This is a genomic window from Candidatus Bealeia paramacronuclearis (assembly GCF_035607555.1).
Lineage (GTDB): Bacteria > Pseudomonadota > Alphaproteobacteria > UBA9655 > UBA9655 > Bealeia > Bealeia paramacronuclearis.
Genome location: NZ_JAVHWZ010000002.1, coordinates 335,440 through 566,125 on the forward strand (window position 1 = coordinate 335,440; position 230,686 = coordinate 566,125).

Genomic DNA, 230,686 nt, shown 5'->3' on the forward strand with positions numbered 1-230,686 from the left:
CGCCGCAAAGTCCTCGGTCAGAAGTCGCTACAATCAAAAGATACTTTTCAGATTTTCCCGTGCCCGACAAAAGCGGCTGTGGTGTTTCAAAGGCATTGGCGTCTTTTGCCAAGTCTTCAAGCATTCGCTGCATGAGCTTGGCATAAGGGCGGCCTGCTTCGACTTGCTCTTGCGCGCGACGAAGTTTTGCACCTGCCACCATCTTCATGGCAATCGTAATCTTGCGGGTAGATTGTACCGTTTTTTTACGGTCCCGTATTTGCTTGAGTGTTGCCATCAGACAAAGATCTTCACAAAGTTTTCAAAGAAAGATTTAAGTTTATCCTCAGTTTTGGGACTGATTGCATGTTCTGTGCGAAGCGCCTCCAAAATATCAGGGTGCTCAAGATGAACGGCTTTTAAAGCCGCTTGCTCAAACCGATTGACATCTGATACGGGAATCTTATCAAGATACCCTTTCACGCCTGCAAAAATGGAGATAACTTGATCTTCCACCAACATGGGAGAAAATTGAGGTTGTTTTAAAAGCTCTGTCAAGCGTTCACCGCGATTCAAAAGTTTTTGTGTGGTTGCATCCAAATCGGAGGCAAATTGGGCAAAAGCCGCCATTCCACGATATTGTGCCAATTCCAATTTAATGGACCCAGCAACTTGCTTCATGGCTTTGATTTGCGCAGCAGATCCCACACGACTCACGGAAAGCCCCACGTTAATTGCGGGACGAATTCCTTTATAGAAAAGATCCGTTTCCAGAAAGATTTGCCCATCTGTAATTGAAATCACGTTTGTAGGAATATAGGCGGAAACGTCGCCTGCTTGGGTTTCAATAATAGGAAGAGCTGTTAAAGATCCTGATCCCAACTTATCATTTAATTTTGACGCACGCTCCAAAAGACGAGAGTGCAAATAGAAAACGTCTCCCGGATAAGCCTCGCGTCCTGGTGGGCGGCGCAGCAGCAATGACATTTGACGATAGGCGACCGCTTGTTTGGACAAATCGTCATAAACAATCACAGCATGCATACCATTGTCGCGGAAATACTCACCCATAGCGCAACCTGCATAAGGGGCTAAGAACTGTAAAGGTGCGGGATCAGAAGCCGTTGCTGCCACAATAATCGAATATTGAAGGGCGCCTTTTTCTTCCAAAGTTTTTACAATTTGCGCAACCGTTGAACGTTTTTGCCCAATGGCGACATAAACGCAATAGAGTTTTTTGCTTTCGTCCGAGCCTTCGTTAATTTTCTTTTGGTTTAAGAAAGTATCAATGGCAATTGCGGTTTTTCCGGTTTGACGATCTCCAATGATCAGTTCGCGTTGACCGCGTCCCACGGGCACCAAAGCATCAATGGCTTTAAGGCCAGTTTGTACAGGCTCATGGACGGATTTACGGGTCACAATTCCGGGCGCTTTGACTTCCACACGCTGGCCTTTCACATCTTTAAGAGGGCCTTTCCCATCAATGGGATTGCCCAAAGCATCAACAACACGCCCCAAAAGGCCGCGTCCAATGGGCACGTCCACAATGTGGCCGGTGCGTTTGACGGTATCGCCTTCGCTAATGCCTCGGTCATCTCCAAAGATCACGATACCGACGTTGTCTTTTTCAAGGTTAAGTGCCATACCACGCACCCCTGAGGAGAACTCGACCATTTCACCGGCCTGAACTTTATCTAATCCCCACACGCGGGCAATCCCATCACCTACGCTCAGAATTTGGCCGACTTCGGCGACTTCAGTCTTTTCGTTGAAATTTGCAATTTGTTCTTTAAGAACTGAGGAGATTTCCGCTGCTTGGAGTTCCATCAATTTACCCCTTCATCATAACAGTTTTGAGTTTTGTAAGTCGGCTGCCAAAAGAGGCATCCACCATCAATGTTCCAACTTTGAGGATAGCGCCCCCCAAAAGCTCGGATTTAATTACTGGCTTTAAGGTGACTTCTTTGTCTAAGTCTTGGGAGAGTTTTTTCTCAAGTCCTGCCAATTCAGTTTTGCTTAAAGGTTGGGCCGTCTCAATCGTTCCTTGAATTTTTCCTTGTGCTTCAGAATGGGCGACATGAAAGATCTTCAAGACTTCATTCAAAAACGGCAAGCGCCCGTTTTGAGACAAAACTTTTAAAAAACGCACCGTTAAATCTTTAAGACTTAATGTTTTTGCCAATGAAGAAATCATTTGGGTTTGATCTTCTCGGGAAATGGTTGGATTGGTCAGAAGGCGCCATTCGTTTTCCTCCGCTTCCAAAAGGGAGGCCAACGTGTTCACATCTTTTAAAATGGAAGGCAAGGTATTTTCGTCAGAAGCCATTTCGAATAGCACTCGGCCATAACGTTGGGCCACCACATGTCTTGCTTGGCTTGATGAACTCATACCTTTCGCACCCTTTGCTTGAGATTATTATTATAATTTTTAACCAATTGGACATTTATCTAGCACACCCGTATGCACCTGACAATGGGAGATGACAGGATTTTTTATAGAAGGAGGGATTTTGTGATTTAAAATTCTGATTGGAGCGTCTCGAGGGAGAGCCCTGTGAGAGAGGAAATCAGTTCTAAATTCAAACCGTTCGCTTTCATCGAGCGGGCAAGTGCAAATTTTTCTTCCTCGCAACCTTCCTTGCAGTATTTAGCTATTCCTTCGGCGACGCCCGCATCATATTTCTGATCCATGGAAGCAATGCAATCGGCCTTGTATTTCTCCGCTCGCTCGTAGGCGGTCTCAAAAATTGTGGAGGTTTTTTGTGAATTTACGTTTCACTTAAAACCTAGACAATCCAGGCGTTGAAACCCTCGTTGGACTATCAAGGTCAAATACTATAAAATGTTTTTCTGAAAGCCTCATTTGATTAAAATCAGTCTCACTTCTATCTGAACTCAAACAGATGAGCGAATCAAATCGCAGTTGGCTTCTTGTTATTGGTGGGGTACAAAAAGGTCACGCTGAAATTACGCTAACACATTTTTCCATTTCGCTTGACAAGTGCATGCGAAATCGTTAGCAAGTGGTCAGCTATTAATTTTTTTGGACAAGTCTGTTGCAAAGGGCTTGCCGTCACGAAGGAATCGAAAAAATGTTTGCAGTCATTAAGACAGGCGGTAAGCAATATCGCGTTACTCCAAACCAACTTTTGCTCATTGAAAAAAGCGAGGGAGTTGCTGGGGACCCTATCGAATTCTCAGATGTACTGATGCTGAGCGATGGGGACGACATTAAAGTCGGTGCGCCTATTGTTTCAGGTGCGCGCGTTCAAGGTACAATCGTTGAACAAACTCGTGGTGATAAGATCATCGTCTTCAAAAAGAAGCGCCGTCATAATTATCGCCGCAAAAATGGTCATCGCCAATATTTGACAGTGGTACGTATCACTGACATCCTTGCGTCTGGCGCGACAGCTTCTCAAAAAACAGAAGCGGCTTCAGCAAAAAAGACAACCGAAAAAGCTGCTTCTGCCCCTAAAGCAAAAGCGAAGTCAAAGGAGTAAAGATCCATGGCAACAAAGAAAGCCGGTGGTAGTTCCCGTAACGGTCGCGATTCAGCGGGCCGTCGTCTTGGTGTCAAGAAATTTGGCGGCGAGAATGTCATTCCAGGAAATATCATCATCCGCCAACGCGGCACAAAAGTTCACCCTGGCGATAATGTCGGCATGGGTCGCGACCATACCCTTTTTGCGCTTGAAGGCGGACAAGTGAAGTTCACTGTCGGCACAGGTGGCAGAAGCATTGTCAATGTTATTCCTTCTACGAAGTAATTTCACAAATTGACGTTTGAAAAGGGGGGGGACGTGATTCCCCCTTTTTGTTTTTTGAGTATTTTTTTATGAAATTTCTAGATGAAGCAAAAATTTACCTAAAAAGTGGAGACGGCGGTGCCGGCTGCATTAGCTTTCGTCGTGAAAAGTACATTGAATATGGTGGCCCTGATGGCGGCAATGGTGGTCGAGGGGGCGATATCGTTTTTGAAGCGGTGGGAAATCTCAACACCCTCATTGATTTTCGCTATCTCCAACATTTCAAAGCGCAGAAAGGCCACCACGGCATGGGATCATGTCGCTCGGGTGGTGCTGGGGAAAACCTTCATATTAAAGTGCCAGTGGGTACTCAAATTCTGGCCGAAGACAAAGAAACACTTTTGGCAGACTTTACGAAAGATGGACAAACCATCACATTTCTCAAAGGCGGCCGTGGCGGCATGGGAAATGAGTCTTTCAAAACCTCAACCAACCAAGCTCCCCGCAAAGCGACTCCCGGAGAACCTGGCGAAGAACTTTGGATTTGGCTTCGCTTGAAACTCATTGCCGATGTAGGGCTTGTGGGACTTCCCAATGCGGGGAAATCCACATTCCTTTCCGTAGTCTCTCGCGCCAAACCTAAAATTGCCGATTATCCCTTTACCACATTGGTACCACAATTGGGCGTTGTGCGTATGGGGCATGATCGCGAATTTGTGATCGCTGATCTTCCAGGTCTCATTGAAGGGGCCCATGAAGGCATTGGCCTGGGGGATCGCTTCTTGGGCCATGTAGAGCGCTGCAAAGTCATTCTTCACCTTGTGGATGCAACACAAGAGGATATTATCACGCCTTATGAAACCATTCGATCAGAGCTCAGCTCTTATGGACATGACTTGGAACAAAAGCCCGAAATTCTAGCCCTCTCCAAATGTGATTCTCTCTTGCCCGAAGAAGTCCAAGCAAAAAAAGAGCTTTTGGAAAAAGTAACAGGGCACCCGGTGGTCTTGCTCTCAAGTGCCAGTGGAGAAGGTCGACAGGAAATTTTGGAAGACCTCTGGAAGATTATTTTTACTCATGAATAGGGAGCCTACCCTTTCCTAAGAGGCTGCCTGGTAAAACAAAAATATGATAAGTCAAGCGGATAAATGAAAAAATGAGGAATTATAATGTATTCAACCGACTTAAAAGACGAAGAATAGAATCAGATTGAGGTGTTTTTTCAAAAAGGGATCTACGAGGCTGTAACCCAAAGCAGCATCTCTTCTGCCATGCGACGAACTTATCAGACACAAAACAAGCCTGTGCTGTGATGGACCGGCGTGTTGATAAATATCCCACCATCCAAGCCTATGCCGCTGATGATGGCTATAGAGGGACTGCCGTCCAACACGCCCAAACTCAACAAGGGCGTTTCCTTGAGGTTGTCGTGGGTCTCACAGGCCCTTATGTTCCCATGGCCAAACGCTGGGTCGTGTATAGAACGTTTGGCTGGATGCCTCATTCCAGAAGGCTTGCCCAGGATTATGAAATAATCCCAGGCAATTCTGAAAATATGGTTCGTATCTCTAGGGTGAAAATTATGCTTGAAAAACTCATTTGATTTTTTTCCAGACAGTCTCTCACTCTTTTTCAAAGATCAGCATCATTCAACAAACTCCCACACAATTTTGTAACACCATTTTTATACCCTCCTGAACAATGCCGGTGTGTACCCTATCCCATTTTTCTGCAATCCTTGGGTTTGCATTGAGGTCTCCAGTCGTAGGTTGTTATCAATCCTATTCTTGATGCCTTTTTTGTATTCAACAAGAGAGATGGGCTTCGCGACCGAGCGGTTTAGTGGCACGTTCAGCTCATTCCTCTTGTCTCAAATCCGTCTCACTTCTATCAGCTCTGTCGCATCTGTTAAAAATGAGCGAAAAATGAAAAATGGGAACATCAAAAAATGGCAAAAGTTCTCGATTGAAACTTTTCAAAATCACCTAAATTTTCATAGATGCGACATAATCCTATTTATGCTGGGACGATTTTTCATTCACAGAACAGCCTTGAAAAAATAGATAAGGAATATTAATCACTGTTAATTGATTGTAAACAGTTAAGAGCTTCTTATTAAGATCCATAGCTGCTTCATTGTTTTTATTCTTTTGAAGAAATAAACGAAGCTCAAGTATGTTTTTGTTTGTGTTAGTGATTAAGGCATCTACTTTTTCACTAACATCTTTGCCAAGTTCTTGACTCCCGCCACTTGCTTTACAGAGTCCTTGAAAGTTAATATTGTTTAGTACATCCTCTAAGGTAATTGTATCTGCATTAGCTTGATAAGGTGAACATAATCCACCAAGCAATATGGGGAATATTAATATTTTTTTCATAATTGTCTCCTGTAAATGTAATTTTTTTCTCTAAAAAGAGGGGGTTTTAATAAATATGTTGAGTAATTTATTTCTATCTACTCAAATAACTTGTTTCTGAGGGGTCGAAAATTTCCTTTTGGGCTTTCTCAACAGGTCTAATATAAAAAAAATAGTTAATAAATACTTAACAATTTGTTTATAGTTTTAGCGTGAAAGAAAAATATTGAAGATATGAGGCAAAATAGGGGGTGCTGTCGCAAAGTTTGTCCGAGTTCAGATAGAAGTGAGACAAAATTGGGAGGGATGGAGATGAGCTGAGCGCGCCCCCAAATTACGCTATAGCGAGGCTCATCTCCATCGCCACACCCAAACCAGGCCTCAAGAATAGGAGAATGTAAAAAACCTATTGATGGAGGACTGGATGAGGATCCACGGACTACATAAAAATATGCATAGGCTTTATGCATATGCGCGTACACAAGACTATTTGGACGTCTATCGCAAACGGTATGAAGACGGCGTGAGGCGCTGGGAAAAGTTGAAAGCTAAAAACGTTTCCGATGCGATATGCCAAGACATTTGCGGGATGTCCCGCGCAACGTATTACCGCCACAAAATATTCTGCGTGATCTTGAAAATGGGATGGCTCCACCTTCAAAAAAGCCCTCATCGAAAAGGCGCTCGAAGGCGAGCTTGGACACCATCTTGGATATGCCAAGCACGGTAAAAGCTCACAGGAAAATAACCGTAATGGCTATAGTTCAAAAACCCTTAAAACGGATAAAGTGCCCCTTCAGCTCAACATTCCCCGAGATCGCGAAGCCTCTTTTGAGCCCCAATTAATCCGAAAACACCAAAGACGCCTCCAAGCCTTGGATGATAAAATCATCGCTCTTTATGCCCGCGGCATGGGGATGCGGAAGATCCAAGATTACCTCCTGGATCTTTATGGCACCGAAGTCTCCCCTGAGTTCATTTCTTCCGTCACAGATTCCGTCATGGAGGAAGTCACAGCCTGGCAAAATCGCCCCTTGGACAAGGTCTATCCCATCTTGTATTTGGACGCTGATTGACGTCAATTAGAATTTCCGCCAGCGACAATTAAAAGTTCCAAAATTTGGGGGCTATGAATTGGTCATTTTTGGTTCCCCTTGATGAGTGATTTTTTCCCAGGCAATCGATTAGATTTGGCCCTTTTATCGTCGTTTCCATTCCATCCGTTGACACTGTACCAACAAGTTCCATCCTCAAAGCAAGCGGTATAACAACCCTCCACCGTGGAAACACCCTGTATATAAGACCATTGCATAATTGAGGGATGAGGAGAGAAAGGATATACTGAGGAAAGTCCGAAAAGCAGGAGTGATCGAAAATGTCCTTTTTAAATTGTGAAGCCAGAGAGCGTTTAAAGAACAGTCAACTTATCCAAGCTTTTAGCCTTATCGACTGGGAGAGTGTAAAGCAAAATATGGGGAAACTAGGAAGATCTGGCTATGGCCCCAATGGGTACGTACCAGTCAATTTACTGAAGGCGTTGATTTTGCAGGCTTGGCATAGCTTAAGCGATGAGGGGTTGGAAGAAGCCTTGAGGGTTCGGTTGGACTTTATGGTCATCACGGGGTTGGAAAAGGTGCCTGATCATACGACGCTCTGTCGATTTCGCAACTTGTTGATCAGTCAAAACCTTTGGGAATACCTCCTTGCAATGATCAATTATCAACTAGAACAAAAGGGATTAAAAGTGAAAGAATCCCAAGGAGCGATTATAGATGCGACGCTTATCGAATCAGCGGCACGTCCTCGGAAAGAAATGGAGGGGATGGCTGTTGATCGTGAAGAAGACAAGGAATATGCTGTTGAAGAGCAGGTAACCCTTTCCAAAGATCCAGATGCCACATGGCTTAAGAAGGGGAAACGGAGCTATTTTGGGTACAAAGGCTTTATGGTCATTGACCAGGAGGACGGATATATTGATCAGGTTCACGTGACGCCTGCGCATGTCTCTGAAGTGAGAGAGTTGGAAGAGGTTGTGAAGAAGCGTCGAGATAAGAGGCTTTATGGAGACAAAGGGTATGCTTCCCAAGGAAACAAAGACTTGCTGAGGTCTAAGGGGATTAAGAACGGGTTGATGGAGAAAGCGAAAAGAAATAAGCCCTTAACCCATTGGCAAAAAGTATTTAACCGGATGATTTCGAAGATTCGATATAGGGTGGAACAAGGATTTGGAACCTTAAAACGAAAATTCAAATTCACGAGAGCATCCTATTTTACAACACCCAAAGTTCAAGGACAAATGGCCCTAAAAGCCATAGCCTTTAACCTCTTAAAGGCCACAAATAAGGTTGCTTATGGATAAATCAGGCGAGTTAAGTGAGTATTTGAGCAAAAAAAGAACAAAGAGACGAAGAAAAATATCATCCCCCTCAATTTAAAAAACTCAAAAATTAGCTTTTCAGGACCTCAGTTGGAATTTTTATTAATTATGCAATGGCCTTTTGCCACACCCAAACCAGGCCTCAAGAATAGGAAATGTAAAAAACCTATTGATAGAGGACATGATGAGGATCCACGGATTACATAAAAATATGCATAGGCTTTATGCATATGCGCGTACACAAGACTGTTTGGACGTCTATCGCAAACGGTATGAAGACGGCGTGAGGCGCTGGGAAAAGTTGAAAGCTGAAAACGTTTGCGATTCCACGTGCCAAGACATTTGCGGGATGTCTCGCGCAACTTATTATCGCCACAAGAAGATCCTGAAGGACCTTAACAAAGGGAGTGTTCCCCCTTCAAAAAAGCCACGAAATCTCAACAAACCGCACTGGGGAGAGGCAGAACTTCAGCTTGTGAAAGTGCGCCGCGAAAATCCCACCTATGGCAAAGAGAAAATCGCCATCATTCTCAAGCGAGACCATGGGCAAATCCTGAGCGAAAGCACCGTCGGCCGTCTCCTGACCTCCCTCAAAAACAAGGGTCTTGTGCAAAAATCACCCTCTGCCCTGAGAACAAAAAGAAAAAGACGTTTGAAAGCCATGCAAAACCTTGGACTTTCAAGGATTATAAAACGATGACGCTTGGTGAGCGGGTGCAAATTGACCACATGACAGTCACCAAAAATGGTATCTGTTTCAAGCACTTCCAGGCTTGGGAAAGAGGCTCGAAATTTATCTATGCGAGTGTGTATGCCCATGCGAAGAGCTCAAGTGCCAAGCGCTTTTTGTTCGATTTTGTGAAACGTGCACTCTTTAAAATTCACTCCATTCAAGTCGACGGTGGCTCTGAATTTATGGCAAAATTTGAGGAAGCCTGTGAAGATCTGGGCATTCCGTTGATTGTTCTGTCCCCCAAAAAGCCCACTTACAACGGCGGCGTTGAGCGGGGAAATCGAATATTCCGGGAGGAATTTTACAACCAAAACAACCTCCTGGCTGATTCCATAGCTTCTATGCGCTTTGAGCTCTCTCAAGCTGTCTCAAAGTATAATTCTTATCGGCCTCATCGCGCCGCGAAAGGCCTCACTCCTTTGCACTATATTCACTCTCATATTCTCGAGGCCTCTTGAGTCTCATTCTATATGAACTCGTACAAGAAACTGATTTGACCTTGAAGCTTTTTCATTTTTTCTCTAAGTTTGCTGGATGACTCAAAATTCAATATCACGTAGACAGTTTTTGATATTTGGCGGAGCGGCAGCGCTTGTAGGCCTTTCCTGTAGTACATTGCCCGCGCTCATCATTCCTAAAAAACCGAAATTTTCTCAGAAAAAATTTGCGCTTACCAACATTCACACAGGCGAGTCTTTTGAGGGGGTCTTTTGGCAAAATGGATCTTGGGTGGAGTCGTCTCTTCATCAATTGAATAAAATTTTACGCGATCGTAGAAATGGAAAAGTTCATCCTATTAATGCTGAACTTTTTCATCTGATGCACCGCATTCAAGAGGAAGCGGGATCAAAATCCCAATTCGAAATTATTTGTGGATATCGCAGCCCTGAAACCAATCTGATGCTGAAAAAAGCTAAAAAAGGAATTGCTCAAAATTCCCAGCATATCAAAGGAAATGCCATTGATTTGCGTCTTTCTGGATTGAAATTGCGCGAGCTTCGAGATATCGCTCGTACACAAAAAGCAGGAGGTGTGGGATATTACTCAAAATCAAATTTTGTTCATATTGACATTCGCCCCAAACCAGCTTATTGGCAGTCTTAGATATTAATGTATTGAAAAACTGAGCATTTTTATTTTAAAGGCTTTTTTTAATTTTATATTGGATTTTAGATGTTTTTTACGATTTTGAAAGAATTTCTAAATAGAATCTTCACATTAATTGAAGGCAATATTAACGATTAAGGATAGAGATCATGTCTGTAGCCTCTCCATTTTCTGTGCTCAAATCTCAACTGAATGCGGAAAAAGAAACACGCCGCAATTTAGCAGCGGCTTACCGTATTTTTGCGCATCTAAAAATGGATGATTTGACATACACGCACCTCTCCGCACGTGTTCCGAATCAGGATGCCTATTTTATTTATCCCTTTGGAGATCTCTTTGAAGAGGTTACGGCTTCGCGCCTTTTGAAGGTCTCCCTAGATGGTGAAATTCTTGAGGGCTCGGAATTTCAATACAATAAAACCGGGTACATTATTCATGGCTCAATTTATCAGGCCCGCTCTGAGATTAATGCCATCTTTCACCTTCATACGCCCGCAGGTGTTGCAGTTTCGGCTATGCCCCAGGGACTCATGCCCATTAGTCAATTTGCCTTCCATTTTTATAATCGGATTGGGGCCTATCATTATGACTCTTTGGCCCTTGACTATAGAAGGCAGGGTGAGAGTCTAAAGGCCGCCCTTGGAACATATAAAACACTTCTCCTTCAAAATCATGGGACACTGACTTGTGGCGAAACCATAGAAGAAGCTTTTCTTTATATGTATTTTCTTGAGCGCGCTTGTCAAACACAAGTGGCAGCACTTTCTTGCGGAACGCCCATTGTACCTTCCCCTGAAGTTTGTGAGAAAACGGCTCAAGATTTGCGAAATTTTGAGCCGGATTTCGGAAGTCGCGATTGGACAGCGCTTATGCGCATTGTTGAGACAAACTATCCCGATTATAAAGAATGATAGGGAGGTCAGTGGGAAAAGAGATTTAAAAACACTGGTGCCGAAGAGGTGAATCGAACACCCGACCTACTGATTACGAATCAGTTGCTCTACCATCTGAGCTACTCCGGCATGAACACTTTCATATCGAAATTTTTGAAAGCCTGCAAGAGCCTCAGGGCCACCTCATGAAAATTTTTGAGTGAGGATATTGGAAAGGATGTTGTCGTCCCAACCGGCCATTTTTCTAAGCCTTTTAATAGACTGACGCTTCATTTTATCTTTGGTAAGCTGTAAAAGATTTAAAGCCATATGTCGAATAATAGCCATAACTTGAGGGGCGTTTTCTTTCCTGATGCGAGATTGATCTTCTCCAAAAGACATGTCTAAAACCCAATGAAGATTATTTTCTATCTCCCAATGACTTCGAATAGCCCCCAGGACCTTCTGAGGAGTTTCTTGGAGAGAAGAGATATAATATCGTGTTTCGTAAGTGGTTTTATCTTTGGTTTCTCGTTTAGAATCAATACGAATGATACTATGAATTGAGCTCCAATGAGGATGCCGCTCTCGCAGCCAGGCCACATCATGTGTGACCCAACATTGCCTTGTCTCAAGGCGGCCATGACCTTTATCGTAATCCTTAAAAGAGCTGATATTGTTAATTGTTTTCAATTCGCTATCACTCAAGCAGGTTGTTACATCTTCGCAAAGAGTTCCCTGATTTCCTTTTAAAGAAAAAATATAGTTTCCCTCTTTCTGAATGATTTGATCGGCAATGTCATATTGACATCCCATTGCATCAATGGTGACTGTTGTTCCTCTCAGGTCTAACCATTCCAAAAGCTTAGGAATCGCTGTGATTTCATTGCTTTTTTCTGAGACTTTTTCCTGCGCTAACACCAATCTGGCTTCTGACGCATAAGCGCTAACCATATGTAACATATCAGTTCCCTCATCAAAGCTATGCCGTGATGATTTTCCATCGATAGCAATAACTTTCTTTTGCATTTGAGATTTAAGACTTTCGACCCAACTTCGAAACAGCTCTTGAAATTCCTTGGGATCTATTGCTCTAAAAAATCGACGATAGGTATCATCGCTGGGAATTCCGTTCTTGTAAGGTAAGAATTGACGAAGGTAGTCAATCTTTGCCTTTCCAAAGTCTTCAACATCCTGCCATCCTTCTGCTCCAGATATTACAGCGCACAGAGTGACAAGGCGTATTTCTGACATTGTGTAGTCTCGATTACGCTCAGACCTTGGATCTTCTATATCTTTAAAATGATCTAAAAAACTAATTTCAACTTCTATTCCCATTTCTACCTCCTGTTTTTTTCAGGTAGGCTCTCATTTTTTCTATCTCTTAGCTATTTTTTTCATGAGGTGGCCCTGAGTTTTTTGATTAATTAAATTTTCCCATTCTATTGCGCTTTGGCGCACGCACCTCTGAAAAACTTTCTTAAAAAACTTTCTTAACTTTTGTCCGAGTTCAGATAGAAGTGAGACAGGATTGGGAGGGATGGAGATGAGCTGAGCGCGCCCCCAAATTGCGCTGTAGCGAGGCTCATCTCCATTGCCACACCCAAACCAGGCCTCAAGAATAGGAAATGTAAAAAACCTATTGATGGAGGACTGGATGAGGATCCACGGATTACATAAAAATATGCATAGGCTTTATGCATACGCGCTTACACAAGACTGTTTGGACGTCTATCGCAAACGCTATGAAGGAGGTGTAAGGCTCTGGGAAAAGTTGAAAGCTGAAAACGTTTGCGATTCCACGTGCCAAGAAATTTGCGACATGTCCCGCGCAACTTATTATCGCCACAAGAAGATCCTGAAGGACCTTAACAAAGGGAGTGTTCCCCCTTCAAAAAGGCCACGAAATCTCAACAAACCGCGCTGGGGAGAGGCAGAGCTTCAGCTTGTTTTGAGAGTGCGCCGCGAAAATCCCACCTATGGCAAAGAGAAAATCGCCATCATTCTCAAGCGAGACCATGGGCAAATCCTGAGCGAAAGCACCGTCGGCCGTATCCTGACCTCCCTCAAAAACAAGGGGCTTGTGCAAAAATCATCCTCCGCCCTGAGAACAAAAAGAAAAAGACAATTTTAACACTTGACATATTTTAAATTGGCCCAGAGTTTTGGTATATAGTACTTCTCCATTATATGGATAGACATTGGCTGAGGAGTTTATCAAGGAGTTGATGAAGGTTTTCTGGGTTTTGCTGGACGAGGGGGCGGAGGATGGATTTGATTTTGTGCCACCAATGTTCGATAGGATTGAGGTCAGGAGAGTCAGTTGGGGGAAAGAGGAGATGGCAGCCAAATTTCTCAATCAAATCTTTCGTTTTTGGCGATTTGTGAAAGGCGGCATTGTCCATAATCAGGGTGGTATTTTTTGATAAACCCGGCAATAAAACCTACTCAAGCCAAGCATTAAAAAGATCTGCATGACATCCACCTTGAAAGGTGAAAGGCGCCACGAACGCACCCTTCATGAGACCGCCAATGATACTGGCACGCTCTCTTTTTTGGCCCGGGATCTCCGCGTAAACCTTTTGTCCGCGCGGCGCCCAGGCATGCTCTCGATAAAGGCGATTATCAATCCCAGCTTCATCAATCCACACGATTGTTTCAGGATCTATTTTCTCAAGCTGTTTTATAAATTCGGCCCGCTTGTCTTCGTTACGTTCTTTGTAAAGCGTCGTCTTTTTTTCGTGTAATGTTTAAACGTTTAAGCCATTTACTCACGTTTTGGAATCTCAACCCCAAAGCTTCGGCGATTTGTTTGAGCGTATGATCCGGATTTTGAGCGACGTAGTCTCTGAGTTTTTGCTCATCGACTTTACGCGGATAAGAAGTGCGTTTTTTCGGTTTAATATCCCCTTGTTTATGAAGACATATCCATCGATAGATCGTGGCTTCTCCAACGTTAAAAACCTTTGCAGCCTCCCGCTTACGGCCGCCGCTCGTAATGTAGGAGATGACCTTTTTCCGCAGGTCTTCCGAATATGCTTTTACCATTCCCTCCTTATACCTAAACTTTTCCTAAAAATCTATCTATTTATAGGGGAAGGACTATATCTGTTTTTGACGGTTTCATATTGCAAGCTTTCGATCCGTTGATCCTCATTTCTTGCAATTATACTATCAAATTTTCAGCATAAAATTAATTTGATTCAACGTGTTAGGCAATATTTTAGGGGCGACAAATTAACCGGCGGAAACGTTCACAATGTCACCTGTTGCGGGCGGATTTTTTGAAGATATCATCGGCTGTTACGTGCTGGGAGATGCGGGTTACGATTCAGATCGATATCGCCGAGACCTCATGTCGAACAACAATATCGCCGTGATTCCGGGACGAAAAAATCGCAAAATTCCAATTGATTACGACAAAAAGATCTACAAGCTTCGCAGCCGCATCGAGATGTTTTTTGGAAAAATCAAAGAAAACAGAAGGCTTGGCATGAGATATGACAAACTGGATAGCTCTTTTCTCGGCTTCATTACCCTGGCTTCACTCAACATCTTCCTGAAATCAACAATTAGCTAACAGTGTCTAATTCAATGAATTCGCAATTATGAAAAATTTCTCTATGTAATCTGTTTTATGGCCGGATTAATATATTCACTCTCATATTCTCGAGGCCTCTTGAGTCTCATTCTATATGCACTCCTACATTAAAAAAGAAACATTTGAATAACTCCTCTTTTTCAATTAAAAGATTTAAAAATTTTCAAGTGATGAGTTATTTATGTTTCAGAAAAAATTATCTTCACTGACCTTGGCCTTTCTTTTTAGTATGACTTTGCAACCCTTAAGTGCATCAGAAAAAGAAATAACTGCCGATGAAAAACCGTCTTGGTGGGACGAAGGGTGGGCCCTCACATTTTATTCCGGACCATTCTCGTCTCAAACAACCAGTAAGATCTTTTTCGATTTTAATGCACAATTTGAGAAATCCGCCATTTTGGCTTTGGCTGTCTCTAAAAAGCTAGGAACTGTTTTTGAGAATCGTCTTCAATTTGAGCTTGAGGCAGGGATTGTCAAACACGTGGGACACCAGCACCATTGGGAACTTGATACCCCCGTGATTGTGGCACGTTGGATGAAATTCCCTTGGAACGAAACCCTAAGAACAACGTTTGCAATTGGAGATGGTATTAGTTTTGCATCCCGTAAACCTTTCCATGAAGTTGAACGACGGGGGGACAAATTGTCCGCCAAGACACTGAATTATCTCATGGCTGAATTAACTTTTGGTCACAAGTCCTTGCCAAATTGGGACTTTGTGCTACGCTACCACCATCGCTCGGGCGTTTTTGGTCTTTTTGATGGCGTTCATGATGCTTCAAACGTTTTTGCAGGGGGCATCAAATATAAATTTTAACACATGGGATTCAGGTGAATTATAACGACTGGGAAAAACTAGCACAAAAAGAATTAGGGGAAATCCCTCTTGAAAACCTTATTTGGAAAACACCAGAGGAAATTGACGTCAAACCGCTATATACGGAAAAAGATTTACATGACCTTCAGGGGCACATAACAGCACCCGGACTCTTTCCTTATTTAAGGGGGCCAAAAGCCACAATGTATGCCAATCGTCCCTGGACGATTCGCCAATATGCGGGTTTTTCTACGGCCGAAAAATCCAATGCATTTTACAAGGAAAATCTGAGGCAAGGCCAACGCGGTCTTTCCATTGCTTTTGATCTTCCTACTCACCGTGGCTATGATTCAGATCACCCCCGTGTAACAGGAGACGTTGGAAAAGCTGGCGTTGCAATTGATTCCGTTGAAGATATGAAAATCCTTTTTGAGGGAATACCACTTGATCAAATGAGCGTTTCTATGACGATGAATGGCGCCGTTGTTCCTATTATGGCGGCGTTTATTGTGGCTGCAGAAGAACAAGGTGTGCCTCCTGAAAGCCTCTCAGGTACGATTCAAAATGATATCTTAAAAGAGTTCATGGTCAGAAATACCTACATTTACCCCCCTGCCCCCAGCATGCGAATTGTTGCGGATATTATCGATTACACATCCCGTAAAATGCCCAAGTTTAATTCGATTTCAATTTCGGGATATCATATGCATGAGGCGGGTGCCACGGCGGTTCAAGAACTGGCATTCACTCTTGCAGATGGGCTTGAATATGTGCGAGCTGCTTTAAAACACGGTTTGGATATTGATAGCTTCGCCCCTCGCCTTTCCTTCTTTTTTGGCATCGGCATGAACTTCTTTATGGAGATTGCAAAGCTAAGGGCAGCACGCTTGTTGTGGGCGGAATTAATGCAAGAATTTAATCCCAAAAATCCACAAAGCTCTATGTTAAGAACCCATTGCCAAACCTCAGGGGTCAGCCTTCAAGCTCAAGATCCTCTCAATAATGTCATCCGAACAACACTTGAAGCTTTGGCGGCAGTTCTGGGTGGAACCCAATCCCTTCATACCAATTCGTATGATGAAGCGGTCGCTTTGCCTACACCTAAATCCGCACGGGTCGCCAGAAACACCCAACTCATTTTGGCCGAAGAATCAGGTGTCTCTCATGTCATTGATCCGTTGGGTGGCAGTTACTATGTGGAAAGTCTGACCCAAAGTCTTGTGGATGAAGCCCGCAAGCTCCTCCAAGAAATGGAAGATTTGGGAGGCATGACGAAGGCGGTAGAGTCAGGAATCCCCAAACTCAAAATTGAAGAAGCCTCGGCAAAACGCCAAGCTCGTGTAGATTTAGGTGAAGACGTCATTGTGGGGGTGAATAAATACCAATCTCCTCACGAAGATAATCTTGAAATCTTAGATATTGATGCCACCCAAGTGAGAGACGCTCAAATTGAACGCCTTCGAAAAATCAAAAGCACTCGTGATTCAAAAGCCGTTGAGGCAAGTTTAAAGCAACTTCGAAAAACAGCCCGAGATCCTTCTCAAAACATTTTGGAAAGCGCCATTGAGGCTATGCGTCTGCGGGCTACCGTGGGAGAAGTCTCCGCCGCTCTTGAAGATGTGTATGGTCGCTTTCAGCCCAAAACTCATGCGATTCATGGCGTTTACGGATCCCAATATCAGAAAAGTGAAACAATGCATCAGGAGTTTAAAGATTTTCAAAAACGTGTGGATACGCTCTCCCAAAAAATGGGGAGACGTCCCCGCATGCTCACAACCAAATTGGGGCAAGACGGACATGACCGTGGTGTTAAAATCATAGCAACAGCTTTTGCGGATTTAGGATTTGACATTGATGTTGGTCCCCTTTTCCAAACACCAGAAGAAGCCGCAAAACAAGCCATTGAAAATGATGTTCATGTGATTGGCGTCTCCAGTCAAGCTGCCGGACATCGCGTTTTGGTCCCTCAATTAATCGAGGCCTTAAAAGCCCAAAATGCAGAGGATATCATGGTTGTTTGTGGGGGGGTGATTCCTCCTCAAGATTATGATATGTTATATCAATTTGGGGTCGCCGAAATATTCGGGCCAGGCACAAATATCCTGGTGGCAGCAGGTAAAATACTTAAAAAATTAGAAAAAAAGTATTCATAACCAGGGAATCAAGAAAAGTATGAAAAAAACATTTATCTTCATCAACACTATCTTTTTGAGCGTAAGCTCACTTTCTGCAGCTGAGACTTCGCAAAAAATTGCACTTAAAGCCTGCACCGTGATGTGGCCCCCATTTATTACAAAAAAAGAGGGAACTCAAGACATTGAGGGGCCTGATACAGAAATCCTCAAACTCATTGCTTCGCGTCAAAATTATGAGATTTCTATACAAGAAGTCCCTTGGAAACGTTGCTTGAATATGGCACAAACAGGAGATGTGGACATCGTCTTTTCGGCTTCCGACAAAGCTGAACGCCGAGAGTTTTTGCTTTATCCCAAAACTCAACTTCATACAACGCGCTATGTTTTTGCTGTTAAACCCGATACAAAAACGGATTGGGCCACGAGCAAGGATCCAAAATCTTTACCCCAGCCGGTAGGATCTGTTTTAGGGTATTCCGTCACAGATGAGCTTAAAGGAAAGCAAGTCAAAGTTGATGATGGTGCCACAACGGACCCTCAAAATGTGGATAAATTTTTTAGCGGTCGTATTAATTCCTTTGTCATTGAAGAGTCCGTCCTCAATGCCCTTCTTGCAGGGAAGTACGCTGAAGATAAAAAATCCAAGGGTATCGAAATCCTCAAGCCGCCTTATGAGGACTCCAAAAACTATTACATTACCATTTCCAAAACTGCCGGGAAAAGCCCTGAAGCTGCCCAAACTATTTTAAAGAATTTTGAAGGCGAACTAGAAAAAATGTCCGCCTCTGGTGAAATCAAGAAAATTTACGAGGGTGCTTTTAAAAAGGTAGAATAGACTTGAGGTCAATGATTAACCTCAGTCAATTCCATAAATATCTTTCAGCAAAGCTGTTACACGAGATCTACCTGTTTTTGTGTCGGTGTTAAAGTGTGCCTCAGGATGATTTTTTAATTTTTGAAGAAAATGATTTTGAGTCATTTGTTTTTGAATATCTTTTTCCATTTTTTCTTTCCGTCGCTCAAGAACGCCAATTGCATTTTTGAGATCGTTCTCCATATCATTAAATTTCCGAGATTCTTCATCGTATTTTTTATAAAACTCTGTCATCGTGCTCACGTTTGGATAACGTGACATAATTATCACAACTTTTTCATCGTCATGTTGCATATAAGCACTTTTTGCATTTTTATAGTCATCCTCTAATGCCGTTTTTTCAGATTGAATTCCCACAATCTGATCATTTGCATTTTTGAGTAGTTCTGAGATTTTTGCATAAGAAAATAATTGCTGCCAATTTCCCTTAAGATTCAGATTATGAAAAACTTTATACGTGAGTTGTGTACTAAAGTGAGCGGCAATCTCCCCCTTTATTTTTCCAAAGATCTCATTAAAAGGATTGATATCCCCTTCTTTGTAAGCGTCGTCTTCCTGTTTTTCGCCTTGATGAGAGGTGACGGCAGTTACCTCTTCTTTCTCAGAAGAAGTTACTTTCCATACCTTTTGTTTTTTTGAAGCTGTTTTCTCTTCCGGCTTAACATCTTCAAATTTCATTTTTATATGTTTTGAAGAACTTTGGCAGCTTTCCGAGATAAAGCCACAAGACAAAACCCCTAAAAGAAATAATTTTTTCATCATCAATTCTTCCCTTTTAATTTAATTTTAAACATTATGTTTCTAAATCGTTAATGCAAAGTTAACATGATTTTTTCTTGAAACATCGTAAAAAATCTTACTCTACAAAAGATTAACTTATCAAGGACTTGCTCGTGTTTTTTTGCAGTAGGCTTTGAAAATAATTTTTCAGCATGTGCGAAGACATGGCACTCCACAAACGAATAGATTATTCCTCGCAGCAAAAATCATTAAGCCGCAATATTGGATCTAGCCTCCTGTGAGATTTCAAAATTTGGTTTATCTTCTCCATGCGTCTCATTTATTACTTTCCGTGCATGTGTTTGCATTTCACGCATTTCATTTATAATTTGAGATGTTGAGTCCATAACTGATGAAGACAACGATTTGGCTTCCTGAGCCTCTGCGCTCATAATACCGATACCATTTGCAACTTCTCGCGTCCGAGAGGCAGCTTGCTGTGTGCGTTTGTCAATTTCAGAGGTCGCAATTCCCTGCTCCTCAACAGCTGCAGCAATTGAGGACGAAGCATTATCAATATCTTGAATGGTTTTAATGATTTCTGAAATTGCAGAGACCGCATCTTGAGTTATGAGTTGAATGGATTGAATATGCCCTGTGATTTCTTCTGTAGCTTGGCTAGTTTGGTTTGCTAAATTTTTAACTTCCGCAGCCACAACTGCAAATCCCTTACCAGCATCACCCGCGCGTGCCGCTTCAATGGTGGCGTTTAAAGCTAAAAGGTTTGTTCGACCTGCAATATCAGAAATGAGGCTGATTACCTCTCCAATATGATTTGAAGACTCAGCAAGCTCTTGTATAGTTGTATTTGTACGTTCAGTAATCACTACGGCTGATTGAACAACACGACTAGACTCTGCAACGCGAGAGCTAATCTCAAGAATTGCACTTGAGAGTTGTTTGGTTGCAGCAGCAACGCTTTCAACATCTTGATTCGTTTCCTCTGTGATAAGATTGGCTTCCTCAGATTGCGAACTGACTCTATCCGATGAAATTGTCATAGCCTTTGTAGTTCTTAAAACATTGTCTGAATTTTTCAATACTCTTTCAAGTACAGATTGAATTTTTTCAGCTTCTTGCTCGCGCTGTTTGTTCATGCATTGCACTTCCACTGCATTTTCTTTAAAAATTTGAAGAGCACGTGACATATCACCAATTTCATCCAAACGGTCAGTACCCTCTATTGATATATTATATTTTCCTCCTGAAATGAGGTTCATATAATCAACAATTTTTGAAATTGGTTTTTTAATGCGATAGATGATGAAGAATGCAAAAATTGAAATTGTGCAAATCAAAATTGAAAAGACAACCATAGATATGGTGTCTGAAATTGATGTCCCCGAATCATAATCACTCTTCATAACGTTGGCATAAGATTGAATCATATTACCTTGTTTTTCCATTATTTCTTCAAGTTCTTTATAGGATTTCTCAAAAACACCATAAGAGTTGGTATCAAATGATCCATTTTTAACAGACGCAATAATATCAACTGCAAATTTTGTATACTTTTCAACAGTTAAAATTGTCTTTTTAACTGTTTGGGTAATTTCGGGTGATGGGTTTTCAGTAACAATGTCTTTAAGGTTTTTCAAAAATATCTCAGCTTGAGTTGATGCGTCTTTAGCGGCGTCTTGTAAGGCTTTTTCGTCATTTAAAAATTTTGAGTGTATAGCCAGAAGAACGTATCCCCGAATTGCATCATGGGCCTGATCACTTATCATACTTTTTCTCAAAACACTGGAAGCTGTTAATATATCCTGAACGTTATGATCATTATATTTATCCATAGTTGCGTTGCCAAAAAAATTTGCAATCTCAAGGCAAACCGAAAATACAACTAGTGCTGTTAATTTTGTAAATAGTTTCATTTTTTAATTTCTCCAGATTTATAAATTTTTCCAATTCTAAATCTACAATAGTTAACGAAATATTAACAAAGATAAGCTTTCTTTTAAAACAACATGTCACGTTTTCTTCGTTTATTGATTTCAAATTAATGGTAATTATCGACCCTCTGTTTTTAACAAAAAATGAAAAATAGAGAGAATTTTAATAAATATTTACGTACTTACTATGACTTATTTGCGTTATCTGACATGAGTTAATTGTGTTTTTCAGATTTGCCTCTCCTGAGTATATGCCAATCATCTATTTCTATATTTTTTTTTGGAGTAAATGATGTTGGTTCGATCTTTAGTATTTTTTGTCACTTTAAGTTTTTTTTGTAAAAGTGACCTGTTTTCTGTAAAAGAAAAAAACTTAACAAGTTTATCACCCACAAAGCGCAAAGTTGATTGTGCGCCCGATACATGTAACTCCCCGAAGAAGAACAAAATTAATGGACCAGATAAGGAAAATGAAAACCCAAATTCAAATTTAACACCCTCTCCAGAAAAAAAACTGATACGTGAAAATACAGTTTTATTAGACACATCATTATTTGGTGTTCAAAGTTACACAACAATAGAGAAATCTTCAGAAGAAAAAGAAAAACATCTTTGGGATGATATCAGGCAGGATATCGTAAAACTCTCTCGAGGCAAAAAGCTAGACACGCGCACACTGTCAGATTGTGTACGAGAAATTTATACAAAACATGACTTTAGTGATTTTTTTACAGAAATAAAATTTCAAGAAAAGACTGTCTTTCAATCAGATGAGCTCTTTTCTCACGACGCATTAGTCTTGAATAAAGAAGGGAAATGGGAAACCAACCGTGATCGTATGGAACGGGGTGAATGCCCTATTGGATACGCAGGCGTACCCAAAAAAGTTGATGAGTTGGAACTTAAAAAGGCTCTTAAAACGCAAAAACGATATCGCATTGAATTACAACATGTAACTCAAAAAGATACAGGAACAGACGAGGATCCAATCTGTGAGATGACGCACGCGGCACACATGGGCAAAAATGCTCGCATTATCGTGCGCGCTAAAACGTTAACAGGTGAGATTATTGTTTTACATTCAAGCCTTGAAAAAGAGGAAGCTGAAAAACTCCTTGATCCGCAAGATAAAAAACAAGTTATTTACACAAATATATTGCATTTTAGAACTGGCCCCTCCCTGATAAATCGTGAAGATTTTAAGACGTTTAGAGAAGGTTATTGGAAATTTCGTATCGCTGAGCTTTTAAAAGGCAAACTTGAAGAGGGCAAACTTGAAGAGGACGTTCAATCCCCGATCAAAACCAAAGTTACACTTATTAAACCTGAGCACATCAAAAAACTTGTTGAAAAAACGAATTGAAGGAAAATTAAAGGATCTCAAAAATGTTTTTCAATCCTTCCCGATAGGTTGGAAAAGTCAGATGAAAGTTTAAGAGGTCTTTGATTTTCTGATTCGAAATGCGTTTTGAATCCTGATAAAAAGATTTTAACATCGGGCTCATCACCGCATCCTCATAAGCAATTAAAGGGGGCGTCGTTATTCCCAAAAGTTGAGCCGCATAGTCCATAACTTCCCAAGGTGAGGCTGGCAGATCGTCACCTAAATTATAAATCTCTCCCGGCGTGGGGTTTTGAATGGAGGCTTCAAGAGCACACACAATATCCTCCACATGGATACGGGAAAACACAATCCCTTTCTTATAAATACGCTGAGCCGTACCATTTTGGAGCGCTGAAAAATAGTTTCGCCCAGGGCCATAAATTCCGGAAAGTCGAAATATATGGACGGGTAGATTTTGCTTTTTAAAAAGCGTGAGCCATTTTTTTTCATCCGCAAGCCTGAGAATTCCGGATTCTGATGTGGGAGTGCAGTGGGAAGTCTCATTCACCCAAGCTCCCTGATGATCTCCATAAACGCCGGTTGATGAGAGTATTCCCAACCATTTGAGATAAGGAAATTCACCTCCTTCAAAAAGGGCTGCCAAAGACTTTAAAGAGGGGGGAATAGAAACAAGAATGTGGGTTGCGTTTTTTAAAGGAGTTTGAATATTGGTGCGATCGGAAAGACCTCGGAATTGGAGAAGGTTTTCTCTTGGTTTATCATGAGGGACTATGGGCTCACTCCGAGACGTCCCCGAAACTTCCAAACCTTGCGCTAAAAGTCTCTTTCCCAAAAGTTGCGATGTATAGCCATACCCAAGCGCCAAAAACTGCATTAAAAATCCAAATCCATATAATGGGCCGCAGGCGTAATTCCAGGAACTGTATCTTGCAAAATAGCTCTAAAACTAGGGCGTGACTTCATACGGGTATACCATTCTTTCGCTTCAGGATGTTTGTCCCAAGGAACATTATCCAAATAATCAATACAGGACAGATGCGCGGCGGCCGTAATATCCGCCAACGAAAAATGATGCCCAGAAAGCCAATTTCTCTGATCCACAAGCCATCCAATATAGGCCAAATGATCATGAATGTTGGTTTGCCCCGCGCGAATGACCCCAGAATCAGGTCCCCCCAATCCCATTTTGCGCTTCATCGTTTTTTCAAAAACGAGGTTATGTGTGACTTCCATATTAAACTTTTCATCAAACCACGCAACCAAACGTCGCGTTTCGGCACGCTGAGTTGATGTGTCGCCCAAAAGTGGAGGATCGTAATAAATTTCCTCTAAATATTCCGCAATGGGATAGCCATTGGCGATGACTTTACCATCATCCTCAACAAAAACGGGGGTGAGTCCCTCAGGATTCATAGATACAAATTGGGGACGATGCTCCCAAATACGTTCGACCACGGGTTGAAACTCAAGCTTCTTCTCATGCAGCATGAGGCGAATCTTACGAGAAAAGGGGCAAAGCCAGTAATGATAAAGCGTCCGCATAATTCTCCTTGCGGGTTGGATAATTTAAAACCAAATGATATAAACCATTCATCAATTGTAACACAGGAGTTGTCCGTGCCTCTAGAGCAAATTATCACTTTGGCCATTGTTCAAGGCCTCACAGAATTTTTACCTGTGAGTTCCTCAGGGCATCTCGCATTAACCCCTGTTCTTTTTGGATGGAAAGATCAAGGACTTATGATGGATGTGGCCGCCCATATGGGAACATTGGGATCCGTTCTTGTCTATTTCTGGCGTGATGTTTTATCTCTGATTCAAGCCCCGTTTGATCTTTTAAAAGGGAAACAAACGCAAAATACCCGTCTTCTTTTTAATTTGATTGTGGCCACCATCCCTGTTGTGATTGCAGGCTTCCTTTTTGATAAATTATTAGGGGACAGCCTTCGCAGTGTGGAAGTCATTGCCTGGGCCGGAATTCTCTTTGGTCTTGTGATGTATACGGCAGATCACTCGGGAAAGCTTCTTAAAACAGAAGGACACATCGGAATTCCCCAAGCCTTCATTTTTGGACTTGCACAATGTTTGGCGCTTATCAACGGGACCAGTCGATCGGGAATTACTATGACCGCAGGGCGATTCATGAATTTCAAACGCGTCGATGCAGCCCGCTTTGCTTTTCTTATGTCCATTCCTGCAATTGGTGCCGCAGGCGTTCTCAAAGGCATTCATCTGATTAAAGAGGGTGATACGGCCCTTTTTGCTGATGCCGCTTTGATGGCGTCTTTTTCATTTTTGTCTGGACTGGCCGCCATCGTTTTTATGATGAATTGGCTTAAAAAATCCACTCTTACCCCCTTTGTGATCTATCGCCTGATTTTAGGCGTAGGTCTTTTAGGAGCGGTTTATGGTGGATATTTTTAAAGGGGAAAAATTTTCCTCAAGAAGATATTGAGATTTAGTTAATAAAATCAGTTAGATATGTTGACATGAACTTGTTTCAGGATCTTTCTCAAGTGAACACAACGCAAAAATTATCTTTTTGGCATACTCCGGATAAATTAACGCCTTTTCCTTTCCCAAAATTTCTAAAAGTGTTAACATTTAATTAAGAAATAAAAAACAGAGGAGAAATTATCATGATTCGCAGCATTTTATTGGCTCTGGATGAATCAACCGCCAGTGCATCGGCCCAAAAACTCGCCATTGGCATGGCCAAAAAACTCAATGCACACATTGCAGGAATTGGTGTGTTGGATGAGCCTTGGATCACAGCCCCAGAAGCTGTTCCTTTGGGTGCTGCCGCTTTTAAAGTTGAGCTTGATACCCAACTTTTAGATGATGCCAAACGTCGCGTTCACTCTCTTGAGGCCGGATTTAAAAAAGCGGCCGAAGAAGCTCAATGCAATTATCATATCATTGACGCCGAAGGATTCCCCGCAGAAGAAATTGAAAAAGCCATTGTCTCTCATGATATCTTAATCTTAGGACGAGATGCCAATTTCCACTTCTTCCCCTTGCGCGGCATGGCGGTTTCTGTCGAACAACTTTTGAAAGACAGCCCTCTCCCTATTATTTTAACTCCTCCTGAGGAGTCTTTCGGCAAAGACATCATTTTCGCCTATGACGGAAGTTTAGCCGCGGCCCGTGCAATTCACATGGCACTTCTTCTCGAAATCCATAAAGATAAAGACGTTCATATTCTCTCCATTAATCACAATGGCAAAGATGCGGAAAGGCAGGCTCAAAAAATTCACAAACTTTGTGAACGTCACGGCGTTGCTGCAAAAGTTCACGGTATCGAAAGCAAAGAAAAGCCCTGGAATATTATGTCGACCCTTGTAGAAGAACTTAATATCGGAATGATTGTCTTGGGAGCCTATGGGCACAGTGGAATCGCTTCATTTTTCACAGGATCTACAATGAAGGGGCTTATTCAAAAAGCTAAAGTACCCTTGTTTTTGTATCATTGATGGTGAAAAATGATCACAAAACAAAAACTAAAATCACAAATTGACAGTGCACTAGGTCGCCAAAAGTGCGACCTGGTGATTAAAAACTGCTCCCTTGTGAATGTTATTACGGGAGAGATCACACCTTCAGACGTTGCCGTTTGTGATGAGAAAATCGTAGGTATTTACGAAAATTATGAGGGCCATCTTGAAATTGATGGGACGGGTCTTTATGCGGTTCCAGGTTTCATCGACACACACGTTCATATCGAAAGTTCTCATTTAACACCTTATGAATTCAGCAGATGTGTCCTTCCTCACGGCACTACAACGGCTATTTGTGACCCCCATGAAATTACCAATGTTTTGGGCAAGTCTGGCCTTGAGTATTTTCTTGAAGCCTCCTCAAAAGTGGCGATTGATCTTTTTGTACAGCTCTCCAGTTGTGTTCCAGCAACCTCTCTTGAGACGTCAGGAGCCGATCTTTTAGCCGAGGATTTAGCACGTTACAAAGATCATCCTGCCGTCATTGGTTTGGCTGAAATGATGAATTATCCAGGGCTTCTATCTCATGATGATGTTGTTCTTGATAAACTCTTAGCCTTTTCCGATCGACATATTGACGGGCATTGTCCTCTCGTGCGCGGCAAGAAATTGAACGCCTATATTTCCTGTGGGATCAAGAATTGCCACGAGAGCACCTCTTATGAAGAGGCTTATGAAAAACTCTCCAAAGGGATGCAAGTCCTTATTCGAGAAGGAAGCGCTTCCAAGGATTTAAAAGAACTCTCTCCCCTTCTCACGCCATTTCATTCCCCGTTTTTGGCTCTGTGTTCCGATGATCGCAATCCACTCGATATTTCAGAAGAGGGGCACATCGATTACATGATTCGAAAAGCTATTCAAAATGGAGCGCCCCTTATGTCCGTTTATCGAGCAGCCACTTGGTCTGCCGCGCTTGGTTTTGGTCTGAAAGATCGCGGACTTTTGGCCCCAGGGCATTTGGCAGATATTGTGCTTCTTGAAAATTTAGAAGAGTGTCGCGTTCATACTGTGATCAAAAGAGGTACTCCTTTAAGCCAAATTCAACATGCAGCGGCACCGCTTGCGTTAATTGGTCGCAATTCTATTCAGCGTGCTCCCGTAAAAGCCGAAGATTTTATTATACATTCCCAAAGTCCAGAAGGTCCCGTTATTGGTCTGATTCCCAACAGTCTTCTGACCGATCACCTCATTCTCACCTTACCTTTTGAGAACGGTCAAAAGTTCGGAGATCTTTCCCAAGATATTCTCAAAATTGCTGTTGTTGCCCGTCATGGCACCAACCAAAATATTGGACGTGGATTCGTGAAAGGATTTGGAATTTCCTCAGGCGCTTTGGCTTCCAGTATGGGCCATGATTCTCATAATATTACAGTTGTGGGGACTAATGACGCAGATATGGCCATTGCCGTGAATCGTATTATTGCACTTGAGGGCGGATTTGTAGCCGTTCAAAATGGGCAAGTTCTTTCTGAAATGCCTCTTCCTTTGGCAGGCCTCATGTCATTCGAGCCGCTTGAAGTGGTGAAAGAAAACCTGCGGCATTTACGGAGCACCGTTAAAGAGAAGATGAAATGCCCACTCAATGAGCCATTCCTACAGCTGGCGTTTCTCCCCCTCCCTGTGATTCCTCATTTGAAAATCACGGATTATGGTCTTGTGGATGTAAACCAATTCCAAGTCATTGCAGCGTAAGAGAAAGGGATTTTAATTTCGAATTCCAAACCTGTCAAAATATCAAGTTATGCGATTTTCAGTAAAGTCCCCCCGCTGTCATCCACGCATTCGCGGGGGTAAAAATACTTTTTTTATTATGTTAATAATTTTCTAAAACTGATATTATCTAATTTCATTGCCTATTATTATTGGTTTTTTAACGAAATTATGATAGCCTTTCCTAAATATAACGTGGCGGAGTTGCGTTTTGCGCCAAAATCCCACCCTTCAAAATCAGATTCACTCTTATGAGCGTGCGAAAAAAATTGCGCATTCGGGGACGAGGGAAGAGCGTACAGAAATTGCAGGGCAACTGGAAACACCTCCTGAGATTCTCTATTTTTTAGCCCAAGATCCTGAAACAAGTGTTCGCCTTAATGTGGCCCAGAATTCAGTAACCCCGATCCAGGCGGACGAAATTCTTTCCAAAGACCCTGATACAACTGTTCGAGAAAAAGTCGCTGAAAAACTCTTTAAAGAGACTTCCGATTTAAGTTTTTTGAATGACCCGCGCAAAAAAGAAGCCGCCAATCACATCATCGAAAATTTTGCCCATGATCCGTCTTCAAAAATCAGACGACTTTTAGCGAGGGCTGTGAAAATGCTTTCGGAGTTATCCCATAAACTTGCCCTTCTTTTGGCACAAGATCCGGATGCAGACGTTTCTGTACCCCTCTTAAAATACTCACCTGTTTTAAAAAGTCAGGATTTAAAAAATATGGTACGTCATTCGAAAAATGCACCACACATCACACCTGCAATTGCCCAGCGACATGAGATTGAAGAGATAGTTTGCGATGAAATCGTGCATCAAGAAGATGAGTTGGCGGTGAGTATGCTTCTTTCTAATATCGGTGCAAAACTCAGCCAAGACGCCTATGACGTCATTACCGACAAAGTTCAAACACATCCTGATTGGCAAGAGCCCTTGGCCGCCCGTGGAGGGCTTCCAGAAACCACCATCAAGCGATTAGCTCTTGTGATCTCAGGTACACTTTTAAAAACGCTTGTATCACGCAATCATATTGCGCCTTCTGCCATGAATGATGTGCTGGGTGTAATTAAAGAACGCGTTCTTTCAGGTGAAATTGAAAATGAAATTTTTGATGCCCTCCAGTTAACCCCTCAAGATCCCCTCAGCCCTTATGAGCGTGCCAAATACGATTATTTAGAAGGCAGCTTAACTGAAGAATTTATAGAATCAGCGCTCCTCAAGGGTGAGCAGGCCTACGTCACGGGCGCCATTGCGATTATGGCGCGAGCACCTTATGAGGCCGTTCAAAAAGCCATCACAATGCAGCATGCCAAAGCCTTGATGTCATTCATTTGGCGCGGCGGACTTTCCGCTCGTCTGGGACTTGAGGTTCAAAAACGTATGGCCAAAATGACGGGGCAAAAAGTGCTCTATCCCAGAAATGGCACTGAGTTTCCTTTGACCGAACGAGAAATGTTGTGGCAATTGGAACTCTTCACAGACTTAGCAGGATAGGTCAAGCCGCCTTACTTGTACACGAGTTACGCAGTTTGCAGGAGAAGAGAGAAGAGATAAGGTGAGAGGGAATATTTATTAAATGAGAAGAAATGATGTCTCGACACAAATGCACAAAATCACTTTATCGTTCATTTTTACAAGCCAGCAGTGTGCGCTATTCAGGGTTGGCACTTTCGGAGGTGTCACCGATTCCATTGTCGCATGACAGCGTCAATCGATGGTTGAGTTCTAGTGCATTGCGTCCGAGCGGAGTGTGGAATCTTACTCAATCTCTTATTAACAAGAAAGAACCTTGTTTTTTAGTATGTGACGATACAATTTTGGATAAAAATCGGAGCGAGAAGATAGAGCTTGTGCATTATCAGTATTCTGGGAATGCCCATGATGTTATTGCGGGGATAGGTCTTGTCAATTTGGTATGGCATGGCCTGAGGAGTCATGACTCTATTCCTGTTGATTATCGTATTTATGATAAAGCCAGCGATGGCAAAAGCAAGAATGACCATTTCAGGGAAATGTTAAAGCTGGCTCAAGACAGAGGGATAAATCCGGATGACGTGGTTGCAGACGCTTGGTACTCGAGCTTGAATAATCTGAAGGCCATTGAATCCATAGGCTGGACATGGGTGATGGGGTTGAAGAAAAACAGGAAAGTGAATCGTGGAGAAACTCTTGAAAAGCTGGACATTCCAGATGAAGGACTGAAAGTTCACTTACGCGGATATGGATGGATTACTGTTTTCCGGTTTGTTGCCAAAAACGGTCGCACGGATTATATCGGAACCAATAGGGATAATCCCTCTCGTGATCATATTGAACTGGTCATGAAATCGCGTTGGAAAATCGAAGTTTATCATCGGGAATTAAAGCAAACATGCGGTCTTGAACGCTGTCAGTCTCGCACGGGACGAGCCCAAAGAAATCATATATTTCTTGCCATTTCGGCTTGGATTCAAAGATTTAAAAGACGACTTGCTGGAGGCTTCTCTTTTTATCAGCAGCAGTGGGATGTTATTAAGCATGATATCTCTAGAGAAATAACAAAACTCATGTCTTTCGCTTAGATTCCCACCCTTTTGCTGCAAACTGCGTAACTCGTGTTGTACTCACTTTCATTCTGTAACTTTTATAAACTACTATGCTAAATCCCCTCTGGAGTTCAATTGGCTTTTTGATTATGATGGGACCACTTATTTCTATTGAGAGGAACTTATCGCATCATGTCAGCTTCCACAAAATCGCCTTACATCATTGTTTTAGGAAATGAAAAAGGGGGAACGGGAAAATCCACTTTAAGCATGCACCTTATTATGAGTTTGCTTCATGCCGGATACAAAGTAGGAAGTATAGACGTGGACGCACGGCAAGGTACTTTGACCCGCTATGTGGAAAATCGTCAATCCACACAAAACGCTATGTCTCGACAATTGCCCATGCCAGAGCACAAGTCCATCCACAAAAGTACTAACCCCTCACAACCTGAGGCTGAGACTGAAGATGAAAAGCACGTAATGGAAACCTTTGAAGCCCTTAAAAATAATGACTTCATCGTCGTCGACACGCCTGGTAGCGACATGTATCTCTCACGCCTTGTACACAGCCGCGCCGATACATTAATTACACCACTTAATGATAGTTTTATTGATCTCGACATGCTGGTCCGCCTTAAAGATGGTTCTGTCGAAAGCTCACGGCCCAGCACTTATGCTGAGATGGTCTGGGAGCAAAAAAAGCGTCGCGCTATTGCTGATGGAGGCTCGATTGATTGGATCGTCCTCAGAAATCGATTAAGTAGCATCAAAGCCAAAAACAAAGAACATATGGAAGAAGTTTTAAGTAAACTCTCCAAACGCTTGGGATTCCGTTACTATCCAGGATTTGGGGAGCGCGTGATTTTTCGCGAGCTATTTTTGTCAGGATTGACCCTTCTTGATTTGGAAGCTTTGGGGGAAAATATGAGCATTTCTCACGTAACAGCACGACAAGAGCTTCGCAGTCTTTTAAGCATGATTAATTTACCTGAACTCAAAACCAAAATTGCTGTCTGATGCCTTATTTATTATTGGCGATTTTAGGCGCCATTCTCTTATTTTGGTTGGTTTTGAAATTAAAGGAAGCAGATCGCAAAACCCTTGAGAGTTCCTTTAAATTCACACTAACGCTTTTATTGGTGCTATTCGGAATTTATTGTGTTTTGACTGAACGCATCGGATTTGTGGCGGCTGCGGCGTTAGCCCTCGTTTATCTTTATGCCCCCAAAATCAGTCGATATTTCCGAAAATCTCCAGAAAAATTTCTCCCAAAAGATATGGGCATCGAGGAGGCGGCTCAAATTTTAGGCATCTCACAAGACGCCTCTGAGGCTGAAATCCAAGCGGCTTACCACCGCCTGATTGCCAAAAATCATCCCGATCACGGCGGATCCAAATATATTGCCCAACAGCTCAACCAAGCCCGCGAATTATTAATCGAAAAAATTAAACAAAAAAATTGATATTTGAGACAAATTTTACTAGGTTGACTTCAAAGTTAATTCCGGGCGAATCAATATAGGTCGTAAGAACATGTCCAAACACATTCGAAAAGCCATTTTCCCCGTAGGCGGTTTGGGAACCCGGTTTTTACCGGCAACCAAGGCTATGCCTAAAGAAATGCTTCCTGTCATCGATAAACCGTTAATACAATATGCGGTTGAGGAAGCTTTGGCCTCGGGCATTGAGCAACTTATTTTTGTAACGGGCCGTGGAAAAACAGCCATTGAAGATCATTTTGACCATTCTTATGAGCTTGAAGATACGTTAGAAGAGCGGGGGAAACTTGAGGAGCTGGAAGAAGTGAGGTCCTTCGTTCCAGGTCCTGGGCAAATCAGTTATGTCCGTCAGCAAAAACCATTGGGTTTGGGGCACGCGGTTTGGTGTGCCCGCCATTTGATCGATGAAGGCGAACCATTTGCGGTCATTTTGGCCGATGATCTCATTAAAAGCCAAACACCGTGTTTAAAGCAAATGATTGAGGCTTATCCCCATCAAGGGTCTATGATGGCCGTGATGGAAGTGCCTGAGCAAGACGTCAGCAAATATGGAATCTTTGACGTTTCTAAAACTCAAAATAACTGCATTTTTGGAAAAGGTCTTGTGGAAAAACCCACAATTCTTCAGTCCCCTTCTCGATATGCAGTCATTGGCCGCTATATTCTATCTTATGACGTGATGATGACACTCAATAGCCAAGAACCCGGTAAAGGCGGTGAAATTCAGCTTACAGATGCGATTGCCCGCACAATTCAAGGGGATAACCTCTCAGGTCTTCTTTTTGAAGGCACGCGCTTTGATTGTGGAAGCAAGGAAGGCATGCTAGAAGCCACCCTCGCCTATGCTTTGGACCGAAATGATCTTCGTTATCACACGCAAAGACTCATTAATTTTTACAACAAAAAGGTTGCCGTATGAAAATTGCTATGATTGGAACGGGGTATGTTGGCCTTGTCTCTGGAACATGTTTTGCTGATTTTGGTTTTCACGTCACGTGTTTGGATAAAGATGTGGGCAAAATTGAGGCATTAAAAACAGGCGTAATACCCATTTATGAGCCTGGCCTTGAAAACCTTGTGAAAAAGAATATTGATGCGGGAAATCTTCATTTTACGACGGATCTCAAAAGTGCCCTTCATGAGGCTGAGGCCATTTTTATTGCAGTTGGTACTCCTTCTCGACGGGGCGAGGGGCATGCAGATTTAACTTATGTTTATGAAGCCATCGATGAGATTGCCAAAACCCTTACCAAATCGTGCGTTATCATTACCAAATCCACAGTTCCTGTCGGCACAGGTCGTGAAATTCAAAAACGTCTGAAAGAACTACGTCCTGATCTTGAAATTTCTGTTGCCTCCAATCCTGAATTTTTACGTGAAGGCTCTGCCATTGATGATTTCATGCGCCCGGATCGTATTATAGCCGGTGCGGAAGATGCTAAAGCGCGCGACGTTTTAAGAGCCCTTTATCGTCCCCTCTTCCTTCTGGAAACCCCTCTCCTCTTCACGAATTTTGAGACGGCAGAACTGATTAAGTACGCCGCCAACGGATTTTTGGCCACCAAAATTGCCTTCATTAATGAGATCGCAGATCTCTGTGAAAAAGTGGGTGCCAATGTTCAAGATATCTCCCGAGGGATTGGTCTTGATGTGCGCATCGGGAAGCATTTCTTACATGCAGGTCCTGGCTATGGCGGATCTTGTTTTCCCAAAGATACACTGGCCCTGGTTCAAACGGCTCAATTTCATAATGCCCCCATGACCATTGTTGAATCTGTAGTCAAAGGCAACCAAAACCGCAAAGAACGCATGGTTTCCAAAATTTTAGAAATCTTTAAAGATGACCTTAAAAACAAAAAAATTGCCGTTTTAGGCGTGACTTTCAAACCCAATACGGACGATATGCGGGAAGCTCCCAGTTTGACCATTATTCCAGGGCTTCAAAAAGAAGGAATCTTTATTTCAGCTTTTGATCCCGTGGGGATGACTGAAGCGCAAAAGCAACTTGAAAATGTAGAGTGGTCCGAAACAGTTGAGTCTTGCATTCAAGATGCGGATGCCGTTCTTATTTTAACAGAGTGGAATCAATTCCGAGGCCTCAATTGGGCAAGTCTTTCCAAACGCATGCGTGCGCCGTTGTTAATTGATTTAAGAAACATCTATAAGCCCGAAGAAATCAATGCGCAGGGTCTGAATTATATTTCGGTCGGAAGATCCGATGCCTGGATTTCATCACTTCAATCTGAGGTTGCTGCCTAATGTCACACAAATTTCATCCCATTATTTTAAAAGAATATGATATCCGCGGCATTTATCAGGAAACCCTTACGCATGATGATGCTTATCTTTTGGGTCAAGTTTATAGCCAAATCGTACGCAATGCCGGTGGAAAATCCATCGTCACCTTAAGGGACGGCAGGATAAGCTCACCCGCCCTCGAGGGGGCTTTGGTCGAAGGATTGGCTACAGGAGGCCTTCATGTTTTTAGATTAGGCATCGGCCCCACACCACTCGCTTATTTCGGTGAGCATCATTTGAAAGCCGACGCAGCCATTATGGTCACAGGCTCCCACAATCCCCCCAATCACAATGGATTTAAACTCACGCTCAAGACCGCGCCTTTTTATGGAAAAGACATTCAAGCTTTGACAAATCTCTCGCCTTTCCGGCAATCAGGGGGAAGTTATGAAGACTGCGATATTCAAGAAGCCTATTTAGATCGCATTACACAAGACCTCAATTTTGATCCTCAACTTAAAATCATTTGGGATGCCGGAAATGGTGCCAGTGGCGAGATTCTTGAAAAACTCGTCAAACGATTACCTTGCAAATCCCATACTCTTTTCACCGAGATCAATGGCGAATTCCCCAACCATCACCCAGACCCCAGCGTTGAGAAAAATCTTCTCGATCTCCAAAAAACTGTGGCCGAAAAATCGGCCCACATTGGTATTGCCTTTGATGGAGATGGCGATCGCTTAGGCGCTATTGATAGCCAAGGGCGGATTATTTGGGGTGACCAACTTTTAGCGCTTTTTGCACAAGGCACCCTCAAAACTCATCCCGGCAGCACGATTATTGGCGATGTCAAAGCCAGCCAAGCGGTCTTTGATATGATCAAATCTGCAGGCGGCGTTCCACTCATGTGGAAAACCGGGCATTCCAATATCAAATCCAAAATGAAAGAGATCAACTCTCCTTTGGGCGGTGAGATGAGTGGCCATTTCTTTTTCCGCGATCGTTATTATGGTTTTGATGACGGCATTTATGCGGCCTTAAGACTCATTGACCTTGTGAGCCACTCGGGAACGACTTTGGACACACTTTATGACCAAGTTCCTCAAATGCACGCAACGCCTGAGATACGATTTGAATGTGCCAATGAGCGTAAGTTTTTGGTACCTGAAGAAATTAAAGCCCGTCTCAAGTTATCACAAATTTCCTATTCAGACATCGATGGTATCCGCGTGCAAACACCCCAAGGCTGGTGGCTTTTGAGAGCGTCCAATACACAGGATGTCCTTGTCGCCCGCTGTGAGTCTGCCTCTGAAGATGGCCTTGAAAGTCTTCAAAAACACCTCACCAAAGAGCTTCATTTGTCAAAAGTGATTATAAGGTAAAGATCTTGAATACGAATACGAATACGAATATGAATATGATATTTTTTAAATAAAATCAACGATATGTGATTTTGGGATCAAGGGCATTTCATGAAAAAATTTGTCTCAAGAAAACATTCTAATTTAGATTTTAAATCAAAGAGATATTGTACGGGTTCATATATAGCATTTCTACATTCTACAGTTTAATGATGTTTTGTTAAAAAGGCGACATCAATGGCATTCAGATGTTCAAATCTTCTTTGTTTGAAAGTCCTATATAAATCGTGAGTGAACCTCCACGGGGCAAGCCCCGTGGTATCTCGTTGGCCTAAAGGCCAAGTTCAAGCTGCGCTTGCCTCATATCACTAATTATATGAGGGGCGCTTCATCCATGGGACAAGCCCCATGGTTTTATGCGCGTATAAAAAGAAAAAGACAATTTTAACACCTGACACAATAAGACCATTGCATAATTGAGGGATGAGGAGAGAAAGGATATACTGAGGAAAGTCCGAAAAGCAGGAGTGATCGAAAATGTCCTTTTTAAATCGTGAAGCCAGAGAGCGTTTAAAGAACAGTCAACTTATCCAAGCTTTTAGCCTTATCGACTGGGAGAGTGTAAAGCAAAATATGGGGAAACTAGGAAGATCTGGCTATGGCCCCAATGGGTACGTACCAGTCAATTTACTGAAGGCGTTGATTTTGCAGGCTTGGCATAGCTTAAGCGATGAGGGGTTGGAAGAAGCCTTGAGGGTTCGGTTGGACTTTATGGTCATCACGGGGTTGGAAAAGGTGCCTGATCATACGACGCTCTGTCGATTTCGCAACTTGTTGATCAGTCAAAACCTTTGGGAATACCTCCTTGCAATGATCAATTATCAACTAGAACAAAAGGGATTAAAAGTGAAAGAATCCCAAGGAGCGATTATAGATGCGACGCTTATCGAATCAGCGGCACGTCCTCGGAAAGAAATGGAGGGGATGGCTGTTGATCGTGAAGAAGACAAGGAATATGCTGTTGAAGAGCAGGTAACCCTTTCCAAAGATCCAGATGCCACATGGCTTAAGAAGGGGAAACGGAGCTATTTTGGGTACAAAGGCTTTATGGTCATTGACCAGGAGGACGGATATATTGATCAGGTTCACGTGACGCCTGCGCATGTCTCTGAAGTGAGAGAGTTGGAAGAGGTTGTGAAGAAGCGTCGAGATAAGAGGCTTTATGGAGACAAAGGGTATGCTTCCCAAGGAAACAAAGACTTGCTGAGGTCTAAGGGGATTAAGAACGGGTTGATGGAGAAAGCGAAAAGAAATAAGCCCTTAACCCATTGGCAAAAAGTATTTAACCGGATGATTTCGAAGATTCGATATAGGGTGGAACAAGGATTTGGAACCTTAAAACGAAAATTCAAATTCACGAGAGCATCCTATTTTACAACACCCAAAGTTCAAGGACAAATGGCCCTAAAAGCCATAGCCTTTAACCTCTTAAAGGCCACAAATAAGGTTGCTTATGGATAAATCAGGCGAGTTAAGTGAGTATTTGAGCAAAAAAAGAACAAAGAGACGAAGAAAAATATCATCCCCCTCAATTTAAAAAACTCAAAAATTAGCTTTTCAGGACCTCAGTTGGAATTTTTATTAATTATGCAATGGCCTTTTGCCACACCCAAACCAGGCCTCAAGAATAGGAAATCTAAAAAACCTATTGATGGAGGCCTGGATGAGGATCCACGGATTACATAAAAATAAGCATAGGCTTTATGCATATGCGCGTACACAAGACTGTTTGGACGTCTATCGCAAACGGTATGAAGACGGCGTGAGGCGTTGGAAAAAACTCAAATTTGAAAACGTTTGTGATTCCAGGTGCCAAGACATTTGCGGGATGTCCCGCGCAACTTATTATCGCCACAAGAAGATCCTGAAGGACCTTAACAAAGGGAGTGTTCCCCCTTCAAAAAAGCCACGAAATCTCAACAAACCGCACTGGGGAGAGGCAGAACTTCAGCTTGTGAAAGTGCGCCGCGAAAATCCCACCTATGGCAAAGAGAAAATCGCCATCATTCTCAAGCGAGACCATGGGCAAATCCTGAGCGAAAGCACCGTCGGCCGTATCCTGACCTCCCTCAAAAACAAGGGGCTTGTGCAAAAATCACCCTCCGCCCTGAGAACAAAAAGAAAAAGACAATTTAAAAGCCATGCAAAACCTTGGACTTTCAAGGATTATAAAACGATGACGCTTGGTGAGCGGGTTCAGATTGACCATATGACAGTCACCAAAAATGGTATCTGTTTCAAGCACTTCCAGGCTTGGGAAAGAGGCTCGAAATTTATCTATGCGAGTGTGTATGCCCATGCCAAGAGCTCAAGCGCCAAACGCTTCTTGCTTAAGTTTGTAAAGCAGGCCCCCTTTAAAATTCAATCCATTCAAGTTGAGGGAAGATCTGAATTTATGGCGGAATTTGAGGAAGCCTGTGCAGAACTTGGAATTCCGCTGATTGTTCTGCCCCCCCAAAAGCCCACTTACAACGGCGGCGTTGAGCGGGGAAATCGAATATTCCGGGAGGAATTTTACAACCAAAACAACCTCCTGGCTGATTCCATAGCTTCTATGCGCTTTGAGCTCTCTCAAGCTGTCTCAAAGTATAATTCTTATCGGCCTCATCGCGCCGCGAAAGGCCTCACTCCTTTGCACTATATTCACTCTCATATTCTCGAGGCCTCTTGAGTCTCATTTGTTATGAACTCCTACATTAATGACTTGTTAATTTTGTTTATGCTATTATATAATGAATGTCATATTAGGTTTTTATTTTTATAGGTGTTTTTATGAAAAAATATGCTCTTATTTCGTTGGCGCTCTTGTCGTTCAGTATCAGTTCCTTGTCTTTGGAGGCGATGAAAGAGGGGGATGAACTCAAAAATGTGACGAAAAACTTTGTCGTCCCAGTACCTCAGCAAACTGGTAATGTTGATATGGAGGCAACAGCCCACATTGCTCAATTTATGACAAAAGATCTGGAGACCACAGATCAATATTATGGCTTGCCGCGCGTGCCTTTGATTCACCCTTATAATTTTGACAACAGCCCTGGTGCGTATAAAGTTCTTTTAGCGCTTCAGGGAAAAATGCCCAGAGGACTATTTCTTGAGGATCCCAAAATAGCTTCGGCCATGGACTCCGTGGGTGTAAAGTCGACTGATCCATTCCTCATTATTGTGCAGCCCCACTTTTCTGATACAGAAAGTAATGGAGTACCGCTTTTAAGGCCTATGTATTATTTTTCTCAAAATAAGAATCTGAAACAAGAGGGATATAATGAAGGAATCTCTCTTAAAGCCGCAATTGTTGGCTCGAATGATCTCAGCATCACACCTGACACCCCCACATCTCAAAATCAATTTGGTGTTTCAGTCCACACGGGCGGAGACAATCTTCAGATTTCCTCGGGGGCGAACATGGCAGTACCTGGGCTGCAATATAATGACAATAAGGCGTTTTTTGGGTTTTACAAAAACACAGGAAGAACCGTCTCTGGAGCTGTAAAAGAGGACATATCTTCTGATAATGCGGGCGTTTCTGTTCTTCATGTTCTTTTGAGTGAGAATAGTCGAGATGTGCTGTCCCCCCTCCTTAATGGAAAAAAAACGGTAGAAGATGTGCTCCAGGTTTTGAAAAGTTTTAAAACGCATGAACAGCTTGCTTTAACAGGGAGCGTTCTTAAAGGCATGTTGGAGGAAGAGGATAAAGAGCCGTGGCAGTTTGCTACCTATGGATGGAAGAATGGGCTCAACTACCTGCCCAATGACTTCAACCCAGAGCTTTATCGGAAAATACACCCCGGCCTAGATAGTGATGAGGGGGGTATCGGGAGTCCTACCTTTAACCCCTTGGGTATTAAAGACCCCAACGAATATGCAAAGTGGCAGTTTGCTACCTATGGATGGAAGAATGGACTCAACTACCTGCCCAATGACTTCAACCCAGAGCTTTATCGGAAAATACACCCCGGCCTAGATAGTGATGAGGGGGGTATCGGGAATCCTACCTTTAACCCCTTGGGTATTAAAGACCGCAACGAATATGCAAAGTGGCAGTTTGCTACCTATGGATGGAATCATGGGCTCAACTACCTGCCCAATGACTTCAACCCAGACCTTTATCGGAAAATACACCCCGGCCTAGATAGTGATGAGGGGGGTATCGGGAATCCTACCTTTAACCCCTTGGGTATTAAAGACCGCAACGAATATGCAAAGTGGCAGTTTGCTACCTATGGATGGAATCATGGGCTCAACTACCTGCCCAATGACTTCAACCCAGACCTTTATCGGAAAATACACCCCGGCCTAGATAGTGATGAGGGGGGTATCGGGAATCCTACCTTTAACCCCTTGGGTATTAAAGACCGCAACGAATATGCAAAGTGGCAGTTTGCTACCTATGGATGGAATCATGGGCTCAACTACCTGCCCAATAAAAAACATGAGTAAATGTCTAACGAAGAAAAAAGAAAGAAGCTGGATGAGTTAAAACAAAAAAAAGCTCTCGCAGAAAAATTAGCAAAAAGCAATCCAGAAGTAAAAAACTTGGAAAATTTGTCTCAAGAAAATTTTGAAGTAAGTCAATTTTATCGTTTAACGTTCGGAATGAAATCTGCGCCCTATAATTACGTTGATATAGGATATGCAGGGTTGCCTTCTAAACCCCGGTCTGCACTATATGACCTCAAGCTTTCAAATGCGCCTGTTATTCATCCCTACAACCCTAATGAGGCTATGCAAAATTACAGGACGCCTGCTTTTTTTCTGAATGTTAATTTTAAACAATATTATAAAGATCTGGTCCCCGCTAACCTCCATGTTCACTTAGATAAGCTTAATGTTCCCGTTGATATGTACTTGATTGTGCAAGATAACAATTGGGTTAAAAGCACTCTGTTGCTTCGACCTCAACCCTGGCTTGATAAAGAGGCTTCCTATAACGCTCGAGAGAACTACTCTAAACAATTTTCTGTCCGAACAGGTATCTTCTCAGACACACCCAATGGTCCTAGATTAAAAAATCAACCTCAAGAGGGACTTCTGCAGGAGGGTGGAATCAGCACACATAATAGTGGCCATGGAACCTTATCGACTGTGGTCTCATCAAGTGCGACTCTCCCCATTGAAAATTTGAGCGATGATAAAACTCAGGTGTTTTATTCATTAACCATAGAAACAACGAATGGAAAAGATTCCCGCGCTGCTGTGGTTAAGCATATTCTTTTAAATGACAAAGATGCGGAAACTTTTGATAATCTTTTAGGTGAAAGAAAAGTCAAAAACCTTCAAAACCTCACAGAAGCGATGAAGACTGCTAATTTTACAGAAAATAATTTTTATAAAAAATTTATAATTGTTGATCAACTTTCAGATGTATTACTCCGGCAATAAAACAGGAGACATGAGGAGATTAATGTGATAAGTAGAAGGTATGAAATTAGGAGATGCACGAAAGTTAACGCAAGACGCCCAAGAAAGCCTTCGATTGAGGGCGATTAAGGGAGTTGTTGAAGGCGGGAAGACGCATGCGGAAGTGGGGCATTTATTGGGAGTAGCGCGAGGCACTGTCAGCCGATGGGTTTCGAGCTATCGAAGAAGGGGCCAGGCGGCGCTATTGAAGAAAAAACGAGGGCGCCGGGCTGAAGACATGGTGCGCTTGAAGCCCCACCAGTGCGCCAGCCTCGTCAAAATGATCACCGATCGTTGTCCCGACCAGCTAAAACTGCCCTTTATGCTCTGGACGCGAGAGGCTGTGGGAGAGTTGATCGAACGCACTTTTGGCATCCGACTCTCGATTCGCTCCGTGGGGAACTATCTGAAACGTTGGGGATTTACGCCCCAAAAGCCGGTGCGTCGGGCTTATGAACGTCGCGAAAAAGAAGTTCAGGCTTGGCTTAAAGAGGTTTATCCGGCGATTGCCAAGCGGGCGCGCCTTGAAAATGCCGAGATTCATTGGGGAGATGAGGCGGGCTTTCGTTCCGATCATCAGACGGGCACAACTTATAGCCCCAAGGGTCAGACGCCTGTGATTTCAGGAACGGGAAAACGATTTCGAATCAATATGATCTCGAGCGTCACGAATCAGGGCACGTTGCGGTTTATGCTTTTTGAGGAGAATTTTACGCGAGAGGTTTTTCTTAATTTTCTCAAAAGGTTAATCAAGTCTTCCAAGAAAAAAGTGTTTCTCATTGTGGACAATCACAAAGTACACCACGCCAAAGTGGTCGGTGAATTTTTGAAGGAAAACAAAGAAAAAATTGAGGTATTTTTTCTGCCCGCTTACAGCCCAGATTTGAATCCAGATGAGCTTTTGAATCAAGACGTGAAAAGCAATGCTGTCGGACTCAAACATGCCAAGTCATTGCAGGAACTCAAAACCAACATCACAAAATATCTTTTTGGCACCCAAAATTGCCCCGAAATCGTTCGCTCCTATTTCCTCAAAAAAGAAGTTACCTACGCCGCTTGATATCACCTGTTTTATTGCCGGAGTAATAACATCAAAATTGAAGTCTGATCTTCTTGAGTAAGGGCTTGTATAATCTCAGGAATAAATCCCTTCATAACTTGAAGGGGATCGATCTTAGGATTCGAAAGCCAACGATTAATATAACGATAGCTCTCTTCAGAACTCTTAACTGTACGGGGGAGAATATTTGCTAATTCTGAGGTGTTAACTGATCGACAGGTCAATACACTTGCTGCTAAATCTGCTAAACTAATCCTCTGTGGTTTACTCAAACCAGTCTCCCTATCCTCCATGTCATCAGCTATTATCTCGGCTAAATGCCATACGCCTCCAGATTGCTTTCTCATGTGAATCTCCCTTTTTTGAGAGAAACATTACCATATTTTAAACTTTATAAAAATATGTCAGGTGTTAAGGGTAGGAAATTATTTAATTGGCTTGAAGGTGTTGTCGACCTAATATTGCCTTTTATAAATTTTTATTTATTCGATAGGTTATATGATATAGGTCTTTGAGTTCGGAAATAAGATTATTTGGTTCTGTGTGATTATTCGTCCAGATTTTTACATAATGCCGATTAATAAAATTAGACTCATCATAAAAAGAACTTTTAATTGCTAATTTAGTTAAGCTAGGGAAAGTATCTATCACTAACTGATTGAACTCAGGATCAAAAGTGCCCGCATCAATTCTAAGATAATCGAAAGGAATGCCTGATTTTAATACTTTACGAAGCATCTCGCTTAGCTCGCCAAAATTATCCGTATGAAAATCTATACTTATGTATTCTGGCTCCCAGGGATAATCACCATTTATATCAAACTTCAACTTATATTTTTTTTTAGAGTTATTGTATTCTGTAGTTTCTTTCTTGGTCTTTTTGTTTGAAATTAATCTTAACTCCTCCTTGAATTCCTTCTCATTCTCCATTGCGTAAGTAGATGCGCTACCGATAAAAAAAGACAACAAAGAGAAAAAAACAAATATTTTCATAATAAACTCCATTTACCATAATTCGAATTAAATATAACAATTATAAACATAAGAATTATGCCTAAAAATGTCAATCTCATTTTTTTGGCAACTCAAATTACCTTACCACCCTTCAGTTTATGTGAACCTCCACGGGGCAAGCCCCGTGGAGGTTCATATTCTAGAAAATCTCAAACAAAGCTTTTCCATTATTTTTCAGCCACAATCTCTGTTTTTTATAATCCGGCATTAAAGAGGCCACAACATCCCAAAAGTCGGGGCTGTGATTAAAGTGCAGGAGGTGTGAGATTTCGTGGGCACAAACGTAGTGCAACACCTCCAGAGGCGCCATGGCTAGGCGCCAAGAGTACGTGAGACGTTTGTCCCGATGGCAGACACCCCAACGGGAACGGTAATCTTTGAGTTGAATCCCCGCATATTTGACATTGAGGGCATTTGCATAGTTTTGGGAAGTGTTCTCAAAATAAGGAAAGGCCCTTCTGATTAAATGAGTTTTTATAAGGTCTTGGGGATTGCATTGTTTGCGTCCGATGACAATTTCTTGAGTATTCGGATGGATCTCAATTTTCTTTAACGCCGGTTTATGAACAATGCGATAGGGATCCCCTAAAAACGAGATGGAGTCAGGGAGTGACAGAGCCCCTGAATTTGATATCGACTCTGATTTTGGCTCTTTTGCGATTTGTTTTCGAAACCAGGGCACAGCGCCCATCAAAAACTTCTCAATCTCACGGGGCGTGCAATTGGCAGGTACGGTCAGAATGGGCGTTTTTTTTTGCAGATCTACCCGCAATCGTAGGGATTTTGAAAGAGGATGGCTTTTGAGTAAGACCGGAAGACCCTCAAGATAGTAGGCTTTGTCCATTGTTAAATTTACAAAATCACAGCGGTTCATATTTTAAAGTTTTGATTCAGGATTTTAACAGAAAGACCGGTGAACGAAGTGATTAAAAGCGGCGTGCTTTGCTCCAGCGGAAAAAGGCACGGGAAAGCAACATCATTTTTTGCACCATAAAAGCGGTAACTCATAATTTGTCTCTCAGAGCGATCATCATGTCATACTAAATTAAGGTGATCAAAAAGTCCAATTGTGTAAATTCTCAATTTTTAAAAATGACATTTACAGTTTCTAACCCTCCATCAAAAACCACGACAGTTCACAACTATTTGATTTTTAATTTATATTTCCCTATGGGCAATTGAAAAACTTGATTTTTGACAGAAAATGTGGTAGTTGATTAAATATAAGCTAATTGAATTGTGTTCATCACCCACATCGTCATCCTGAATTTACGAAAAGTCTTTGTTAAAGAAAGCAAATATTTTATTCCTCTCGCGCTTGGGTTTTCCCGGCTTTAGATTTCCAAATGATGGAGATAAAGGCTCCTTTGGCGCGGGGAAGAATTAGATAACACAAAAGAAGCGCCAAAACACTGATTCCCAAAATGAGATATTCATAAGCCACATCTTCATATTTTGCAGCAATGAGCAAAACGGGCGCCAAAAGATGAAGAACGATAAAAACAGTAAGCCATGGCGGACCATCATCGGCCTGAACAAGCCCCCAAGGCTCGTTACAGACTGAACAACAATCGACCTGCTTGAGATAGGATGCAAAAAGTTTCCCTTCACCACATTTGGGACATTTCCCACACACGGCTCTCAATATCATCTTTGAAGAACTTTGATCATTAGGCGGCATCATGAATTCCAATCAAAAGAAAAAAGGTATTGAAAATCTTATCACACAACCCATTAAGAATGTCTTTACCCAAAACATGATATTATTAAATAAACCTGAGGAGAATGCACATGCTCAGAAAATATCGAAATGAAAACTTGGCCTTGTATTTTCTGTGGATTCAGCTGATCTTGATTTCCGCCTTGATCGGAATTTATTTTGAATCACTGGCCGTCAATTTTTCAATTTGGGGGTTGGGGATGATTTTTTATAGCTACACGGTGAAATCATTTTTACCCGCCAAATCTTTCAATTTTGTTCTCTCGACCTTTTGGCTGAATACTGCCATCTTATGGGGAAATTATATCGATCGTCTTTTTGACACAGCTATCAGTGCCATTATTCTAAGTGTTATCGCTTTGACCTTGAGCTATTGGATCAATAAATTTCTGGTACAACTGTGGCTGGGAAATGATCTTTTGTAAAAAAGTGGTGCCCGCAGCCAGACTCGAACTGGCACGACCAGAAGCCGACAGATTTTAAGTCTGTTGTGTCTACCGATTCCACCATGCGGGCACAATTGGGAAGCTAACTTTTCTTCCCAACTTTATCAAGTGCTTCTTTTAAAAAATTAGCTTTTAGAAAAACTCATGGGCAACATCCTCTTCAACACATTATCTTTCAAGATAAAATGATGATAAACAGCTGCCAAAATATGGAGAGATCCAAATCCAATCAAAGCCCACAAAAGCATTCCATGAACCTCCCAAGCGGTTTTTGCGATGCCCTCTAGCTCTGGCGTTTTAGGAAAAGCTTTGAGGGTATAAAACCCAAACAAACTGACGTCATGTCCACCTAAAAGAGACATCGTGAGCCCCGTGATGGGAAATCCAAACATAATGATATATAAAATAAAAACATTCAGTTTTGAGACTAATTTTTGCCAGTCTGGCATAAAATTAGGAAGAACTGGCGTCACATTCATCATTCTCCATAAAATACGCAAAACGGCAAGACTTAACAAAAGCGCCCCTAATTGCTTGTGCCAACCATAGATAAACCACTTCGTCTCATCGGGAGGAAGGTCGGACATCCAATCACCCACGATGGCAAGTCCAATAATTAAAAGTGCAATAATCCAATGAAAAGATTGGCTAATGATTCCCCATCTGTCTTTTGTGTTTTTCCAGCACATATTTTTCTCCTATGTTTTTGTTTTTATTATGCCTTATCTCGCAATTTTTTCCAATACTCTAATCGCTTGAGAATTTCACGTTCAAACCCCCTCTCTGCTGGCGCATAAAATTGGCGGCGTTGCATATCTTCTGGAAAATAACTCTGGCCGGAAAACCCTTCCGCAGTGTCGTGATCATAGCGATACCCGTCGCCATAGCCTTCCTGACGCATAAGTTTTGTAGGCGCATTGAGAATATGTTTAGGGGGCATAAGGGAGCCCGTTTCTTGGGCGGATTTTCTAACTTGATTATAGGCCTTATAAACGGCATTGGATTTGGGCGCCGTTGCCAAATAAATGAGGGCTTGCGCGATTGCAAGCTCTCCTTCAGGGCTTCCCAATCGTTCGTAAGCTTCTGTTGCCGCCATTGTCTGGAGAAGCGCTTGCGGATCAGCAAGCCCTACATCTTCAGAGGCAAATCGAATCAAACGCCGAGCGATATAAAGAGGATCTTCTCCACCCTCAAGCATGCGGGCAAACCAATAAAGAGCAGCATCGGGATCTGATCCCCGCAATGCTTTATGAAGAGCACTAATGAGGTTGTAGTGCCCTTCCTTATTTTTGTCATAAAGGGGAGCCCGCCGGGACACCAATTGAGTCAATTCCTCATTTGTAAGAGAATGTTCTGACGGAAACTCAGCCAAAACCTCAATCATATTATAAAGAGAACGCCCGTCCCCATCAGCCATAGCGAAAAGAAGATCTTTTCCGCCCACATCCAGCGGGAATTTTTTTCCGAAAAACCCCTCTGCACGACTATACATTTTTTCAAGGTGCTCGTCTTGAAGGCGTCTTAATACCAAAACTTGAGTCCTCGACAAAAGAGCACTATTGAGCTCAAAAGAAGGATTTTCTGTTGTGGCACCAATCAGAATCACAGTCCCATTTTCTACAAAGGGGAGAAAACTGTCCTGCTGAGTTCTATTAAATCGATGAATCTCATCGACAAAGAGAAGAGTCCCCTGCCCCATTTTTTTATGCTCTTGGGCACGCTCAAACACTTTTTTAAGGTCTGCAACGCCTGATTCAATGGCAGAAATCGACTCAAACACAAGATGGGAATTATCAGCCAAAAGGCGGGCCAATGTGGTTTTTCCACACCCCGGAGGTCCCCATAAAATGAGGGACGACATTTTTCCACTTTTGAGCATCACGCCCAAAGGCCCCTTCTCTTGAAGAAGGTGATCTTGCCCCACAATTTCTTTCAAAGATTTAGGACGCAATTGGGACGCCAAAGGCTCATACACAGTATTTTGAGAAAATAATGATGTCATTAATCTAACTTTTACCAACTTCCAGCGTTAAGTGCTTATTATTACGAAAAAATTTTATACTCCATTTTTGAGGAGCCGCCTTTACGATCTTAAAAAAATCACCAAGAATAATCAATTCTTGTTCATTGATATTATGGATAATATCGCCCACATTCAATTTCAAATTTTCGGCCAAGGAATTGGGTTTAATATCTAAAATAACAATTCCCCTCTTGAGAGGATCTGCGCCCAAATCAAGAGCCAATGCGGGAGAGAGTTCTGCCACAACGGCCCCTGTCAGTGGATTTTTCCCCTGAATTTCGTAGGAATCTAAATTAGACGCCTCAGGCGGCGCTTTCATATTGACCTGAATATTCTTCTCTTTGCCATTCCGATACACTTTAAACGTCACTGTTGTATCCAAATGTTGGCGCGACAAGACATAATCCAACTCCGCATCATCTTCAATGATCTGATCATTAAAATGAGTTAAAATATCTCCCACTTGAATACCTACTTGATCGGCAACTCCCCCTTTGTAAATCTCTTTGATCAAAACACCATAAGGATGGGTAAATCCAAGTTTTCTGGAGGTTTCCATATCAACACCCCGAATGCGAATTCCCATCCAAGGACGTTCCGTTCTCTTCCCTTGCAGGGCACTTTCAACAAAGGGAATCACAAGAGGCGACGGAATCGCAAAGCCAATCCCGATGGATTCCCCCGACTTGGAGTAAATCGCCGTATTAATTCCGATCAGACGACCATCACCCGTCACAAGCGCCCCCCCTGAATTTCCCGGATTAATGGAAGCATCAGTTTGAATAAAAGAGCGAAAATCGCTAATTCCAGATTGACTTCGTCCTACAGCCGAAATAATACCACTACTCACTGATTGCCCCACGCCGAAAGGATTTCCAATGGCCAAAACCATATCGCCAACATTGAGATTATCTATAGGATCAAGAACTGCAAAAGGCAATTTTTCTGAACCCACATCAATTTTGAGCATCACCAAATCTGTACGCTGCTCACTGGCTACGATCTTGGCTTCAAATTCGCGGCGATCATGAAGGATCACTCTAATAGTGTCTCCCCCCTCAATCACATGATAATTGGTAAGAATATGGCCATCCTCACTCACAATCACGCCCGAACCCATGGAATTTAACTTATGATCCACATGGGGACCATGTAACCTCTCCATATATTGCTTATAGAAAGGATCGTCCATAAAAGTATCCATAGGCGTTTTTGTCTGGACTTCGCTGCTGGCATAAATATTCACAACAGTTGGTGCAAATTTTTTTACAACGGAAGAAAAAGTTAATTCACTCTTTTGGCAAGTCTCAGAGATCGAATTTTGAGAGGGATTATCTGGTTTTCCGCACGCAGAAAGAATGAGAAGGAAGCTAAAACAAATTGCTTTATCTAGCTTCCCAAGCACGAGATTGTGAACAATAGCCCCCCCCTCCTTGCTACCCTGAGCTTGTATCAAGGTGCCAAAAAGATACTGAAATGACCTCAGCATGACGTTTTTTTTACTTCTCACAGAAAAAATTTGAGTCATCCAATCTCACAAAAAAAAGGCAGCCCTGAGGCTGCCCATTATACATGAAATTGAGAGTATTAAAACTACTCTACTGAATCTTCTGTACGTTTTTCCGCGGAAGGACCTGAATTTTTGCCTTTAGCTTCAACGTCTCGATCCACGAGCTCAATAACCGCCATTGGCGCATTGTCCCCATAACGGAATCCCGCCTTCATAATGCGTAGATATCCGCCTTGACGCTCTTTGTAACGTTTAGCCAAAGGACCCATGATCTTGGAAACAACTTCTTCATTTCCCAAAGTTGCCAATGCTTGACGACGAGCCGCAAGACCACCTTTTTTACCTAAAGTGATATAGCTCTCCACCAAAGGACGAAGGTCCTTAGCTTTTGGCAATGTTGTTGTGATTTGCTCATGCTTTAGCAATGAATTGGCAAGGCCTGCAAATAATGCTTTTCTTTGCGAACTATGACGTCCAAGCTTACGACCTGACATACCATGTTTCATGACACTCTACTCCTTAATTTCTTAAAATGGCTCATCGAGCTTTTTAATGAGCTCATCGATATTTTCTGGAGGCCAACCGGGAATATCCTTCCCCAAGTGAAGGCCCATTTGGGTCAAAACTTCTTTAATCTCATTAAGAGATTTACGTCCAAAGTTTGGCGTTCTTAGCATTTCAGGCTCAGACTTTTGAACAAGGTCACCGATATAAACAATGTTATCATTCTTGAGGCAGTTTGCCGAACGCACTGAAAGTTCAAGCTCATCCACCTTACGCAAAAGAGCACGATTAAAGGGAATGGCACGGGTTTCAACTTCTTGTTCAACCGGTTTTGGTTCTTCAAAAGTAACGAACTGCTGAAGTTGATCTTGAAGAATTCTTGCTGCCAATGCAACCGCATCTTCAGGATTAACGGCGCCATTCGTTTCAACACTTAAGATAAGCTTTTCGTAGTTAGTAATTTGACCAACACGTGTGTTCTCAATTTTGTAAGACACTTTACGCACAGGGCTATAAATCGCATCCACTGGAATATATCCAACAGGAGATTCAGGATTCTTGCTGCTCTCAGCAGGCATGAAACCTTTTCCGGTGGTCACTGTGAGCTCAGCAACAAATTTCGCACCATGATCCAGCGTGCAAATGACGAGATCAGGATTTAAAATCTCAATATCTGCATTCGGCTCAATCATGCTGGCCGTCACTTCACATGGACCTTGAACATTTAATTTAAGACGAACTGTTCCCTCTTTATGCATTTTAATCGCAAGGGTCTTAATGTTCAAAATGATGTCTGTTACATCTTCGTGGACACCAGGAATGGAAGAGAACTCATGAAGAACGCCTTCGATTTGAATGGCTGAAACAGCGGCACCTTGGAGTGATGAAAGGAGAACGCGACGGAGCGCATTTCCAAGAGTCATACCAAAACCAGGCTCGAGCGGATCAGCTACGATCTCACCATAACGGAGCGGGTCATTTGATTTTTCAATATTAAGTTTATAAGGCTTAATCAGTGCTTGCCAATTTTTTTGTATCACGAGCGATTCCCCATGGAGTCAAATTAAAAAAGTCTTTTACGAACTCAGTACTCTAAAAGAGTATTAAACACGACGACGTTTACGTGGCTTACAACCATTGTGCGGCACGGATGTGACGTCACGAATTGTTGTAATTGTAAAACCAATGGCTTGCAAAGCACGAAGCGCGGACTCACGTCCTGATCCTGGACCTGAGACTTCCACCTCAAGGGTTTTCATACCATGCTCTTGGGCTTTACGACCTGCATCCTCAGCAGCCATCTGTGCCGCAAAAGGAGTTGATTTACGAGAGCCTTTAAAGCCCTTCACACCAGCGGATGACCAGGAAATCGCATTTCCTTGCGCATCAGCAATGGTAATCATCGTATTATTGAATGTTGCACTGACGTGCGCAACACCACTTACGATGTTTTTTCTCTCACGACGACGGAGACGTTGATTCGGTTTCTGAGCCATTTTAAACCTTTACTTAAAACGATTATTTTTTCTTACCAGCAATGGCAACTGCCTTGCCTTTACGAGTACGTGCGTTTGTGTGGGTTCTTTGTCCACGTACAGGTAAACCTTTACGATGACGCAGTCCACGATAGCAACCTAAGTCCATGAGACGCTTAATGTTCATAGAAACTTCACGACGAAGATCACCTTCAACCTTATATGATTGATCAATAAGCTCACGGATCTTCAGAATCTCATCATCAGTGAGTTCATGGACGCGACGCGCCGCAGGAATTTTTACCGTATCACAAATTTCTTTGGCCTTTTGAGCGCCAATTCCATAAATATATTGCAATCCAATCTCTACCCGCTTTTGGGTTGGGATGTTTACACCAGCTATACGAGCCACGTTACTCTCCTCAAATTAGCATTTTACAAGCACACCCATTAATTGAGCACACTTCAGTATATTTTACGTGCGGAGTATAGGCATCCTTGTGAGGATGTCAACTCTTTAACGCGATTGAATGATGTCCACGATTTGGGATTGAACATCATCGACAGCCGCCATTCCGTCCACAGACTTCAAGCGATTGGTTTTTGAATAGAACCCGACTAAAGGTTCTGTTTGTTTTTGATAGACATCAAGCCGGGTTTTAACAACTTCGGCAGAGTCATCTGGCCTTCGTATAAACTCGTGAGCACCACATCGATCACAAACACCCTTAACTTTTGTAGGGTTGAGTTGGTCTGCATAAGCTGCTCCGCAACTCTGACATGTATAACGACCTGAAATACGTTTTATAAGCTGTTCATCATCTACACGAAGTTGGACTACAAAATCAAGCGATTTTCCGAGTTTCTCAAACATTTTATCGACAAGCTCAGCTTGATTCAATGTCCGAGGCACACCATCGAGAATAACCCCATTACCACATTCGGGATTTGAAATCTTTTCCGCCAAAACATCCATGATGAGATCATCTGAAGGAAATTTTCCACTTTCCATAATGGGCTTCACCTTAAGACCAATATCAGAGCCTTTAGCAACTTCTTCTCGCAGGATTTCACCGGTGGCGATCTGACAAAGCCTCAGTTTATCTGCCAAGAGTCGTGCTTGTGTCCCCTTCCCTGCGCCAGGAGGACCGAGAAGGATAATGTTCACTTCCGCGCCCCCTTAAGACGTGTTTTTTTCATAAGTCCCTCATATTGATGGGCCAAAAGATGAGAGTGAATTTGGGCAACCGTATCCATAGGAACACTGACCGCAATCAAGAAAGTTGTACCACCTAAATAAAATGGGATGGAATAATAGGACATCAAAATTTCAGGCAGCAAGCAGACGAAAGCCAGGTAGGCTGCACCAATTACGGTGAGACGCGTCACTACATAATCTAAATACTCAGCCGTATTTTTACCAGGACGGTATCCCGCAATAAACCCACCATGTTTTTTCAAATTCTCAGCCGTTTCTTGAGGGTTAAAAACCACAGAAGTATAGAAGAATGCAAAGAAAAGAATGAGGGAAATATAAATGGTCATGAAAAACCAATTTCCATGCTGTAAATGAGTTGAAAGCCACGTCAACCACTCAGGTCCATCCGCAGACACCATCGATATAACCATCGTCGGCATCATCAAAAGAGAGCTTGCAAAAATGGGGGGGATCACACCGGTACTGTTCAGTTTAATCGGAAGGTGTGACGTCTCGCCACCATACATTTTATTTCCCACTTGACGCTTGGGATATTGAATAATGAGGCGGCGTTGGGCACGTTCCATAAAGACGATGAAGGCAATGAGACCCACAGACATCAGAATAATCGCAAGGATAATAATGATTGAAAGGGCACCCGTTCGGCCCAACTCAAGGGTGTTAATAATCGAGCTTGGTAGGTTTGCAACAATCCCCGAAAAAATGATCATGGACATACCATTACCAATACCGCGAGAGGTTATTTGCTCACCTAACCAAACGAGGAACATAGTTGCTCCCACGATAGTCACAACAACAGAAAAGCGGAAGAAATAACCAGGATCAACCACTGCAGCTCCTGCTTGTCCACTCATTGATTCAAGGCCCACAGCTACACCATACGCTTGGACTGTTGCCAAAACGATGGTCAAATAACGTGTATATTGATTCAGCTTCCGACGCCCAGATTCCCCCTCTTTTTTAATCGCCTCAAGCTGAGGAGAAATCGAAGTCATTAACTGAATAATAATGCTGGCAGAAATGTAAGGAACAACGTTCAGGGCCATGATAGTCATACGCCCCAAAGCACCACCTGAGAACATATCGATCATACCAAAAATCCCACCAGAATGTTGGCGGGCGAATTCAGCAAGGATCGCAGGATTCACACCAGGAAGGGGGATATAGGTACCCAGTCGATAAACAATCAAAACCCCGAGGGTAAACCAAATTCTTTTTTTAAGGTCTTCGGCTTTTCCAAAAGCCTTAAAATTGATATTAGCGGCGAGTTGTTCAGCAGCGGATGCCATTATGACCCCTTATCATTTGTTAACGCAAAAAAGCCCAAGTCGACTTCAAAAGGCGACTTAGACTTTAATGGATTTATTCAGTTGCTTCAAGAGCTTGAGTTTGAAGAAGGATAACTTCTCCCCCAGCTTTCTTCACAGCTTCAAGAGCTGTCTTTGAAGCACCACTCACTTCAATTTTTATCTTTGACTTCAAATTACCTGTACCCAACAAGCGTACACCGTCATATACGCGACGAAGTAAACCTGAGGCCACAAGAGCTTCAGCATTGATTGTTCCTTTTGCATCCAGCTTTCCAGAATCAATCGCCGCTTGAATTCGACCCAAATTCACTTCTGAAAACTTCAATGCAAAAATGTTAGTGAAACCACGTTTTGGCAAACGACGGAATAAAGGCATTTGACCGCCTTCAAATCCATTAATGGCAACACCGGTACGCGCTGTCTGACCTTTACCGCCGCGGCCACCGGTTTTACCTTTACCGGAACCAATGCCGCGACAAATAATCATCCTACGCTTACGGGCACCTGGATTATCACGAATTTCATGTAATTTCATTTTATCCTCACTCTCGCAGCTTAAGCGTTATCTGCAACTTTGACCATATGGCTGACTTTTGCAATCATGCCACGGATCGAAGATGTATCCTCAAGCTCGCGCGTTTGACCAATACCAAAGAGTCCCAATCCTTTTAGAATTGCACGTTGAATCTTTGGACGACGAATCGGACTTGCAACTTGCGTTACAACTAGTGTTTTCTTCTTGGTCATGATTATGCCTCAACCGTTGACGATTTACGACTGATAATCTCACTGACTTTCTTGCCGCGTTTAGCCGCAATGGAGCGTGGAGAATGAATCGCCTTCAAGGCCTCAAATGTGGCTTTAACCATACTGTGAGGATTGCTACTGCCCATGGATTTGCTGACAACGTCACCAACTCCAAGCGCTTCAAATACCGCACGCATTGGACCACCAGCGATAATACCCGTTCCAGGCACAGCAGAACGCAAATGAACACGTCCAGAACCAAAGGTTCCTGTGATATCATGATGCAATGTCCGGCCTTCACGTAAAGGGACGCGAATCATATTACGCTTAGCTTGATCTGTTGCTTTACGCACAGCATCAGGAACTTCTCGTGCTTTACCGGATCCATAGCCGACACGACCTTTTCCGTCTCCCACAACAACTAAAGCTGAAAAGCGGAAATTCTTACCACCTTTAACAACTTTCGCCACGCGGTTAACAGAGACTAACTTCTCAACGTGCTCAACGTCTTCGCGTTCAGAGCGCCTTGATCTTTCATTGCTAGCTTCTTTTGCCATCTTTCACTCTTCCTAAAATGTGAGTCCAGCTGAGCGTGCAGCATCAGCAAGGGCTTTGACGCGTCCGTGATAGATATATCCACCACGATCAAAAACGACGTTTGTCACACCTGCTTTTTTTGCCCGTTCTGCAACTAATTTTCCAACAGCTTCAGCTGCTGCAATGTCAGCACCAGTCTTCAGTTTTTCAAAATCCTTATCCAATGTGGACGCGGAAGCAAGTGTCTTTTTCTCAATATCACAAATGACTTGAGCATAAATATGCTTACTTGAACGAAACACAGATAAACGAGGACGCTCATTCGAAACGCGCTGCAATTTTGCCCTAACGCGTTGCTTTCTTCTCTCAAAAAGATTTTTCTCGTTTGACATGGCTTACTTCTTCTTACCTTCTTTGCGGTAGATCTTCTCATCTTCGTATTTGATACCCTTACCTTTATAAGGCTCAGGTTTACGATAAGAACGAATCTCTGCCGCAATTTGACCTATGAGCTGACGATCAGCCCCTGAAATTGCAACGGAGGTGGGTTTGTCGCAAACAATCTTAATTCCTTGAGGAATCGGATAAAGAATGTCGTGGCTATATCCCAATTGAAGCTTGAGAGTGTTGCCTTCAACAGCAGCACGATAACCAACGCCGTTGATTTCGAGGCGAAGTGTAAACCCTTCATGTACGCCTTTGACCATATTGTCGACTTGGCGACGCCATGTACCCCAAAGCATACGGGCTTGTTTTGACTCATCAACTGGCTTAACCCAAATCATGTTATCTTCTAAAGTCGGAAGAACTTCCTTAGAGAGAATAGCTTTTAATTCACCATTCTTTCCTTTAACGGAAATTTCTTGCCCACTAACTTGGCAGGTAACCCCTTGAGGCACTTCTACCGGATGTTTACCAACTCGTGACATGGCGCACCCCTACCTAGTATACACTGAAGAGAACTTCACCACCGACATTCATCTCACGGGCTTGGCCATCAGACAAAACACCCTTGGGCGTTGAGAGAACTGAAATGCCGAGACCGTTGTAAACACGGGGAAGCTCTTTGATTTTAGAATAAACACGACGACCTGGTTTTGAAACGCGATCAATTTTTGTAATCACAGGCTCATTTTCGAAATACTTGAGTTCGATAATGAGGTTTTCAATACCAGCGCGAACTGTTTCACGTGAATACCCACGAATGTACCCTTCACGCTTTAAAACTTCGAGAGCATTCTCTCTTAATGTAGAAGCCGGAGACTTCACAGAAGTTTTACGCGCTTTTTGGCCATTGCGAATGCGGGTAATCATATCACCTATGGGATCTGAAAATGCCATGGTCTACCTCCTACCAGCTAGCTTTGGTCATCCCAGGAATCATCCCGGATGAAGCCAGCTCTCGTAATGCTATACGAGACAATTTAAATTTACGATATACCGCACGAGGACGTCCAGTAATGGCACAACGCGAACGAACACGTGTGGGTGCACTATTACGTGGAAGTTCTGATAATTTGATACGGGCCTTGAAACGCTCTTCAGGGGCTGCATTCAAATCAACTGCAATCGCTTTTAAACGATCACGACGTCCTTTGTACTGTTTCACCATCCGCTCCCGGCGGAGATTTTTTTCAACGGAACTAGTCTTAGCCATTTATTCTCTCCTACCTTAGCGAGTTATGAAAGGCATACCGAATTTTTTTAGAAGCTCAAGGGCTTCTTTGTCGGTATTGGCGGTTGTTACGAAGATGATATCCATTCCCCGAACTTGATCAACTTTATCATAGTTAATTTCAGGAAATACGATATGCTCTTTGATACCCATTGCATAGTTACCACGACCATCGAAGCTCTTCTGGGAAATCCCACGGAAGTCACGAATACGTGGCATTGCGATGTTTACAAGGCGATCAAAAAACTCATACATGCGATCTTTGCGGAGAGTCACTTTGGCGCCGATATTGACGCCTTCACGCAATTTAAACGCTGCGATTGACTTTTTCGCTTTTGTCATAACTGGCTTTTGACCAGCAATGAGTGTGAGTCCTTCGTACGCAGACTCGAGTTTACGACTATCTGAAGCCGCATCACCGAGTCCCATGTTGATAACGATTTTTTCAAGTTTTGGGACCTGAAGAGCATTCTTATAAGCAAGCTCTTTCATGAGTTCTGGTCTTATGACTTTTTCATAATGATCTTTTAAACGTGCCATCTCTCTATACCCCTTACTGATCCAGGACTTCGCCGGATAATTTGGCAACGCGAACTTTACGACCATCTTCTAAGAACTTAAAACCAACGCGAGTTGGCTTGTTCTGAACAGGGTCCAAAATAGCGACGTTGGATATCGCAAGAGAAGCTTCCTTCTCAACGATCCCGCCAGCTTGTCCCATGGATGGGCGTGTATGACGCTTCACCAAATTAACGCCCTGAACGATGACACGACGATCTGCTCGAATAACTTTAAGGACTTGGCCTGACTTACCTTTATCCCTACCTGTCGTGACACAGACTGTGTCTCCACGACGAATTTTAAACTTTTCAGCCATTATAGAACCTCGGGTGCTAATGAGATGATTTTCATAAAATTCTTCCCACGTAACTCACGGGTCACTGGACCGAAAATACGTGTACCAATAGGCTCACCTTGCGCATTGATAAGAACTGCAGCGTTATCATCAAAGCGGATGATGCTTCCATCTTGGCGGCGAATTTCTTTGGCTGTTCTTACGATTACAGCTTTATGAACGTCACCCTTCTTAACACGACCCCGAGGAATCGCATCTTTAATGGATACAACAATCACATCTCCAACGGAAGCAACCTTACGCTTGGATCCGCCGAGAACTTTGATGCACTGCACCCGACGAGCGCCAGAATTATCGGCGACTTTCAGGTTGGTTTGCATCTGAATCATGGTCTAATTTCCTTTCTTGACCAGCTAACTTAGCCCTGAAGGGCTTCGCGTTGAATGACTTCCCATGTCTTGGTTTTAGACAAAGGACGGCATTCCCGAATGCGGACAGAATCACCAACTTGACATTCGTTGGCTTCATCATGGGCCGCAAATTTCTTTGAGCGTGTAATAAACTTGTGGTAGAGCGGGTGCATAACGCGACGCTCAACAAGCACGGTGACAGTCTTGTCACACTTCGAACTTACCACTTTTCCTTGCAATACCCGACGTGGCATCACTTGACTCCTTGTGCTGTTTGTTTACGCTGACCTAGCAGCGTTTTCACACGAGCAACTGTCTTGCGCGCTACTCGAATATGATGGGTTTTCTCAACTTGACCAGTCACTTTTTGAAAGCGAAGACCCATGAGCTCTTTCTTTAATTCAATCACTTTGCCTTTGAGGGCGCCATCATCCATTGGCTTTAAATCTTGAATTTTCATTTAAGCACCTCGTGTTGCACGTGAAATAAATTTTGTAGCAATGGGAAGCTTTGCAGATCCCAACTCAAAAGCGCGGCGTGCTATATCTTCAGGAACACCATCCAATTCAAACATGATGCGACCTGGCTTCACACGGCAAGCCCAGAATTCTGGAGACCCCTTACCACTACCCATCCGGACTTCAGCAGGCTTTTGTGAAACAGGAACATCTGGAAATATACGGATCCAAACGCGTCCTGCACGCTTAATATGACGGGTAATCACACGACGTGCCGCTTCAATTTGACGGGCTGTAATACGCTCTGGAGCTAAGGCTTTTAAACCAAAAGTTCCAAAGTTAAGATCGTCACCACCCTTGGCCAAGCCATGAATGCGACCTTTGTGTGCTTTTCTATGTTTCGTTCTCTTCGGCGCTAACATCTTCTCAATTCCTTACACTGCAGACCGATTAACGGTGTTTTGGGCTGTACGTTTGTCATTGGCCATAGGATCGTGATCCATAATATCGCCTTTGTAAATCCAAACTTTAACGCCAATAATGCCATAAGTCGTTTTAGCTTCTGCGACTCCATAGTCAATATCGGCGCGGAATGTATGCAAAGGAACTTGTCCTTCACGGTACCATTCCATGCGAGCAATTTCAGCGCCACCCAAACGACCACTCACGTTCACACGAATTCCCTTAGCTCCCATTTTCATGGCGCTTTGCATCGCACGTTTCATCGCACGACGGAAAGACACACGACGCTCAAGTTGTTGAGCAATGCCTTCAGCGGCTAATTTCGCATCAAGTTCGGGCTTCCGGATCTCAAGAATATTGAGGCTGACTTCAGATCCCAAAAACTTGGTGATATCTGAGCGTAACTTTTCAATATCCGCACCTTTTTTACCAATGACGATGCCCGGGCGAGCTGTGTGAACTGTTACACGCGCCTTGTTAGCCATACGCTCGATAACGATCTTTGAGATACCAGCTTGTGAAAGTCTCTTATTAAGGTACTTACGAAGCTCGAGATCTTTATGGAGTAATTTTCCATAATCCTTATCGGAATACCAGCGGGAGTCCCAAGTCCGGTTGATACCAAGACGTAACCCAATTGGATTTATTTTTTGACCCATTAGGCCACCTCCTCAACTTCACTGACTACAAGTCGCAAATGGCTGAATGGCTTACGGATTCGACCCAGACGACTTCTACCTTTAAAATCAACACGCTTCAATACGAGAGACTGACCAACAGTCGCTTCAGTGACATGAAGTTTGTCGATATCCAACTGATGATTATTCTCAGCGTTCGCAATTGCGGAAAGCAAAGTCTTTCTCACATCAACTGCAATACGTTTAGGCGAATATTGCAAAGCATGCAAGGCTTTTCCGACATGCATACCGCGAATCATATGAGCCACCAAATTTAACTTCTGTGGACTCACGCGTACCATGCGAAGATTCGCAGCCGCCTGATGGTCTTGCAAACCACGAGGTGTCTTTTGTTTTGACATAATTAACCTCTCTTCGCTTTCTTGTCCGCCGCGTGACCTGTATAGGTCCGGGTCGGAGAAAACTCACCAAATTTATGACCAATCATATTCTCAGTGACGAGAACAGGAATAAACTTTTGACCGTTGTAGACACCAAATGTTAGCCCAACAAACTGAGGCAAAATTGTAGATCTACGGGACCAAGTCTTGATCACTTCCTTACGTCCTGACTCCCGGACAGTTTCTGCTTTCTTCATCAGATAACCGTCTAAAAATGGACCTTTCCAAATTGAACGTGCCACAACCTTACTCCTTATGCCTTACGACGACGGATAATCATGGAAGCAGAGTGCTTCTTACGATTCCGTGTCTTTTTACCTTTTGTGGGAACACCCCATGGCGTCACTGGATGACGACCACCTGATGTACGACCTTCACCACCACCGTGAGGGTGATCAATTGGGTTCATGGCTACACCACGAACTGAAGGACGTGTTCCAAGCCAACGATTACGGCCCGCTTTACCCAAGTTTATGTTCTTCTGATCTGGGTTTGACACAGCTCCAATTGTCGCCATGCATTCAGAACGAAGCTTGCGAATCTCACCAGAGGAAAGCTTCACAATCGCATAAGGACCATCACGACCCACGAGTTGGATATAAGTTCCACCAGAACGGGCCATTTGACCACCTTTACCTGGCTTCATCTCGACGTTGTGAATGATGGTACCTACAGGAATGCTCTTCAGCGGAAGAGCATTCCCTGGCTTAATATCCACTTTCTCACCAGCGATGACCTTGTCACCCACAGCAAGACGTTGTGGCGCCAAAATGTAAGATTGCTCACCATCTTCATATTTAATAAGGGCAATGAAAGCCGTTCTGTTAGGATCGTATTCAATGCGCTCAACGACAGCTGAGACATCAAACTTACGACGTAAAAAATCCACCAAACGATAACGACGTTTATGACCACCACCGATATGGCGTGTGGTAATACGACCGTGTGCGTTACGTCCACCTGTTTTACGAAGACCTTCCGTTAGCTTCTTAACAGGCGCGCCACTCCACAATTCACTACGATCAACAAGGATAAGTCCACGTTGACCAGGTGTTGTGGGTTTGTAATGCTTCAAACTCATTTTACAATCCTGCGCTTACGTCGATGTTTTGTCCTTCTTCAAGACGAACAACGGCTTTTTTGATTCCAGAACGTTTACCTTCCATTCCTCGAAAGCGTTTTGTTTTGCCAGGAAGGTTCAGGGTATTCACTGATTTCACCTTCACTTTAAAAATTTCCTCAACAGCCTTTTTAATTTCAGGCTTTGTCGCATCTTTGGCCACTTTAAAGGTCAACTGATTGTTTTCAGACCCAAGAGTTGATTTTTCTGTCACAACAGGAGCTACGAGAACCTCGTAAGTCCGTTGCTTGCCCATGCGTTCTTTCACAGGCTTAATTGTACGTGCACGACTCATTTCAACCTACTCTCTAAATTTTCAATGGCTGCTTTCGTAAGCACAAGGTGCTCACGACGCAAAATGTCATAGACATTGATACCTTGCTGAGGAAGTACGTCGACACCTGGGATGTTGGCTGCAGCTTTTGCAAAGTCACTATTAACTTCTTCGCCCCCAATAATCAAGGCTGATTTTAGGCCGAGGGTCTCAAATTTCTTGAGAAGCTCTTTTGTCTTAGCAGTTCCTGCATTGAGATCTTCAACGACAAGGAGGGATCCGTTTGCCACTTTTGTAGAAAGTGCTGTCTTCAAAGCCAGTTGGCGCACTTTCTTAGGCAACTTGAAACCATGATCACGAACCACAGGTCCGAAAATTACAGCACCACCTCGGAATTGCGGGGAGCGTAAGCTACCTGCACGAGCGCGGCCCGTACCTTTTTGGCGCCATGGTTTTTTCGTTGTTCCACTAATATCGCTAACGCCTTTTGTCGCATGATTACCAGAGCGGCGTTTTGCCAACTGCCAGTTCACCATACGAGCCAAGATATCGGCGCGTGTTGGGAGGGAAAAAATCTCAGGACTGAGATCCATTTCTCCAACCTTTTTATTATCAAAATTCTTAACTTCGTACTTCATGATTACGCCTCTCCATTTTCAGGAGTTGAAGACTCAGCAGACACTTCTTCCCTTTTCACTTCAGAAGCCGGCGCTGGGATCTCTTTAACAGGTGCAGCTTTAACAGCCGCGGGATAAGGAATATCTTTGGGAGGTGACTTTTTAATCGCATCACGAACCAAAATGAAACCACCGGGATTTCCAGGAACAGCACCCCGAAGACCAACAAGACCTTGCTCAGAATCAACAAAGACAACTTCGAGATTTTGAACTGTCACGCGATCTGTACCCAAGTGTCCGGCCATCTTCTTACCTTTGAAGACCTTACCTGGATCTTGGCGTTGACCTGTCGAACCATGACTACGGTGAGATACGGATACACCGTGGCTCGCCCGAAGACCACCGAAATTCCAGCGCTTCATAACACCGGCAAAACCTTTACCGATAGAGATACCTGTCACATCGACCTTTTGGCCCACAATGAAATGATCCGCAGTGATCTCATCACCCACGTTCAAAAGAGCATCTTCGGCCACGCGGAATTCAGCAAGCTTTGCTTTTGGCGTTACTTTCGCTTTCGCAAAATGGCCACGCATGGCTTTGGTTACATTTTTAACTTTAGCGGCTTTGACACCCAATTGAATGGCTGTGTAACCGTCGGTTTCTTTCGTCTTAGTTGCTACCACCTGGCAGTTATCAACCTTGAGCAAGGTCATGGGAATGTGCTCGCCTGTTGAGGTCAAGAGTCTTGTCATTCCAACCTTTTCAGCAATAAGTCCTGTACGCATCTTACCGCCTCTTAAAGTTTAATATCAACGTCAACACCCGCAGCAAGGTCGAGCTTCATCAAAGCATCAACCGTCTGAGGTGACCAATCAGCGATGTCGAGGACTCGCTTATGGGTCCGCATCTCGAACTGCTCACGAGACTTTTTGTCAATGTGAGGAGAACGGTTTACGGTAAAACGCTCAATACGTGTGGGAAGGGGAATAGGTCCGTAGACCGTCGCACCTGTGCGCTTCGCTGTGTTCACAATCTCGCTTGTCGATTGGTCGAGAACGCGGTAGTCAAACGCTCTCAAGCGAATTCTAATCTTATTGTTACTCATTGTTACCTCTCAAGGCTGCTGCCTTTTTAATGAAACGTGCGTCAGCTTAGTAGCTGACGCATTGGTTTCTGTCCAGTATTATTTACTTCAAAATTTTGGCAACGACTCCGGCGCCAACAGTACGGCCACCTTCACGAATTGCAAAACGAAGTCCGTCGTCCATAGCAATCGGTGCAATCAGCTCCACGATCATACGAACGTTGTCTCCTGGCATGACCATCTCAACGCCTTCCGGAAGCTTTACAGTTCCCGTCACGTCCGTTGTCCGGAAATAAAATTGCGGACGATAGTTGCCAAAAAATGGGGTGTGACGGCCGCCTTCTTCCTTTTTGAGAATGTAGGCTTCACACTCGAATTCTGTGTGTGGTGTGATCGAGCCGGGCTTCGCCAAAACTTGGCCACGCTCAACATCTTCACGCTTGGTTCCGCGCAAAAGAGCACCCACGTTGTCGCCTGCTTGTCCTTGATCAAGGAGCTTACGGAACATTTCAACGCCAGTTACAGTTGTCTTCATAGTTGGTTTAATTCCAACGATTTCAACTTCTTCACCCACTTTGACGATACCCGTTTCGATACGGCCTGTGACAACCGTTCCACGACCGGAAATCGAAAGCACGTCCTCAATTGGCATCAAGAAAGGCTTGTCGACAGGACGGTCAGGTTGAGGAATGTACGTATCCACAGCCGTCATCAAACGCAAAATGGAATCTTTTCCAATTGGGTCATCGCGACCTTCAAGTGCGGCCAAAGCCGAGCCTTTAATGATCGGAATATCATCGCCTGGGAAGTCATAGCTTGAGAGAAGCTCACGCACTTCAAGCTCAACGAGATCCAAAAGTTCCTCGTCATCCACCATGTCGACTTTGTTCAAATACACAACAAGAGCAGGAACGCCAACCTGACGCGCCAAAAGAATGTGCTCGCGCGTTTGTGGCATGGGGCCATCGGCTGCGTTTACAACGAGAATCGCACCGTCCATTTGCGCGGCTCCCGTGATCATGTTTTTCACATAGTCGGCGTGACCTGGACAGTCTACGTGAGCATAGTGGCGGTCGGCTGTTTCGTACTCAACGTGGGCAGTGTTGATCGTGATTCCACGTGCACGCTCTTCAGGCGCCGCGTCAATTTGATCATAGCCTCGGAAAACAGCTCCACCTGTCTCTGCCAAAACTTTCGTAATCGCAGCGGTCAGCGTCGTTTTCCCGTGGTCAACGTGACCAATCGTTCCAATGTTACAGTGCGGCTTCGTCCGCTCAAATTTCTCTTTGCTCATCTTTTGTCTCCGTTTCAGCTAAGATTTAAATTAACCCAATTTCGCCCGAACTTCGTCCGCGATATGAGTCGGGACTTGTTCATAGTGATCAAACTGCATGGTGAATTGTGCACGTCCTTGGCTCATGGAGCGCAATGTGTTCACATAACCAAACATGGAAGCCAATGGCACCATGGCATTAATCACACGTGCATTACCCCGTTGATCCATACCCGACACCTGACCGCGACGACTATTCAAGTCACCGATAATATCACCCATATAATCTTCAGGCGTCACAACTTCAACGTTCATGATCGGCTCAAGAAGACGTGGCTCTGATTTTGCGATACCTTCGCGGAACGCAGCTCTTGCTGCAATTTCGAAGGCCAAAACGCTGGAGTCCACATCATGGTACGCACCATCAAACAGTGTAACTTTATAGTCGATTACAGGAAATCCTGCAATCACACCAGTTTCAGTGGCTGTACGAAGCCCTTTTTCAACACCGGGGATGAATTCTTTAGGTACCGCACCACCCACAATGGCACTCGCAAATTCATAACCAAATCCAGGATCTTGAGGTTCAAAACGAAGTTTAATACGCGCGAATTGACCGGAACCACCACTTTGTTTTTTGTGGGTATAATCAACTTCAGCAGTCTTCGTAATCGTCTCGCGATAGGCTACTTGAGGCGCACCGACGTTCGCTTCAACTTTAAACTCACGCCTCATACGATCCACGATGATTTCAAGATGGAGCTCGCCCATCCCTTTAATAATCGTCTGACCAGATTCATGATCTGTAGAAACACGGAAAGAAGGATCTTCCGTTGCCAAACGAGATAAAGCAAGGCCCATTTTTTCTTGGTCAGCTTTTGTCTTAGGTTCAACAGCCACTTCAATCACTGGCTCCGGGAAAATCATACGTTCTAGAATCACGGGCTTCACTGTATCACAAAGGGTTTCACCAGTTGTGGTATCTTTCAAACCACAAAGAGCTACGATATCACCCGCATGTGCTTCTTTAATATCTTCACGAGAGTTTGCATGCATCAAAAGCATACGACCCACGCGCTCACGCTCGTCTTTTACAGAGTTCATAACATAAGAACCGGATTGAAGCGTTCCAGAATAAATACGAACGAATGTTAAAGATCCGACAAAGGGATCTGTCATAATTTTAAAGGCTAAACCGCTGAAGGGCTGATCATCCTCAGGCTTACGAACTTCTTCAACGCCCTTTGAATTCTCACCCATAACCGGGGGAACATCGAGAGGGGATGGCAAGAAATCAATAACCGCATCAAGAAGTGGTTGAACGCCTTTATTTTTAAACGCAGAACCACAAAGAACTGGCACAAATGCTGCCGCAATAGTTCCTTTACGAATGCACTTTTTGAGAACTTCTTCGGAAGGCTCTTCTCCACCAAGGTACGCTTCCAAAGCAGCATCATCTTGCTCAACAGCAAGCTCAACTAACTTCGCGCGGTAGTCTTCTGCTTGCTCTTTCATATTGGCGGGGATGTCTTCTTCAACAAATTTTGCGCCCAAGCTTTCATCTAACCAACGGAAGGCTTTCATCTTCACAAGGTCAACGATTCCTACAAAGTCGGCTTCAACACCGATGGGAAGTTGAATCACAAGAGGCGTTGCTCCCAAACGATCAATAATCATATCCACTGTCCGGAAGAAATTGGCACCTGTTCGGTCCATTTTGTTCACAAAACAAATCCGGGGAACATGATATTTGTCAGCTTGGCGCCATACCGTTTCAGATTGAGGCTCAACGCCAGCGACGCTATCAAAGACTGCAACGGCACCATCAAGCACGCGCAAAGAACGCTCAACTTCAATGGTGAAATCAACGTGGCCAGGCGTATCGATAATGTTAATTCGGTGGTCGTTCCAGAAACAGGTTGTTGCTGCAGATGTGATTGTAATACCACGCTCTTGCTCTTGCTCCATCCAGTCCATAGTAGCAGTTCCTTCATGAACTTCACCAATTTTGTGGGAGCGGCCTGTATAATAAAGAACGCGTTCAGTCGTTGTCGTTTTACCCGCATCAATGTGTGCCATGATGCCAATGTTGCGGTAGCGATTAATAGGAGTCGTACGTGCCATTTTGGTTGATCCTTAAGCCTTCTCTGATTACCAACGGAAGTGAGCAAATGCGCGGTTTGCATCAGCCATTTTGTGTGTATCTTCTCGCTTTTTAACAGCGGATCCACGATTGTTTGCAGCATCTAAAAGCTCATGCGCCAAACGCTCAGTCATTGTATTTTCTGACCGCGCACGGGAGCTATTGATGAGCCAACGAATGGCAAGCGCCAATGAACGAATAGGACGAACTTCCACAGGAACCTGATAAGTCGCACCACCCACACGGCGAGAACGAACCTCAACTGCAGGCTTTACGTTATCGATTGCATTGTGAAACAGCTCAAGAGAATCTCCCCCGGACTTCGCTTTGATATGATCCAAAGCTCCATAAACAATGCGCTCAGCAACAGATTTTTTGCCTTCATACATGAGGCAGTTCATAAACTTTGTAACAACCAAATCACCAAATTTGGGATCGGGGAGAACTTCGCGTTTTTCAGCGGCGTGACGACGTGACATTCCTTATTAACTCCTATTTAGGCCGTTTGGCACCATAATGGGACCGACTTTGACGACGATCTTTAACTCCTTGGGTATCGAGCGCACCACGAACAATGTGATAACGCACACCCGGCAAGTCGCGTACGCGACCGCCACGAATCAGAACAACGCTGTGCTCTTGAAGGTTGTGACCTTCACCAGGAATATATCCTGTAACTTCATATCCATTCGTCAAACGAATACGTGCAACCTTACGCAAAGCCGAGTTTGGCTTTTTTGGGGTCATTGTAAAAACACGTGTACAAACGCCACGTTTTTGTGGGTTTGACTGCATAGCTGGCGATTTACTGCGCCTTTCTTTATCCTGCCGCGGCTTGCGGATCAGCTGATTGATCGTCGGCATTAAAACCGTTTCCTTTCAACGTTATTCAAAATTGATAACAAAATCATAACCCTCAGCCGACCTTTCAGGAAGCCCTTAGGTTTTGTTAGCCTTAGGGACGAGTTGAGGACGATAAAACCCTCACACTTTACCCTTTAAATGACGGCGGCATCTTAGTGTCGCCAGAAGCGAGAGTCAAGCATTCTTCTTGACTCTCATCAACTCACCCCTTTTTATGATTGGGCGAGCGCTTCATCTTGCTGATGCTCAATAGCAACAACCTCGTTCGCAGGTAAGCTTGTATGCGAGAATTTATCACGCTCTCTCGCAATATGACGAAGACGATTCATCACACTTCCTGTTCCCACAGGAATCAAACGACCCACAATAATATTTTCCTTAAGACCATTCAAAGTATCGACTTTACCTGAGACGGCGGCTTCTGTCAGAACGCGCGTTGTCTCTTGGAAGGAGGCCGCAGACAAGAATGATTTTGTCTGGAGGGACGCCTTCGTAATACCTTGAAGAACCTTGTGCCCTTGAGCAGGTCTGTGACCTTCCGCAATGGCGCGATTATTCTCGTCTTCAAAGTCCGCACGATCCACTTGTTCGCCCACAAGGAAAGTTGTTTCGCCTGCATCAATAATTTCTATCTTCTGCATCATTTGGCGCACAATCACTTCAATGTGCTTATCGTTAATCGGAACGCCTTGGAGTCGATAAACTTCTTGGATTTCATTAATGAGATATTGAGCAAGAGCTTCAATACCCATAATTCTCAAAAGATCATGAGGAACAATATTACCATCCATAATCAAGTCACCACGCTTCACACGATCACCTTCCTGGACCATAACATGCTTACCCTTGGGAAGCAAATATTCAACAGGAGCCAATGTTTCATCATCAGGAACAAGAACCACACGACGCTTTGCTTTGAAGTCTTTTCCAAATTCAATACGCCCATCGTATTCACTGATAATAGCCGCGTCTTTCGGACGACGCGCTTCAAAGAGCTCAGCCACGCGAGGAAGACCTCCCGTAATATCACGCGTTTTTGTAGATTCCCGAGGAACACGCGCGATAACATCACCGGCATTCACCGTTGCTCCATTTTCAATGTTCAAAATCGCATCCACGGAGAGGAAATAACGAGCCTCCGCACCATTTGCGAAGTTTAAAGGCTTACCCTTGTCGTCGCGAAGAACAAGACGTGGTTTCAAATCACCGCCTCGCGCCACCTGCTTCCAGTCCGCAACAACGCGGCTTGTAATACCAGTCGCTTCATCAAAAGCTTCACGCATGGAGATTCCATCGACAAGATCCACGAAGTGAACAACGCCCGAGACCTCAGTAATGATTGGAAGTGTGTAAGCATCCCACTCAGCCAATTTCTGACCGGCTTTGACAGTATCATTATCGTCCACGAAAAGAATTGAACCATAAGGCAGTTTATGGCGCTCACGCTCTTGTCCAGCATCATCTAGAATCGTCAATTCCGAGTAACGACTCATGACCGTATTGTGTCCCTTGCCATTCGCAACAACACTGCGGTTACGAATGAGAACTTTACCCTCATAGGAGGCAGAGATCGTCGATTCTTCAATGGAACGCTGTGCCGCACCACCAGAGTGGAACGTACGCATCGTCAACTGAGTTCCAGGTTCACCAATGGACTGAGCGGCAACCACACCCACGGCTTCACCCAAACTAACGAGCGTTCCACGGGCCAGATCGCGACCATAACATTTGGAGCAAATACCGTCCTTCGTTTCACATGTCAAAACAGAGCGAATCATAATTTCATCGATATTTGTTTTTTCAATTCGAGTCACATCAGCTTCTTGAACCAACTCACCCCGAGGGACAATCACGTCACCTGTCAAAACATCGATAATATCTGAGGCGACTGTACGACCCAATGTGCGCTCACCCAATGGTGTGATAACCTCACCACCTTCAACAACGGCACGTACAGAAATTCCTTTTTCCGTTCCGCAGTCATGTTCGATAATGATGCAATCTTGCGCCACATCCACCAAACGACGTGTAAGATATCCCGAGTTTGCAGTTTTTAATGCAACGTCTGTCAAACCTTTACGCGAACCGTGAGCCGAGTTGAAGTACTCAAGCACGTCAAGGCCTTCTTTCAGGTTTGAGATAATGGGGTTTTCCATAATCTCACCAGAAGTTTTTGCGATCAAACCGCGCATCGCGGCAAGCGCCCGCATCTGCGTCGAGGAACCACGGGCACCAGAGTGCGACATCACATATACAGAGTTCAGATCTTCACCTGGTTTTGCCGTCGAAATACCTTTAATCATCACATCCGCAACTTGTTCAGTACACTTCGTCCAAGCATCTGTGACCTTGTTATATCGCTCACCCTGTGTAATCAAACCATCCAGATATTGTTGTTGGAATTCCCCAACTTTCTCGCGGGTATCTGCCACAAGTTTTTTCTTCTCGGCAGGGACAACGAGATCATCTTTACCGAAGGAAATTCCAGAAAGACCTGCGTATTTAAACCCTAATGTCATGAGACGATCTGAGAAAATCACAGCATCCTTTTGACCACAATGACGATAAATCATATCAACAAGGCCTGAGATTTCTTTGGCTTTTTGCGTTTGGTTCGCATAATCAAAAGAGATCTCATGATGGCGTGGCATAATGCTCCAAAGCATCATTCGACCGGCTGTTGTCTCAGCGCGTTGAAGGGTTTTTTTACCAGTCTCATCGACCCAATCATAACGAACTGTAATTTTCGCATGGAGGGAAAGACTCTTGGCATGAATGGCATGCTCAATTTCAGCCATTGATCCGTAAACTCCACCTTCGCCCAAAGCTCCAGACCGATCCATGGTCAAATAATAAAGCCCCAAAACGATATCTTTTGAAGGCGTAATGATCGGCTTACCGCTTGCAGGATGCAAAATGTTGTTGGTCGACATCATCAAAACACGGCATTCCAATTGCGCTTCCAAAGACAACGGAACGTGAACCGCCATTTGGTCACCGTCGAAGTCAGCGTTAAAAGCTGTACATACGAGAGGGTGAAGTTGTATTGCCTTACCTTCAATCAAAATGGGCTCGAAAGCTTGGATACCCAAACGGTGAAGTGTGGGCGCACGGTTCAAAAGAACGGGATGCTCACGAATCACCTCTTCCAAAATATCCCAAACTTCAGGACGCTCTTTTTCGACCATCCGTTTCGCCGCTTTAATTGTACTAGCCAAACCATAGCGCTCAAGGCGTGCATAAATAAATGGTTTGAAAAGCTCGAGTGCCATTTTCTTTGGCAAACCACATTGCTGCAGTTTGAGCTCAGGGCCAACGACGATCACAGAACGGCCAGAGTAATCTACACGCTTACCCAAAAGGTTTTGACGAAAACGACCTTGCTTACCTTTGAGCATATCGGACAAAGATTTCAAAGGACGCTTGTTGGTTCCCGTAATCACACGACCACGACGACCATTATCAAAAAGGGCATCTACAGATTCCTGAAGCATGCGCTTTTCGTTCCGGACGATAATATCAGGCGCACGCAGTTCGATCAAACGCTTCAAACGATTGTTACGGTTAATCACACGACGATAAAGATCATTAAGATCTGATGTTGCAAATCGACCACCATCCAAAGGCACCAAAGGACGTAATTCTGGAGGAATAACAGGAACAACTTCCATAATCATCCACTCAGGACGAGATTTAGAATTAATAAAAGCATCGATCAGTTTAAGGCGCTTTACAAGTTTCTTGCGGCGCATTTCAGACTTTGAAGCATAAAGTTCTTCGCGAAGTTGAATTTGCTCCGGAAGAAGATCAATCGCCTTCAAAAGGTCTCGCAGAGCTTCCGCTCCAATACCACCTGAAAACGCGTCAACGCCATAGTCATCTTGCGCACGATAGAATTCTTCTTCAGACAAAAGCTGACCTTTTTTCAAAGGTGTGAGACCTGGCTCGGTCACAATGTAGCTTTCAAAATACAGTACCTTTTCAAGATCTTTTAATGTCATATCCAAAAGAAGACCAATACGGCTTGGTAATGTCTTTGTGAACCAAATGTGTGCCACAGGAGACGCGAGTTCAATGTGCCCCATACGGTCACGACGAACCTTCGCCAAAGTGACTTCAACACCGCACTTTTCACAGATAATACCCCGATATTTCATCCTCTTGTATTTACCGCACAAGCATTCATAGTCCTTTACAGGACCAAAAATACGCGCACAGAAAAGACCATCCCGCTCTGGCTTGAATGTTCTATAGTTAATCGTCTCTGGCTTTTTAATTTCACCAAATGACCAAGAACGAATTCGCTCTGGACTGGCCAAAGAAATCGCAATATCATCAAAGCTTTGCGGACTACCAACTTGACCGAAAAAATTTGTTAACTCACGCATGCTCTTCTCCTCATTCCTCTTCCGAGGCAAAACTTCTTCAAAATCAGGGAGGGGTTGTCCCCTCCCCTATTAGTTAAATCTTGGATCCAAAATCAACATTGAGACCCAGCGACCTTAATTCCTTAACAAGAACGTTAAAGGATTCAGGAACACCCGATTCAAAGTTATCGTCACCGCGAACCATCGCTTCATAAACTTTCGTACGGCCTGAAACGTCATCCGATTTGACGGTTAACATTTCTTGGAGCGTATAAGCGGCGCCATAAGCCTCAAGAGCCCAGACTTCCATTTCTCCAAAACGTTGACCACCGAATTGAGCTTTACCGCCAAGAGGCTGCTGCGTCACAAGGCTGTAAGGTCCCACTGAACGCGCGTGGATCTTGTCATCGACCAAGTGATGTAACTTGAGCAAGTACATGTATCCCACAGTCGCCTTACGATCAAAGGGCTCACCCGTCCGACCATCATAAAGTTGAACTTGGCCTGACGCATCAAGACCCGCCTTTCTTAATTGATGATTAATATCCACTTCATGAGCACCGTCAAAAACGGGAGATGCCATTGGGATACCATCCGTCAAGTTTGTAGCAAGCTCGACAACTTCGATGTCATCCATTGCCTTAATGTCTGTTGCAATTTCGTCATCTTCATAAACTTCGTCCAAAGTAGCGCGAAGTGTTTTGATATCCGACTGATTGTTAGCAATGGCCGCCAATGCGTCATTCACTTTTTTGCCCAAACCATGAGCGGCCCACCCAAGGTGCGTCTCAAGAACCTGCCCCACGTTCATCCGCGAAGGAATACCCAGTGGGTTCAAAATAATGTCCACAGGTGTTCCGTCTTCCAAATGAGGCATATCTTCCAAAGGAACAACTTTGGAGACCACACCCTTGTTTCCGTGACGTCCGGCCATCTTATCACCGGGTTGAAGTTTTCTCTTTGTTGCGATGAAAACTTTCACCATCTTAAGAACACCGGTCTGAAGTTCATCGCCACGACGGACTTTCTCGACCTTATCTTCAAAGCGTGCTTGAAGGGCTGTAATACGCTCATCATGGTATTGTTTAATCGCCTCAAGATCTGACATGACTGAGTCGTCTTCAACATTGATTTGACGCCATTGACCTTTGGACAACGTATCCAAAACATCTTGGGTAAGAACCGTACCTTTCTTGACAGATCCTGGCGCTGACACCACTTTTTGTCCGATTAGCTTCTCTTGCAAGGAGGCATAGAAGTTACGATCCAAAATGGAACGCTCTGCATCTCTGTCGCCGGCAAGACGATCAATTTCAGACCTCTCAATCGCCAAAGACCGTTCATCCTTATCGATACCACGACGAGAGAAAACACGAACTTCCACAACCGTACCTGCAATTCCAGGAGGAACACGCAGGGAAGTATCACGCACATCTGAAGATTTCTCACCAAAGATCGCCTTCAGCAATTTTTCTTCAGGAGTTGAAGGAGATTCACCTTTGGGTGTGACTTTACCTACCAAGATGTCGCCTGGTTTAACATCCGCACCAATGTACACGATTCCCGCTTCGTCCAAATGACGAAGAGCTTCTTCACCAACGTTCGGAATATCACGAGTGATTTCTTCATTACCTAATTTCGTATCCCGGGCCGCCACTTCAAATTCATCAATATGAATTGAGGTAAAAACGTCGTTTCTCGCAATACGCTCAGAAATAATGATGGAGTCCTCAAAGTTGTAACCATTCCAAGACATAAAGGCCATCAAAACATTTCGACCCAAAGACAATTCACCCATATCCATGCAAGGTCCATCGGCAATGATATCGCCTTTCATGACGCGATCATCGGTTTTAACCAACGGACGTTGGTTCAAACAAGTCTTGTCGTTGGAGCGTTGGAATTTCACGAGGTTGAAAATATCAACGTTGCTCCCCGTTGTACCTTCTGTGTCTGTTGCACGAATAACGATACGCTTCGCATCTACTTGGTCAACAATACCTGAACGTTTTGCAATAATGGCAACACCAGAGTCACGAGCCACCGCACGTTCCATTCCGGTTCCCACCAATGGCTTTTCAGATCTTAACAAAGGCACCGCTTGACGTTGCATGTTGGATCCCATAAGAGCACGGTTGGCGTCATCATTTTCGACAAAAGGAATCAAAGAAGCCGCTACAGACACAATCTGCTTTGGCGCCAAGTCCATATAATCAACTTCTGACGCTGGTGCAATCATGCTATCGCCACCCTTACGGCAGTTAATAAATTCGGAAACGAATTTACCCGCCTTGTCGAGTTCTGTGTTCGCCTGAGCAATCACGTATTTGCCCTCTTCAACGGCAGTCATATAGACCGCCTCAGAAGTCACTTTGCCGTCAATAACTTTACGATAAGGACTTTCAATAAATCCATATTTGTTAACCCGCGCATAAGTCGCCAACGAGTTGATCAAACCAATGTTTGGACCTTCAGGCGTCTCAATCGGGCAAATACGACCGTAATGAGTGGGATGAACGTCGCGAACTTCAAAAGTCGCGCGATCACGTGTCAAACCACCAGGGCCCAGTGCTGATAAACGACGCTTGTGATTGATTTCACCAAGTGGGTTTGCTTGGTCCATAAATTGAGACAATTGTGACGTTCCAAAGAATTCACGAATTGCTGATGCCACTGGTTTAGAGTTAATCAAATCATGTGGCATGACGGAATCAATCTCAACAGAACTCATGCGCTCACGAATCGCCCTCTCCATCCGACTAAAGCCCAAACGGTATTGGTTTTCGAGAAGCTCACCCACAGACCGCACACGACGGTTTGCCAAGTTATCGATATCATCGATTTGCCCACGACCATCTTTAAGATCCAAAAGAACGCGGACGATCTCAACAATATCTTCTTTCCTCAGAACACGGACGTTATCCGGGCAGTCCAATTCCAAACGAGAGTTCATCTTCACACGACCTACAGCAGAAAGATCATAACGCTCAGAGTTAAAGAAAAGATTTGTGAAAAGAAGCTCTGCGCCTTCAACCGTCGGTGGTTCACCGGGGCGAAGAACGCGATAGATATCCATCAACGCATCTTCACGTGAGTTGTTCTTGTCAATCACCAGTGTATTGCGAAGATAAGACCCAACATTCATATGATCGATATCAAGCACTGGGATTTTCTTAATGCCTTCCCCTTCGAAGAGTTCAAGAATTTCTGGTGTAATCTCGTCGCCTGCTTCTGCAAAAATTTCACCGGTGGTCTCATTTATCAGGTCATTAGCAATATATTGTCCCAAAAGATCATCAGCCGGGACCAAAATTTCGCGCAATCCATCTTCATAAAGCTTACGGGCAAAGCGCAAATTCATCTTCGCACCTTCAGCCGCAACCGTCTTTCCGGTCTTGGCATCGACGATATCACGCATCAATTTACCAACACGTTGATGGTCTGGTTTGAATTCAGTTTTCCAGCCTTTTTTCGTTTGGTTATATTCAACCATTTTATAAAAGTCATTGAGAATTTCTTCGCGAGACATACCTTGAATCTCAGAAGGATTCAAATTTTCGCCTTTTTTCTCAAGTTTAATGCGTTTTTCTTGCGTAGCGGCACTGTCAAGTGCCATTAAAAGTGTGGAGACAGGAAGCTTACGTTTTCTATCAATACGAACATAAAGAATATCCTTAGCATCGAATTCAAAATCGATCCAAGATCCACGATAAGGAATCACACGTGCTGAGAATAAATATTTACCCGAGGAGTGGGTTTTTCCGCTGTCATGATCGAAAAATACGCCAGGTGATCTGTGCATTTGAGAAACGACAACGCGCTCACTGCCATTGATCACAAACGTACCATTGTCCGTCATGAGGGGCAAATCGCCCATATAAACATCTTGCTCTTTAATGTCACGGATCGAGCGAGACCCGGTTTCTTCATCAACGTCCCAAACAACAAGACGAAAAGTCACGCGCAAAGGCGCAGCATAAGTCAAACTCCGTTGCTTACACTCTTCAACGTCGTATTTAGGCGGATCAACGTGATATCGATAAAATTCAAGTTGGGACTTATCAGCAAAATCTGTGATGGGGAACATTGATTTAAAGACTTCTTGAAGCCCTTTTGTTTCCCGTTCCTCTGGGGAAACATCCATTTGAATAAAATTTGCATAAGAGCTTTTTTGAAGCTCGATGAGGTAGGGCAATGGTGCCACCTCTGGGATACGCCCGAAGCTTTTACGGATACGTTTACGCTCGGTTAAAGTCCTTGCCATGGATGCCTCTTTACTTCCTTTGTGGCTTGCGCCGCGATCAAAATTCCCAACCAACGAGTGGAGATACACAGGAACCGACGTAGACTTATAGCCTACGTCGGTAAACTGCGCATTTATGCGGAGGGATTATCCCTCCAATGCTTATATCAACATCAAGTAATTACTTGAGTTCGACTTTTGCACCAGCAGCTTCAAGCTTCTTTTTGATTTCTTCAGCTTCAGCTTTGTTAACGCCTTCTTTGACGTTTTGTGGCGCGCCCTCGACGAGGTCTTTCGCTTCTTTCAGACCAAGGCCAGTGATTGCACGAACCTCTTTAATCACTTCAATTTTCTTATCACCAGCCGCTGACAAAACAACTGTGAATTCAGTCTTTTCTTCAGCAGGCGCTTCAGCAGCCATACCTGCAACAGCAGCTACAGCAACAGGAGCAGCGGCACTAACGCCCCATTTCTCTTCAAGCATTTTTGAAAGTTCAGCAGCTTCAATAACTGTGAGCGCTGAAAGTTGATCAACAATTTTTTCCAGATTTGCAGACATTTCTATATCTCCTTAAAGTTCGCAATTCTTAGGCTGTTTTTCCATAAGCGGCAAAAACGCGGGCTAATTGACCTGCAGGGGCTTGTACCACACCAGCAATACGTGTCGCTGGAGTTGTAATAATACCCACAAGTTTAGCACGGAGTTCATCAAGGGAAGGCAATTTGGAGAGATTTTCGATCGCTTTCACGTCAAGAGTCTGACCATTAAATACCCCGCCTACAACTTTGAGTTTTTCATTTTTATTGGCAAACTCAACTGCAACTTTCGCAACTCCAACGGGATCTTGCGAACAAGCAATTGCTGTAGGACCTGTCAAAAGAGATGACAATGCAGCGCATTGTGTCCCTTCGACAGCAAGACGAACGAGCGTGTTTTTGGCCACTTTGTAGGATGCTCCGGCACTCCGCATTTTACGACGAAGATCATTCACTTCATCAACTGTCAAACCCAATTGTTGAGTGACAATGACGATGGAAGAGGCTTCGACGCCTTCGCGAAGTGTAGAGACCAGTTCTACTTTTTGGCTACGATCCACGGAACGTCTCCATAGTTATGGCGCGGATGAGCAAGTCATCAGAGCCGGGTTACGACAAAAAGACAGAGGAGACTCCTCTGCCGTTTCCTGCCCGTGAAAATCGAACTTTAAGAGTTTCCTCTCACTCGACTCTCCCGTCTGTGTTGGGGCGTTTCCGCATTACTCCGGTTGCTCGGACCCGACAGTCTTGGACAGGTTTGAGGCTCAAAAATGAGCCTCACCTGGCTGCTGTTATACAGCCAAATTTTAGAAAAGCAATAGTTTTAAGCGAAGTCGCCAATCTCAACCTTAACGCCAGGACCCATAGTAGAAGAAAGTGTCACGCGCTTAACGTAAGCACCTTTGATTCCCACAGGGCGAGCTTTGTTCAAAGCGTCCATCAATGCACGAACGTTCGTCTCAAGATCAGCCTCAGAAAAACTTGCCTTGCCCACGCCTGCGTGAATAATACCTGCTTTTTCAGCGCGGAATTCAATTTGTCCACCTTTGGCAGCTTTTACGGCTTCCGCCACATCCATGGTCACCGTACCCAATTTTGGGTTTGGCATCAAACCACGAGGACCTAAAACTTTACCCAATCGTCCCACAAGCCCCATCATATCGGGAGTGGCGATGCAACGATCAAAGTTCATTTCACCATTTTGAATTTTCTCAGCCAAATCATCAGCACCGACGAGATCCGCACCTGCGTCCATAGCCTCTTTGACTTTGTCGCCTTTTGCAAAAACGGCCACGCGCAGAACTTTACCTGTTCCCGCAGGAAGCTGAACCACACCGCGAAGACTTTGATCCGCCTTACGTGGGTCGATATTGAGATTGATTGCAACTTCAACAGTTTCATCAAACTTTGTTTTTGCGCGCTCTTTCACCATTTTCAAGGCATCTTTTAAGGAGTAGATGCTATTTGGATCTAAACCTTCATAAGCTTTTTTCAAACGTTTTCCAACTTTTGCCATGATTCTTACTCCGTAACCTCGATACCCATTGAACGTGCAGAACCAATAATCATTTGAGACGCCGCCTCAATGTCATTGGCATTTAAATCTGGCATTTTCAGCTCAGCAATTTCACGCACTTGCTTCATTGTGATTTGACCCGCTTTTGCAAGTCCTGGGGTTTTAGACCCCTTCGCCAATCCAGCAGCTTTCTTAATGAAATAGCTGTTTGGTGGAGTTTTCGTCACAAAACTAAAGGTACGATCAGCATAAGCAGTAATGACCACGGGAATTGGCATACCTGGTTCCATATTTTGCGTTGCCGCATTGAACGCCTTACAGAATTCCATGATGTTCAAACCACGTTGACCCAATGCAGGTCCTACGGGCGGAGACGGATTCGCCTTACCAGCACCGATTTGGAGTTTAATGTATCCAACAACTTTTTTTGCCATAATATATCCTCTTTTAAATGATTAAGAGTTTGCGGTACGGCTTTGGCAGGCCTCCCGCAGGTGATAGTTAGATTTCGCTAACTAAACTTTTTCAACTTGCGTGTATTCCAAATCCACAGGAGTTGCACGACCAAAGATTGAAACAGAAACCTTGAGACGTGACTTGTCTGGATCCACTTCCTCTACCACACCCGTGAAAGTTGAGAATGGCCCATCACAAACGCGGACTTGCTCACCAATTTCATAAGCAGAAACAGAACGAGGACGCTCCACACCTTCTTGAACTTGCGCCAAAATTCGATCGATTTCTGCAGGACTCACCGGGAAGGGCTTACCCCGCCCCCCCAAAAATCCAGAAACCTTCGGCGTATTTTTGACCAAATGCCAAGCATCATCCGTCATCATCATTTTGATGAGGATATAACCTGGGAAGAATTTTCTTTCAGTCGCAACTTTTGCGCCTTTCTTCACTTCAATAACTTCTTCAGTCGGCACCAATATTTGCTCAATTTGATCCGATAAACCTTTTTTTTCGGCTTGCTCACGAATATTATCCGCGACTTTTTTCTCAAAGCCGGAATAAACGTTTACAACATACCAAAGGGCGGAATTTAACATCGCCTATTCTTATCCCCACATCCCTAAAACGTATTTCACAACTGTAGACAACACTTGGTCTACAAGCAAAAAATAAGTCGCACAAATGAAAACCATAATGAACACGAGAATCGTAGTCACGACAGTTTCCTTACGGGTCGGCCACGTCACGCGCGAGATTTCTTGACGGACTTCCCGTCCAAATTCCATGGGTGTTGTTTTCACTGTATCACCTTATTTCTCTCATATGGACAATCCTCATAACAGATGATCTTCTAATTGACAATTAAAAAATGCTGTGACCTCCATCGCATCCTCTGAAAAAATTTTAGGGAGATGATAGATTATTTTCAGTTTTTAGAAACGACACATCAGTCTACTACACGAGTTACGCAGTTTGCAGCAAAAGGGTGGGAATCTAAGCGAAAGACATGAGTTTTGTTATTTCTCTAGAGATATCATGCTTAATAACATCCCACTGCTGCTGATAAAAAGAGAAGCCTCCAGCAAGTCGTCTTTTAAATCTTTGAATCCAAGCCGAAATGGCAAGAAATATATGATTTCTTTGGGCTCGTCCCGTGCGAGACTGACAGCGTTCAAGACCGCATGTTTGCTTTAATTCCCGATGATAAACTTCGATTTTCCAACGCGATTTCATGACCAGTTCAATATGATCACGAGAGGGATTATCCCTATTGGTTCCGATATAATCCGTGCGACCGTTTTTGGCAACAAACCGGAAAACAGTAATCCATCCATATCCGCGTAAGTGAACTTTCAGTCCTTCATCTGGAATGTCCAGCTTTTCAAGAGTTTCTCCACGATTCACTTTCCTGTTTTTCTTCAACCCCATCACCCATGTCCAGCCTATGGATTCAATGGCCTTCAGATTATTCAAGCTCGAGTACCAAGCGTCTGCAACCACGTCATCCGGATTTATCCCTCTGTCTTGAGCCAGCTTTAACATTTCCCTGAAATGGTCATTCTTGCTTTTGCCATCGCTGGCTTTATCATAAATACGATAATCAACAGGAATAGAGTCATGACTCCTCAGGCCATGCCATACCAAATTGACAAGACCTATCCCCGCAATAACATCATGGGCATTCCCAGAATACTGATAATGCACAAGCTCTATCTTCTCGCTCCGATTTTTATCCAAAATTGTATCGTCACATACTAAAAAACAAGGTTCTTTCTTGTTAATAAGAGATTGAGTAAGATTCCACACTCCGCTCGGACGCAATGCACTAGAACTCAACCATCGATTGACGCTGTCATGCGACAATGGAATCGGTGACACCTCCGAAAGTGCCAACCCTGAATAGCGCACACTGCTGGCTTGTAAAAATGAACGATAAAGTGATTTTGTGCATTTGTGTCGAGACATCATTTCTTCTCATTTAATAAATATTCCCTCTCACCTTATCTCTTCTCTCTTCTCCTGCAAACTGCGTAACTCGTGTACTAGTTCTCAAGATGTTTAACACTGAGAAGCGCTTCTCTCGACAAAACGTTTACATTCCCCTCTCGCGGAAATTTTCAGACTGTGTTATAATTCAACTATGTCACAAAATGTTATGCAAGCAATGTCGTTAGATTCCAATTCATACGGAAGAACACCCGTATCTCACGCCCAACTTCCTGAGGTTTTTCGCAATTCCTACGCGTCTTTAAATGAGCCTCAAAAACAAGCCGTTGAGGCCATTGACGGCGCCGTTTTGGTTTTAGCAGGTGCAGGAACAGGAAAAACACGAGTTCTGATAACGCGCCTTGCCAATATTCTTCTTTCTCAAAAAGCTCGGCCTCATCAAGTTTTGGCAGTAACTTTTACGAACAAGGCATCCCTTGAAATGCGGGAGCGAATTAGTCATCTCTTAGGATTGCCTACAGAAGGATTATGGCTCGGGACGTTTCATTCAATTGCCGTTCGCATTTTACGTTATCACGCCGAACTCGCAGGCCTTCAGAGCAGTTTCACGATTCTAGATGCCGATGACCAATTGCGTCTTTTAAAACAATTGATGAAGGCCGAGGATATTGACGATAAAAAATATCCTCCGCGCATTATAGGGGGCATTATCAGCCGTTGGAAAGATCGGGCACTTTTGCCAGATCAAATTAATAGTCACGAATTTCGTTCGGACAGTTACGAAGTCATAGCGTTGAAAATTTACCGCGAATATCAAGCTCGCTTGAAGATTTTAAATGCGGTGGATTTTGGAGATTTGCTCCTTTTAAATTTAAAACTTTTCAATGAGCATCCTGATATTCTCAACCGCTATCGCAACCAATTTCAGTATATCATGGTAGATGAGTATCAAGATACCAACGTAGCCCAATACTTGTGGTTACGACTTTTGGCACAAGGTCATGGAAATATATGTTGCGTAGGCGATGACGATCAATCCATCTATGGATGGCGCGGAGCGGAAGTGGGAAACATCCTCAAATTTGAGAAGGATTTTCCGGGCGCCGTTGTAATTCGCTTAGAGCAAAATTATCGCTCCTCTGCCCATATTTTGGCGGCAGCGTCTACCCTTATTTCTCAAAACACCGATCGATTAGGAAAAACTCTTTGGACCTCAGAAGCTAAAGGAGAACCCGTCATTGTCCGCGGTGTTTGGGACGGCGAGGAAGAGGCCCGTGTAATTGGTGAAGAAATTGAATCCTTCCACCGCAAAGGCTATAAACTTTCAGATATTGCCATCCTTGTCCGTGCCGGTTTTCAAACCCGTGAGTTTGAGGATCGCTTTATCAAAACAGGAATTCCTTATAAAGTTATTGGAGGACCTCGTTTTTATGAGCGCCAAGAAATCCGAGATGCTTTGGCGTATTTAAGGATTTTGGTACAACCTCAAGATAGTTTAGCCTTTGAACGGATTATCAATACGCCCCGACGTGGCATTGGAAATACAACTCTTCAAACACTTCATCAGTATGCGCGGATTGAACAAATTTCTATGACAGAAGCCGCACATCGCTTGATGGATACGGACGAAGTCAAAGGCAAGGCGAAGCTATCACTACAAACATTTTTCAGAGATTTGACACGGTGGCGTTCGTTACTTTCGACAACTCCCCATGGTGAAGTTGCCCGCATCGTTTTGGATGAATCTGGATATACCGCAATGTGGCAACAAGAAAAAACGCCGGATTCCGCAGGGCGTCTCGAGAACTTGAAAGAGTTAGTCGGCGCCATTGATGAATTTGAAACGCTTCCTGGATTTTTAGAGCATGTCAGTTTGGTCATGGAAAATGCCAATCAATCTGGGGGAGAAATGGTTAGTATTATGACTCTTCACAGCGCCAAGGGACTTGAGTTTAAAGCCGTCTTTTTGGCGGGTTGGGAAGAAGCGCTTTTTCCGCATCCCCGGTCTTTGGATGAAAATGGGGCTACAGGTCTTCAAGAGGAACGGCGATTGGCTTATGTGGGACTTACCCGTGCACGGGAAATTGCGATTGTGACTTATGCCGCCAATCGTCGAATTCACAATCAATGGCAAACCAGCCTCCCCTCCCGATTTATCCAAGAATTGCCCAACGAACATATTACCATTATCGGACAACCCGGACTTTATCGCGGGAATCGGTCCCATCAGGTTTCGAATCCGCGGTATGAATCATCACCTGTCATTCCTTTTACAAAGACCAAAGAAAAAACTTTTGAAATTGGAAAACGTGTTTTTCATATGAAGTTTGGCTATGGCTATGTTCAAGGCATTGATGGGGACAAACTCGAGATTGCTTTTGATCATTCCGGCTTCAAGAAAGTTGTGGCTAGCTTTGTGGAGCCTGCATGATGACCCCTCCTCCTCTTTGGCAAGTTCGTTTTTATTGCCCTGCATCTTTTTCTGAAACCTTCGCTGAAGCTTTTGAAGACGAGGCAGCAGCCACTTCGTGGATTGGAGAAGATGAAGATTCGGAGTGGTTGGTCGAACTAATTTTTGAAGAGGAACCCTCCTCAAAACTCATCCAAGAAAAAATCTCCAATCTTGAAAATCAATGGGATACAAAAATCTCTGAATTTTCTTTGACACCTGTTCCTCAAAAGGATTGGGTGCTTGCGACTTATCAGCAATTCCCGCCGTTGAAATTGGGCCAATTTTATGTCTATGGATCCCATGTGGAAGAAACACCCCCCTCGGATATGCACTCCATTTTAGTGGATGCAGCCACAGCTTTTGGATCGGGTCAACACAGCACAACAGCAGGATGTCTTTTGATCTTGGATCAATTAGCACCACTTAATCCCAAAACGGCCTTGGATATGGGATGTGGTTCTGGCATTTTAGCCCTTGCCATGGCCTCTCTTTGGGCGTGCCCTATTTTGGCATGTGATAATGATTTTGAAGCAGTGCGTGTCACTCAAGAAAATGCAATTTTAAACAAACTTGATGATCACCTTCAGTCATTTCAAAGTGAGGGATTTGCATCTCCTCGTTTAAAAGAAGAAGGGCCCTTTGAAATCATCACCGCCAATATTTTAGCAGGTCCACTGATCGAAATGGCAGGAGATATGCGCATCCATACGACTTTAGGCGGCAAGATTGTGCTATCAGGACTTCTCATCACTCAAGCGCCTCAAGTCATTGTGGCGTATGAAGCCCAAGGATTCCGACTCCTTGAGGAAAAACCCATTCAAGAATGGATGACACTTTTGATGGAGAGATCTCAATGACACGCATCAAGGAATTGCAAAAAGTTTTGAAAGAAAAAGGCGTGGATGCGTTTTTTGTCCCTCGCACGGATGAATTTCAAAGTGAGTACGTAGGGCCTTATGCAGAACGTCTTCAATGGCTGACTGGATTTACAGGATCTGCAGGATCCGCCATCGTAATGAATCAAAAAGCTGCGTTTTTTACAGATGGTCGCTATACCACGAGTTACGCAGTTTGCAGCAAAAGGGTGGGAATCTAAGCGAAAGACATGAGTTTTGTTATTTCTCTAGAGATATCATGCTTAATAACATCCCACTGCTGCTGATAAAAAGAGAAGCCTCCAGCAAGTCGTCTTTTAAATCTTTGAATCCAAGCCGAAATGGCAAGAAATATATGATTTCTTTGGGCTCGTCCCGTGCGAGACTGACAGCGTTCAAGACCGCATGTTTGCTTTAATTCCCGATGATAAACTTCGATTTTCCAACGCGATTTCATGACCAGTTCAATATGATCACGAGAGGGATTATCCCTATTGGTTCCGATATAATCCGTGCGACCGTTTTTGGCAACAAACCGGAAAACAGTAATCCATCCATATCCGCGTAAGTGAACTTTCAGTCCTTCATCTGGAATGTCCAGCTTTTCAAGAGTTTCTCCACGATTCACTTTCCTGTTTTTCTTCAACCCCATCACCCATGTCCAGCCTATGGATTCAATGGCCTTCAGATTATTCAAGCTCGAGTACCAAGCGTCTGCAACCACGTCATCCGGATTTATCCCTCTGTCTTGAGCCAGCTTTAACATTTCCCTGAAATGGTCATTCTTGCTTTTGCCATCGCTGGCTTTATCATAAATACGATAATCAACAGGAATAGAGTCATGACTCCTCAGGCCATGCCATACCAAATTGACAAGACCTATCCCCGCAATAACATCATGGGCATTCCCAGAATACTGATAATGCACAAGCTCTATCTTCTCGCTCCGATTTTTATCCAAAATTGTATCGTCACATACTAAAAAACAAGGTTCTTTCTTGTTAATAAGAGATTGAGTAAGATTCCACACTCCGCTCGGACGCAATGCACTAGAACTCAACCATCGATTGACGCTGTCATGCGACAATGGAATCGGTGACACCTCCGAAAGTGCCAACCCTGAATAGCGCACACTGCTGGCTTGTAAAAATGAACGATAAAGTGATTTTGTGCATTTGTGTCGAGACATCATTTCTTCTCATTTAATAAATATTCCCTCTCACCTTATCTCTTCTCTCTTCTCCTGCAAACTGCGTAACTCGTGCCAAAAACGGTCGCACGGATTATATCGGAACCAATAGGGATAATCCCTCTCGTGATCATATTGAACTGGTCATGAAATCGCGTTGGAAAATCGAAGTTTATCATCGGGAATTAAAGCAAACATGCGGTCTTGAACGCTGTCAGTCTCGCACGGGACGAGCCCAAAGAAATCATATATTTCTTGCCATTTCGGCTTGGATTCAAAGATTTAAAAGACGACTTGCTGGAGGCTTCTCTTTTTATCAGCAGCAGTGGGATGTTATTAAGCATGATATCTCTAGAGAAATAACAAAACTCATGTCTTTCGCTTAGATTCCCACCCTTTTGCTGCAAACTGCGTAACTCGTGCTGGGGAGTGGCAGACACGAAGGCAATCCCAAGCGCAGCATTGGCTTGAGGAGGAAATGAAAGCACTATTGTGGCAAAAAATTCAAACGGCGTGGGATGCTGAAATTCAAAAATCCCTTACGTTAATCAAAGACAAAAAATCCACCCCCTCTCAAGAGGCGCAAAGAATTATTTGCGAAAATGGGGGACACATTCAAGTATGAAGTCCAACACGGTGTGAACCTCCACGGGGCAAGCCCCGTGGTATCTCGTTGGCCTAAAGGCCAAGTTCAAGCTGCGCTTGCCTCATATCACTAATTATATGAGGGGCGCTTCATCCATGGGACAAGCCCCATGGTTTTATGCGCGTATAAATGAGCTTAAAAAGCGCAGATTCACTGCTAAAAGCGCCCTTTGTTTTAGTCACGAGTTACGCAGTTTGCAGGAGAAGAGAGAAGAGATAAGGTGAGAGGGAATATTTATTAAATGAGAAGAAATGATGTCTCGACACAAATGCACAAAATCACTTTATCGTTCATTTTTACAAGCCAGCAGTGTGCGCTATTCAGGGTTGGCACTTTCGGAGGTGTCACCGATTCCATTGTCGCATGACAGCGTCAATCGATGGTTGAGTTCTAGTGCATTGCGTCCGAGCGGAGTGTGGAATCTTACTCAATCTCTTATTAACAAGAAAGAACCTTGTTTTTTAGTATGTGACGATACAATTTTGGATAAAAATCGGAGCGAGAAGATAGAGCTTGTGCATTATCAGTATTCTGGGAATGCCCATGATGTTATTGCGGGGATAGGTCTTGTCAATTTGGTATGGCATGGCCTGAGGAGTCATGACTCTATTCCTGTTGATTATCGTATTTATGATAAAGCCAGCGATGGCAAAAGCAAGAATGACCATTTCAGGGAAATGTTAAAGCTGGCTCAAGACAGAGGGATAAATCCGGATGACGTGGTTGCAGACGCTTGGTACTCGAGCTTGAATAATCTGAAGGCCATTGAATCCATAGGCTGGACATGGGTGATGGGGTTGAAGAAAAACAGGAAAGTGAATCGTGGAGAAACTCTTGAAAAGCTGGACATTCCAGATGAAGGACTGAAAGTTCACTTACGCGGATATGGATGGATTACTGTTTTCCGGTTTGTTGCCAAAAACGGTCGCACGGATTATATCGGAACCAATAGGGATAATCCCTCTCGTGATCATATTGAACTGGTCATGAAATCGCGTTGGAAAATCGAAGTTTATCATCGGGAATTAAAGCAAACATGCGGTCTTGAACGCTGTCAGTCTCGCACGGGACGAGCCCAAAGAAATCATATATTTCTTGCCATTTCGGCTTGGATTCAAAGATTTAAAAGACGACTTGCTGGAGGCTTCTCTTTTTATCAGCAGCAGTGGGATGTTATTAAGCATGATATCTCTAGAGAAATAACAAAACTCATGTCTTTCGCTTAGATTCCCACCCTTTTGCTGCAAACTGCGTAACTCGTGTTAATATTCGAGGCCGTGACCTTCCTCATACCCCCGTCGTACAGTCTTATGCTATTTTGAATCAAGACGGAAAAGCGGATCTTTTTATGGATCTTCAAAAAATGCAGGGGTCCACATTTGTTCATTTGGGTCCTGATGTGCGCGTGATCGATCGCAAAATGATGGCGCATCATATGAGACAAATCTCAAAAGAAACCGTTGTTCAAATTGATCCTACAACCACACCTTTAGCGCTCGTTCATCTGATGGAAGATGCAGGGATTCAAATTTATGAATCTCAAGATCCGTGCGTACCTTTAAAGGCCATTAAAAACGAGATCGAGATTCAAGGCATGAGGAGATGCCATATCCGCGATGGGGCCGCACTCACACGGTTTTTGGCCTGGTTGGACCGTTCTTTTGGCACGGAAGAAATCACAGAAATCTCCGCCTCTAATAAGCTTGAGGAATTTCGAAAAGAAGGACTGTTCTTTATGGGGCTCAGTTTTGATACAATTTCGGCAATGGGTCCTCATGGCGCCATTGTGCATTATCGGGCAACGCCTGAATCAGACAGCCCACTTTCTCAAGGTATTTATTTACTAGATTCCGGTGCGCAATATTTGGATGGTACCACGGATGTTACCCGCACCATTGCTTTGGGAACACCCACTCAAGAGCAAAAGGAAAATTTTACCCGCGTTCTGAAAGGGCACATTGCTTTGGCCTCTGCCAAATTCCCCGAAGGCACCACAGGGGCACAGTTGGACGTTTTGGCGCGTTTAGCCCTTTGGAAAGAAGGTCTCGACTATGATCATGGAACGGGGCATGGTGTGGGAAGCTATCTTAATGTTCATGAAGGACCTCAGTCAATCTCAAAGGCGAGCCGAGACGTCCCACTTCAACCTGGCATGATTCTTTCCAATGAGCCCGGATATTACAAAACAAACGCATATGGCATCCGTATTGAGAGCCTGGTGGTTGTTAAATCTGAGCCCACTCTTTCTGAGCAAAAGCCATTTTACGGCTTTGAAACAATCACCTGTGCGCCCATTGATAGAAATTTAATTATCTCCGAAATGCTCACGGCATCGGAAAAAGACTGGTTGAATTCCTACCATACTTGGGTTTATGAAACCCTTCTGGAATTTATGGATGCCTCAGAATCCGCGTGGTTGAAATCTGTAACTGAGGCACTATGATCATGCCGCGTTTGTCTTATGCCATTCTGCTTTACAAGGAAAAAGAAACCTTCCAAAATCTCATTGATCAAATTTACGGGACGCCCCATTCCTTTGAAGTTCGTATTGTTTTGGATGGAGAAAATCCAGAAATTTTAGCCCTTCTCGATGAGTATCAACAAATAAAGCCTCATTTTCACGTCTATCAACGTCCCCTCAATAAAGACTTTTCGGCGCAAAGAAATTTCATCGCCTCCCATTGTCAAGGTGATTACATCGTCCGCATTGATGCAGATGAATTGATGCCTTACGAATTTCTCGAAAATACAGATCACTACCTCAAAATTTTTGATGAAAATGAATATGACTCCATCTGGATGCCGCGGATTAATTTTACAGGTATTATCCCTGAAGAAGTAATCAAGCGTGATCGCCTTCAAGTCAATGAAAAGGGCTGGGTTAATTTCCCCGACATGCAATTAAAGATTTATAAAAATGCACCTTATTTATCGTGGACCAATACCGTACATGAGCGATTGGTTGGCGTCAAAAATGTCTACGAATTTCCATCAGAAGAAAAATATGCCATTTGGCACAATAAGCCTGCAGCCTCTCTCATTTCTTCCAATCAATTTTATCGCACTTTCAGATGGCGTCATTGGGAGAAACTAAAAAAATCAATTGGAAAGAGATGGAAACAAAAATGAAATGTCCAATTTGTGGTAAGCCTGAAGATGAAAAATTCAAACCCTTTTGCTCCAAAAGGTGCGCGGACATTGACCTGGCACATTGGCTCCGGGGAGATTATCGCCTCCCTTCCGAAGACGATGTTGTGCCTCAAGAGGAAGAAAATTCCGAAGAAGATGAATCTTGAGACTTGACGAAGTGATGTTAATTCCTATACCTCATACCTAGAGTTATGGATGGGTGGCCGAGCGGTTGAAGGCACCGGTCTTGAAAACCGGCAGACGTGCAAGCGTCTCGTGGGTTCGAATCCCACCCCATCCGCCATCCTGGGTTTGAAAAAACCAAGGATAAAACCCTAACGTAAAGAGCTACCTCATTAAAAACAGAAAATCATTCAAAATAAATCGCGCGTATTTCCCAGATTCTCGTCAATGAGCTTTTTTCCTGGAAGAGGACAAACCTGATTCTTGACAAAGACCCGTACTACACCAATACAAGTCTGAGAAAAAATTACATAAGCAGTAGTATGAGCTTGCACCGTCAATCACAATTGTATTTCCTCCACCGTTCGTCCATGAAACAGACGCTGGCACAGCCATGGTAATGGTCTGTTTATAGGGCGGAGCTATAACGGTTCGCTTTCCATTAGCATCTACGATTGTTACCGAACCTGCCGCCCAAAATTGATCGAGCGCAAAAAGGAAAGTACTTTGCGCGGATGCAATAAGATGAGGTGCTCCAGAAATCATAAGCACCAATAATGTGATTATTTTTTTAATTTTTAGCCTCATTTCATTATTGAAAAAAAATTTCTTTAATTAAAGGTTCAATGAAAAAATTTTTAATGTCAATACGTTTTAAATCCGGCCATCAGTTTTCTGTAAATTAAACTTTTCTTTTCCGCACAAATCGCCGATTCTCAGTATCGAGTCCAAGACAATTATGTGGGTTCCAAAAAGGTCCCGTACAAGCCCCTCGATACTGAGAACAACTATTCCAACATTTTTCTTGACACGTCACGCAGGCATTTGAACAGGCATCAAAACTACAGCCATTCCAAATCGCGCATGCAGTGCCTTCACAAGCATCCCAACATTGAAGACACGCTTGAGTCTGGGCTTCAATAGCGCCTAATCTGCAAAAAAGAAGACTCAATCCAAGCTTTATTATTTTTAATTTCATTGATGCGCCTCTATGATATTTTTTGTTATTTTTACACTGTTCAATACACAATATTAAATCACAGAAGTCGTCGATTAGGAAACGGAAAAAGCCCGCAAGTTGACGTTATCTTAACTCGTGAGCTTTTAGTATTACTCATCCATTCCGAGAATTTCTTTAAGCGCTTTTACAACATGTTTTTCAAGGGTGAACTTATCCATCTCCAACAGCTGATCTTGAATAGTGATGTCTTTACCATCATACTGAATCAATTCTTTCTGATTCTCATTGATCATTGCACGCGCCCAGATTGTAATATGGTTGGATTTGAGTGCATTTGGATTCTCGATCTTAAAATAGGTTTTATAAAACGTCTTAAAATCGCTATCCCTCAAAAGAAGTGCGAGATTGTTAAAGACAATACCAGGGATGGTTTTAAGGCGTTCAGTCTTATTTTTCTCAAGGTTAACTTTAAGCGCATCCCAATCTTCCAATAGGTTTTTCGAAAATGTCTTTGGCGTTACCATGTGCATAACCGTATTGTTTTTTTGTAAGCGTCTTATTGGTGTAAATTAGAAAGGGAATACTTAAGATTCCAGGGGAGGAGGTGGGAATAATTATTTTCAGGTGTGGAATTGATGTTGGCGAGGACGTAGCGGAAATAGTCAAAAGCATTGACGCCATTGGCTTTGCAGGTCTCAATGAGGGAATAGATGACAGCTGAGGCGAGGGCACCTTTGACATTGCCCATAAAAAGCCAGTTTTTTCGGCCCACAGCAAATGGACGGATGGCGCGTTCTGCCATGTTGTTGTCAATATCCAAGCGGCCATCATTGAGGTATTCTGTCAAGGGGCCCCATTGCCTTAAAACATAGCCAACCGCTTGCCCCAAGGGACTTTTGGGAACAATCACTTTTTTGTGCTCCTTAAGCAAGACCTTGAATTTCTCAAGGATGGGCTTGGCTTTTTCTTGTCGGAGCTTTTGGATCTTATCGGGCGGGTATTGAGCCTCTTTGGCGTCTTTTTCAATTTTATAAAGGCTTCTGATGATGGTGAGCGCCTCGGCAGATTTGCCCGTGGTGTTGCCTGTACTTTTAATAATGTCCGCAAACTTGCGCCGCGCATGGGCCCAACATCCCACAGCCGTGATGTCTTGACTTTGCGCCAAGGCTTTGTAACCACCATACCCATCCGTATGAAGGTAACCTTTAAAACCCTTCAGGAATTCTTTGGCATTTTCACCTTTGCGTGTGGGCGTGTATTCATAAGAAATGGCGTGATGAGATGACGACCCGGTCATATACACCCACATATAGGATTGCGTTTGCGCCTTGCGGTCACATTCCTTTAAAACTTGAGCCCGCGTTTCATCTGCCCGTACATAAGTCTCCTTGAGAATCTCAGATCTTAAAAGCTCTTTTAAAGGGCTCAAGAGATCACCTATTTGAAGAATCCAACGGCTCATCGTGGCCCGACCTAAGTCAACTTCAAACCGCTCCCACATCTGAGATTGTCGATAAAGGGGTAGATGATCTTGGTACTTGGAGACGATGATGTGGGCCAATAGATTCGCCATCTCTTCCATTACAGAGATTCCAGTTGAGACGCTTGAAAAAGAGCTCAGGTAACTAAGCGGGAATCATTCTGTAAAGAGTGGAATAGTGAACCCCAAAGCTGTTGGCGACCTCTTTTACGGAATGCCCGTTTTCGATTAACTTAAGGATCATGGCACTTTGATCAGCTGTTAATTTTTTAGGCCGACCAAACTCAACACCTCGGTTCTTAGCAGCAGCTCTCCCAAGACCTGTTCTTTCACGTATAAGATCCTTTTCAAATTCAGCAACTCCAGCAAACACTGTCATGATCATCCTTCCTGCATGGGAAGTTGTATCTGCCCACGGCTCTGAAAGAGACAAAAAGCTTGCACCTACAGATTTAATGATCTCCATGATCTCAAGCAGATCTTTTGTCGAGCGTGCAAGACGATCAAGCCGCCAAACGACAAACGTGTCTTCTTCCCGCAAGTGATTTAAGGCGGACTCTAGTTGAGGCCGTTGTCGTTGTGATCCTGATATTTTTTCTTCATAGATTTTTTTGCAGCCGGCCTCCGTGAGCTTTTGAATTTGGATTTTGAGATCTTGATCATCAGTTGAGACTCGGGCGTAACCAATTTTCATTTTGCTATATTTTTCTTTTACATAAATCGTTGCAAAAGTATGCACTTACGCAAGTATATTTTGCAAACAGTTTTTCCTAGGTTTTCTGTCAATGAGATTTTCTTTGCAAAAGTTATAACTTTTGCAAATATGGCAGCCTGTAAAAATGAAGAAAAATGAAACAAATATGATTTATCCAAAGCCTAAGTTGAGATCAGGGGAATTGCATGAAACTCAAATGCACTGGGCTCCTCAAGATTTTAATTTGAAAATAAAGGTATCTGGCAGTCTTAATCTTCAAAAAAATGAGTTTAAATGAAGAAAAACGCTTTTCCAGTGTATTTTCAATATTTTTGATCACAAAGAAGCTGGACTTTTCTTACAAAAGCCCTGTTTCTTTTGAATATTGAGGACACTTAAGATAGCAAATGCAGTAATGCGGATTTGTGACTGGACATGAAACGAAAGCAACAAAAATTGAAATATAAATATATAAATTAATTAAATAATAAATGATATATTTTAATATATATAAAAATTTTATGTTTATTAAGATGGGTATTTCAGAAGTGAGTCCGTTCATGGTAAAGATCAAGAAACACAACGGGTATGTTGTATTTTCAGCACTCCTGCTAATTGGGATATTGGGATTTTTAGGTGTCCATTTATTTTGCCCCCCACGACTATCTCATTATGAGATCAAAACTCAATTATAATCTCATATTTTCAGTCTTCACAGAACCCTCGATGATATAAGCCTGGTTTGCACCCAACCTGATATTATTGTCATGGTGGGAAGCAACCCAAGACAAAGCCTAATAGCAGATGCACAAACTGTAAAAAGTTCAATAGCCAAAATAGATTCATTCAGACCATTTTATAACAAAATAGAACCTACTATAAACACTGACATTGACGAAATCCTTATACAAGCTGATGCATTGGCAGATGAAATTCTATCAACAAAAAAATGTCCGGATGATCTTTCAACTTTCAACTTTGGAGAAACACTTAAAACAATAGAAAATAAAATTCTTCCTTGTGATGGTATTTGTTGATTTAAAAAAACATCAAAAACAAACCTATAATGAATATAAAAATTTAAATCTCTTGAGGGGGTTATCATGAGATTATTAAGTGACAATCAAATAAAAGTGATTAAGAAAATTTTAAGCCACCCATTGCCTAAACTCTCCATTATTCCTGCTGTATTACTTTCCCTTTATCTCTTCTTTTTTCCTTCCCCCGCTCAGCAGTTGCAAACTAGAGACGCTATGAAAACTGAATTAAGTAAGAAATTGTCCGATGTCACCAATCAGATTTCAGATTTAGTAAATACATGTACAGATCTACACAGTCTAGAACACTTTACCTCAAAGGAAGACATAAATAGTGAGCTTATTAATAAAGCTCACGAAGTTGATAGCTCTGTTAACAAAGCGTTAACACTCAGATCTGATTATTTTAAACTCAGTCAAACCACAAATGATAAAATCAAAGGATTTATCATATGGGTCGATGATGTTACGGATTATGTAGAAAGGAATGATTCTTGTCCCCAACAATTAAAGTCACAAAGTGAAATTCTAAATTGGAGCACAAATATACTAGCAGCAATTAAAAGCGACTAATGAAGGGCCTAAAATTAATATAATCAAAGGCCCCTCAAAAACCCTTAGTATTAGCGTGGCCAGCACTTTGCAACTGCAGATGACTCTTTGACTCCGAGAATTCTAGATTTTAGGATATTTATAAGAGATTTTATTTTTAACTCCATATCAACATAATTAATAAAAAAACCAGCAGTATGCTAGAATATTTTATTGGATATCCCAACGAGTTAATTTGGTCAAGTTGATTTGTACGCGTATTTGTCTCACTTCTATCTGAACTCGGACACCGGAGTAATAAAAGAAATCAAAAAAAATTAATAATTAATTAATAAATTTAATTCATAATAAAAATATTATAGTGATTATTTTTCGTTGGTGATTATGATGGCAAAACGTAGCTTTCGTAATAATGATGTAATCTACTCACCTGCCTCTGGGGGCACCGTTTTTGGGTACGGACTGGGTGATACAATTTACGCAGGGGGCGGGCAAACTTATATTGTTGCCCTTGGAAATGCCTCTATTTTTTGTGGGGTTGGAAACACTTACGTGTCCTTTGTGCGGGGGACGAATACTGTCGATACCGGAAGTGGCACAAACAACGTTATCGGTGGCTCGGGAAATGATACATTTCTCTACAGCCTCACGCAGCACCTGAATTCACGGGGTACTGGGTATTATGATGGAGGGGCTGGGTTTGATACACTAAGACTTTCCCTAACACCTGCCCAAAACACGACAACACTTCAAAAAGCCCTTGCGGATTTCAATGCCCAAACCAACAAAAACAAGGTGTTTGATTTTTCCCACTACCATATTCCTGGACTTAATATCAAAGTAGTCCATGTCGAGCAAGTTTCCCTGCAGCTGCCCACCGTCCTGAACACACCACCCACAAGTATTGCTCTTTCCAATTCGACTGTGGCTGAAGATGCCGTCGGCGCCACCATCGGCAAGCTTTCTGTCTCAGGCTTGAGTTCTGCCGACACGGCCACTTTAACCCTCACGGATTCTTCAGGGAGCTTTATGATAGACAGCTCTGGAAATCTCAAGCTCAAACCCGGAGTTTCCCTCGATTTCGAAGTTCAGAGTAATTACAATGTTTCTGTGAAAGCCGCAGCTGCTGGGGGCTCTATCACGAAGAGTTTCACAATCCATGTCACGGACGTAACAGGTCCCATCAAAGCAACAAACGACGTTTTGAACCAAAACGGCGATCTTCAAGCCACGGATGGAAGCGGAGCCATCACAATTACGTCATCCCGACTTTTAGCGAACGATCAAAACCCCGATAGCGATGATGTACTCAAAATTGTAAGCGTTACCAATTCTGCCCATGGCGCTAAGGTTTCTCTTAATTCAGCCGGCAATGTGGCTTATTATGATCCAGGATCGACCTTTTCTTCTTTAAGCGCCGGGAAGCAAGCCACAGATACATTTAGCTATACCGTCAAAAGTGCTGATGGACAAACCTCAACAGCTACGGTGACCGTCACTATTAACGGCACGAATAAGCCTCCAGTTGCCGTCAATGATACCCCAACGACCCTTGAGAATATAGCAATTTCTGGAAATGTTTTTTCCAACGACCACGATCCGAATACAAGCCACGAGTTACGCAGTTTGCAGCAAAAGGGTGGGAATCTAAGCGAAAGACATGAGTTTTGTTATTTCTCTAGAGATATCATGCTTAATAACATCCCACTGCTGCTGATAAAAAGAGAAGCCTCCAGCAAGTCGTCTTTTAAATCTTTGAATCCAAGCCGAAATGGCAAGAAATATATGATTTCTTTGGGCTCGTCCCGTGCGAGACTGACAGCGTTCAAGACCGCATGTTTGCTTTAATTCCCGATGATAAACTTCGATTTTCCAACGCGATTTCATGACCAGTTCAATATGATCACGAGAGGGATTATCCCTATTGGTTCCGATATAATCCGTGCGACCGTTTTTGGCAACAAACCGGAAAACAGTAATCCATCCATATCCGCGTAAGTGAACTTTCAGTCCTTCATCTGGAATGTCCAGCTTTTCAAGAGTTTCTCCACGATTCACTTTCCTGTTTTTCTTCAACCCCATCACCCATGTCCAGCCTATGGATTCAATGGCCTTCAGATTATTCAAGCTCGAGTACCAAGCGTCTGCAACCACGTCATCCGGATTTATCCCTCTGTCTTGAGCCAGCTTTAACATTTCCCTGAAATGGTCATTCTTGCTTTTGCCATCGCTGGCTTTATCATAAATACGATAATCAACAGGAATAGAGTCATGACTCCTCAGGCCATGCCATACCAAATTGACAAGACCTATCCCCGCAATAACATCATGGGCATTCCCAGAATACTGATAATGCACAAGCTCTATCTTCTCGCTCCGATTTTTATCCAAAATTGTATCGTCACATACTAAAAAACAAGGTTCTTTCTTGTTAATAAGAGATTGAGTAAGATTCCACACTCCGCTCGGACGCAATGCACTAGAACTCAACCATCGATTGACGCTGTCATGCGACAATGGAATCGGTGACACCTCCGAAAGTGCCAACCCTGAATAGCGCACACTGCTGGCTTGTAAAAATGAACGATAAAGTGATTTTGTGCATTTGTGTCGAGACATCATTTCTTCTCATTTAATAAATATTCCCTCTCACCTTATCTCTTCTCTCTTCTCCTGCAAACTGCGTAACTCGTGAAGCGATGTTCTTCAGGTTACGGGATATGGAATTGCTGGTTTTAATGTGGATGCTTCAGGCCATCTTTTACCCGGTGCAACTCCTCTTCCTACGGGATTTTCTTTTTCATCTACACTGAATGCGATCTCAGCCGCTTTACCCCCAGGTGCTTTACCCCCAGGGGCACTCTCAACACAGCAAATCCTCGCCTCGTTCCATCTTCAAGACTTCACGCTCAACGCCGATGGGACGTATACGTTTATTCCCGCCAAAAATTATTTCGGGGCGGCCCCCACCATTACCTACTACATCTCTGATGGTCATGGCGGGACAGCGCAGGCAAATTTGAACATCAATGTCACTCATGTTAATCAAACCCCGATCCTCACCTCAACCACTGCTGATGCCTATGTTGATGACTCAGCAAATGCGACTGTTTCCGATTCAGCGGGCACTTTGTTTAAACTCACGGTTACGGACCCTGACCCCGGGGACACGCATAATTATCAGATCAGCGACTCACGTTTTCAGGTAAGCCAAGTGAACGGGCAAGACGTTCTTCAACTCAAGCCCGGGGTACAATTAGATTACGAAGATCCAACAAATCCTAGCCATCAAATTGCGCTCACAGTGACAGCAGTTGATTCTCAAGGCGCAAAGTCGGCATCCCAAAATATTACGGTTCATGTCACGGACCCTGTTGATACCATTAACTCATCCGATATTAAGGTCTCAGATATCACCCTTAATCATGGAACTTCTTTTTCAACAAGTAGCCTCATCAACACGCCGCATGGAGATTCTGACGATCCATTGACATTTACTCTCTACACGCCAGATGCGAATGGAAATTTCACAGTTCCAATAGATCAGACGCCCCTTAATCAACACGGTGTGTCTTTCGATCCTGTCACAGGTATTTTTTCGGGGACTCCAGATTCCACGACTTATGGCCACACTTACGCTTTTGAAATCAAAGCCACCTCCACCCATCTCAATTCGTCTTTTTCCAGCCCTTTTCACATAACTGTCACAGCCCCCCTTGTTGCCGTTGATGACACACAAATCGGCCTTGAAAATTCACCGATTTATGGAAACGTTCTGACCAACGATATTCCCGCTAACCCTGGAAACACGATTCACGTCACGGGATACTCTATTTTAGGACTTGGTACTATCTCTGCGGGAAGCCCGCTCACAGGGAATATTTTCGTCGCAGCGGGCCTTATTTCACCTGGTCAGTTTGGCATTCAAGACTTCCAGCTGAATGCCGATGGAACGTATACGCTCACACCTGCCCAAGGTTATTCGGGAAGTATTCCGACTATCACCTATTACACGTCTGATTCGGCTGGTGAGACAGCCCATGCAAATCTCAACGTCAATGTGGTAGTTCCTGATGCCACCGTTTACGATAATAAAGATGCCCCCATTACCAACTTTCAAACAGGAATTCCTTTTATTCTACCATCTGCCTCCAGTTACGATATCCGCAATGCAGCAACCGGGAAAGTTGACTCTCATTTTACAGTCGACAATAGCGGAAATTTGATTCTTGCTCCAGACACGCAACTGGACTATGAAGAGCCTGCAAATCCGAATCACTTGATTGTGTTAAACATCACGCCGCAAGGTGGAACCTCACAAAAAGTTGTGGTCGCCATCCAGGATGAGTAGGATAGTATTCAGTCTCAATACCTGGATGAAAGGCTCAATAACATCCTGGATAAAATAGGGACCAGTTTTTCCACAAAAGATCTCAGCTCTATTCAGCATCCAGATCAAGACGACCCCTTGACGTTTGCGCTTTATAAAGTGGATACGTCGACGACTCCCTCAACTTTGACTTTGCTTACCACCCCGCCCGCAGGTTTTTCCTTTGATTCAAAGACAGGGATTCTCTCAGGAAATATTGACGGACAAACTCACATCTTCGAAATTAAGGCAACCACCACCGACGGCAACACGGCCTTTTCTAAGTCCTTTACAATCTCTCCTCTGGTGCCTCCGGTAGCCACTGGGGATTCGTTCAGTACGGACGACACGAACAATTTCGCACAACTGGGAAGTGTACTTGGAAATGACACACACGTAGACAACGCCACAGTCACCAATGTTTCTCTCCCGACGGTGACCCTTCCTTCTGAGTACACTGGATTGGGGGCGCTACAAGTGACCGCAATGACCGCAGCAAGCCTTGCGGATGCTCAGGCCAAACTCACCTCCTATGGCATCATGGTTTCCATTGTGGCGGGTTATGACATCAGCCCCACTGGTGCCTTGGACAAAAACTTTATCCTCACGGGAAATCCTGGCGAGCTCGCACACCTCGTTGTGTTGGCCGATGGGAACGCCTACCTCGTCAAGGATGATGCCTTTGATTTCTTACCTCTTAATAAAACCCTCACATTGAATTTTAATTATAACATCCAAGATGCGGGTGGAACATCTGCGCCGGCAAACGTCACAATTACCATTACAGGCACGGACAATAATGACGTTCTTGTTGGAACAAGCGACAAGTCCCTTTCCGGAGGTGCGGGTGATAACGTCCTTTACCTGCTGGATGGAAAAGGCGGCGGAACCTTTTATAGTACAAGCCAAACTCTGAATAATTTTCTGGATCTGCAATACGCGGGTTCACCAACAGCGGGCATTACAGTCAACCTGGGCGCACCTGTGGCCACAGCCTCCGGCCCCTCAATTGGAACGGTGACTTTACAAAACATCCAAAATGTCATTGGAAGCTCCGGCGATGACCTTTTTATCGCAGGAACTGGACCTGAATCTTTCGATGGTGGAGCCGGATCAAATACAATTGATTATAGTTACTCCACAACGGGCGTCGTTGTTAACCTCAGTAGCTCTGTAATAGGTAAGACTAATCAGACTATCACATTTACTTCAGGATTTATCCTTTCAGGGGCTGTCTCTTCTGATACAGCGCTCATTGGAAACGGAGGCCCCGTCGACACACTAAAAAATATTCAAAACGTCACTGGATCATCCCACGATGATGTCATTTATGCTGGCGATGGAAATACCACTATTGAGGGAGGGGCGGGTAACGATTATATAAAAAGCGGTTCAGGGCAAGATACCTTCGTTTATAACATGACCCAAATTGGGGGCTTGGGTAATGATATAATTATGACATTTCATTCTGGGGATATCCTTAAGTTTACACATATCGCGTCTGCCGATTTGCCTAAGTATACAGACGTTATTGATTTCCAGGTCTTGCCCAAAATTGAGATGTACTCAGATCCAACACTTCACGATTCTGCGCACTTGATTGGGACAATCACTCTTTTTGGTATGCCCTACGTTGTTGGAAAGACGGCTATTTCAGATTATCCTATCATCCAGACTTCAACAACCTCTGTAACCCCTAATGCCTTCAATGATGCCTTTTCAACAACAGATACCCCTAACGTAGCAGCGACTTTGATAGGAAATGTCCTTGCCAACGACACGCATAATGTTGAGGATGTGGTTTCTTCTGTAGTTACCCCCACAATTACCCTTCCTGCTGAGTATAGTGGATTGGGAAGCTTGGGCATTACCCCAGTGTCTTCCACAACAGATGTACTGGGGAATTCAGAATTGTCCGCCCTTGCTGCCAGTTTGGGCGTGGAAACCTCCCAGATCGCTCAGGCTTATGATATCACTCCAACCGGCGTCTTGGATAATGGATTCATTCTTACGGGGACTCACGAATCCCCTGCAAAGCTAGCCATTCTTAAAGACGGCAGTGTTTATCTCATTAAAAATGGAGCATTTGACTTCTTGCCTGCAGGAGAAAATGTAACATTTAGCTTTAACTATACCCTTCAGGATCCCATCTCCACCCCAGCGCAAACCTCAACCGCAAACGCAACCATCACTGTCACAGGCACGGACAATAATGACGTTCTTGTTGGAACAAGCGACAAGTCCCTTTCCGGAGGTGCGGGTGATAACGTCCTTTACCTGCTGGATGGAAAAGGCGGCGGAACCTTTTATAGTACAAGCCAAACTCTGAATAATTTTCTGGATCTGCAATACGCGGGTTCACCAACAGCGGGCATTACAGTCAACCTGGGCGCACCTGTGGCCACAGCCTCCGGCCCCTCAATTGGAACGGTGACTTTAAAAAACATCCAAAATGTCATTGGAAGCTCCGGCGATGACCTTTTTATCGCAGGAACTGGACCTGAATCTTTCGATGCTGGAGCCGGATCAAATACAATTGATTATAGTTACTCCACAACGGGCGTCGTTGTTAATCTCAGTAGCTCTGTAGTGGGTGTTGCTAATCAGACTATCAAATTTACTTCAGGATTTATCCTTTCAGGGGCAGTCTCTTCTGATACAGCGCTCATTGGAAACGGAGGACCCGTCGACACACTAAAAAACATTCAAAATGTGACTGGATCGCCTTACAGCGATGTCATTTTTGCTGGCGATGGAAATACCACTATTGAGGGAGGGGCGGGTAGCGACATTATTGAAGGCGGTTCAGGACAAGATAACACGAGTTACGCAGTTTGCAGCAAAAGGGTGGGAATCTAAGCGAAAGACATGAGTTTTGTTATTTCTCTAGAGATATCATGCTTAATAACATCCCACTGCTGCTGATAAAAAGAGAAGCCTCCAGCAAGTCGTCTTTTAAATCTTTGAATCCAAGCCGAAATGGCAAGAAATATATGATTTCTTTGGGCTCGTCCCGTGCGAGACTGACAGCGTTCAAGACCGCATGTTTGCTTTAATTCCCGATGATAAACTTCGATTTTCCAACGCGATTTCATGACCAGTTCAATATGATCACGAGAGGGATTATCCCTATTGGTTCCGATATAATCCGTGCGACCGTTTTTGGCAACAAACCGGAAAACAGTAATCCATCCATATCCGCGTAAGTGAACTTTCAGTCCTTCATCTGGAATGTCCAGCTTTTCAAGAGTTTCTCCACGATTCACTTTCCTGTTTTTCTTCAACCCCATCACCCATGTCCAGCCTATGGATTCAATGGCCTTCAGATTATTCAAGCTCGAGTACCAAGCGTCTGCAACCACGTCATCCGGATTTATCCCTCTGTCTTGAGCCAGCTTTAACATTTCCCTGAAATGGTCATTCTTGCTTTTGCCATCGCTGGCTTTATCATAAATACGATAATCAACAGGAATAGAGTCATGACTCCTCAGGCCATGCCATACCAAATTGACAAGACCTATCCCCGCAATAACATCATGGGCATTCCCAGAATACTGATAATGCACAAGCTCTATCTTCTCGCTCCGATTTTTATCCAAAATTGTATCGTCACATACTAAAAAACAAGGTTCTTTCTTGTTAATAAGAGATTGAGTAAGATTCCACACTCCGCTCGGACGCAATGCACTAGAACTCAACCATCGATTGACGCTGTCATGCGACAATGGAATCGGTGACACCTCCGAAAGTGCCAACCCTGAATAGCGCACACTGCTGGCTTGTAAAAATGAACGATAAAGTGATTTTGTGCATTTGTGTCGAGACATCATTTCTTCTCATTTAATAAATATTCCCTCTCACCTTATCTCTTCTCTCTTCTCCTGCAAACTGCGTAACTCGTGCATAAATACGATAATCAACAGGAATAGAGTCATGACTCCTCAGGCCATGCCATACCAAATTGACAAGACCTATCCCCGCAATAACATCATGGGCATTCCCAGAATACTGATAATGCACAAGCTCTATCTTCTCGCTCCGATTTTTATCCAAAATTGTATCGTCACATACTAAAAAACAAGGTTCTTTCTTGTTAATAAGAGATTGAGTAAGATTCCACACTCCGCTCGGACGCAATGCACTAGAACTCAACCATCGATTGACGCTGTCATGCGACAATGGAATCGGTGACACCTCCGAAAGTGCCAACCCTGAATAGCGCACACTGCTGGCTTGTAAAAATGAACGATAAAGTGATTTTGTGCATTTGTGTCGAGACATCATTTCTTCTCATTTAATAAATATTCCCTCTCACCTTATCTCTTCTCTCTTCTCCTGCAAACTGCGTAACTCGTGGATAACTTCGTTTATAACATGACCCAAATTGGGGGCTTGGGTGATGATTTTATTGACAGATTTCATTCTGGGGATATCCTTAAGTTTACACATATCGCGTCTGCCGATTTGCCTAAGTATACAGACGTTGTTGCTGGCATCTATCACAACGCCAAAATTCAGATGTTCTCAGATCCAACACTGCACGATTCTGCGCACTTGATTGGGACAATCACTCTTTTTGGTATTGCTGCTCAAATTGGAGTGATGGCTATTTCAGATTATCATATCTTCCAGACTTCAACAACCTCCTCTGTAACAACCTCCTCTGTAACCCCTAATGCCTTCAATGATGCCTTTTCAACAACAGATGCCCCTAACGTAGCAGCGACTTTGATAGGAAATGTCCTTGCCAACGACACGCATAATGTTGAGGACGTGGTTTCTTCTGTAGTTACCCCCACAATTACCCTTCCTGCTGAGTATAGTGGATTGGGAAGCTTGGTCATTACCCCAGTGTCTTCCACAACAGATGTACTGGGGAATTCAGAATTGTCCGCCTTTGCTGCCAGTTTGGGCGTGGAAACCTCCCAGATCGCTCAGGCTTATGATATCACTCCAACCAGCGTCTTGGATAATGGATTCATTCTTACGGGAACTCATGAAATCCCTGCAAAGCTAGCCATTCTTAAAGACGGCAGTGTTTATCTCATTAAAAATGGAGCTTTTGACTTCTTGCCTGCAGGAGAAAATGTAACATTTAGCTTTAACTATACCCTTCAGGATCCCATCTCCACCCCTGCGCAAACCTCAACCGCAAACGCAACCATCACTGTCACAGGCACGGACAATAATGACGTTCTTGTTGGAACAAGCGACAAGTCCCTTTCCGGAGGTGCGGGTGATAACGTCCTTTACCTGCTGGATGGAAAAGGCGGCGGAACCTTTTATAGTACAAGCCAAACTCTGAATAATTTTCTGGATCTGCAATACGCGGGTTCACCAACAGCGGGCATTACAGTCAACCTGGGCGCACCTGTGGCCACAGCCTCCGGCCCCTCAATTGGAACGGTGACTTTACAAAACATCCAAAATGTCATTGGAAGCTCCGGCGATGACCTTTTTATCGCAGGAACTGGACCTGAATCTTTCGATGGTGGAGCCGGATCAAATACAATTGATTATAGTTACTCCACAACGGGCGTCGTTGTTAACCTCAGTAGCTCTGTAATAGGTAAGACTAATCAGACTATCACATTTACTTCAGGATTTATCCTTTCAGGGGCTGTCTCTTCTGATACAGCGCTCATTGGAAACGGAGGCCCCGTCGACACACTAAAAAATATTCAAAACGTCACTGGATCATCCCACGATGATGTCATTTTTGCTGGCGATGGAAATACCACTATTGAGGGAGGGGCGGGTAGCGACATTATTGAAGGCGGTTCAGGACAAGATACCTTCATTTATAACATGACCCAAATTGGTGGCTTGGGTGATGATTTTATTGACAGATTTCATTCTGGGGATATCCTTAAGTTTACACATATCGCGTCTGCCGATTTGCCTAAGTATACAGACGTTGTTCCTGGAATCCCGAGCACTCAAACTGGATCTCTCAGCACCTTAATTGAGATGTACTCAGATCCAACACTTCACGATCCTGCGCACCGGATTGGGACAATCACTCTTTTTAGTATACCCTACGTTGGTGGAAAGGCGGCTATTTCAGATTATCCTATCATCCAGACTTCAACAACCTCCTCTTTAACCCCTCATGCCTTCAATGATGCCTTTTCAACAACAGATGCCCCTAACGTAGCAGCGACTTTGATAGGAAATGTCCTTGCCAACGACACGCATAATGTTGAGGACGTGGTTTCTTCTGTAGTTACCCCCACAATTACCCTTCCTGCTGAGTATAGTGGATTGGGAAGTTTGGACATTACGCCAGTCTCTTCTTCAGCAGATGGAATGGGGAATTCAGAATTGTCCGCCTTTGCTGCCAGTCTGGGTGTGAATACCTCTCAGATCTCTCAGGCTTATGATATCACTCCAACCGGCGTCTTGGATAATGGATTCATTCTTACGGGAACTCATGAAATCCCTGCAAAGCTGGCCATTCTTACAGATGGCAGTGTTTATCTCATTAAAAACGCAGCATTTGACTTCTTGCCTGCAGGAGAAAATTTAACACTTAGTTTTGGCTATACCCTTCAGGATTCCGCCTCCAGCACGCCGCAGACAGCAACGGCAACCATCACTGTCACAGGAACGGATAATAATGACGTTCTTGTGGGTCAAAGTGGTGTTCAGGACACCTTTGTTTATAATCTTTCGGGGCCGGTCGGCGTAACAATTTCTAACTTTGGAAAGGATGTAATTACTAACTTTAATGCAGGAGGGGTCTTAGATACAATTCAATTCAATGATCCTGGAGGAGCTTATGTAGCCAGCTTCTCGTTGGCGGCTAATAAACATTATGCAATCTTTCAAACCTTAGGTTTTAATATTTCGTCGGATCCACATGACAATGCGATCATTAATACGCCTTTAGGCACTATCGACCTCGGTTCCGCGGTTCCTTATGCAGGATCTAGCTTCGCTGACTACATTACGACATTCAAGCAAGGGGCAGGTAACGTAACAGACTTCCTCACTATTGCCGCTAATCATGCCCCCCAAATCACCCCCGGTGTCCAACCTTCGGTGTCGCTTTCTCCCGCAACACCTACTGGAGAAAATGCTAAAATTGATTTTACAGGCCTCTTTTACGATCCCGATCCTTCGGATTCCATTGCTCAATATAATGTTAACTTTGGAGATGGCGTCTTGACGCATTTGCAAGCACCCTCGGTGGCCCCCTCCACTATATTTCACACTTACTCAACAAGCGGAGATTACACCCTTACAATCACGGCCATAGACACCCATAACGCCCAGACAACCGACACACTGACGAACTTTGTGCATGTGATTGTTTGAGAGTTTCTGGGGATTCTGTGTGTGAAAACTCATTCCTCACTGTTTTCCCTTTAACTTAAAAATGTCTTAGACATCCCTAACCTCAAAGTCGAAAGCACCTACAATACTTCTCATTTTTCGCCAAAACACAAAGAATTCTTCAAAAGCCTTTTTAATAAAAATTCTGAGATCGCGTGGGACTCTCTAAAAAACCTCATGAAAACAGCTTTTAAGGGAAAGATCTATGGAACAAGCGGTTCTTCACGCCAATTTGCCGTATTCCTCAAAAAAGGGGAAAAGGGGACAATTGAATTCGTGGAGGACTTGAAATTCAATCACCTTAGGTCTCAGATCAGCACAAAAGGAAAGGTTCAGCGTTTAGTCGTGGAGGATCTAAGGAGGGAACGCGTTTTCTCTATCCCGCTCTCAAAGAACTCCTTAAAGAAGCCCTTACAAGAAATAACTTCACGCCTGAAAAGTTTGGTTGGTAATCCTGATCCAATAGAAAGTGCGTCAAGCACATGGAAGTTTTAATATCTCCTTTTTCAAAGATTTAAGGCAATTAAATAAATATAGATAAGAATAGATAAGAAAGAATCTAGGTATTTTTTCAAGACATCAGGATCGGAGAGGTGGCGAAGAAGAAGCAGGAAAAGGCCTTTCCAGTGATTTTGCTTCTTTGAGAATCCACTTTAAGACAGCGACATTGCTGACTTTAAGAAGTTTTCCAACCCTCCCAAAGTTCGCGTTTCCCAATGCATACAAAAGGATTGCCAGGCAAATACTGATCAGGCACAGAACAAAAAACATCCATTATTCACATAAAGTTAAACTATTTATAATTTAAATTTATCATTATTTAATTATATTTTTACATATTTATTGTAAATATTGGTTGATTTTCATGGGCAAATACCAAGGAGATTTATCATGCCTCAAATTTTCAAAATGATTCCTTCCGTTTTGATCCTCTCAGTTGGATTTATTTTTTCTGGAGAAGTCTTGAATGCAAATAATCCTAAAAATCTTAAAGATGAAAATTCAATTTCCATTACATCCACAATACCTGAAAAAAAACATATTGTTTTGGAAGAACAGGAATCGCTTATCAAAGCAGAACATCCTCAATGCAAACTTTCACTCTCTGAAAAGGCGGAATATAATCTTCGCGGAATTGCTCTTTTTTCAGGAAAAAGCGCTTTCAGTCGCCTCATAAAAAGGTTCACCCAAAGTGATTATTCCCATGTGGGAGTTGTGTTTTCAAAAGCGGGGGAAAATCCTGACGATGAAAGTGCGTGGCGTTTTTTTGAAGCAACGATTTCCCCCAAAGATATCATTCTGGAACGTCACTTTCCTCATGTGCGACTCTCACCTTGGACACAAGTTGTTGAACATTATGATGGCAGCGTTTTTTTAAGAACATTTAAGTTCGAAAATGACAATACACCCCCCTCTCAAGCCGTGACTCAATTTGTCGAAAAATTTAATGGAAGGCCTTATGAAAAGCATCTCACGGAATTGATTAGGGCCGCTTATGGCTCTAATAAAAAGGTCGATTTGAGTTCTGTATTTTGTAGTGAACTTACAGCCGAAATGTTCATGGAATTGGGACTCATGCCCCCCTCCAATGCGAACAACTACGTACCAAAACACTTTTCAACGGAATCCTCTATCAAATTAGTTGGCGCCAGTCTCAGCCGTGAGATGATTGTTAAAAAAGCAAAACAAAGCCGTTGGTGCTGTATTTTATAGACTCAATTGGCTTTGGAACATAAAAATCCAAAACCTTTTGTAAAATGATATTTTAAAATTCACGTGCATTGATAAGTTGAATTCTCGCCTTCCAACGCACCTGAAACTTCCTCTCAATTCCCTCTGTCTTTGAGGGTGCCTAACTCAATGATTCCTTTAATGATCATACCTTAAGAGCAAGGCCAGGGCCACCTCATGAAAAAAAAATAGCTAAGAGATAGAAAAAATGAGAGCCTACCTGAAAAAAACAGGAGGTAGAAATGGGAATAGAAGTTGAAATTAGTTTTTTAGATCATTTTAAAGATATAGAAGATCCAAGGTCTGAGCGTAATCGAGACTACACAATGTCAGAAATACGCCTTGTCACTCTGTGCGCTGTAATATCTGGAGCAGAAGGATGGCAGGATGTTGAAGACTTTGGAAAGGCAAAGATTGACTACCTTCGTCAATTCTTACCTTACAAGAACGGAATTCCCAGCGATGATACCTATCGTCGATTTTTTAGAGCAATAGATCCCAAGGAATTTCAAGAGCTGTTTCGAAGTTGGGTCGAAAGTCTTAAATCTCAAATGCAAAAGAAAGTTATTGCTATCGATGGAAAATCATCACGGCATAGCTTTGATGAGGGAACTGATATGTTACATATGGTTAGCGCTTATGCGTCAGAAGCCAGATTGGTGTTAGCGCAGGAAAAAGTCTCAGAAAAAAGCAATGAAATCACAGCGATTCCTAAGCTTTTGGAATGGTTAGACCTGAGAGGAACAACAGTCACCATTGATGCAATGGGATGTCAATATGACATTGCCGATCAAATCATTCAGAAAGAGGGAAACTATATTTTTTCTTTAAAAGGAAATCAGGGAACTCTTTGCGAAGATGTAACAACCTGCTTGAGTGATAGCGAATTGAAAACAATTAACAATATCAGCTCTTTTAAGGATTACGATAAAGGTCATGGCCGCCTTGAGACAAGGCAATGTTGGGTCACACATGATGTGGCCTGGCTGCGAGAGCGGCATCCTCATTGGAGCTCAATTCATAGTATCATTCGTATTGATTCTAAACGAGAAACCAAAGATAAAACCACTTACGAAACACGATATTATATCTCTTCTCTCCAAGAAACTCCTCAGAAGGTCCTGGGGGCTATTCGAAGTCATTGGGAGATAGAAAATAATCTTCATTGGGTTTTAGACATGTCTTTTGGAGAAGATCAATCTCGCATCAGGAAAGAAAACGCCCCTCAAGTTATGGCTATTATTCGACATATGGCTTTAAATCTTTTACAGCTTACCAAAGATAAAATGAAGCGTCAGTCTATTAAAAGGCTTAGAAAAATGGCCGGTTGGGATGACAACATCCTTTCCAATATCCTCACTCAAAAATTTTCATGAGGTGGCCCTGCCAGATTCCCGGTTCTAGTTTTTTCCCAAGATCCGATACGTTTTTTGTACTCTTCACTGGCGTTTTCAAAGCAAAAAACTTCTCCGCCGGGTTTGACAGCACTGACAATCGATGAAAAATTCAACGTCGCAAAAAGGAAAAAAAGATACGAAAAAAAGATACGTAATTTCAAAACAAATCTCCTGAACAATAAAGAGAATAACAGATTTTGAAAGGTATAAGTGGATTACTAGCTTGCTGTCAACATGGCTGAAAAAGAGTGAATACTTATTCCCGCCAGTATTTTCCAACCCAAGGGGCGGGACGAGTATATTTCCTAAGACTTCCAAAAAATCCACCATGAATGGCTTCGGGCGGATTGGGAAGACCATGAAAGACCACAATCTTACACCCCATCGGAAGCACCGGCGCTTTAAAATAGCGCATCAGACCACCCGGGATACAATGACGTTTAAAACTTTGACACCACGCCTCAGGCCAAAAATCGATATCCCCAATTTTTTTCGATAAAAAAATTTGCTCGTTATGATAGGCTTTTAAAACGCTGTCCATTTCATGGGTATAGGTCTCAAGAACGTCTTTATGCGCCCCAATTTCAAAGCAATAAACCGATGAATTTCCAATACCTTGACCCGCCTGGGTCCAATTTTCAATGATGGAAAATTTAGGAGAATACGTGAAAAAGTCATCAATTGAATCCACAATCACGATATCCAAATCCAGAAAAAGTGTCTTCCCCTTGAGATCTCCCAACTTTTGCGAAAACATACCTAATTTTCGCCAAGGAGAGACATCATAAGACTCTGGCACCGTAATAGCCGGCATAGGGAAAACTTCAATATCAGGGCGCAATCCTTCAGGCTCGTCCGTCAGACACACAAAACGGTGGGGTAACGAGAGGTTTCGCTTAACCATGCCTTTTAAAACATTCACGTACTCGGAGGGATATTTCTCCCCCCACTTCATGCAAACCACATTAACGACTTCTGACATTGCGCCCCCTTACAAAAGCTCTTCATAAACGCCTAATGTTTTACGGCACATTTTCTCTAATGAAAAGCGTTGAATCACAGATTCTCGCGCAAGCATCTGCATTTTTTGCCAAGCGTCCTGAGGAAGCGCAAAAGCTTCCTCTATGACTTGCGCTAAAGCTTCAGGATCTTGGGGAGGCACGTACCAACCGGTCAAGCCTTCTTGAATAATCTCAAGAGCGCCGCCATGACGCGTTCCCACAACAGGTCGTCCCATCGCAAGTGCTTCTGCCATCACACGCCCAAACCCCTCCGGATCAGTTGATGTTGAAATAACCAGATCCGAAAGAAGAAAAGCTGCAGGCATATCCTCACAATGCCCTACGAATTTTACGCGACCTTGAATATCTAGATCTTGAACGAGTTTTTCGAGCTCTTGACGATATCCCGTGCGTCCCTGATCTGATCCTACAAGCACCACAGTCATTTTTGCGGATTTCAAAAGGGAAAGTGCGCGAATGAGGACTTCTTGTCCCTTCCAACGGGTGAGACGCGCGGGCAACAAAATGACTTTATGGTCTTCGGAAATATTCCATTCAGCCCTCAAATTTTTCAGTTTTTGAGCTGTAATTTTATAGGGATTAAACAAATCCAAATCAACTGCTCTTTGCACGATCCTTAAATTTTCAGGATGAAACCAGGAAGCATTTCCATATTCTTTGAGAATGTGAGCTGCCACAAATTCAGAAATTGCAATAACGCGATCGCCCTTGGCCATGACCGAATTATAAAATCTCTTCAAGACATTCTGAGCATTATAAGGAGCATGATAGGTCGTCACCAAAGGAATATGAGCTTGACGTGCGGCCTTATAAACGCTCCATGCGGGAGCCCGAGATCTTACATGAACAATATCAATGCGCTCCATCTCCAAAATATGCCTCAGTTTTCTCACGTTCCGCGCAATCGTGATGGGATTTCTAGGCTCTAAATTCAGAGGAATATGTCTTGCGCCATAGCTCTCGAGCCTTTCTACAAGAGGGCCTCCGGATGAGGCCACAAAGGCTTCTCCCCCTGCATTTTGAATGGCGCGGGCAATCTGAAGTGTTCCTATTTCAACCCCTCCGCTTTTAAGGGCTGGCAACACTTGCAATATCCGAGGCGCCTCACGAAATTTGGAAATTTCTTGACGCACACGATAGGGAGACAAATCCAATGACACCGCCTGAGGAACCTTTCTAATGGACACTATTTATAAAATTTCTAGCCTATTTAGTCCTACCTCAAAAGGAGAAAAAATAAGAATGAGAGGAAATACCTTTTAAAGAGGAGAAAATCCAAACCGACATCCTCAAAACCAGAACTTTTTTCACTTTTCCTGAATGACTAATTAATGGTAGATTTTTATTTAAATAAGGGGGCAATTAATAATGAATAAGCTATTTGGATTTTTTCTCATTTTCAACTTTTCATCTGCCGTTTTAGGAACATGTAACACAGACAGCTTTTGTACATGTACAACACCTTGCTCAGGTGACACTTATGGATATGACATTTGCGTTGCAGATTGTATAAAAGAATATCCTGGCTGCTCAGCAAGCGTTAAATGCTCGGGGGCCAGCGATGACTACCTCTTAAGCATAAAAAATGAATCTGATGAGCAATTTAAGATTGCTTATAATTATGAGGCTTCAGAGTGTTTTAAAGAAAAAGATTTTATTTCCCCGAGCCCCTTAATTCTGCCCCCGCATAATCAGGCACCTCGCCTCACAGCAAAAGGCGCCATTTGCTTTAATCCTTTCAATCTCATTAAAAAAAGGACACTTTCCCTCTCCATTACGATGAGCTCTACTGGAAGCAGTGCATTATGTAAATTTGGTATGTATGAGGATACGCAGGGAACAGTCTGTACAATTGAGGGGCATGATGTAGTCTACGCCTATAAAGATTCAGACCAAATAGGCAGTGCTACAATTGGCAAGAATCCAATCAACCCAAAACCACAAAATATCAATTTTACATTTGAAAACAATTCCAGCTATCCCATTACTATAACGCCAGCAGACACGGGTACCTGTTGGACAGTTGGCACAGGGGAAGGAGGGTTGAGAACGTTTACTATCGACAAAACCAATCATAACCCTATGGGAGAGTTTATAACTTCAATTGACACTACCGGGACTTGTTTGAAGGAGCCCTCCAATCTCAATATTAAATTTTCATCTGACCTTGATTCTGCGCCTGTAACATTCATGCTCTCAGGGGAAAGCTTAAGTACTGATCCTCTTGCAGCAACTATTGGGGACAAAATTAATGTTGAGTTTTCTTACAAGGGAAATGTGGCAACAGTGACATTTAGCGATAAGACGTAAGCATCATTTAAGCCTTAATGTTCATCTTTAATTGAGGATTGTTCGCACAATTCATCACAACCAGAAACAGAACAATGCTCACAAGCATTTCCATTATCAATAAAACTTTTACTGCTGTCAAAAAATGAAGAGCAAGGATAGCATTGCGCATAATCCTCGAGTCTTTTTGGATTTTGAGTGCACTGACATTCCCACAACTCATCAGAACGCTGATAACAAGAATGGATCTCAGAATCATGAGGTCTATAAGGGCACGCAATTTTTGCAAGAGAAAAACATGCGCACGTCCCTATAAAAAAAGAAGCGGTTGCCACAAAAAATAGGCACTTATTGTGAGTGAACCTATAATTTGAGCTTTGAATAAGTTGCTGACGGTGCAATGAAACTCTCCCTTTTTTAAGGAGTGTGCCATAAGATTCTCTCCCCCACAAATGAATTTCAGTGTCCCCTCTTCCATCAAAGTCATTGTAAACATAACTCAGCTCATGCAAAATTCCCTTAAAGAATAAAAACTATTAAGAGGGGAATTCACGATGAACCGTAAGATTTTATTAGGCTTTTTTATCTCATTCACATTTTTGAATACGGCTCTCTTTGGCGTTCTGCGCACGCCCTCTGAAGAAGACACCATGGAGGAATTGATAAATTCTTACGTCACACCCACAAAAAAGATTGAAAACACAATTTCAGATATGACGAGTCTTGTGATTCATCTTAAGAAAAAGACGGAAACACCCAACCCCATTACGCTTGAGGAATTATTCCGACTGGAAAGACAAAATCAATGGGGGCACCGTATATTAATTACGCCTGATCGCCTTCTTTTTCAAATAGCTAGCTATAAAAATGCAAAAAGTCCGGAGGAACTTGCCATTGTGAGTGCTGCTCAATCTGCGTGGGCGCATCGGCCGTTTTGCATTAATGGAGGAAATGCTAAAGAACATCTCGAATTGTTTTTTGAACACCACTTTTTAACTTATCTCGTGTTGGGGCCAGGGCTCGAACTTCATCCAGAGTATTTCAACATCCTTTTCTCAAGACAATTAACGGGTTTTGGTTATTATAATGTGAAAAAAAATCCCCTTATGAATCCGCTTTCACCCCATACCTTTGCTTTTAAAACATCAGCAAACACACTGAGATATTTTTCAGTTAACTCATCTCCGTTTTTTAAGGCCACTGATCTTAAGTCCCTTCCTTTCGTCGTTCACACACTCTCTATTTCCAATCAAATTGATATTACTTGGGAAGTACTGAATAGCACGCTCTCACCTATACTGAAGTCGCTTACCATTCTTTACAACGCGCAAATGGTAACTCAAATGCCTACTATGAAGTGGCCCTCAAAGCTCGCATCCTTACAAATTTCCTATCCCCCCCTTAAGGGAGACACTTTGGCCTCGCTCCCGCAGTCCCTTCAGTCATTAACAATTGAGGATGCCAACAAACTGACGTCAGAAGATATGAAATATTTACCATCAGATCTGATCTCTTTGCGACTGAAAAATTGCAAACGGTTGGGCGGTCATTTTGTGGAGGGCCTTAATTCAAAAATTGAATATCTTGAGATTAATAATTGCCCTGGAACTGTAAAAGAGGACCTCAAACTCTTTACGTCTTCATCACATTCAAAGCGAAAACTCCTTTGGATAGAAGAAGGAACCTATGAATAATATCATTTGAAAGAGGCTGAATTGTGGAAATTTTCTATTTCTCATGAGATGTGTTTATTTCCCTTAAGAAACAGATCTTGCCACATTAGATCAATTCCTTTAAGATTTTACAATTGTTTACTCCCTATTCATCAGCTTGAAAGATTTTATTTTGAATAAATTATTACTTTCAATCTTCTTAATTTTTCTTCTTACTATTGTACCCGCCAATGCTATAAAAACCTTTGATGATTTACCAGAAGATACAAATCTGGAGATTGCAGGAAAGCTTGTGGAAACGGGCTCTTACAACTCCCTTCTGAATTGGAGTCGCACTTCAAAAAAATGGAATAAGTTGGTTAAAAATGAAAAGCTTTGGAAAGAGACTTTATCTAAAAACCAGCTAAAACTCGCAGCATCCCTCAAAAAAAATCCCGCACTCTTTTGTCGAGAAAACCTTGAAGATCCCATCCTCTTTGTGATCGACAATCAAACAGGGATCGAAGAATTCGATATTAACCTGAGCTTTAGCTATGGTGGATATGAGAAAGCCATTCAATCTTACTATGATAAAAATATCTATCTGGGAACAACTTTTTCCAATCAGTTTGAAAGAAATGTTGTTTTTTCGAAAAAGGGAAACCTTGTCATTTTACGTCAAAGTGAATTTCAACTTCTCACATCTTGGAGTAGGAGCTTTTCTCATATTCCTGTAAATTTTTCCGTTCAGAGAATAGACAAACCACAGTTTCAATTTCAAGGCTGGGATGAGTACAACACGGATCCCAGTCGATTTGTAAGAGACGGTGTGGAAATTAAAAACGATGACAGTATGCTTTCTTACAGTAAATTGACTTTGAAAGTTTATGGTTGGGGTCCGCGTCTTTATACGCTAAGAGACAAATGGGATCATATAAAGGATTTATTTCTCCAGGCCTCTGGGAAATCAATTCCTTTTTTAAAATATGCCAAGGAAAACGTAAAAAAAGATATGCCTAAAGAATGGATCAAAGAAGATCTCAAACAATGGCGTGTAACCCCTAACGTGATACATGCTCTTTTTTCCTTAGAAGCCGAAACAGATTGGTTAAAAAAATAAGCATGAAAAAACTCATTCTCGCCACCCACAACGGGGGCAAAGTTCAAGAACTGCAATTACTTTTGAAGCCTATTGGAATTGAAGTTCTCTCTTCAAAAGATTTCAATTTAATTGAACCCATTGAGGATGGTGAGACGTTTGAGGCCAATGCGCTCATTAAAGCCAAATCTGTTTTTGAGGCTACGGGAATTTCTACTTTGGCAGATGATTCTGGGCTTATGGTCTCCTGTTTGGACGGCCGGCCTGGTGTGTATTCGGCCAATTGGTTAGGACCTCAAAAAGATCCCCTAGTCGCCATGGCTCGCCTTCAAAAAGAAGTTGCCGACTCTCAAAATCTTACCGCAAAATTTGTAACCGTCCTTGCTTTTTTAAATGGCGGAGCTCCTGACTTTTTCAAAGGAGAATGTGTGGGGACTTTAACGTTTCCACCACGGGGAGATCAAGGTTTTGGATTTGATCCCGTCTTTATTCCCGAGGGAGAAACTCGTACTTTTGCGCAAATGACAAAACTTGAGAAAATGGCCATTTCCCATCGAGGAAAAGCGCTTCACGCCTTTTTGGAATTTTTGAAAAATGGATAAACGTCCTCTTGGTGTTTATATTCATTGGCCTTATTGCATTTCAAAGTGTCCCTATTGTGATTTTAATAGTTATGTAGGCGCCGAGGCTAATCGTACCAAAATGCGTGAGGCTTATCTGAAGGCATTGGAGTCTGCTTTTCAAGACACTCCCAATCATACGCTCCAAACCATTTTCTTTGGGGGGGGAACACCCTCACTGATGCCGCCGGAACTAACGCGAGATTTAATCGAAAAAGCCAAGTCTTTGTGGGGACAAAATCACGAGATCGAAATCACTTTAGAAGCCAATCCGGCAACCGTTGATCAAGACCGATTCTTGGCATTTGAAAAGGCCGGCATCAATCGTCTCTCTTTGGGCATTCAATCTTTGGACGAGAATGTCCTGAAATTTTTAGGACGTCGCCATTCAAAAGAAGAGGCGCTTGAAGCCATCACATTAGCGCGCGGGATTTTCCCACGCTATTCCTTCGATCTCATCTATGCTTATAAAGACCAAACATTAGAATCGTGGGAGACCATGCTTCGTCGGGGACTCGAATTGGCAGGAGGTCATATCTCCCTTTATCAACTTACAATTGAGCCAGGCACGGCGTTTTATGCCCGGACACAAAGAGGAGAAATTCTGAACGTTCAGAATGATTTGGGCGCAGAACTTTATGAAATGACTGGCGAAATATTAAAAGATGAGGGCTACTCTGGCTATGAAATTTCCAATTATGCAAAAGCGGGACATGAAAGTCAGCACAACCTAATTTATTGGCGCTATCAAGATTACGTCGGAATAGGCCCAGGCGCTCATGGGCGCTACAAAAACCTTGAGGGGCAAAAGATGGGAACCCAATCTCTTCGCGGTCCTGACGCATGGATCGAGTCCGTCCTTCACAATGGCCACGGGTTTCAATCGACAGAAAAACTCTCTCCCCAAAACCAAGCTACCGAAATGATCATGATGGGCCTTCGTCTTGAAAACGGTATCGATTTTAACCATTTTGAAGCAGAAGTGGGAACAAAGCTAAAAGATTTTCTAAACCCAAAAAAAATGGAGGTACTTATCGCAGAAGGTTATCTTTCTTCTCACGAAGATACACTCAAACTCCATCCTAAAGGGCGCCGAAACCTCAATGCAATTTTGCAATATTTTTTGTAATTGTGTCACACAAGACAATCTGATTCAGGCCAAACAAGACTGAGGCTCAAAGCCCACTTCATCATCCCAATGAGGATATCAAGGATTTTCCAGGCAACAGGCTTGGCAAAGAGGGGCTCCAAGGCTCTTGCACCATACCCTAAGGCAAAAAACCACAGAAATGAAGCCGTGACGGCTCCATAGCCAAACCACAACCTCTCCTCATTTCCAAACTGGGCACTAATGCTCCCCAACAAAACCACAGTGTCCAGATAAACGTGAGGATTGAGATATGTGAACGCAAAAAGGGAAAGAATCACCTCACGATAATGAGGTGCAATTTGATGCATGTCCACTTGAAGCGAGGAAGATCTCCATGCCGACCGGAAAGATTTGAAGCCATAGTACGCCAAAAAAATCGCACCACCCCATTTGGCAACAGGAAGCAATCCCTCAATTGAGAGGATCAACTGCCCAAATCCACCCACACCAAGCCCTACCAAAATGGCATCCGAAAAAGCACAAAACAACACCGTCAAGAGGACATGTTGTTTGAGAATTCCTTGTTTAAGAACAAATGCATTTTGGGCGCCAATGGCCATAATCAGCCCCGCACTTATTCCACATCCTATCCAATACGATGACATCACCACACCTTCCTTGTTCGACCTTCACAGATTTACTGGATTTTTAAACTGTGGTGAAGTATATAAAATCATGTTTTTCGTAACCTGAGTTTTTGAAATGGCTATCCCTCAATCCGAACTTGAAAAATTATTGAACATTGCCTTTCCAAACTCTCAAATTCTCGTCCAAGATTTAATGGGCGATCAAGACCATTATAAGGCCACCATTGTCTCGGATTTATTCCAGGGCAAAAGTCGTTTGCAACAACACCAGATGGTGTACCGCGCTTTAGGAGACGTAATGGTCTCAACACTACATGCGTTAACATTGGACACAAAAGTCCCCAGCGAAGGATCCAAAAGATGACTGAAAACCCAATTTTTGCCGAAATTCAAAATACCATTTCTGCTCATGATATTGTTCTTTATATGAAGGGCAATGCCAAATTTCCCATGTGCGGTTTTTCAGGAACCGTGATCCAAATCCTTAAAAACTTAGATGTACCCTTTTACGATGTGGACGTCCTCCAATCCCCTGAGATTCGCGAAGGTATCAAGGCATTCACCCAATGGCCCACTATTCCTCAACTCTATATCAAAGGAGAATTTGTGGGCGGTTGTGACATTGTTCGTGAGATGTTTGAAACAGGTGAATTACAAACACTTCTTAAAGAAAAAGGCGTTGTGAAAGCGTGAGTGGTCTTTGGTTTTTAAATATTTTAAAACCTACCAATAGCTATAACTACTCCTTAGATTCACCGTCCACGAAAACAACAATTTCATCTGGATGACCATAACCCAAAAGATGGCGAACTTGTTTTTCTAAAAGATCCCGATCGATACTTTCGGGACGCAGTCTTTTGACTTTTTCCTCAAGGGCTAAACGTTCGGCATTTAAAGTTTTATATTCACCTTGGATCATCTCGAGTTTTTGAGTAAGTTTAAAATAAGACCAAAGCCCACGGTCCCCTTCTAAAGAATGGTAAATAAAATAGCTAATAACAGTTATTCCCAAAAGAGGGCCAACTGCCTTTAAAAGATGCCTTCGAAGATCGCGGGTTTCTAAAATCATAATACTAATTTAAACAAAATTAAGACAAATTTGCAATATATTCCTGACCAATCGGTCATTAATCGTATTAATTAACTGATTCGAGAGAAAAAATAAAGTAGTTTTTCCCTGGAATTAGGAAGTGCGATTGGTGGTGAATTAATTGCTGCACTGGTCCCAAAGTTTAAAACAGGCCTTTTGCTCACGTATTTTCTTAGATTCGCAGCTTTGGCTTTTTGTTCTTTCAATACAATTATTTAAAATGCGATCACATGTCGTCATCTTCGTGCATACATCAATAGGTATTGTGCCTGTTATCGCCTCAGGATTTGGAGCCACGATGGCATTAGCTTTTGGACCCACAAAAAGACTGAGAAGCATAATAAAAGACCATTGCATAATTGAGGGATGAGGAGAGAAAGGATATACTGAGGAAAGTCCGAAAAGCAGGAGTGATCGAAAATGTCCTTTTTAAATCGTGAAGCCAGAGAGCGTTTAAAGAACAGTCAACTTATCCAAGCTTTTAGCCTTATCGACTGGGAGAGTGTAAAGCAAAATATGGGGAAACTAGGAAGATCTGGCTATGGCCCCAATGGGTACGTACCAGTCAATTTACTGAAGGCGTTGATTTTGCAGGCTTGGCATAGCTTAAGCGATGAGGGGTTGGAAGAAGCCTTGAGGGTTCGGTTGGACTTTATGGTCATCACGGGGTTGGAAAAGGTGCCTGATCATACGACGCTCTGTCGATTTCGCAACTTGTTGATCAGTCAAAACCTTTGGGAATACCTCCTTGCAATGATCAATTATCAACTAGAACAAAAGGGATTAAAAGTGAAAGAATCCCAAGGAGCGATTATAGATGCGACGCTTATCGAATCAGCGGCACGTCCTCGGAAAGAAATGGAGGGGATGGCTGTTGATCGTGAAGAAGACAAGGAATATGCTGTTGAAGAGCAGGTAACCCTTTCCAAAGATCCAGATGCCACATGGCTTAAGAAGGGGAAACGGAGCTATTTTGGGTACAAAGGCTTTATGGTCATTGACCAGGAGGACGGATATATTGATCAGGTTCACGTGACGCCTGCGCATGTCTCTGAAGTGAGAGAGTTGGAAGAGGTTGTGAAGAAGCGTCGAGATAAGAGGCTTTATGGAGACAAAGGGTATGCTTCCCAAGGAAACAAAGACTTGCTGAGGTCTAAGGGGATTAAGAACGGGTTGATGGAGAAAGCGAAAAGAAATAAGCCCTTAACCCATTGGCAAAAAGTATTTAACCGGATGATTTCGAAGATTCGATATAGGGTGGAACAAGGATTTGGAACCTTAAAACGAAAATTCAAATTCACGAGAGCATCCTATTTTACAACACCCAAAGTTCAAGGACAAATGGCCCTAAAAGCCATAGCCTTTAACCTCTTAAAGGCCACAAATAAGGTTGCTTATGGATAAATCAGGCGAGTTAAGTGAGTATTTGAGCAAAAAAAGAACAAAGAGACGAAGAAAAATATCATCCCCCTCAATTTAAAAAACTCAAAAATTAGCTTTTCAGGACCTCAGTTGGAATTTTTATTAATTATGCAATGGCCTTAATAAAAATTATTTTATGAGACATGATAAAAATTCCTTTCTTTTTTATAATTTTAGAATACAAAAAAATTATTAAAAAAATATTAACGTTAGCAATGATTCCCCGCATTTCATAAGATTAATGCCAGAGAAAAAATAAAGCAATTTTCGATATACTCTTGCGAACGAATGGAGCTCACGTCTTGGGTTAAGAAAACTCCGCCTTCACTTTCATAAAATTTTTGAGCGTTCACATTGTCCTTAAAGACCCATATGATGAAATGGATTTTGTGACTTTTTAAAAACCACTTACGACACCCTTTGAAGAAACTCTTTCCAATTCCACGACCTTGAAATTCATCTAAAATCTAAATAGCATGAATCTCACCCATTCTCGAAAGATCGCGGTTTAATGACTCTAAGGCAGAAGATTTTCGTGCGGGTCCCGCGCTACAAAATCCAATAATTTTCTCACTTTGAATTGCCACCAAATGCAGAATTTCATTCTGCTGGAGAAGCCTCTCCCAAAGCAAAATCCGACCATTAAGTTCGAGCGCATCCAAATACGCCTGATCTACAACACCTTTATAGGAGGATTGCCAGGTTTCAATATGTACTGTAGCGATGTCTTTCGCATCGATAATTTGAGCTTCTCGAATCACAAAATCCATTTTCTCCTCTCAAAGCTTGAAAGACAAAGAATATAACAATACTCTAGAAAATAGAAACCATTCAAGGAAACCATTATGTCTCATCCGCGTGCCCACGCCCCGCTATTCCAAATTCAGCCGTTTACAACTTCTGGGCACAATGCCTCCAATGCGTCTCCCACGATTGACCTCACGACTAACGAAGAAACGTTGGGCCCCAGCCCTCGAGTCTTAGATGCCTATCAAAATTTCTCGACTTGTCTTCACCACTATCCCGATGTCACAGCACAAGATCTTCGCAAAGCCATAGCACGTCAGTATGGCATTCCTTTTGAGAATCTTATTTGCGGGAATGGATCTGAGGAGTTTTTGTATGCGCTGCCCCGTGCGTTTTGTGCATTTGGAGATGAAGTTATTTTTTCAAAAGGGAGTTTCCCCGTTTATAAAATTGCAACACAATGCGTGAGCGCCATTCCCGTTGAAACGGCACCCCAAGATTTTCGCATTGATATTGAAGCCATATTAAAAGCAATTACGCCCCGCACAAAACTCATTTTTATTGATAATCCCGGAAATCCTTATAGTACCTATCTTCGCCAGGATGAGATTGAAAAATTAATTGAGAATACGCCCCCCTCAATTGTGATCGCGCTAGATGGGGCTTATTCAGAATATGTAACAGCGCGTGATTTTACTTCAGGGCTTGAGTTCGTCAAAACCCATCCCAATGTTATCATTTTGCGCACCTTTTCCAAGTTCTATGGATTAGCCGGCTTGAGAGTCGGATGGGCTTATGGAAGCGTCCACCTGATTGAACCTTTATTGCGACTTAAAGCCCCTTTTAATGTGGGAACTTTAGCACAAAGATTTGCGATCATCGCCCTTCAAGATCAAGAGCACGCGATAAAAGTCAGAACCACAAATCATCAAAGACGGACTCATCTTAAAAATGAACTCGAAACTTTGGGGTTTGATGTCCCCGAATCCCAATGCAATTTTTTATCCCCCGGGTTGGTATCCCAAGAAAAAATAAAAGACCTTGTTGAGTTTTTATTTCATGAGGGCATTAGCGTAAGGTCACTTGCAGGACAAGGGTTTCCCAATCGGTTCCGATTTTCGCTGAGTGTCGAGGAAAACATGCGGACTTTGATAGACGCCATATCTAATGGGCTTGTCCACAAAAAAAAGGCTTTAAGTCACTGTATTTAGATTTAGAGTCCTGCATTTATCAGTTTAATGAAGCCTTGATAAAAAGCCGGAGTCTCCTTAAAATTCCTCCTTTGTCTTGCACTCTTTTTCAAGCTCGTATATAGGTTGGGTCAGTTTTGATAAACAGCGAGATAGATTCCTAATGGCTGAAAAATTCGTACTTGACGCCGCAGCAGTGAAAAGCTTAGCCGCGATTTTGAAAGAAACAGATTTAACTGAAATTGAATACGAGGTGGGAACTCATCGCATTCGTGTTGTGCGCGAAATTCATGGAATAAGTTACGCCCCCGCACCTCACATTGTACATGCAGTGCCATCTGCGCCTCCCGCCCCTATGGAAGCCCCACAAGCTGCAGCTGCAGCTGCAGCACCCAAAGGCGACGTTATAACTTCCCCCATGGTGGGAACGGTTTATTTAGCGTCCGAGCCCGGTGCTGCGCCCTTCATTAAAGTTGGAAGTTCTGTCAAACAAGGGGATACCCTTTTGATCATTGAAGCGATGAAGGTTATGAACCCCATTCGCGCAACGAAGGACGGGAAAATTCTTGATATTCTTGCCCAAGACGCAACACCTGTTGAATTTGGAGAGCCTTTGGTTCTCATTGGGTAAGCTCAAAGGAGCCTGAAATGATTTCTAAAATTCTCATTGCCAATCGTGGTGAAGTGGCCCTTCGCATTATGCGAGCCTGTAAGGACTTGGGCATTAAAACGGTGGCCGTACACTCTACCGCCGATGAAGAGTCTATGCATGTCCGTTTGGCGGATGAAAGCGTTTGCATCGGATTAGGTCCCTCTAAAGAAAGTTACCTCAATATTCCGGCAATCTTAACCGCTGCGGATATTTCTGGCGTGGATGCGATTCACCCCGGTGTTGGATTTTTATCCGAAAATGCTGCTTTTGCTGCCATGGTCGAAGAGCATGGATTTACATTTATCGGCCCCACCCCTGAACATATTACGATCATGGGAGATAAGATCACAGCCAAGGACACCGCCATTAAATTGGGTATTCCTTGCGTTCCTGGATCCAAAGGCGCCGTTGACGCCCTTGAAGATGCCAAGACATTTGCTCGCGAAATCGGCTATCCAATTTTGATCAAAGCAGCCTCCGGCGGTGGGGGCAAGGGTATGAAAGTCGCTACTTCCGAAGCTGAGATTGAAAGTGCATTTTCACTTGCGCGCAGTGAAGCGAAAGCCAACTTTGGCAATGACGCCGTTTATATGGAGAAATACCTCTCCCATCCGCGTCATATCGAAGTTCAAATTTTGGCGGATCAACATGGCAATGTGGTGCATTTAGGAGAACGTGATTGTTCCATCCAACGCCGTCACCAAAAGGTGTGGGAAGAAGCCCGTTCGCCAGCTCTCTCTGCCGCTGAGCGTAAAGAGCTCGGTGATGTGGTTCTCAAAGCCATGAAATCTTTAGGCTATCGGGGTGTGGGAACGATTGAATTCCTTTATGAAGACGGAAAATTCTATTTCATCGAAATGAACACGCGTCTTCAGGTCGAGCATCCTATTTCAGAAATGATCACAGGCATCGATCTTGTACGAGAACAAATCAAAGTAGCTGCTGGGGAAAAACTCGCCTTCACACAAGGGGATATCACGTTTAAAGGTCATGCGATTGAGTGCCGCATTAATGCGGAACATCCTGAAACGTTCGTACCATCCCCTGGCAAAATTTTAAATTACCTAGCCCCCGGTGGGATTGGTGTTCGCATCGATAGCCATCTTTTTACGGGCTATAGTATCCCGCCCTATTATGATAGTTTGGTCGCCAAACTCATCGTTCATGGAGACACCCGTGAGGAATGTCTGGCACGTCTGCGGCGTGCTTTAAGCGAATATGTGATTACGGGAATCCAAACATTGATCCCCCTTCATCAAGAGCTTGCGAATGATCCTGATATTATTAAAGGGGAATACAATATTCATTGGCTCGAGAAATGGCTCAAGACCAAAGAAGAGATCAAAGAAGCGGCTTAATTCTAATCCTGAATTATAACGGGAATTTTCATTTGAAACACTATGTTTCCAACTGCTTTTCCAAGGACAATTGAGCCTGATTTTTTATCTGGTTCTTTAAAAAAATCGACCCAGAGGAAATTTGATTTGTCCGCATTTTGTAAATTTTGGAGACATTCCTCAAGGGTTGTTGTGGCTTCTTTTGTAGTGAATCTCTTAGTGCGTTTCAGTGCTGGTTTTGGATTATCCATTTTAATATCCATCAAACTTTGATGAACAAATAAAGATTCAAAAATCCCATGTTTGATTGACTTTTTAAATTCTGGTTCACCTTTGATTTCTAGCGTTAGATATTCATCTTCAGCAGAAATATCAAATTTTCTTTCCTTATTTAAATATTGCTTAAGCGTTGTATAAAAGGCTTTTTCACCCCTTTGATAACAATCAAATTCACTGTGCCGTACAGTATATTCAACCGCATTGAGACTGCAAAAATTAAGGATCATACAAGCTAATGTTAAACGCAGAAAATTGTTCATTTCTTTATCACCTCGAAAAAATGAATAGCTTCCAAAATGATGGTCCTACTACAATTAACTTTAAGAAACAATTAATATTCTGTAATTTTTATAATATTATAATTTTTCACAAATGAATCAACATTTTTGAGGATAGTATGACGTTTACATTTATGTAATACTAAAAATAAATTATTGATCAAAGCCATGATTGCAGAATGTTGAAAAAATCAGTTTTTTGGCAAAAACCGCTTGAATCTATTTTTCAAGACCTCAAATGCACTGCAGACGGTCTCTCAAACCATGATGCCCGCCTTAGGGAGTCAAAATTTGGTCTTAACGTCATTCGCGCTGAGGCAAAAAAAAATCAGATCATTGAATTTTTTAAATACTTCAATAGTCCTATTGTGATTCTTTTAATGATGGCGGCCCTGATTTCTGCTTTCGTTGGAGAAGCAAAAAGCGCAATTATTATCTTTGTGATTCTAATTCTAAGCGTTGTTGTAGATTACATTCAGGAAAATCGCGCCAACAAAGCTGCTGAAAAACTTAAAAAATCTGTAGCCCTACATGTCAGAGTTCTGAGGTCTGGTAAAAAAGAGATTATTCCCGCTTCAAAACTGGTGCCAGGAGATGTCATTTTCTTAGAAACCGGAAATCTCGTACCGTCTGATTGTATTCTTCTTGAGGAGAAAGATTTCTTTGTCAACCAAGCAATATTTACGGGAGAAACTTATCCCGCCAAAAAAAATGCCGCTCAAGATGCTACGAATGACTCAACAAATTTATCGGATGCCAAAAATGCTCTTTTCATGGGAAGTTCCGTGATTGGAGGAACTGCAAAAGCTCTTATCGTAAAAACAGGAGATGAGACATTTTTGGGAGGAATTAGTCATGACTTAATGAAACAAGCACCCGTCAGTGACTTTACGATTGGAATTACACGTTTTGGTTATTTTCTCATCCGATTGACTTTCTTTCTGGTCTTATTTGTTCTGATCTCCAATCTGTATTTTCAAAGACCTTGGTTAGAAAGCGTTTTATATTCTTTGGCCTTAGCGGTTGGCATTATGCCAGAGTTTTTACCAATGCAAATATCAATAGCCCTGGCACGGGGTGCTGTTTTATTGGCGAAGAAAAAAGTCATTGTTAAAAGACTTTCGTCTATTCATGACTTAGGAAGTATGGATATTTTATGTACGGATAAAACGGGGACATTAACTCAATCAAAAGTCAATATAGAGAGAACTGTTAATTTAAAGGGAGAGCCGCTTGAAAAAATTGGTCTATGTGCTTATTTAAATAGCTTCTTCCAAGCCGGCAATTCAAATCCCCTTGATCAAGCCATTTTAAAAAATTCCCACTTTGAGGTCTCGACTTATAAAAAGCTCGATGAAACGCCTTTTGATTTTGACAAACGTTATTCCTCAACGCTCTTGAGTGCACCTGAGGGGAATATGTTGATTATCAAAGGCGCTCCTGAAAATGTTTTAAAGCTGTGCAAATCTTACGAAGAAAACGGCATTGTTTTACCTTTAACGCCTGATCTTGAGAATGCAGCTTTAAGTTTGTTTCAAGAAATGAGCGGAGATGGGTTTAGAACTTTGGCTGTGGCGATAGGATCCTGCGCGCCCCAATGCATTGAAGAATTTTGGGATTCTGGAAAAACACCAACTTTTTTGGGCTTTATCACCTTTTACGATCCTCCTAAAGATAGCGCCGCTCAGTCTATAAAAGATCTAATCAATCTTGGGGTTAGTGTTAAAGTGATCACAGGCGACAATGAAGATGTGGCCCTTCACTTGTGCAAGACATTAGACATTAAAATTACTGGGACTTTAACGGGAGATCAGATGCTCAAAATGAGTCTTCCAGCCTTGCAACATAAAGTTGAGAAAACCAATCTTTTTTCAAGAGTCAATCCTTCTCAAAAAAATCAAATTATTTCGTTACTGAAACGCAATGGCCATGTCGTGGGATTTATTGGAGATGGTGTCAATGATGCTCCCTCCATTCACACCGCAGATGTGGGAATTTCCGTCGAGAATGCTGTGGATGTTGCCAAAGAAGCCTCAGACTTCATTCTCCTTCAGCGTGATTTGAGTGTTATCCATCAAGGCGTTTATGAAGGGAGGCGAACATATGCAAACCTCATGAAATACATTATGATGCTCACCAGTTCAAATCTGGGAAATATGATGAGCATGACGTTGGCTACGTTTTTATTGCCATTTATTCCCATGGCACCCGCTCAACTTTTATTAAATAATTTGCTTTATGATGTGTCTCAAATCCCTATTCCTTTGGATAATGTAGAGCCTCAAGCAGTTGCAGCACCACACAAATGGAATATAAAATTTATCCAGCGCTTTATGTTTGTATTTGGGATTATTACGTCAATTTTTGATTTGATTACTTTTTATATTATGCTCTCAATCTACAAAGCTCCAAAAGAACTTTTCCAAACGGGTTGGTTTATTGAATCCCTTGCCGCTACAGTTCTTGTCGTCTTTATTATAAGAACGCGTTTTTCACCTTTTAAAAACAAACCCAACCCTATTTTAGCTTTTTCATCTGTCACTCTTGTGGTGATAGGCGCTTTGATACCATTCACCTTTCTTGGAACTTATTTTAATTTTGAAACACCTTCTTATGCGTTTCTCGGCGCGATTATGATGATTGTTTTGAGTTATTTAATTCTGGTTGAATATGTAAAAAGATGGTTTTTTGCAAAGTGGGGAGCACCAGAGAAAATGGAATACAAAATAAAATTGGCGCGATAATTACAAATTGTTTTCTGGATTAATATTTCATCACTGGATCGAAACCTGCATATTCTGTAAAATAAATAATTAATTATAAAAACAAGGGGAAATCCGCAGATGGAGATTTTATTTTTAGGGGCCACAAAAACGGTTACAGGTTCAAAATACCTCCTGACATTTGGAGCTCAAAAAATTCTTCTGGATTGCGGTCTTTTCCAAGGTTTTAAAGGCCTTCGCCTGCGCAACTGGGATGATCTTCCTGTAAGACCTCATGATGTAGAATCTGTCATTTTAAGCCATGCCCATATTGATCATAGTGGATACATTCCCCTTCTCATTCAAAATGGCTTTCGGGGGCCTATTTATTCAACATCTGGTACCAAGGATTTATGTGCCATTCTTCTTCCGGATAGCGGGCACCTTCAAGAGGAAGAGGCCAATTTTGCTAATCGACATAACTATTCTAAGCACCATCCTGCCCTTCCCCTTTATACAAGAGAGGAAGCAGAAGATGCCCTTAAGCATTTTCAAACTAAACCTTACGACATTTCATTTTCACCAATCCCTGATCTGAATGTCAAATTCCTCAAAGCCGGCCATATTATTGGTGCTTCTATTGTGCGGATGAACTACAAGGGCACCTCTATCGTTTTTACAGGAGACCTCGGTCGCCCCAACGATATCGTCATGCGCCCTCCTGCACTTGTTGATGAAACCGATTATCTCGTTGTTGAATCGACTTATGGAAATCGTCTTCATGAAAGAGAAGATCCACGCGATCTTTTGGCAGTCGTGATTAACAGAACCGTCAAACGCGGGGGATCCATCATTATTCCATCCTTTGCCGTGGGTCGTGCACAAAATCTTCTTTATTATATTATGTCACTCAAACAACAAGATAAAATCCCAGATATCCCCGTATTTCTGGATAGTCCGATGTCCATTAATGCCACAGATATCTTTTGCAATCATTTGGGCGAGCATCGCCTCAGCGATCAGCAATGTGATCTGATGGGTAAAGGCGCTACCTATGTTCGAGAGTCTGAAGGTTCAAAAAAACTAGACAGCCACAATCTTTCACGAATCATCATTTCCGCTAGCGGAATGGCCACAGGCGGACGGATTTTACATCATCTTAAATTTTTTGCGCCAGACCCACGCAATACGATCCTTTTTACCGGATATCAAGCGGATGGAACACGAGGAGATCGTATGATCCAAGGCGAGGAGGAAATTCGAATTTTTGGTGAGATGGTGCCTCTTCGAGCTGAAGTTGTTTCTTTAAGCAATACCTCGGCTCACGCCGATTATGAAGAAATTCTGGGGTGGCTTTCGCACTTTAAGCGCCCCCCTAAAAAAACATTTATCACCCATGGATCCGAAGCCTCTGCAGAAGCCTTACGGGATAAAATCCACGAAAAGTTCGGCTGGGATTGCGTTGTCCCCAACTATTTGGATAAAGAAATTCTAAAATGAGCGAAACTTGTACAACGACATTACGGCTCAAAAATTTGGGGATTAATACGTATAAAGACGCAATCCTCTATATACGTAAGGACTGTAATGTTTGTGCAGCAGAAGGATTTGAGGTTCAGACACGTGTTCGTGTAAATTTCAAAGGACGCTCCCTCATTACAACAGTTCAAATTATCGAATCTGATTTGCTGACATATGAAGAGGCCAGTCTTTCCACTTATGCGTGGTCATATCTTCAAGCCCAGGAAGGGGAAGACCTTTTCATATTTCACCACAAGCAGCTAGCATCTTTGGGCTTTGTCAGATCAAAACTCTATGGACATACTCTGTCGCAAAATGAAATCAATGAGATCATCAAAGATATCTCTAAATCCCGTTTTTCAGACATTAATCTATCTATGTTTTTAGCCGGATGTGTGGGCGGACGCTTAAATGGGGAAGAAATTTTTTATCTCACCAATGCCATGCTTCAATCTGGATCTCGTCTGCATTGGGGATCCCAAGTTGTTGTAGATAAACATTGTGTAGGGGGGCTTCCGGGGAATCGAACAACCCTCATTGTGATTCCGATCGTAGCGGCATTTGGTTTGATGATTCCCAAAACCTCCTCACGCGCCATTACGTCTCCTGCAGGGACTGCGGATGTCATGGAGGTTTTCGCCCCTGTAGAACTCGATTTAAAATCCATGCGTCGCGTTGTTGAAAAAGAAAATGGCTGCATTATTTGGGGTGGAACTGTGTCCTTAAGTCCTGTGGATGACGTGCTCATTTCCATTGAACGCATCATGGATTTGGATAGCGAAGGGCAAATGGTGGCCTCCGTCCTCTCCAAAAAAATTGCCGCAGGATCGACAAATATCTTGATCGATATTCCTTTGGGTCCGACCGCAAAAGTCAGATCAATCTCCATGGCTAATCTTGTAAAAGCCCATATGGAAGCTATAAGCCGAAAATTTGGCATAGAAACAAAAGTTATTCTTAGCGATGGCACCCAACCCATTGGACAGGGAATCGGCCCAGCCCTTGAGGCGAGAGATGTTCTTGCCGTGCTCTCTTGCGATAAAAATGCCCCTCAAGATTTGAGAGAAAAGGCACTCCTCCTTGCAGGCGAGATTATTGAATTTTCGCCTACCATTCAAAAAGGAGAAGGTGTTAAAATCGCCCATCACATTTTAGAAAGCGGTCAAGCCCTCCAGAAATTTCAAAATATTTGTTTGGTGCAAGGTGGTTTTTCTGAAATCCCAAAAGCACACCACACACATGAAATTACCGCAGTTTCTTCAGGAATTGTCTCAAATATTGACAATCGAAGACTTGCGCGCCTTGCGAAATTAACGGGAGCCCCTCATGTAAAAGTCGCCGGCTTGGAAATTTTAGTCAAACTGGATCATTTTGTAGAACGGCACCAACCTCTCATCATTCTTCATGCTAATTCTTTGGAGCAAATCAACTATGCCCTCTCCTATTATGAGATTGAATCTGACATGATCAAAATTACAGAAATGATCTCAAGATGAATCCTATCGTATTTCAACTTTTTGAAGACACAGGACTTGCTACAATGCTTGAGCAGGAGCTTTCCTTGGAAAGAGGAAAGATCGAGATTCATGCTTTTCCCGATGAAGAAAATCTCATCCGTATAGAATCTTCCGTTAACAGGAGAAAGGTTGTTTTTGCGACCTCTCTTGATCATCCCAATCCAAAAATCCTGCCCCTTCTTTTTGCAGCAAGAACAGCACGAGATTTGGGCGCCCAAAACCTTACGCTTATAGCCCCCTATCTTCCCTATATGCGCCAAGACAAAGTCTTCCAAGAGGGTGAAGGCATCAGTTCAAAATATTTTGCAGCCCTTCTCTCTTCCCATTTTGATCATCTAATTACAATCGATCCCCATTTGCATCGGTGGCATTCCCTCCAAGATATTTATACAATGACCACTACCGTCTTACACGCAACCAAAATCATCGCCCACTGGATTCAAGGTAATGTGCAATCTCCTCTGATTCTGGGCCCTGATGGCGAAAGCACCCAATGGGTAAGTGATGTTGCTAAAATCGCACAAGCCCCTTTCTTGGTTCTTGAAAAAATCAGAACCGGGGATTTGGAAGTTAAAGTCTCAGTGCCGGACCTTGGGAGTTTTCAAAACCGCACCCCCATTCTAGTGGATGACATTATTTCTTCGGGAAAAACTATGATTCAAACTCTTGAGCATCTCAAAAAAATTGGACTTCCTTCCCCCATTTGCATTGGGATCCACGCGCTTTTTTCTAAAAGCACTTACGAGGATTTATTAAATGCCGGCGCCCAGCGTGTTATAACCTGTAATACTATCAAACATTTTTCTAATGGCATTAAGATCAACTCCCTTTTTACAAGTCATGAAATCCCATAAAACAAGGCATCCCGTTATTGCACACTCTACTTAACGCAGGCAGTCAAACTAAACAGCAGGTATTTTCCAAGAAGCTCTGGAGCGCCACACTCTTGGGGAGCGGTTTCGTCATTAACGGATTTTTTGTGAAACGTATTGTTCCCGTACTGTAGAGCATTGTAAAAAGAATGAAATCGTTAAATATGTGATTAAATCTTGTAATACCCCGTTGGATCGCATTCCCTCTTGTGAGTTCTGTTATTGGGTCTGGATGTCCTGACCGGAGTTTTGAAATCCTTTGTCGTAATTGACACCCACGAATTCTTCTGTCAAGGCAATTTAGAAATGTCCGCTTTGAGTTGAATTATTATCCACAAGTCCATAGCCCTCTCTCGCGCTCTCAAGCGCAAGAGAGACTTGGGGCTGTGGACCCTGTGGGTAATAAGAAGTCTGGGTTTATTTTGGGGAAGATTTCCTGGTCAAAAACATGATCTAAGTCCTTACGATCAGCTAGAATGGGCCCCCTTGTCACCCTATCCAGCGCCATCACGCTTAAGACTTCTTCTCCAAGCATCACCTCTATTGCCCCCGTATAATGTTGATAAATTGTGACTTTTTTATTCTGGTAGCGATAGCCTTTTCCAGGCACTTGAACTTGATAGGCCTGCCCTTCCAAAGAGAATTCAAGGTTTTTTGAAAGCTTGCGCGTGACGTGATGAGATAAAATTCGTCGCAACCTTTGCGCGTCGATAGGTACGTCACGGTGCAGATCTTTCGGGTTTGCCGCATCAACGGCGAACTTTTGGTTATACTTCTCGATAAACGCCGGCAAATAGGCATTGGCAGTCGCAATATCGCAGATACCTCTCAAACGCATCTCTTTGATTAAGCGATCTTGCAGCGTTTGATTCGCCCGCTCGACACGGCCCTTGGCTTGGGGTGAGTAAGCGCAAATCAACTCAATTCCTAAATCTTTCATGGCGCGATGCAGCTCAGTAGCTTGGTAATATCCGTCAGTTGTGCGCGTTGTTTTAAAAATGCTGTGCCGGTCACTATAATAGGCCAGAGGCAGACCATGCTGCTCGAGGTGTGATTCCATGGCTCGGAAATAGCCGGCAGTGGTCTCCGATTCTTCAAATCGCATAGATACGATGCGGCTGGTGGCATCGTCTACAAAGACGAGCAAACAACACTTTGCACGCCGTCCCTCAAACCAATCATGGTGCGACCCATCAATCTGTACAAGCTCACCAAAGCACGAGCGGCGCTGACGGGATTGATGCAGAGGCGAGCTTTTCCGAATTTTCCCGCTCCATAATGCATCGGCTATCATCCATTGTCGCAGAGTTTCTTTGTTGATCTTAAGCCCCTCATTCTCCAACAGTTTCTCGCTGGCTAGCGTCGGACCAAAATCCGCATAACGATTCCGAACTGCCTCAAGAACTCTGGCTTTGAAGCCCTCTGAATGCGCACGATTACTGCCCGATATAGCACGCCGTTTAATCCCGGAAGGTCCCTCAACAGAAATTCTCGCCTGCAAACGCCTCACTTGCCGAGCACTCAAACCTAACTCTGCCGCACCTTCACCTTGGCGCAGCAGACCTCGTTTTATGTCATCCAATATCTTTAGTTTTTCCATCTCGGCCTCGCTATACAATGTCTCCATTCATCCTCCTGCTTGCTGACTGCATCAGCATAAAACTTAAGGACAAATCCGGACATTTCTAAATTGCTTAACCGGACATTTTCAAATTGCTCCTACACACCCACGAATTCTTCTCGACAAAAGGTCTGGAGTTTTCTAAATTTCACACACCTTTCACTTTTTAGAGAAAATCTTATGCGGATCAGTCAGTATTTCCTATCTACGTTAAAAGAAACGCCCCAAGAGGCCCAAATTGTTTCCCATCGCTTGATGTTGCGGACGGGAATGATTGCACAAACAACGGCAGGGATTTACACGTGGCTTCCGCTGGGGCTCGCTGTTTTGAAAAAGATCGAGCAAATTGTCCGGGAAGAGCAAAACCGCGCCGGCAGCCTTGAAGTTTTAATGCCCACCATCCAACCCGCAGATCTTTGGATCAAAAGTGGTCGTTATAACGATTACGGCAAAGAAATGCTGAGGATCACAGATCGTCATGAACGAGAGATGCTTTATGGTCCGACCGCAGAAGAAGTCATTACCGATATTTTTGCGCGCTATATCAAAAGCTATAAAGATTTGCCCAAACGTCTTTACAATATTCAGTGGAAATTTCGGGACGAAATTCGCCCCCGTTTTGGTGTGATGCGCGGCCGTGAATTTTTAATGAAAGACAACTATTCCTTTAACTTGGATTATGAAAGCGCGCGTGCTTCTTATCAGGCCATGTTGGACGCCTATGTGAGAACGTTTGCGCGCATGGGCCTTACGGCAATTCCTGTTCGTGCAGATTCTGGGGCCATTGGTGGAACTCTCTCTCACGAATTCCAGATTTTAGCAGAGACGGGAGAAAGCCAAGTTTATTATGATGAGGCGTATGAAACGCTTGCACCTGGAGAAATTACTCTTGAGAAATTGCAAAGTCTTTATGCGGCCGCTGATGAAATGCACAAACCTGAGGACTGCCCCGTGCCGTTGGAAAAACTCAAAACCGCTCGCGGCATTGAGGTCGGTCACGTTTTCTATTTTGGCACCAAATACTCCATTCCTTTGGGTGCCTATGTGATGGGACCTGATGGAAAGCAAATTCCTGTTGAGATGGGATCTTATGGCATTGGTGTCTCCCGTTTGGTGGGGGCGCTTATTGAGGCCAATCATGATGAAAAAGGAATCATTTGGCCTGAATCCGTAGCTCCTTTTAAAGTGGGGATCTTGAACCTCAACATTAAAGATGAAGCTACGAACAAAGCTGCTGAAGATCTCTACCACAAGCTTTTAAACCAAGACGTTGAAGTTCTTTATGATGATCGTGATCAGGCGCCTGGAGCCAAGTTTGCCGATATGGATTTGATTGGACTGCCTTGGCAAATTATCGTGGGACCTCGCGGGGTGGCACAAGGGCGTTGCGAAGTTAAAAATCGAAAGACTGACGAACGCTTTGATTTGAGTTATGATGACGCCATTCAAAAAATTAGGAAAGCCTAAGACCCCGTGTTCAGCCCCTTTGAAAGACTTTTTGCTTGGCGATATTTAAGGGCTCGGCGACAGGAAGGATTCATTTCTGTCATCGCTCTCTTTTCCTTTTTAGGAATTGCCTTAGGAGTGGCGGCCCTCATCATTGTGATGTCAGTTATGAATGGATTTCGTCAAGAACTCACGAGTCAAATTTTAGGCATTAATGGACACATTGCCGTTTTTGGGACGATGGGTCCCATGGACGATTACGACGTTTTGCGGAAGAAAATTGAAAAACTTCCTGGAATCACTCAAGTGGCACCAGTTGTCGAAAATCAAGCGATGGCCATTGCTCATGGTCAAGCTATGGGCGTTCAAGTTAACGGGATGTTTTTGGAAGATCTCAAAAATCGCAAAAATGTTTCTGAGAAAATTATCGCAGGGGGGATGAAATATTACACAACGCCGTCATCAATTTTAGTAGGCGCACGCCTTGCTGAAAAAATGGGTCTTTCCATCGGGGACAAACTCACCATTGTTGCACCGGAGGGAACTTCGACCGCCTTTGGAACTGTGCCACGGACAAAAACATTTACGGTTGCCGGAATTTTTGAAGTGGGCATGTATCAATACGATTCTGGATTTGTGTTTGTGCCTATTGAAACGGCCCAGAAGTTTTTCCAAATGGGTGAAGGGGTTTCTGGACTTGAAATTTTCACAACAGATCCCAATCAAAAGGACAAATTTAAAGAGGAGATTATTCCTCTTTTACACGATCATCGTGCACGTATGTTTGATTGGCAAGAAGCCAATTCTAAATTCTTCACAGCCGTAGAAGTTGAGCGCAATGTAATGTTCGTGATTTTAACGCTTATCATTTTGGTGGCCTCCTTTAACGTGATTTCTAGCCTTATTATGCTGGTCAAAGACAAAGGACGGGACATTGCGATTTTAAGAACCATGGGGGCCTCAAGAGGCATGATCATGCGCATTTTTTTCCTCACGGGTTCAACTTTAGGACTGGTGGGGACTACGTTGGGATCTGTTTTGGCTCTTCTTTTTTGTTGGAATATCGAACGTATTCGGAAATTTATTGAGTCATTGTCCGGCAGCAACCTCTTTAATTCTGAAATTTATTTCTTGTCGAAATTGCCAGCCAAAGTGGATACGACCGAGGTGGCTCTTGTGATAGGAATTGCCTTGGGCCTCACGTTCTTGGCCTCTCTTTACCCCTCATGGCGAGCCTCAAAACTCGACCCGGTGGAGGCTTTGCGCTATGAGTAAAAAACCCGCTCTCGTTTTAAAAGGTATCCAAAGAACATTTCTTCAAGCCGTTGAAACCTTAGAGATTATTCGCGGTGCGAACCTTGAACTTTTCCCCGGAGAGATTGTAGCCCTTATTGGGCCTTCGGGCTCTGGAAAGTCCACACTTCTTCAAACTATTGGTTTGCTCGAGCATGCTCAAGGCGGAGAAATTCTCATTGAAGGTAAAGATTGCACGAAGCTGGATGATCAAGGCCGTACCTTAGTGCGACGCCAAAAGCTTGGCTTCGTATATCAATTTCATCATCTTTTGCCAGAATTCTCAGCGCTTGAGAATGTGGTCATTCCTCAAATGATTAATGGGAAGTCCAAATCGGATGCAGAAGTTCGAGCCAAATCTCTTTTGACCTCTGTAGGACTTGAGCATCGGCTGACCCATAGGCCCGCTCGTCTTTCGGGAGGGGAACAGCAACGCGTTGCTATCGTGCGCGCTCTAGCCAATAGCCCGGCGATTCTTTTGGCCGATGAGCCCACAGGAAATTTGGACGAAAAGACCGCAAATGCTGTTTTTCAAGAACTCATTAAATTGGTGAGAGAACAAAATCTGGCCGCATTGATTGCTACACACAATACAGACTTGGCCGCACAAATGGACCGTACAGTGACTCTTCACGAGGGTCAATTGGTTGAGTCCATCAAAAAACCATGACTGACTTTGTCCATCTCAGATGCCACACGGCCTATTCTCTTTTAGAGGGGGCCGTCACAGTTAAAAAACTGATCGGACTTGCGCAAAAATACAATATGCCGGCATTGGCAATGACGGATACGCAAAATGTATTTGGGGCTTTAGAATTTTCTATGGCCGCAAAAGATGCAGGCGTTCAGCCCATCATCGGATGTCAGATTAATATTACAGCGCCAGAAGTGACTCTTCAGCAAAAAGGGGAGGTGGATCAACTCATCCTTTTGGTGCAATCGCCGGAAGGGTATCGCAATCTGATGAAGCTTGTGAGTGCCTCGTATTTAAAAGGCCTCAACAACGGCGTGCCTCAGTTAAAACTCTCTGACTTGCAAGAGTATTCTTCAGGCCTCATTGCTCTAACGGGTGGAATTCAAGGCGGCATTGGGCGCCGTTTTCAAAAGCCAGACGAGGCATTGTTTTATTTTCAAAATCTTAAACATATGTTTGAGGGTCGACTTTATATTGAGCTCTCCCGTTATGGAATCCCTCTTGAGGAGGATCTCAAACGGGAAGAGTTTTTGGTGAATTTGGCGCTAGATCATAATGTTCCTTTAGTGGGTACCAACGAGGTTTTCTTCTCAGATCCTGATATGTACGAGGCCCATGACGCCATGATGTGCATTCGGGAGGGGACGTACGTCAATGTGCAAGATCGCAAACGTCTAACCATTGATCATTATTTTAAATCACCTCAAGAGATGAAAGAGTTGTTCTCAGACATTCCTGAGGCCATTGAAAACACCATTCAGATTGCCAGACGTTGCCATCATTTGCTGGTGCCTGTGGATCCTATTTTGCCGCGATTTGATTGCGGGGAGCACACAGAAGAAGCGGAACTCAGGTTCCAAGCCGAAGAAGGACTTAAGGTTCGCCTCGAAGACCACGTCTATCCCCTATGTAAAGATGAGGAGGCCAGAGATCAAAAATATAAGGAATATTGGAATCGCTTAGAATACGAACTTGGCGTCATCAATCAAATGGGGTTTCCGGGGTATTTCTTGATCGTTGCTGATTTCATTAAGTGGTCGCGAAGCCAAAATATTCCCGTAGGACCCGGCCGTGGATCTGGCGCGGGTTCGATTGTCGCCTGGGCGCTTACAATTACGGATGTGGACCCCGTTCGCTTTGCACTTGTTTTTGAGCGATTCTTAAATCCTGAGCGCGTGAGTATGCCGGACTTTGATATCGACTTTTGCCAAGATCGCAGAGATGAAGTCATTAATTATGTCCAATATAAATATGGTGTGGACAAGGTGGCTCAAATTATCACATTTGGAAAACTCCAAGCACGCGCCGTTTTGCGAGATGTGGGGCGCGTTCTTCAAATGCCCTATGGGCAAGTGGACAAAATTTGTAAATTGATTCCCAATAATCCGGCCAATCCCGTCACCATTCCAGAGGCGATTCAATCCGAGCAAGCACTTCATGTTATGCAAAAAACAGAACCTGAGGTGGCACATCTTTTAAAACTCGCCGAAGCCCTTGAAGGTCTTTATCGCCATGCCTCCACTCATGCGGCAGGCGTTGTGATTGGCAATCGTCCTTTGGATGAGATGGTGGCACTTTATTATGATGCCAGATCTCCCTTGCCCGCGACCCAATTTAATATGAAATATATTGAACAAGCGGGACTTGTAAAGTTCGACTTTTTGGGACTCAAGACATTAACGGTCATTCAAAAAGCCATCGAACTAATCAAAAAAACACATCATGAAGATGTCAATATTTCAGCCATTCCTTTGGATGATCCCAACACTTTCGAGCTTTTAAATCGTGTCGAAACCGTGGGTCTTTTCCAGGTGGAAAGTGCGGGAATGAGCGATGTCATGGGAAAAATCCGTCCCGATGTTTTTGAGGACTTAATCGCCCTTGTAGCCCTTTATCGTCCGGGGCCGATGGACAATATTCCCAAGTATCTCGCCTGCAAACACGGCCAAGAAAAAGTCGTCTATGACTATCCATGCCTTGAAGCGATCCTGAAAGAAAGTTACGGTGTTATTCTTTATCAAGAACAGGTTCTTCAGATTGCGCAGGTTTTGGCCGGCTATACACTAGGAGGCGCTGATTTGCTTCGTCGCGCTATGGGTAAAAAAATCAAGTCGGAAATGGATGAGCATCGCAAAATTTTCGTTGAGGGCACAATTCAACACCATGGTGGAAAACCTAAAGTTGCCTCTGAACTTTTTGATCAAATCGCTAAATTTGCAGGTTATGCGTTTAACAAAGCACACTCCACAACTTATGCGCTAATTCTTTATCAAACAGCCTATTTGAAAGCACATTTTCCTGTTGAATATATGACGGCGTTGATGACGCTCGATATGCAAAATACGGATAAATTGATCGTCTTTGCCCGGGAAGCCAAACGCATGGGAATTCCCCTTTTGGCACCCGATATTAATCGTTCGTACGCGGAATTTACCATTGAGACACTGGAGGATGGAACCTCAGCCATTCGCTATGGTCTTTCGGCAATTAAAAACGTAGGCGAAGCCGCCATGTGCACGCTGCAGGAAGAACGAGCGAGAGGAGGTAATTTCCAAGATCTGTTCGATTTTGTGGAACGTGTGGATTCCAAAGTTCTCAACAAACGCCAATTGGAGAATTTGATCGCAGCAGGAGTGCTTGATTCTTTAAATCCCAATCGTCGATATTTGTTCGATAATATTGAGACTTTGGTCAAATATGGGGCCAGTACAAAATCGTCTCATCAAGGCCTTTTTTCGGTTAAAGATACCCGTCCTCAACTCCAGAATCTTGAGGAATGGACGCCTCTTGAGCGATTGCGCCAAGAATTCCAAGCCCTTGGATTTTACCTTTCGGCCCACCCGCTTGAGTCGTATGAAGCAGAGCTTGTGCCTATGAACCTGATGAAAAGTAACGATATTTTTGAGCTTGCAAAATCAGGACAAATCCGCAGCGATGGCTCCTATCAACTAGCCGGTATTATTATCAGCAAGCAAGAGCGGTCCTCAAAGATAGGACAAAAATTTGCCTTCGTTCAATTCTCGGATCCCTCTGGCATTTATGAGGTTGCCATTTTCTCAGAAGTATTCTCTCACTTCCGAGATGTTTTGAGTCCGGGACGTGCCTTTATCGTATCCGTATCGCTACAAGTCGATGGGGACAATGTTCGCATGACGTGCCAAGGCCTCCAAGATCTTGAGCAAAAAACTCTCGCTCAATCCTCAGAGGTAACTTTGAAAATCACATCAAAAGAGCAACTTGAGATGGTTGAAAAAATCCTCCGCACACAAAATCAGGGGAGATCCTGGGTTTATCTTGAAATCAAGGAGGCTCGAGAAAAAGTCCGTCTCAGTCTTTCTGGAAGATACAGCCTTTCTGTTGACACCAAATCCCTTTTTAAACGCTCGGAAATCGAAGTTAGCGAGCGTATGGTTTAAGGGCGCAAACACTTCCATACCGATGTTTTCTACCATTTGCAAAAAATATTTAGCTATTTCTTGTCATTAAACATTTATTTAATGGAAACATTATGAACAGGACCATCTCATGAAAAAGTTTTCTCGCAGAAAAAAATCGTGATTTATATTTTAAAATTAAACAGATATGCTACCTTGAATTTTTCATGATATAGCTCTGATGGTATGAACACACAATATTGACACACGTCCAAAACTTGCAAAGAATGAAAGTCTAGATCTTATAAAATTTTAAAAGGACTGTTTATGAAAAATTTCATATTTTTCTGTGGTGTCATTTTGAGTAATGCTTCAAACCTCTTCTCTCATCCCATCGTTCCTGACATTAATGGGTTTGAGTTTGTTGAAGCCTCACACACCAAAAAATTTCAATCGAAGGATGGCCGCAATTGGGAGTTCCGCTTTCATAAACATATTCCCTCAATCATCCCCGCAAGCACTCCAGGTTTTCACTATGAAGTTCACAAGTTTTATAGCGAGCTCCAATCTTATGATGGGAAAATACCCTTTGCTGCCTATGAGGTTTATGTCGGCACAACTCCAGAAAAACTCAGCTTCTTTCCTGATTTGACATTTTATCTTCTTTTGGAACATAACCCACAATGGGGTGGATGACTTATTTTCGCAATATAAGACAATGAAAAGAAAACATAAAAAAAAATTTATGATATATTTTTAATAAAAATATTGCAATTATTAAAACGATCCCCTACCTATTTACATAGGAAGAAAACAGTTTGTTTTTATTTTTTATTGTTTGGAGCTTTTATGATGTCAAAATTGTTTTTAAGATCGGCTGCTATTTTACTAGCAACTTCTATTTTATCACCTTACGCAAGCCAGGCTGTCTTTGAAGATGAGATGGATGAGAAAAACGTTAGCAGGTGGATGACACTGTATAAGGGCATAAACAAAGACACACTTCCTACTTGTTTGAAAGAAGCCCCAACACAAAAAAATCAAGCTATTTTACTTGGAAAACATTTACGTGCCAGTCAACTCATCGAACAGATGGGAAGTAACTTTCAAATAAAAGGGCATGGACAACAAAAAGCCATTGAAGGCGTTAGAGTGTTTTTTCAAAAAAACATATTAGAAGTTCAAAACATTATGAAAACATATGGATTTGGAAGGAAATATCCAGAATCCGACCTTTCTACGATCATGACGTCGTTTAGCTCAAATCAAATGTTTCCCTCCGTAAAAGATGAGGAGAGAAAAAATCTATTTGATCAAAATAAAAAAATATCTCAAGAAGGCGGTTATACTTTAGATAATAATTTTATTAAAATTGAAAAGCCAAGTCTTAACAACATGAAGGTTTATGGTCACAAAGACGATAATTACAAACCAAAATTTTCAGCTCAATCTCTCGATACTCGTCGTATATATATCACAGAAATGACTGTCCTCGATGCAGACACCATTAATCATGCATTTTTCCTCAAGGATATTGGACTTAATCCGCTTGTTATCGACATGGCCAATGCCGTCAGCCCTGGTGGTGCTGCCCATACTGGGCATGGCAATGTACAGGAAGAACAATGTATTTACCGCTCTGATCTTGGCACATATGTCTTTGCAGCGAAAGAACGCTGTCAGGATCTGGGCGCCTCACACAACTTTATCCCGAAAGAGGGCGGAATTTACATCCCCGGAGTTCAAGTTTTTCGTACAGATGCAAACGGGGGATATGCATTTGTTTCAAAACCACAGACGCTAGACTTTGGGGCTATTGCCGCTTATCGTCACAAAGATCGTCTGATTGACAAACCTAATAGCCTTGTTGATGAAAAGTATTATCCCGAAATTAAAGACGATAAAATCTACTGGGAAAGCACGCGGCAAAAAATCCGATCTTTTTTTGATATGGCTTTAGAGAACGGTCATGATTCTCTGGTTCTCAGTGCTTTTGGATGTGGAGCATTTAAAAACCCAACCCCAGAGATGGTTCAGGCGTTTGAAGTCGTTCTTGAGGAATACAAAAATTGCTTCCAGCGAATTGATTTTGCCATTTATGCTAAGGAAAATCCTCACGATAAAAACTTGCTGGCCTTTCAAAATGCATTTAATGGAAAAGTTCAAAAACTTTCCAATCAAAATAATTACCAAAATTACAATCCGAACAATTATCAACCCACTTTTAATCCCTTAAACCAAGAGGTAAAGTTTGAGGAAATCCAACTTAATAGAAGCAATTGGATATCCTATAAAGATAAAATTGAAAGTATTCTGCCTGGGTTTTCTAAGAAGATAGAGGATGCAGAGAGATCTCACTGGCAAGCTCTTGAAGAAGATTACAACGCCCCCTCTCTTACGACAGATCAAGAGGTTAAGCTATGGGCAAAAACAATTGAGGGATTTCTCGAAATTGCTGCAACTCAAATTAACCTCCAAAACAAGAAATAACTCTCACGCGCACAATTCCCGGCGGTTCTTGAAATAATCAAGAGCCTCGGGATTGGCGAGAGCCCCTTGGTTTTTAACGTCCCGTCCGTGAATAATATCACGGACGGCGAGTTCTACGATCTTCCCGCTTTTGGTACGGGGGATGTCGGGAACCTGAAGGATAACTGAGGGAACGTGGCGCGGTGTTGTATTCTCCCGAATGTATTTCTTAATTTTTTGCGCAAGATCTGGAGAAAATTCAACCCCTTCCCTTAATTTCACGAACAACACAACGCGGACATCGCCATCCCACTCTTGCCCCACAACAAGACTTTCCAAAACCTCATCAATTTTCTCGACTTGCCTGTAAATTTCAGCTGTGCCAATGCGCACACCCCCGGGATTTAAAATTGCATCGGAGCGTCCGTAAATAATAAATCCACCGCTTTGCGTTTTTTTCACAAAATCACCATGACACCAAACGCCTGGAAATCTTTCAAAATAGGCGGCCTTATATTTGACGTCTCTCGCATCTCCCCAAAATCCCAGCGGCATAGATGGAAAAGGCGATTTGCAGACAAGCTCTCCCTTTTGCCCCAGAAGGGAATTTCCACTCTCATCAAAAATATCGACGTCCATCCCCAGCCCTGCGGTTTGGATTTCGCCACGAATTACGGGTCCTGTAGGGTTACCTAAAACAAAACAGGAAACGATGTCCGACCCCCCTGAGATGGAAGCCAAACATACATCCTTTTTAATGGACGTATACACATAATCAAAAGATTCTGGAAGCAAAGGAGATCCTGTTGATGCAATCATACGAAGCGCGCCCAATTTATGCGTTTTCAGAGGCGCAAGGCCTGCTTTATGAAGAGCATCCACATATTTGGCGGAAGTGCCAAAAAGGGTGGCTTTTTCGGCCTCCGCGTAATCCCACAAAATATGTCCCGCGGGCGCAAAGGGAGATCCATCATAAAGCAAAAGTGTCGCCCCTGACGCCAATGCCGAAACTTGCCAATTCCACATCATCCACCCACATGTTGTGAAATAAAACACCCGATCACCAGGTTTAATATCAGAATGGAGTTGATGCTCTTTCATGTGTTGAATGAGTGTGCCTCCCATCCCATGAACAATGCATTTGGGAACACCTGTGGTACCTGAGGAATACAAAATAAATAAAGGATGATTGAAAGGCAATTGGACGAAGTTAATTTCTTTTATGGTGTAATAATCTTTTAAAATGGAGTCCCACAAAATTGTATTTTTGAGAGTGCTGATAGTTTGAGAGGATCCTGCATAATTAAAAACAATTGTCTTTTTAAGCGACGGCAATCCTGCAGTAATTTCCGGCAATTTCTCCAGACAATCAAACGACTTTCCGTTGTAAAAATAGCCATCGGCCACGAATAAAAATTTGGGTTCAATTTGACCAAATCGATCCAAAACAGCACTTACTCCGAAATCAGGAGAGCAGGAGGACCAAACTCCCCCCAGTGATGCAGTCGCAAGCATGGCAATTAAAGCCTCAGGCGTGTTGGGCACAAAACCTGCGACGCGATCTCCCGGTTTAATCCCTTGATCTTTCAAAAAAGCTGAAACTTTTGCAACCGTTTCAAAAAGCTCATTTCGGGAAAGTTTGCTTTTGACTTTATCCTCTCCCCAAAACACAACAGCGTCTTCATCACCTCGAAATTTGAGGAGATTTTCGGCATAATTGAGGCGTGCCTCGGGGAAGAAATGACACTTCTGCATCTCAGGAAAAATTTCGCGAATTCGCGAGCTTTCTTGAGAGAAAATGAGTCCGGAAAAATCCCAAAAGGTGGACCAAAATTCATCTAAATGATTCACTGTCCACTTGTGAAGAGCCGCATAGTCACGCAGAGAAACCCCATACTTTTCAGATACGCAATCCGTAAATTTTTTCATATTTGAAGAGGATATTGCCTCTTTCCCCGGCGTCCAAAGGACTTGGCTCTCTTGATCTCCCATGTCTCAACCTTATGATTTTGTTTCTTTGCCCAAACTATAGGGAAAAATCAAACGAGCTTCAACCAGAAGGCAAAAATTTTCCATTTTCATGGCATAGCATTTTTAGATCTCATCAAGATCGTAATACGTAAGAATCCCAATTTGAGACAAGAAATCCTCATCATGGGATATAATCATAAGCGCCCCAGGATACGCCTTCAAAACTTGAATAACATGGTCTCGCGTTTCTACATCCAAGTTGTTGGTCAGCTCATCCAAAATCAAAAGTCGCGGGGTTTGGGCTGCAATTTGCGCCAAACTGAGTCGTGCTTTTTCCCCACCAGAAAGCGTTTCAACGGTGGCATTCACTTCCTCATTTTTACGAAATAAAAAGTCATTCAAATGATTTCGAGCCTCCGCATGACTCCAATCGGGGCGTCTGGCTTGGATAATCTCCAAAACCGTTTTGTGAGGAATAAGCGTTCCATAGTGCTGATCTAAATAACCAATATCAGCAACTTTGGGCACAAGCCATTCCCCTGATTTTTGGACGTGGGTGTCATTTAAAATGGCCTTAATGAGAGTCGTCTTGCCCGACCCATTAGCCCCTAAAATCGCAAGGCGATCTTGAGAATTCAGAGAAAGATTGAGGTTTTTTAAAACATCCTCTTCATATCCCACACCTCCCTCTTGGATAGAGAGAATGACTTTAGAGCTCCCAGTTTGGGATTTAATCGAAAACTTTGGTTTTAAAATTTCAGGAAGGCGTAAGTTTTGCAAACTTTCAGAAACATGTGCTTTCTTTTCACGAATGGCTGCCGTTTTGGCACCCACAGTTTCTGCGGCACGATTGGCCTTAGCGTTGGAAACAACGGTTGGCCATTTCCGTTGCGTAATATGTTTTTCGCCCTGAAGACGACTGGTCTTCCCCCTGTTTTGTTCCTTCATCAGCGAAAGATGAGCCTCGCGTTTCAATCGATTCAACCGCACGAGTTCTTCTTCCAGATGCGCACGTTTGTGGCCCAATTCTAAAAGGTAGTCCTCGTAATGACCTTTAAAAATATGAATGCGTTCTTGATCTATGTGCCAAAGCTGGTTCACACATCCATTAAGCAACTCCACATCATGAGAGACAATAATAAGGGTCCCTGGAAAATAGCTCAGCATACGCATTAAAGACTTTCGATTTTTCGAATCTAAATGATTGGTGGGCTCATCCAAAAGCAGGATCTGAGGACCTTGCGCCAAAGCGTCTGTGAAGGCTTTGTGAAATCGCTGTCCGCCACTGAGATTGGAATGATCTTCAACAATTTGGGGAACATATCCGATACGAAGATATTCTGACATTCGAATCTCGCCTAAAGAAGGCAAAATTTCCCCCAAAATCATCTTAAGCAAAGTTGATTTTCCCGCACCATTACGACCAATAATGGCTATGCGATCTCCCTCATAAAGGGTCGCGTTAAAATTCTCAAAACAGATTTTTTTTGAAAATGCCAGTCCAAGGCTTTTGAATAAAATAGGTGTGTACGACATAAAACAACTCTCGATAAGAGGGGCAAAAACAAGGGAAGTGTGCCCTTCAATAGGGCTTTATCGAGAAATCATTTTCATAGCACCATGGCTCCTTATGCGTTCTTTTTGTAAATAATCATAAATTACAGCTTTTGCAAGTTTCCCAAGTGAAATTAATACCACAAGAATCTAGAAAGAACATTTAATTGTTCACCCAAAAAATCTTCAGGAGTTCCCCAATTCAAAGGAGAAATATCTCCTGCACGATAGTCATAATAAAGCGGTGTTAATGCTTTTAAAATGGGTACAACATTTTTCTCAGGTTTTGTCCAGTCGGGATGACGCCTTTCCAATTCAGCAAGTGTTGGCCTTTCTTCATCACCTTGCCTATTAGCAAGATAGTTTTTTGCGGCATCCCGAACGTCTTGACGAGCCCTTGGCGTAATTAGGTACATAACGGACTGGTGTTCAGAAAGTGAGGTTTCATTAGAAAAAAGATATTGAATGAGAGGAATGCTTCCTATTCCAGGCACACGATCCGTACTGGCCACTTCTGTTCTTTGAACCGTGCCGCCTAACATAATGGTTTCTCCTAATCTGGCTTTAATAGTGGTACTTACGTTACTGACGTTCACACTAAAAACCAAGGGCGTATTTGACGCTGCACGTGCGGCAATATGTACCTCCGTATCCTCAAGAAAACTATCGTCCAATCGAATTTCGAGGGTGACATAATCACCCTCTAGTTTTAAGGGTGTCACCTCTAATGTGCTACCCGTAGGTGTTTTTTGAATGGACCCCCCCCAAAAGAACTGGTCAGGGCAATGTCAAGTTCAGCACCATTAAAAAATGCAGAGGGCTTTCCAACATAAGTTGTTAAAGTGGGGCGGCCAATAATTTCAATATGCTGCCTTGTCGCATTGGCAATATTTAAAGCGTAACTTAGCGTTCCAAAGCTAATCCCGCGAGTGACCAACAACACATTATTATTAATGTTTTGTACAGCGCTGTTCACAGACCCAGGTATGGAACTGTTGTTAGAGGATGCAGTGCTATTATTCAAAGGAAAAATACTCGCCCCGGTAATGGCGCTTCCCGCATGGCTTGCGGCATATTTTGTATAAGGAGCAATAGTGAGCGTAAAATTATTGAGAATATTATTTCCCTTAGAGGTCTGCGCCTCTTCAATCACGCGCATCACAACCCCATCAATGACAACCATAGGCTCTTTAGGCTCTGGATTAACAGGTCTAGGATGCCTTGTGGGAAAAATAATATTTTCAGTAGGGCTTCGCCCTGGTTCAGACGGCATATCCATAAATCCTTGAACTGCTGCCGTTGAATCTTCCGAGGACTTAACCAGCTTAACGCCCTCAGTCTCATGAGCACGAACCCAATCATCAACACGGCGCTCAAGGTAGGCTGTATCTTTTTGACTTTTTTCGAATTTTTTATAATCACCTAAGAAAATTTTAGCCTGATCCTTATGGCCTTGTGCGGCATAAATCATGGCCGCCGCCCGCAAATATTTTGGGCTTTTATTATTTTCTTTTAAGAGCTGATCCACACTCATGCTAGCTGTTTTAACGTCCCCCATAAGATAAGACACAGACGCTAATTCATAAAGTGCTTCTTGATTTTTGGGGTCAAATAGGAGGACTTCTGCAAATTCGTCTTGTGCTCCCACATAATTTTTCTTTTCTGCCTTAACGCGCCCCAATTGAAGGGAGGCAAACATGTTGTTGGAATCGAATTTTTTGGCCTGAAGATATCCGGCTTCCGCCAAATCATAAGAACCATAATCACCATTTTTTCCCATCATTTGATAAGTCAATGCATTTAAGGTATGCACAAAAGAATTAGTGGGGTCATCATTAAGAATAGCATTAAAAAGCTGAGAAGCCTTGGCATAATCCTGTTTTTTAAGCGTCTCAACTCCCTCTATAATTTTTTCTTTTTCTTTCGCATTGATGTTTGGAGGAATAATACGATCAAAATCAATTAGAGAAATTTTCTCACTGCGGGGAGTACTCACAATCCCATCATGGGTACAACTGGCCACAAAGGCCGAAAGCAAAAACACAAGCGGCACATTGAAAGTTTGAGCACGAAAACATAGTTTGTTTTTCTGAATCTTTTTCAATTTTAGTCCCTGTCATTTTTATCTCATTATTTATTAAAATTTTATATATCTTTTTGATAAGATTACGCAAGGGGGAGCGGAGAGCCACCTCATGAAAAACAGAAAACATCACACCCCTTCGTCTAGCAAAGCCCATAAAACCTTCCGCAACCTCTTTTTGTTAATGATGAATAAAAAAAGATATGAATAATTTCAAATAATTAAAAACATTTTGGATTTTTTTCTTAAATCATATTGAATTTAAAAAAATCATACGTATATATTTATTAATATATTTATTTTTTTGTGAGATTGTTGTGTTTAAGAAATCATATTTTTTATCTTCTTCTTTAATCATTCTTGTTTTGCTTCTTGGAAACTCTGCAAATGCAATGGACGAAGAGGAAAAAAAGCATTTTGCTCCCCGGAAAGACGACAAAGTTAAATATCCACTCAGCAACCCTTCCCCTCAAAATAACAGGGAATACTATGGAGGTTCATACGCTGAATATGAAAATCCTTATAATCCTTATGCTTTCTATGAGTATTATCCTCAAGATATGAACTCTGGCTATCATGGGTATGGCTATGGTGGATATGGAGATGAAAATAGCAATGCATATCTATATGTTCCAAGTAATGGAAACTTCTTAAACCAAGCTCTTCAACATTTAGGTGGATCCTTTCTTCTTTCAGCAAATCAAAATAAACCCTCTCAAAAAAAATATTTAAATAAGAACGCAAATCCTTTCACTCCTAAAGATAATAAACCTCAGTCTATAGAAAAGGGGAAGACGCTTTTTGAATCGTCAGAAATAAAAAAATCTCCCTCAAAGAAACACGTAAAAGAGAAAAAAGTGAATGCTCTTCCTTCGCCTCCTTCATCAATCTCTTTCTCACCCAAAGGAGATTGGGGCAAACCTTTAAATTCAAAAGCGGAAAAAAATGAGGTAGAACCGCAGTCTTTATTAGGATCTTCTTCAAATCAATCGAAAAAAAATCCTAATAAAAAACACGAACATTTAGAAAATTATATCTCTGAAAGTGGAAATTTTATAAACGAAAAGGAAATTCTTCCGAATTTTGATGGGGTTAAGTTCGATAAAATTCCTTCTTTTCTTAAAGAGCATAACATTCGCACAGTAGGGGAGCTTAGACAAAAGCTCTCTAAAATGAAGCCTACTGATGTAGATGTTTTTTATCAGCTTGCAACCTCATTACGCCATAATCAACAAAATTGGTGGGGGTTAGCTGAAGAAATCCTTAAAACACTTGCTAATAGCCAAAACATACCGGATGAAAAAAAAGCTTTTTCTTATTTAGGACTAGCTAAAATAGCGAGTCGGCACGATGAAAGAGCAGATGTTATGCAACATCTAAAATCAGCTTTAGCGGTGAAGGGAAATTTTCCAAAAATACTCCTTTGGGGAGGGAATGCCCATCGCATTTTTGGTGAAAAAAAGAAAGGCGCAGATCTTCTAAGTCGCGCACTTAATCATGATAATATTACGAAAAAGGATAGAATTAAAGCTCTCATTGGCCTCGGGAATGCGCGATTCACCGATAATGATCATAAACATGACTTTGACTGGTATCTAGAGGCTCTCAAAATCCTTGGGCAGGAGGGAGATGTCAATCTTCGTGCTCAAGCTCTCATTGGTCTTGGGAATAAACGATTCACAGATAAAGGTCATAAACAAGCAGACTGGCACCAAGAGGCTCTCACAATTCTTGGAGATAACGGAGATAAAACCCTTCGTGCTCAAGCCCTCATGGGTCTCGGGAATGCGCGATTCACCGATACTGCTCATAAACATGACTTTGACTGGTATCTAGAGGCTCTCAAAATTCTGGGGAAGGAGGGAGATGTCAATCTTCGTGCTCAAGCTCTCATGGGTCTTGGGAATAAACGATTCACAGATAAAGATCATAAACAAGCAGACTGGTACCAAGAGGCTCTCACAATTCTTGGAGATAACGGAGATAAAACCCTTCGCGCTCAAGCCCTCATTGGTCTTGGGAATGCGCGATTCACCGATAATGATCATACATCTAATACAGACTGGTACCAAGAGGCTCTCAAAATCCTTGGGGAGGAGGGAGATGTCAATCTTCGTGCTCAAGCTCTCATTGGTCTTGGGAATGCGCGATTCACCAATGATCATAAACATGACTTTGACTGGTACCAAGAGGCTCTCACAATTCTTGGAGATAACGGAGATAAAACCCTTCGCGCTCAAGCCCTCATTGGTCTTGGGAATGCGCGATTCACCGATAATGATCATACATCTAATACAGACTGGTACCAAGAGGCTCTCAAAATCCTTGGGGAGGAGGGAGATGTCAATCTTCGTGCTCAAGCTCTCATGGGTCTCGGGAATGCGCGATTCACCGATAATGATCATAAACATGACTTTGACTGGTACCAAGAGGCTCTCACAATCCTTGGGGAGGAGGGAGATGTCAATCTTCGTGCTCAAGTTCTCATTGGCCTCGGGAATGCGCGATTCACCGATAAAAATCATACATCTAATACAGACTGGCACCAAGAGGCTCTCAAAATTCTGGGGAAGAATGGAGATGTCAATCTTCGCGCTCAAGCTCTCATTGGTCTCGGGAATGCGTCAAGGTCAATGAAAAAAAATGAAGAGGCCATAACTTATTATAAAGATGCACAAAAACTTGTAGGAGTGAATTCTTCTCTTTACAATAAAGCCAGCGATGGCATTAAAGAAGCTTCTATGTTTTTAAATTATAACAACAATAAAAAACAAAATCTGAGAGGAAAATAATACAAATACGGTAGGCTAAGCCTTTCTTAAACTTGGATTGTCCGAGTTCAGACAGATGTGAGACAGGTTTGAGGCAAGAGGGATGGGCTGAGCGCGCCACAAAATCGCGCGGTCGTAAAACCCATCTCCCTTGCTGAATACAAAAAAGGCTTCAAGAATAGGATTGATAACACTCTATTCATAGAGACCTCAATGCAAATCAAAGGATTGCACTCTTGAAATTTTCCTTCTAAGATACCTTCCTGAATCCCAAACTGGAGGACTTCAACTTCACAATGCACCCCTTTCAAGAATCACTTCAAAACTCAGATTCTCACATTTTCCAACTCATTCAAAATGAGTTACATCGCCAACAAGATCAAATCGAACTTATTGCCTCAGAAAACATAGTTTCCAAGGCTGTTCTTGAGGCGCAAGGATCCATTCTCACCAACAAGTATGCAGAAGGCTATCCCGAGAAACGCTATTACGGCGGTTGTGAGATGGTGGACAAAATCGAACAATTGGCCATAGACCGCCTTTGCGAGCTTTTTGGATGCCGTTTTGCCAATGTCCAGCCTCACTCAGGGTCTCAGGCAAATCAAGCCGTTTTTTTGGCATTTCTGAATCCGGGCGACACCTATTTGGGCATGTCCTTAAATGCAGGTGGTCATTTGACCCATGGTTCAAAAGTCAATATGTCTGGCAAATGGTTTAATCCGGTTTCGTATGCTGTGGATCCCAAAACATATCTCATTGATTATGAGGAAGTCAGATCCGTTGCGCATCAGGAAAAACCCAAACTTATTATTGCCGGAGGGTCCGCCTATCCCCGCATCATCGACTTTGCGAAATTCCGCGAAATTGCCGATGAAGTGAATGCAATCCTCATGGTCGACATGGCCCATTTCTCAGGCCTTGTAGCCGGTGGGGTACATCCATCTCCCCTCCCCCACGCCCATGTGGTCACAAGTACAACGCATAAAACTTTGCGCGGTCCTCGTGGCGGTATTATCTTGAGCAATCATGAGGATGTGGCAAAAAAAATCAACAGCGCGATTTTTCCAGGTCTTCAAGGGGGTCCTTTGGAGCATATTATTGCAGCCAAAGCGGTCGCTTTTGGAGAATCCCTCAGACCCGCATTTGCTCATTACGCACATCAGGTTGTTAAGAATGCCAAAATGATGTCAGAGACGCTCGAAAGCCGCGGCCTTAATATTATTACCGGTGGCACGGACACGCATCTTCTTTTGGTCGATCTCAGATCCTTAGGGGAGATTTCAGGGGCAGATGCGGAAGCAAGTCTTGAGCGCGCAGGTTTAACCTGCAACAAAAACGGCATTCCTTTCGATCCATTGCCCCCTTCAAAAACGTCGGGCATTCGTTTGGGAAGCCCTGCAGGAACGACCCGTGGATTTAAGGAAGCCGAATTTAAAGATATTGCCAATTGGATTGCCGATATTCTGCAAAGCCTTTCCAATTCTCCCGATGGAGATCCTGTGGTTGAAAGTCAAATTCGGGAAAGAACGCGGCAATTGTGCACACGCTTCCCCATTTATTAAGTAGGGTACATGCGCTGTCCTTTTTGTAACAATGCGGATACGACCGTTAAAGACACGAGGGCAAGCGATGAGGGAACCGTCATAAGGCGGCGACGTCAATGCCCCGAATGTCTCTCACGTTTTACAACGACAGAGCGCGTTCATTTGCGCGAATTGATTGTTCGGAAAAAGGATGGGCGAACGGAGACGTTTGATCGGGAAAAACTATTCCGATCCATTCGTCTGGCTCTTCATAAAAGGCCTGTAGAGGACGATCGCATTGAGCGCGTCATTACAGGCCTTGTCCGCCAATTCGAATCCTCAGGGGAGAGCGAAATTAGCTCAGCAGCCATCGGCGAGCAGGTAATGGAGGCCTTAGCACAACTGGATTCCGTGGCCTATGTGCGATTTGCTTCAATCTATAAAGACTTTCACGAAACCAAAGACTTCGAACAATTCATCGAACGCATTGAAAAAAGCTTCGTGGAGAATTGAGTGAGGGTATAGGTTCCCCAAAAATTCGTCAGCCAATTTATCGAATTTTTTTGCTTTGAAAAAATTTTAAAGTCGTTTGGAAAGGGCAATGGCCAAGCGCGTCATCCCTTTAATAACACCCGAAAGAAGCGGATACGCGGGAGCTTCTTTGGCGCCGTGGTCATAGGCAATGTCACGATGTTGGCATTCTTCCGCGCGGAATTTCTCAAGGGTGTTTTTTAGCGCCATCTGATCCTCGCCCAAAAATTTAATTTGCTCTTGGTAATGGGCATCGATGACTTCTTCTACAGCCGCAGTGCACGCCATGGCGGCTTTTTCGCCTAAAAAAGCTGTCCCCGCACCCATGGCATAAGCGCCCCAATGCCAAAGCGGCTGGAGAAGGGTGGGACGTACACGATTTTTTGGAATCATTTGGCTGAAGGTTTCTAAATGCGCGAGTTCTTGCGCATACATCTCTTCAATAACGACGGCTGAAGGTTTGTTTTTTAAAACACGCAATTGCCCTTCATAAATGCGTTTAGCACCATATTCGCCAGCATGATCCACACGAATGATGGATTCTAAATCTTTGGGAGTAAGCAAAAGTGTCATCGGCTTTTCCAAAATCCAAGAAAACTGAAAAGGCTTAAACCCAACGAGACAATAAAATTATAGCCCGCAAGGGAAATTCCAAAAAGACTCCAACTCACAAGGTTACAGGTAATGGTGGGGGTACCTAAAAGTTGAGCGCGCAAATCTTCAAGAGAGGCATTGGAATCAAATTGGGCCGTTTGGCAAAAGCTGGGCAATTCAAACCATCCATTTTGAATACCTACATGATAAAAAGACAACCCCATTCCAAAGAAAAAGATAAGCCCCGTGATTATCAGAAATTGAGGTTTTTTTAAAAACAGCCCCGAAAGGGCTACAATTCCTACCGCCCCATACACATACCTCTCATAATAACACAATTGGCATGCCTGAATGCCAAAGACATGCTCCATGATCCAAGCCATACCTAAACTAAAAAAACAAATGAGCACTATTGACACAAGAGCGCATCGTGTTTCAAAGAATTTGCAAATAAAGTGCATCATGGTAAATCCCCTATGCTTTTGAATGCATTATACGATCTTATTTCCAATCACGATAGATCTTTTCAAGAAGGTGAAAGTCTAATATTAATGTGTTCATGCTAGAGTTCAGAAATCTAGAGTGTCCATAGAGAAAGTCCTGTCACGGCGGCAATCAATTCTAAATCAAGATTTTTGTCTTTCATAGCGCGCGCTGTTTCAAGTTTCCCTCTAAGCTCACCTTCCATACGGCCTTTTTCAAGACCTTCTTCAAAGCCTTTGGCTTCGATTTTCTTGAAGGCAATGTCTATGCGTGGAGAGATTTTTTCCATAATTTAGCTCGTAATCCGTACTCTGTCTCAGGGCATCGGACCCGTGGCACGATGTTCTGTGCACCTAAAATACCTTCTCAGAGATACTATGATTATGTTTTATAATATCGCAATATGTTGCATAAAGTAACATTTCCAAAATCATCCAATCGCGTAGATAATTCCAAAACCGCCTACAAGAGCAGCCAAAGCTACAAATGTCACAAGGGTGAGGTTCTCATCAATATAGGTTTTGATGGAAGGTCCATAATACCAAAAGAGCGTGGCCAACATAAAGAACCGAAAACCGCGAGCAATAACGGAGGCCAACATAAATTTGAAAATATCAAGCCCCGTCAAACCGCAGGCAATAGTCACCACTTTATAAGGAATAGGCGTCAGGCCCTTTAAAGCAACAATCCAAAATCCCCATTGATTAAAGCTATGTTGAAATTTATCAAAAGCGGCTTGAAGGCCATAAGTGTGTAAAATCCATTCTCCCAAAGTTTCGTAAAGGGAGTATCCAATGGCATACCCCAATAGTCCACCCAAAACAGAGGTAATGGTACAAATAAAGGCAAGCTTCCAGACTTTATCGCGATTGGACAACAACATCGCAATATAAAGAGGATCAGGCGGTATAGGAAAGAAGGAACTTTCTGCAAAAGACACTGCACTTAAAACCCAAATCGCACGAGGGTGGTCTGCAAAACTCAGCATCCAATCATAAAATTTCCGAAGCATGAATGAAATATACCTTAAAAATAGAAAGAAACTCTAGATTTCCTATCACGGAATGAATTTTTTGCAAATATTTTATTGACTCCTGACAGATTGAAAGTATGATGCAGCCGTCGAGACGCACAGGGCCCCTGTGGCGGAACTGGTAGACGCGGCAGACTCAAAATCTGTTGTCCAAAAGACGTGGGAGTTCGAGTCTCCCCGGGGGCACCAATCTTCGTAAAAACACCTTTCTCCTTAACCCACCAAATCTTTCGACAATTACAATCTTAGAACGTACATTTTTAAAACAGGAGACCAGCATGTCACTTACCCCTTCTACGATGATGCCTTTGGGAACCACCGCCCCAAGTTTTGAGCTTTTGGATGTAATTTCCGGATCTTTTAAAAAGTTTAACGATTTAAAATCTCAGCACGGAACCGTTGTAATGTTCATTTGCAATCACTGCCCTTTTGTTAAACATATCCAATCTGAACTTTTTGCAATGGCCAAGGCATATCAAAACAAAGGAATTTCGTTTATTGCTATTAACGCCAATGATGTTGAAAATTATCCGGAGGATTCTCCTGAAAATATGAAGCGTCTCTCAAAAGAATTGAATTATGAACTTCCTTATCTTTTTGATGAAACTCAAGAGGTTGCAAAAGCGTATGAGGCTGCCTGCACACCTGACTTTTTTGTATTCGATAGCAATCTCAAATGTGTTTACCGGGGACAATTTGATGATTCACGACCTGGAAATGGCGTTCCAGTCACGGGAGCTGATCTGAAAGACGCGCTTGAAGCCCTGCTTCACCATCATCCCATTTCCTCCCGACAAAAACCCAGCATTGGCTGCAACATTAAATGGAAGGCAAAATAGGCTTCCTTCTTTGCTGAAGAGCATTCCACATCTCCTTGTCTTGCCCATAGAGGTCTTTGACGAAATGGGCGCGACCTTGTTCGTCTTTCCAGACGGTAAAATAAGTGATGTAAACGGGCAAAGGTGATTTGAGTTTGATATGCTTTGTATCACTACCAGAGGATTCTTGCTTTATTTTTTCAGGTGTCCAAGCTTGTGGATCGTTCAAAACAAAACTTGCGAGTTTAGCAGGATTTTCCACGCGAATGCAGCCTGAGCTAAAATCACGCTCTGATTTAGAGAATAGATTTTGCTCTGGTGTTCCGTGGAGATACACATCCAAATTAGGAAGATTTGCAGAAGCATAATCAATAGTAAATCGAATTTTCCCCAAAGCATTGGCAGATCCTGGACTTTGCACAATTTGATAGGGGAAATTGCCAGAGGAGTAAGAACTCCAATTAATCGAGGATGCACTTACGGCATTGCCCGCACTATCATAAAAATTATAGCCCTTGCCAGAAAACGCATTAGGATTTTTTTGCAGTTTGGGAAGCTTGTCTTGGACGGCAATATTGTAAGGAACATGCCAGGAAGGATTAAAAATCACTTCGTTTAATTGCGCGTAAAAGCTGGGTGTTTTGCGATAGGCCCGCCCAGCGATCACAGGCATTGTGAATAAAATTTTATTGTTATCAACGGCCTCTAATTCAAACCCTGCAATATTCACAAAAATGTGACGCGCACCTAAGGTATCGGGGAGCCATCTTTGACGCTCAAGGCTTACAATAATTTGCTCAATCCGTTTTTCAACGGGCGTATTGAGAGCCTCCAAAGTCTCATTCCCTATTTTTCCTTTGGGGTCAATGCCATGGGTTTCTTGGAAAGTTTTAAGCGCACTTTCAACCGTATCATCAAATTGATCTCCGGATTGATGCGCCGAATCAAGAGCCCCTTGGGCGACCAGCTGATGCCTTAAGATTTGCACAGCTTCATTGCTTTTTCCTTTTTCTAATTTAACACCTTTTGGAAGTGTGGGCCACCCTCCTTGCTCTTGGATGCGCTTGTAGTACGCTAAAAGCTCTTTTAAGTTTTGGTATTCTTTGCGTGCAGGACCCAATGTTGAAATCCAAGCGCAGCTTTTAGGATTGGAGAAAAACGCCTTTAACAGTTGAGCCTCACTGACTTCAATAGGCTTAATGTAAAGGGTTTTGTCGACATTTTTGGGATTGAGACGTTCACCCTTCATATCGGAAATATAAAGAAGTGTCAGGGAGGTTAAAATTTCATCCGCTTTCATCTGTTGAGAGGGATCTGAAATTGAGATTTTTTTTAAAGCCGCCAGCTGGGGGGCATAATCTTGGGGGTCAAGGCCTTCCTCCTCAACGTGAGCAAGCTTCTCCATGAGAGTTTGCGCGCATTCGTTCCATTTTCCGTTCTCAATCCATGCCATTTGCCCCGCACGATCTTTATAAAACAAGTCTTTAGAATCTGAGGCTCCGCTTAAATTTGAAGAAACCATTAGCAGAAGTGCTGTCAATTTGAATTTTTTAAGGTTCATCTTAAAATTCCTCTTTCCTGATAAAAGTTTTCCACAAGTTGTTGACGGGAGGGGGGCGAGTGGTATATATACTCGATCCATCCTTCGTGGAATTTTATATAGGACTATTATGGCTCATCATCAATCAGCAATAAAGCGTATTCGTCGCGATACGAAAGTAAAATTAAGAAATCATGCGCGCATCAGCCGCATTCGCACCTTTGTGAAGAAAGTAGAAATAGCAATTTCCACTGGAAACCAAGCCGATGCGAAGTTGGCCTTGCAAGAAGCACAATCCGAATTGTTGTCCGGCGTCACAAAAGGTGTTCTTCATTTGAACACGGCATCCCGGAAGATCTCACGTCTTTCTTCACGCGTATCACAACTCGCGTAATATGAGGGGGAACTTCTCCCCCTTATTTTTTCATAGTTATTGGTCCCCCAATCTTTGTTGGGTTATGCATTTTCTGGCTCGAGGTTAGGAATGAAAGTCGCACACGTGCAAAAAAATCTGCAAGACGAGTGGGCCCAAGTCAAGGAGCAGCTTTTGCGCGAGTATGGCCAGGCGACATATTCGAGCTGGCTGGATCCGCTTTCCCTTGTGGGGCTTCAAGAAGATTGTGTGGTTTTAGCGGCACCCAATGATTTTATGCGAGATTGGGTGCTGAATCATTATGCCCAAAGCATCGGAAACTACCTCAAATCGGTGAATGATAATTATGGCCGCGTGAGTATTATTTGCGACTCTCAACTTACAAAAGACGTCGAAATTGCAGAAGAGGAACGGGAATCTATTAGTGCCTCCCTTGACCCTCGTTTTACCTTTGAAAATTTTGTGGTGGGAAAATCTAACGAACTTGCTCATGCTGCAGCACGAAAAGTTGCTGAATCCAAAGATGTCACATTCAATCCGCTTTTCCTTTATGGAGGAGTAGGACTCGGAAAAACCCATTTGATGCATGCTATTGCCTGGCACATTAAAAAGTGCCACCCTGAGCGCAAAGTCATATATCTTTCTGCTGAAAAATTTATGTATCAGTTTATTAAAGCGCTGCGCTTTAAAGATACAATGGCCTTTAAAGAACAATTTCGCTCTGTTGACGTTTTGATGATTGACGACGTGCAATTCATCAGCGGGAAAGATTCAACCCAAGAAGAATTCTTTCACACGTTTAATGCTCTCGTAGATCAAAATCGTCAGGTTATTATTTCAGCTGACAAATCACCCTCCGATCTGGAAGGCATGGAAGATCGAATGAAATCCCGTCTTGGATGGGGACTTGTTGCCGACATTCATCCCACGAACTATGAGCTTCGTTTAGGAATCCTCCAAGCCAAAGTAGATTCTATGGGAATTGATGTTCCCTCCAAAGTTCTTGAATTTCTCGCCCATAAAATTAGCTCGAATGTCCGCGAACTTGAGGGCGCTTTAACCCGTATTGTAGCTCATTCAACTTTGGTCGGCCGTGATATTACTCTTGAGACTACACAAGATGTTTTGCGCGATTTATTACGTGCCAATGACAGACGCGTAACCATGGACGAAATCCAAAAGAAAGTAGCCGAATATTATAACGTCCGATTATCGGACATGCATTCACCCAGGCGCGCACGGGCCATTGCACGGCCTCGACAAGTGGCCATGTATCTATGTAAAGTGCTAACCCAGAGATCTTTACCCGAGATCGGACGGAAATTTGGGGGGCGCGATCATACAACCGTGATGCATGCTGTAAAAAAGGTTGAAGAATTAATGATATCCGAGAAGAGTATCGGAGAAGATATCGATTTATTACGTCGAATGTTGGAGAACTAAATGACCGCACAAGCTCTTTTAAAAACTGAATCCGCAACCTCTAGTTTTGAAGTCATTCTGGACCGCTCAGTCCTTGTAAGAGCCCTGGGCCATTGCCAAGGTGTTGTTGAAAGAAAAAACACAGTTCCAATTTTGGCCAACGTGATGCTTGAGGCCAGAAATGGTCAGCTGAAAATGACGGCTACAGATCTTGAGATTGCTTTTGTCGAAACGATTGAAGCTCATGTCTCTCAAGAAGGCATCACAACCGTTTCCGCTCATTTCCTTTTTGACATCGTCAAAAAGCTTAAAGATGGGTCTGAAGTCTTATTAAAATTAAAGTCCGAAACAGGACAATTGGAAGTCAAATCCGGCAAATCCCAGTTTCACCTGGCAACAATTTCTCCTGAGGAGTTTCCTCACCCGAATGCCGGGGATTTGCCTTATCGTTTCACACTTCATGCCCAAGAACTCGCCCGTCTGATTGATCGCACCCGCTTTGCAATGGCGACCGAAGAGACACGCTATTATTTGAACGGTATTTATTTGCACGCAACAGTAGATGGATATTTACGTGCGGTAGCAACCGACGGCCACAGATTGGCCCAAGCCGAGATGGATTTGCCTACAGGCGCTCAAGGTTTACCTGGCGTGATTGTCTCACGCAAAACAATTTCGGAATTACGCAAACTCATTGATGAGGCTGCAACCCAAGTCGAAGTCTCTCTTTCTGAAACACAAATCTGCTTTGTACTGGGCTCCTCTATCTTAATCTCGCGCCTTATTGAAGGCACTTTTCCTGATTATGAACGCGCTATTCCTCAAAGTAATGAGAGCCCTCTTGAAGTTTCTGTGGCACTTTTCGCAGAAGCCGTTGATCGTGTATCCATCATTTTGAATGACAAGGCGCGTATTGTGAAACTTCATCTCTCGCCCAACCAATTGCGTCTTTTGACTGAAAACCAAGAAGGGGGAAGGGCCTCTGAAGACATCGAAGTCACTTATTCAGGACAAGATATGGACGTAGGGTTTAACTCTCGGTATATCCTCGATATGACACAACAAATGACAGGCGAAACACTTCAATTAATCTTTGGAGATGCCACCCTTCCCGTCATTGCCCGAGATCCTCTGGATGAACATGTTCTTTATGTTCTCATGCCCATGCGTGTATGAAGAAGAAGTAAAAGCTCATCATACAGATCCTTGCATTTTGCGCAGTCGCAGTTGGTTGTGCACGAATGAAACAGGTTCCCCCATTAAGCAGGGGGAGGGCTAAAATCGCCTTTATTCGGGAGTGATTCAAAGAACACTCACGCTGCGATTGTGTTTAAATGCGTCAGAAGCGTTTGTATTTAGCTTCAAATAGTTCACACTCTGACGTGCAAACTATTGAACAAATCTGAGCCCTGGGCCCCTCACGAACAAAGCCCTTAAAATCGTTCACTCTTACTGCGCTGTAGATTTATTACACTTTGTTCCTTCGGTTCCCAAATAACATTGCCATTCTTGCTTACAACTGACTTTCCAGGCTTTAACTTTATGAGCGATAGAGTCTACTTGTGATTGAAGACGCTCAAGCCCACTCTTTGTCAAACCTGTAAAGTTGGTATCTTTTTGGTAGTTTTCAGCAGCTCCCTGAATTTGGTTATAGAGCGTCTTTATTGTATTTGAAAGATGCGCATACTCTGGTTTTTGACTCTCTCGCCCAGCATTTTGAATTGCCTCTAAAAAATCAGGATATTGTTCATATAACATTTTATCATTAAAAGCAGATGCAGCGCCATAAAACTCTGTCACAGTATTTAAATATTCATTCACAATGAGTTGGCAATCATCCGTATTTAACGCGGGATGGGTTTCTTTGGCGTTAAGCTTATGAACACTTGTCAATGAGCTAGCACTGAAAATCAAAGCCGCGGATATTATAAGTTGTTTTTTCATTTTGAAACTTTCCTCTGTTTTTTGAAATCTAAACAGTACTAAAATTAAAATGTTCACCATATTTATTATGAATTACAATTATTTTTACAATACTCACTGCCCAGCAGGCAATTACAGAATGCCTTACATTTTGTACTTTTCCATTTATCAATTTTGTTTTCAATGGAGTCAACTTGACCCTGAAGCCTCTTCATACCTACTCCTGCTAAACTTTCAAGGTCTGAGTTTTTCTCAATAGTATAAGCACCTTGAATTTGACCATTATAAGTTTTGATAGCATTCGCAAGATTTGATCGAGATAAGGTCGCAGCTTTAACTGCGGCTAGGAATTTTGGATATTTCTGATACAATGTGTCATTATTGAGTGCGTTTGCTGCATCATAAAATTGACCCACCGTATCAAGATATCCCTTGTAGATTTTCTGACAATCCTCACTTGTCTGACTTTTAAGATCATGAACATTTGTCAATAAAATTGCGCTGAAAAGAATAATCGTAGATATTATAAGTTGTTTTTTCATTTTGAAACTTCACTCTGTTTTCTTGAAGTTAGCTTACCATAAAAAACCGCTGCACGAAAACGTCTAAAAACTTATTATATTTTAATACTTTTTTAAAATTTTTTCTCTAATCCTAGTCCCGATATGATTATAGAGGGCATTTTCACATGAAAGTTTTCAAATCCATCTTCATCATTTTTCTCGGTTTACTTTTCTTAAACGGCCCTCAAAGTGCCATTGCAGGACATAAAAAGCATAATTCATCGACTACAGAGCCCACCTCTTCAATTACACCCCCTCAAAAACAGAATTTAGTGAAAGAGGAGGAGAAGAAAGATGAAATCAGCATTCGCATCGATAATAAAACTGAGGAACATCACAGCGATCCTTCAAGTCCAAAGCTCTTAAAAGTAGAAATGTCTGAAGAGGAGTTTGAGAAAAAATATTTTCAAACCTGTAGTAAATTTTCTTTTCTGATGACCCGGATTGCAAAAGGAACCCAATACATTTCATTTTTTGGATCAACTATATTAACAATGGTGACAGTTTTTGCAAATACAGAGCCCACCACAACACGTTGGGTTTCGGTGGGAAACTTTGTCCTTGAAATTGCAGGGTTTGTGGGGTTTGGAATTGAGGTATATACTAATAATTTCCTTCAAGAGGCCAAAGAAAAAGGGGGGAAATAGAAATTTTTTCTTTTCAATTAAAAAATCATTTTTATTTTTTTAATTTGGGTTTTTCTTAAATTTTTTGCCTAATTTTAAAGGTGGATTTAAGTAATTATATACATCAACAGCATCCCACATCACTACACGCTAACCTCAAAGTCGAAATGCAATAGTACCTTACCATACTATTGCATTTCGACTTTGAGGTTAGCCAATATCAATATTATCAATCAAAAGATGCCCTACATCCAAAATGTTGATGGAGTGTTCTTGTAAACATCTTGGACATAGGCCCCCGGACTTTTTGCAGGTCTACTTGAGCACTAAGTTTTATCATCCATCTCAACCGCTTTCATTGAGAGGAAAACAATAGTGCGGCGATACACAATCTTTTCATAAGAGATCTCCCTATTTTTTATGGAAATCTATCAGCACAGAATCAGTAGATAAAAATTAATCAGTTTTTTTGCCTTTCAACTTAGAAGATCAAAGCCAGATCTGTGTCATTTATTCTGAAGTTTTTTCAAAATCTCCTGACCTTCGAGGGATGAAAAAGCCTTTTGAGCTATTTGTGCTGTTTCAATACAATATTGACGTTCAGCTTCTGATATTTTTTTCAAACCTTTTTCAGTAGCCTCAAGCGTTTGCTGGATATCAATCTCAGAGAAATTCATTTTAGATCTCAAAACATGAGGACGCAACGCATGGATCACATCGGACAGGTCTTCGACTATTTTCTTTCGGCTTAAAAATACTGCATAATATATAGCTCGTCCCGTTTCGTTTTCAGAACCTGAAATACTCAATATATATTTTCTTAATTTAATTATTTCCATATAATTAAGAGACAAATCCGAGGCGACTTGATTGTAAAATACAGCTAAGCTCTGGGGGATGGTGAGGTTAAAAACAAGGCGAAACTTAGTAGAAGTTATATGAAAGAAATCTTTGTCCCTCAGTGTGTTGTAGGTTTTTCTTAAATCATCCCGAAGTCTTTTTAAGAAAAAATCATTATTTTTATCATCTTCTGCAATATGATCAACTTTAAGCAGAATATTTTTTTGGATGGGATGATCAACAAATATAAAATCTTCTTTATTATTATAATCAAAACTAGAAATTATTTCCTCTAATTCCTTTGACATTTTCTTATATTTTACTAAAATATAATTCGGAATATATTTGAGTTCAATATTAGAATCTTGATGTTCATCACCCACTGAGTAAGCCCCTGTGGCTTTCGCATGACATACTGAAAAACACCCTAAGACCAAGATTACTTTAATTAACTTATTCATTTCACACCATAAATTAAGGATAAATTATTTTTATCATATACAATTAAAACCTAAATACACAAGCACCTTTTCATCCAGCAGAAAAATTCAAGACTGTTCACTTTAGAGCCTTTGCTCTTTTTTCTTTGCTTCCAGATCCATAACGTAACGAATAACTTGAGCTACGGCCTTATATTGATCGGGTTTGATAAATTGATCCACTTTGACAGAGGCATAAAGCATACGCGCCAAAGGGGGATTTTGGACAACGGTCACATGTTTTTCTTGCGCCACATCTCGCATTTTAAGTGCTAGCGTATCCACCCCTTTAGCAATGACTTTTGGTGCAGGCATTTTTTCCTCCCATTTCAATGCCACCGCATAGTGGGTTGGATTCATAATCAGGACTGTGGCCTCAGGCACTTTTTCAAGGGTTCGGCTTTGAGAAATCTCCCGCTGCATTCTTTTGATTTTGGCTTTAAGGTGCGGATCCCCCTCCATTTGCTTATGCTCTTCTTTCACTTCCTGCTTACTCATTTTCATTTCTTTAAGAAATTGGAAACGCTGGAAGAAATAATCAAACCCGGCAATCACAGCAAGGCTCACGGCGCCCGCAATAAAAAGATCCAGAATCACTGTCTTGAGTTCATTCAAAATCTCACTCACGGGCAAAGTGACGATCACATCTAACCGTGAAACTTCCGGCCAAATCACCCAGAAAATAATCCCCCCCACAATGGACATTTTCAAAAGACCCTTAAAAAACTCGGCCATTGATTTTAAAGAAAAAAGACGCTTGATGCCTTTCATGAGGGAAATACGCTCGAACTTAGGCTTTAAAGGATCGGCTGAAATTAAAAACTGAGTTTGAGAAAGGGCTGAGATCACACCCGCCACAATAAAAAGAGAGAGTGGCAAAATCATAATTAATGTCACTCGCCAAAGTGTGCCTGAAATAAATTCAATATAAGAGTGCCCTTCTGGCACAATGGTATGCGCCGCTTCAAAATAAGGTCTAAGAGCGTTGCTTAAGTTTCGAGAAATAGACGGCGACCAAATCCCCACCAAAATACAGCACACCAAAAACGCAAAGAAATGATTGACCTCTTTTGAAAGAGGAATTTGACCTTTTTTCCGCCCTTCTTCCAGTTTATGGGGGGTGGCTTCTTCTGTCTTTTGAGAGGCATCCTTCTCGTCTGACATACCCCTCCCCTACCTTAATCCAGCAAAGACAGGTGTTGCAAAATCTAAAAACACCGTCATGATCGCTTGAAGTGTTGCGTAAATGGCAATTATTCCCAAAGCCAGCACCAAAGGTTGTGCCACGAAGAAAAACTGCACTTGGGGCAAAAGTCGATTAATCAGACCAATGGAGATATAATAAAGCGTTCCGATAATAATAAAGGGCGCAGACATCTTTACGCCAATCATAAAACTTTGTGCCACAATATGAAGAATGCTTTGCGACATATCCTCAAGGGGAAAATAACCGGGTCGGATAATCTCAAAACTCTCAACCATTCCACGAATCATTAAATGGTGAAGATCCAGCACAAAAATCATAATCAGGGCCATCATTCCTAAAAAGGAGGACGTAACAGCAGCGTGATCACCTTGTGCAGGATTGAAAACCGAAGCATTCGCTAAGTTAATTTGAAATCCAATAATATTTCCGGCCACATCCATGGCAGACATCGCAATACGGGACAATGTCCCAATAAAAACACCAATTCCAAATTCAAGAAGAAGCGTTCCTAATGAAGCCGCACTTCCAATCTCTTGGGTGACAATCGAGCTACTGAGGACAGGTGTCATTACGAGAGAAAATAGCATAGCCATCAAAACTCGCATGCGCCCTAAAATATAATTTTCAGAAAATCCTGGAAGCACCATAAGAACGCCTGCAACCCTGCAAAACACTACCATATATGGCCAAAGCTCATTTAATAAAATGGGATTTAAAGTGGCCATAAATTAAGAACCGCTCTCAATGCCTGCAATTCTTTGAAAAATTTCATTTCCAAAATTTTCCATGGTCATACCCATAAAAGGAAGGAGAAGAATGAATGCGACAAAGATTGCCAAAATTTTAGGAACAAAGCTTAAAGTCATTTCCTGGATTTGAGTTAAGGCTTGAATGAGCGAAATAATAAAACCGACAATCAGCGCCACAAGCATGAGGGGTAAGCCCAACTTGAGCATGACCAAAACGCCTTCCCTGGCAATATCGATAACTTCAGCGCCAGTCATGGGATGTTCCTCACTTGTGTCATAGCCTTCCTCTAATTTAAAATATTGAGTTTAGAAATATAATGGCGCATAAAACAGACCAACACAGATTGCTTATAGCCCCCCATCTTAAGACATTTCTAGAGATTAGCAGAATTTCTTCTTGATGAAAACGCGCTCTTTTGCGTATGTAATATAAATAAAATTTTATTTTTGAGAGGGGGGTGGCCATGCGCAATTTAATCTTTAGTCTTACAGTTTTTGCCTTTTGCGGATTTTCTTTTGTGGGAAAATCTATGAATAATGATGAAGAAGATACAATTCCAAAAACACCCACCTTTACCAAAATCATTGGTTTTAATGTTCCCGCAGGTATAACTGTAGCCACTCAACCTTCTACGCCAGCTCAGGAAAAACCTCTTGTAACGACCCAAAAAGCCAGAACGATTCAAGAATATTATCTCTACGCCAAGAAAGACTTGAATATCAAATTCAGTTTTGGGAAAATGTTTTGATAAACGCTGAAAAATCAACCGGACAAAAGAGGACTAAACGTAGTAAAATTGCTCACGCCTCTAGTGTTGCCCAAGAGTTAAAAAATGACTTTGCAAAACTTAAGAAGAAAAAATACAAAAACATTGAAAACTAACGCACCTCTGCCTTTAAAACTGATACTGCAATGATTATTTTTTCATTTTAAGGCTTTCTTAAATTTTTTGTGTTTTTCTGGAGATCAAAGCATTTCCTCTTGATGAAACTTGCGCTTTTGTGCATGTAGATTCAGATGTTGATTTTTAAGAGGTGTCCATGCGTAATTTAATCTTCAGTCTCACAATCCTCACGTCAGGAGGATCTTCTTTTTCCGCAGACGCGATGTTCGGTAATGGTAAAAGTTGGCTTTGGGAGTCAACAGATGGCATTCCAACCCAACACGTTCCGATGAAGACATTTAACACTCAAACAAGATTTCATCCCTCATCCCTGCCCAATCAACCTATTTTTCCTGAAAAATTATTAGATCCAATGATCACTAATAGCCCCCCTAAACCAATTTTCCAAAAATCTTCATCGATTGATATTCAAAGCGCAAAAAAGACCAAATCTAAAAATAAGACTGAATTTGAGGAAAATGAAATCACAAAAAATAATAAACAAGATAATAAACAAGACTTTGAAGAGGATGATTTATTGTTTACCTTGGACGATGATGACAAAATACTCCCCCAAGAAGTAAATTCAGAAAAACCCCGATTTGACTTTAACTCTGATTCCGATGAAGAGGAAAAATCAATAAGCTCAGAAGATCAAGATACACTCAATCAGAAATTTTCAAAAATGTTCACCAATACACCGCCATCATTTAAACCAGAAAATAACCCTTACCGAAAAAAAGTAAACCCGTGGGGAGAATATTAACTCCCCCCCTCCTGGAGGTGGAGCTGCTGACGGCGGTAAGCTTCAACGATTTTGAAGGTTTCATCAGAAGGGGTACCCACCGCACGCAAAACTTCGGATGCCAGCTGCAAACTTGGCTCAAGAGTTTCTGGGACTACCAAAAGAGCACCTGAGTTTGAGAGTTTCTCATAATGCTGTTGATCACGAATTCGTACGCAAATGGGGATTTCTGGAAAATGCCGGCGAATGGTCATTACAGTCCTGACCGAGGACGTCATTTGCTTCAATGTTACAACAGCCGCACTGGCACTCTCGGCACCAATAGCGCGCAAAACCTCAAGGCGCCGTGCATCCCCAAAAAATACAGGCAATCCCTTAAGGCGCCCTTCTGTGACGCGCCGCATATCATTGTCAATGGCCACATAAGGGATGAGGCGTTCGGAAAGCATGTCCCCCACCATCTGTCCCACGCGACCGTATCCTGCGATAATCACATGACCTGAAAGTTCAGCCACTTCTTGGGGAGCTTGTTTAACATCGGCTTTGACTTCTGAGACTTCAAAGAACATGGCAAGTTTTTTTCCAAAAGTACTCAAAAGTGGCGTTAAGGCCATGGAAAGTCCTACCACCACAAAAAGGACGTCAGCGACACCTTGGGAAAGGAAATTATGGATCACATCGGGGGAGAAAATCACAAATACAAATTCGCCACCACCGGCCAGAAGCAAAGCGACACGAATAGCCGTTGATGTTCTCAATCCAAAAACGCGACAGAGGAAAAAGAGAATTACCGCTTTAACCAACAAAAGACTAAAGAGAACTGTCACCACAAGCGCAAAGTTACTTAAAAGCGTCTCCACATGGATTCCCATACCCACAGACATAAAAAAAACACCTAAAAGAAGCCCCCGAAAAGGCTCAATATCCGCCTCAATCTGATGGCGATATTCGGTTTCTGCCAAAAGAATGCCTGCCAAAAATGCGCCCAACTCCAATGACAGTCCCGCCACTTCCGTAAAAAAGCTTGTGCCCAACAATACCAAGAAGGTGGTGGCCATAAAAAGCTCAGGATTTCCAGTACTGGCCATTACGCGATAAAGAGGGCGAAACACAATGCGCCCGAGGAACACAATCAGAACAAGGGCTAAAATCGCCTTAAGGAACGAGAAGAGCAATTGAATCCAAACCGATTCCTCATTTTTACCAAAGGTCGCAATAATCACAAGCAGAAGGACAACAGCTAAATCTTGGAGAAGTAAAACGGCAAAAGCTGCACGACCGGATCTGGCACCTAACTCTTTCCGTTCGGAAAGAACTTGCAAAACAATGGCTGTGGAGGAAAGTGCCAACGCGCTTCCCACCAAAATGGCAGCCTTGGGGGCAAATCCAAAAAGAAGGGCCACGCTGATCATCACAAAGGCCGTGACCAAAACTTGTGAGATTCCCAGACCAAAGACGTATTTTCTTAAAGATTGAAGTCGTTGCCAGGGCAGCTCGAGCCCTATGGAAAAGAGCATCACAATCACGCCCAATTCACCCAAGAATCGTGCTTCATTCACATCGCGAATAAGACCCAAAACTGAAGGCCCAATTAGCATCCCTGCGACCAAATATCCCAAGACAGGACTGGCTTTCATGCGCCGAAAAATGAAGACAACACCAACGGCTGCAATTAAAAAAACAAGTATATTGTCAAGATATCCCGGTTGATCCAGCACGCGCGTCCCAAATATGAAGATTAATTATGAGTAAATGTTCTTTATGTTATACACGAAAAAAGACCAAAGAGGGAACTGTTGAAAATAAAAAAAATTTCCCAGCGCTCAAAAGTTATTCACATGTGCGTTAACACTCAAAAACACGAAAAAATGGTCAAGCGATTTTTTTTATTTTTTTTCTCAAGAGACCTCTTTACAAATGAAAACTTAGTATTTCTCTTACTTCTTTTTTTACTGCCTATTTTTTAGGCAAACAGATTGAGGGGCTTTAGAATCAATCCTTATTCTGGTTATCCCGTCAACTTTCCCCAAACTTATCCACAGGTTTCGTGGATTAATTCTTTTTTAAGGGTTCGTTAAGATTTGGGAGATCATTTCCAGGGAGGATTTCTTAATCTAATCAACGGAATTTAACATTCTAACCCAATCATAAATCTGTAAATAATTCCTTAAATTTTAAAATTATCACAACAGGAGACCAATACACAGCCCACCCCTGTCTGAGTTCAAATAGGGACGACACTTATTTTTGAGGCATTGATCTTTTGACAAACAAGCGTGTAGAATAATTCTAACAAAATTTGGCATAAGGTAAAAAGAAAGAACCATCATGCAGAATTTGGTACTTAGTGTCTTTTTTAGATCCTGATCCACAGAGGGGCTTGCTATCACAAGTCTCCTGTCAGGATGATAGGTTTTTTTAATATCGAACTCAAATAATTTATACCTCCATCCTCAAGGTAACTCCATCATGTCCCTTCCTGATCTTCTCCATAACCTTCCAGAGTTTACAGTTTCCAGTTTATCTCAGGCACTAAAACGCACTGTTGAATCCAGCTATTCCCGCGTGCGCCTGAAGGGTGAAATTTCAGGCCTTAAACAGCATTCCTCAGGACATGTGTATTTTTCCCTCAAGGACGAAAATGCTGTCATGGATGCAGTCTGTTGGCGAGGTACATTTTCAGGGCTCTCCATTCGTCCCCAAGATGGGATGGAGATTATTGCCACAGGCAAAATCACGACCTATCCTGGAAGATCGAAATATCAAATGGTCGTCGAATCCATTGAACTTGCGGGCGAAGGGGCACTTCTCAAATTACTCGAAGACCTTAAACGCAAACTCGCACAAGAAGGACTTTTTGAGGAAGGTCGAAAAAAGACAATTCCCCTTTTCCCCAAAATCATTGGTGTTGTTACCTCACCTACAGGGGCTGTGATTCGCGACATTTTGCATCGCCTTGCCGATCGCTTTCCCTCCCATGTGATTTTATGGCCCGTCCTCGTTCAAGGAGAAGGCGCGGCGGAGCAGATCGCAGCCGCCGTCCGTGGATTTCAAAATCAATCCCAAAGACCTGATGTGCTAATTGTGGGGCGCGGCGGCGGAAGCCTTGAAGATCTCTGGGCCTTTAATGAAGAAATTGTCGTGCGCGCTGTGGCTGATTCTCAAATCCCCGTGATCTCCGCCGTGGGACATGAGACCGATGTGACGTTGGTCGATTTTGCAGCCGATAAAAGAGCACCTACCCCTACCGCTGCGGCCGAATTTGCCGTTCCCGTCCGTCAATCTCTTATGGAGTATTTAGGGCAGAAAGAGAGCCGCATGAAGGCCATGTTGGGGATGGTTTTGCAACATACCACAGCACTTTTGTCTGGTCTTTCCCGGGGCCTTTTGGACCCACAAACCCTTATTCAAGACAAAACGCAGCGTCTCGATGATTGGACAGAGCGATTAATAGCTTCTCCTGCCCCCTTCTTTGAGAAAAGGCAGGATTACGTCCGACTTTTATCCGCCCGCCTTTCCCATCCAAAATCCATGACGGAAATGATGGGGATGAATTTGGAACATCTCGATTCACGCCTGAAGCCTGCCTATCATAATCTTCTTGAGCGTCTTCAAACACATCTGAATTCGTCGGGTCAGCTTTTGGCCAGCTATTCTTATGAGAAAACTCTTGAACGCGGCTTTGCCCTTGTCTTCGATTCGGAAAAACAATTGGCAGGACGCGTCACCCAAGTCACGCCGGGACAAGATTTGCATATCCGCTTTTACGATGGCGAGGTTTTGGTTACCCCTTTGGATAAGCATCCTTGATAAAAAACACCAAGATGGTACCAATCAGAAGGCCTAAAGGAATCGTGCTCATTGCAAATATAAAATCGGCTGTCGAATAAGCACGAACACCGTCAACAAATCCTCCCTGCCAGCTCAAATCCAAAAGCTTTCCAATGAAGGGCTGAAAAACAACACCGCTGATCATGCACATCATATTAAGAAATCCACCTGCAGTTGAGCTCACGGAAAGCGGATTGAGTTCGCATATAACGGTGAATATCAAAAATTGACTTCCTAAGAAAAATCCAGCACCCAATAAAAGCGCCAACAATGCTGTATAATTAAAGAAGTCTGAGGGAGAATAAAATACGATCGACATTAAGACAAAAGGAATGCTTGCAGCCAAAAATAAACTGACTTTATAGGATTTAAAATAATTCACGACCCATGAAACGCAAGGACCTCCCAACGCCACACCGGCATAAAAGACCATGATTGCCGAAGACGCATCATGCTTGGAAAAGCCATACTTTTGGATAAAAAAAGGCACACCCCAAAGATCTGCAAATCCAGAGAGAGGAACATACAAAAGCATTCCATAAAAGGCCAAAATCCAAGATTGGGGTTTTTTAATTATCAGCACAATACCTTCAATAATACCCAGTTTTTCAGGGTCAGGAGCATGATGGCTTGAGATATATTTTTTAAGTTCAGGAGAAGGTTCTGTATTCATGCAGAACCATGCCAGAAGACAAATTCCAATTCCAAAAGCGGCCAAAATCCAAAGGGCCTGCCGCCATCCCACAAGATCAATCAAAATCACGAGGGGCGTCCCTGCCACCAAAGCCCCCACAATACCTAAAAAGAGGGTCATTCCAATCACAAGCGGCAATTTTTGAGGAGGGAACATACTTGTTCCCGTTTTCAGGCAGCTTAAAAATCCAAATGCAGATCCCGCACCAATAATCAGGCGACCAATTCCTGCAATAAAGAGTGAGTCCGCCCAGGAAAAGAGGAGCGTTCCACCGGCACAAAAAAGCGCAGCCAAGGCCAACATTTTTTTGGTGCCCATCTTATCAATTAAAGTTCCTCCTGGCACTTGGAGCGCCGCATATCCATAATAATAAAGCCCTGTAAGCGTCCCCAAGGCGCACGCATCCACAGAAAACGCTTCCATCAATTCACCCGTCATGACATTCGGTGAGACCCGCAACAGAAATTGATAGGCGTAAAACATCGCCGCACACGCCCACACCAACCAGCTTTTGATGAGTGAGAAATGTGCTTTTTCTACTGTTAGGGTCGTCGTATTCATAAAGTGCTCGCAAGATTCTGTGTTCGATTATTCAATGCCGCAAGACTAGAAGAAAACGAAAGGACTACGCAAGGGCTTTATTGCTTTGAATCCCTTAAAACCTTGATACACGTCAATTTGTGTTGCTCAGATGGATGCGTCCCTCTCTCTAATTTTAGTGGCCCTTGCAAAGCATCTGGGAAATAAAATGATTTAAAATTCGGGAGCTTTTCTCCAAACGTAAGAGCAACCGTTGAAAAATCAGGAGAAATCGCAATGACTCCTTTTGATATTTGATCGCTCCAATGTTGAATACGATTCTTAAGATCTCTTTGCCATCCTTGTATGAGATTAATACAGCGCCAGCAACAATCATAATAAGTTGAAATTCCAAGAGCAATACCGTGCAAATGTATTTTTTTTGTCCCATTTTTTGTGAGCTGACTCAAATAGTTAGGGAGTTCATTTGCCAAATCTAATAGCATAATGGCTTCTGCGTCATTGGCATTCAATGTCCAATCCCCATTAACAATAGTTTCGCAAAGGACCGGAGTTAAAGTTTTTCCTAAAAACGTCCTACGCTCTTCTTTGTTTGCTTTCTTATATTCGCCTTGTTGAGACTCTGACAAAATATCTGTAAAAGCGTTAAAAAGTTTATTTCGTCTTTTAAATCCTTTTTGCTCTTCAAAAAAATGGCAGCCTGAAAAATATTTTTTACTTGAAAAAAACTCAACTGATTCGAATTTCTTAGGGGAACTTTCTTCTGCATAGTGGAATCGAATACGATAGCTCGCTAAGTTTGGGAACACTTCCCTTCTCGCAATTTTTTCTAATAATGCCAAATTATGAGGGTTTTCCATATCTGGAAATGAATAAGGGGTATTTTCAAAAGTATACGTTCGGTCTTTCTGTGCTCTCACAAAGCGCTTGTAGGCATAATCTTTCCACTCAAGAGACGTCTTATAAGGCACAACGGATAGCTGAGTATTCTTTTTATCTTTTTGAATGTTTACGTTCTCAATCTGAATATCCTCTAAGTCTTCTTCTGAGTTTACGTCACTCTCATCTAATTTATTTTCCCCTGATTCAAACACTTCATCTTCAGACATTTCATTTTTTATTTTATTTTCAGCGCTTTCTTCTTCAACAACCTTAATTTCTTGCTTTTGAGCAAACGTCTTTAAAGGTTCTTTTTTTAATTTTTGAGTTTTCGATTTCTTCTCATTTTTAACCGACTTCTTGGGTTGATTTTTTTTCTTAGATGGAGATTCGACTGGCTTCATTTGGTCAGGAAACATATCTTCAATAAAAGATTTGAAGATTTGAGTCGGCTCCTCAAGACACCCCTTAACAACTGCATTTTGAATATTAGGCTTTGAGTATAAATCCACTGCCTTTTTATCAGTTATAGAAGTAAGAAAGGAAGTTGATAAAAAACCAGTTCGATGCTTATTGGCCACTTTAGCAAGAACAAACTCATGATCTTGTGTCTGCAGAGGCTTATCAAAGTGAAAAAATTTGGAATCACAATGAAGACTCGCACATGCAGATAGTAAAGTCCGCTCTATGTTAAAGTAAAATAAAATAGAATTAAGTTCATAAATAACAGTTGGACATTTCAATATATTTTCATCAAGAAGGTAAAGAACCATACGATTAATTTGAACTGAGTCATTTTCCATAATTTCATCGCATCTAAATTCTTTCAAAAAATTAAAATAAAGCTTTTCTTCTTCATCTGTAAAATGAGTCACAAAATTGGAATAAATTATTTTTTCTCCCTCTTCCTCTTTAAAAGCCTGCGGATACTTCAGCTTAAGGTAGCCAAACACACTGTTCCATAAAGATTGTAAATTTTGCCTCACCACATAAATGGTTTGATTATAAAATTTCTGCATTTGCACCTCACTAGCGGGTGCTTTAGAAAACGTATCAAGGCAATTCAAAAAATAACAAACTAAATCCTTTTCAACCACATAGTCACACTTCAGGAGCGATAAGATCATAACCTCAGGAGTTAATAGGTCGCCTGTTAAATCTACTCTAAACTTACGCACATAATCAGTTTTTTTTGCAAAAAGAGCCTTTGTGTCCTTTTTGATTCCGTTCATTTGCACATATTGAAAAAGTTCCATCAGATGAGTTTTTCTATTTTCTATATCCTGACGAAGATCTTCAAAAGTCAGCGTTTCATTTGATTTAAGAGCCTTGATAGCGATAGAGTCTGTGTTCAGCTCAAACAACTCTTTCTCATATTGAAATTTCCCAGATAGAAGGCTTTGAGAGTAAAGACTTACAAAAACACACAAAATCAAATTAATAAACTTCATAACAATCACCATAAAAAACAATAATTAGTTATTATTTAATTTATTATATAAATATTGTCAATATTTTTAAAACTAATCTATCCAACGATTATGGAGCCAAAACCAAAGGTCGGGACGTTGATTAACCCATCGGTCAAGACATTGATTCACCTTTACCATAAAGTCATACGTATCTTGGTTAATGTCACCTATGGGAGTAAATTCAATAGGCTTTTCGAAATGAACGCGAAAGTAGGAATCATGAATGCGCTCAGCCCATGCGGGCACCACGGGGCAATTATAACGAATAGCCATGCGCGCAATAGCCGGTGCAGTCATAGCAGGGCGCCCTAAAAACGGAACTTCAATCCCCTCATTCAGTTTTTGATCCACAAGGATAAACAGGTGCCCACCTTGGCTGAGAAGTTTCATGATTTCTCTGCTGCCATTCCGGCCTTTACGAATAACTTTAGGGACGCATTGAAGTTGGCGCTTGAGCATTTCACGATCAGTCCAGGGGCTGTTGGCAGTGCGGTACAATTGGGTGAGTTCAAGTCCATGATCCGTTGCAAAATGAGTAATAGCTTGCCAATTTCCGATATGACCCGTGAAAATAATTCCGGGCTTTCCGTCGTCTCTCATTTGTAAGAAGTTCTCAAGACCTACGACTTCAATACGCTTGTCGCCCTCAGCTCCACGAAAATCTTGAGGGTTTGAGTACTCGGCAATAAGGCGCCCTGCGTTATCCCAAACGCCTTTGACGATAGCCTCAATTTCAGCATCATTGAAATGGGGATAAACTTTTTTGATATTGCGCCGCGCCGTTTGGCTGGCCTTGACATAGCGCCCCAAGCCATAGAAAAACCACGCGGCCGCACTTCCTGCTTTGTCCACGGGAAAAAGCCCACAAAGCCCACAAAAGGACCACGTCGCAAACCCTTCAATCCGCTGACGAATGGGTTTGAAGGCTTGAGACAAAAAATGGGCTAGTGGAGATTTTGGCTTACGAGCCATGATTTTAATTCCTCAGGATTTTCAAATTCAATTCCCACATTAATGATGTCGAGCTGATTACGATAAGATTCTGGCAGGCGCACTTCATCTTTGGCGGTTGTGACCAACTTAGCTCCTTTGTTGTGCGCAAAATTCAAAAGATGTTCAAGATCTTTTTCGTGATAAGGATGGTGATCGGGAAATTCCTTAAAATAAAGGACCTGAAATCCTTCCTCTTTTAAAGTTGCTAAAAACTTCTGATTAAACCCAAGGCCTGAAAAAGCAATGAGGGGAGAGTTTTTAAGTGACACCTCATATTGAGGCTTAAGTTTCGCATGAAAGGTTGGTTTTGAGAAATTTTCGTTTTCTTTTGAAACCCAAATAATCCCTTCCGCGCGCGCCATGCCTCTTCCAAAAAACTCACGCAAGGGACCTGAAGGAAAGACAAAACCATTGCCAAATTTTTGTTTCCCATCAACCACAATCAGCGAAAGATCTTTTTTGAGTTTTCGATTTTGATGGGCGTCATCTAAAAGAAGAATTGTGGCTCCCTCTTCTTTCGCCAAGCGCGCTGCATTTACGCGCAGATGATCCACCCAGGTGGGAGCGGCCTTAGCCAAAAGAAGGGGCTCATCTCCCACTTCATGATAGGCATGAATTTTGGGATCGACGCGAATAGGTCCCCTCGCCTTCCCCCCATATCCGCGTGTAATAATATGTGGCGTGTGCCCTATTTCTTTTAAAAGAGCGACAAGCGCAATTGTAGTAGGGGTTTTGCCAGATCCCCCCATGACAAGATTGCCAATACTAATAACGGGAAGCTCACATTTTTCCGGATGACGCAAGATCCCCAATCCAGCCTCAATTATCCCATATATAAACCCCAAAGGTGACAAGGCCCATGAAAGAAATCCTGGGCGTTCGTACCAAAACTTAGGCGCTTTCAGCATAGCGCCCTCGTGTGGGAGAAAGATGGGGAGATAAAAGTAATTTCAAAGCCGCAAGACCGCTCTTTCGTTCTTGTATCAATTTTTCGTCAATCTGAGCATTTTTCGTCTCAAGATTTTTCTTTAAAATGGTCGAAACTAATTCCTCAACATTTTGAATTTCTTCCGCACATCCCTCATTTTTCAAAAATTGAAAAAGCGCAGGATTCGAAAATGTATGGGGCCCATGAATCACATAAGATCCCAATTGCGCTGCCTCAAGTGGGTTATGTCCTCCTTTGGAAATTAACGTAGCTCCCACAAAAGAGAGGTTTGAAAGTTTATAAAAAAGACCCATTTCCCCAAATGTGTCAGCCAAATAAATATCCGTCTCAGGCATGAGTTTTTCGCCAAGGGAACGTTGCGCACAACGAAACCCTTCTCCTTCTGCGCGTACCCGCATTTCACTAGCGCGCTCAGGATGCCGAGGAACAAGAATGGTGAGAAGTTGGGGATAGGTATCCTTCAATTTTTTGTGCGCTGTGATCATCACCTCATCTTCACCAGGATGAATATTAGCCGCACACCAATGAGGTCGCCCTTGAATTTCAGTCTCAAGTTTTTGAAGGGCCTTTTCTTCATAAAGGAGAGGTTCCCCCAAAAGTTTGAGGTTTGGCATCACCTCTACGAAGGGCGCACCTAAATCCTGAAAGCGCTGTTGGTCTTCGATCGTTTGAGCCCCCACAAGTGCCATTTTCTCAAGCATGGGCGAGATTAAAGACGGTAACATTTTCCAACGCTGATAACTTCTTTTGGAAAGCTTAGCGTTTAAAATAAGAGTAGGAATCCCGCGCTCTTGCGTTAATGTAAGAGTATTGGGCCAAAGCTCAGACTCCACTCCAATGGACAAATCTGGCTCCCATACTTCCAAAAACCGTGTCACAACTTGAGGCAAATCGAGAGGGGCATATTGGTGCATCACACAATCAGGAAGACGCCCCTCCATCACTTTGGCTGAGGTCACCGTACCCGTTGTGAGCAATAATTGAGCTTGAGGACATTCCTCATGCAGGGCTTTTAAAAGAGGCAATGTCGAAGCCGCCTCCCCAACGCTAACCGCATGAACCCAAATTAAGGGACGTGTCATATCTCTCTTTAAATTTGAATAGCCCCATCGCTCTTGAGAGCGAAGAGAGTCTTCTTTGCCACGACGAAGACGTTCTAAAAAATAAAGCCGCACGAGGGGCGTGAGCGCCCAACTGAGAGATCTGTAAACGTTCAGCGCCAAACTCACTTAAGGAAGTTCTCCCTCATTATTGACATGCCCGCACAGGATGTCCGCCTGATGATTGGCGTCATTAAGACGCTTTTCCAGCTCTTGTCGTAACTCTTCATCGGACAAGAGCGAATCTTTGACAACCAAAGGCTCGGCCATCACAAAAACACCGCGACTAAAAGGAAAAGGAATATAAAAGCGATCCCACGACCTTAACCATTTCCCTCTAGTCGTCGAATAACCCACGGGAAAAATCACACATCCCGAAAGACGCGCAATTTGAATCACACTAATTTTTGCTTGAAACCTAGGGCCTTTGGGGCCATCGGGAGTAATCCCAACAGATTCGCCTTTTTCAAGAATACTCAAAATCTTACGCGTTGCCTCAACACCACCGCGGGTTGAGGAACCCTTCACGATTCCAAATCCGAAATGTTGGGTCGCATAATTGATAATCTCACCATCGGGATGACTGGAAACCAGCATATGGAATTTATGAGCGCCGTACCACACTTTGAGCATCATCAAAAGACGCCCATGCCAAAAGCATCCAATCACAGGAACGCCCAGATCCCAATAATGTTGGAATCCTTCTCGACCCACAAAAGTCCAAGGAGAGGTCCACCACACAATGCGAACATAGGTGGAAATTAAGCGCGAGATAATACGTCTGACAACGACGGATTTACGAATTTTCTTTAAAATACTCATCGGTTGTTAAGAGGCTTTTTGTTGAGTTTCACCCGCAAATTGCATTTCCACAAGGCGAGCATAGGTTTTCTTATTTTTCATCAAATCTTCGTGTTTCCCCACTTCCGTGACACGTCCATCTTCGATAACGTAAATGGAATCAGCATCCATAACCGTTGACAAACGGTGGGCAATCACAAGAGTTGTGCGCCCCTCCATCAAACGATTCAGAGCCGCTTGAACTTGACGTTCAGATTCAGTATCAAGTGCAGACGTAGCCTCATCCAGAAGAAGAACGGGGGCATTCTTGAGCATTGCTCTTGCAATAGATAGGCGCTGGCGCTGACCTCCTGAAAGGCGGATGCCTTGCTCTCCCACAATGGTATCGTATCCTTGTGGAAGGGCTAAAATGAATTCATGGGCTGCCGCCAAAGTTGCCGCTTTTACGATGTCTTCTTCTTTTGCTCCCATACGACCATAGGCAATATTGGCGCGGACCGTATCGTCAAAAAGAATAACTTCTTGGCTCACCAGCGCAATTTGAGAGCGCAATGAACTCATCGTAACATCGCGAATATCGAGACCATCAATTGTAATTTTACCTTCGTTCACATCGTAAAATCGGGGAATCATATTCATGAGTGTGGATTTCCCGCCACCACTCGGCCCCACAAGGGCAATGCGTTTTCCGCCAGGAATTTTGATATTAATATCCATCAAGGCTTTTTTGCCGGAAGGATAATTAAAACTCACTTTTGAAATTTCAATATTGCCTTTAGCTACCAAAAGAAGTTGGGCATCTTTTTTATCTTTAAGGGTGGGTTTCATATCGAGTGCCTCAAAAACGCGGACAGCCGCGGCCAACCCTTCTTGTAAATTGGCATTGAGATTGGCAATACGCTTTAAAGGCTCGTACGCCAATAAAAGAGCTGTGATAAAAGAAATAAATGTTCCTGTAGTGCGATCGCCATGAATAACCTGAAGACCGCCATAAAGAATCACTGTGACAATGGCAATCCCGCCGAGAGTTTCCATAATAGGATGAGAAGCCGCCCGCGTCCGCCCAGATTTAATCACAAGCTGACACAATGTATCGATAACCACATTGGCACGACCGCGCTCATAGCTTTCCATTGCGTAGGATTTCACAATGCGAACACCTTGAAAGACTTGATTCAATAAAATATTGAAAGTGGCCATTTCGACTTGGGTATTGCCTGAGACTTTTCTCATTTTTTTACCAATCTTCACAATGGGAAGAATGGCAACGGGAAAGACGAAAAAGGCAATGGCAGCCAAATTAAAATCTTGATAAAACATGAGGCCGACTAAGAAAATCAAGGAGAGCGTATCTTTTCCAAGGCTCGTAAGAGAGTTAGTCACAGCCGAGCGCATCATGTTCACATCGTTCGTAAAACGCGACACCAATTCACCTGAGGACCGTGCGTGAAAGTACGCCAAGTCTGAGTCCAAAAAATGAGAGAAAAGGCGCTTTTGAATGTCGGCAATAATCTTTTGCCCCACATAAACCATGCTCATAGAGTCACCAAACCCGGAAAGGCCTTTGAGAACAAAAACCGTAAATACGGTTGCAGCTACAATCCAAAGCATGTCCTCATTTCTGACAAAAAAGACATCATCAAAAAGGGGTTCTAACATCTTAGCCAGAGCCGCCGTCATGCTGGCGGAAATTCCCATACAAAATAGCCCAAAGAAAATAATTTTTTTGTATTTTGAGATGTGCTCGCGCCACAACCTCTCAACCAAAGGTCGCGTTGATTTATCAGATAAACTTTTTAAAAGCGCCATAGTGTACTCAGGCTCCTGCCACCATCATTTTTTCAATACGAACCGTTGGAGATACGATTGAACTTTCAAAGACCACATCATTTGCCGGTGTCAATGTCTTAAACATTTCTAAGATATTGCTAGCAATTGTAATTTCACTCACAGGATACGTAAGCTCACCATTTTCAATCCAAAATCCAGAAGCTCCAACACTATAGTCGCCCGTGGTGTCATTAAATCCCATTCCCATAATGGAGGTCACCAGAATCCCTGATCCAGCCTCTTTATAAAGAGCTTCGGGGGACAGGAGTCCGGGTTCTAAATAAAAGTTTGAAGCAGCAATGGCGGGGGGATTTGCCCCACTTCTCACAGCATGTCCCGTCGATGCAAGGCCCAATTGACGTGCTGTTCTTAAATTCAAAAACCAGGTTTGCAAAACTCCATTTTCAATAATCGCACGACGTTGTGTGGGAAGCCCCTCACCATCAAAAGCACGGGATCCAAAACCCTTAAGGCGCAAGGGGTCATCAACAATTTGAATGGAAGATCCAAAAACTTGTGATCCTAATTTATCCTTCAAAAAGCTAGTGCCATTGGCGATACTGACACCGTTAATACCTTGCGCCAAATGCGATAAAAGCGTTGAGGCCATTCTGCGATCAAAAATCACAGGATATTCGCCAGTTTTAATTTTCCGAGGATTCAAGCGCGCCACTGTTTTTTCACCAGCAGATTTCCCCACATCAGCCGGATTTTTCAAGTCTGATACAAAAACGGCTGAGGAATAATCATAATCCACTTCCATGCTCTCACCCTTTTGAGCAATAACGGCGGTGGAAACGCCAAATGAGGAACGGGTTTTCTTATTTTCAAATCCTTCACTCGTCAAAAGATACGTCTCAAAAGTGCCCCAAGACGCCTCTCCACGTTCGGAATTGGTGACGCCTTTCACCGCTAAAGCAGCACTTTCGGCAATGCGAGCCATCTCCCCCAATTCATCGGGAGTGGGCTCATGAAAATCATAGGTCGAAAGATCGGGCACATGAATCGCCAATTGATCCTTAGACGCAAGCCCACAAAAGGGATCTTCCGGCATAATTTTGGCCATAGAAAGAGCACGTTCTACCAATTGATCCAAAGAGACGTGGCTGAGATCAGACGTACTCACAGAAGCCTGACGTTTGCCTATCAAAACGCGCAATCCCACATCCAGGGATTCCGATCGTTCCACTTTTTCGCGTTTTTCTTTATGAGTTGTAACGGATAAAGAAGAGGATCTGGATCCCACCACATCGCACGCCTCAGCCCCTGAAGATTTTGCTTTTTCTATGAGATATTCGAGTTCTTTTTTCATGATCATTTATCTTTAGTTGAGAATTTTTCCAATGACAATGGTAATAAACAAAATCGCCCCAATGTAAATATTCGAAACAAACCGTTTTCCACAATTTTTAGGGTGGTGAATATCAAGGCTTAACACTTGCCAGGCAAAATGAAAAGCCATCGCCAAAATCCCCCCATAAAACCATTTGTGAAAACCGGCAAGATGTCCTGCTACAGACCAACAAAAGAGCGCGCCTGAATAAATCAAAACCAATGCTGGTTTTGTACTTCCGCCAAATTTAATGGCCGAAGATTTCATTCCCATCAAAAGATCATCCTCACGATCTTGACAAGCATAAATGGTATCGTATCCTAAAGTCCACAAAATCCCCCCTAAGTAAAGGAAGAGCAGCCCTAAAGATAACGACTGACCTGAGGCTGCCCATGCCACCCAAATGCCCCAGTTAAACGTCAGACCTAAGAAAACTTGAGGCCAATATGTGATGCGTTTCATGAATGGGTACAAGATAACAAGAACGAGCGAACAGAGACCCACTGCAATGGCTTTGTCGGGGAATTGAAACAATATCAGGGCGCCAATCATGCCGAGAACAATCATAAAAATAATAGCCTGAGGAATGGTAAGGTCGCCACGGGCAAGGGGTCGATTTTGCGTGCGGGCCACTTTTTTATCCAAGTCATGATCCACAATATCATTATAAATACAACCTGCCCCACGCATGACAGTCGAACCCACCGCAAATAACATCAAAAACCAGGGATTTGGAAATTGAGATGAGGTATAAGCAACTCCCCACCAACAAGGAAACATCAAAAGCCAAATCCCCACAGGGCGATGAAGACGCATGATCTCAAATAAAAGTTCCAGGATGGGTGTGCGTTGCATTTTTCCTCTTTCAAAATCATTTTAGAAATATCATCATACTGAATTTGGATCTCATGAGATGCTGAAACAAGTTCAACATGACGGCAATGTATTCACTTTTAAGGCAAATTACATTATAAAAATTTGTATCATACGATGAAAATTCTTTATACTCTCTTTTAGGACTTCTTCATGTCAAAAATCCGCATCTTTGTCGATGCTTCTTTTCAAACGGGAATTCGCCTTCCGTTAAATTCCACACAAGAACACTATCTTTTGCATGTGATGCGCCTGAAAGATTCTGCTCCAGTCCATGTATTTAATGGACGTGATGGGGAATGGGTCTCCCAATTCATCTCTCACAAAAGACATCCGCAGCTCCTGTTGCAATCTCAGATTTTTGAACAAACACCAGCCCCACAAATGGGCCTTATATTTTCGCCCTTAAAACCCAAACGTCTTGAATTTCTCATTGAAAAAGCAACAGAATTAAATGTTGGACGTCTTTACCCTACAGTGATGGAACACACAGCATTTCCCAAAGTCAATCTTGAGAAAATTCAAAATTACACCATTGAGGCGGCTGAACAGTCCGAACGCCTTTCCATTCCAGACATTCAACATCCTCAAAAACTTTTTGATCTTTTGAATATCTGGCCCCAAGACCATTTCATTTTTTGGGCTAGCGAACGGCAAAATCACTCATCCTTAAGGATTGCGCTGGCAAACGCCCTCCCCTCCCTTACCTTTTTGATTGGCCCAGAAGGTGGCTTTTCTCCAAAAGAAATTCAATACCTTGAAAAACTGCCCTTCATAATTCCAGTTTCCTTAGGGCCCACAATCCTTCGCGCTGAAACTGCCGCATTAATGTGTCTTTCCGTGGGACTTCAGGCTGATTTAAAATGAACGATTCCCCGACTTTAGCCTGAGGGTCATTGATTATTCTAATTATTTGTTAAAAAACAATTACAAAGCTGACCAGAAGTTTTCTCTAAAACTTAGCTCTCTAAAACTTAGCTGCCTTTGATCATCATTGAAAGACCATTGCATAATTGAGGGATGAGGAGAGAAAGGATATACTGAGGAAAGTCCGAAAAGCAGGAGTGATCGAAAATGTCCTTTTTAAATTGTGAAGCCAGAGAGCGTTTAAAGAACAGTCAACTTATCCAAGCTTTTAGCCTTATCGACTGGGAGAGTGTAAAGCAAAATATGGGGAAACTAGGAAGATCTGGCTATGGCCCCAATGGGTACGTACCAGTCAATTTACTGAAGGCGTTGATTTTGCAGGCTTGGCATAGCTTAAGCGATGAGGGGTTGGAAGAAGCCTTGAGGGTTCGGTTGGACTTTATGGTCATCACGGGGTTGGAAAAGGTGCCTGATCATACGACGCTCTGTCGATTTCGCAACTTGTTGATCAGTCAAAACCTTTGGGAATACCTCCTTGCAATGATCAATTATCAACTAGAACAAAAGGGATTAAAAGTGAAAGAATCCCAAGGAGCGATTATAGATGCGACGCTTATCGAATCAGCGGCACGTCCTCGGAAAGAAATGGAGGGGATGGCTGTTGATCGTGAAGAAGACAAGGAATATGCTGTTGAAGAGCAGGTAACCCTTTCCAAAGATCCAGATGCCACATGGCTTAAGAAGGGGAAACGGAGCTATTTTGGGTACAAAGGCTTTATGGTCATTGACCAGGAGGACGGATATATTGATCAGGTTCACGTGACGCCTGCGCATGTCTCTGAAGTGAGAGAGTTGGAAGAGGTTGTGAAGAAGCGTCGAGATAAGAGGCTTTATGGAGACAAAGGGTATGCTTCCCAAGGAAACAAAGACTTGCTGAGGTCTAAGGGGATTAAGAACGGGTTGATGGAGAAAGCGAAAAGAAATAAGCCCTTAACCCATTGGCAAAAAGTATTTAACCGGATGATTTCGAAGATTCGATATAGGGTGGAACAAGGATTTGGAACCTTAAAACGAAAATTCAAATTCACGAGAGCATCCTATTTTACAACACCCAAAGTTCAAGGACAAATGGCCCTAAAAGCCATAGCCTTTAACCTCTTAAAGGCCACAAATAAGGTTGCTTATGGATAAATCAGGCGAGTTAAGTGAGTATTTGAGCAAAAAAAGAACAAAGAGACGAAGAAAAATATCATCCCCCTCAATTTAAAAAACTCAAAAATTAGCTTTTCAGGACCTCAGTTGGAATTTTTATTAATTATGCAATGGCCTTATTGAAGCCCACCTTTGGGCCAAAGCATAGATGGCAGAGGCAGAGTTTGGTGGGATTTCGGCCACAATGCCCTTTTGTTCATCTATAATTTGAATCACATTATGAGCAGAAGTTGGCCCTGTTCGAATTGACATTTGAGTATGATTTAAATCTGGAATCCCCTCAGAAGGGTGTTTTGCTTGTTTTTCCATCGAAGAATCTAAATTAGTTTCAGCACACACCTGATCAACCTCAAAATTTTGTATTTGAGGTTTTTGAGTTCTCCCCGGCACTGCCGGAACATAGGATGATGGCGTAATAGTTGTTGTCATTTTTCACCTCCCCTGTTGGGAGAAAATTGTGTTTATAATATATTTAAAAGACTTAAACTATTTTTACAAAAATTACAATATTTTTAATTACTCACAAAAGCAGGTCACCCGAATTTCTTCGGATGACCTATTTTTATTAACCGCGAACCATTGCCAACAAGCTGTTGAACATTTGGTCAGCCTGAGTTTTCATCGCAATACCAGCTTGAGAGAGAACGTTGTACTTTGTAAATTCCGTTGTCTCTTTCGCAAGATCAGTATCACCCACAGACGCACGCGCTGCAATCAAGTTTTCTCTTGCAGTGGTCGCTGAAGCTTCTGCAAGTTCAAGACGCTTTTGAACAGCAACTACCTGCGCAGAGGACTGACTCACCACGTTCATAGCGGCCTCAAGCTGAGGTTGAACAGCAATCGCACCCTGCTTGGTTTTCAAGCTCACATTATTAAGACCCAATGTAACTCGATCCAAAGATGGCATAGTGACATTAATTGATCCACCATAAGTGTCACTTTGGAAGCTTAACTGTGTATTTGCGCCACCATTCACCTGGACCATAACTTGAGGAATGGCGTTTGCGTTGTTGAACGTATTGTCCACTGCAAAGTTGAAACCGTTACTAAATGTAATAGTTTGGGCTCCCCCGGCAGTTACACTTGCTTTCAATGAGTTTCCTGTAGGATCAATTAACTTGAATGAACCTGCTCCATCATAAGATATTGCATACATTCCAGGCGTAACGGTAGATCCCGCAATATAACCGTTTGCAGCTGCTGGCATACCGTTTGCAGGCGCCGCAGACTGTGACTGGAAGGTCACAATGGATTGATTTGCATTCCAGCCGACAAGTGTATCAAAAGCAGCTTGGAAGTTCGCCAAGTTGTTAAGACCACCCACACCTGCTGCATAGTCAAAAGAAAGCGTACTATCTCCGGACTTCAGCGTCATCACACCGCCAGCATTTGGGTTAATACCACTTGCGGTAAATGTCTGTGACCCAATTTGTAAACTCACGTTAAAAGAGGTTCCAGTCTGGGTAATAATAGGAGCCGCAGTTACAGCACCTTGAATATTGCCAGAAGTGGCAGCTGCGTTAATAGTACCAGCAAATGTGTTGGCAGGGATCTGACCTGCACCACCACCCACAGCGGGAATGCCGTTAGCCACAGGGTTTGCAACGGCACCAATAAGTGTTGAACTTCCCGCACTTCCTTTCAGGAGCTTCACACCGAGCCAATCGACCGTGTTCAAAACGTTATCAAATTGAGCCAGCTGTTGTTGCGCTTCAATATCCATACCGGCACGCTCTGTCTCACTCACGGTATCGGAGTTTGATTGAATGGCCAAACTTGATACACGTGTGATGATTTCATTTAATTGGTCCATATCACCGGTAGCCACCTGTGCCACAGCAGCACCTTGGCTCAAGTTTGAAGCCACTTGCTCGTTACCGAGGACTTTGGCGTTCAATTTAGTATAAATACCTTTAGCCGCGGCATCTCCGTCAATCTTCAAACCCTTTGAAATACGGTTTGCAGAATCTTGAGCAAGACCTGTTGCTTTTTTAATGTTTGTTTGGGCTGATACGGACGCACCGTTGGTCAGCGCTGTAAGTGTCTTTGGCATTTGAGTATCCTTTCGCTTCCTGCGTTATAATTCCCGGAAGAGTCATTCTTCAGGGGAGCGCCATCCTGGCTCTCACATTCTTATATGCAGAAGCCGTGCCAAATTAATTTAACCCTATTTCATGAGAGACTTATCTTTTGTGGGTGACTTGAGAAACGAAGTTCAATTTAAATTCCTTTAACTCTTCCAGGTAAAAAAATGCTCCAGCACTCATCACACCCGGCAAATTTTTCCACATGGGGCATATTTTGCCCCCTACCCCACTCGTTTTTCATTATTCTCGTTGATGAATTTTTGAACTTCAGGATAGATACGCTCCCGCCATTTGCGGCCGTTGAAAATACCATAATGTCCAACCCCTTTTTAAAGGTGGTGCTTATGTTTTCCTGGATGAATTCCCGAACAAAGAATATGGGCCGCTTTTGTTTGCCCTACGCCCGAAATATCATCAAGCTCACCTTCGACGGTCATAAGTGCTGTGTCTTTAATGAGTTGAGGCCTAACTGCATGACTGCGCCACATCATATGACCTTTGGGAAGAAGGTGCTCTTGAAAAGAGGTTCTCATGCTTTCCAGAAAATATTCCGCCGGCAAATCCATGACGGACAAATATTCATCATAAAATTTCTTACTGGCCGTAGCACTTTCATCGTCACCCTTAATCAAATGCTGATAAAGACCTGCATGGGCGTCCATGTGCCTATCCATATTAAGACTCATAAATCCTGTGAGCATCAAAAATCCAGGGCACACCCGCCGCATAAATCCAGGATAATAAAAGGGGACAGAAGCAATAATATTTTCCTCAAACCACCAGAGTGGCCTTTCGCATGCAGAAACATTAGCTTTTGTGGGATTTTCGCGCGTATCAATAGGCCCTCCCATCAGCGTCATGGAAAATGGCTGATGATGATCTTTCAATGCCGCCATAATGGAGACCGTGGCCAAAACGGGCACGGACGGCTGACACACCGCCACAATATGTAAATTGGGCCCCAACTCATGGAAAAATGCCATGAGATAATCGATATAATCATCAAGGGTAAATGTTCCCACAGCCAAAGGAATATCCCGACAATTTTTCCAATCGGTGATGTAGACATCATTATTCGGCAAAAATGCCTGAACAGTTCCCCTTAAAAGCGTCGCATAATGCCCTGACATGGGGGCAACCAAAAGCACGCGAGGTTGGTTTTTAAGTTTCTTTTTATCCTCAGAGCGCTGAAGGTGTTTTTCAAAATGGAGAAGATCACAAAAGGGGCGAGATTCCACTACTTTAGGCGTAATTTTTACTTCGGTCCCATCTTCCATTTTAACGGAATCCACCCCCCAGGCGGGTTTTCCAAAACGCCGTGTGAAACGCTCCATCATCTCAAGGCCTGCCCCCATTTTTCGTGCGGAATCCCCTATAGTAGTCGGTACAAAGGGGTTATTGACCGCTTGTCGGGCAAATGAGGCCCAAATATTCATCGGGGCCAATGCAAATGAACGGGCATCGTTCATGTAATAGAGCCATTCTGCTTCAAATTTCATTTTATTAAATCCCCTGTTTTTTTCTTGAGCATACTCTTTTTTTATGCGCGTCACAATAAGTATACTTTTTCAAATCCAAAACGCAGGGGCTCATTTTGGCTCATCCCTTAAAAGGGCATTTCAATATGGATATTTGCTTATACGTTCTTTAGTTACAGATGCATGCAGGAGCTGTACAAAAAAAACAGCTCTTTTTGTTCCAACATCCGCCTTTCTGGGAATCACACCTAGGAGAGTTGCAACTTCCATATTCACACGAAGGTTCTGCGACCAAACATGTTGAAGGTTGCAATATTCCTACCATCAAGATGACTACGGACAAACTTACACTCTGAAGAAATTTTTGTCCCATGGCGCGTCTCCTTTTTCTCCTTAATTTTTAGAGGATAATTTATAATTCTTAAAAAACAGTTAACATATTCAAAGCTTAGGGTACCATGACTGTAAAATTACCCGGTTCAGCCACTGTAATGAGCCCAAGGAAATCGCAAATCAACATGGACGTTTGGTCAAGTGCGGGGGGGCCCATGATCATCACATCAAATGACATTGAAATCCATGGCTCAAAAGTCATGGGTGTGCACTCTTGTGGTGTTAAAACCCCTCCGGCCGAAATGGTTGCAGATAACACTTGAGGATTTCCCAAAGAAATACACATCACATACCCGGGAATATTGGCAAAAGGAATAATATCGATAATGTTTCCCGCAAGCATGATTTCCGCACACACGGTTTGATCAGGAAGTACTATTAAAGGCGTCGGCACAATGCCAAAACAGCAATCAAGCAATGAAGTTAAACCGACAACGTTCATCGTCATGGAGGAGTTCCTTAGATGACTTTCAAGGGGCGACCTTTATGATCAAATGTCTCTGGTTTGTTCACAATGCGACCATGAACATAATGATGTATCCGGAGGACTTGTCCATTTTGATGGTAATAATGAAATTGTCCATGACGCAAATGATTTACATAATTTCCTTCCTCGAGCAAGGACCCATCAGGATAATAAGCCAAGGCTGGACCATGAAGTTTTCCATAATGATATTGAAGAATCCTTTGAGGTCTTCCATATCGATCATAGGCGGTTGCAATTCCATGCTTTTGACCATTTTCAAAATTAACACGCGCCCTCACCAATCCCGCCTCATCATAATAAGTCGTAAATCCATGGGGCTTTCCTTGAATGTAATGTGTGGACATCAACATGCGCCCCTCTTTATAAAACTCTGCAGGACCATGAGGTTGCCCTTCGTGATAATTAATCCGCTCTTTTAAATGACGCTCCTGATCATAATGACGAACTTCCCCATTAAGTTTTCCATCAATAAAATTTTGGACGGATGCAAGATTTCCAAGATCATCATAATGTTCCACAACGCCAGTGAGTTTCCCCTCAAGATTTTCCCCAAAAATCCGTTTTTTTGGAAGCTTATCTATAAAATGAATATCTTGAAGGGCGGGATGTTCTGGCGCATCAATAGGACCTAGACTTCCTTCTTTAATTTGAGATTCCTCCATATGATCACTTTTCATTTTTAATCAAGTCTCCCATTTTATCCATTAATCAAAACCGCAGCACCATCAATCTCAACAGTAGCCCCCGTTAAAGCAAGAGTTCCACCACCTGTCACTTCACAAGCGCCCCCTGCCGTCACCGTCACATCACCACCTCCTGTGATTTCGGCGGCACCTCCGGCTGTGGCACTCACATCTCCACCGGCTGTAGCCTCAATGGCACCGCCTGCCGTCAGATTAATATTAGCACCCGCCTGTCCTTCAATGGCCGCCCCCGCATCAACCGAAAAATTAGTGCCTGCATTATTGGAAATATTTGTTTCCGCTTTCATGTCAATCGCATTGGCGGTGCCTGAAATGGAATTTGTGGCCGTCATATTGATACTATCCCCTGCCTTCAAAGTAATCGTTTGCCCAGCATCCACCGTGATATTTCCAGAGGCTTTAATCGTCATATCTCCCGCACTCATGGTAATTGTCATATTTCCTGAATCAAGCGTAATCTCATAATTGCCTTTAACAATTTTGACGGTTTTATCGCCATTATTTAAAGTAAGTTTATCATTATAGGAACCACCGCCTTCACCGCCCCCCTCCCCGCCTTCTGAGGAGGCTTGCGCTTTTAATGTGACGTCTCGAGTGCCCCCCACAATTTCAACCGTCTCATTGTGTTCAACGACTTTTTTATAATCTTTCTGAGCGTGAAAATAGACTTCTTCAGACCCTTTTTTATCATCAAACCGAAACTCGTTAGAGCCTTTACCTCCTTTACTCGAATTACTTTTGATTCCACTTTGTGTCGTTTGATCCGGCAAATAAGGCGGCTTATTTTCCCCATTATAAACACTGCCCACTACAATCGGAAAATCAGGATTTCCATCGATAAAGGCCACAACAACTTCTTGCCCCACACGTGGCGTTGAAATAAACCCCCACTGCTGTCCAGCCCAAGGATAGGCAACGCGGATCCAGCACGATGTCGTGTCGTCTTTGGCTTCGGACGTGTCCCAATGAAATTTAACTTTAATCCGCCCGAGATCTTCTGTGAAAATCTCCTCACCCTCTTTTCCGGTGACTTTGGCCGTTTGTGTCCCAAATATGCGGGGCTTGGGTGTAATCATAGGGGGGCGAATCGGCTTTGTCGCAGGAATACCTTTATAACGATTTAAATAAACAATCTTTGTCCCAATGACAGATCCATTTTCATCAGTCTCTTCTGTGAGGCGCGCCTCATGACGCACTTCATAAAGAATATATTTGGCATTCAAGGAGGTCCGTGGATGACTGGAAAGGGAAAAACTATACCCTGCCATAAAAAACGGAATTGTGGATGTCCCTTCTACAGATTCTCGCGGCATTTCTTCAGCCTCAAGACGAAGTTTAACAAGGGAATCTCCATCTGTTTGCTGTTGGAATCCGCCAGGATAATGGTACATTTCTCCACCATAAGCATTGTCGGGGCCGGACTGATTCGCATTCAAGGCCGTTGAAGGCGTTTGATAGGAATAATCAATAATTTTATGGGATGTAGGTACCACCTTTTGAACGAGGCGACATTCCACAACACTCATCAAAAAGGGTTGAGTGACATCCCCAAATGCAATCTTAGCCTCTTTAACATTGGGGCACGACATATGCGCATCCGCCGAATCTCCCAAGACCAAAGTTTCCCCCTCTTGACTTTGCTCGAAGAAATAAAAAATCCCCTCTTTTTCCAGCAATCGACAGATAAAATTAAAATCACTCTCATTATATTGAACACAAAATTCAATCTGAGATTTTCCGCGGCTTTGAGTTTTATCGGAAACTTTAATGTTTTTTGCAGTAAGAATACTCTTGATAATATCAAGAGCCGTTTGATTTTGATAAATTTTACAATTGGAGGAAAAGGTCAAAAGCCAGAATTTGGGATACAGTTTTGCTTTATACTGGGTAACGACTTTGTAACCATTGGGGGGAGTTGAAATCTGCTCCACATATCCAAAAATCCCTGAGATATACTGAGTTGTCCCATCCCGCTCTTACAAACTTATCCAAACCTAACCATATTTTACTAAAGTTACGCATGGTGTTGTATTCCTGATTCAACGCAGGTAGTTTCACTTATTTGACGAGCAAATGAGCCAGAGCTTCCCACTCCACAGGCATAAGTTTCGGGCGAGCTGCCCGTACATAAACGTTGTAAATTAAGGGCTGCATTCACATCTCTGTCATGAGATTGGTTGCAATGTGGACACGTCCAATGTCTCTCCGACAACTTTAAATCCGCATAAACACATCCGCAGCTATGGCAGAGCTTGCTTGACGGAAAGAACCGATCAGCAACAAAAATTTGAGCATTATAGAGACCTGCCTTATATTCCAATTGACGCCTGAATTCATAAAAAGACTGATCTAAAATATGTCGAGCTAATTTTCTGTTCGCTGACATACCTTTGACATTTAGGTTTTCAATGCCAATTTCATGATGATTCAGGACAATATCGGTTGTTGCCTTATGGAGATAATCACGTCTGATATTAGCGATTCGGGCGTGAAGACGTGCCAGTTTTTGAGTATGCTTTTTAAAATTCATACTCTTTTTATCTTTACGAGATAGCTGTCGAGAAGATCGTTTTAACTTCTTCAGCAAAGCGGTATGTGCCTTTGCTCCCTCAACAACCATGCCATTGGATAAAGTTGCCAGTTTTGTAATACCCAAATCCACACCCACAATACCTTGGTTCTTGCGTACATGAGGCAGTTTGTCTATTTCAACACTGATGGATGCAAACCATCGGTCTGCAACTCTTGAGATCGTCAAGGATTTTATTTGTCCTTGAAATCTCAAATTCTCTGTTATTTTGACCCATCCCAAACAAGGAATTTGAATCTTTTTACCTGTCACACGAATGGCAGACTCTCCTTTTTGGGGCGGACCATTGTCCGCTCTAAAGCTATCCCTGATTCCTTTCTTTTTAAACTTGGGATATCCTCCCTGTTTGCGGAAAAAGCGGTTAAAAGCTGATCCTAAATTTTTGATGGCTTGTTGAGGGGCATTTTTAGTGACCTCTTGCATCCAAGGATATTCTTCCGCCTTACAAGCATTGAGAAGTTTACGCAGGCTTATTTCTGTAGGCTTCTCACCATTCTGGTATTGTTTCTTCCATTGATCTAAAGCCCAATTATAAGCAAAGCGTGCAACACCGCAGGCTTTTCTAAAATAAGTCGCCTGCTTATTATTTGGCTTCAATTCTACTTTATGAACTAACAGCATCGTAGGCTTCTTTCAGACCTTCCAATAATTTCTTGTTCTTTTTACTTCTCGCACCATACAATCTGGCCGAAAAAACAGTGATAATTTCCAACACATCTTTGGCGAGTTCCTCTTCAAAAGAGGGTTCTTTCCCTTGATTGATAATCACAACTTCTACCTGATTCATCTCACAAATGGAAAAGATTAATTCTGCTCCAAATCTTAACAGCCTGTCTTTATGGGTTAAAACCAATCGACCTGCTTCTCTGTCTAAAATGGCACTAATCAGGATCTTCAGACCCTTTTTGTTGTAATTCATACCACTGCCAAGATCCGCAATGGTCTCAAACTTCCAACCTTGAGCTGCACAATACATCTCAAGGACTTGTTTTTGTCTTTCCAAATCCTGCCGTTGATCGTGACTGGAAACACGAGCATAGCAAAGCGTTTTTCTATCTATCTTTTCAGTGCGAACAAGATGAGGGCGCAAGGCAGATAAAGGATAACGTCTTTGTCCTCCCGCTGTTCTTTCGGGAACAAGGCGACTCTCTTTTTCCCATCGCCTTAATGTGCCATTTGACACTCCAAGAATACGACTGGCTTCTCTGATACTCAATAACTTATCCATAATTGGATAACTATATACAAGTTTAGATAGGTTTTAAAGAGCAGTTATTAACCCCAGATCAATCTTGATAGTCCCTTTTTTTGATAACAAACTATCAAACTCAATACTGCGATTATCTGACACTAAATCCAAGTCATATTCAAACAAAGTGGATATCCTTTCAACGCCTTGCATTTGAACAAGCGTAAGGGCGTCATCACCCAAAGGCGTTGAAAGCGTTAAAAAGGCTTGTTTCTTCCCTGTTTTGGACATTACATTTTTCGGTAAGCTTTTCTTTTTCTTATCCTACGCACAAAGACCCCAACAATCAAGGCTCTGAAAATGGACACGCCTCACGCAGACTTTTTCTTGCTTAAAATTGATGAATTCTCCACGAGTTACGCAGTTTGCAGCAAAAGGGTGGGAATCTAAGCGAAAGACATGAGTTTTGTTATTTCTCTAGAGATATCATGCTTAATAACATCCCACTGCTGCTGATAAAAAGAGAAGCCTCCAGCAAGTCGTCTTTTAAATCTTTGAATCCAAGCCGAAATGGCAAGAAATATATGATTTCTTTGGGCTCGTCCCGTGCGAGACTGACAGCGTTCAAGACCGCATGTTTGCTTTAATTCCCGATGATAAACTTCGATTTTCCAACGCGATTTCATGACCAGTTCAATATGATCACGAGAGGGATTATCCCTATTGGTTCCGATATAATCCGTGCGACCGTTTTTGGCAACAAACCGGAAAACAGTAATCCATCCATATCCGCGTAAGTGAACTTTCAGTCCTTCATCTGGAATGTCCAGCTTTTCAAGAGTTTCTCCACGATTCACTTTCCTGTTTTTCTTCAACCCCATCACCCATGTCCAGCCTATGGATTCAATGGCCTTCAGATTATTCAAGCTCGAGTACCAAGCGTCTGCAACCACGTCATCCGGATTTATCCCTCTGTCTTGAGCCAGCTTTAACATTTCCCTGAAATGGTCATTCTTGCTTTTGCCATCGCTGGCTTTATCATAAATACGATAATCAACAGGAATAGAGTCATGACTCCTCAGGCCATGCCATACCAAATTGACAAGACCTATCCCCGCAATAACATCATGGGCATTCCCAGAATACTGATAATGCACAAGCTCTATCTTCTCGCTCCGATTTTTATCCAAAATTGTATCGTCACATACTAAAAAACAAGGTTCTTTCTTGTTAATAAGAGATTGAGTAAGATTCCACACTCCGCTCGGACGCAATGCACTAGAACTCAACCATCGATTGACGCTGTCATGCGACAATGGAATCGGTGACACCTCCGAAAGTGCCAACCCTGAATAGCGCACACTGCTGGCTTGTAAAAATGAACGATAAAGTGATTTTGTGCATTTGTGTCGAGACATCATTTCTTCTCATTTAATAAATATTCCCTCTCACCTTATCTCTTCTCTCTTCTCCTGCAAACTGCGTAACTCGTGTTCTCTAAAAGGAACGTCGTTTTCAATTTCATTCAAAAGATTATCCTCAATTATGAATTTTAAATTTTTAACAATCTCTTTGGGATTTATATTCTTGTTCTTTCAGCCTCTGAATGCAGTTCAGCCGTTTAAACATCTTGAAAAAGATGAAACTCCCACAGGAACCTACGTAGTACAATTTAAGTGCAAAGCCACCATCGAAGCTAAAAAAACTAAGCGCTTACATGAAAGAGGCTTAGTAAAATTTATTGATTCAGCGCTGACCCATAACCAAGTCAAAACGGGGGATTTGCAACAAAAAATTCTAATTGTTTACGTGCCTCACAGATATGGGCCTCATTACACTCTCCCCAAGAATTTCCCTTCCGATGTTGGAGCTTGGATTGCACATTATTTTGGTCTCGGTGAACTTCAAGGTTATGGAAAAGAAGAAGATTGGCAACCCCACCCCAAAGGCTTTGGATACATTGCGGGCCCATTAAAAGTGGGATCTCATGCCATTGGAAAATGGGAATCTGAACTTGTTGAAAATAAAAATGATTTTCGAGACAATCTGGTTTTTCTAATGGAAGACATTCAACACCAAGGTATTCTCAAAACCTGCCAAAAGAACCCAGAATTAATTCTCGTAATTGACATGATTTTACATGGTACAAAACGTCAAGTTCAAACATATTTAACACCTGAATCTGCACGCGAGATTGCCAATCTTTTAGCAGCAATCTTTGATGGTATCATTGAAAACTTATCAGAAGTTCCCCACTCTCAAGCCTTTAAACTCATACTTTCTGAAGAACTTAAGGACGGAGTCAAAATCAGCATCACTGTCAGAGATAAAACCACAAAACCACAAGATCATAAAAAATGGGCCAGACAGACACGGTTGGCTTTTCAAACCTTCTTCCACAATTCCAAAATTTCTCTGACTTCTGACAAGACTGCACTTGAGATAGTGCGCGGGAAATAAAGCTATACATTTTCTGCATATCACTCCTGCGAAAAATACAAGAGCATGCCAATCTAGCTCCCTGTATAAATTTCAAATCTATTTTCAAAAACATCATTTTCAACAAAGACTTATGGTTAAACTCATGAAATTCAAATCTTTAATTCTTGCACTTGGACCTACAATTTTACTTTCTCCCTCCCTTTGGGCCGTTAAATCTTTTACCGATCTTCCAGAAAAGGAGCGCCCCACAAAAACTCACGTCGTGAAATTTGCACAAACTGGAAAAATAGACTCTAAACTAGTATTCGCACTTAACCAAAAGGGGATCCTTAAATCTGAGCCTATCTCTTGCATTTCCGACATAGTTGAAATTGGAGAGAAAACAAAAGAAATTCAAATCACCTTCCACCCTAATGTACATATTCCGTCATATGTGATTCCATTAGGATTTCCTTTAGATGCCGATGAATTGATCAAACATTCCTTTGGGCTCAGTGAAATATTTGGCCTTGGGAAAAAAGAAAATTGGAAGCCCAACGCAAAAGGTTTTGGCTATCTTTCAGGCACAATTGGCACGGGCGAAAATTTGGAACACGAAATTGGATACTGGGAATCTTTCATGCAGGAAACCCCCGATACATTTATTAACAACCTGATGAAAAGCCTACAAGATGTTCAACACGAAGGGGCTATCAAAACTTGTCAAAGGAATCCTGAGCTTGTAAAATTGATCGATACAATTAACACAGGATCAGTTCAAGACAACGTAAAAAATCTCACTCCTGAGTCTGCAAGAGAAATCGCCAACCTTTTGGCGTCCATATTTGGAGGCTTCATAAAAGAGCCAATCCTTAAAAATTCCAAGGCCTTTACATTAAAAATATCAGGGGCGACACTGGAAATCAGAGATCAAACCAAAAAATCTAAAGATCTTCGTATTTGGTCCAAAGAGACCAGATCAGCTTTTCAAGACTTCTTTAAGGTCGCCAGAATTTCTCTGACTTCTGACAAGACTGCACTTGAGATAGTGCGCGGGAAATAACATATTAGGATCACTTTCTCCCTCGCCATTTTTCATTAAATCTATTAGGATCTTTTCCAGAAATGGAGGAACTATGGCAGGGAGAAAACCCGTTCTATTATGTATCTTGGATGGCTGGGGTCACCGCGAGGAATCTCAAGACAATGCTATCTTAAATGCGAAAACGCCTTTTTGGAATCAGGCCTGGAAGACCTATCCCCACGCACTTTTAGAAGCCTCCGAAGATTATGTCGGGCTTCCCCACGGTCAAATGGGGAATTCAGAAGTAGGTCACATGAGCTTGGGCTCAGGTCGGATTATCCTTCAAGATCTTCCCCGCATTGATAAAGCCGTTGCTGAAAATTCAATCCCTACCCTTCCCGCGTTTCAGAACTTCATTCAAGATCTCAAAGCCTCAGGTGGTGCTTGCCATTTATTAGGACTTTTTTCACCAGGTGGCGTTCATTCCCACGAAGATCAAATTTTAGGGCTCGCCAAGGCTGTCGCTTCAGAAGACATTCCAGTATGGATACATGCGTTTTTAGATGGGCGCGATGTCCCTCCTCAAAGTGCCCGAACCTCCCTTGAAAAACTTGAGTCATTTTGTCAGGAAAATCCCCTTGTAAAAATCGCAACACTTGGGGGGCGATATTACGGTATGGATCGTGATCACCGTTGGGAACGCATTGAAAAAGCTTATGATGCGATGGTTTCTGCAAAAGCCCCTCATGCAAAATCCCCTCAAACGGCACTTGAAGACAGTTACAAAAACAAGGTAACCGATGAATTTGTTATTCCCGTAGTCATTGACGATTACAAGGGCATGAACGCGGGCGACGGAATTTTAATGGGAAATTTCAGAACAGACCGTGCGCGCGAAATTTTAGAAGCACTTTTGTCCCCCAGATTCAAAGGCTTTCAAAGAACAAAATTTATTTCCTTCACCTCTGCATTGGGCCTTGTTGAATACTCTGAAAATCACAATCATTGGATGAAGACACTCTTTGCCCCAGATTTTCCCAAAGAAACGCTTGGCGAGGTAATAAGTCATCATGGTCTCACACAACTCCGCATTGCCGAAACCGAAAAATATGCTCATGTAACGTTCTTTTTTAATGGCGGCCGGGAGGAAAATTTCCCTGGAGAAGATCGCATCCTCGTCCCATCCCCCAAAGTTGCCACCTACGATTTAAAACCAGAAATGTCAGCTCCCGAAGTAACTGATCAATTAGTCAACGCTATTCAAAACCAGGATTATGATCTCATTGTTGTCAATTATGCCAATGGCGACATGGTGGGCCACACCGGCAATGAAGCGGCCGCCATCATTGCTGTTGAGACAATCGACACTTGCCTTTCCCGAATTTGGAAGGCCATTAAAGACAAAGGTGGTGCACTGTTGATCACAGCCGATCATGGGAATGCGGAGATGATGTATGACATCGCCGGAAAGTGCCCTCATACAGCACACACTCTCAATCCAGTACCATTCTTGCTTTTGGATGAATCACAAAAAAATGTAACCCTTCGCGATGGAAAACTTTCTGATGTGGCGCCCACAATTTTGGAGATGATGGGCATTCCCCAGCCACACGCAATGACTGGACATTCACTGATGATTCAGGAAAGACAAGTCCATGCCAGTGCATGATACCCCCTCTAATGTCATACCCACAAAGACGGGAGTCCATAAAACACAAATCAAAAGGTGGCCCCCCGCCTTCGTGGGGATGAATAACGGGTGTGTGCGTGCTTTAATACTCATATTGGCAACACTCATTTCTCCCTCCCTTTTTGCTGAAGACGTCCCTGAAAATCCTTATGTACTCGCTCAAGAGGTCCAAAAATTAGAGGCTGAAATTGTGGCCCTTGAAGCCAGTTTAAAAGACTCCGAAAAGAATCAGGCTCAACTTCGAGAAGAAATCTCACACGCCCTTCCTCTTTTGATTCGCTATGCACGACGAAATCCTTTGGAATTTATGGTCCGCCCCCAAGAACACAAAAATGTAGCCAAAGAGCGTGCACTCATTGGGTCCCTTAGCACGAAACTAAGCCGACTCTTTACCAATGAGAAACTGAATTTTTCCGAGAATTCCACCATTCGAAATGATATCCTCCGGCATCTCCAAATTAAAAAAGAAGCTCTCTCAGAATTGGTGATGTTGCATCAAGAGTATACTTTGGCTCAGAAAGAAAAAATTGCAGCGCTTGAAAAACAAGAACATGAAAAAATTACAGGCAAAAAACTCTCCGTCAATGAGCTCCTCAATGAAAGTCAAATCTCACGGGGAAAAAAGCCCATACTCCCTGCATCCGAAAGTGCACTTCCAATTTTAAGGCTCGATCCCCCTATCACAGGAAAAATTGTGGGCCTTTATGACGAGCAAATGGATTATAGTCCTCACAGCAAAGGTATTGTCTTTGAGGGCAAAAAAGGGGGACTGATCATGGCCCCAGCCCATGGTGTTGTAAAATACGTAGGCAAATTTCGCGAACATGATCCCATCGCCATCATTGATCATGGCGAAAAAACAACAACCATTTTGATTGGCGCGGAGTCCTTTTCTGTCCAGCCTGGTCAAAGTATTTACATGGGACAAACCTTGGGAAAGCTTCCAGGATATGGCGCAAATGCACCGCGTCTTTACATGGAATTTCGACACAGCGGAAAATACATTGATCCCATGCCATTTTTTAGCGACAATGCATCAAACTAAAATTATCGGGGACACCAAATGATACGTAAAAATTTAACATACATCGGCTTTTTTATTTTTGCACTCGGGATTGCAAACTATAGCATGGTTGCAGATGCACCCAAAACTTCCACCAAGCCCTCACCTAAAACCAAGGATGCTGCAGAGGCGCAGACAATCCCGCCCATCAATGCTCAACTTTTTGATGAAGTTTTGGGGAAAGTTCGTGCGGACTTTGTCGATAAAGTTGACGAAGACAAGCTCCTTGGAGGTGCTCTTAATGGCATGCTCACAGCTCTTGACCCTCATTCTGCTTATTTAGATCCCAAGGAATATAAAGAACTTCAAGAGCAAACCAAAGGGGAGTTCGGGGGACTTGGAATCGAAGTCACTATGGAAGATGGCGTTGTTAAAGTTGTCTCTCCTATTGATGACACCCCTGCCTTTAAAGCAGGAATTGAAGCGGGCGATCTCATTATCATGATTGATAAAAAACCCGTTATGGGATTGACCATCAATCAAGCAGTGGACCTCATGCGCGGAGAGCCCGGTAAAAAAGTGGTTCTCAAAATTAAGCGCGCCCATAAAGATCCGTTTGATGTGACGGTCACGCGCGAGATTATTAAAGTTCAACCCATCAAGTCCCGCGTCGAAGGCAATGTTGGCTATATTCGCATCTCAACATTTGGCGAGAAAACAGCCCCCATGCTGAAAGACGCCATTTTGGACATCAAGAAAAAATTGGGCAACAAACTTGAAGGTTTCGTTTTGGACCTCAGAAATGATCCCGGCGGACTTTTGGATGCGGCGATTGAATCTGCCGATCATTTCTTAAAAGAAGGAGAAGTTGTCTCCACCCGCGGCAAAGATCCGAAAAACAACGTTTCGTTTAAAGCACAAGGTGAAGATTTGGCTGAGGGCTACCCCATTGTTGTTTTAATCAACAGTGGATCTGCATCCGCCTCTGAAATTTTGGCGGGTGCTTTGCAAGATCATCACCGCGCTGTAGTTGCAGGTACAAAATCCTTTGGAAAAGGTTCCGTGCAATTGATCATTCCGATGGTCAATGGTGGAGCGATTAAATTGACCGTTGCACGTTATTACACGCCTTCGGGGCGTTCCATTCAAGCAACTGGTATTGAACCCGACATCATCGTCGAGCAAGTCGCTAACCTTGAAAAAATCAAAGAGGATGAACGCATTCGCGAGGCCGATTTCATTGGGGCTTTGAAAAATGAGCACACGCCGCCCAAACCCAATCCAGAAGCGGAAGAACCCAAAGATCTCGAAACAGAGGTCATTGATCCTGTAACTGGCAAAAAAAAGGAAGAGGTCAAGGATTACCAACTTTTGCGCGCAATTGATATCGTCAGAGCCATGTACCTGGCGCAAAAGAATCCCTCCAAATAAAAGGAACATCCTATGGAGGGGCTCTTTGAGAAGCTCAATTTGAAAAAGAAGGCTGCAAGTTTTTTTAGCGGCAGTCTTCGTTTTCTCAAAGGTCCCTTAGGACGGGCTTGGACAGTTTTTTTAATCTTCGTAGTTTTGCTCATTTCAATTGCGGGTTTCCTTCCTAAGAACACCACCATTTCTCAATCTGCAATGGTGGCTTTAACATCTTCAGGTTCTGAAAAACTTGTGATGAAACCACTAACCCCACCACAAGATCCCGCTTTCCAAAAATATGCCCAACCCACAGCTGTTGCAGATGGAGCTGCGGTGGCCGCCCTCATCATCACGAATCTCGGATTAGACCCCAAATTATTAGACCAAGCCAAATCATCATTTCCCAAAGAAGTCACTTTTGCTCTCAATCCAGGCTCCCCCAATTTATCTCAGCTCATTAAAGATCTTCGTGCAGACGGACGAGAGGTCATTCTCATGGTGCCCATGGAACCTTTGGATTATCCCCAAAGCGATCCGGGACCCAACTTACTTTTGACTTCAATCAATCCTGAAGATAATTTGGGACGCCTCAGAGAAACACTCAAAACCGCAGACGGCATTGTGGGGGTGACAAATTTTATGGGGGAAGCCTTTGTGAGATCCATTGAGCATGTCCGCCCCATCCTCTCCCTTTTAAAAGAAGGCGGATATTTAGTGATGGACACGACTCTTTCTGAAAAAAGCGAAATACCTCCCCTTTCAACTGAGTTGGGGATGCAAAATCTTCTCGTCAAATCCCAAAGCTTTGAGGATTTAACAGATTCCAAATTCAGAGCCGCAGCCCTTTCCAATGTCGAACGTTTGGCCAAGCGCGACATGAGCGTAATTGCCTATGCCCCGGCATTTCCAAAGGACGTTGAAACCCTAAGCGATTGGTCAAAGGGTCTGAAGGAAAAAGGAATTACACTCGTGCCTTTAACCTTTGCCGCCCATTATACGGCAACACCTGTGAAAGACACTGCTGCACCGTTACATTAAGCCTCCTTTTTCAGCTTGGACCAATGAGTTGCGAAACTTTTAAAAAACCGGCGCCCTCGCGTGCGGCACTGCTTTTTGTTTTAGGAACGCAGTGGGTTTGCCCGGCCCCCGGATAATTAATACAAACGCAGCCTTGATCTCCCTCACATTGTGGATTTACAGCATCAAGCATACTGATAAATAATATGGCCGATGCTGAAAGCACACATAATCCTAAAAAACGCATATCGAGTCTCCAAATTAACGGTTTCATAATTTAAAATTTACTCTAATGTAAAAGAGTTTAAATTTTCCTAAACAAAGCCCTAAAAAAGAGTAAACATAAAAAAAATGATAAATCAGGATGAAGACTTCGACTGGGACCCCAATTATCGCTTAGGCGTGGGCATGATGTTGGTAAATCAAAAGAACCAAGTTTTTTTGGGTCAACGTCGGGACAATAAAGATGATGCATGGCAAATGCCACAAGGCGGGATTACTCTTCATGAGGATCCTGACCATGCGATGCTACGCGAACTTGTGGAAGAAATCGGAACGCGCAACGTTGAGATTATCGTAAAATCCAAATCCTGGTATAAATATAATCTTCCTGATGAGTTAGCAAATCGCCTCTGGCGCGGTCGATACAAAGGACAACAGCAACTCTGGTATGCGCTGAGATTCCGCGGGAAAGATCACGAAATCAATATTAATACCTATCATCCCGAATTTTCAAAATGGCAATGGTTCGAAAAATACCAGGTCCTGGATCTTATCGTGCCTTTTAAACGCTCTCTTTACAGACAAGTGTTTGAGGATCTTTGGCCTTTTGTCGAAAAGCATCCAAAGGATTAGGTCGTAGAAGGGTGTCGATTTCTTAAAATTTCACCCTTCACATTGACGTACCACCACTTCCATCAAATATCGTGTTTCCTCATCCAAAATCCCGTCAAAATTATTTGGCCGAAAATGCCTTTGAAAGGCGATGATGGACTCATTTGGAAAATCAGGGTTATATCCAATTTTTTGAAGGATCTCCTTTTCATTTTCTCCACTGAGATCTCCCAAATCAATTTCTGGCCAAATCCCGAGCCCTTCTTTTGCAAAGTCTTTCCAGGGAAAGAGGTGTCCCGGATCTTGCTTGCGCTGCGGCGAAATATCCGAGTGCCCCCAAAGGCAATCTTGCCCCAGTTTGTGACGCAATTGAATGTCTTTACAAAGATTAAGCACAGCCTCAATTTGAGGTTTTGAAAACTCTCGATATCCATGAGAATGTCCTGGATTTTGAATTTCAATACCGATGCTGTGGCTGTTGAGACTTTTGCGCCCCCGCCAATAACTTGCGCCATCTGGTCCGGCATGCCACGCACGTTTTTCCTCATCCACCAGTTGGTAAATCTCACCAGTTTCATCAACAAGATAATGGGAACTGACCTGGGCCTCTAGATTTGTGAGAATGGAAAGCGAAGCCGCAATTGAAGGGGTGTCTGTATAATGAACAATAATCCATTCAATTTTGGAGCCCGCAATACGCTCATTAAAATTAGGGGAATAAACGGATTTGAGATCCATACACTCTTGTCTCACAGTTAGATTAAAACTTTATTTTCCTAAAATTCAAAGTGGGCGAATTATAGCACACAAACGATTACTTTATATTTAAAAATTTTATAAATAAAAAATATTTTATTTTCTTATTTTTACTCATTTTTAACGATTTTCATTCAATATCTCACATAAATGGATGAGAGGTTTTCAATACACTTTCATTATTTATTTTCGCAACAACAAGAGAGGTTGCCATGTTGAAACATTCACTTTCCGCAACGGTCATATCTTGCTTCATCTCCTTTGCCACAAATGCCGAAGGCGAAGATCTTTATGATTTTCCGTCTTCGGTCTATCATCCACCTTTAAAAAGTCTCATTTTACCTGCAAAAGATGGAATTCCCACTCAACTTAAGACAGGCTACGATCCACTGATCAAGAAGAAAAAAGTGAATTTTAACTCCCTTGAAGATATCACCGAAGAAAGTGTAATCGCTTTCAAAATCGATTTGGTTGAAAAAGTGCTCAAGCGGACAACTTTTGAGGTTGAGCTTTTGGGAGAAAATAATCTGCAACACCTACCTCCCCTTTGGGTGTTTGGAAGCGAATTTCAAAAAGGCGAAGATTACACTCTCACCGCTAAAAAAATAGCCCGCTTGGCCATGTCCGCCACAAATGAGTATTTGCACAACGTGAGTGAGACTGAGAAAAAACAGCTGATCTCGAACCTTTATGTACGCGCGGGTAATTTCATGAAGCTGGCCGCAGAGTCCGCTTCTTCTCCAAAAGTCAAACAAGATCAATATCTGAGCGCTGCACAATATTACTATTGGGCCACAAAACGCGTAGACAATCCTTACCTAAAAGCCGACATTCGCAAATCCATTAAGGAATGCTCTTTGGAGTCTTGCAAATACGGAAAGATGAGTTCAAATCTTTAAGAATATGACTTTTGTAAAAAAGACCTCAAAATAGAGGTCTTTTTTTCTGAAAATTCCCAAATTTAAACACAGGAAACATATCAGGAAGCCTTGCGCTTTGGAGCTTGTTATGTTTTATTTTAATTAATTAACATCAGGGATGCACTATAATGCAAGAAAATAAAACTTCTCTTTTCCTCTCCTTTGTGGTGTTTTTTTTAGCATCGACAACTTCAGTATTTGGCCAGGCTCCAAGCAAGCCATCGTTGGATGTTTTTGGTCCCCGCGATAACATTTCAGGCATGTTTAACCCAGAAAAAGACACACTCACTTGCCCCATGCTCTTGAGCAATACAATCGTTTATCCTTCTGGACAGACACAACTTATCTGCCAAAATACCTACAATCTTTGTATGATTATCAAAGCACTGGAAAACAAAATTAAGAGTGCGAACACCCCCACCTTCAGACTTCCCAAAGGGATGACAATTGAAAGACTGAAAAAAGACTTAGCCTTTGGAAAAGAGTTTACTGATTTTTATTTAAGGGGATGCCAACTCGTCATTGGCGCTAGTCAAACCGGCTTTAATGGAACACTCCCTCCACCGCCCACTATTAGTAATTTCACCCCTTAAGGTATCTCGTCCATTTTTGCAAGATACGGGTCAATCTCTAAGGACAAGGATTGGGCCACAATTTCACCTAAATCGAGAAAATCTTCCTCGAGAATTTCAGGCGCATCTAGACTAGAGAGATCGTTCTCTTCGCTCATATATTTGGATTTAGCTTGCGTTACAAACCGCAATTCAAAGGGTGCCCTAATAAATGTGGAAAGCGGCTCGAGGGTCCGTACGCATTCTTGTTCAATTTTGGCTTCAAGCTCCCCTTCAACAATAATGAGCCCTGAGCTTTCTCTGGAAACGCTCACTTTGGCTTTTAAATTTTCAAGTTTAAGCAACCCCAAACGTTGCGCCAGCTTCTCACATTCTTGAGGGGTAGCTTCTAGGGATTTCTGAACTTTTGATGCACGGAATTCCTCAAGGGAAAGAATTCTTGAAAACTCAACTATCGTCATGATTTACCTCAATTCAGGCCATTCAATTGGAGTTTTTGTACGCGTAGAAAAAACTTGCGTCAACCTCTTCACACTATCCTGCATATAAGCTCCCAAAAGTATGTATGTGAGGGGATCAGCTTTTTGCGCCCCAAAAAGATTACGCTCCAGGGCTGAGGCAAACAATGTTGGATTTTGAAGGCACCCTTCATAAGCTGCAAGAACTCCATAAAAATTACTGGCAAGTTTTTTAACTTGTCGCCCCACGCTTAAATCCCCCACCCCAATTTCGCGAAGGTTACGATCCACATCAGCAAAAAAGAGGTCAAATAAGTCTTGGGAAAAACGATTAGTCTCCCCGCTCTTGAATTTCAAAACTATCAGGGCCAAAGCCATATGAAGAGAAATACAATCAAATCGCCCCTCAAGTGTATCCGGCACCCCCAGGCGTTCATAAAAAACAGGATTCCTCGCTTGAGACACAATCTCAGAATAGTAAAAATATACGTTTTCAAGATTAGGCGAATCAGAAGATGAGTTCCCATTGATCAAACGATTGACAGTCTGCAGAAGGCCCGGCATCTTACCTCTCATAATGTTGACATGTAAGGATTTCATTTATGCTTCATACTAAACGATCATCATCACTTCTCGCCAGCTTATTTTTAAGCTTTTCTCTTTTGGGATGTGCCCAAGTCGATGTCCACGGCCACCATATCGACCCTGAGACTTTAGACACAATTGAAATGGGAAAAACCACAAAAGAAGAAGTTGTTGAGATTTTAGGCACCCCCGCCTCCGTTGCCACATTCCAAGACAATACTTGGTATTATATCTCGGAAAAAACACGGCGTACGGTGTCTTTCATGAAACCAGATGTGTTGGAAAGTCGCACTGTTATTCTTTCTTTTGATGACAAAGGGCGCGTCAAAGACATTCAAGAAAAAGGAGCCCAAGATAAAAAAGTTGTGGCCCATGTCGGACGCTCTACTCCAACCGCCGGAAGATCTTTTGGATTTTTCGAACAACTTTTGGGCAACGTCGGTCGCCTCGGAAAACCTGATCAGGATGAGCTTGAAAAGTAAAGCTATTTAAGAACCTTTGCATAGGATGACTCGACTCTATGAATTTTAGATAAAGCCCCCTTGCGTGATCTGACCGACTCCGGTAGACCTAAGAGATCAGTGTGACAGTAGAAATGAGGATCCCATGCGCTTTTCATCCGAACAACTCCAAGACATTGAAGAGCAACGCGGGATCACAGCGCCAACCAGACGTGCGACTGTTCCCTCCTTGGAGGAAATTCTCTACGAAGCCCTGCCCGTTTTGGATCATGGATTTATCCGCGTGATCGATTATATGGGAGATGATTCCGCTATCGTTCAAGCTGCCCGTGTGTCTTATGGTAAAGGCACCAAGAAAAAGACGGAAGATCGCGGCCTCATTCGTTATTTAATGCGTCATCTTCACACCTCTCCTTTTGAGATGTGCGAAATCAAACTCCATGTGAAACTTCCCATTTTTATTGCTCGTCAATGGATTCGCCACAGAACCGCCAATGTGAATGAATATTCGGCACGCTATTCCATTTTAGACAAAGAATTCTATATCCCCAGGCACGAACATCTAGCGACTCAATCCACGGTCAACAATCAAGGCCGCGGGAAGATTCTAGATTTTGATCAAGCCGAACGCGTCATGGAAATCTTAAGGCAAGATTCTGAGCGCGCTTATGACAATTATGCATATCTCTTGAATGAAGATGAGGAAGGGCAACCCGTCAATCAAGATCAGGACGGCTTGGCCCGTGAGCTCGCGCGCATGAATTTGCCCGTGAATTTTTACACCCAATGGTATTGGAAAGTAGATCTTCACAATTTCATGCATTTTCTGAATCTGCGCGCTGATGCCCATGCCCAATATGAAATTCGCGCCTATGCCGATATTCTTTTGGATGTGTTGAAACGTTGGGTTCCCCACACTTATGAAGCCTTTATGGATTATAGAAAACACAGCGCACGCCTTTCTCAAGGAGGACTTGAAGCTGTCAAGCGGATGGTCAAAGGCGAAAAAGTGGCAATGGAAGACACAGGTCTCAGTAAACGTGAATGGGATGAACTTATGGGTTTACTTGACGTCAAAGTTGGGTAAAGCTGTAGTCACTAAAAAATATAACCCTTCAAAAAAAGAGGGGGGATTAAAAACAGGGAGTACACTAATGGAGTCAACGACAATCACGCTTGACCCGTGGGATGCGGCTATAATTTTAAAAAAAGATGGCACTTACGAGACCTCGTTTCCCCATGTCACGGAATCGCAACTGCCCGAAAATGTAATCATCGGGGCAGCCCTCGCTTTTGCCCTTCAAAATAAACAACTGTGCGAGGCCATTCGTGAAAATTTCGAAAAGCAGTGTTTGAGCAAATTTGTGAAAAAGCGCGCTTAACGGCTAAAATTAAAAAACTTTGCCAATTGAACCAACCCCACCCGTAAATCTGAAAGATTTGCAAGTGTGAGTCCTGGGGCACCTACAGCCCGAGGATCACCGTCAAAAAAGACAACATGTGTCACAAGAACCAGTGGGCGCACACCAACATCTTTCAGAACTTGCGTGGCCTCTTTCCATTTTTTTGCCACTTTGACATCTTGTGGAAAATCCCGATTATCCTCAAATGCGACCGCGCCTTGAGTTGTCCCCTCCCCCAACCCAGCCAAAAGACTGCGCCTTAAGCTTAATCCCAATCTCAATTGCGGGATATAGCGATATCCCAACTCATAGTAGTGAAAGCCGGCTTTATAAAGTTCTTCAGAAATAAGCCCCCGTGCGTAGAAAATCCCTAAAAGTGATTCACTTAAATTGGCATCTTGATTGGAAACGGCCTGGCGCTTTTGGCGCAATTCGGGCGTTCCAAGATCACACAAAATTCTATAAGGATGACGTCCCCGACTGCGTTTTTTAAAAACCATATTTATTTCTCCCATTTTATATTTAGAAGAAACTAGACAATGACTTTCAAAAAATCCAGCTTTTGAATTGCCCATAGATAAAAAATCCAACAAAACAAATAGGTTTAGGCACCCTGCACTTTGAAGGGGGCTGTCATGAGAAGATTAGATCTTTCAATGAAGGCATAAGATGGGTAAAACTTCAGCACCTCTTCATTTTCAAAAATATTAACTTAATTTTTAGAAAATTACGGTAAATTTAATTATTAGATGTGACAGTAAGGATGATTAAAATGAAAGAAAAAAACAGCGAAAAAATTCCAGAAGTCCGCCCCCCTGCGGAAAAGCTTTCCATTCGGGTGATTGCGATGCCGGGTGACACCAATCCCAATGGCGATATGTTTGGAGGATGGCTCCTCTCTCTCATGGATATGGCGGCAGGAAACGTAGCTGTTGAACGTGCGCATGGTCGCGTTGTGACGGTGGCCATTGACGCTATTGCCTTTCTAAGGCCCGTTCTTGTGGGCGATGAGGTCAGCTGTTATGCTGAAATTCTTGAGGTCGGCACATCCTCGATGAAAATTGATGTTCAAGCTTGGGCCCGCAGACGGGAATCTGGCGACCCTCATAAAGTTACCGAAGGTGTTTTTACGTTTGTAGCTATCGGCCCTGACAGACGCCCTCGCCCCATTCCCAAGATGTAATATTATTGGAGAAAGACTTTGGTGATAATCCCCATGTAATCGCTGGGTGCTGCGTGCAATTTCACATCTTCAATACGATAGTGAGACGTTAAAAAAAGTCCATCCACAAATAATTGCAAATCTCCTGCCCTATGGAGCATTTTATCAATGCTTGTCGTAGCTTGTGCGGGAATATTGTCCTTATAAAAAGATGCAATTTTATCAAAAACAACACGATCTCTGGAGGCATTAAAATCCCCACATAAAATAAAATCGGGGAATTGTGAAAGCAATTGAATCAGCTGCATTAAGGATCTCGTGCTGAAAATCACTTGCTTGTCCATTACACACTGGGACTAAACATCTAATAAGTCTGTAGATTTGATTTCTTTTTGTGACCTGTGTAATAAGCACTTTCAACGTGAACAACGGAAGGGGAAAATGTGGCCAGCCCAAATGGCGTCTTTTCTTCTCGATCGTTGAGAATTTTCATCGCCACGGAAGAGCTTTTCATATTCAGTTCATTTTCAATTTGAGAAATATCTTTGAAAAGAACTTCTTGAAGCCTGACAACATCAAGCTTTTGAGATTTGAGAAAAGGCATCACAATTTCTAAATGATTATCCTACTTCGGTTTTGAAATAAGGTGGAGGCGCGGCAGACCGTTATTCTCCTGATTGTTTTTGTAATAATCATTCACCATTTGAATTTCAGGATCTGTAAGGGCTTTTTCGTCTAATCTGAGTGGTCGGACTTCCAATGTTTCAATTTCATGACTGATCCTTTGAACATGTTCGATCTGCTCTTTAGGAATAGTCACCACTTGCTCAGGAAGAACGGGAGTATCTGGAATCACGATATTGCTATCGATCGCCTGAATTGTCTCTTTGGTTTTGGAGGCCTCTTTAAAGCGCCGTCCGCGATTCTTCTCAGTCCCTGATCCGCCCGATTGTTTTTTGATTTCTTTAGCTCCCCTTTTACGAAAGAGTTTTCCTCTTTGAATTTTGACGTCATCAGAGTTCGATACTCTGGCCTGAAGACTTTCGGGCGAAAAACTCAGAAGCAAACACGAAAACGCAGCAGAAATGAGCATCATTAAATAGATCCCTGATTTTTTTATCTCTGATCCGATCATATCGCCGAGAGCAAAATTATTCAACTCAGTTGATCGTCTGACGTCTATCAACCTCCCTCTTGCATCTTGTGAGCAGCAGGTGTAGTTAATAGAAAGTTAACTTTTTCATAAGAATTTATTAAGGACGCACATTATGTTTGGACGGCTCAAAGGTTTTTTTTCATCGGACATGGCCATTGATTTGGGGACAGCCAATACGCTTGTGTTTGTCAAAGGCCAGGGAATTGTCTTAAACGAGCCTTCTGTTGTTGCGGTCTCGACCTCCAAAGACAAAAAACAAGTCTTAGCTGTGGGTGAAGAGGCCAAATTGATGGTCGGAAGAACTCCTGGAAATATCCAAGCCATTCGACCCTTGCGCGAAGGTGTCATTGCGGATTTTGAAATCGCAGAAGAGATGATCAAATACTTTATGCAAAAAATCCACAAACGCCGTAGTTTTGTGAGTCCTCGCGTCATTATTTGTGTACCTTCAGGCTCGACGGCTGTTGAGCGCCGCGCCATTCAAGAATCAGCCGAAAGTGCTGGTGCTCGCAGCGTTTACCTTATCGAAGAACCCATGGCAGCCGCCATTGGGGCCGGCCTACCTGTGACAGAGCCCACAGGCTCGATGGTTGTGGATATTGGGGGAGGAACCACAGAAGTGGCAGTTCTTTCCTTAGGTGGCATTGTCTATTCACGCTCAGTTCGTGTCGGTGGAGATAACATGGACGAAGCAATCATTGCTTATATTCGACGAACCCAAAACCTTCTTATTGGAGAAGCAAGTGCTGAGCGCATTAAAAAAGAAATTGGCTCTGCTATGCCGCCTTCAGACGGAAATGGATTAGAGCTCAACATCAAAGGCCGCGACTTGGTGAAAGGCGTTCCTAAAGAAATTACGGTTTCTGAACGTCAAATTGCGGAAAGCCTCAATGAGCCTGTGACTGCAATTGTCGATGCGGTGAAGGTGGCGCTTGAAAACACGGCACCAGAATTGGCTGCCGACATTGTGGATCGTGGCATTGTTCTGACCGGCGGTGGAGCACTTCTTCGGAACCTTGATATTGTGATTCGCAATGCGACAGGTCTTCCCGTAACCGTTGCTGAAGATGCTTTATCGTGCGTGGCTTTGGGCACAGGACGTGCTTTGGATTTGATGAGCCATCACAAAAACGTTTTGATCTCTATGTAAAGATATGGGGGCAGTCCCGTGGGGCTATTTTCACGCCGACAAAAAATAGGCCCGCTTCCTCCAAAAGCCAATCCTTATCCGTCCCGTTTGAGGAAGCTCAAAAAACCCTCTGCCTTGGTGATTGCCGGTTTTTTTGTAGCGGTGTTTTATAGTCTTTCATGGATTAATCCACCCCTACATCAAAAAATTGAAAAATATCTGATTGAAGCTGCCTATAGTCTCAGCAGTACAGTGACCCACCCTTTTTATTTGGCCAAAGCATTTTATGAAGATTCTGGTCAGCTCCTTGAATTGTCTCATGTAAACCAAGCTCTTAAACATGAGAATGAGGAGTTGAAACTAGAACTTTTGAATCACGCCCAAACGCTTATTGAAAATCAAGACTTGAAGCGTCAAGTCCATTTTTTGACTGAAGATCATCACAATCTGATGACTGTTCCCATTCTTTCAACTCCTTATGATGGTCTCCATTACTCATGCATTATTGCAGGTGGCGAAACTTCTGGAATTCGGATCAACCAAGTGGTCTTGAGCCCCGAAGGCATTGTGGGACGTGTAAATCATACAACTCCTCATGCAGCTCGTGTACTTTTGATGACTGATCACACTTCAAAAACGCCGATTTTTCTGCCGCGACTGAATTTGAACGCCATTGCTGTAGGCGATGGATCTCCCTACCCCCGTGTGACTTATCTTGAGAATATTCAGGACGTTCAAGATGGCGATGAAGTTTTCACCTCAGGATTTGGAGGAATTTATCCGCGGGGGCTTTATGTGGGACGATTACAGAAAATTAACTCCGTAGAAGTAAGGCTCATGCCGGCAACGGATGTAAAAAAGATGACTCATTTGCAAGTGATTAAAAGTGAGGAGGATCTTACCTCTGAAGTCGAAATTTTGGAGGATGCTGAATGAACACATCCTTTCTCCAAGATGGAAAATTGTTGGTACCTCTGAAAGCTGTGCCGCTTCTTTTTCTTTTGATTTTGAACATTATGACTATCGATTTTTCACCGCCTTTTTTATCGTTGTTTCCGGCGTTGGGATTTGCATTTTTATTTCATTGGCTGATTTACCGTCCCAACATTTTGCCGCCTTTAGGCCTGATGGCAATTGCCATTTTGAATGAACTCACATTAAAAGATCATTTTTCAGTCATTCTTCCTGCTCTTTATCTTTTATCATTTACCTTCATTTTAAAGTATCGTCATCGCTTGTACGGGCAACGTTTTTATAAAATTTGGGTGACGTATTGTGCCTATTCCTTTGCATGCTTGATGCTTTATGGAATGGCAAAAGTTGTGTTTGCAGGAGAATTCTATCCACCCTCAAATCTTCTTGTCAGTTGGATCCTTGTGGTGCTTTTGTATCCACTTCTGACGCTCCTTTTGGCACCACTTCAAAGACTGATACCGTTTCAATAATGGACAAACTCTACTCCCAATTTTTAAGGCGACTATTGTTTTTGGGAGCGCTTCAGATTGTTCTCTTGCTTGTTTTGATTTCACGCATGGCCTATCTCCAAGTGGTTCAAGAAGAACATTACAAAGTGCTTTCTGAAGGGAATCGTACGGCCGTTGAACCAAGCCTTCCACCCCGAGGGCGTATTACAGATCGCAATGGAGTGGAATTGGCCACCAACAGAACTTCTTTCCGAGCCACTTTTCACAAAGATGGAAAGACAAAGCTGAAAGACATTTTGCCAGAACTCGAGCACGTCATTACTTTTTCAGAGGAAGAAAAAACGGAACTTCTTGAAAAAGATCAAAGGACACGAGGAATCCAGCCACTCCTTATCAAAGACTCTCTCTCGTGGGAAGAAGTTTCTGCCCTTGAGCTGCACAGCCAAAAACTTCCGCGTATTACCGTCGAACTTGCACTTCAGCGTTTTTATCCAGAAAAAGAGATCAGCGCTCATGTTTTGGGATATGTGGCAGCGCCCTCTCAACGGGAAGTTGGGGCTGATGAATCCTTGGCAATTCCGGGGCTCATGTATGGAAAAGTCGGCATTGAGAAAATGTGGGATGATCATCTGCGCGGGGAGATGGGATATAAATATCTAGAAGTGAATGCCCGTAGGCAAGTCGTGCGCGAACTTGAGCATTCCCCTGGAATCCCTGGTGAAAATATGAGTCTGGCTTTAGATCAACGATTGCAAAATTTTGCCCAAAAGCGCTTGCAAGAATTTGAAAGTGCCTCTTTGGTGGTTGTGAATATTGAAACGGGAGAGATTTTGGCACTGGTTTCAAATCCCAGTTATGATCCTAATCTTTTCCCCGATGGCATCAGTCATCTCAATTGGCGGAATTTGATGGACAACCCCTACGTCCCCCTCACCAACAAGGCCGTCTCAGGAACATATCCTCCAGGATCGCCCATGAAAACTCTTGTGATTTTAGCGGGCCTTGAAAGTGGCGTGATCACCAAAGACACTACGTTTTTTTGCCCCGGATATCATTATGTAGGCAATCACAAATTCCACTGCTGGAAAAAGGGTGGCCACGGCACAATTAATGCGGTGGGATCAATTCGTGAATCTTGCGACGTCTTTTTATATGAAACCGCAAAGCGTTTAGGCATTGATCGCATCAGCCAGATTTATAAGCAGTTTGGCTTTGGTGAAAAAGTCCTAGGAAATTTCCCCCATGAAAAACCAGGACTGATTCCCGACAAAGATTGGAAAAAGGAGAGCAAAGGCGAAAATTGGACCGTGAGCGACACGATTATGACAAGTATTGGCCAAGGTTTTGTTTTAACAACCCCCATTCAATTGGCCCAAATGATGGCACGATTGGCTTCACACGGAAAAGAGATAGATCTTTCCTTAGTCAAGGGAAATCCTCAAAATGGATTTCAGGAGATGGGACTTAACCCCAAAAACGTGGATATTATTTTAGAAGCTATGACAGAAGTCACGAACGATCCACGCGGCACGGCTTATGCCTACCGGATTTTGGAGGCCTCTTATGCAATGGGGGGAAAAACAGGAACCAGTCAAGTCCGCAGAATTACTGATCAACAGCGTTTGTCGGGACAAACCAAAACTCATCATTTGCCTTGGAAATATCGAGAGCATGGAACTTTCGTCGGATTTGCACCCTCGGATCATCCGAAATATGCCGTGGCTGTTGTGATCGAGCATTCCGCAGGAGCCGCACCTGCTGCTCAAGTAGCCCGTGATATTCTGCAATTTGCTCAGAAGGAAAAGATTTAGATGAAAATCACATTTGCTTCACTCGGTGCTATTTTGAGATTCCCACCTTGGGGAATGATTCTTCTCATTACGCTCATTTCAAGCATTGGTTTTTTGACCCTTTATTCAGCGGCAGGCGGAGATCTCTATCCTTGGGCGGCCAAGCAAATGATTCGTTATAGTGCGGGTTTTGTGATTATGGTTGGACTTGTTTATGTGCCTCCTCGATTTTGGCTCGATAATGCGTATTTATTTTATGGAATTTCATTTGTGCTTTTGTGTGTGGTTGAGGTCATTGGATTTATTGGCATGGGAGCACAAAGATGGATTGATCTTTATGTTTTCCAACTTCAACCTTCCGAATTGATGAAATTAGCATTGATTTTAACATTGGCCCGCTATTTTCATATGTCAGAGCCAGAAGATATTCTTAAAATCCGCAACTTGATTACACCCTTAACGATGGTAATGGCGCCTGTTTTGCTTGTGATGAAACAGCCCGACCTGGGAACCGCCATCATTCTTTTAATTTCAGCTGGCGTCATCTTTTTCTTAAGCGGGGTTAGAATTTGGAAGTTCTTAATCGTTTTGGCTTTGATCAGTGCAAGCGTGCCCATTCTTTGGAGTTTTCTGCATGATTACCAAAAAAATCGTGTTCTCATTTTTTTAGATCCTGAACGTGACATGCTTGGAAAAGGATATCATATTGCCCAATCAAAAATTGCATTGGGTTCAGGAGGACTCTGGGGCAAAGGATTTATGCAAGGTACCCAGTCCTACCTCAACTTTTTGCCTGAAAAACAAACAGATTCCATCTTCAGCATGATCAGTGAGGAATTTGGTTTTATGGGGGGATTGGGCCTTTTATCCCTTTATGGACTCGTCCTTTTATATGGCCTGAAAGTCACCCTTGAGCAAACGACAGCTTTTGGACGTCTTGTGGCCCAAGGCTTGACCATGGTGTTCTTCTTTTATCTCTTTATCAATATCGCCATGGTTATGGGACTTTTACCTGTTGTGGGTATACCTCTCCCTCTCATTTCTTATGGGGGAACGGCAATGCTCACACTTCTCATCAGCTTTGGCATTCTCTTTTCTCTCGATCGTCATGCCCAACAAAAACTTCCCAAACAAGCGATGGGTTATTTTTGAAAGAAATTCACGCTGGGTTTATCTCCCATTTGAAGGACTTTCTCTTTATTAAGACCGGAATAGGTCACAGATCCGCCATTGTGCCTTACGATAACAGTATAACCTTCATCCTTGTAATCGTCGTCAGGCGTTTTTTGTTTGGCAGAAAGCCGTGTTGACATATCATCTTTATCTGGAACTTTGCGAGAGGCTAGCGGTGAGTACGTTGCATCTAAGCCCCCACAAATAAAAGAAGAAATGAATAAAATGGATTTTATGTTTGTCATGATATCCTCCCTTTTAATCAAAATTTACGTGAGAAAAGTTAACAAAGTGTAAATTTAAAAGTTGTTATTTCCAGACATGGAAAAATGTGTAAGTCACGTCCAGACTGTGATAAATGTGTTTTATAATATCCCTTTTAACTGAATAGACTCATGACTTTCGCCGCACCTCTGACTTTTACCAAAATGGAAGCCTTAGGGAATGACTTTGTAATTTTGGACGAGCGTAAGGTTCAGCATAGCGATAGGAAGATTTCTCTCACTACAGCCTTCATCCAAAAAATAGCGAATCGCCATCGGGGAATTGGATGTGATCAGATTTTAATTTTGGAAGACTCTTTAAAAGCCGATGTCAAAATTTTCATCTTTAATGCGGATGGAAGTCGTGCCGAGATGTGTGGTAATGGCATGCGTGCTGTGGCGCTTTATTTGGATAATTATATAAATTGTCATCCTGAACTTGTTTCAAGATCTCAAAAAAAGATGCTGAAAGAAGTGCAGGGCAACACAACCCTTAAACTTGAAACCGATGTTGGAATCTTGAAGGCGCAAGTTATCTCACCATCTCAGATCAAGGTCTCCATGGGGGAAGTAAGGATGGTGAAATCTATTCAGCATGACGGTAAGGAAGGTCTCCATATCAACATGGGTAACCCACATACGGTCTTTTTTGGTGAAACTGTGGATGACATCGATCTTAAAGAGTGGGGGCCTCGCATTGAAAACGATCCCCAGTTTCCACAAAAAACTAATGTGGAATTTGCAGAAATCATAATGCCCTATCAAATCAAAACACGCATTTGGGAGCGCGGTGCAGGTGAAACATTGGCTTGTGGATCAGGAGCTTGCGCTGTTGTTCTTGCATATTGGCATCACTTTGGCGTAGAGTCTGACCGCACGGAAGTCGTAATGCGGGGAGGGGCCCTCATGATTTTCCAAGAGGGTTCTGAGATTTATCAAGAAGGCCCCGCGCGATTTGTTTTTGAAGGTATTTTAAACCCTGAGTTTTTTCATGACGAATGAGATTATCACCTTTGGCTGCCGCTTGAATTCTTATGAATCTGAAGTAATGCGCGAGCAAGCTCTGAAAGTCGGCCTTGAGAATGCGGTCATTATTAATACGTGTGCAGTGACAACTGAAGCCGAGCGTCAAGCACGTCAAACCATTCGTAAAATCCGCCGTGAAAATCCATCGGTCAAAATTATTGTAACTGGATGTGCCGCCCAAATTTCCCCTGAGAAATTTGCGGAAATGCCAGAGGTTGACCGCGTTTTGGGGAATCATGAAAAAATGCATTCGCACTTTTTTATGCCCGAGCTTGAAGAGCGCGTTCTTGTGAATGACATTATGTCGATTAAAGAAACGGCTGAGCATTTGATTTCTGGTTTTGACGGAAAAGCCCGTGCTTTTATCCAAGTTCAAAACGGATGCGATCATCGCTGTACGTTCTGCACCATTCCCTATGGTCGGGGAAATAGCCGTAGTGTGCCCTTAGGCGCGATTGTGGGTCAGGTCCAAAAACTGGTTGAAGAAGACTATCAAGAAGTCGTTTTGACGGGTGTGGATATCACCTCTTATGGACCCGATCTTCCAGGAAAGCCCACTTTAGGGCAGATGATGAAGCGCCTTTTGATGCAAGTTCCAGAGTTGCCCCGTTTGAGATTGTCCTCTTTGGATCCTGTAGAAATTGACGAAGATCTTTACCGTTTAATTTCAGAAGAACCCCGCCTGATGCCCCACCTCCACATCAGTCTTCAAGCCGGTCACAATATGATTTTAAAGCGCATGAAGCGCCGCCATCTGCGGGAAGATGCCATTGCTTTTGTAGAAAAAGTCCGCGCGCTTCGTCCCGATGTGACTTTTGGGGCGGATCTTATTGCAGGATTTCCGACAGAAACAGAAGAGATGTTTCAAGACACGCTCAGAATTGTGGATGATTGTGATTTGGCCTATCTTCACGTCTTCCCCTACTCGCCTCGTCCCGGAACGCCTGCGGCTAAAATGCCCCAAGTTCAAAAGGCAGATATTAAAGAACGCGCTCGCCGTTTGCGGGAAAAAGGTGAAGCCTCTCTCGCACGTAATCTGGAGAGGTTTTCTGGGAAAACTCTTACCGTTTTGATGGAGTCCGAAACTCAAGGGCATAGCGAACATTTTGCGCCTGTGGAAATTTTGACGCCTCAAAAAATTGGATCTTTGGTTCACGCTGTTGTTCAGGAAGCCACGCCTACAAAACTGATTGCCGAGGTTGTTGCATGACAGAAAAAATGTCTTGGTTTGGCCGTCTGAAAGCCGGCCTTCAAAAATCAACTGAGAAAATCACCTCAAATATCACGGCGATTCTAACTCACCGTAAATTGGATCAAGACGTTCTTAATGAATTAGAAGAGCTTCTCATCACCTCAGATTTAGGCGTTCAAACGGCATCAGAACTTGTGAAATCTTTGGCCAAAAAGAAGTTCAATCAAAACATTACTGATGAGGAAGTACGCACCCACTTTGCCGATGAAATTGAAAAAATTTTAGAGCCTTACGCCCAATCTTTAGAGATTAATCGCACGCAAAAGCCCTTCGTGGTTTTGGTCGTAGGTGTCAATGGGACGGGGAAAACCACAACTTTGGGCAAGATGGCTAAGCGCTGGAAAGATCAGGGTTATCAATTGTCGATTGTGGCGGGTGATACATTCCGTGCCGCCGCCGTGGAACAACTTGAAGCTTGGGGAAAACGTGCCGGTGTTCCTGTGATAAAAGGTGCTTCCAAGTCCGATGCTGCAGGTCTTGTGTATGGCGCCCTTGAGGCCTCTCAAAAAAACGGGGATGATATCCTCCTTATTGACACTGCAGGGCGCCTTCACAATAAATCTGCACTTATGGATGAACTCAAAAAAGTACATCGTGTTATCCAAAAGATTGATCCCTCAGCGCCCCACGCCACCCTTTTAGTTTTGGACGCAACCACGGGACAAAATGCCCTGACCCAAGTTGAGATTTTCAAAGAAGCTGTTGATGTCTCTGGCCTCATTATCACGAAGCTGGATGGAACCGCCAAAGGGGGCGTCGTTGTACCCATCGCACATCAATACAAACTCCCCATTCATGCCGTGGGCGTTGGAGAGGGTGTTGAAGATCTCAATCCCTTTTCTGCCGATATTTTTGCAAAAAACCTCATGGGAATTTCATGAATAAAGCCCCCATAAAAAACTAACAGCTTTTTAAAACTTTCCCATTCAGAGCCGCCCTCGGCAATTATAGCATTTCTAGAATTTAGATACTGTTAGCTAATTTTTTAAGGGTATGTTAAAGTCCATGAAGAAAGGGAGAAATTTCATGGACAAACGCCTTTATCCAGTCTCAGAATTATTTTTCAACAAAGAAATCAAGCCGTTAATCGATAAATGTTATTCAGCAGCGGGCCGCCCTCCAAAAGTCACATATTATCAAGTGCTTAATGCCATTCTCTACGTGCTACGGACGGGGATTCCGTGGCGCGATCTGCCCAGCTGTTATGGCTATTGGCACACCGTATATCTGCGTTTTAACAAGGGCAGCAAACGGGGCGTCTGGTGGCACATTCTCACACATTTGCAGCAGCATAAAAAATTGAAAATGAACATTGTTTTGATTGACTCGACCTCTTTTAAAGTTCACCGTCACGGCGGGGGACAAAAAGGGAGCACTGCAGTCGGGGAAGAAGCCGCGCAGGGATCGCCACCAAACTCCACTGGGTTATGACGGCCGAAGGGCACTTTGTCGAAGGTCAATTAACCGGCGGAAACGTTCACAATGTCACCCGTTGCGAGCGGACTTTTTGATGATATCATAAGCTTTTACGTGCTGGGAGATGCGGGTTACGATTCAGATCGTTATCGTCGAGAGCTTGTGTCGAACAATAATATCCCCGTGATTCCGGGGCGAAAAAATCGCAAAATTCCAATGGATTACGACTAAAAGATCTACAAACTTCGCAGCCGCATCGAGATTTTTTTTGAAAAATCAAAGAAAACAGAAGGCTCGGCATGAGATATGACAAACTGGACACCTCTTTCCTCGGCTTCATCGCTCTAGCCTCTCCCTCAACATCTTTCTTAAATCAATAATTAGCTAACAGTGTCTAAAAATTTGATTAAATTTATACTTTCTTTTTTGCTTATTTTCTATATGAGACAGCCCTGGTTAATCACCATAATTTTAGGAGGTTTTACACTTCATTTTAGAACTGGGGGTGAACTTGTTTTAGGATCTTTTTTATTGAGCACAAGGCAAAAACTGTTTTTTGACAACTTATTGAGATGCTAAAATAAAATCAGCACAATGATTCGATGGGGAGCCGTTTTCTCTTTTTCATTAGGTCGCCATATCTGAAATTAATATTTGGCTTTACGTTAACTGATTTTGGAGCTATTTTTAATAAAAAATTAATACATTCTTAGGGGATGGCATGTTACATAAATATAATCGACAATCTCGCATTTTAAACCACCTTCGTGCTGGACTCATCGGTGGAAGCTGCCTTGGCCTTGTCTCTTGCGCCATGCATCAAGACCAAAAAGATTATGTCGAGGATGTCAGAGGTTCCCATAAGTCTCCACTGGCAAGCCTAAATGCCAATAAGAAATTACATCCCGCCGTTGCCCAAGCCATTGGCCTGATGAAAGACAATCAATTCCAAGAAGCCTCTTCATTCCTCAACCAAGCTTTACAAAACGAACCCCAATCCATTTCTCTTCATCTTTTAAATGCACTTGTTTATGAAAAGCTGGCCGAAGTTGGGGATTCAAGTCGCATAGATCTTGCGGCTGTGGGCTACCAAAACGCACTCAATTTAGATCCAAACAATCTTTTTGCAATGGCGCAGCTTGGAAAAATTAAATTTAAAAACAAGCAATATGACCAAGCACAAGAATTGTTTGCCAATGCGCTTTTGGTAAAACCCAATGATGCCAGCCTGTTGCAAGAACTTGCGGCTTCTTCCTACTATGCTTATGACGCAAAGACGGCTTTAGCGGCAATTGATCAAGCCATCAAAATTGATCCAAAAAATCCTCTGGCACACCGCTCTGCCGCAATGATTCATGCCGCCTTAGGAGATATGGATATAGCTCGGCAGCATCAAAGTGAATATCAAAAATTGGCCAAAAATGACCCAGATAATGATAAGATTGCCTCTCGCCTTGAGGATTGGGAATTTCTTTATAAAAGCGGGAGAATTAAATTAGCCGCTTCTGGTGGACCTGGTAGTGGCGGATCTAGTAGTGGTGGACCTGGCAGTGGATCTAACCCACGCCCTTCTATAAACCAGAATCAAGATGATCAAAGCGATCAAACAACCTCACATATGGATCCTGATTATGGGGTTAATGCCTTGGCGTCCGCCCCTGTAAATCAAGGCGACGGAGGGTGAGGAAATGCCGCTCCAGCAGCGCAAAACGAGCAAGTGATTATCGATTGTTATCTTCTTTCAATCTCCGAAACGGCCACAACGTCTAAAGGGCAAAATCTTCTTGAAAATTTGAAAGTTACATTGAATCCTGCCAGCTGGACGAGAACTATACTCACGGCAAAAGGAAATTTATTAGGAGGAGGAACAAACAATCAGATTGCTTACAATCCATTAGACGGAGGCACTGCTGCCGCCACAAATCCTGAAGGAACATCTCCCACTTTCTCTCAGTTGGGTAACAATGGTAAAGTCAATGTTAACACCTTTGCCACCGGTATTAGCTGGGCGGGACTAACCTACAATTTGAACATCGCCAATGCCGTTGAAGCGCGATCTGAAGTCATTGGACGCCCCACATTACATGCCTTCAAAAATTCACAAGCCGTTTTTTACTCAGGCGATGAACTGGTGACAGGACTTGTTGGTACTCAAACCTCAACGCTAGTCAGATATCCGCTCGGCACGACGCTTTTTGTCACGGTAGATGACATTAAAAATGACGAAGTAACCTTAAGTATTTCTGTTGAAGGATCGGTGAATACAGACCCTAAATCAAACATCCAAAATTCAACACTTACAATTGCCAAAACACGTATCGATACAAAAGCAAAAATACTGCTGGGCGAAACCCTGATGCTCGGTGGAATTTATACGCAAGTTAATGAAGATAATAATAGTGGCGTTCCTGGCATTAAAAAAGTCCCGCTGGCTCAATATTTCTTTTCCAATGAGGCAACGCTAAATAAAAGAACTTCAATTGTCGTTCTTATGACCCCACGCTCACTTGATGCGGTTAAATTTGCCGTGGGACGCGCGATGTCGAGAAAAGAGGGAGAAAAAGTCCAAGAGCTTTTTGTAAGGCACCCCGATTGGTATCATTCTCGTCCCAATCTCGTAAAAATCCTCAATCAAATCGCCAGGGATCCCATTATGTATTATGAGTTTAGAAATAGCGATGTTTTACCACCACATTGGGGATGGGAACCGAGCTTTGATTACAAGCTTGATCAAATTTTAGCTTTTGCGTACTATTAAAAAACTGAAGACAAAAAAAGAGCCGGACCTAAGTCCGGCCAAGTTTAACAGGGAGGCTTCACGTCTGGGAGACGTAGGATTGGTATGAACCAACCCTTCGGGCTCAAAGAGCCCACCTTTCGAGTATTGCACTCGAAACTCTAAAACCTTAAAAGCATTGCTCTCGCTTAAAGGTATAAGCACATCTCAATCAAATGTGTATTACAATTTTTGCAACACAGGTATGTATCCAGCGCATGCAAACATCGGGCAAATGATCAGCTTGAGTGTTTTGCGAGAAAAGGATAGGGTTTGAGAGAGTTTTTATGAGAAACAAATAGAGACATACATGAAAAGCCGTTCCGATATCGTCATCATTTTAAAGCTTTTTAAAAAATGCTGAAGCGAGTTCAGTCTGACATTTTTGAGGCCTCCTCCTCCTTTGTGCATTTGCAAAACTTTGCAGATGATGTTCTCTCTTCAAAAATGGGAAACCTTCAAAAACAAAATATTTTAGAAATTGGCGCCAAATATTTTTCTTTCCACTCAAATAGATCTTCTCCAGAAACCCTTGTTTGTAATGAATCTCAACTGCCGTTTTCGGCTACATTTGATATTGTTAAATCCTCCCTCAATCTACATCTTTCAAAGGATCCCAGAGGGGCATTGCAGCAGATGGTGGCCGTTCTCAAACCCCGAGGGCAACTGTTTCTATCGTGTTTTGGGCATCATTCACTTTTTGAATGGCGCAGTATTTTTTTGAAAGACGACATTCCTTGCGGGTTAATTGATTTTATTAACCCTGGACTGCTCGAAACCTGGCTTCCCGCCAGTGGTGAGCGTCATCTAACACAAGAATGGGTAACACTTTCATTTCCCAAAATTGAGGATTTTTTGCATCAATTAAAATCCATAAACCTTGCAAAACCTAAGTTTGGACATCCCCCTCTTTCCTTCAAAACTTTTCAAAAGGCCTGTCAGGACTTTAATAGCGCTCCCTCTCAAAAGCTCAGCTTTCAGATCCTTTTTCTTATCTACACAAAACCCTACATCCTTCAAGACGAATAAAAATTAGAGATAAATTGCATACACCCCTATGCTCATTTGAAATCACGTTATATAGTGTCTGGAAAAATTAAGATGAGGATAATGACATGGATGGCTTTGAGATTAACAAAATCATCGCAGCGGTTTTAATCGCACTTTTAACTGCAAAGGTTGCCGATATTGCGGGCGACAGGTTTGTGCATCAAGAGAAAAAATTACACCAACAAGCTTTCGTGATTGAAGGTGTGGCCCAAAGCGCCACGGCCTCTGCTGGTGATTCTCAACCCAAAGGCCCTGAGGATATTAAGCCGCTTTTGGCAGCTGCTGATCTTGCGAATGGAGAGAAGATATTCAAAAAATGCGCCGTGTGCCACACTATTGAAAAAGGCGAACCTGCTAAAGTCGGACCCAACCTTTGGGGTGTTATCAATGGACCTAAAGACCACATGCCAGGGTTTGCTTATTCTGAAGCCATGAAGACCAAAGGTGGCACGTGGACCTATGATGATCTCAGCGAGTTTCTTTACAAGCCTCAGGCTTTCGTGAAAGGCACTAAGATGTCTTTTGCAGGCTTAAGCAATACCAAAGAACGCGCCGATGTCATTGCTTACTTAAGATCCAAGTCGGATAGCCCTGCAGAATTGCCAAAATAAAGTTACGTTTTTTAAGGAGAAGTGTGAATGGGCTTAAAAAATTGTCATCCTGATTTTATTTCAGGGTCTTTTGAAAAGATGCTGAAACGAGTTCAGTATGACGCATTTGAAAAAACACTCACACTCCTCCTCACCTCACTTTTCTTATCCGCCCCCCTGATATCTCAGGAAACGGCGGCTCCACTTCCCACGCACGGCTTTGCCATTTATGGGGATCTCAAGTACCCTTCAGATTTTAAGCATTTTGACTACGTCAATCCCAATGCTCCCAAGGGTGGCCTTGTGACCCTTTCTGCCGTTGGATCATCATTTGACACCTTCAATGCTTTTCTTCCCAAAGGTGTCCCTGCCGCAGGAATTACGGGCATTCACTGTTCTCTTTTACAAGGATCCGAAGATGAACCTGCCTCTTCCTATGCGTACCTTGCTCAGTCCATTGAAGTCAGCCCTGACCGCACCTTTGCGATCTACCGCCTTAATCCTAAAGCCATATTTTCTGATGGAAGCCCTGTGAGCGCTGATGACGTTGTCTTTACATTAGACATATTAAAAACCAAAGGATCTCCTCAGTTCTCCCTTTATTATAAGGATGTCGTGAAAGCCGAGTCCATTGATCCCCAAACAGTAAAATTCACATTTTCCAAAAACAATCGTGAACTTCCGCAAATTGTGGGGGGATTGCCGATTCTCTCTAAGGCTTTTTATACCAAACAGGATTTTACAAAAGCGGATTTGACCATACCCCTGGGTTGCGGACCTTATGTTGTCAAATCTTTTCAGCCCGGTAGAGAAGTCGTTTATGCACTTACACCCAATTGGTGGGCTAAGGACCTTCCCTCTCAAGCGGGGCTTAATAACTTTGATGTCAAATTCACCTACTATCGCGATGAGACAGTACAATTTCAGGCTTTTCAATCAGGAGACTTTGACTTCAGATCTGAAAACATCGCGAAAAATTGGGCCACAGGATATGATTTTCCGGCACTCAAAGAAGGCAAAGTCATTAAAAAGGAGGTCACACACAAGCTTCCCAATGGCATGCAGCTCTTTTTATTCAATTTGAGAAACCCTCTTTTTCAAGACATCAAAGTTCGAAAAGCACTTTCTTACAGTTGGGACTTTGATTGGGTGAATAAGAATCTCTTTTTCAATTCTTACAAATCCAGTTACAGCTTTTTTAACAATTCAGAACTCGCGTCCACGGGCATGCCCTCAGAAGAGGAACTGACTATTTTAACGCCCTTAAAAGGACAAATTCCAGACTCCGTCTTTAAGGAGGAGTACAAGCCCATCTCAACGGATGGAAGTGGGCGCAATCGTAAGAATATTGAAATTGCAAATCAGCTTCTTGAAGAGGCGGGTTGGGTCATCAAAAATGGCGCGCGAGTGAATACAAGAACCGGAAAACCTTTTCAGTTTACATTTTTAATTCATGACCCTGCTTTTGAAAGAGTGTCTTTGGCTCTTAAACGCAATCTTCAACAATTGGGAATTACGATGGACATTCGCACCGTCACCACCCCACAATACGTGGAGCAATTGGATAATTTCGATTTTGATATGACACTTATGGCATATCCCGCGCCTGAAAGCCCTGGGAATGAACAACGCACATATTGGAGCTCAAAATCTGACGTTCCCAGTGGCTTTAATTACCCCGGAATCAAAAGCCCCGCCGTGGATTCTTTAATTGAGACAGTTATCAATGCTTCCAGCCGAAAAGATTTAGTCACTGCAACAAAAGCACTTGACCGTGTCCTCATTCATAACTATTTGGGAATCTATGGATATTATTCTGGTATTAACCGTATTGCTTATTGGGACAAATTTGACCACCCTCAAATTGCTCCCAAAGATGGCATTGGCTTTTCAACCTGGTGGGTCGTACCCGAAAAGGAAAAGCACCTTGGCAAAAAATCGTAATCTAAGACGGTTTCCTCTATGCTAAGTTATATAATCAGACGCTTGCTTCTGATGATCCCAACACTTTTTGGGATCTTGGTCATTAACTTCATTATTATCCAAGCAGCCCCTGGGGGGCCTGTTGAACAGATGATTGCCAAAATCCGAGGCTCGGACGTGGACGCAACTGCACGCATTAGCGGCGGTGGCATGTCAGATACGGGAAGTAATCTTCATGTGGGTGATAGCCTTAACAGTATGACGCCCTCAAAATATCGGGGTGCTCAAGGCCTTGATCCAGAGTTCATTGCCGAAATTGAAAAGCTTTATGGATTTGACAAACCGCCGCTCGAGCGATTCATCCTTATGATTAAAAATTATGCTGTGTTTGATTTTGGCGACAGTTATTTTAAGGATCGTTCCGTCATCGGGCTCATTATTGAAAAAATGCCTGTCTCCATTTCCATTGGTCTTTGGACAACGCTTCTCATTTATCTCATCTCTATTCCCTTAGGCGTTCGCAAAGCCATTAAAGACGGAACGCCATTTGATGTTTGGACCAGTGGAATCGTCATTGTAGGCTATGCCATTCCTGGATTTTTGTTTGCGATTCTCCTTATTATTCTTTTTGCTGGAGGAAGCTATTGGAACATCTTTCCTCTACGCGGGTTGGTTTCAGACAATTGGGCCGATTTTTCCCTTTGGGGCAAGATCGTCGATTATTTTTGGCATTTAACGCTTCCAATCATAGCGCTTGTGATCAGCGGTTTTGCGAGCCTCACTTTGCTCACCAAAAATACATTCCTTGAGGAAATCAATAAACAATACGTCATGACGGCTCGTGCAAAAGGACTTTCCGAACGCCAAGTTCTCTTTGGTCACATTTTTCGAAATGCGATGCTTGTGGTTGTGGCCGGCATGCCTGCAGCCCTCATCCACATTCTTTTTGCAGGGTCTCTTTTGATAGAAGTCATTTTTTCATTGGATGGCCTTGGGCTTTTGGGATTTGAATCGGCCATTAACCGCGACTATCCCGTCGTCTTTGGTACTCTTTATATTTTCTCTCTTTTAGGGCTTATGCTTCATATTATTTCCGATTTGACCTACACCCTCATTGATCCTCGCATTGACTTTGAAAAAAGGATGGGCTGAGCATGAGATGGTTTCATTTCAACCCAATTACACAAAGACGCATTCAGCAGTTCAAGAAAAATAAGCGTGGTTTTTATTCTCTTTGGATATTTCTGTCGATTTTTACCATCACTCTTTTTGCCGAATTTGTCTCCAACGACAAGCCACTTTTGATATCTTATAAGGATCAATTTTATTATCCCGTATTCGTAAACTATCCTGAAACCACATTTGATGGAGAATTTGAAACAGAAGCCAATTATCGAGACCCTTTCGTCAAAGACCTCATTACCAAACATGGATGGATCATTTGGCCTCCCATTCCCTATAGTTATAATACTGTTAATTTTGATCTCCCCGTTCCAGCTCCCGCTCCCCCCTCAAAGGAAAATTGGCTGGGAACTGATGATCAAGGCCGCGACGTTTTTGCACGCCTTATTTATGGATTTCGAATCTCGGTTCTTTTTGGGCTCACACTTACATTATTCAGCTCGCTCATTGGCGTTACCGCAGGCGCCGTTCAAGGTTATTTCGGCGGACTCACCGATCTTATTTTCCAAAGGTTTATGGAAATTTGGGCGGGAATGCCGGTCCTTTTTCTTCTCATTATTTTAGCCAGTATCGTCCAGCCCAACTTTTGGTGGCTTTTGGGATTAATGCTCCTTTTCAGTTGGATGACCCTTGTGGGCGTTGTACGCGCAGAATTCTTACGTGCCCGTAATTTTGAATATGTAAAAGCCGCCCGTGCCTTGGGCCTGGCTACTCCTAAAATTATCTATCGCCATGTGCTTCCCAATGCCATGGTTGCAACTTTAACGTTGGTGCCCTTCGTTCTCAACGCCTCCATCTCCACATTAACTTCTCTCGATTTCTTAGGATTTGGGTTGCCTTTAGGATCGCCATCTTTGGGAGAAATGTTGAATCAGGGCAAAAACAACCTCCATGCGCCTTGGCTTGGGATCACCGCCTTCCTCGTTTTAGCCCTCATGTTGACCCTTTTGATTTTTATTGGGGAGGCCGTTCGCGATGCCTTTGACCCCCGAAAGGCTACAAAATGAGCCGTCACCCCCCACTTTTGATTGTTGATAATCTGCACGTAAATTTTCATTCTGGAAAACATATCGTTCATGCTGTTCAAGGGGTTTCTTTTGAACTTAAAAAAGCGCAAACACTTGCAATTGTGGGGGAGAGCGGATCGGGTAAATCAGTAACCGCCCTTTCGGTTTTGGGCCTTCTTCCCTATCCGCGTGCGTCCCACCCCCAGGGCAGCATTCAATTTCATGGGCAAGAGCTTTTAAATGCCCCCACAGATATTTTGCGTAGCATTCGGGGCAATCGCATTTCCATGATTTTCCAAGAGCCCCTCACTTCATTAAATCCCCTTCACACTATTGATCGACAAATTGGCGAAACGTTAAGTCTCCACAAGGGTCTTTATGGGGAGGCCCTTACGCATCGGGTCATTGAGCTTCTCGAGATGGCGGGATTCCCGGATGGACGAGATCGCCTCAAATCCTATCCTCACCAGCTTTCAGGCGGCCAACGTCAACGTGTGATGATCGCCATGGCTTTGGCCTGCGATCCTGAAATTCTCATTGCGGATGAACCGACAACAGCCTTGGATGTGACTATCCAAGCCCAGATCATTGAGCTTTTGAAAGAGCTTCAAGGACGTCTTAAAATGAGCCTTATTCTCATTACCCATGATTTACATGTCGTGCAAAAAATTGCTCAAGATGTCGTTGTGATGAAAGACGGTCTCAAGGTTGAAGAAAATGCAACTCAAGAACTCTTCTCCCATCCGCAAGATCCTTATACAAAGCGGCTAATTGATTCTGATCCTCAAGGCCACGCAGTCCCCGTCAAAGGGGATGAAGAGCTTCTTCTTACGGGCGAAAATATCAAAGTCTATTTTGATATCCGTCGTGGTATTTTCAAAAAGAAGATTGGCGAAATTAAAGCCGTTGATGATATCTCCTTCTCCCTCCGTTCAGGGCATACTTTGGGCATTGTTGGCGAAAGTGGATCTGGAAAAACAACACTTGCGATGGCCCTTCTCCGTCTTGAAAAATGCCAGGGTCGCATCGAATTTTTAGGAACGGAAATTCAGGATCTTTCAAACAAAGAATTTCGCCCTTACCGACGGGAAATGCAAATCGTTTTTCAAGACCCCTTTGGATCTTTAAGCCCCCGGATGAGCATAGGGCAAATCATTGCCGAAGGGCTTGAGATTCACAAAATTGGAAAAACACCTCAGGCTCGCGAACATCTCGTTATAGAGGCTTTACGTGAGGTGGGATTGGATCCTGATATCCGTCACCGCTACCCCCATGAGTTTTCTGGAGGACAACGCCAACGCATTGCGATTGCCCGAGCACTCGCTTTAAAACCTCGCCTTATTATTTTAGATGAGCCCACATCTGCGCTCGATCGTTCCGTTCAACTCGATGTTTTGACGCTTTTGAAAAACATTCAGAAGAAAAATAATTTGGCCTATATTTTCATCAGCCATGATCTGGCCGTCGTAAAATCCATCAGTCACCAAGTTCTTGTGATGCGTCAAGGCAAAGTCGTTGAACGCGGCACCGCAAAAGATATTTTCGAGCACCCCCAAGAGGTCTATACTCAAAAGTTAATTAAAGCCGCTTTTGAGCTTGAGGCCGCATGACGGAAAAGAGTCCCTTTCATCTCGAGTCCGATTACATACCTGCAGGTGATCAACCCCAGGCCATTAAAGAACTTTTGGAAGGGCTTCGACAAAATGAACGCAATCAAGTTCTTTTAGGCGTCACGGGATCTGGGAAAACATTTACCATCGCCCACGTTATCCAAAACTATCGAAGACCTGCCCTTGTTTTGGCCCCCAATAAAACTTTGGCCGCTCAACTTTATGGAGAGATGAAAGAGTTCTTTCCCAATAACGCTGTTGAATATTTCGTGTCCTATTACGACTACTATCAACCAGAAGCCTATGTCGCCCGAACCGACACCTACATCGAAAAAGAAGCAACCATTAACGAACAAATTGACCGCATGCGACATTCCGCAACCCGCGCCCTTCTCGAGCGGGAAGACGTCATCATTGTCGCAAGCGTGTCTTGCATTTATGGTATTGGATCTGTTGAAACCTACAGTCAGATGGTCTTAACCCTTAAGGTGGGGATGACTTTGGACCGTGATCGCTTTTTACGTGAGCTTACACAACTGCAATATAAACGCAACGATCTCAGCTTTGCTCGCGGCACTTTCCGCGCCAGAGGCGACATCATTGAAGTCTTCCCCTCCCATTATGAAGATCGGGCGTGGCGGATTTCTCTTTTTGGAGATGAAGTTGAAACCATCACCGAAGTCGATCCTTTAACGGGACAAAAAACATCTGCTCTCGAAAGTATCAAAATTTATGCCAATAGCCACTATGTGACCCCGGGGCCCACCATGAATCAGGCCATTCAAGGCATCAAACGGGATCTCAAAACCCGCCTTGAAGAACTCACTTCCGAAGGGCGACTTTTAGAAGCACAACGCCTTGAGCAACGAACCACTTTTGACCTTGAAATGCTGACCGTTACCGGCATGTGTGCAGGCATTGAAAATTACTCCCGTTATTTAACAGGAAGGGCCCCTGGCGAGCCACCGCCAACCCTATTTGAATATCTTCCCAAAGATGCCCTTGTCATTGTGGACGAGAGCCATGTGACTGTCCCTCAATTAAATGGGATGTATCGGGGGGATGCTGTGCGAAAACGAACCCTTTCCGAATACGGATTTCGCCTCCCTTCTTGTGCAGACAACCGCCCTCTCAAGTTTGAGGAATGGGATCATTTGCGACCTCAAACAATTTTTGTGTCGGCAACGCCAGGTCCTTGGGAGCTTGAATCGACCCAAGGTCATTTCATCGAACAAATTATTCGCCCCACGGGCCTTATCGATCCTGTGTGCGTTATTCGTCCCGTAGAATCACAGATCGAAGATTTGATAGCAGAGTGCCAATTGACCGTTAAAAAAGGACTCCGCGTTTTGGTCACAACACTCACGAAAAAAATGGCTGAAGCTTTAACCGAATATATATCAGAAGCGGGGATTAAGGTTTGCTATGTCCATTCGGATGTAGACACGCTTGAACGCATCGAAATCATCCGGGATTTACGCCTTGGAATCTTCGATGTTTTAATCGGTATTAATCTTTTGCGCGAAGGACTAGATATTCCCGAATGTGGACTCGTTGCAATTCTCGATGCGGACAAAGAAGGGTTCTTAAGATCCAAAACCTCTCTCATCCAAACCATCGGTCGCGCCGCCCGTAATGTGGAGGGGCGTGCGATTTTATATGCCGATATCATCACCAATTCCATCAAAGCAGCCCTTGAGGAAACCAATCGCAGGCGGGAAAAACAACAAGCTTATAATGCAGCCAACGAAATCACACCAGAAACTATCAAAAAATCGATTCACAATATTCTCTCGAGTGTTTACGAAAAAGATCATACGACAGTTTCCATCTCTGAAGATCCAACCCAAATCATGGGGCCTAAAGAACTCAAATCTTATAAAGAAGATATTGAGCGCCGTATGCGCAATGCTGCAGCTGAGCTAGAGTTTGAAGAGGCAGCTCGTCTTCGCGATGAACTCCAATCCATTGATGCCCGTGAATTAGGTCTTGCCGAAAATGCAATCAAGCGTCCCTATCTGCCGAATAAAAAACAACGCCCTAGGAAGTAATAAGGAATGTGGCCCACATCCCTCAATTGTTAGCATAACAAACAAATTGAGGATCTGAAATTTTCTTCTTGTTATGGATACCTTTTCCTACATCATTTCCTGCAAATAGTGATTGAGCTCATGATCTGAGAATTTACTTACGTCTTTGGCAATCTCACTTGTGACTTTGGAAAGAGAGTCTTTCCCCAAATGATTGCGCAATTCTCCTAAAATTTTAGGTGGTGTCACAAGAACGAGTTCATCAAACTCACCTTTTTCTCGCGCTTTGTTCACAAATTCAGACAAACGTTTTGCAAATTGAACTTTTTGATTTTCGTGCGGGTCTACACGA

The 230,686-nt window shown here is 43.0% G+C and carries 225 protein-coding genes, 4 tRNA genes and 10 pseudogenes (2 of these 239 running past the window's edge); 118 read left to right on the top strand and 121 right to left on the bottom strand.

Annotated features, from left to right (window positions below):
- The 4 genes from Bealeia2_RS06580 to Bealeia2_RS06595 all read right to left on the bottom strand — a co-directional run.
- Window positions 1-277: the 5' end (the start) of a F0F1 ATP synthase subunit gamma gene (locus Bealeia2_RS06580; protein WP_331256274.1), read on the bottom strand. It extends 617 nt beyond the left edge of the window; only the first 277 of its 894 coding nucleotides appear in the window; it begins with the start codon at window positions 275-277; its stop codon lies off the left edge, out of view.
- Window positions 277-1,806 carry a F0F1 ATP synthase subunit alpha gene (gene atpA, locus Bealeia2_RS06585; protein ID WP_414437852.1) on the bottom strand — a complete coding sequence of 510 codons (1,530 nt, stop codon included), beginning with the start codon at window positions 1,804-1,806 and terminating at the stop codon, window positions 277-279. The genes Bealeia2_RS06580 and atpA overlap by 1 nt, the downstream gene beginning before the upstream one ends.
- A gap of 4 nt (window positions 1,807-1,810) precedes the next feature.
- Entirely contained in the window at window positions 1,811-2,368 is a 558-nt protein-coding gene (gene atpH, locus Bealeia2_RS06590) for an ATP synthase F1 subunit delta (protein WP_331256276.1), read from the bottom strand.
- A 128-nt stretch (window positions 2,369-2,496) separates the two neighbouring features.
- Window positions 2,497-2,670, bottom strand: a complete 174-nt coding sequence (locus tag Bealeia2_RS06595) for a hypothetical protein (RefSeq protein ID WP_331256277.1) — start codon at window positions 2,668-2,670, stop codon at window positions 2,497-2,499.
- Window positions 2,671-3,071: 401 nt separating this feature from the next.
- Between Bealeia2_RS06595 and rplU the strand changes: the two genes are divergently transcribed.
- The 4 genes from rplU to Bealeia2_RS06615 all read left to right on the top strand — a co-directional run bounded on the left by rplU (window position 3,072) and on the right by Bealeia2_RS06615 (window position 5,331).
- Entirely contained in the window at window positions 3,072-3,482 is a 411-nt protein-coding gene (rplU, locus tag Bealeia2_RS06600) for a 50S ribosomal protein L21 (protein ID WP_331256278.1), read from the top strand.
- 6 nt (window positions 3,483-3,488) lie between these two features.
- Window positions 3,489-3,749, top strand: a complete 261-nt coding sequence (rpmA, locus tag Bealeia2_RS06605) for a 50S ribosomal protein L27 (RefSeq protein WP_331256279.1) — start codon at window positions 3,489-3,491, stop codon at window positions 3,747-3,749.
- Between the two features lie 68 nt (window positions 3,750-3,817).
- Window positions 3,818-4,813 carry a GTPase ObgE gene (gene obgE / locus Bealeia2_RS06610; RefSeq protein WP_331256280.1) on the top strand — a complete coding sequence of 332 codons (996 nt, stop codon included), beginning with the start codon at window positions 3,818-3,820 and terminating at the stop codon, window positions 4,811-4,813.
- 227 nt (window positions 4,814-5,040) lie between these two features.
- Window positions 5,041-5,331, top strand: a complete 291-nt coding sequence (locus Bealeia2_RS06615; RefSeq protein ID WP_331256281.1) for a hypothetical protein — start codon at window positions 5,041-5,043, stop codon at window positions 5,329-5,331.
- A 409-nt stretch (window positions 5,332-5,740) separates the two neighbouring features.
- Here the strand turns inward: Bealeia2_RS06615 and Bealeia2_RS06620 are convergent, their stop codons facing one another.
- A complete protein-coding gene (locus tag Bealeia2_RS06620) occupies window positions 5,741-6,106 on the bottom strand; it encodes a hypothetical protein (protein ID WP_331256282.1) in 366 nt (121 codons plus the stop codon).
- A gap of 391 nt (window positions 6,107-6,497) precedes the next feature.
- On the opposite strand from Bealeia2_RS06620, the gene Bealeia2_RS06625 reads away from it, so the two are divergent.
- The 6 genes and pseudogenes from Bealeia2_RS06625 (at window position 6,498) to Bealeia2_RS06655 (ending at window position 11,213) form a co-directional block, all read left to right on the top strand.
- Window positions 6,498-6,815, top strand: a complete 318-nt coding sequence (locus Bealeia2_RS06625) for a hypothetical protein (protein ID WP_331255728.1) — start codon at window positions 6,498-6,500, stop codon at window positions 6,813-6,815.
- Window positions 6,742-7,155 (top strand): annotated as a pseudogene (locus tag Bealeia2_RS06630) (transposase); the annotation flags it as partial. The gene Bealeia2_RS06625 and the pseudogene Bealeia2_RS06630, both read left to right, overlap by 74 nt.
- Before the next feature lie 305 nt (window positions 7,156-7,460).
- On the top strand, window positions 7,461-8,444 hold the full coding sequence (locus Bealeia2_RS06635) for an IS5 family transposase (RefSeq protein ID WP_331256283.1): 984 nt from the start codon (window positions 7,461-7,463) through the stop codon (window positions 8,442-8,444).
- 202 nt (window positions 8,445-8,646) lie between these two features.
- A pseudogene (locus tag Bealeia2_RS10670) lies at window positions 8,647-9,653 on the top strand (integrase core domain-containing protein).
- Between the two features lie 76 nt (window positions 9,654-9,729).
- On the top strand, window positions 9,730-10,299 hold the full coding sequence (locus tag Bealeia2_RS06650) for a YcbK family protein (RefSeq protein ID WP_331256286.1): 570 nt from the start codon (window positions 9,730-9,732) through the stop codon (window positions 10,297-10,299).
- A 152-nt stretch (window positions 10,300-10,451) separates the two neighbouring features.
- Window positions 10,452-11,213, top strand: a complete 762-nt coding sequence (locus tag Bealeia2_RS06655; protein ID WP_331256287.1) for a class II aldolase/adducin family protein — start codon at window positions 10,452-10,454, stop codon at window positions 11,211-11,213.
- Between the two features lie 35 nt (window positions 11,214-11,248).
- Here Bealeia2_RS06655 and Bealeia2_RS06660 read toward each other — a convergent pair.
- A tRNA-Thr gene (locus tag Bealeia2_RS06660) sits at window positions 11,249-11,324 on the bottom strand.
- A 54-nt stretch (window positions 11,325-11,378) separates the two neighbouring features.
- Window positions 11,379-12,512 (bottom strand): ISAs1 family transposase, encoded by a 1,134-nt coding sequence (locus tag Bealeia2_RS06665; RefSeq protein ID WP_331255183.1) that lies wholly within the window; start codon window positions 12,510-12,512, stop codon window positions 11,379-11,381.
- Window positions 12,513-12,831: 319 nt separating this feature from the next.
- Between Bealeia2_RS06665 and Bealeia2_RS06670 the strand changes: the two are divergent.
- A pseudogene (locus Bealeia2_RS06670) lies at window positions 12,832-13,305 on the top strand (helix-turn-helix domain-containing protein); the annotation flags it as partial.
- A gap of 55 nt (window positions 13,306-13,360) precedes the next feature.
- Here the strand turns inward: Bealeia2_RS06670 and Bealeia2_RS06675 are convergent.
- Both Bealeia2_RS06675 and Bealeia2_RS06680 read right to left on the bottom strand, forming a co-directional pair.
- Window positions 13,361-13,825, bottom strand: a pseudogene (locus tag Bealeia2_RS06675) (IS630 family transposase).
- A 58-nt stretch (window positions 13,826-13,883) separates the two neighbouring features.
- The gene (locus Bealeia2_RS06680) at window positions 13,884-14,222 is read right to left on the bottom strand and encodes an IS630 transposase-related protein (protein ID WP_331255234.1); all 339 of its coding nucleotides are present in this window, start codon (window positions 14,220-14,222) and stop codon (window positions 13,884-13,886) included.
- 211 nt (window positions 14,223-14,433) lie between these two features.
- Here Bealeia2_RS06680 and Bealeia2_RS06685 point away from each other — a divergent pair, with 211 nt between their 5' ends.
- From Bealeia2_RS06685 to Bealeia2_RS06700, 4 genes are all read left to right on the top strand, one after another.
- A complete protein-coding gene (locus tag Bealeia2_RS06685) occupies window positions 14,434-14,754 on the top strand; it encodes a transposase (protein WP_331255750.1) in 321 nt (106 codons plus the stop codon).
- Between the two features lie 202 nt (window positions 14,755-14,956).
- Entirely contained in the window at window positions 14,957-15,592 is a 636-nt protein-coding gene (locus tag Bealeia2_RS06690; protein WP_331256289.1) for a hypothetical protein, read from the top strand.
- A 14-nt stretch (window positions 15,593-15,606) separates the two neighbouring features.
- Entirely contained in the window at window positions 15,607-17,745 is a 2,139-nt protein-coding gene (gene scpA, locus Bealeia2_RS06695; protein ID WP_331256290.1) for a methylmalonyl-CoA mutase, read from the top strand.
- 19 nt (window positions 17,746-17,764) lie between these two features.
- Window positions 17,765-18,562, top strand: a complete 798-nt coding sequence (locus tag Bealeia2_RS06700; RefSeq protein WP_331256291.1) for a substrate-binding periplasmic protein — start codon at window positions 17,765-17,767, stop codon at window positions 18,560-18,562.
- 21 nt (window positions 18,563-18,583) lie between these two features.
- Here the strand turns inward: Bealeia2_RS06700 and Bealeia2_RS06705 are convergent, their stop codons facing one another.
- Together Bealeia2_RS06705 and Bealeia2_RS06710 are read right to left on the bottom strand one after the other, a co-directional pair.
- A complete protein-coding gene (locus Bealeia2_RS06705; protein ID WP_331256292.1) occupies window positions 18,584-19,363 on the bottom strand; it encodes a hypothetical protein in 780 nt (259 codons plus the stop codon).
- Window positions 19,364-19,590: 227 nt separating this feature from the next.
- The gene (locus Bealeia2_RS06710; protein WP_331256293.1) at window positions 19,591-21,255 is read right to left on the bottom strand and encodes a methyl-accepting chemotaxis protein; all 1,665 of its coding nucleotides are present in this window, start codon (window positions 21,253-21,255) and stop codon (window positions 19,591-19,593) included.
- 307 nt (window positions 21,256-21,562) lie between these two features.
- Here Bealeia2_RS06710 and Bealeia2_RS06715 point away from each other — a divergent pair, with 307 nt between their 5' ends.
- Entirely contained in the window at window positions 21,563-22,636 is a 1,074-nt protein-coding gene (locus Bealeia2_RS06715; protein ID WP_331256294.1) for a hypothetical protein, read from the top strand.
- A gap of 7 nt (window positions 22,637-22,643) precedes the next feature.
- Here Bealeia2_RS06715 and Bealeia2_RS06720 read toward each other — a convergent pair whose 3' ends face one another.
- Both Bealeia2_RS06720 and Bealeia2_RS06725 read right to left on the bottom strand, forming a co-directional pair.
- On the bottom strand, window positions 22,644-23,492 hold the full coding sequence (locus Bealeia2_RS06720; RefSeq protein ID WP_331256295.1) for an SDR family oxidoreductase: 849 nt from the start codon (window positions 23,490-23,492) through the stop codon (window positions 22,644-22,646).
- A complete protein-coding gene (locus Bealeia2_RS06725) occupies window positions 23,492-24,160 on the bottom strand; it encodes a glutathione S-transferase family protein (protein ID WP_331256296.1) in 669 nt (222 codons plus the stop codon). The genes Bealeia2_RS06720 and Bealeia2_RS06725 overlap by 1 nt, the downstream gene beginning before the upstream one ends.
- A 75-nt stretch (window positions 24,161-24,235) precedes the next feature.
- Between Bealeia2_RS06725 and Bealeia2_RS06730 the strand changes: the two genes are divergently transcribed.
- The 15 genes from Bealeia2_RS06730 (at window position 24,236) to Bealeia2_RS06800 (ending at window position 41,966) form a co-directional block, all read left to right on the top strand.
- Window positions 24,236-25,042 (top strand): undecaprenyl-diphosphate phosphatase, encoded by an 807-nt coding sequence (locus Bealeia2_RS06730; RefSeq protein ID WP_331256297.1) that lies wholly within the window; start codon window positions 24,236-24,238, stop codon window positions 25,040-25,042.
- Window positions 25,043-25,257: 215 nt separating this feature from the next.
- A complete protein-coding gene (locus Bealeia2_RS06735) occupies window positions 25,258-26,091 on the top strand; it encodes a universal stress protein (RefSeq protein ID WP_331256298.1) in 834 nt (277 codons plus the stop codon).
- Between the two features lie 9 nt (window positions 26,092-26,100).
- A complete protein-coding gene (ade, locus tag Bealeia2_RS06740) occupies window positions 26,101-27,807 on the top strand; it encodes an adenine deaminase (RefSeq protein WP_331256299.1) in 1,707 nt (568 codons plus the stop codon).
- Window positions 27,808-28,036: 229 nt separating this feature from the next.
- Complete coding sequence (locus Bealeia2_RS06745) at window positions 28,037-29,317, top strand: DUF2336 domain-containing protein (RefSeq protein WP_331256300.1); 1,281 nt, start codon at window positions 28,037-28,039, stop codon at window positions 29,315-29,317.
- A 95-nt stretch (window positions 29,318-29,412) separates the two neighbouring features.
- Entirely contained in the window at window positions 29,413-30,384 is a 972-nt protein-coding gene (locus tag Bealeia2_RS06750) for an IS701 family transposase (protein ID WP_422388038.1), read from the top strand.
- Between the two features lie 156 nt (window positions 30,385-30,540).
- Window positions 30,541-31,368, top strand: coding sequence for a division plane positioning ATPase MipZ (locus tag Bealeia2_RS06755; protein WP_331256301.1), 828 nt, complete (start codon window positions 30,541-30,543; stop codon window positions 31,366-31,368).
- Window positions 31,368-31,814, top strand: coding sequence for a DnaJ domain-containing protein (locus Bealeia2_RS06760; RefSeq protein ID WP_331256302.1), 447 nt, complete (start codon window positions 31,368-31,370; stop codon window positions 31,812-31,814). Before Bealeia2_RS06755 ends, Bealeia2_RS06760 begins: the two co-directional genes overlap by 1 nt.
- Window positions 31,815-31,884: 70 nt before the next feature.
- On the top strand, window positions 31,885-32,769 hold the full coding sequence (galU, locus tag Bealeia2_RS06765; RefSeq protein WP_331256303.1) for a UTP--glucose-1-phosphate uridylyltransferase GalU: 885 nt from the start codon (window positions 31,885-31,887) through the stop codon (window positions 32,767-32,769).
- Window positions 32,766-34,109 carry a UDP-glucose dehydrogenase family protein gene (locus tag Bealeia2_RS06770; protein ID WP_331256304.1) on the top strand — a complete coding sequence of 448 codons (1,344 nt, stop codon included), beginning with the start codon at window positions 32,766-32,768 and terminating at the stop codon, window positions 34,107-34,109. The genes galU and Bealeia2_RS06770 overlap by 4 nt, the downstream gene beginning before the upstream one ends.
- On the top strand, window positions 34,109-35,470 hold the full coding sequence (gene pgmG / locus Bealeia2_RS06775; RefSeq protein ID WP_331256305.1) for a phosphoglucomutase/phosphomannomutase PgmG: 1,362 nt from the start codon (window positions 34,109-34,111) through the stop codon (window positions 35,468-35,470). Before Bealeia2_RS06770 ends, pgmG begins: the two co-directional genes overlap by 1 nt.
- A gap of 516 nt (window positions 35,471-35,986) precedes the next feature.
- The gene (locus Bealeia2_RS06780; RefSeq protein WP_331255236.1) at window positions 35,987-36,970 is read left to right on the top strand and encodes an IS5 family transposase; all 984 of its coding nucleotides are present in this window, start codon (window positions 35,987-35,989) and stop codon (window positions 36,968-36,970) included.
- Between the two features lie 202 nt (window positions 36,971-37,172).
- Window positions 37,173-38,180 (top strand): integrase core domain-containing protein, encoded by a 1,008-nt coding sequence (locus tag Bealeia2_RS06785; RefSeq protein ID WP_338453542.1) that lies wholly within the window; start codon window positions 37,173-37,175, stop codon window positions 38,178-38,180.
- Between the two features lie 101 nt (window positions 38,181-38,281).
- Window positions 38,282-39,946 carry a hypothetical protein gene (locus Bealeia2_RS06790; protein WP_331256307.1) on the top strand — a complete coding sequence of 555 codons (1,665 nt, stop codon included), beginning with the start codon at window positions 38,282-38,284 and terminating at the stop codon, window positions 39,944-39,946.
- On the top strand, window positions 39,947-40,888 hold the full coding sequence (locus Bealeia2_RS06795) for a hypothetical protein (RefSeq protein WP_331256308.1): 942 nt from the start codon (window positions 39,947-39,949) through the stop codon (window positions 40,886-40,888).
- A gap of 40 nt (window positions 40,889-40,928) precedes the next feature.
- Window positions 40,929-41,966 carry an IS630 family transposase gene (locus tag Bealeia2_RS06800; protein WP_331255250.1) on the top strand — a complete coding sequence of 346 codons (1,038 nt, stop codon included), beginning with the start codon at window positions 40,929-40,931 and terminating at the stop codon, window positions 41,964-41,966.
- Between the two features lie 11 nt (window positions 41,967-41,977).
- On the opposite strand, the gene Bealeia2_RS06805 is transcribed toward Bealeia2_RS06800, so the two are convergent.
- The 4 genes from Bealeia2_RS06805 to Bealeia2_RS06820 form a co-directional block, all read right to left on the bottom strand.
- The gene (locus Bealeia2_RS06805) at window positions 41,978-42,313 is read right to left on the bottom strand and encodes a hypothetical protein (protein WP_331256309.1); all 336 of its coding nucleotides are present in this window, start codon (window positions 42,311-42,313) and stop codon (window positions 41,978-41,980) included.
- A 121-nt stretch (window positions 42,314-42,434) separates the two neighbouring features.
- Window positions 42,435-42,959: a hypothetical protein gene (locus Bealeia2_RS06810; protein ID WP_331256310.1), complete on the bottom strand. Its 525-nt coding sequence runs from the start codon at window positions 42,957-42,959 to the stop codon at window positions 42,435-42,437.
- Window positions 42,960-43,119: 160 nt separating this feature from the next.
- Entirely contained in the window at window positions 43,120-43,854 is a 735-nt protein-coding gene (locus tag Bealeia2_RS06815; protein WP_331256311.1) for a M48 family metallopeptidase, read from the bottom strand.
- Window positions 43,855-44,283: 429 nt separating this feature from the next.
- The gene (locus tag Bealeia2_RS06820; RefSeq protein WP_331256312.1) at window positions 44,284-44,664 is read right to left on the bottom strand and encodes a DUF983 domain-containing protein; all 381 of its coding nucleotides are present in this window, start codon (window positions 44,662-44,664) and stop codon (window positions 44,284-44,286) included.
- A 107-nt stretch (window positions 44,665-44,771) separates the two neighbouring features.
- Between Bealeia2_RS06820 and Bealeia2_RS06825 the strand changes: the two genes are divergently transcribed.
- Window positions 44,772-45,125, top strand: a complete 354-nt coding sequence (locus Bealeia2_RS06825; RefSeq protein ID WP_331256313.1) for a hypothetical protein — start codon at window positions 44,772-44,774, stop codon at window positions 45,123-45,125.
- Between the two features lie 5 nt (window positions 45,126-45,130).
- Here the strand turns inward: Bealeia2_RS06825 and Bealeia2_RS06830 are convergent.
- The 44 genes and pseudogenes from Bealeia2_RS06830 to Bealeia2_RS07045 all read right to left on the bottom strand — a co-directional run bounded on the left by Bealeia2_RS06830 (window position 45,131) and on the right by Bealeia2_RS07045 (window position 79,872).
- Window positions 45,131-45,216 (bottom strand) — tRNA-Leu (locus Bealeia2_RS06830).
- 55 nt (window positions 45,217-45,271) lie between these two features.
- A complete protein-coding gene (locus Bealeia2_RS06835; protein ID WP_331256314.1) occupies window positions 45,272-45,835 on the bottom strand; it encodes a cytochrome b in 564 nt (187 codons plus the stop codon).
- Window positions 45,836-45,861: 26 nt separating this feature from the next.
- Entirely contained in the window at window positions 45,862-47,148 is a 1,287-nt protein-coding gene (locus tag Bealeia2_RS06840; RefSeq protein WP_331256315.1) for a replication-associated recombination protein A, read from the bottom strand.
- 4 nt (window positions 47,149-47,152) lie between these two features.
- A complete protein-coding gene (locus Bealeia2_RS06845) occupies window positions 47,153-48,697 on the bottom strand; it encodes a trypsin-like peptidase domain-containing protein (protein ID WP_331256316.1) in 1,545 nt (514 codons plus the stop codon).
- A 65-nt stretch (window positions 48,698-48,762) separates the two neighbouring features.
- The gene (gene rplQ, locus Bealeia2_RS06850) at window positions 48,763-49,185 is read right to left on the bottom strand and encodes a 50S ribosomal protein L17 (RefSeq protein WP_331256317.1); all 423 of its coding nucleotides are present in this window, start codon (window positions 49,183-49,185) and stop codon (window positions 48,763-48,765) included.
- A gap of 21 nt (window positions 49,186-49,206) precedes the next feature.
- Window positions 49,207-50,223 (bottom strand): DNA-directed RNA polymerase subunit alpha, encoded by a 1,017-nt coding sequence (locus Bealeia2_RS06855; protein WP_331256318.1) that lies wholly within the window; start codon window positions 50,221-50,223, stop codon window positions 49,207-49,209.
- Between the two features lie 63 nt (window positions 50,224-50,286).
- Window positions 50,287-50,679 (bottom strand): 30S ribosomal protein S11, encoded by a 393-nt coding sequence (gene rpsK, locus Bealeia2_RS06860; RefSeq protein WP_331256319.1) that lies wholly within the window; start codon window positions 50,677-50,679, stop codon window positions 50,287-50,289.
- Between the two features lie 22 nt (window positions 50,680-50,701).
- Entirely contained in the window at window positions 50,702-51,070 is a 369-nt protein-coding gene (gene rpsM, locus Bealeia2_RS06865) for a 30S ribosomal protein S13 (RefSeq protein ID WP_331256320.1), read from the bottom strand.
- Window positions 51,071-51,175: 105 nt separating this feature from the next.
- Window positions 51,176-51,826, bottom strand: coding sequence for an adenylate kinase (locus Bealeia2_RS06870; RefSeq protein WP_331256321.1), 651 nt, complete (start codon window positions 51,824-51,826; stop codon window positions 51,176-51,178).
- Entirely contained in the window at window positions 51,823-53,166 is a 1,344-nt protein-coding gene (gene secY, locus Bealeia2_RS06875; RefSeq protein WP_331256322.1) for a preprotein translocase subunit SecY, read from the bottom strand. Before secY ends, Bealeia2_RS06870 begins: the two co-directional genes overlap by 4 nt.
- A gap of 73 nt (window positions 53,167-53,239) precedes the next feature.
- Window positions 53,240-53,722 carry a 50S ribosomal protein L15 gene (rplO, locus tag Bealeia2_RS06880; RefSeq protein ID WP_331256323.1) on the bottom strand — a complete coding sequence of 161 codons (483 nt, stop codon included), beginning with the start codon at window positions 53,720-53,722 and terminating at the stop codon, window positions 53,240-53,242.
- A 20-nt stretch (window positions 53,723-53,742) separates the two neighbouring features.
- Window positions 53,743-53,934: a 50S ribosomal protein L30 gene (gene rpmD, locus Bealeia2_RS06885; RefSeq protein WP_331256324.1), complete on the bottom strand. Its 192-nt coding sequence runs from the start codon at window positions 53,932-53,934 to the stop codon at window positions 53,743-53,745.
- Between the two features lie 2 nt (window positions 53,935-53,936).
- The gene (gene rpsE / locus Bealeia2_RS06890) at window positions 53,937-54,491 is read right to left on the bottom strand and encodes a 30S ribosomal protein S5 (RefSeq protein WP_331256325.1); all 555 of its coding nucleotides are present in this window, start codon (window positions 54,489-54,491) and stop codon (window positions 53,937-53,939) included.
- A 12-nt stretch (window positions 54,492-54,503) separates the two neighbouring features.
- A complete protein-coding gene (gene rplR / locus Bealeia2_RS06895) occupies window positions 54,504-54,863 on the bottom strand; it encodes a 50S ribosomal protein L18 (protein WP_331256326.1) in 360 nt (119 codons plus the stop codon).
- A 3-nt stretch (window positions 54,864-54,866) separates the two neighbouring features.
- Window positions 54,867-55,400: a 50S ribosomal protein L6 gene (gene rplF, locus Bealeia2_RS06900; protein ID WP_331256327.1), complete on the bottom strand. Its 534-nt coding sequence runs from the start codon at window positions 55,398-55,400 to the stop codon at window positions 54,867-54,869.
- A gap of 13 nt (window positions 55,401-55,413) precedes the next feature.
- Entirely contained in the window at window positions 55,414-55,812 is a 399-nt protein-coding gene (gene rpsH / locus Bealeia2_RS06905; RefSeq protein ID WP_331256328.1) for a 30S ribosomal protein S8, read from the bottom strand.
- Window positions 55,813-55,822: 10 nt separating this feature from the next.
- Window positions 55,823-56,128 carry a 30S ribosomal protein S14 gene (rpsN, locus tag Bealeia2_RS06910; RefSeq protein ID WP_331256329.1) on the bottom strand — a complete coding sequence of 102 codons (306 nt, stop codon included), beginning with the start codon at window positions 56,126-56,128 and terminating at the stop codon, window positions 55,823-55,825.
- Between the two features lie 15 nt (window positions 56,129-56,143).
- Window positions 56,144-56,686, bottom strand: coding sequence for a 50S ribosomal protein L5 (gene rplE, locus Bealeia2_RS06915; RefSeq protein ID WP_331256330.1), 543 nt, complete (start codon window positions 56,684-56,686; stop codon window positions 56,144-56,146).
- A gap of 13 nt (window positions 56,687-56,699) precedes the next feature.
- Complete coding sequence (gene rplX / locus Bealeia2_RS06920; protein WP_331256331.1) at window positions 56,700-57,023, bottom strand: 50S ribosomal protein L24; 324 nt, start codon at window positions 57,021-57,023, stop codon at window positions 56,700-56,702.
- On the bottom strand, window positions 57,023-57,391 hold the full coding sequence (gene rplN, locus Bealeia2_RS06925) for a 50S ribosomal protein L14 (RefSeq protein WP_331256332.1): 369 nt from the start codon (window positions 57,389-57,391) through the stop codon (window positions 57,023-57,025). The genes rplX and rplN overlap by 1 nt, the downstream gene beginning before the upstream one ends.
- Before the next feature lie 29 nt (window positions 57,392-57,420).
- Window positions 57,421-57,666, bottom strand: a complete 246-nt coding sequence (gene rpsQ, locus Bealeia2_RS06930) for a 30S ribosomal protein S17 (protein WP_331256333.1) — start codon at window positions 57,664-57,666, stop codon at window positions 57,421-57,423.
- The gene (gene rpmC / locus Bealeia2_RS06935; protein ID WP_331256334.1) at window positions 57,666-57,872 is read right to left on the bottom strand and encodes a 50S ribosomal protein L29; all 207 of its coding nucleotides are present in this window, start codon (window positions 57,870-57,872) and stop codon (window positions 57,666-57,668) included. The genes rpsQ and rpmC overlap by 1 nt, the downstream gene beginning before the upstream one ends.
- Entirely contained in the window at window positions 57,873-58,292 is a 420-nt protein-coding gene (gene rplP, locus Bealeia2_RS06940; protein WP_331256335.1) for a 50S ribosomal protein L16, read from the bottom strand. It lies immediately after the preceding gene.
- 12 nt (window positions 58,293-58,304) lie between these two features.
- Window positions 58,305-58,991, bottom strand: a complete 687-nt coding sequence (rpsC, locus tag Bealeia2_RS06945; RefSeq protein WP_331256336.1) for a 30S ribosomal protein S3 — start codon at window positions 58,989-58,991, stop codon at window positions 58,305-58,307.
- Window positions 58,991-59,371 (bottom strand): 50S ribosomal protein L22, encoded by a 381-nt coding sequence (gene rplV / locus Bealeia2_RS06950; RefSeq protein WP_331256337.1) that lies wholly within the window; start codon window positions 59,369-59,371, stop codon window positions 58,991-58,993. The genes rpsC and rplV overlap by 1 nt, the downstream gene beginning before the upstream one ends.
- A gap of 2 nt (window positions 59,372-59,373) precedes the next feature.
- A complete protein-coding gene (gene rpsS / locus Bealeia2_RS06955) occupies window positions 59,374-59,652 on the bottom strand; it encodes a 30S ribosomal protein S19 (RefSeq protein WP_331256338.1) in 279 nt (92 codons plus the stop codon).
- An 11-nt stretch (window positions 59,653-59,663) separates the two neighbouring features.
- The gene (gene rplB, locus Bealeia2_RS06960) at window positions 59,664-60,491 is read right to left on the bottom strand and encodes a 50S ribosomal protein L2 (RefSeq protein WP_331256339.1); all 828 of its coding nucleotides are present in this window, start codon (window positions 60,489-60,491) and stop codon (window positions 59,664-59,666) included.
- Between the two features lies 1 nt (window position 60,492).
- Window positions 60,493-60,825: a 50S ribosomal protein L23 gene (locus Bealeia2_RS06965; RefSeq protein ID WP_414437855.1), complete on the bottom strand. Its 333-nt coding sequence runs from the start codon at window positions 60,823-60,825 to the stop codon at window positions 60,493-60,495.
- Window positions 60,822-61,442 (bottom strand): 50S ribosomal protein L4, encoded by a 621-nt coding sequence (gene rplD / locus Bealeia2_RS06970; RefSeq protein ID WP_331256340.1) that lies wholly within the window; start codon window positions 61,440-61,442, stop codon window positions 60,822-60,824. Before rplD ends, Bealeia2_RS06965 begins: the two co-directional genes overlap by 4 nt.
- Window positions 61,443-61,444: 2 nt before the next feature.
- Window positions 61,445-62,209: a 50S ribosomal protein L3 gene (gene rplC, locus Bealeia2_RS06975; RefSeq protein ID WP_414437856.1), complete on the bottom strand. Its 765-nt coding sequence runs from the start codon at window positions 62,207-62,209 to the stop codon at window positions 61,445-61,447.
- 11 nt (window positions 62,210-62,220) lie between these two features.
- A complete protein-coding gene (gene rpsJ / locus Bealeia2_RS06980; RefSeq protein WP_331256341.1) occupies window positions 62,221-62,529 on the bottom strand; it encodes a 30S ribosomal protein S10 in 309 nt (102 codons plus the stop codon).
- A gap of 82 nt (window positions 62,530-62,611) precedes the next feature.
- Window positions 62,612-63,802 carry an elongation factor Tu gene (tuf, locus tag Bealeia2_RS06985; protein WP_331256166.1) on the bottom strand — a complete coding sequence of 397 codons (1,191 nt, stop codon included), beginning with the start codon at window positions 63,800-63,802 and terminating at the stop codon, window positions 62,612-62,614.
- 30 nt (window positions 63,803-63,832) lie between these two features.
- Window positions 63,833-65,905: an elongation factor G gene (gene fusA / locus Bealeia2_RS06990; protein WP_331256342.1), complete on the bottom strand. Its 2,073-nt coding sequence runs from the start codon at window positions 65,903-65,905 to the stop codon at window positions 63,833-63,835.
- 27 nt (window positions 65,906-65,932) lie between these two features.
- Window positions 65,933-66,403 carry a 30S ribosomal protein S7 gene (rpsG, locus tag Bealeia2_RS06995; protein ID WP_331256343.1) on the bottom strand — a complete coding sequence of 157 codons (471 nt, stop codon included), beginning with the start codon at window positions 66,401-66,403 and terminating at the stop codon, window positions 65,933-65,935.
- Between the two features lie 13 nt (window positions 66,404-66,416).
- A complete protein-coding gene (gene rpsL, locus Bealeia2_RS07000; protein ID WP_331256344.1) occupies window positions 66,417-66,788 on the bottom strand; it encodes a 30S ribosomal protein S12 in 372 nt (123 codons plus the stop codon).
- 290 nt (window positions 66,789-67,078) lie between these two features.
- A pseudogene (gene rpoC, locus Bealeia2_RS07005) lies at window positions 67,079-71,176 on the bottom strand (DNA-directed RNA polymerase subunit beta'); the annotation flags it as partial.
- A 73-nt stretch (window positions 71,177-71,249) separates the two neighbouring features.
- Window positions 71,250-75,419, bottom strand: a complete 4,170-nt coding sequence (gene rpoB / locus Bealeia2_RS07010) for a DNA-directed RNA polymerase subunit beta (protein WP_331256346.1) — start codon at window positions 75,417-75,419, stop codon at window positions 71,250-71,252.
- A 160-nt stretch (window positions 75,420-75,579) separates the two neighbouring features.
- The gene (rplL, locus tag Bealeia2_RS07015) at window positions 75,580-75,957 is read right to left on the bottom strand and encodes a 50S ribosomal protein L7/L12 (RefSeq protein WP_331256347.1); all 378 of its coding nucleotides are present in this window, start codon (window positions 75,955-75,957) and stop codon (window positions 75,580-75,582) included.
- Between the two features lie 28 nt (window positions 75,958-75,985).
- Window positions 75,986-76,495: a 50S ribosomal protein L10 gene (rplJ, locus tag Bealeia2_RS07020; protein WP_331256348.1), complete on the bottom strand. Its 510-nt coding sequence runs from the start codon at window positions 76,493-76,495 to the stop codon at window positions 75,986-75,988.
- A 263-nt stretch (window positions 76,496-76,758) separates the two neighbouring features.
- Window positions 76,759-77,451, bottom strand: coding sequence for a 50S ribosomal protein L1 (rplA, locus tag Bealeia2_RS07025; RefSeq protein WP_331256349.1), 693 nt, complete (start codon window positions 77,449-77,451; stop codon window positions 76,759-76,761).
- Between the two features lie 5 nt (window positions 77,452-77,456).
- Window positions 77,457-77,885 (bottom strand): 50S ribosomal protein L11, encoded by a 429-nt coding sequence (gene rplK, locus Bealeia2_RS07030; RefSeq protein ID WP_331256350.1) that lies wholly within the window; start codon window positions 77,883-77,885, stop codon window positions 77,457-77,459.
- 81 nt (window positions 77,886-77,966) lie between these two features.
- Window positions 77,967-78,503: a transcription termination/antitermination protein NusG gene (gene nusG / locus Bealeia2_RS07035; protein WP_331256351.1), complete on the bottom strand. Its 537-nt coding sequence runs from the start codon at window positions 78,501-78,503 to the stop codon at window positions 77,967-77,969.
- Window positions 78,504-78,512: 9 nt separating this feature from the next.
- Entirely contained in the window at window positions 78,513-78,692 is a 180-nt protein-coding gene (gene secE, locus Bealeia2_RS07040) for a preprotein translocase subunit SecE (RefSeq protein ID WP_414437867.1), read from the bottom strand.
- A 208-nt stretch (window positions 78,693-78,900) separates the two neighbouring features.
- A complete protein-coding gene (locus tag Bealeia2_RS07045) occupies window positions 78,901-79,872 on the bottom strand; it encodes an IS701 family transposase (RefSeq protein ID WP_422388038.1) in 972 nt (323 codons plus the stop codon).
- A gap of 175 nt (window positions 79,873-80,047) precedes the next feature.
- On the opposite strand from Bealeia2_RS07045, the gene Bealeia2_RS07050 reads away from it, so the two are divergent.
- From Bealeia2_RS07050 to Bealeia2_RS07060, 3 genes are read left to right on the top strand one after another with little or no spacing between them, the layout of a single operon-like run.
- Window positions 80,048-82,285, top strand: coding sequence for an ATP-dependent helicase (locus Bealeia2_RS07050; RefSeq protein ID WP_331256353.1), 2,238 nt, complete (start codon window positions 80,048-80,050; stop codon window positions 82,283-82,285).
- Window positions 82,282-83,163, top strand: coding sequence for a 50S ribosomal protein L11 methyltransferase (locus Bealeia2_RS07055; protein WP_331256354.1), 882 nt, complete (start codon window positions 82,282-82,284; stop codon window positions 83,161-83,163). The genes Bealeia2_RS07050 and Bealeia2_RS07055 overlap by 4 nt, the downstream gene beginning before the upstream one ends.
- Window positions 83,160-83,402 carry an aminopeptidase P family N-terminal domain-containing protein gene (locus Bealeia2_RS07060; protein WP_331256355.1) on the top strand — a complete coding sequence of 81 codons (243 nt, stop codon included), beginning with the start codon at window positions 83,160-83,162 and terminating at the stop codon, window positions 83,400-83,402. The genes Bealeia2_RS07055 and Bealeia2_RS07060 overlap by 4 nt, the downstream gene beginning before the upstream one ends.
- On the opposite strand, the gene Bealeia2_RS07065 is transcribed toward Bealeia2_RS07060, so the two are convergent.
- Entirely contained in the window at window positions 83,399-84,370 is a 972-nt protein-coding gene (locus Bealeia2_RS07065) for an IS701 family transposase (protein ID WP_422388038.1), read from the bottom strand. The two genes, Bealeia2_RS07060 and Bealeia2_RS07065, sit on opposite strands and share 4 nt — an antisense overlap.
- Before the next feature lie 74 nt (window positions 84,371-84,444).
- On the opposite strand from Bealeia2_RS07065, the pseudogene Bealeia2_RS07070 reads away from it, so the two are divergent.
- From Bealeia2_RS07070 to Bealeia2_RS07100, 7 genes and pseudogenes are all read left to right on the top strand, one after another.
- A pseudogene (locus Bealeia2_RS07070) lies at window positions 84,445-84,756 on the top strand (transposase); the annotation flags it as partial.
- A gap of 92 nt (window positions 84,757-84,848) precedes the next feature.
- Window positions 84,849-84,995, top strand: coding sequence for a hypothetical protein (locus Bealeia2_RS07075; RefSeq protein ID WP_331256356.1), 147 nt, complete (start codon window positions 84,849-84,851; stop codon window positions 84,993-84,995).
- Between the two features lie 275 nt (window positions 84,996-85,270).
- A complete protein-coding gene (locus tag Bealeia2_RS07080; protein ID WP_422388038.1) occupies window positions 85,271-86,242 on the top strand; it encodes an IS701 family transposase in 972 nt (323 codons plus the stop codon).
- A gap of 41 nt (window positions 86,243-86,283) precedes the next feature.
- A complete protein-coding gene (locus Bealeia2_RS07085; RefSeq protein ID WP_331256571.1) occupies window positions 86,284-87,459 on the top strand; it encodes an aminopeptidase family protein P in 1,176 nt (391 codons plus the stop codon).
- 2 nt (window positions 87,460-87,461) lie between these two features.
- Window positions 87,462-88,145, top strand: coding sequence for a glycosyltransferase family 2 protein (locus Bealeia2_RS07090; RefSeq protein WP_331256357.1), 684 nt, complete (start codon window positions 87,462-87,464; stop codon window positions 88,143-88,145).
- Window positions 88,142-88,312: a DNA gyrase inhibitor YacG gene (locus Bealeia2_RS07095; RefSeq protein ID WP_331256358.1), complete on the top strand. Its 171-nt coding sequence runs from the start codon at window positions 88,142-88,144 to the stop codon at window positions 88,310-88,312. The genes Bealeia2_RS07090 and Bealeia2_RS07095 overlap by 4 nt, the downstream gene beginning before the upstream one ends.
- A gap of 47 nt (window positions 88,313-88,359) precedes the next feature.
- Window positions 88,360-88,449, top strand: a tRNA-Ser gene (locus tag Bealeia2_RS07100).
- Between the two features lie 989 nt (window positions 88,450-89,438).
- On the opposite strand, the gene Bealeia2_RS07105 is transcribed toward Bealeia2_RS07100, so the two are convergent.
- Genes Bealeia2_RS07105 through Bealeia2_RS07115 form a run of 3 tightly spaced genes read right to left on the bottom strand, consistent with a single transcriptional unit; the run spans window position 89,439 to window position 91,463 of the window.
- A complete protein-coding gene (locus Bealeia2_RS07105) occupies window positions 89,439-89,813 on the bottom strand; it encodes a hypothetical protein (RefSeq protein ID WP_331256359.1) in 375 nt (124 codons plus the stop codon).
- 32 nt (window positions 89,814-89,845) lie between these two features.
- Window positions 89,846-90,871, bottom strand: a complete 1,026-nt coding sequence (gene tnpC / locus Bealeia2_RS07110; RefSeq protein WP_331256360.1) for an IS66 family transposase — start codon at window positions 90,869-90,871, stop codon at window positions 89,846-89,848.
- Between the two features lie 43 nt (window positions 90,872-90,914).
- Window positions 90,915-91,463 (bottom strand): recombinase family protein, encoded by a 549-nt coding sequence (locus tag Bealeia2_RS07115; protein WP_331256361.1) that lies wholly within the window; start codon window positions 91,461-91,463, stop codon window positions 90,915-90,917.
- Window positions 91,464-92,230: 767 nt separating this feature from the next.
- Between Bealeia2_RS07115 and Bealeia2_RS07120 the strand changes: the two genes are divergently transcribed.
- The 3 genes and pseudogenes from Bealeia2_RS07120 to Bealeia2_RS07130 form a co-directional block, all read left to right on the top strand.
- Complete coding sequence (locus tag Bealeia2_RS07120) at window positions 92,231-92,500, top strand: hypothetical protein (protein ID WP_331256362.1); 270 nt, start codon at window positions 92,231-92,233, stop codon at window positions 92,498-92,500.
- Between the two features lie 66 nt (window positions 92,501-92,566).
- Window positions 92,567-93,073, top strand: a complete 507-nt coding sequence (locus Bealeia2_RS07125) for a hypothetical protein (RefSeq protein WP_331256363.1) — start codon at window positions 92,567-92,569, stop codon at window positions 93,071-93,073.
- A 1,008-nt stretch (window positions 93,074-94,081) separates the two neighbouring features.
- Window positions 94,082-94,651 (top strand): annotated as a pseudogene (locus Bealeia2_RS07130) (Ig-like domain-containing protein); the annotation flags it as partial.
- A gap of 48 nt (window positions 94,652-94,699) precedes the next feature.
- Here the strand turns inward: Bealeia2_RS07130 and Bealeia2_RS07135 are convergent.
- A complete protein-coding gene (locus Bealeia2_RS07135; protein ID WP_422388038.1) occupies window positions 94,700-95,671 on the bottom strand; it encodes an IS701 family transposase in 972 nt (323 codons plus the stop codon).
- Window positions 95,672-95,792: 121 nt separating this feature from the next.
- Here Bealeia2_RS07135 and Bealeia2_RS07140 point away from each other — a divergent pair, with 121 nt between their 5' ends.
- Window positions 95,793-97,403: an Ig-like domain-containing protein gene (locus Bealeia2_RS07140; protein WP_331256364.1), complete on the top strand. Its 1,611-nt coding sequence runs from the start codon at window positions 95,793-95,795 to the stop codon at window positions 97,401-97,403.
- 138 nt (window positions 97,404-97,541) lie between these two features.
- Window positions 97,542-100,280: a beta strand repeat-containing protein gene (locus Bealeia2_RS07145; RefSeq protein ID WP_331256365.1), complete on the top strand. Its 2,739-nt coding sequence runs from the start codon at window positions 97,542-97,544 to the stop codon at window positions 100,278-100,280.
- Here Bealeia2_RS07145 and Bealeia2_RS07150 read toward each other — a convergent pair.
- Both Bealeia2_RS07150 and Bealeia2_RS10580 read right to left on the bottom strand, forming a co-directional pair.
- A complete protein-coding gene (locus tag Bealeia2_RS07150; protein ID WP_422388038.1) occupies window positions 100,277-101,248 on the bottom strand; it encodes an IS701 family transposase in 972 nt (323 codons plus the stop codon). The two genes, Bealeia2_RS07145 and Bealeia2_RS07150, sit on opposite strands and share 4 nt — an antisense overlap.
- A 28-nt stretch (window positions 101,249-101,276) precedes the next feature.
- Window positions 101,277-101,705 (bottom strand): annotated as a pseudogene (locus Bealeia2_RS10580) (IS701 family transposase); the annotation flags it as partial.
- 69 nt (window positions 101,706-101,774) lie between these two features.
- On the opposite strand from Bealeia2_RS10580, the gene Bealeia2_RS07160 reads away from it, so the two are divergent.
- The 4 genes from Bealeia2_RS07160 to Bealeia2_RS07175 all read left to right on the top strand — a co-directional run bounded on the left by Bealeia2_RS07160 (window position 101,775) and on the right by Bealeia2_RS07175 (window position 107,866).
- On the top strand, window positions 101,775-104,741 hold the full coding sequence (locus Bealeia2_RS07160; RefSeq protein WP_331256366.1) for a beta strand repeat-containing protein: 2,967 nt from the start codon (window positions 101,775-101,777) through the stop codon (window positions 104,739-104,741).
- A gap of 195 nt (window positions 104,742-104,936) precedes the next feature.
- A complete protein-coding gene (locus tag Bealeia2_RS07165) occupies window positions 104,937-105,254 on the top strand; it encodes a hypothetical protein (protein WP_331256367.1) in 318 nt (105 codons plus the stop codon).
- A gap of 396 nt (window positions 105,255-105,650) precedes the next feature.
- On the top strand, window positions 105,651-106,472 hold the full coding sequence (locus Bealeia2_RS07170; protein WP_331256102.1) for a hypothetical protein: 822 nt from the start codon (window positions 105,651-105,653) through the stop codon (window positions 106,470-106,472).
- 260 nt (window positions 106,473-106,732) lie between these two features.
- Window positions 106,733-107,866 (top strand): ISAs1 family transposase, encoded by a 1,134-nt coding sequence (locus tag Bealeia2_RS07175; protein ID WP_331255183.1) that lies wholly within the window; start codon window positions 106,733-106,735, stop codon window positions 107,864-107,866.
- A 277-nt stretch (window positions 107,867-108,143) separates the two neighbouring features.
- Here the strand turns inward: Bealeia2_RS07175 and Bealeia2_RS07180 are convergent, their stop codons facing one another.
- Window positions 108,144-108,869: a glycosyltransferase gene (locus tag Bealeia2_RS07180; RefSeq protein ID WP_331256368.1), complete on the bottom strand. Its 726-nt coding sequence runs from the start codon at window positions 108,867-108,869 to the stop codon at window positions 108,144-108,146.
- A 9-nt stretch (window positions 108,870-108,878) separates the two neighbouring features.
- Window positions 108,879-110,063 (bottom strand): glycosyltransferase family 4 protein, encoded by a 1,185-nt coding sequence (locus Bealeia2_RS07185; RefSeq protein ID WP_331256369.1) that lies wholly within the window; start codon window positions 110,061-110,063, stop codon window positions 108,879-108,881.
- 214 nt (window positions 110,064-110,277) lie between these two features.
- Between Bealeia2_RS07185 and Bealeia2_RS07190 the strand changes: the two genes are divergently transcribed.
- The 5 genes from Bealeia2_RS07190 to hemW all read left to right on the top strand — a co-directional run bounded on the left by Bealeia2_RS07190 (window position 110,278) and on the right by hemW (window position 115,698).
- On the top strand, window positions 110,278-111,219 hold the full coding sequence (locus Bealeia2_RS07190) for a hypothetical protein (RefSeq protein WP_331256370.1): 942 nt from the start codon (window positions 110,278-110,280) through the stop codon (window positions 111,217-111,219).
- 533 nt (window positions 111,220-111,752) lie between these two features.
- Window positions 111,753-112,892, top strand: a complete 1,140-nt coding sequence (locus Bealeia2_RS07195) for a hypothetical protein (protein ID WP_331256371.1) — start codon at window positions 111,753-111,755, stop codon at window positions 112,890-112,892.
- A gap of 151 nt (window positions 112,893-113,043) precedes the next feature.
- Window positions 113,044-113,970: an F-box protein gene (locus tag Bealeia2_RS07200; protein ID WP_331256372.1), complete on the top strand. Its 927-nt coding sequence runs from the start codon at window positions 113,044-113,046 to the stop codon at window positions 113,968-113,970.
- 2 nt (window positions 113,971-113,972) lie between these two features.
- Window positions 113,973-114,551: an RdgB/HAM1 family non-canonical purine NTP pyrophosphatase gene (gene rdgB, locus Bealeia2_RS07205; RefSeq protein ID WP_331256373.1), complete on the top strand. Its 579-nt coding sequence runs from the start codon at window positions 113,973-113,975 to the stop codon at window positions 114,549-114,551.
- Window positions 114,544-115,698, top strand: a complete 1,155-nt coding sequence (gene hemW / locus Bealeia2_RS07210; protein ID WP_331256374.1) for a radical SAM family heme chaperone HemW — start codon at window positions 114,544-114,546, stop codon at window positions 115,696-115,698. Before rdgB ends, hemW begins: the two co-directional genes overlap by 8 nt.
- 5 nt (window positions 115,699-115,703) lie before the next feature.
- On the opposite strand, the gene Bealeia2_RS07215 is transcribed toward hemW, so the two are convergent.
- Window positions 115,704-116,324 carry a LysE/ArgO family amino acid transporter gene (locus tag Bealeia2_RS07215; protein WP_331256572.1) on the bottom strand — a complete coding sequence of 207 codons (621 nt, stop codon included), beginning with the start codon at window positions 116,322-116,324 and terminating at the stop codon, window positions 115,704-115,706.
- A 97-nt stretch (window positions 116,325-116,421) separates the two neighbouring features.
- Between Bealeia2_RS07215 and Bealeia2_RS07220 the strand changes: the two genes are divergently transcribed.
- Together Bealeia2_RS07220 and grxD are read left to right on the top strand one after the other, a co-directional pair.
- Window positions 116,422-116,670, top strand: coding sequence for a BolA family transcriptional regulator (locus Bealeia2_RS07220; protein ID WP_331256375.1), 249 nt, complete (start codon window positions 116,422-116,424; stop codon window positions 116,668-116,670).
- Window positions 116,667-116,999 (top strand): Grx4 family monothiol glutaredoxin, encoded by a 333-nt coding sequence (gene grxD, locus Bealeia2_RS07225; RefSeq protein ID WP_331256376.1) that lies wholly within the window; start codon window positions 116,667-116,669, stop codon window positions 116,997-116,999. Before Bealeia2_RS07220 ends, grxD begins: the two co-directional genes overlap by 4 nt.
- 46 nt (window positions 117,000-117,045) lie before the next feature.
- Here the strand turns inward: grxD and Bealeia2_RS07230 are convergent, their stop codons facing one another.
- Window positions 117,046-117,375 (bottom strand): FtsB family cell division protein, encoded by a 330-nt coding sequence (locus tag Bealeia2_RS07230; protein ID WP_331256377.1) that lies wholly within the window; start codon window positions 117,373-117,375, stop codon window positions 117,046-117,048.
- A gap of 441 nt (window positions 117,376-117,816) precedes the next feature.
- Between Bealeia2_RS07230 and Bealeia2_RS07235 the strand changes: the two genes are divergently transcribed.
- A complete protein-coding gene (locus Bealeia2_RS07235) occupies window positions 117,817-118,800 on the top strand; it encodes an IS5 family transposase (protein ID WP_331255236.1) in 984 nt (327 codons plus the stop codon).
- Window positions 118,801-119,048: 248 nt separating this feature from the next.
- Here Bealeia2_RS07235 and Bealeia2_RS10585 read toward each other — a convergent pair whose 3' ends face one another.
- Together Bealeia2_RS10585 and Bealeia2_RS07240 are read right to left on the bottom strand one after the other, a co-directional pair.
- Complete coding sequence (locus Bealeia2_RS10585; RefSeq protein WP_414437868.1) at window positions 119,049-119,285, bottom strand: GNAT family N-acetyltransferase; 237 nt, start codon at window positions 119,283-119,285, stop codon at window positions 119,049-119,051.
- Window positions 119,286-119,588 (bottom strand): hypothetical protein, encoded by a 303-nt coding sequence (locus tag Bealeia2_RS07240; protein WP_331256378.1) that lies wholly within the window; start codon window positions 119,586-119,588, stop codon window positions 119,286-119,288.
- Window positions 119,589-119,663: 75 nt separating this feature from the next.
- On the opposite strand from Bealeia2_RS07240, the gene Bealeia2_RS07245 reads away from it, so the two are divergent.
- From Bealeia2_RS07245 to accC, 3 genes are all read left to right on the top strand, one after another.
- Complete coding sequence (locus Bealeia2_RS07245) at window positions 119,664-120,776, top strand: pyridoxal phosphate-dependent aminotransferase (RefSeq protein WP_331256379.1); 1,113 nt, start codon at window positions 119,664-119,666, stop codon at window positions 120,774-120,776.
- A gap of 142 nt (window positions 120,777-120,918) precedes the next feature.
- The gene (gene accB / locus Bealeia2_RS07250) at window positions 120,919-121,386 is read left to right on the top strand and encodes an acetyl-CoA carboxylase biotin carboxyl carrier protein (RefSeq protein ID WP_331256380.1); all 468 of its coding nucleotides are present in this window, start codon (window positions 120,919-120,921) and stop codon (window positions 121,384-121,386) included.
- 17 nt (window positions 121,387-121,403) lie between these two features.
- The gene (accC, locus tag Bealeia2_RS07255; RefSeq protein WP_331256381.1) at window positions 121,404-122,765 is read left to right on the top strand and encodes an acetyl-CoA carboxylase biotin carboxylase subunit; all 1,362 of its coding nucleotides are present in this window, start codon (window positions 121,404-121,406) and stop codon (window positions 122,763-122,765) included.
- Window positions 122,766-122,767: 2 nt separating this feature from the next.
- Here accC and Bealeia2_RS07260 read toward each other — a convergent pair whose 3' ends face one another.
- A complete protein-coding gene (locus Bealeia2_RS07260; RefSeq protein ID WP_331256382.1) occupies window positions 122,768-123,283 on the bottom strand; it encodes a hypothetical protein in 516 nt (171 codons plus the stop codon).
- Between the two features lie 197 nt (window positions 123,284-123,480).
- Between Bealeia2_RS07260 and mgtA the strand changes: the two genes are divergently transcribed.
- From mgtA to Bealeia2_RS07280, 4 genes are all read left to right on the top strand, one after another.
- Window positions 123,481-126,045: a magnesium-translocating P-type ATPase gene (gene mgtA / locus Bealeia2_RS07265; protein ID WP_331256383.1), complete on the top strand. Its 2,565-nt coding sequence runs from the start codon at window positions 123,481-123,483 to the stop codon at window positions 126,043-126,045.
- Window positions 126,046-126,144: 99 nt separating this feature from the next.
- Window positions 126,145-127,503, top strand: coding sequence for an MBL fold metallo-hydrolase (locus Bealeia2_RS07270; RefSeq protein ID WP_331256384.1), 1,359 nt, complete (start codon window positions 126,145-126,147; stop codon window positions 127,501-127,503).
- Window positions 127,500-129,020: a thymidine phosphorylase family protein gene (locus tag Bealeia2_RS07275; RefSeq protein ID WP_331256385.1), complete on the top strand. Its 1,521-nt coding sequence runs from the start codon at window positions 127,500-127,502 to the stop codon at window positions 129,018-129,020. Before Bealeia2_RS07270 ends, Bealeia2_RS07275 begins: the two co-directional genes overlap by 4 nt.
- Complete coding sequence (locus Bealeia2_RS07280; protein WP_331256386.1) at window positions 129,017-129,895, top strand: ribose-phosphate pyrophosphokinase; 879 nt, start codon at window positions 129,017-129,019, stop codon at window positions 129,893-129,895. The genes Bealeia2_RS07275 and Bealeia2_RS07280 overlap by 4 nt, the downstream gene beginning before the upstream one ends.
- Window positions 129,896-130,274: 379 nt before the next feature.
- Here the strand turns inward: Bealeia2_RS07280 and Bealeia2_RS07285 are convergent, their stop codons facing one another.
- Window positions 130,275-131,540 carry an ISNCY family transposase gene (locus Bealeia2_RS07285; RefSeq protein ID WP_331255482.1) on the bottom strand — a complete coding sequence of 422 codons (1,266 nt, stop codon included), beginning with the start codon at window positions 131,538-131,540 and terminating at the stop codon, window positions 130,275-130,277.
- Between the two features lie 174 nt (window positions 131,541-131,714).
- Between Bealeia2_RS07285 and proS the strand changes: the two genes are divergently transcribed.
- From proS to Bealeia2_RS07315, 6 genes are all read left to right on the top strand, one after another.
- Complete coding sequence (gene proS, locus Bealeia2_RS07290) at window positions 131,715-133,001, top strand: proline--tRNA ligase (protein ID WP_331256387.1); 1,287 nt, start codon at window positions 131,715-131,717, stop codon at window positions 132,999-133,001.
- 6 nt (window positions 133,002-133,007) lie between these two features.
- A complete protein-coding gene (locus tag Bealeia2_RS07295) occupies window positions 133,008-134,255 on the top strand; it encodes a lipoprotein-releasing ABC transporter permease subunit (RefSeq protein ID WP_331256388.1) in 1,248 nt (415 codons plus the stop codon).
- Window positions 134,248-134,943 (top strand): ABC transporter ATP-binding protein, encoded by a 696-nt coding sequence (locus tag Bealeia2_RS07300; protein WP_331256389.1) that lies wholly within the window; start codon window positions 134,248-134,250, stop codon window positions 134,941-134,943. The genes Bealeia2_RS07295 and Bealeia2_RS07300 overlap by 8 nt, the downstream gene beginning before the upstream one ends.
- Window positions 134,940-138,383, top strand: coding sequence for a DNA polymerase III subunit alpha (gene dnaE, locus Bealeia2_RS07305; RefSeq protein WP_331256390.1), 3,444 nt, complete (start codon window positions 134,940-134,942; stop codon window positions 138,381-138,383). The genes Bealeia2_RS07300 and dnaE overlap by 4 nt, the downstream gene beginning before the upstream one ends.
- 285 nt (window positions 138,384-138,668) lie before the next feature.
- Window positions 138,669-139,037 (top strand): hypothetical protein, encoded by a 369-nt coding sequence (locus tag Bealeia2_RS07310; RefSeq protein WP_331256391.1) that lies wholly within the window; start codon window positions 138,669-138,671, stop codon window positions 139,035-139,037.
- 153 nt (window positions 139,038-139,190) lie between these two features.
- A complete protein-coding gene (locus Bealeia2_RS07315; RefSeq protein WP_331256392.1) occupies window positions 139,191-140,831 on the top strand; it encodes a TIGR02452 family protein in 1,641 nt (546 codons plus the stop codon).
- A 3-nt stretch (window positions 140,832-140,834) separates the two neighbouring features.
- Here Bealeia2_RS07315 and Bealeia2_RS07320 read toward each other — a convergent pair whose 3' ends face one another.
- The 4 genes from Bealeia2_RS07320 to Bealeia2_RS07335 all read right to left on the bottom strand — a co-directional run bounded on the left by Bealeia2_RS07320 (window position 140,835) and on the right by Bealeia2_RS07335 (window position 146,439).
- On the bottom strand, window positions 140,835-142,802 hold the full coding sequence (locus Bealeia2_RS07320) for an acetoacetate--CoA ligase (protein WP_331256393.1): 1,968 nt from the start codon (window positions 142,800-142,802) through the stop codon (window positions 140,835-140,837).
- 102 nt (window positions 142,803-142,904) lie between these two features.
- Window positions 142,905-144,317, bottom strand: coding sequence for an ABC-F family ATP-binding cassette domain-containing protein (locus Bealeia2_RS07325; RefSeq protein WP_331256394.1), 1,413 nt, complete (start codon window positions 144,315-144,317; stop codon window positions 142,905-142,907).
- Window positions 144,318-144,469: 152 nt separating this feature from the next.
- Window positions 144,470-145,057, bottom strand: a complete 588-nt coding sequence (locus Bealeia2_RS07330) for a hypothetical protein (protein ID WP_331256395.1) — start codon at window positions 145,055-145,057, stop codon at window positions 144,470-144,472.
- Window positions 145,058-145,059: 2 nt separating this feature from the next.
- A complete protein-coding gene (locus tag Bealeia2_RS07335; protein WP_331256396.1) occupies window positions 145,060-146,439 on the bottom strand; it encodes a tetratricopeptide repeat protein in 1,380 nt (459 codons plus the stop codon).
- Between the two features lie 296 nt (window positions 146,440-146,735).
- On the opposite strand from Bealeia2_RS07335, the gene Bealeia2_RS07340 reads away from it, so the two are divergent.
- The 3 genes from Bealeia2_RS07340 (at window position 146,736) to nrdR (ending at window position 151,225) form a co-directional block, all read left to right on the top strand.
- A complete protein-coding gene (locus tag Bealeia2_RS07340) occupies window positions 146,736-149,210 on the top strand; it encodes a tetratricopeptide repeat protein (protein ID WP_331256397.1) in 2,475 nt (824 codons plus the stop codon).
- Between the two features lie 275 nt (window positions 149,211-149,485).
- Window positions 149,486-150,751, top strand: a complete 1,266-nt coding sequence (glyA, locus tag Bealeia2_RS07345) for a serine hydroxymethyltransferase (protein ID WP_331256398.1) — start codon at window positions 149,486-149,488, stop codon at window positions 150,749-150,751.
- A gap of 9 nt (window positions 150,752-150,760) precedes the next feature.
- A complete protein-coding gene (gene nrdR, locus Bealeia2_RS07350) occupies window positions 150,761-151,225 on the top strand; it encodes a transcriptional regulator NrdR (RefSeq protein WP_331256399.1) in 465 nt (154 codons plus the stop codon).
- A 66-nt stretch (window positions 151,226-151,291) separates the two neighbouring features.
- Here nrdR and Bealeia2_RS07355 read toward each other — a convergent pair whose 3' ends face one another.
- From Bealeia2_RS07355 to Bealeia2_RS07370, 4 genes are all read right to left on the bottom strand, one after another.
- Window positions 151,292-151,816: a demethoxyubiquinone hydroxylase family protein gene (locus Bealeia2_RS07355; protein WP_331256400.1), complete on the bottom strand. Its 525-nt coding sequence runs from the start codon at window positions 151,814-151,816 to the stop codon at window positions 151,292-151,294.
- Complete coding sequence (locus Bealeia2_RS07360; RefSeq protein WP_331256401.1) at window positions 151,813-152,256, bottom strand: disulfide bond formation protein B; 444 nt, start codon at window positions 152,254-152,256, stop codon at window positions 151,813-151,815. Before Bealeia2_RS07360 ends, Bealeia2_RS07355 begins: the two co-directional genes overlap by 4 nt.
- Before the next feature lie 158 nt (window positions 152,257-152,414).
- Window positions 152,415-152,609 carry a hypothetical protein gene (locus Bealeia2_RS07365; RefSeq protein ID WP_331256402.1) on the bottom strand — a complete coding sequence of 65 codons (195 nt, stop codon included), beginning with the start codon at window positions 152,607-152,609 and terminating at the stop codon, window positions 152,415-152,417.
- Between the two features lie 141 nt (window positions 152,610-152,750).
- On the bottom strand, window positions 152,751-153,332 hold the full coding sequence (locus Bealeia2_RS07370; RefSeq protein WP_331256403.1) for a YqaA family protein: 582 nt from the start codon (window positions 153,330-153,332) through the stop codon (window positions 152,751-152,753).
- Window positions 153,333-153,456: 124 nt separating this feature from the next.
- Here Bealeia2_RS07370 and Bealeia2_RS07375 point away from each other — a divergent pair.
- Together Bealeia2_RS07375 and Bealeia2_RS07380 are read left to right on the top strand one after the other, a co-directional pair.
- Window positions 153,457-153,542 (top strand) — tRNA-Leu (locus Bealeia2_RS07375).
- Between the two features lie 89 nt (window positions 153,543-153,631).
- Entirely contained in the window at window positions 153,632-154,192 is a 561-nt protein-coding gene (locus Bealeia2_RS07380) for a thioredoxin family protein (RefSeq protein ID WP_331256404.1), read from the top strand.
- On the opposite strand, the gene Bealeia2_RS07385 is transcribed toward Bealeia2_RS07380, so the two are convergent.
- Complete coding sequence (locus Bealeia2_RS07385) at window positions 154,173-155,732, bottom strand: L,D-transpeptidase family protein (protein WP_331256405.1); 1,560 nt, start codon at window positions 155,730-155,732, stop codon at window positions 154,173-154,175. The genes Bealeia2_RS07380 and Bealeia2_RS07385 overlap by 20 nt on opposite strands.
- Window positions 155,733-155,841: 109 nt before the next feature.
- Here Bealeia2_RS07385 and rpsT point away from each other — a divergent pair, with 109 nt between their 5' ends.
- From rpsT to dnaN, 3 genes are all read left to right on the top strand, one after another.
- Window positions 155,842-156,105 carry a 30S ribosomal protein S20 gene (rpsT, locus tag Bealeia2_RS07390; RefSeq protein WP_331256406.1) on the top strand — a complete coding sequence of 88 codons (264 nt, stop codon included), beginning with the start codon at window positions 155,842-155,844 and terminating at the stop codon, window positions 156,103-156,105.
- A gap of 90 nt (window positions 156,106-156,195) precedes the next feature.
- The gene (dnaA, locus tag Bealeia2_RS07395) at window positions 156,196-157,527 is read left to right on the top strand and encodes a chromosomal replication initiator protein DnaA (RefSeq protein WP_338453563.1); all 1,332 of its coding nucleotides are present in this window, start codon (window positions 156,196-156,198) and stop codon (window positions 157,525-157,527) included.
- On the top strand, window positions 157,528-158,682 hold the full coding sequence (gene dnaN / locus Bealeia2_RS07400) for a DNA polymerase III subunit beta (RefSeq protein ID WP_331256408.1): 1,155 nt from the start codon (window positions 157,528-157,530) through the stop codon (window positions 158,680-158,682).
- A 273-nt stretch (window positions 158,683-158,955) separates the two neighbouring features.
- Here the strand turns inward: dnaN and Bealeia2_RS07405 are convergent, their stop codons facing one another.
- Both Bealeia2_RS07405 and Bealeia2_RS07410 read right to left on the bottom strand, forming a co-directional pair.
- Window positions 158,956-159,450 carry a hypothetical protein gene (locus Bealeia2_RS07405; RefSeq protein WP_331256409.1) on the bottom strand — a complete coding sequence of 165 codons (495 nt, stop codon included), beginning with the start codon at window positions 159,448-159,450 and terminating at the stop codon, window positions 158,956-158,958.
- A gap of 65 nt (window positions 159,451-159,515) precedes the next feature.
- Window positions 159,516-159,971, bottom strand: a complete 456-nt coding sequence (locus Bealeia2_RS07410; RefSeq protein WP_331256410.1) for a hypothetical protein — start codon at window positions 159,969-159,971, stop codon at window positions 159,516-159,518.
- A 146-nt stretch (window positions 159,972-160,117) separates the two neighbouring features.
- Here Bealeia2_RS07410 and Bealeia2_RS07415 point away from each other — a divergent pair, with 146 nt between their 5' ends.
- Window positions 160,118-160,639: a hypothetical protein gene (locus tag Bealeia2_RS07415; RefSeq protein ID WP_331256411.1), complete on the top strand. Its 522-nt coding sequence runs from the start codon at window positions 160,118-160,120 to the stop codon at window positions 160,637-160,639.
- Window positions 160,640-161,124: 485 nt separating this feature from the next.
- Here Bealeia2_RS07415 and Bealeia2_RS07420 read toward each other — a convergent pair whose 3' ends face one another.
- The 4 genes from Bealeia2_RS07420 to fliQ form a co-directional block, all read right to left on the bottom strand.
- Entirely contained in the window at window positions 161,125-161,919 is a 795-nt protein-coding gene (locus Bealeia2_RS07420) for a hypothetical protein (RefSeq protein WP_331256412.1), read from the bottom strand.
- Between the two features lie 102 nt (window positions 161,920-162,021).
- Window positions 162,022-163,101, bottom strand: coding sequence for a flagellar biosynthesis protein FlhB (gene flhB, locus Bealeia2_RS07425; RefSeq protein ID WP_331256413.1), 1,080 nt, complete (start codon window positions 163,099-163,101; stop codon window positions 162,022-162,024).
- 9 nt (window positions 163,102-163,110) lie between these two features.
- Window positions 163,111-163,824, bottom strand: a complete 714-nt coding sequence (locus tag Bealeia2_RS07430; RefSeq protein WP_331256414.1) for a flagellar biosynthetic protein FliR — start codon at window positions 163,822-163,824, stop codon at window positions 163,111-163,113.
- A gap of 48 nt (window positions 163,825-163,872) precedes the next feature.
- A complete protein-coding gene (gene fliQ, locus Bealeia2_RS07435; RefSeq protein WP_331256415.1) occupies window positions 163,873-164,148 on the bottom strand; it encodes a flagellar biosynthesis protein FliQ in 276 nt (91 codons plus the stop codon).
- 209 nt (window positions 164,149-164,357) lie between these two features.
- Between fliQ and Bealeia2_RS07440 the strand changes: the two genes are divergently transcribed.
- Together Bealeia2_RS07440 and Bealeia2_RS07445 are read left to right on the top strand one after the other, a co-directional pair.
- Window positions 164,358-164,642, top strand: coding sequence for a hypothetical protein (locus tag Bealeia2_RS07440; RefSeq protein ID WP_331256416.1), 285 nt, complete (start codon window positions 164,358-164,360; stop codon window positions 164,640-164,642).
- Window positions 164,643-164,934: 292 nt separating this feature from the next.
- On the top strand, window positions 164,935-165,543 hold the full coding sequence (locus Bealeia2_RS07445; protein WP_331256417.1) for a hypothetical protein: 609 nt from the start codon (window positions 164,935-164,937) through the stop codon (window positions 165,541-165,543).
- On the opposite strand, the gene Bealeia2_RS07450 is transcribed toward Bealeia2_RS07445, so the two are convergent.
- Window positions 165,540-167,240, bottom strand: a complete 1,701-nt coding sequence (locus Bealeia2_RS07450; RefSeq protein ID WP_331256418.1) for a monovalent cation:proton antiporter-2 (CPA2) family protein — start codon at window positions 167,238-167,240, stop codon at window positions 165,540-165,542. The two genes, Bealeia2_RS07445 and Bealeia2_RS07450, sit on opposite strands and share 4 nt — an antisense overlap.
- Before the next feature lie 751 nt (window positions 167,241-167,991).
- Here Bealeia2_RS07450 and xseA point away from each other — a divergent pair.
- On the top strand, window positions 167,992-169,332 hold the full coding sequence (gene xseA, locus Bealeia2_RS07455; RefSeq protein ID WP_331256419.1) for an exodeoxyribonuclease VII large subunit: 1,341 nt from the start codon (window positions 167,992-167,994) through the stop codon (window positions 169,330-169,332).
- Here the strand turns inward: xseA and Bealeia2_RS07460 are convergent.
- From Bealeia2_RS07460 to ubiA, 9 genes are all read right to left on the bottom strand, one after another.
- Window positions 169,307-170,608 carry an MFS transporter gene (locus Bealeia2_RS07460; RefSeq protein WP_331256420.1) on the bottom strand — a complete coding sequence of 434 codons (1,302 nt, stop codon included), beginning with the start codon at window positions 170,606-170,608 and terminating at the stop codon, window positions 169,307-169,309. The two genes, xseA and Bealeia2_RS07460, sit on opposite strands and share 26 nt — an antisense overlap.
- A 77-nt stretch (window positions 170,609-170,685) precedes the next feature.
- A complete protein-coding gene (locus Bealeia2_RS07465; protein WP_331256421.1) occupies window positions 170,686-172,917 on the bottom strand; it encodes a hypothetical protein in 2,232 nt (743 codons plus the stop codon).
- Window positions 172,918-172,989: 72 nt separating this feature from the next.
- Window positions 172,990-173,910, bottom strand: a complete 921-nt coding sequence (locus Bealeia2_RS07470) for a lysophospholipid acyltransferase family protein (RefSeq protein WP_331256422.1) — start codon at window positions 173,908-173,910, stop codon at window positions 172,990-172,992.
- Window positions 173,883-174,839, bottom strand: coding sequence for a tetraacyldisaccharide 4'-kinase (lpxK, locus tag Bealeia2_RS07475; protein ID WP_331256423.1), 957 nt, complete (start codon window positions 174,837-174,839; stop codon window positions 173,883-173,885). Before lpxK ends, Bealeia2_RS07470 begins: the two co-directional genes overlap by 28 nt.
- Window positions 174,823-176,109 (bottom strand): 3-deoxy-D-manno-octulosonic acid transferase, encoded by a 1,287-nt coding sequence (locus Bealeia2_RS07480; RefSeq protein WP_331256424.1) that lies wholly within the window; start codon window positions 176,107-176,109, stop codon window positions 174,823-174,825. Before Bealeia2_RS07480 ends, lpxK begins: the two co-directional genes overlap by 17 nt.
- Entirely contained in the window at window positions 176,110-176,802 is a 693-nt protein-coding gene (locus Bealeia2_RS07485; RefSeq protein WP_331256425.1) for a lysophospholipid acyltransferase family protein, read from the bottom strand.
- 6 nt (window positions 176,803-176,808) lie between these two features.
- The gene (locus Bealeia2_RS07490; protein WP_331256426.1) at window positions 176,809-178,590 is read right to left on the bottom strand and encodes an ABC transporter ATP-binding protein; all 1,782 of its coding nucleotides are present in this window, start codon (window positions 178,588-178,590) and stop codon (window positions 176,809-176,811) included.
- A gap of 7 nt (window positions 178,591-178,597) precedes the next feature.
- The gene (locus Bealeia2_RS07495) at window positions 178,598-179,923 is read right to left on the bottom strand and encodes a TldD/PmbA family protein (RefSeq protein WP_331256427.1); all 1,326 of its coding nucleotides are present in this window, start codon (window positions 179,921-179,923) and stop codon (window positions 178,598-178,600) included.
- 12 nt (window positions 179,924-179,935) lie between these two features.
- A complete protein-coding gene (gene ubiA, locus Bealeia2_RS07500) occupies window positions 179,936-180,799 on the bottom strand; it encodes a 4-hydroxybenzoate octaprenyltransferase (protein WP_331256428.1) in 864 nt (287 codons plus the stop codon).
- Window positions 180,800-180,970: 171 nt separating this feature from the next.
- On the opposite strand from ubiA, the gene Bealeia2_RS07505 reads away from it, so the two are divergent.
- Both Bealeia2_RS07505 and Bealeia2_RS07510 read left to right on the top strand, forming a co-directional pair.
- A complete protein-coding gene (locus Bealeia2_RS07505) occupies window positions 180,971-181,684 on the top strand; it encodes a 16S rRNA (uracil(1498)-N(3))-methyltransferase (protein WP_331256429.1) in 714 nt (237 codons plus the stop codon).
- A gap of 207 nt (window positions 181,685-181,891) precedes the next feature.
- On the top strand, window positions 181,892-182,875 hold the full coding sequence (locus Bealeia2_RS07510) for an IS5 family transposase (RefSeq protein WP_331256283.1): 984 nt from the start codon (window positions 181,892-181,894) through the stop codon (window positions 182,873-182,875).
- Window positions 182,876-182,995: 120 nt separating this feature from the next.
- Here Bealeia2_RS07510 and Bealeia2_RS07515 read toward each other — a convergent pair whose 3' ends face one another.
- The 10 genes and pseudogenes from Bealeia2_RS07515 to Bealeia2_RS07560 all read right to left on the bottom strand — a co-directional run bounded on the left by Bealeia2_RS07515 (window position 182,996) and on the right by Bealeia2_RS07560 (window position 193,242).
- Complete coding sequence (locus tag Bealeia2_RS07515; protein ID WP_331256430.1) at window positions 182,996-183,325, bottom strand: hypothetical protein; 330 nt, start codon at window positions 183,323-183,325, stop codon at window positions 182,996-182,998.
- 136 nt (window positions 183,326-183,461) lie between these two features.
- Window positions 183,462-184,949, bottom strand: a complete 1,488-nt coding sequence (locus Bealeia2_RS07520; RefSeq protein WP_331256431.1) for a flagellin N-terminal helical domain-containing protein — start codon at window positions 184,947-184,949, stop codon at window positions 183,462-183,464.
- A 255-nt stretch (window positions 184,950-185,204) separates the two neighbouring features.
- A pseudogene (locus Bealeia2_RS07525) lies at window positions 185,205-186,482 on the bottom strand (polyhydroxyalkanoate depolymerase).
- Between the two features lie 427 nt (window positions 186,483-186,909).
- A complete protein-coding gene (locus Bealeia2_RS07530; RefSeq protein ID WP_331256432.1) occupies window positions 186,910-187,302 on the bottom strand; it encodes a DUF4280 domain-containing protein in 393 nt (130 codons plus the stop codon).
- Between the two features lie 11 nt (window positions 187,303-187,313).
- A complete protein-coding gene (locus Bealeia2_RS07535) occupies window positions 187,314-188,018 on the bottom strand; it encodes a toxin-antitoxin system YwqK family antitoxin (RefSeq protein ID WP_331256433.1) in 705 nt (234 codons plus the stop codon).
- A gap of 20 nt (window positions 188,019-188,038) precedes the next feature.
- Window positions 188,039-190,003: pseudogene (locus tag Bealeia2_RS07540) on the bottom strand (type VI secretion system Vgr family protein); the annotation flags it as partial.
- Between the two features lie 56 nt (window positions 190,004-190,059).
- The gene (locus tag Bealeia2_RS07545) at window positions 190,060-191,256 is read right to left on the bottom strand and encodes an RNA-guided endonuclease InsQ/TnpB family protein (protein WP_331255280.1); all 1,197 of its coding nucleotides are present in this window, start codon (window positions 191,254-191,256) and stop codon (window positions 190,060-190,062) included.
- Window positions 191,240-191,863 (bottom strand): IS607 family transposase, encoded by a 624-nt coding sequence (locus Bealeia2_RS07550; protein ID WP_331255279.1) that lies wholly within the window; start codon window positions 191,861-191,863, stop codon window positions 191,240-191,242. Before Bealeia2_RS07550 ends, Bealeia2_RS07545 begins: the two co-directional genes overlap by 17 nt.
- Window positions 191,864-191,896: 33 nt before the next feature.
- Complete coding sequence (locus tag Bealeia2_RS07555; RefSeq protein WP_331256434.1) at window positions 191,897-192,115, bottom strand: hypothetical protein; 219 nt, start codon at window positions 192,113-192,115, stop codon at window positions 191,897-191,899.
- A 155-nt stretch (window positions 192,116-192,270) separates the two neighbouring features.
- Entirely contained in the window at window positions 192,271-193,242 is a 972-nt protein-coding gene (locus tag Bealeia2_RS07560; RefSeq protein ID WP_422388038.1) for an IS701 family transposase, read from the bottom strand.
- Between the two features lie 127 nt (window positions 193,243-193,369).
- Here Bealeia2_RS07560 and Bealeia2_RS07565 point away from each other — a divergent pair, with 127 nt between their 5' ends.
- From Bealeia2_RS07565 to Bealeia2_RS07590, 6 genes are all read left to right on the top strand, one after another.
- Window positions 193,370-194,284, top strand: coding sequence for a hypothetical protein (locus Bealeia2_RS07565; protein ID WP_331256435.1), 915 nt, complete (start codon window positions 193,370-193,372; stop codon window positions 194,282-194,284).
- A 124-nt stretch (window positions 194,285-194,408) separates the two neighbouring features.
- Window positions 194,409-195,308 carry a hypothetical protein gene (locus Bealeia2_RS07570; RefSeq protein WP_331256436.1) on the top strand — a complete coding sequence of 300 codons (900 nt, stop codon included), beginning with the start codon at window positions 194,409-194,411 and terminating at the stop codon, window positions 195,306-195,308.
- A 73-nt stretch (window positions 195,309-195,381) separates the two neighbouring features.
- On the top strand, window positions 195,382-196,938 hold the full coding sequence (gene gpmI, locus Bealeia2_RS07575; RefSeq protein ID WP_331256437.1) for a 2,3-bisphosphoglycerate-independent phosphoglycerate mutase: 1,557 nt from the start codon (window positions 195,382-195,384) through the stop codon (window positions 196,936-196,938).
- On the top strand, window positions 196,925-198,004 hold the full coding sequence (locus Bealeia2_RS07580; RefSeq protein WP_331256438.1) for a murein hydrolase activator EnvC family protein: 1,080 nt from the start codon (window positions 196,925-196,927) through the stop codon (window positions 198,002-198,004). The genes gpmI and Bealeia2_RS07580 overlap by 14 nt, the downstream gene beginning before the upstream one ends.
- Window positions 198,005-198,022: 18 nt before the next feature.
- Entirely contained in the window at window positions 198,023-199,393 is a 1,371-nt protein-coding gene (locus tag Bealeia2_RS07585) for a S41 family peptidase (RefSeq protein WP_331256439.1), read from the top strand.
- Window positions 199,394-199,405: 12 nt separating this feature from the next.
- Complete coding sequence (locus tag Bealeia2_RS07590; RefSeq protein ID WP_331256440.1) at window positions 199,406-200,407, top strand: divergent polysaccharide deacetylase family protein; 1,002 nt, start codon at window positions 199,406-199,408, stop codon at window positions 200,405-200,407.
- Between the two features lie 10 nt (window positions 200,408-200,417).
- Here the strand turns inward: Bealeia2_RS07590 and Bealeia2_RS07595 are convergent, their stop codons facing one another.
- Window positions 200,418-200,660 carry a hypothetical protein gene (locus Bealeia2_RS07595; protein ID WP_331256441.1) on the bottom strand — a complete coding sequence of 81 codons (243 nt, stop codon included), beginning with the start codon at window positions 200,658-200,660 and terminating at the stop codon, window positions 200,418-200,420.
- Window positions 200,661-200,737: 77 nt separating this feature from the next.
- Between Bealeia2_RS07595 and Bealeia2_RS07600 the strand changes: the two genes are divergently transcribed.
- Window positions 200,738-201,241, top strand: coding sequence for an RNA pyrophosphohydrolase (locus Bealeia2_RS07600; RefSeq protein WP_331256442.1), 504 nt, complete (start codon window positions 200,738-200,740; stop codon window positions 201,239-201,241).
- Between the two features lie 30 nt (window positions 201,242-201,271).
- Here Bealeia2_RS07600 and Bealeia2_RS07605 read toward each other — a convergent pair whose 3' ends face one another.
- Window positions 201,272-201,958: an N-acetylmuramoyl-L-alanine amidase gene (locus Bealeia2_RS07605; protein ID WP_331256443.1), complete on the bottom strand. Its 687-nt coding sequence runs from the start codon at window positions 201,956-201,958 to the stop codon at window positions 201,272-201,274.
- 230 nt (window positions 201,959-202,188) lie between these two features.
- Between Bealeia2_RS07605 and Bealeia2_RS07610 the strand changes: the two genes are divergently transcribed.
- The gene (locus tag Bealeia2_RS07610; protein WP_331256444.1) at window positions 202,189-202,875 is read left to right on the top strand and encodes a hypothetical protein; all 687 of its coding nucleotides are present in this window, start codon (window positions 202,189-202,191) and stop codon (window positions 202,873-202,875) included.
- A gap of 188 nt (window positions 202,876-203,063) precedes the next feature.
- Window positions 203,064-203,489, top strand: coding sequence for a hypothetical protein (locus tag Bealeia2_RS07615; RefSeq protein ID WP_331256445.1), 426 nt, complete (start codon window positions 203,064-203,066; stop codon window positions 203,487-203,489).
- Here the strand turns inward: Bealeia2_RS07615 and Bealeia2_RS07620 are convergent.
- On the bottom strand, window positions 203,486-203,929 hold the full coding sequence (locus Bealeia2_RS07620) for a YceD family protein (protein WP_331256446.1): 444 nt from the start codon (window positions 203,927-203,929) through the stop codon (window positions 203,486-203,488). The two genes, Bealeia2_RS07615 and Bealeia2_RS07620, sit on opposite strands and share 4 nt — an antisense overlap.
- A gap of 3 nt (window positions 203,930-203,932) precedes the next feature.
- Window positions 203,933-204,490: a ubiquinol-cytochrome C chaperone family protein gene (locus tag Bealeia2_RS07625; RefSeq protein ID WP_331256447.1), complete on the bottom strand. Its 558-nt coding sequence runs from the start codon at window positions 204,488-204,490 to the stop codon at window positions 203,933-203,935.
- Window positions 204,491-204,528: 38 nt separating this feature from the next.
- Between Bealeia2_RS07625 and Bealeia2_RS07630 the strand changes: the two genes are divergently transcribed.
- From Bealeia2_RS07630 to Bealeia2_RS07640, 3 genes are all read left to right on the top strand, one after another.
- Window positions 204,529-204,993 (top strand): outer membrane protein assembly factor BamE, encoded by a 465-nt coding sequence (locus Bealeia2_RS07630; protein WP_331256448.1) that lies wholly within the window; start codon window positions 204,529-204,531, stop codon window positions 204,991-204,993.
- Between the two features lie 124 nt (window positions 204,994-205,117).
- On the top strand, window positions 205,118-206,059 hold the full coding sequence (gene thyX, locus Bealeia2_RS07635; protein ID WP_331256449.1) for an FAD-dependent thymidylate synthase: 942 nt from the start codon (window positions 205,118-205,120) through the stop codon (window positions 206,057-206,059).
- Window positions 206,060-206,126: 67 nt separating this feature from the next.
- Complete coding sequence (locus Bealeia2_RS07640) at window positions 206,127-206,354, top strand: hypothetical protein (protein ID WP_331256450.1); 228 nt, start codon at window positions 206,127-206,129, stop codon at window positions 206,352-206,354.
- Here Bealeia2_RS07640 and Bealeia2_RS07645 read toward each other — a convergent pair.
- Complete coding sequence (locus Bealeia2_RS07645) at window positions 206,351-206,950, bottom strand: hypothetical protein (RefSeq protein ID WP_331256451.1); 600 nt, start codon at window positions 206,948-206,950, stop codon at window positions 206,351-206,353. The genes Bealeia2_RS07640 and Bealeia2_RS07645 overlap by 4 nt on opposite strands.
- A gap of 197 nt (window positions 206,951-207,147) precedes the next feature.
- Here Bealeia2_RS07645 and Bealeia2_RS07650 point away from each other — a divergent pair, with 197 nt between their 5' ends.
- Entirely contained in the window at window positions 207,148-207,558 is a 411-nt protein-coding gene (locus tag Bealeia2_RS07650) for an acyl-CoA thioesterase (protein WP_331256452.1), read from the top strand.
- 2 nt (window positions 207,559-207,560) lie between these two features.
- On the opposite strand, the gene Bealeia2_RS07655 is transcribed toward Bealeia2_RS07650, so the two are convergent.
- Genes Bealeia2_RS07655 through Bealeia2_RS07665 form a run of 3 tightly spaced genes read right to left on the bottom strand, consistent with a single transcriptional unit; the run spans window position 207,561 to window position 208,633 of the window.
- A complete protein-coding gene (locus tag Bealeia2_RS07655; RefSeq protein WP_331256453.1) occupies window positions 207,561-207,845 on the bottom strand; it encodes a hypothetical protein in 285 nt (94 codons plus the stop codon).
- 56 nt (window positions 207,846-207,901) lie between these two features.
- A complete protein-coding gene (locus Bealeia2_RS07660; protein WP_331256454.1) occupies window positions 207,902-208,141 on the bottom strand; it encodes a hypothetical protein in 240 nt (79 codons plus the stop codon).
- Window positions 208,142-208,162: 21 nt separating this feature from the next.
- A complete protein-coding gene (locus Bealeia2_RS07665) occupies window positions 208,163-208,633 on the bottom strand; it encodes a hypothetical protein (protein ID WP_331256455.1) in 471 nt (156 codons plus the stop codon).
- Window positions 208,634-208,805: 172 nt separating this feature from the next.
- Between Bealeia2_RS07665 and Bealeia2_RS07670 the strand changes: the two genes are divergently transcribed.
- From Bealeia2_RS07670 to rodA, 5 genes are read left to right on the top strand one after another with little or no spacing between them, the layout of a single operon-like run.
- The gene (locus Bealeia2_RS07670) at window positions 208,806-209,843 is read left to right on the top strand and encodes a rod shape-determining protein (protein ID WP_331256456.1); all 1,038 of its coding nucleotides are present in this window, start codon (window positions 208,806-208,808) and stop codon (window positions 209,841-209,843) included.
- An 18-nt stretch (window positions 209,844-209,861) separates the two neighbouring features.
- Window positions 209,862-210,758: a rod shape-determining protein MreC gene (locus Bealeia2_RS07675; protein WP_331256457.1), complete on the top strand. Its 897-nt coding sequence runs from the start codon at window positions 209,862-209,864 to the stop codon at window positions 210,756-210,758.
- Complete coding sequence (locus Bealeia2_RS07680) at window positions 210,755-211,267, top strand: hypothetical protein (RefSeq protein WP_331256458.1); 513 nt, start codon at window positions 210,755-210,757, stop codon at window positions 211,265-211,267. The genes Bealeia2_RS07675 and Bealeia2_RS07680 overlap by 4 nt, the downstream gene beginning before the upstream one ends.
- On the top strand, window positions 211,267-213,057 hold the full coding sequence (gene mrdA / locus Bealeia2_RS07685) for a penicillin-binding protein 2 (RefSeq protein WP_331256459.1): 1,791 nt from the start codon (window positions 211,267-211,269) through the stop codon (window positions 213,055-213,057). Before Bealeia2_RS07680 ends, mrdA begins: the two co-directional genes overlap by 1 nt.
- Window positions 213,058-214,188, top strand: a complete 1,131-nt coding sequence (rodA, locus tag Bealeia2_RS07690; RefSeq protein WP_331256460.1) for a rod shape-determining protein RodA — start codon at window positions 213,058-213,060, stop codon at window positions 214,186-214,188. It abuts the gene before it with no gap.
- On the opposite strand, the gene Bealeia2_RS07695 is transcribed toward rodA, so the two are convergent.
- Entirely contained in the window at window positions 214,179-214,454 is a 276-nt protein-coding gene (locus tag Bealeia2_RS07695) for a hypothetical protein (protein ID WP_331256461.1), read from the bottom strand. The genes rodA and Bealeia2_RS07695 overlap by 10 nt on opposite strands.
- 150 nt (window positions 214,455-214,604) lie before the next feature.
- Here Bealeia2_RS07695 and dapF point away from each other — a divergent pair, with 150 nt between their 5' ends.
- The 14 genes from dapF (at window position 214,605) to uvrB (ending at window position 230,355) form a co-directional block, all read left to right on the top strand.
- The gene (gene dapF, locus Bealeia2_RS07700; protein WP_331256462.1) at window positions 214,605-215,474 is read left to right on the top strand and encodes a diaminopimelate epimerase; all 870 of its coding nucleotides are present in this window, start codon (window positions 214,605-214,607) and stop codon (window positions 215,472-215,474) included.
- The gene (mtaB, locus tag Bealeia2_RS07705) at window positions 215,464-216,708 is read left to right on the top strand and encodes a tRNA (N(6)-L-threonylcarbamoyladenosine(37)-C(2))-methylthiotransferase MtaB (protein WP_331256463.1); all 1,245 of its coding nucleotides are present in this window, start codon (window positions 215,464-215,466) and stop codon (window positions 216,706-216,708) included. Before dapF ends, mtaB begins: the two co-directional genes overlap by 11 nt.
- A complete protein-coding gene (gene ftsY, locus Bealeia2_RS07710; RefSeq protein WP_331256464.1) occupies window positions 216,705-217,631 on the top strand; it encodes a signal recognition particle-docking protein FtsY in 927 nt (308 codons plus the stop codon). Before mtaB ends, ftsY begins: the two co-directional genes overlap by 4 nt.
- A 145-nt stretch (window positions 217,632-217,776) precedes the next feature.
- A complete protein-coding gene (locus Bealeia2_RS07715; protein ID WP_331256465.1) occupies window positions 217,777-218,181 on the top strand; it encodes a transposase in 405 nt (134 codons plus the stop codon).
- Between the two features lie 51 nt (window positions 218,182-218,232).
- Entirely contained in the window at window positions 218,233-218,397 is a 165-nt protein-coding gene (locus Bealeia2_RS07720) for a hypothetical protein (protein ID WP_331256466.1), read from the top strand.
- Window positions 218,398-218,887: 490 nt separating this feature from the next.
- A complete protein-coding gene (locus Bealeia2_RS07725) occupies window positions 218,888-219,850 on the top strand; it encodes a tetratricopeptide repeat protein (protein ID WP_331256467.1) in 963 nt (320 codons plus the stop codon).
- 33 nt (window positions 219,851-219,883) lie between these two features.
- A complete protein-coding gene (locus tag Bealeia2_RS07730; protein ID WP_331256468.1) occupies window positions 219,884-220,924 on the top strand; it encodes a hypothetical protein in 1,041 nt (346 codons plus the stop codon).
- Between the two features lie 375 nt (window positions 220,925-221,299).
- The gene (locus tag Bealeia2_RS07735; protein WP_331256469.1) at window positions 221,300-221,971 is read left to right on the top strand and encodes a methyltransferase domain-containing protein; all 672 of its coding nucleotides are present in this window, start codon (window positions 221,300-221,302) and stop codon (window positions 221,969-221,971) included.
- Between the two features lie 86 nt (window positions 221,972-222,057).
- Window positions 222,058-222,603, top strand: a complete 546-nt coding sequence (locus Bealeia2_RS07740; RefSeq protein WP_331256470.1) for a c-type cytochrome — start codon at window positions 222,058-222,060, stop codon at window positions 222,601-222,603.
- 27 nt (window positions 222,604-222,630) lie between these two features.
- Window positions 222,631-224,526: an extracellular solute-binding protein gene (locus Bealeia2_RS07745; protein ID WP_331256471.1), complete on the top strand. Its 1,896-nt coding sequence runs from the start codon at window positions 222,631-222,633 to the stop codon at window positions 224,524-224,526.
- Window positions 224,527-224,544: 18 nt separating this feature from the next.
- Entirely contained in the window at window positions 224,545-225,657 is a 1,113-nt protein-coding gene (locus tag Bealeia2_RS07750) for a microcin C ABC transporter permease YejB (protein ID WP_331256472.1), read from the top strand.
- Window positions 225,658-225,659: 2 nt separating this feature from the next.
- Window positions 225,660-226,694 (top strand): ABC transporter permease, encoded by a 1,035-nt coding sequence (locus Bealeia2_RS07755; protein ID WP_331256473.1) that lies wholly within the window; start codon window positions 225,660-225,662, stop codon window positions 226,692-226,694.
- Complete coding sequence (locus Bealeia2_RS07760; protein WP_331256474.1) at window positions 226,691-228,304, top strand: ABC transporter ATP-binding protein; 1,614 nt, start codon at window positions 226,691-226,693, stop codon at window positions 228,302-228,304. The genes Bealeia2_RS07755 and Bealeia2_RS07760 overlap by 4 nt, the downstream gene beginning before the upstream one ends.
- Window positions 228,301-230,355, top strand: a complete 2,055-nt coding sequence (gene uvrB, locus Bealeia2_RS07765) for an excinuclease ABC subunit UvrB (RefSeq protein ID WP_331256475.1) — start codon at window positions 228,301-228,303, stop codon at window positions 230,353-230,355. Before Bealeia2_RS07760 ends, uvrB begins: the two co-directional genes overlap by 4 nt.
- An 87-nt stretch (window positions 230,356-230,442) precedes the next feature.
- On the opposite strand, the gene Bealeia2_RS07770 is transcribed toward uvrB, so the two are convergent.
- A protein-coding gene (locus Bealeia2_RS07770) for a host attachment protein (RefSeq protein ID WP_331256476.1) crosses the window boundary here: on the bottom strand, window positions 230,443-230,686 show its 3' portion. The gene runs 194 nt beyond the window's last position; the window shows 244 of its 438 coding nt (coding positions 195-438); its start codon lies off the right edge, out of view; it ends in the stop codon at window positions 230,443-230,445.

Coding starts and splice junctions, on each gene's coding strand:
- atpA (WP_414437852.1), bottom strand. CDS start 1,806: ATGGAACTCCAAGCAGCGGAAATCTCCTCAGTTCTTAAAGAACAAATT.
- atpH (WP_331256276.1), bottom strand. CDS start 2,368: ATGAGTTCATCAAGCCAAGCAAGACATGTGGTGGCCCAACGTTATGGC.
- Bealeia2_RS06595 (WP_331256277.1), bottom strand. CDS start 2,670: ATGGATCAGAAATATGATGCGGGCGTCGCCGAAGGAATAGCTAAATAC.
- rplU (WP_331256278.1), top strand. CDS start 3,072: ATGTTTGCAGTCATTAAGACAGGCGGTAAGCAATATCGCGTTACTCCA.
- rpmA (WP_331256279.1), top strand. CDS start 3,489: ATGGCAACAAAGAAAGCCGGTGGTAGTTCCCGTAACGGTCGCGATTCA.
- obgE (WP_331256280.1), top strand. CDS start 3,818: ATGAAATTTCTAGATGAAGCAAAAATTTACCTAAAAAGTGGAGACGGC.
- Bealeia2_RS06615 (WP_331256281.1), top strand. CDS start 5,041: ATGGACCGGCGTGTTGATAAATATCCCACCATCCAAGCCTATGCCGCT.
- Bealeia2_RS06620 (WP_331256282.1), bottom strand. CDS start 6,106: ATGAAAAAAATATTAATATTCCCCATATTGCTTGGTGGATTATGTTCA.
- Bealeia2_RS06625 (WP_331255728.1), top strand. CDS start 6,498: ATGGAGGACTGGATGAGGATCCACGGACTACATAAAAATATGCATAGG.
- Bealeia2_RS06635 (WP_331256283.1), top strand. CDS start 7,461: ATGTCCTTTTTAAATTGTGAAGCCAGAGAGCGTTTAAAGAACAGTCAA.
- Bealeia2_RS06650 (WP_331256286.1), top strand. CDS start 9,730: ATGACTCAAAATTCAATATCACGTAGACAGTTTTTGATATTTGGCGGA.
- Bealeia2_RS06655 (WP_331256287.1), top strand. CDS start 10,452: ATGTCTGTAGCCTCTCCATTTTCTGTGCTCAAATCTCAACTGAATGCG.
- Bealeia2_RS06665 (WP_331255183.1), bottom strand. CDS start 12,512: ATGGGAATAGAAGTTGAAATTAGTTTTTTAGATCATTTTAAAGATATA.
- Bealeia2_RS06680 (WP_331255234.1), bottom strand. CDS start 14,222: ATGGTAAAAGCATATTCGGAAGACCTGCGGAAAAAGGTCATCTCCTAC.
- Bealeia2_RS06685 (WP_331255750.1), top strand. CDS start 14,434: ATGTCACCTGTTGCGGGCGGATTTTTTGAAGATATCATCGGCTGTTAC.
- Bealeia2_RS06690 (WP_331256289.1), top strand. CDS start 14,957: ATGTTTCAGAAAAAATTATCTTCACTGACCTTGGCCTTTCTTTTTAGT.
- Bealeia2_RS06700 (WP_331256291.1), top strand. CDS start 17,765: ATGAAAAAAACATTTATCTTCATCAACACTATCTTTTTGAGCGTAAGC.
- Bealeia2_RS06705 (WP_331256292.1), bottom strand. CDS start 19,363: ATGATGAAAAAATTATTTCTTTTAGGGGTTTTGTCTTGTGGCTTTATC.
- Bealeia2_RS06710 (WP_331256293.1), bottom strand. CDS start 21,255: ATGAAACTATTTACAAAATTAACAGCACTAGTTGTATTTTCGGTTTGC.
- Bealeia2_RS06715 (WP_331256294.1), top strand. CDS start 21,563: ATGATGTTGGTTCGATCTTTAGTATTTTTTGTCACTTTAAGTTTTTTT.
- Bealeia2_RS06720 (WP_331256295.1), bottom strand. CDS start 23,492: ATGCAGTTTTTGGCGCTTGGGTATGGCTATACATCGCAACTTTTGGGA.
- Bealeia2_RS06725 (WP_331256296.1), bottom strand. CDS start 24,160: ATGCGGACGCTTTATCATTACTGGCTTTGCCCCTTTTCTCGTAAGATT.
- Bealeia2_RS06735 (WP_331256298.1), top strand. CDS start 25,258: ATGATTCGCAGCATTTTATTGGCTCTGGATGAATCAACCGCCAGTGCA.
- ade (WP_331256299.1), top strand. CDS start 26,101: ATGATCACAAAACAAAAACTAAAATCACAAATTGACAGTGCACTAGGT.
- Bealeia2_RS06750 (WP_422388038.1), top strand. CDS start 29,413: ATGTCTCGACACAAATGCACAAAATCACTTTATCGTTCATTTTTACAA.
- Bealeia2_RS06755 (WP_331256301.1), top strand. CDS start 30,541: ATGTCAGCTTCCACAAAATCGCCTTACATCATTGTTTTAGGAAATGAA.
- Bealeia2_RS06760 (WP_331256302.1), top strand. CDS start 31,368: ATGCCTTATTTATTATTGGCGATTTTAGGCGCCATTCTCTTATTTTGG.
- galU (WP_331256303.1), top strand. CDS start 31,885: ATGTCCAAACACATTCGAAAAGCCATTTTCCCCGTAGGCGGTTTGGGA.
- Bealeia2_RS06770 (WP_331256304.1), top strand. CDS start 32,766: ATGAAAATTGCTATGATTGGAACGGGGTATGTTGGCCTTGTCTCTGGA.
- pgmG (WP_331256305.1), top strand. CDS start 34,109: ATGTCACACAAATTTCATCCCATTATTTTAAAAGAATATGATATCCGC.
- Bealeia2_RS06780 (WP_331255236.1), top strand. CDS start 35,987: ATGTCCTTTTTAAATCGTGAAGCCAGAGAGCGTTTAAAGAACAGTCAA.
- Bealeia2_RS06785 (WP_338453542.1), top strand. CDS start 37,173: ATGAGGATCCACGGATTACATAAAAATAAGCATAGGCTTTATGCATAT.
- Bealeia2_RS06790 (WP_331256307.1), top strand. CDS start 38,282: ATGAAAAAATATGCTCTTATTTCGTTGGCGCTCTTGTCGTTCAGTATC.
- Bealeia2_RS06795 (WP_331256308.1), top strand. CDS start 39,947: ATGTCTAACGAAGAAAAAAGAAAGAAGCTGGATGAGTTAAAACAAAAA.
- Bealeia2_RS06800 (WP_331255250.1), top strand. CDS start 40,929: ATGAAATTAGGAGATGCACGAAAGTTAACGCAAGACGCCCAAGAAAGC.
- Bealeia2_RS06805 (WP_331256309.1), bottom strand. CDS start 42,313: ATGAGAAAGCAATCTGGAGGCGTATGGCATTTAGCCGAGATAATAGCT.
- Bealeia2_RS06810 (WP_331256310.1), bottom strand. CDS start 42,959: ATGAAAATATTTGTTTTTTTCTCTTTGTTGTCTTTTTTTATCGGTAGC.
- Bealeia2_RS06815 (WP_331256311.1), bottom strand. CDS start 43,854: ATGAACCGCTGTGATTTTGTAAATTTAACAATGGACAAAGCCTACTAT.
- Bealeia2_RS06820 (WP_331256312.1), bottom strand. CDS start 44,664: ATGATGCCGCCTAATGATCAAAGTTCTTCAAAGATGATATTGAGAGCC.
- Bealeia2_RS06825 (WP_331256313.1), top strand. CDS start 44,772: ATGCTCAGAAAATATCGAAATGAAAACTTGGCCTTGTATTTTCTGTGG.
- Bealeia2_RS06835 (WP_331256314.1), bottom strand. CDS start 45,835: ATGTGCTGGAAAAACACAAAAGACAGATGGGGAATCATTAGCCAATCT.
- Bealeia2_RS06840 (WP_331256315.1), bottom strand. CDS start 47,148: ATGACATCATTATTTTCTCAAAATACTGTGTATGAGCCTTTGGCGTCC.
- Bealeia2_RS06845 (WP_331256316.1), bottom strand. CDS start 48,697: ATGACTCAAATTTTTTCTGTGAGAAGTAAAAAAAACGTCATGCTGAGG.
- rplQ (WP_331256317.1), bottom strand. CDS start 49,185: ATGAAACATGGTATGTCAGGTCGTAAGCTTGGACGTCATAGTTCGCAA.
- rpsK (WP_331256319.1), bottom strand. CDS start 50,679: ATGGCTCAGAAACCGAATCAACGTCTCCGTCGTCGTGAGAGAAAAAAC.
- secY (WP_331256322.1), bottom strand. CDS start 53,166: ATGGCATCCGCTGCTGAACAACTCGCCGCTAATATCAATTTTAAGGCT.
- rplO (WP_331256323.1), bottom strand. CDS start 53,722: ATGAAATTACATGAAATTCGTGATAATCCAGGTGCCCGTAAGCGTAGG.
- rpmD (WP_331256324.1), bottom strand. CDS start 53,934: ATGACCAAGAAGAAAACACTAGTTGTAACGCAAGTTGCAAGTCCGATT.
- rpsE (WP_331256325.1), bottom strand. CDS start 54,491: ATGGCAAAAGAAGCTAGCAATGAAAGATCAAGGCGCTCTGAACGCGAA.
- rplR (WP_331256326.1), bottom strand. CDS start 54,863: ATGTCAAACGAGAAAAATCTTTTTGAGAGAAGAAAGCAACGCGTTAGG.
- rplF (WP_331256327.1), bottom strand. CDS start 55,400: ATGTCACGAGTTGGTAAACATCCGGTAGAAGTGCCTCAAGGGGTTACC.
- rpsH (WP_331256328.1), bottom strand. CDS start 55,812: ATGGCATTTTCAGATCCCATAGGTGATATGATTACCCGCATTCGCAAT.
- rpsN (WP_331256329.1), bottom strand. CDS start 56,128: ATGGCTAAGACTAGTTCCGTTGAAAAAAATCTCCGCCGGGAGCGGATG.
- rplE (WP_331256330.1), bottom strand. CDS start 56,686: ATGGCACGTTTAAAAGATCATTATGAAAAAGTCATAAGACCAGAACTC.
- rplX (WP_331256331.1), bottom strand. CDS start 57,023: ATGGCTGAAAAGTTTAAAATTCGTCGTGGAGACACAGTCTGTGTCACG.
- rplN (WP_331256332.1), bottom strand. CDS start 57,391: ATGATTCAGATGCAAACCAACCTGAAAGTCGCCGATAATTCTGGCGCT.
- rpsQ (WP_331256333.1), bottom strand. CDS start 57,666: ATGCCACGTCGGGTATTGCAAGGAAAAGTGGTAAGTTCGAAGTGTGAC.
- rpmC (WP_331256334.1), bottom strand. CDS start 57,872: ATGAAAATTCAAGATTTAAAGCCAATGGATGATGGCGCCCTCAAAGGC.
- rplP (WP_331256335.1), bottom strand. CDS start 58,292: ATGTTAGCGCCGAAGAGAACGAAACATAGAAAAGCACACAAAGGTCGC.
- rpsC (WP_331256336.1), bottom strand. CDS start 58,991: ATGGGTCAAAAAATAAATCCAATTGGGTTACGTCTTGGTATCAACCGG.
- rplV (WP_331256337.1), bottom strand. CDS start 59,371: ATGTCAAAACAAAAGACACCTCGTGGTTTGCAAGACCATCAGGCGGCT.
- rplB (WP_331256339.1), bottom strand. CDS start 60,491: ATGAGTTTGAAGCATTACAAACCCACAACACCTGGTCAACGTGGACTT.
- Bealeia2_RS06965 (WP_414437855.1), bottom strand. CDS start 60,825: ATGAGTCGTGCACGTACAATTAAGCCTGTGAAAGAACGCATGGGCAAG.
- rplD (WP_331256340.1), bottom strand. CDS start 61,442: ATGAAGTACGAAGTTAAGAATTTTGATAATAAAAAGGTTGGAGAAATG.
- rplC (WP_414437856.1), bottom strand. CDS start 62,209: ATGCGTACAGGACTTATTGCTGAAAAGGTTGGAATGACAAGACTCTTG.
- rpsJ (WP_331256341.1), bottom strand. CDS start 62,529: ATGAGTAACAATAAGATTAGAATTCGCTTGAGAGCGTTTGACTACCGC.
- tuf (WP_331256166.1), bottom strand. CDS start 63,802: ATGAGCAAAGAGAAATTTGAGCGGACGAAGCCGCACTGTAACATTGGA.
- fusA (WP_331256342.1), bottom strand. CDS start 65,905: ATGGCACGTACGACTCCTATTAATCGCTACCGCAACATTGGCATCATG.
- rpsG (WP_331256343.1), bottom strand. CDS start 66,403: ATGTCACGTCGTCACGCCGCTGAAAAACGCGAAGTTCTCCCCGATCCC.
- rpsL (WP_331256344.1), bottom strand. CDS start 66,788: ATGCCGACGATCAATCAGCTGATCCGCAAGCCGCGGCAGGATAAAGAA.
- rpoB (WP_331256346.1), bottom strand. CDS start 75,419: ATGGCAAGGACTTTAACCGAGCGTAAACGTATCCGTAAAAGCTTCGGG.
- rplL (WP_331256347.1), bottom strand. CDS start 75,957: ATGTCTGCAAATCTGGAAAAAATTGTTGATCAACTTTCAGCGCTCACA.
- rplA (WP_331256349.1), bottom strand. CDS start 77,451: ATGGCAAAAGTTGGAAAACGTTTGAAAAAAGCTTATGAAGGTTTAGAT.
- rplK (WP_331256350.1), bottom strand. CDS start 77,885: ATGGCAAAAAAAGTTGTTGGATACATTAAACTCCAAATCGGTGCTGGT.
- nusG (WP_331256351.1), bottom strand. CDS start 78,503: ATGTTAAATTCCGCCCTTTGGTATGTTGTAAACGTTTATTCCGGCTTT.
- secE (WP_414437867.1), bottom strand. CDS start 78,692: ATGGAATTTGGACGGGAAGTCCGTCAAGAAATCTCGCGCGTGACGTGG.
- Bealeia2_RS07045 (WP_422388038.1), bottom strand. CDS start 79,872: ATGTCTCGACACAAATGCACAAAATCACTTTATCGTTCATTTTTACAA.
- Bealeia2_RS07050 (WP_331256353.1), top strand. CDS start 80,048: ATGTCACAAAATGTTATGCAAGCAATGTCGTTAGATTCCAATTCATAC.
- Bealeia2_RS07055 (WP_331256354.1), top strand. CDS start 82,282: ATGATGACCCCTCCTCCTCTTTGGCAAGTTCGTTTTTATTGCCCTGCA.
- Bealeia2_RS07060 (WP_331256355.1), top strand. CDS start 83,160: ATGACACGCATCAAGGAATTGCAAAAAGTTTTGAAAGAAAAAGGCGTG.
- Bealeia2_RS07065 (WP_422388038.1), bottom strand. CDS start 84,370: ATGTCTCGACACAAATGCACAAAATCACTTTATCGTTCATTTTTACAA.
- Bealeia2_RS07075 (WP_331256356.1), top strand. CDS start 84,849: ATGAAAGCACTATTGTGGCAAAAAATTCAAACGGCGTGGGATGCTGAA.
- Bealeia2_RS07080 (WP_422388038.1), top strand. CDS start 85,271: ATGTCTCGACACAAATGCACAAAATCACTTTATCGTTCATTTTTACAA.
- Bealeia2_RS07090 (WP_331256357.1), top strand. CDS start 87,462: ATGCCGCGTTTGTCTTATGCCATTCTGCTTTACAAGGAAAAAGAAACC.
- Bealeia2_RS07095 (WP_331256358.1), top strand. CDS start 88,142: ATGAAATGTCCAATTTGTGGTAAGCCTGAAGATGAAAAATTCAAACCC.
- Bealeia2_RS07105 (WP_331256359.1), bottom strand. CDS start 89,813: ATGGTAACGCCAAAGACATTTTCGAAAAACCTATTGGAAGATTGGGAT.
- tnpC (WP_331256360.1), bottom strand. CDS start 90,871: ATGGAAGAGATGGCGAATCTATTGGCCCACATCATCGTCTCCAAGTAC.
- Bealeia2_RS07115 (WP_331256361.1), bottom strand. CDS start 91,463: ATGAAAATTGGTTACGCCCGAGTCTCAACTGATGATCAAGATCTCAAA.
- Bealeia2_RS07120 (WP_331256362.1), top strand. CDS start 92,231: ATGGTGGGAAGCAACCCAAGACAAAGCCTAATAGCAGATGCACAAACT.
- Bealeia2_RS07125 (WP_331256363.1), top strand. CDS start 92,567: ATGAGATTATTAAGTGACAATCAAATAAAAGTGATTAAGAAAATTTTA.
- Bealeia2_RS07135 (WP_422388038.1), bottom strand. CDS start 95,671: ATGTCTCGACACAAATGCACAAAATCACTTTATCGTTCATTTTTACAA.
- Bealeia2_RS07150 (WP_422388038.1), bottom strand. CDS start 101,248: ATGTCTCGACACAAATGCACAAAATCACTTTATCGTTCATTTTTACAA.
- Bealeia2_RS07165 (WP_331256367.1), top strand. CDS start 104,937: ATGAAAACAGCTTTTAAGGGAAAGATCTATGGAACAAGCGGTTCTTCA.
- Bealeia2_RS07170 (WP_331256102.1), top strand. CDS start 105,651: ATGCCTCAAATTTTCAAAATGATTCCTTCCGTTTTGATCCTCTCAGTT.
- Bealeia2_RS07175 (WP_331255183.1), top strand. CDS start 106,733: ATGGGAATAGAAGTTGAAATTAGTTTTTTAGATCATTTTAAAGATATA.
- Bealeia2_RS07180 (WP_331256368.1), bottom strand. CDS start 108,869: ATGTCAGAAGTCGTTAATGTGGTTTGCATGAAGTGGGGGGAGAAATAT.
- Bealeia2_RS07190 (WP_331256370.1), top strand. CDS start 110,278: ATGAATAAGCTATTTGGATTTTTTCTCATTTTCAACTTTTCATCTGCC.
- Bealeia2_RS07195 (WP_331256371.1), top strand. CDS start 111,753: ATGAACCGTAAGATTTTATTAGGCTTTTTTATCTCATTCACATTTTTG.
- rdgB (WP_331256373.1), top strand. CDS start 113,973: ATGAAAAAACTCATTCTCGCCACCCACAACGGGGGCAAAGTTCAAGAA.
- hemW (WP_331256374.1), top strand. CDS start 114,544: ATGGATAAACGTCCTCTTGGTGTTTATATTCATTGGCCTTATTGCATT.
- Bealeia2_RS07215 (WP_331256572.1), bottom strand. CDS start 116,324: ATGTCATCGTATTGGATAGGATGTGGAATAAGTGCGGGGCTGATTATG.
- Bealeia2_RS07220 (WP_331256375.1), top strand. CDS start 116,422: ATGGCTATCCCTCAATCCGAACTTGAAAAATTATTGAACATTGCCTTT.
- grxD (WP_331256376.1), top strand. CDS start 116,667: ATGACTGAAAACCCAATTTTTGCCGAAATTCAAAATACCATTTCTGCT.
- Bealeia2_RS07230 (WP_331256377.1), bottom strand. CDS start 117,375: ATGATTTTAGAAACCCGCGATCTTCGAAGGCATCTTTTAAAGGCAGTT.
- Bealeia2_RS07235 (WP_331255236.1), top strand. CDS start 117,817: ATGTCCTTTTTAAATCGTGAAGCCAGAGAGCGTTTAAAGAACAGTCAA.
- Bealeia2_RS07240 (WP_331256378.1), bottom strand. CDS start 119,588: ATGGATTTTGTGATTCGAGAAGCTCAAATTATCGATGCGAAAGACATC.
- Bealeia2_RS07245 (WP_331256379.1), top strand. CDS start 119,664: ATGTCTCATCCGCGTGCCCACGCCCCGCTATTCCAAATTCAGCCGTTT.
- accB (WP_331256380.1), top strand. CDS start 120,919: ATGGCTGAAAAATTCGTACTTGACGCCGCAGCAGTGAAAAGCTTAGCC.
- accC (WP_331256381.1), top strand. CDS start 121,404: ATGATTTCTAAAATTCTCATTGCCAATCGTGGTGAAGTGGCCCTTCGC.
- Bealeia2_RS07260 (WP_331256382.1), bottom strand. CDS start 123,283: ATGAACAATTTTCTGCGTTTAACATTAGCTTGTATGATCCTTAATTTT.
- mgtA (WP_331256383.1), top strand. CDS start 123,481: ATGTTGAAAAAATCAGTTTTTTGGCAAAAACCGCTTGAATCTATTTTT.
- Bealeia2_RS07270 (WP_331256384.1), top strand. CDS start 126,145: ATGGAGATTTTATTTTTAGGGGCCACAAAAACGGTTACAGGTTCAAAA.
- Bealeia2_RS07275 (WP_331256385.1), top strand. CDS start 127,500: ATGAGCGAAACTTGTACAACGACATTACGGCTCAAAAATTTGGGGATT.
- Bealeia2_RS07280 (WP_331256386.1), top strand. CDS start 129,017: ATGAATCCTATCGTATTTCAACTTTTTGAAGACACAGGACTTGCTACA.
- Bealeia2_RS07285 (WP_331255482.1), bottom strand. CDS start 131,540: ATGGAGACATTGTATAGCGAGGCCGAGATGGAAAAACTAAAGATATTG.
- proS (WP_331256387.1), top strand. CDS start 131,715: ATGCGGATCAGTCAGTATTTCCTATCTACGTTAAAAGAAACGCCCCAA.
- Bealeia2_RS07300 (WP_331256389.1), top strand. CDS start 134,248: ATGAGTAAAAAACCCGCTCTCGTTTTAAAAGGTATCCAAAGAACATTT.
- dnaE (WP_331256390.1), top strand. CDS start 134,940: ATGACTGACTTTGTCCATCTCAGATGCCACACGGCCTATTCTCTTTTA.
- Bealeia2_RS07310 (WP_331256391.1), top strand. CDS start 138,669: ATGAAAAATTTCATATTTTTCTGTGGTGTCATTTTGAGTAATGCTTCA.
- Bealeia2_RS07315 (WP_331256392.1), top strand. CDS start 139,191: ATGATGTCAAAATTGTTTTTAAGATCGGCTGCTATTTTACTAGCAACT.
- Bealeia2_RS07320 (WP_331256393.1), bottom strand. CDS start 142,802: ATGGGAGATCAAGAGAGCCAAGTCCTTTGGACGCCGGGGAAAGAGGCA.
- Bealeia2_RS07325 (WP_331256394.1), bottom strand. CDS start 144,317: ATGTCGTACACACCTATTTTATTCAAAAGCCTTGGACTGGCATTTTCA.
- glyA (WP_331256398.1), top strand. CDS start 149,486: ATGCACCCCTTTCAAGAATCACTTCAAAACTCAGATTCTCACATTTTC.
- nrdR (WP_331256399.1), top strand. CDS start 150,761: ATGCGCTGTCCTTTTTGTAACAATGCGGATACGACCGTTAAAGACACG.
- Bealeia2_RS07355 (WP_331256400.1), bottom strand. CDS start 151,816: ATGACACTTTTGCTTACTCCCAAAGATTTAGAATCCATCATTCGTGTG.
- Bealeia2_RS07365 (WP_331256402.1), bottom strand. CDS start 152,609: ATGGAAAAAATCTCTCCACGCATAGACATTGCCTTCAAGAAAATCGAA.
- Bealeia2_RS07370 (WP_331256403.1), bottom strand. CDS start 153,332: ATGCTTCGGAAATTTTATGATTGGATGCTGAGTTTTGCAGACCACCCT.
- Bealeia2_RS07380 (WP_331256404.1), top strand. CDS start 153,632: ATGTCACTTACCCCTTCTACGATGATGCCTTTGGGAACCACCGCCCCA.
- Bealeia2_RS07385 (WP_331256405.1), bottom strand. CDS start 155,732: ATGAACCTTAAAAAATTCAAATTGACAGCACTTCTGCTAATGGTTTCT.
- rpsT (WP_331256406.1), top strand. CDS start 155,842: ATGGCTCATCATCAATCAGCAATAAAGCGTATTCGTCGCGATACGAAA.
- dnaA (WP_338453563.1), top strand. CDS start 156,196: ATGAAAGTCGCACACGTGCAAAAAAATCTGCAAGACGAGTGGGCCCAA.
- dnaN (WP_331256408.1), top strand. CDS start 157,528: ATGACCGCACAAGCTCTTTTAAAAACTGAATCCGCAACCTCTAGTTTT.
- Bealeia2_RS07405 (WP_331256409.1), bottom strand. CDS start 159,450: ATGAAAAAACAACTTATAATATCCGCGGCTTTGATTTTCAGTGCTAGC.
- Bealeia2_RS07410 (WP_331256410.1), bottom strand. CDS start 159,971: ATGAAAAAACAACTTATAATATCTACGATTATTCTTTTCAGCGCAATT.
- Bealeia2_RS07415 (WP_331256411.1), top strand. CDS start 160,118: ATGAAAGTTTTCAAATCCATCTTCATCATTTTTCTCGGTTTACTTTTC.
- Bealeia2_RS07420 (WP_331256412.1), bottom strand. CDS start 161,919: ATGAATAAGTTAATTAAAGTAATCTTGGTCTTAGGGTGTTTTTCAGTA.
- flhB (WP_331256413.1), bottom strand. CDS start 163,101: ATGTCAGACGAGAAGGATGCCTCTCAAAAGACAGAAGAAGCCACCCCC.
- Bealeia2_RS07430 (WP_331256414.1), bottom strand. CDS start 163,824: ATGGTAGTGTTTTGCAGGGTTGCAGGCGTTCTTATGGTGCTTCCAGGA.
- fliQ (WP_331256415.1), bottom strand. CDS start 164,148: ATGACTGGCGCTGAAGTTATCGATATTGCCAGGGAAGGCGTTTTGGTC.
- Bealeia2_RS07440 (WP_331256416.1), top strand. CDS start 164,358: ATGCGCAATTTAATCTTTAGTCTTACAGTTTTTGCCTTTTGCGGATTT.
- Bealeia2_RS07445 (WP_331256417.1), top strand. CDS start 164,935: ATGCGTAATTTAATCTTCAGTCTCACAATCCTCACGTCAGGAGGATCT.
- xseA (WP_331256419.1), top strand. CDS start 167,992: ATGTCCCTTCCTGATCTTCTCCATAACCTTCCAGAGTTTACAGTTTCC.
- Bealeia2_RS07460 (WP_331256420.1), bottom strand. CDS start 170,608: ATGAATACGACGACCCTAACAGTAGAAAAAGCACATTTCTCACTCATC.
- Bealeia2_RS07465 (WP_331256421.1), bottom strand. CDS start 172,917: ATGAAGTTTATTAATTTGATTTTGTGTGTTTTTGTAAGTCTTTACTCT.
- Bealeia2_RS07470 (WP_331256422.1), bottom strand. CDS start 173,910: ATGGCTCGTAAGCCAAAATCTCCACTAGCCCATTTTTTGTCTCAAGCC.
- lpxK (WP_331256423.1), bottom strand. CDS start 174,839: ATGCTGAAAGCGCCTAAGTTTTGGTACGAACGCCCAGGATTTCTTTCA.
- Bealeia2_RS07485 (WP_331256425.1), bottom strand. CDS start 176,802: ATGAGTATTTTAAAGAAAATTCGTAAATCCGTCGTTGTCAGACGTATT.
- Bealeia2_RS07490 (WP_331256426.1), bottom strand. CDS start 178,590: ATGGCGCTTTTAAAAAGTTTATCTGATAAATCAACGCGACCTTTGGTT.
- Bealeia2_RS07495 (WP_331256427.1), bottom strand. CDS start 179,923: ATGAAAAAAGAACTCGAATATCTCATAGAAAAAGCAAAATCTTCAGGG.
- ubiA (WP_331256428.1), bottom strand. CDS start 180,799: ATGCAACGCACACCCATCCTGGAACTTTTATTTGAGATCATGCGTCTT.
- Bealeia2_RS07505 (WP_331256429.1), top strand. CDS start 180,971: ATGTCAAAAATCCGCATCTTTGTCGATGCTTCTTTTCAAACGGGAATT.
- Bealeia2_RS07510 (WP_331256283.1), top strand. CDS start 181,892: ATGTCCTTTTTAAATTGTGAAGCCAGAGAGCGTTTAAAGAACAGTCAA.
- Bealeia2_RS07515 (WP_331256430.1), bottom strand. CDS start 183,325: ATGACAACAACTATTACGCCATCATCCTATGTTCCGGCAGTGCCGGGG.
- Bealeia2_RS07520 (WP_331256431.1), bottom strand. CDS start 184,949: ATGCCAAAGACACTTACAGCGCTGACCAACGGTGCGTCCGTATCAGCC.
- Bealeia2_RS07530 (WP_331256432.1), bottom strand. CDS start 187,302: ATGACGATGAACGTTGTCGGTTTAACTTCATTGCTTGATTGCTGTTTT.
- Bealeia2_RS07535 (WP_331256433.1), bottom strand. CDS start 188,018: ATGAAAAGTGATCATATGGAGGAATCTCAAATTAAAGAAGGAAGTCTA.
- Bealeia2_RS07545 (WP_331255280.1), bottom strand. CDS start 191,256: ATGCTGTTAGTTCATAAAGTAGAATTGAAGCCAAATAATAAGCAGGCG.
- Bealeia2_RS07550 (WP_331255279.1), bottom strand. CDS start 191,863: ATGGATAAGTTATTGAGTATCAGAGAAGCCAGTCGTATTCTTGGAGTG.
- Bealeia2_RS07555 (WP_331256434.1), bottom strand. CDS start 192,115: ATGTCCAAAACAGGGAAGAAACAAGCCTTTTTAACGCTTTCAACGCCT.
- Bealeia2_RS07560 (WP_422388038.1), bottom strand. CDS start 193,242: ATGTCTCGACACAAATGCACAAAATCACTTTATCGTTCATTTTTACAA.
- Bealeia2_RS07565 (WP_331256435.1), top strand. CDS start 193,370: ATGAATTTTAAATTTTTAACAATCTCTTTGGGATTTATATTCTTGTTC.
- Bealeia2_RS07570 (WP_331256436.1), top strand. CDS start 194,409: ATGAAATTCAAATCTTTAATTCTTGCACTTGGACCTACAATTTTACTT.
- gpmI (WP_331256437.1), top strand. CDS start 195,382: ATGGCAGGGAGAAAACCCGTTCTATTATGTATCTTGGATGGCTGGGGT.
- Bealeia2_RS07580 (WP_331256438.1), top strand. CDS start 196,925: ATGCCAGTGCATGATACCCCCTCTAATGTCATACCCACAAAGACGGGA.
- Bealeia2_RS07585 (WP_331256439.1), top strand. CDS start 198,023: ATGATACGTAAAAATTTAACATACATCGGCTTTTTTATTTTTGCACTC.
- Bealeia2_RS07590 (WP_331256440.1), top strand. CDS start 199,406: ATGGAGGGGCTCTTTGAGAAGCTCAATTTGAAAAAGAAGGCTGCAAGT.
- Bealeia2_RS07595 (WP_331256441.1), bottom strand. CDS start 200,660: ATGAAACCGTTAATTTGGAGACTCGATATGCGTTTTTTAGGATTATGT.
- Bealeia2_RS07600 (WP_331256442.1), top strand. CDS start 200,738: ATGATAAATCAGGATGAAGACTTCGACTGGGACCCCAATTATCGCTTA.
- Bealeia2_RS07605 (WP_331256443.1), bottom strand. CDS start 201,958: ATGGATCTCAAATCCGTTTATTCCCCTAATTTTAATGAGCGTATTGCG.
- Bealeia2_RS07610 (WP_331256444.1), top strand. CDS start 202,189: ATGTTGAAACATTCACTTTCCGCAACGGTCATATCTTGCTTCATCTCC.
- Bealeia2_RS07620 (WP_331256446.1), bottom strand. CDS start 203,929: ATGACGATAGTTGAGTTTTCAAGAATTCTTTCCCTTGAGGAATTCCGT.
- Bealeia2_RS07625 (WP_331256447.1), bottom strand. CDS start 204,490: ATGCCGGGCCTTCTGCAGACTGTCAATCGTTTGATCAATGGGAACTCA.
- Bealeia2_RS07630 (WP_331256448.1), top strand. CDS start 204,529: ATGCTTCATACTAAACGATCATCATCACTTCTCGCCAGCTTATTTTTA.
- thyX (WP_331256449.1), top strand. CDS start 205,118: ATGCGCTTTTCATCCGAACAACTCCAAGACATTGAAGAGCAACGCGGG.
- Bealeia2_RS07640 (WP_331256450.1), top strand. CDS start 206,127: ATGGAGTCAACGACAATCACGCTTGACCCGTGGGATGCGGCTATAATT.
- Bealeia2_RS07645 (WP_331256451.1), bottom strand. CDS start 206,950: ATGGGCAATTCAAAAGCTGGATTTTTTGAAAGTCATTGTCTAGTTTCT.
- Bealeia2_RS07650 (WP_331256452.1), top strand. CDS start 207,148: ATGAAAGAAAAAAACAGCGAAAAAATTCCAGAAGTCCGCCCCCCTGCG.
- Bealeia2_RS07655 (WP_331256453.1), bottom strand. CDS start 207,845: ATGCAGCTGATTCAATTGCTTTCACAATTCCCCGATTTTATTTTATGT.
- Bealeia2_RS07660 (WP_331256454.1), bottom strand. CDS start 208,141: ATGCCTTTTCTCAAATCTCAAAAGCTTGATGTTGTCAGGCTTCAAGAA.
- Bealeia2_RS07665 (WP_331256455.1), bottom strand. CDS start 208,633: ATGATGCTCATTTCTGCTGCGTTTTCGTGTTTGCTTCTGAGTTTTTCG.
- Bealeia2_RS07670 (WP_331256456.1), top strand. CDS start 208,806: ATGTTTGGACGGCTCAAAGGTTTTTTTTCATCGGACATGGCCATTGAT.
- Bealeia2_RS07680 (WP_331256458.1), top strand. CDS start 210,755: ATGAACACATCCTTTCTCCAAGATGGAAAATTGTTGGTACCTCTGAAA.
- mrdA (WP_331256459.1), top strand. CDS start 211,267: ATGGACAAACTCTACTCCCAATTTTTAAGGCGACTATTGTTTTTGGGA.
- rodA (WP_331256460.1), top strand. CDS start 213,058: ATGAAAATCACATTTGCTTCACTCGGTGCTATTTTGAGATTCCCACCT.
- Bealeia2_RS07695 (WP_331256461.1), bottom strand. CDS start 214,454: ATGACAAACATAAAATCCATTTTATTCATTTCTTCTTTTATTTGTGGG.
- dapF (WP_331256462.1), top strand. CDS start 214,605: ATGACTTTCGCCGCACCTCTGACTTTTACCAAAATGGAAGCCTTAGGG.
- mtaB (WP_331256463.1), top strand. CDS start 215,464: ATGACGAATGAGATTATCACCTTTGGCTGCCGCTTGAATTCTTATGAA.
- ftsY (WP_331256464.1), top strand. CDS start 216,705: ATGACAGAAAAAATGTCTTGGTTTGGCCGTCTGAAAGCCGGCCTTCAA.
- Bealeia2_RS07715 (WP_331256465.1), top strand. CDS start 217,777: ATGGACAAACGCCTTTATCCAGTCTCAGAATTATTTTTCAACAAAGAA.
- Bealeia2_RS07720 (WP_331256466.1), top strand. CDS start 218,233: ATGTCACCCGTTGCGAGCGGACTTTTTGATGATATCATAAGCTTTTAC.
- Bealeia2_RS07725 (WP_331256467.1), top strand. CDS start 218,888: ATGTTACATAAATATAATCGACAATCTCGCATTTTAAACCACCTTCGT.
- Bealeia2_RS07735 (WP_331256469.1), top strand. CDS start 221,300: ATGCTGAAGCGAGTTCAGTCTGACATTTTTGAGGCCTCCTCCTCCTTT.
- Bealeia2_RS07740 (WP_331256470.1), top strand. CDS start 222,058: ATGGATGGCTTTGAGATTAACAAAATCATCGCAGCGGTTTTAATCGCA.
- Bealeia2_RS07745 (WP_331256471.1), top strand. CDS start 222,631: ATGGGCTTAAAAAATTGTCATCCTGATTTTATTTCAGGGTCTTTTGAA.
- Bealeia2_RS07750 (WP_331256472.1), top strand. CDS start 224,545: ATGCTAAGTTATATAATCAGACGCTTGCTTCTGATGATCCCAACACTT.
- Bealeia2_RS07755 (WP_331256473.1), top strand. CDS start 225,660: ATGAGATGGTTTCATTTCAACCCAATTACACAAAGACGCATTCAGCAG.
- Bealeia2_RS07760 (WP_331256474.1), top strand. CDS start 226,691: ATGAGCCGTCACCCCCCACTTTTGATTGTTGATAATCTGCACGTAAAT.
- uvrB (WP_331256475.1), top strand. CDS start 228,301: ATGACGGAAAAGAGTCCCTTTCATCTCGAGTCCGATTACATACCTGCA.